Consider the following 227140-nt stretch of genomic DNA (forward strand, 5'->3'; position numbering starts at 1 on the left):
CGCCCAGGTTCATCGGAAAGTTGTCGGCCTGCTCGTCGACGCCGTGTCCGATATTCTGACCGTTACCGATGACAACATTCAGCCCACGCCGGAAGTCTCTTCCGAGGCGGAGCGCCAGTTCGCTCGCGGAATTCTTGCGATTGAAAAACGGATGATCTGCCTGCTCGAACTCGATGCGATCTTCCCCGAGACGGAAAGCGAAGCTGCATGACTGCGTTGAGTGCAAAAGATATCAGACAGGGTAGCCCCGATGAGGTTCTGGCGAGCGGCGAATACCCGCTGACGCGCCGCGATCTCATGGAAATCGCTGCGATGATCTATTCGGATGCAGGGATCTACCTGAACGAGACGAAGGCTTCGCTGGTCTATTCGCGTCTGTCGAAGCACATCCGCAGTCTCGGGCTTTCGGGTTTCCGCGAATACTGCTCCCTGGTCTCCAGTCCGGCTGGGGCGGCAGCGCGTCGCGAGATGCTCTCCCATCTCACGACCAACTTTACGCGTTTCTTCCGCGAGAACCATCATTTCGAGCATCTGCGCGACTATGTGCTGCCGGAGCTTTTGCACCGCGCCAAGACGGGCGGACGTGTGCGTATCTGGTCGGCTGCGTCTTCCGATGGCCAGGAGCCCTATTCGATCGCACTGACGGTCATCTCCCAGATGCCGAACGTTGCCGATTACGACTTCAAGATCCTGGCGACCGATATCGACCCGAAGATCCTGGCGATAGCCCGGCAGGGCGCATATGACGAGACTGCTCTCGAAACCGTATCGCCGGGCATGCGCAAGCAGTGGTTCACGGAAGTCGACGTGCAGGGACGCCGCAAATTCCAGATCGACGATCGCGTCAAGCGGCTGATCACCTACAACGAGTTGAACCTGATGGCGCAGTGGCCCTTCAAGGGCAAGTTCGACGTGATCTTCTGCCGGAACGTCGTGATCTATTTCGATGAACCGACACAAATGAAGATTTGGTCGCGCTTTGCCGAACTGCTGCCGGAAGGAGGCCACCTTTACATCGGTCATTCCGAACGTGTCTCAGGCGAAGCCAAGAACGTCTTCGACAACATAGGCGTCACCACATATCGCTACACCGCAAGAGGACTGGGGAGAAAGGTATGAGCGCACCGGCACGAGTTCTCGTCGTCGACGACTCCCCAACCATGCGTGGGCTGATCACGGCCGTCCTGAGATCCGATCCGGACGTCAGTGTCATCGGCGAGGCGGGCGACGCGCTGGAAGCGCGCGAGGCTATCAAGAAGCTCAATCCCGATGTCGTCACGCTGGACATCGAGATGCCGAACATGAACGGACTTGATTTTCTTGAGAAGATCATGCGGCTTCGGCCCATGCCGGTCATCATGGTTTCCACCTTGACGCACCGCGGTGCGGAAGCATCCCTGGCCGCCCTCGAAATCGGAGCCTTCGATTGTATCGGAAAGCCGGTGCCCGGCGAACCGCGTCCGTTCGGCGATCTGGCCGAGAAGGTGAAGGCGGCTGCGCGTTCGCAGCGCCGGTTCGTGCAACCCGCTGCAGCTCCCGTTCCGCCGCCATCGGTCGCTGATTTCCGGGTTGGACGCAAGATCGTCGCCATCGGTTCTTCGACCGGTGGCGTCGAGGCCTTGATAGCGGTGCTCCAGAAGTTTCCGGCGAATTGTCCGCCGACGGTCATTACCCAGCATATGCCGCCGACCTTCACCAAGAGCTTTGCGGACCGCCTCAACCGCCTCTGTGCCCCGGTGGTGACAGAAGCGACGGATGGCGCACGTTTAGAGATTGGTAAGATTTATCTGGCACCAGGCGGAGAACGTCATTTGCAGGTCGCGAATGTGTCGGCGCCCGTTTGCCGTCTTGTCGAGCGCGATCCTGTGAACGGACACCGTCCCTCGGTCGACGTTCTCTTCGATTCCGTTGCCGAACTTGCCGGACGCAACGCGGTCGGCGTGATCCTGACAGGCATGGGCCGCGATGGCGCGGCTGGCCTCTTGAAAATGCGCCATGCCGGCGCGCGCACTCTCGGACAGAACGAAAAGACCTGCGTGGTCTATGGAATGCCGCGAGTGGCCCACGAACTCGGCGCCGTTGAGCAGCAGCTGCCACTGAATGCGATCGGCGAAGAAATACTGAAAATGACAGCCGCCCGAAAAGAAGGAACCGAATAATGTCGATAGCCGAGAAGATAAAAGTTCTGATCGTGGATGATCAGGTCACGAGCCGATTGCTGCTCAGCGATGCGCTGACCCAGCTCGGCTTCAAGCAGATCACGGCTGCCGGTGACGGCGAGCAGGGCATGAAGATCATGGCTCAGCAGCCGCATCACCTCGTGATCTCGGACTTCAACATGCCGAAGATGGACGGCCTCGGCTTTCTCCAGGCGGTTCGTGCCAACCCGGCAACGAAGAAAGCGGCCTTCATTATCCTGACGGCCCAGGGCGATCGTGCGCTGGTCACGAAGGCAGCTCAGCTCGGCGCCAACAACGTGCTTGCGAAGCCCTTCACCATTGAGAAGATGAAAGCGGCTATCGAGGCTGTTTTTGGAGCGCTGAAATGAGTGTCGAGGCAGCAGCCCGCCGCGTTCATATCATTCAAGGCGAATGGAAGGTCCTGAATGATCCGAACGCGGTTTTGACGACCATACTTGGCTCGTGTGTGGCTGCATGTCTGCGTGACCCGGTGGCTGGAGTGGGCGGCATGAACCACTTTTTGCTTCCAGGTACGGGCAACACGCCAATGAATGGCGGAGGCGACACACGCTACGGTATTCATCTGATGGAATTGCTGATCAACGGCCTTCTGAAGCAGGGCGCGCGCCGCGACCGCCTGGAGGCCAAGATTTTCGGCGGGGCGAAGACGATCTCGACATTCTCCAACGTCGGTGAACAGAACGCCGCCTTCGCCATGCAGTTCCTGAGAGATGAAGGAATTCCCGTCGTCAGCTCGAGTACCGGCGGCGAACATGGCCGCAAGCTCGAATACTGGCCGGTTTCGGGCCGGGCGCGTCAGTACCCGCTGACCGGCGCCGAAACGCAAAAGACGGTCGCTCTGGAACAGCGCAATGTCGCGCCGCAGAAACCAATCGAAACGAGCATCGAGTTTTTTTAGAGGGTTTTTTATGACTTTTAATGGAACAGCAGAGCCGCTTTCGCCCGTCGAAGCGCTTCCAGATATTCTGATGCGTATCGTTTCCGAACTGCATGACGTTGCTTATCTCATTGAACGCATCGAGCCGCAGCTCCTCGAAATCGGGGGTGCCGACATCCTGAACGCGCCGTCTAGCATGAAGGTCATGCAGGGCATCGATCTCGCCGTGCAAAAAACCCGCGGCTTGGCGGAATTCCTCGACACGATCACCGGCGAAATTCCTCAGAACTGGGCGGTTGACGTTGCAACCGCACTCAGCCTGGTCAAGCTGGCCGAGATGCAGAAAGCACTTGGCGGCACCACACGTCACGGGCATTCCCAGCCGCTCAGCAAGGCGGCCGGCGATTTTGACCTTTTCTGACTTTAGGGCTCCCGAGCAGCCCTGACGAAACGCTCGCACAAGTTTCGCCGTCTATCAAGGAATGAGGCAATAAGCCTGCTTTGTGTCCGACGGATCGTGCGAGAACAGAATGAATCTGTTAAATCAATTAGTTCAGATCTTTAAGAACTTAGGTTCGCTGGGGCGGACCCGCCTATTGGCGCTTGCTGGCGTCGGCGTTCTTTCAATAGCAATTATTTTGGCCGCGGCCCTTTTCGTCAACAAACCGGCGCAGGAGACGCTCTACGTCGGCCTCGAGACGTCCGACTTGAACCAGATCAGCATGGCTCTTGCGGAAGCCAGTATCGCCTTCCAGGTCGGCACTGACGGTTCAAGCATCACGGTGCCGGCGGGCATGACGGGCAAGGCCCGCCTGTTGCTTGCCGAGCGCGGTCTGCCGAACAGCGCGAATGCAGGCTATGAACTTTTCGATCATGTCGGCTCGCTCGGCCTCACCTCTTTCATGCAGGAAGTAACACGCGTCCGTGCGCTCGAAGGTGAAATAGGGCGCACGATTCAGTCCATCTCGGGCATCACTGCCGCTCGCGTTCATATCGTCATGCCCGAGGTCGGTAACTTCCGTAAGGCAGAACAGAAGCCTACAGCCTCCGTCATGATCCGGGCGAGCGCTACGGCGGGGCGAAGTGCCGCTAGTGCGATCCGCCACCTGGTAGCCTCGGCCGTGCCGGGGCTTGAGGTTGATGACGTGACCATTCTCGATTCCACCGGCCAGTTGCTCGCGTCCGGCGACGACGCGAGCAACAGTTCACTGAACCGTTCACTGGGCATCGTCCAGAATGTCCAGCAGGAAGTCGAATCGAATATCGACAAGGCGCTGGCTCCTTTCCTTGGTATGGACAACTTTCGTTCAAGCGTGACCGCCCAGCTCAACACGGACGCACAACAGATCCAGGAAACCGTCTACGATCCGAACTCAAAGGTCGAACGTTCGGTGCGATCGACCAAGGAGGCCTCGCAGTCGCAGCAGACGCAGGCCGACAACGCGACGACCGTGCAGCAGAACGTTCCGCAGGCGGCCCCCCAGCAAGGTGGCGACAACAGTCCGCAATCGCAGGACAAGTCGGATAAGCGGGAAGAACAAACGAACTACGAAATCAACAGCAAGACCACGGCGACCACCCGTAGCAGCTACAGGGTCGAGAAGCTGTCGATCGCGGTTGTCGTTAACAAGGGACGTATCGGCCAGATGGTCGGTCAACCTGCCGATCAGGCGAAGATTGACGCCTATCTCGCCGAGATGCAGAAGATCGTGTCATCGGCTGCAGGCCTCAGCGCCGATCGGGGAGATGTCGTCACCGTGACGGCAATGGATTTCCTCGATAACCAGCTTCTGGAAGATACCGGCACCGGCGTTCAGGTCATGGATATGCTGAGCCGCAACCTTGCCGGAATCATCAATTCGCTGGCCTTCCTGGGAGTCGCCTTCGTCGTGGTCTGGATGGGTGTACGCCCGCTCGTACGCAGCATCAATGGCACCGGTGCCGGTGTCATAGGCGACACGTCGGCCGAGAGCGTTGGCCTGGAACTGCCGGATTTTGCGCCGGGAGCCGGGGCCGAAGGTGGCGCTCTTATGGACGGCTTCGGCTCGGACTTCGGCTTCGACAGCACGGAGGATCTGCTCAGCCTGGGCGACGACGACGGCAACTTCAACCGGCGCGTCAAGGAAGGTCCGGAACGGAAACTCGCGCGCATGGTGGAAATCAACGAAGAGCGCGCCGCGAAAATTCTCAGGAAATGGGCGGTTGACAGCGCCGCCGCTTAAAGAGAAGGCCGGGCAACCGGCCTTTTTTATTGTCTTTAAACCGTGTGCCGGCGCCGCGAAATGTTGTTTGGACCTGCTCAATGCGGCGCATAAGTTGTCGACGGCTGCACAGAATCGCCATAAATTAAGCTAGATCCAAGCAAGCGAAATTGGCTCGCGAATCAGGCGCATGGATAGCAGCAAGAGTAAATCCCCAGATACTCGGATATGGCGAATTGCGCGGACTGACTTACTCTTGGGTGATTCGTTTAACCATAGGCGCAGGCCGCTCAGATGCTGCGCAGACAAGCCTTTGCAGAGATAGCTCTTTTTCAGTCGCGGGACGTTGCCCATGGATATGCACATACTGCAGTCGCTAAAAAGCGAAAATCAGGCAGCGAATTATGTCGGCGTCCAGGCTGTAAATCCTTGCTCCCGTGAGGAGCTCATCGGTCAGCTCAGGGAAATCGTAGAGAGTGGCAGGCTGCAGGCGGCGCTGCGGATGCTGACGGATTATGTTGGAGCCTCGCACTATCTGCTGGCGCGTTCCGATCTTGTCCAGGAGGCCGGGCTCGACTTCATAGTATCTTCGGACTGGCCGTTCGATCTTGCGAAGGATCTGGCGGCGAGCCTGACAAACAGCTACGGGCGCACGACGGAGTTGGAAAAATGCATGCAGCTCTTCCAGCCCAACTTTGCTTTCCTGCCTGACCACGCCGCCGTACCGGACGGCGCCAGCCGGCAGTATTGCTCTTTGATGTTTAACGTCGGCCGTTCGCGAATCTCGCTGATGTTCCTTTTTGATGACGGGTTTATCCTGTCGCCGGAACGCCTCAGGGACGGAGGCCTCGTTGCAGGTTACCTCGCGAGCTCTCTTCAGTGCGGAGGCAGCCGGACGGAACGCGACTTTGAACTGACGGAGCGGGAAATCGAGTGCCTGTTCTGGATTGCAGAGGGCAAGACCAGCGATGAGATCGCCATGATCCTGGGCATCTCCCGCAACACGATCAATAACTACATTACGAGCGTCATGCGAAAGACCGCGACCAAAACGCGTTCGGAAGCGATAGCCTTCGCCGTAAGAAATAATCTCGTTTGAGAGGACTCCATGGTGCAACTATCAAACAGGGCGGCGGCTAGCACCGAGCATATACGCAGCGTTCGCGTGAACAGAGTAAGCAGCCGCTCCGACCTGTTCCCGCGGCTGGTCGCGATGCAGAAGCTCGCCGATGCCAAGAATTTCGCTGTCTATCGGGTAAGCGGTTCGGGCATTCCGACGAAGCAGCGCCTCGTCTGCGAATTGGAGAATTGGGGCTCATCGGCAGCACCGGCCTCCAGCAAGGCCTTCATCGACGCCTATGGCGACGTGCTGCTCGATCACATAGAGAAATCCGTTTTGCCGCTGTCATGGGCAGGCGGCCACGATAAGGCCACTCCGGGGTCAGCGGATTTTGGGTCCTTTCTAATACGCCTCAAGGACGGCATCTTGCCCTTTTCTGGCATTGCTTTTCCCGTGCGGCTCGGCGCCACCGGAAACGGCTACGTCGTATTCACGGGCGATGATCTCGATCCCGGCTGCGATATACTCCTCGAGCTTCATGGCCGCAGCTGCCACATCATGATCGATCTGCTCTCGCTGGATGAGCGGCGGGCTGCGGCTGCGGCGGCACTGAGCGAGCGCGAGATCGCCTGCCTGCAACTTGCCGGCGACGGTCGCATCAGCGAAGAGATTGCCGACAAGCTTGGGCTCTCCGTTCATACGGTGAACGCCTATCTCGGCTCGGCCACAATCAAGCTCGACTCGGTCAATCGCATTCAGGCGATCGCCAAGGCGATCCGCCTTGGCTACATCAGCTGACGAGCCGATAACGAACCCGGCCAGAAAACCGGCGGCTTCTCGGTGCTTCAAATTGAAGGATGATCAGCCGGCAAGCGCCTGAAGCGGCCGTGTATTATAGCGGCTTTCGCGCAGGCTGCGTTCGAGGAAGGCCGTATTTTCGTCAGGATCAGCCGATGGCTCCTGAAAGGCGATATGACTGATGTCGATGCCGGCATGGTGTTCCGCAAGGGTCAATTGCGCATAGACGGTCACGCCGCGCGGCTTGATTTCGAGATCGAGTACGACCTCTGGCTTGCCGCCCCATTCCAGCGTGTAGTTGCCCCCAAGCCCAAAATTGACCGTGCCCGGATGAAAGAATAGTTCCGCGGCCGACGTGACCAAGTCTGCGATACTGCCGTAATACTCGAAGCGCAGCAGCGAAATAAGATCCGCAGCGTCGAGGAGCCGAAGCTCGGTCGCAACCGGACTGATGGCTTCTGCAAGAATTCTTTCACGCTGAGAAGAGTAGGGGCATTTCTTCATACGGCTTATCTTACCCGTTTGTTCTTGGCCTCAGCGGCGTAAACCCGATGAATGAGCTCTGCCACTGCCTTGTAGAATACTGACGGGATGACACTATCGATCGAGACTTGCGCAAACATGGAGCGGGCAAGAGGCGGATCTTCGAAAACGGGAATTCCCTGTTTTTCGGCGATCTCTCTGATTTTCAAAGCAATAAGGTCCTGGCCCTTGGCGAGAACGACCGGCGCATCGTTTTCCTCGCGCACGTAGCGCAGCGCCACGGCAAAGTGCGTCGGGTTGGCGATGACGAGCGTGGCGCGCTCGACATTGACGATCATACGGCGGCGGGCACGGTCTCGCATCAACGAACGCTGGCGGCCCTTGACGAAGGGGTCGCCCTGCGACTGCTTGTTTTCTTCCTTCACTTCGTGCCGCGTCATCTTGAGTTCCGAGAACCAGTGATGCCGGGTCCAGAAGAAGTCCGCGATGGCAACGATTGCCGTCGAAAAAAGCACGACCAGCACGATCTTCCGCATGATCGTAAGCGTCCGCTCGAACAAGGTCTGCGGATCAGAGAACATCGCGTCGATCGCGTTGAAGTATTCGTTTCGCAGCACGAAGAACATGATCACGCCGACGACCACTACCTTGAAGAGCGATTTGCTGAATTCGATCAGGCCAGGCAGGCTGAATATGCGGGAGAAGCCCTTGGCCGGAGAAAGACGCGACATCTGCGGGCGGATACGTTCGAGAACCGGAGTAGGAAGGTTCTGCGCTATGGACGCAACAACCCCAAAGCTCATGAACAGCAGCATTGCCGGGACGAGGAGCACGGCACTTACCCAGCCGAGATGCACGAAGAGTGACATAACATCCGGCCCAGTCTCGATTTTCCACTGGTCCGGCTGCTCGAAGATATCCCGAAGCTGTGCGCTGACGCTGCTGATGCCGTCGGGAAGATAGAAGGTCAGATAGACGAAGGTCGCAAGGACCGTAGCAAAGAGCGGCAATTCGCGTGAGAAAGGCGTATTGCCTTTTTCTGCCGCGTCAGACTGCTTTTTCGCTGTTGGGTCTTCTGTTTTGCTGTCCTTGTCTTCATCAGCCAAGTTGGCGGTCTCCATCAATGGAAAGGGCCGCAGCAAGGCGGCCCTTTCCGAAAAGCGTAGTCCTGTGGCGCCTGGCGATCAATGGCGCGAAGGGGCCCCTGGCCGGTTTGTCAACAGAAGCGTGGTTAGAGCGTTGAAAGGCTCTAAGCCGCTGCCGTTGCTTCGCCTTCCGTTTCCTTCAACTGGATCTGGCCGGAATTCGCCAGCCGAATCGCTTCCTGGGCGACAGCGCGGCGGGCAATTGCGATTTCGCGCGGATTGATGCCGACCGTGCCGGTCTGCAGGTCCGATTCGATCATGCGGCGCTGGCGCGGGCTGATCGAGGAGAGGACCGATTCGCGAATTTCGACCGGTGCGCCACGCAACGCCATCGTAAGAATGTCGGCGGAGATGTCGTTGAGAAGCATGACGCGGCTGCGCTGCGGCAGCTGGAGAAGGTCTTCGAAGAGGAAGATCTTCGGGCGAACCTTGTTGACGGCTTCGCGGCTGATCGATTCCAGAGAGGTAAGCAGGGTGTCGACCTGAGGCTTGTCCATCTCGTTCATCAGCTCCGCAACCTTGCTCGAACCGATGGAGTTCTTCTCGGCTTCGATCTCGGCAAGCAGCGCCATCACTTGCTTTTCGATGATCTGCGCGGCCTTGGGACTGACGCTCTTCAGGTTGACCGTACGGTTCATGATGTCCGCGCGCCGGCTGTCGGGAAGCTGCATCAGCACCTTGGCCCCGAAGGAGGAAGGCATCATCGAAAGAATGTAGGCGATGGTCTGCGGATGTTCGCGCAGCAGGAACTTGCCGATGAAGACCGGATCGCCTTCGCCGAGGCGATCCCATATGGACGTTTCGTATGCCTGGAACGCCGTGCGGCGGCCGAGAAGACTGTCCACTTCGTCCGGCGTCAGGCCTTCCTCGAGGATGCTCTCGATGGCCTTGGCGTTATCCATGAGGCCAGCGCCTTCGGTGAAGAGGTCTTCGAACTCGCCGACCAAGCTGAGAAGCTCATCCGGCGGAATGGCACGGAGAGCCTGCGCGGAAGCAATGATCGTCTGCAACTCAGCCTGGGTGAAATATTTCAACAACCGGCCTGCAACCCCTTTTCCCATAGCAAGGAGTACAGCCGCTGCCTTTTCAGCCTGGGTCAACGGTTTCGCGGCAAGTGCGCCGCCGAAATCGTCAAAGTCCATCATGGTCTTACCTCTCCGTCCCTAACCGGGATCAGGCTTTTTTGGTGCTCAAAACTTCTAAAAGCTTAACCCCGAAGCGGGTGTCGTCATTCTCCAGGACGGTGATTTCGCCGCGTGCAATCCTGCGGCCGTTCACCATGATTTCGACAGGCTCGCCAATCTTCTTGTCGAGGGCGATGGTTGCGCCCTCATTCAGATTCATCAGACCGGAAACCTGCATGCGGCTGCTGCCGAGCATGATCTGGACGTCGATGGGGATGTCCATGATCAGTTCGAAGTTCGAGGAGAGCGCGCTCCCGAGCGGCGCCGGTTCGGCGCTGACCGCGGAGAAGCTGGTATCGCCGAAATCCGAAGAACCGAAGTCACCGCCGCCGAAAGATGTCTCGGCTTCACCCTCGTCTCCGAAATCGCCGAAAGTCGACAGATCGGTCCCAGTGCCGCCGAAAGCATCGGTTTCCGGAAGCTCACCCTCCGCATCCTGCTTTAAGACCCCGCGGAGATCATCGATCGCCTGATCGAGCTCAGCTTCGTTGCCCGGGGCCTCCAATGACAGGTCGTCGTTCTTTTGTGTTTTCTTCGTAGCCATGAAATCACTATTCCAGTTGAAACTTGCCTCAAACTGCCGTCCCGGATGAGGGACGGGGAACCGATTAATTCATTAAGTGGCGTATGAGCTCATCATCGGAGCCTATCGTATCCTTGACCCGGACCGTGTAATTATCGCCGGAACGCCCGAACTCGCACACATACAATTCCTTGTTGTTGGCACTGACCTCGACCCTGACATCGCCGGTGTCGTGGAAGGGTATGACATCGCCTGCCGCGAGCTTCGAGATTGTTCGCAGCGTCAGATCCTGGAGGCGGATTTTCGCGTCGAGCGTCACATGCGAACGGTGAACCTGCTCGGTGAGCTGTTCAGTCCATTCCGTGGACTTGGCGGACTGGCTCTTCGCCTTCGGCGCTGAAATCTGCGTCTTCAGGAGCGGTGCCTGGGGCACGATCAGCGAGAATTCCGAGGTGATGCCGGAAAGCGCGATCGACATATTGATGGCCGCTGCGAATTCGTCCGGGTTTTCCTCGGAAGGCTTCGCACGGGATTCCAATGCGTGCGGCGCCTCGATGCTCGGCTCGAAGCCGCCTGGAGCGTTGACAGCGGAACGGAAGACATTGGCGATCTTTTCGAAAACCATGACGGCAAGATCGAGCTCGATGACCGAGAGCAATCTCTCGGCCGGCTGCTCGATCGTATCGGGCGCAGCACCAAGCAGATTTTCCATCAGCGCGATCACGAAACTGTTGTCGCAGGCGAAGGTGATGTTCTGCGACCAGTTGCGCAGCGTCGCGTCCACGAGGGTGACGTTGGTATCGAGGTCGGCAATCAGATCGTTCTTGTAGCCGGAACGGCAACCGACGTAGGCGACAGTGATATCCAGGCCGGTTTCGCTCTTGAAGATGTCGGGCAGGAACTCGCTATAGACCTCCGACAGCAAAGCGCAGAGCTTTTCTACCGTCGCCGCATCGCCCAGGCGCCCCGTCAACTTCGCAAGGAGGACCGGATCCATCGCCGGTCTTTGAGAGAGAACGTTTCTCATGGTCGATTAAGCCGCCTTGTTCTCGCCACCCGGGTTCATCATTTCCTGTTCGACCGCGTCGATCGACGGACGCTCGTAGGCCGAGATCGTCTTGCGGCCGTATTCCAGAGCAACCTGCGGGACGGAGCCGTTCATGTAGGCAAGCAAGGTTTGCTTCACGATAACGTAGAGGCGGTGCTGCTTCGTGCGCACCACTTTGATCTGCGAGACCAGCGGCGCACAAACCGAATAGGACAGAAGAATGCCGAGGAAGGTTCCGACGAGGGCCGAGCCGATCAGGTGACCGAGCACTTCCGGCGAATCGTTGATGTGCGCCATCGCCTTGATGACGCCGAGAACGGCCGCGACGATGCCGATTGCCGGAAAGGAATCGCCCATGATCGAGATGGCGTGGTAGGGCTTCATCTTGTCGTGCAGGATCGTATTGATCTCTTCGTCCATCAGCGCCTCTATCTCATGCGAGCGGGCATTGCCGATGATGATCAGGCGGACGTAGTCACAGATGAACGATGTCAGTTCCTTGTTTTTCAGGATCGTCGGAGCTGTCAGGAAGATCGAGGATTCGGCAGGATTGTCGATATGCGCTTCGATCTCGTTGCGCGACTTCGTGCGCAGGTCGCGCATCAGCGAATAGAGAACGCCGAGCGTGTCGAGGTAGTTGCGTTCCTTCGGAACCGCATGCTTGAACGCCTCGCCGAGCGCCTTGCCCGAATCTTTCACGACCTTCATAGGGTTCGCCATGATGAAGCCGCCGAGACCGGCGCCGGCGATGATGACGAACTCGAAGGGCTGAAACAGCGCTCCGATCTCCCCGCCCATCGCCATGAAGCTGCCGATAATACAGCCGACCGTGATCACTAATCCGATAATGATATTCATCGTCAGTCCAAACCTGAACGTTGTTTTCAACCCAAGGGATAGGGTTGCTGGCTTGCGTGAGGCTGATGATTGGCCACTTTTGGCTGCGATTTGCATGCCAGCTTCGCGCAAGGATTTGCCGTCAGATTGAGGATGACGAATGGGCCGACTCGCCCGTTTCTGAGATGCCGCCTCAGCGGAAACCGTGGTCGAACAAGCAGCACGAACCCCGGCTTTCGTACAGTTGATCCCAATGCCAGGAGCTTACCAAGATGCAATCCGGCCTTTATGTTTCCCTGTCCTCCCAGATGGCACTTGAAAAGCGACTGACCACGATCGCGGACAATATGGCCAACGTGAACACGACCGGCTTTCGCGCGACGGAAGTCAAGTTCGATGAGATGTTGAGCGACACCAAGAACAAGCTGAACGCAAAGGTTGCCTTCGTCTCGCAGGGTAACGACTATCTCTCCGGCGATGCCGGCGAGCTGCAGCACACCGGCAATATGCTGGATTTTGCCGTCAAGGGCGATGCCTGGTTTGCGCTGGATACGCCGGCGGGTCAGGTTCTGACCAAAGACGGTCGCTTCACCATGAAGGACACAGGCGAACTTGTGTCTATACGCGGGTACCCGGTTCTGGATGCCGGCGGCGCGCCGATCCAGCTGAATTCTGCCGGGGGCGAGCCCAAGGTTGGCAATGACGGGATCATTTATCAGAATGGTCGGCAGGTTGCGTCGCTCGGCCTGTACGAGGCGGACATCGGCAAGGGCTATCTCCGCTACGAAAACAGCGGGATCATGACGACCGATGCCCCGCGGGCTGTGACGGACCGCTTCAATGTCGGCGTCGAGCAGGGTTATCTTGAAAATTCCAACGTCAATGCAATGCGTGAAATCACGCAGCTGATCGAAGTCAACCGTGCCTTCGAGAGTATTGCTTCGCTGACGAGCGACAGCGAAAATTCCTTCAACCAGGCGATCCAGACCTTGGGCGGCAGCCGCTAAGCGGAAGGTTTGACGGATGACCGACGCGCAGCTGACCGAAGAAGCGCTTTCACCAAAGTTGGGGCATCTCGCAGCCCTCGTTGACCGCTATGCCAAGCCGGAGTTCGCAGTCGCCCATGGCGGTCATGTCCAGACGATCGCCGCCGGCCATTATACAGTGAGCGGTCTTTCGCGGCACGTTCGTCTCGGTGAGTTCGTCGCGCATAAGTCGGCGACCGGGATTCATCTCGGCGAGGTCGTGCGCGTCGAGCCGGAACTGGCCTATGTATGCCCGATCGAGCCGGGGGAGCCGATCGGCATCCATGATACGGTCATCCGCAAGGGAGCCTTTCGAATATCGCCGGCCCAAAGCTGGTGTGGCCGCACAATCAATTCGCTCTGTGAGCCGATCGATGGCCGCGGCCCGATCGTCGAAGGTCTCGATCGCCGTTCGATTTCCAACACCGCTCCGCCTTCCATGACCCGGAAGCGTGTCGAAGAGGGCTTCAGGACAGGCGTTCGCGCCATCGATATCTTTTCGCCGCTCTGCCTTGGCCAACGCTTGGGCGTCTTTGCAGGCTCCGGTGTCGGCAAATCGACGCTGCTGTCGATGCTCGCAATGGCCGATGCGTTCGACAAAGTCGTCATCGCACTTGTCGGCGAACGCGGCCGTGAGGTGCGCGAATTCATCGAGGATACGCTCGCCGAGAACATGGAGAAGTCGATCGTCGTCGTTGCGACCAGCGACGAGAGCCCGATGCTTCGCAAGATGGCACCGCTGACGGCGATCACCATCGCCGAGCATTTCCGGGATCAAGGCGAGAACGTCCTGCTCATCGTCGACAGCGTCACGCGATTTGCCCACGCGATCCGCGAGGTGGCGACGGCATCCGGTGAGCCGCCGATCGCCCGAGGCTATCCGGCATCCGTTTTCACCGAGCTGCCGCGACTGCTCGAGCGCGCGGGCCCAGGCCCGGAAGGTACGGGCACCATTACCGCGATTATTTCGATTCTCGTCGATGGCGACAATCACAACGACCCGATCGCCGACTCGACGCGCGGCATTCTCGATGGCCATCTCGTTCTGAAGCGGAGCCTCGCCGAAGAAGGCCGCTATCCGCCGATTGATCCGCTGGCTTCTATTTCGCGTCTTGCCCGCAAGGCGTGGACGCCGGACCAGGAGAAACTGGTCTCCCGCTTGAAGTCCCTCATCCATCGTTTCGAGGAAACGCGAGATCTGCGCCTGATCGGCGGTTACCGGCCGGGAGCCGATCCGGATTTGGATATGGCGGTCAAGCAGGTACCAATTATTTACGATGTTTTGAAACAGTCGCCCGGAGAAACTGCGTCGGCCGACGCATTCTCCGATCTCGCGGCTGCTCTAAAGTCTGCCGCCGGGATTCCGAACCCGCCGGCGACGATCCCGACAAGACCCAGAGGTTAGTTTGAGCAGATTCGAAGATGATGACGAGGCCATCGCTCCGCTGAAATCAAGGGAAACGCGGAAAGCGGCGATGTTCGACCGTTTGCTCACCGTGATGGGCCTGACGCTTGCGGGAGCCGCGGCTATTTTTCCGTGGTACGTATTCTTCAACGAGGACAAATTCAGCCTCAATGTCGTGGAAGGCGATCGGACCCGCGAACTGCCGGACTGGGCGCCGCGCAACGTCCGCGTCTCGCCGCTTGCCATGGTCAACAAGAACAAGCCGGAGAAGAGGCCGGAACTCCCGTTCGATCCGCTGACCACCGCGACTGTTTCGAACCTCGGCAAGGAGGATGACAAGGGTGCCGCGGTATCTGAGGACCAGCCATTCCCCGCCGCTTCCGGCTTCAGGTTGCTGCACGTCGCCAATGGGCGTGCGCTGATCGAAGACTCCTCGGGCATGTACGTCGTGCGTGTCGGATCGGTCCTTCCGGACGAAAGCCGTCTGGCCGCGCTGGAAGAACGCGACGGCAAATGGGTCATCGTGACGTCGAAGGGCGAGGTTTACCAGAACAATTGATCGCGGCAGCTGCGATCAGACTGAAGTCGAGGGCTCCGGTGACGGAGCCCTTCTTTTTGCGGCCTGCCCAATAAAAACAACCCAGGGCGAAAGCCTGAGTTCCTCGTAAGTCTGACGCAAGATTGCTGCCCTAGGGTTCTCTCAGTAAAAACGGAGAGTTCCCATGCAACCCATCCAACTTTTCGACTTGGCTTCGCGGCAGGCGGAATGGCTGACGATCCGTCAGGAGGTTGTGGCCGGCAACATCGCGAATGCGAACACGCCGAAATATCGTTCCAAGGACGTGACGCCCTTCCAGGCTGTTCTCGACAAGGCCGATATCACGATGGCGCGCACCAACCCTGCGCACCTCAGCGGCAATGATTTCAGCACCAGCGGCGATATCGACGTGAAGGAAGCTCCGCTCGACCAGGAAATTGGCGTGCAGGAATCCGGCAATACCGTCGGCCTGTCTGAGGAAATGTCCAAGAGCGGCGAGATCAAGCGCCAGTACGAACTGAACACATCGCTCGTCGGCTCCTTTCATCGAATGATGATGATGACTGTAGGGAAGTAAGTCATGGATCCTTTATCAGCAGCAATGAAGATCGCAGGTTCCGGGCTTGAGGCGCAGTCGACACGTCTGCGCATCGTCTCGGAAAACATTGCAAACGCCCGTTCTACCGGTGATACCCCCGGAGCCGATCCTTATCGCCGCAAGATGATCACCTTCGGCGAAGAAGTCGATCGCGCGGCTGGAGTGACGACCGTCGGCATCAAGAAGCTCGGCGTCGACGAATCCGATTTCACCACGGAATTCGATCCGAGCAACCCGGCTGCCGACGAGCGCGGCGTAGTCAAGATGCCGAATGTCAACATGCTCGTTGAAATGGCGGACATGCGCGAAGCCAACCGTTCCTATGACGCGAACCTGCAGACGATCAAGCAGACACGCGACCTGATTTCCTCCACGATCGACCTTCTGAAGAGCCAATAATGATCAGCAATGTACAGAACGTCAGCTCTCTTTCCGTAACGCGTGGCCTCGGCAGCATCGCGACCGACAATTCCTCTACCGCCTCGTCAGCTGCCGGGAGCGCCAAGAACGACCAGAGCTTTGCCTCCGTTCTCGGCAACATGGCGACCCAGGCGGTCGATACCTTGAAGGGTGCGGAAAGCATGTCCTTCGCAGGCATCAAGGGCACGGCGAACACCCGCGAGGTGGTCGACTCCATGCTGCAGGCCCAACAGACGCTTCAAACCGCAATCGCAGTCCGTGACAGGGTCGTCTCGGCCTTCCTCGATGTCACCAAGATGCAGATGTAACTCGATTTAAGGACGCACCGATGAGAGCGCTCGCCATTGCGGCTACGGGCATGGACGCCCAACAGACGAATCTCGAAGTGATCGCGAACAATATCGCGAACATCAATACCACGGGCTTCAAGCGCGCACGCGCCGAATTCACCGATCTTCTCTACCAAACCGAACGCGCGAAGGGCGTGGCAAACCGCGCCAATCAGGCGATCGTGCCGGAAGGCGCCAATATCGGCCTGGGTGTCCAGACGTCGGCCGTCCGCAACCTGCACATCCAGGGCGAACTCAGCCAAACCGGCAACGATCTCGACGTCGCGCTGATCGGAAAGGGCTTCTTCCAGGTTCTGGCTCCGGACGGCACGACGCTCTACTCGCGCGCCGGCGCCTTCAACAAGAACGAGACCGGTCAGCTGGTCACGGTCGACGGCTATGAGGTCGTCCCTGGCATCACCATTCCGACGGGCTCCACGCAGCTCACGATCAGCCGCTCCGGCGAAGTCACGGCACTTCTGCCGGGCCAGACCACCCCGACGACGCTTGGGCAGCTGACGCTTGCAAGCTTCGTCAACGAAGCCGGCCTCCAGCCGCTCGGCGACAACCTCTTCCAGGAGACGCCTGCGTCCGGCGCCCCGGTCGTCGGAACGCCGGACGAGGAGGGCTACGCATATATGAAGCAGGGATACCTGGAATCGTCGAACGTCGATCCGGTCAAGGAAATCACCGAGCTGATATCTGCCCAGCGCGCTTATGAAATGAACTCCAAGGTCATCACCACTGCCGACGAAATGGCCACCATCGTCAGCAAGAACCTGAAGTAACAAGAAGGGGCAGAACATGATGTTTCGCCGGGCGAGAAATATCGTCGCTTTGACGGCATTGGCAACGGTTGCGGTCTACGGCAGTTTCATGCCTGCCGCAGCTGCCGGCGCCGACATGGGCTATGCTGTCGTTCCGACAGCGATTATCTACCCCGGCGAAACGATCGACGGCGGCCAGCTTCAAGAGGTCGAGGTTACCAATCCGAACCTCGCAGCCGGTTACGCCAAATCCATCGAAGAAGTTAGCGGCATGATCTCGAAGCGTACGCTACTGCCCGGACGGACGATTCCGGTCGGGGCGTTGCGCGAGCCTTATACGGTCACGCGCGGCTCGCAGATTCGTCTCGTCTTCAGCATGGGTATGATGACGATCTCCGCGGCGGGCTCGCCGCTCGAGGACGGCTTTACCGGCCAGGTCATCCGCGCTCGCAACATGGACTCGGGGGTCATCGTAAGCGGCACCGTTCTTGCTGACGGCACCATACACGTGGCGGCAAAATGAAGATTGTCTCTCGCATTTTCGCCGCGCTCGCGGCCCTTTCGATGTGCATGGCGCATGTGACGCCGGCATTTGCGGTGACCTCGCGGATCAAAGACATCGCTTCGCTGCAAGCCGGGCGTGACAATCAGCTGATCGGCTACGGTCTCATCGTCGGCCTCCAGGGAACGGGCGATGGCTTCCGCGCTTCGCCGTTCACCGAGCAATCGATGCGCGCCATGCTCCAGAACCTCGGCATCTCGACTCAAGGCGGACAATCCAACGCCAAGAATACGGCCGCCGTCATGGTCACGGCCAACCTTCCGCCCTTCGCGAGTCCCGGCAGCCGCATTGACGTTACCGTCAGCTCGCTCGGCGATGCGACCTCGCTGCGCGGCGGTACGCTCATCATGACGTCCCTCTCAGGTGCGGATGGCCAGATCTATGCCGTAGCGCAAGGTTCTGTTGTCGTGTCGGGCTTTCAGGCACAGGGCCAGGCGGCGACCGTGACCGAAGGCGTCACGACCGCCGGTCGCGTTCCGGGCGGCGCAATTATCGAGCGCGAACTCCCCTCGCACTTCAAGGATTCCGTCAATCTCGTGCTGCAGCTCCGCAATCCGGATTTCTCGACGGCCGTGCGCATTAGCGACGTCGTGAACCGGTATGCGTCCGCTCGCTTCGGCGGTCCCGTCGCGGAGCCCAAGGACGCACAGGAGGTGGTTGTGCAGAAGCCGCGTGAGGCGGACCTTACACGATTGATGGCGGATATCGAAAATCTCGCCGTCGACACCGATACGCCGGCGAAGGTGGTGATCAATGAACGCACCGGCACGATCGTGATCGGAGCGGACGTTCGCGTCTCGCCGGTTGCAGTCAGCTACGGAACGCTGACTGTGCAGGTCACTGAGACGCCGCAGGTTATCCAGCCTGAACCGTTCTCACGCGGGGTCACCGCCGTTCAGCCGCAGACCTATATCTCTACGCAGAAAACCGGCGGGGCCCTCGCAGTCATCAACGGACCAGACCTTCGAACCCTTGTCGCAGGTCTCAATAACATTGGCGTCAAACCGGATGGTATCATCGCTATCCTGCAGGGTATCAAATCTGCAGGTGCGCTGCAGGCGGAGCTCGTACTGCAATGATCGTTTCGAAATTCGGCCTGAATATCTCTGAACTGTTGCGGAGCCTCGCGCTGCCCGCTGCCGCAGTTGTCCTTTTGTCCATCCCGGGCGCTTTTGCCCAGGAGGCGGCAAGCCCCACCGGCAACCTCACGTCGGAAGAGGAAATCAAACAGTTCTGCACCAATATTGCCGATCCGGCACGTGACCAACGCTATTTGCTGCAGAAACAGGAACTCGAAAAGCTGCAGGCGGATATCGACTCCCGCATGGCTGAGATGGGCAAGCGCACGGCCGAATATCAGGATTGGCTGAAGCGTCGCAATGACTTTCTCAAGCAGGCTCAGGCAGGCCTTACCGACATCTATAAGAACATGAAACCGGATGCTGCGGCGCTGCAGCTCCAGGAAGTGAAGACCGAGGTCGCGGCCGCGGTGATCATGCGGCTCAGTTCACGTCAGTCGAGCCTGATCTTGAACGAGATGGATCCGCAGAAGGCGGCGGTCCTCGCCAATATCATCGCAAGTGCGTCCGATCCCAATACGTCGAAGGATCCCTCATGAACAAACGTTTCCCGGCTGCCGTTGCCGCTGTTGCTCTTCTCGCAGGCTGCCAATCGCCGCAGGCTGTGAGGGAGATCGGCCGGGCGCCTGCCATGAGCCCGATCGGCAGCGGCCTTGCCTATGGCCAGACACCGCAGATGTCGCTTTATCCGAAGAATCCGCACCAGGTGGCGCAGGGGTATTCCCTGTGGAACGACTCGCAGTCAGCCCTTTTCAAGGACGCGCGCGCGCTTAACGTCGGCGATATCCTGACGGTCGATATCCAGATCAACGACAAGGCATCGTTCGACAACGAAACCAGTCGTAGCCGGCAGAATTCGAGCGGCCTGAACTGGGATGTCAACGCGCAGATCTTCGGCTGGACGCCGCAATCGAAAACCGATGTCACCTATGGGTCCGACACCAGCACGGATGGCAAGGGCAAGATCGAACGCACGGACAAGCTAACGCTTCTCGTCGCGGCCGTCGTCACCGGTATTCTGGAAAACGGCAACCTCGTGATCAGCGGCTCGCAGGAGGTTCGTCTGAACCAGGAACTGCGCATCCTCAACGTCGCCGGTATCGTGCGCCCGCAGGATGTCAACTCCGACAACCAGATCTCCTACGACAAGATCGCCGAAGCGCGCATCTCCTACGGCGGCCGTGGCCGTCTGATGGAAGTGCAGCAGCCACCAAGCGGCCAGCAGGCCGTCGATCTTTTCTCGCCGCTCTAGGGCCTCACAGCTATGGCAGACGCAGTGGAAAACGAAGGCAGACCCAAAAAGAGGCCTGCAATGCCGATCATGGCGGCCGGCCTGCTCGCGCTGACCGTGCTCGGCGGCGGAGGGGGCTGGTTCCTTGGCACGATGATCGCCCCGAACGTCAAAAGCGCCGAGCAGGCGGCGGCGACGGAAACGGCCCCGGCCGGTGCCGGGGAAGGCAAGGAAGCCGAAGCCGGGCTTCCTCACATCTCCACCGAAGCAAACAACGTCGTTCAGCTTGAGCCGATCACCTCTAACCTTGCCTATCCCTCGGAAAATTGGGTACGGCTCGAGGTGGCGCTGCTTTTCGATGGCCCTCCGGACGTGAAGATGGCCGAGGATATCCACCAGGATATCATGGCCTACATCCGGACCGTTTCCCTTCAGCAGATCGAAGGGCCGCGCGGCTTTCAATATCTCAGGGATGACATCCAGGAACGTGTTGACCTGCGCTCCAAAGGGCGCGTATCGAAGGTCATGTTCAGGACCTTTGTCATCGAATGATTCGATTCATAGTTTTATTTGCTGCCATGATGGCGGTGCCGGAACTGGCGTTTGCCCAGCAGTTGCCAGGCAATCTTTTGAATATCCCGGTCGATGGCTCCGTCGCGGCCTGGATTATCCGTACCTTCGGTCTTTTGACCGTCCTTTCGATTGCTCCCGGCATCCTGATCATGGTGACGAGCTTTCCGCGCTTCGTCATCGCCTTTTCCATCCTGCGCAGCGGCATGGGGCTTTCTTCAACGCCTTCCAACATGATCCTGCTCTCGCTGGCGCTCTTCATGACCTTCTACGTCATGTCGCCGACTTTCGATCAAGCCTGGCAGACCGGCGTGCAGCCGCTGCTGGCCAATCAGATCAACGAGCAGGAGGCGGTGCAGCGCATTGCCGAGCCTTTCCGCACCTTCATGGCCGCCAACACGCGCGACAAGGATCTGGCACTCTTTGTCGACCTCGCCCGTGAGCGTGGCCAGACGGTCCAAACGGGTGCCCAGATCGACTACCGCGTTCTCATTCCGGCGTTCATGATTTCGGAAATCCGGCGTGGGTTTGAGATCGGCTTCCTGATCGTTCTGCCGTTTCTCGTCATCGACCTGATCGTTGCGACGATCACCATGGCGATGGGTATGATGATGCTGCCGCCGACCTCGATCTCGCTTCCCTTCAAGATTCTGTTCTTTGTCCTGATCGACGGCTGGAATCTGCTGGTCGGCAGCCTCGTGCGGTCCTTCCACTAAGCCGTTTCGATCACCGTCACTTCTTGACCCGACCTCGTCGTGGCCATTGTTCAGGCGGAGCGATCTAGCCGCTAGTCCTGCTGCTCATTACTTTACCTCGGGTTAACCATTGTCCGGGGTTATAAATTTGCTCCGTCGTCGTTAAGAAGATCGCAAGCAATAGCGGCGAGATTGGCCCTCACATGACGGGTTTGGTTTTACGAACCGAGTGGCATGAGGCTGGTCCGTCATTACCGGTATTCAAAGTCCGGTATGTCCTCCTTTTCGTATCTCGTTTCCAAGGGGACACTTATGACGAGCATCAATACCAACACCTCCGCCATGGCCGCTCTGCAGACGTTGCAGGGCATCAACAAGAGCCTTTCCAATACGCAGGCTCACGTTTCGTCCGGTCTGCGCGTCGGTTCCGCTTCCGACAACGCCGCCTACTGGTCGATCGCAACGACCATGCGCTCCGACAACGGCGCGCTTTCCGCCGTTTCCGACGCTCTGGGCCTGGGTTCGGCCAAGGTCGACACCGCCTATTCCGGCATGAACGCCGCCATCGACGTCGTCACCCAGATCAAGAACAAGCTGGTCGCCGCCACCGAAGACGGCGTCGACAAGACGAAGATCCAGGGCGAACTCAAGCAGCTGCAGGATCAGCTGACGAGCATCTCGCAAGCTGCCTCGTTCTCCGGCGAAAACTGGCTGGAAGCCAATCTCACGGCGGGCGGTGGCTCGGTGGGGAAGAGCGTCGTCGCTTCCTTCGTCCGTGATGCCGCTGGCAACGTCTCGGTCAAGAAAGTCGACTATACGCTCGATGACACCAACGTTCTGTTTGACACTGGCGGCAACACCGGCATCCTCGACAAGACGACTACGATTGACGGCAACGGCGTTTCGGTCGACGTCAACATCGGCGGCACGGTGTCCTCGTACAACGTCGTCAAGTACACGACCCAAGACGTCATCGCTGACGGTGCGACCTTCGACAGCGGCGGCCAGGTGGCTGTTGGCGGCACGGCGGGTTTCACGGGCTATGTCAAGGTCGCCGATGACACCTGGGTTGCGGCCATCGACCAAGGCGCCAACACGGATCACGAGATTTTCGCCACTGACGTCGACAACGGCAACGTCTGGGCGATCGACGAGGGGAACCTCGCCACCGTAGCATCCACAACCACCTCCGTATCGACCCTGACGATCGACAACACCACCACCTCAGGCCAGCTCGACGGCATGATCTCGATGGTGGATTCCGCTCTCAAGCAGATGACCAGCGCGGCTTCGTCGCTCGGCTCGCTGAACTCGCGCATCGACACGCAGACCGACTTCGTGTCGAAGCTGATGGACTCGATCGACAAGGGTGTCGGCAAGCTCGTGGACGCCAATATGGAAGAAGAATCCAGCAAGCTGTCGGCGCTGCAGACGCAGCAGCAGCTCGCTATTCAGTCGCTGTCGATCGCTAACTCCTCGTCGCAGAACATCCTGTCGCTCTTCCGCTAAGAGCGAAGTAGGATCTTTCGAATGAGCTCGCGGCCGGGTCATCCCCGGCCGCGAAATGTTTAAAAGTAGGTTAATGTTGGTCGCATAAGTTACAGATTTATTTACACTTTTTCCTTTCGTTGTTCAGCGTTCCTTAACCATATTGGTGTTTTCTGGGGCCATCGAAACGGCGGCTAACATTACGAACCGGTTAGCAGGCATGATGCTGATAGCCGTTCCCGGTAAAGGTCCGGAATGTCCCCTCCCATTCGCTTTCAACAAGGGACACTAGTATCATGACGAGCATTCTCACCAACGGCGCGGCCATGGCCGCTCTGCAGACGTTGCAGGGCATCAACAAGAGCCTTTCCAATACGCAGGCTCACGTTTCGTCCGGTCTGCGCGTCGGTTCCGCTTCCGACAACGCCGCCTACTGGTCGATCGCAACGACCATGCGCTCCGACAACGGCGCGCTTTCCGCCGTTTCCGACGCTCTGGGCCTGGGTTCGGCCAAGGTCGACACCGCCTATTCCGGCATGAACGCCGCCATCGACGTCGTCACCCAGATCAAGAACAAGCTGGTCGCCGCCACCGAAGACGGCGTCGACAAGACGAAGATCCAGGGCGAACTCAAGCAGCTGCAGGATCAGCTGACGAGCATCTCGCAAGCTGCCTCGTTCTCCGGCGAAAACTGGCTGGAAGCCAATCTCACGGCGGGCGGTGGCTCGGTGGGGAAGAGCGTCGTCGCTTCCTTCGTCCGTGATGCCGCTGGCAACGTCTCGGTCAAGAAAGTCGACTATACGCTCGATAACACCAACGTTCTGTTTGACACTGGCGGCAACACCGGCATCCTCGACAAGACGACTACGATTGAAGGCAACGGCGTTTCGGTCGACGTCAACATCGGCGGCACGGTGTCCTCGTACAACGTCGTCAAGTACACGACCCAAGACGTCATCGCTGACGGTGCGACCTTCGACAGCGGCGGCCAGGTGGCTGTTGGCGGCACGGCGGGTTTCACGGGCTATGTCAAGGTCGCCGATGACACCTGGGTTGCGGCCATCGACCAATCGGGCGACACGGATCACGAGATCTTCGCCACTGACGTCGACACCACCGGAGTCTGGGCGATCGACGAGACGAACCTCGCCACCGCACCAACCACGAACACCTCCGTATCGACCCTGAAGATCGACAACACCACCACCTCAGGCCAGCTCGATGGCATGATCTCGATGGTGGATTCCGCTCTCAAGCAGATGACCAGCGCGGCTGCGTCGCTCGGCTCGATGAACTCGCGCATCGACATGCAGACCGACTTCGTGTCGAAGCTGATGGACTCGATCGACAAGGGTGTCGGCAAGCTCGTAGACGCTGACATGGAAGAGGAATCCAGCAAGCTGTCGGCGCTGCAGACGCAGCAGCAGCTCGCCGTCCAGTCGCTGTCGATCGCCAACTCCTCGTCGCAGAACATCCTGTCGCTCTTCCGTTAAGAGCTTCAAGCTCGTCGGATTGCTTGACGAAAACCAGACGCTGGCCGGCTTTTTCCGGCCGGCGTCATTTTCTCTATCCGGCGTTAACGCGGCATTAACCATATTGCTGTTTCTTGGCTGCATAGAAACGGTGAGTTAACCGACTTTAAGCGCGGGTTAACAGGCATGAAGCTGGCACCGTTGCCGGTGAAATCCGGAATGTCCCTTTTTCAAGCAGCCAACAGGGGCACCCTTTCCATGACGAGCATTTTGACGAACACGTCCGCAATGGCCGCACTCCAGACGCTGCGCAGCGTTAACGCCAGCCTGGAGGATACGCAGAACCGTGTTTCCTCCGGCCTGCGCGTGAGTGACGCTGCCGACAATGCCGCCTACTGGTCGATCGCAACCACCATGCGCTCCGACAATGGGGCCCTTTCCGCCGTTTCCGACGCTCTCGGACTCGGTTCTGCTAAGGTTGACACTGCCTATTCCGGCATGAACGCGGCTATCGACGTCGTCACCGAGATCAAGAACAAGCTGGTCGCCGCAACGGAAGAGGGTGTCGACAAGACGAAGATCCAGACCGAGATCAGCCAGCTTCAGCAGCAGTTGAAGAGTATCGGCGACGCGGCCTCGTTCTCCGGCGAAAACTGGCTGGAAGCCAATCTCACCGCCGCAGGTGGCTCGGTGGAGAAGAGCGTCGTTGCTTCGTTTGTCCGTGATTCCTCCGGCAACGTCTCGGTGAAGAAGGTCGACTACACGCTGAACAGCACCAACGTCCTGTTTGACACCGGTGCCACGCTGTCGGATCCTTTAGATCCTACCAGTCCGAAATATGGCCAAGGGATTCTGGACAAGGCGAACACGATTGAGGGCAACGGCGTTTCGGTCGACGTCAACATCGGCGGCACCGTGTCCTCGTACAACGTCATCAAGTACACGACCCAAGACGTCATCGCTGACGGTGCGACCTTCGACAGCGGCGGCCAGGTGGCTGTTGGCGGCACTGCGGGTTTCACGGGCTATGTCAAGGTCGCCGATGATACCTGGGTTGTGGCCATCGACCAAGCGGGCGCCACGGATCACGAGATCTTCGCCACTGACGTCGACACCAGCGGAGTCTGGGCGATCGACGAGACGAACCTCGCCACCGCGTCAATGACAACTTCCGTATCGTCCCTGAAGATCGACAACAGCACCACGTCAACTCAGATCGACGGCCTCGTTTCGATGGTCGACAGCGTCCTCAAGCAGATGACCAGTGCTGCTTCCCAGCTCGGCTCCATGAACTCGCGCATCGACATGCAGACCGATTTCGTGTCGAAGCTGATGGACTCGATCGACAAGGGTGTCGGCAAGCTCGTGGACGCCGACATGGAAGCCGAATCCAGCAAGTTGACGGCACTGCAGACGCAGCAGCAGCTCGCCGTCCAGTCGCTGTCGATCGCCAACTCCTCGTCGCAGAACATCCTGTCGCTCTTCAAATAAAAACGGCAACGCCGGCAGCGCACCGGCTCTGCGAACAGAGAATCAGAGCCGCGCCTCCCGGGCGCGGCTCTTGCCGTATCTACGACCAGGAATTGCCTCGCTTGCGGCGGCTTCTTTTTCGCGAAATCAAGACCTTGCCTAAAGCTTGCGTGGACCGCTGGGAGGCACTTGCCGTCGCGGTAAATGTTAGGTTAATTTCAGCGAAGAGTTGATTTGATTGCGACGCACCGGTTGGAGGGACCAGCCGGAGGCATGAAGCCAGTAAGGTCGCTGCCGGCAATCCCGGCCTGTCCCTTTTCCTTCATTTCGAGGATTTATCGATGGCCTACACCATAACAGACGTAGGCGCGTTGAACGTGCTCACCGTTCTTCGCGGCGTTAACAAGGAGGCCGACTCCATTCAGCGGCAGATATCGTCGATGATGCGTGTTGAGACGGCCGCGGATAATGCGACTTCCTGGGCGGCTGCGACGACTCTGCGATCCGACGACAACGCGATGAAGACGATCGACGACGCCCTCGGTGTCGGCAGCGCCAAGGTCGACACGACCTATACCGCGCTGACGTCTCTTATCGATGTGGTTTCGAAGATGCGCTCTACGATTGTTTCGGCGACCGATCCGGCCAACGATCGAGAGAAGCTCAACATCACCCTGGATCAGTACAAAGCGCAGCTGGATACCATCGTATATTCCGTGAATTTCAACGGCGAGAACTGGCTGCTGAACCGCGATGCGACCGCGCCGGCGCAACGGTCCGTTACCGGCGGATTCGTGCGCGGCCCGAACGGTGAATTCTACCCGCAGAACATTACTTATCCGGCTGCCGACGCAATCATGATCGACACGAGCGACGCAAGCCGCGGCCTGCTGACGAAATCGATAAGTGCCGATCCGGCTGCCGTGCCGGCCCGCAACTACTATCTGCTCGATGCTGGTTCGACCACGCCTGCAACTGGCACCCAGATATCGATCTCGGTCAACTCGACGTCGCAAGACCTGCAGGACATGCTCAACGTGTTGGATAACGTCCTCTCGAACCTCAATACGACGGCCACCGGGCTCGGCACGATGAACGCGCGCATCGAGGATCGGCAGAGCTACGTGGAGACGCTTTCGAAATCCCTGAAGACGGGCATTGGCGCTCTCGTCGATACCGATATGGATGAAGCTTCGGCCCGACAGGCCGCGTTCGAAACGGCGCGGGACATGGGGACTGAAGCACTCTCGATCATGAACACCTCCGCAAGCAAGATTCTCATCCTGCTTGAGTAGTTGCGCCTCGCGAATGGCAGGCGGGGAGACTGCCATTCATCCTCGCGCAAGTTTGGCTTTCTAGTTTCGACCAGAGACGTTGTGAGCCGTGCCGAGGGCTGCCGAAGGCCTTCGAAGCCGCTGCTGGCGTAAGTTTGGTTCGTTTGAGGCGGGACGCGCGCATGCCGAAACTGATTGCAAAGGCCGGGTGGTTTTGATGAGCGCTATGCTTTCCCGGTATTTGAAGGACTTCGGAGAGACGAGACCCGCTGAGCCGGTCATCGACCTTAACAGCTCTGCGGACGATAGCTATGGCGGCTTGCCGGACACATCGGAAATGCCCCCCGCCGTCGACGTTGAGGCTGAGCGCCGCGACGCCTACAGCGAAGGCCATGCGGCGGCTACGGCCGAGTTGACCGAGAAATACGAGCTCGAGGCCCAGGCAGTCGCGCTTGTCCACCAGCGGGAGAAAGACGACCTGGTGGCAAAGCATGCAGAAGAGTTGGCGGGGGTGATCGCACGCCGGCTAGATGCAATTGCCGCGGAGGTCGCCGATCTCGTGAGCGCCGCGACCGCGAAAGCGATAGCGCCGGTGCTGACGGAAGCAGTTGCTGCTGAAGCCGTCTCAAGTCTTGCGACGTTATTGCACGAGGCAATCTTGGAAGGCGCGCCAGGCTCGATGATAGTCAAAGGCCCGGCGCAGCTCTTTGAATTGCTCAAGGCCGAAATGGGCGAAAGACAGAATCTGCTGCGCCATCAGGAGACCGATGATGTCGATCTCGTTGTTGAGGTCGAGGATTCCGTCCTGGTCACGCGCATTTCCGCTTGGTCTGCCAGCCTGAAGAAAGTTCTTGAATGAGCGAAAGCGAAAATCATCACCACGGCAGGAACGAAGTCATCATCGTCAAGCGGCATGGTGGCGGCGACCATGAGGGCGGGCATGGCGGAGCATGGAAAATCGCTTATGCCGATTTCATGACCGCGATGATGGCGTTCTTCCTCGTCATGTGGCTTGTTAACGCCGCGAACGAGGAGACGAAGGCGTCGGTGGCCACCTACTTCAATCCGATCAAGCTCGCGGATGAGAAGCCAACCGAAAAAGGTTTGAAAAAGCCTGTCGACCAGGCTGATGGCGAGGAAAAGCAGGACAAATCAAAGGAAAAGGAGGATGAGCCCACCAAGGGCGCGTCTGCTGCCAATGGTGACGATCAGACCTCGTCCTCCGGCGACAAGACGAATTACTCCGAAGCCAATTTCTTCGAAAATCCTTACTCTGTTCTGGCTGAGATTGCACAGGAAGTCGGTCAGCAGGCAAATGTCAGCGTCAAGGGCGAGGGTGGCGCGAGCGATTCCGGCCCTGCAACCGGTGCCGATGGCGGGCAGGCTTATCGCGATCCGTTCGACCCGGATTTCTGGACGAAGCAGGTCGAGGTTTCACAGACAGACAAGGCCTCCCAGGCGCCAGGCGAAAAGACCACACAGGCTGCAGCCGATGAAGCCGACCCCAATCCGAAAGCCGATGCGACGGAACTAGCGAAGGCGGAGGCTGCCGCCTCGAGCGCGGATCGGGCAGCAGCACCGGTCAATTCGCCACAGGACAAAGCGCCCAATGAAAGCGCCGCCCTGTCCCCGGGCAAGCCGAGTGCAGCCGCAACTGGCGGACAGACATCTGCCGCGCAAACGGTGGCCGACGCACAGAAGCAGGCGGAGGAACTGCAGCAGGAAATCGCCAAGCAGATCGGTGGGGTCGCGGGTAAGCTTGCCGAGGGCTTGACCGTCACACCGGCGGAAGGCGGGCTGCTCGTAAGCCTCTCTGACCAGAGCGACAGCTCCATGTTCAATGTCGGCTCCGCCGTTCCGCGCAAGGAAATGGTGCTGGCGATGGAAAAGATCGGCGAAATTCTGAAGGATCGTCAAGGAGCGGTGGTAATCCGCGGCCATACGGATGGCCGCCAGTACAAGGGAACCGACAACGCAAACTGGCGCCTCTCGACGGATCGTGCCCAGGCGGCCTACTACATGCTCGTCCGCGGTGGGCTGGATGAGAAGCGCATCTCCCAGGTTTCTGGCTTTGCCGATCGCAAGCTGAAGCTGCCGGATGACCCATTCAATGCCGCCAACCGCCGCATTGAAATCCTGGTTCAGGCGGATCAAGGATAATCTCATGGCGCGCTTGCAGCACCGTCATCTTCTTCTGGCTGTCGGACTGGCGATCGCTTCGCCTGCCGTCGCGACCGGAGGAGATCAGGAAAACGCGGCGCCGTACAAGATGCTGCGTTCGCTCCAGTTCGTGCAGGACTCGGTTGCTCTCGGGGATAGCTCGGCCGGTGAGATGCAGCGCTTCATGCTGGGGACGATAGATCAGCGCCTGCGGTCCGTGGACCCTTCCGTCTTCGAGGACGCCCGCAATGTCGATGCCGCACTCATCTATGCGATGAGCGGCGGCAATCCGGCTACGCTCGAGTATCTGATCGCTCGCGACGTGAACGGCTATTTCGACAATCGCGTGACCGATGTTCTACGCAAGTATCTAAGCGGCAAGGGCCTGCTCGTCGCGAAGTCACTGGTCGATATCGCCAACGAGTATCAGGACAAGAAGATTGGTCCTTACCTCGATCTGGTCGCGGGTAATGTCATGGTGGCGCAGAACCCCACCGAAGCACTCAAGCTCTACGATCAGGCACGTCTTGCTGTCCCGGGCACGATCGTCGAAGAAGCAGCGCTTCGCCGTTCCGTCGCGATCAGCGTCCAAGCGGGCCTGGTCGACAGGGGGCTCGGTTACTCGCAGCGCTACGTGCGGCGATTCCTTCACTCGCCCTATGCAAGCCAATTTGCTGATCTCTTCGTCAAGCTGGTGATCGAACACAACGAAGTGAAGACGGAAGATATCGTCGCCATCCTCTCCTTCATGGACGAGCCAAGACGGCGCGAGGTCTATCTTCGCATCGCGCGCGCTGCCGGCATTGCGGGCAAGGCTGAGCTTGCGAAAACAGCGGCGACATATGCGCAGTCGCTTGCCGGTGCAGAGGATAATGCCCTCGGCCCGGTTGCGGATTTTTACGGAAACATGGCCTCAGTCTCCACCGCCGATGTCGACGCCGCGGCCAAAAGCATCAGCAGCGTTGCCGACAGCGAACTCTCCCCGCGTGATCGTGCGCTTCGAGCCGCGGCGCAATCAATTGCGGAGCAGGTGTTGCAAGAACCGGACGTGGCAAGCCTGACGCAAGCATCAAAATCTAAACCTTCTAATGAAGAAAATACTTCTGGACAGGCTGCCGCATCGGCCAGCGATGGATCTCCGCCCGGGTCTTCGGCACCTTCCGAGCCCGTTGACGATGGGGCAGCGCCAAGCCCGGCATCCGGCAGCACTGAGGGTCAGCAGGATGCTGACTCGGCATTCACATCTTTCATGACGACGAGCCGTGCGAAACTCGATGAAATCGACGGGCTTTTAAGCAAAGAAGGCAATTGACGATGGACATGAGCGTTCCGGGAGGAGGCGTCGCCGCCGAGGCAGCGCAGGCTACCAGAGGCAATGGTGCGGCTGCAAAGCGCGACGATCAAGATAAGGGCGGCTTTTCCGACCTGGTCTCCAAGGCTGGAAGCAGTTCTCAGAACAATGATTCTGTGAACCAGGCCGGCACCGACCGTGGGGATGCGCCTGGTAGTGAAGATGCACATGCAGCAGATGGCGTGCGCCAAGGCGCCCGGATGAAGCCCATGATTGCTCTTCGCGACGCGTCCTTGAAGCAACATGTGCTGACGCCGCCGGAAGCAGCAATTACGATTGGCAAATCCGGCAAGGATCAAATCGAGGACGGCGGCGATACGGCCGCAGAGACGCTTGACGTGAAGAACGGCATAAGCCGCGACGACAAGGCCGAGGCTCATCCGGTGAAGGGAACCAAGCCAGCGAAAACGAGCGGGACCCGTGGAGACAGAAACGCCGACCCAAGCTCCCTCTCTGGCGCAGACTCAGCCTCTGATGTGCTCGGCCTGCTGAACAGCGATTCACCGGATGCCCGCTTCGCCACGGCGATACCCCTCGTGCATATGAATGCGAAGAACGACACGGCTGGCGAGAAGGCGAGTGGCGGCAAGGGCGCCGTGTCCACTGCGCGTTTGCGCGGGGTGGAGACGCCTGAGCCAGGTGCTGCACAGACAGCCTTGGCGGCAATCGGAGCCAACACGAGCGATGCGCAGCTGCCTGCCACCGACGGGGCTGCCGACGCCGACGGAAAGACGAAATTCCGGCTAAGTCGCGCAGACGGACGTGGCCAGTCGATGGACATGCGTATCGCTGTTGATCAGGACAGCTCGGCCAGCGGCAAGGTCAAGGGCGATGGCGAGACCGTCACGGTCCTCGATTCGCGCCGTTTTATCGGACTCGCACAGAATTCTGCATCCGTTACAGCCGCGATCAGCGGTGACAGCGAATGGGCGCGTGCGATGCAGCCCGGTTCAGCGCTCTCGAATGCTGCCGAATGGACGAGCACCGGAAAGGTGGTCAATACCCTGAAGATCCAGATGGCGCCGGTCGATCTCGGGGTCGTCACGGCAACCATGCGGCTTTCCGGCGACGCCCTGAACGTCGATCTGAAGGTTGCGACCGGCGCCGCATACCGGCAGCTCAAGGAAGACCAGGACCACATCATCGAAGCGCTGCGCAGTCAGGGTTATGCCGTCGACAAAGTCACGATCAGTATGGCCCCTGCGGCGCAGCCGGATGCCGGCAACCAGCCAAATGCGCAGGGACAGTTTCCACAGCACCAGCAATCGCTGCAGCAGGGGCAGGGCGGTGAAGCACGCGAGCGACACAGCCAACCGCAGGGCGGAAACGGAGGCTTCAATGGTGGAGGCGAGACCGATGCTGAGACTGCTTCTGGTACCTCTGGCAGTGGTGCTCCTGGCAGCGTCTACCTCTAGCGCAAGCGCCTCCACCGGAGCCTGCGAGAAGGAGATCCAGTCCGCTGCCGCGAGATACGGCATACCGGAAGGCATTCTCTATTCCGTGGGGTTAACTGAGACCGGGCGCAAGGGTTCGCTTTATCCTTTTGCGCTCAACATAGAAGGCAAGGCAGTCTTTCCTCCGTCCGAGCAGGACGCGTTGAGGCAGTTCTATTTGGCGCTCAATAGCGGCGCCAAGCTGATCGACATCGGCTGCATGCAAATCAACCATTACTTTCATGGTGAGAACTTCCGCTCAGCGGAAGACATGTTCGACCCGCATCGCAATGTCGAATATGCGGCGAAGTTCCTTCGCAATCTCCACGATCGTCATGAGACCTGGACTATGGCGGTAGCCAGATACCATGCCGGACCGAACAATAACCCCGCCCAGAAGCAATATGTCTGTCGTGTTATCGCGAATCTGGTGGCGACCGGCTACGGCAAGTGGACTCCCAATGCGAGTGCATTTTGCCAGAATTGATGCAATCAAAAATTGAAAAATGTGAACAAAACGGAATCGTGCCGCAATGTGGCAACTTTTGGTCCAAAATTGGATTCGCAAGACCTAATTTACAGTTCATTAAACTTTCCACGCGATTTTTGTGTCGAAAGTCGGTGAGACATACTAAATATAGAGCAAATCGCGGTCAAATTGTTAATCAACTATTAATTTCTGCCATTGAGTTCCAGCAGCTTGTCCCAGAATCGCGCGATTCGTACCCATAGGCGCATCGAGGTGCCACACTGATTCGGAGGCGGACGAATGATCGTCGTGGTTGATGAGCGTGAGCTCGTGAAAGATGGGTACACATCACTGTTTGGCCGTGAGGGCATTCCCTCCACCGGCTTTGATCCCAAGGAATTCGGAGAGTGGGTACAGACGGCGGCCGAATCCGATATTGCGGCTGTCGAGGCTTTTCTGATTGGTCAGGGAAGGCAGACGTTGGAGCTGCCGCGCGCCATCCGGGATCGCTCCCAGGCGCCGGTGATCGCGGTCAGCGATCAGCCTTCGCTCGAAAACACGCTTGCACTTTTTGATTGTGGTGTCGACGATGTCGTTCGCAAGCCGGTTCATCCCCGCGAGATACTCGCGCGGGCTGCTGCAATCCGGCGGCGCCTGAAGGCGATTTCGACACACACCGACGTCGGCGCGATCCGCGTCTTCTCGGACGGCCGCGATCCCGAAATCAACGGCGAAGTCTTTGCGCTTCCGCGCCGCGAGCGCCGCATTCTCGAGTATCTGATCGCCAACCGCGGTCGCCGCGTCACGAAAACCCAGATCTTCAATGCCATCTACGGCATCTTCGACGAGGAAGTCGAAGAGAACGTCGTTGAAAGCCACATCTCCAAGCTCCGCAAGAAGCTGCGCAAGAAGCTCGGCTTCGATCCGGTCGATTCCAAGCGCTTCCTCGGTTACTGCATCGACTGGAATTGATTTTACAGCAGCGGGCCGACGCGGACGTGCCTTTCAATATTTCGGTCAGGCAGTTCCGTCACAGACAGCTTCACGCAAGGCCCGCCAAATACTCTCCAGGCTATCAAGGAAAACGAGGTTTTCAGATGAGTATTTTCGGGAGCATGAAGACGGCCGTGTCGGGCATGAATGCACAGGCAAACCGCCTGAGCACCGTCTCCGACAATATCGCGAACGCGAACACGACCGGCTACAAGGCGGTTTCGACCTCCTTTTCTTCGCTGGTTCTGCCGTCGACTGCGGGCAACTACAATTCGGGCGGCGTGCAGACGTCGGTACGTCAGTCTGTCAGCGCCCAGGGCGATATGACCTACACCACGTCGGGTACCGATCTGGCGATCTCTGGCGACGGCTTCTTCATCGTGCAGAGCCCGGACGGCATTCCGGTGCTGACCCGAGCTGGCGATTTTAGCCCGGACAAGAACGGCAATCTGGTGAATGCTGCCGGCTTTACGCTCATGGGTTATCCCTACACCTCCGGCCCGCCGGCCGTCGTCGTCAACGGCTTTGACGGTCTCCTTCCGATCAATGTCAATCAGTCCGGTCTGACCGCTATCGAATCGACGGCGGCGAACTTCAAGGGCAACCTCGACTCCGATATGCCGGTCGTCCCCCTGGCTGACCTGCCAAGTGCAAACCAGGATCCGGGTGTTGACTCCACAGGCAAGGCGAACACGTTCAAAACGTCGATGGTTGTCTATGACAAACTCGGCGCGAAGGTTCAGTACGATCTCTATTTTACCAAGAGCGCGGGTGCGACGGGCACCACCTCCGGTGAATGGGACGTCGCCGTCTATAGACACGACGCCGCCGCCACCGGCAGCAGCCCGTTCCCCTATTCGGCCGCTCCGCCTGCTGCCCCTGGTGACGCACTCGTCGGCTCAGGCACTATGGTTTTCGATACGAAGGGCAACCTCATAACGGACGCAACCGATCCGGATGCCGGCACTATCACGAGCAATCTCCCGCTCGTTGATAGCATCAGCAACCTGAACATCGACATGGACCTCTCGCAGTTCACGCAAAAGGCTGCATCCAACAGCGGCACCGGCACGCCGAATGGGCAGCCGGCGAGCGAGGTAACCGGCGTCACGATCGACAAGGACGGCACCGTTTATGCCAACTATGACGAAGGCGATCCGAGGCCCATCTACCGCATTCCTCTTGCGACCGTCGCAAGTCCCGACGAACTGACCCTCCTCAGCGGCAACGTGTACCAGGCAAATGGACGTTCGGGCGTCACCGTTACCGGTTTCCCGCAGACGAACGGTCTCGGGTCCATCCAGTCCGGTGCCCTTGAAGGTTCGAATGTCGACCTCGCTGGTGAACTGACGGAAATGATCGAGTCGCAGCGTAGCTACACGGCCAATTCGAAGGTCTTCCAGACGGGCGCGGACATCATGGACGTCCTCGTCAACCTCAAGAGATAAGTAAGGTAACGACCAAGCCATGTCGCTCACTTCCGCACTTAACACGGCTCAAAGCATATTCAATACGACGGGCACTCAGAGCAGCGTCGTATCGAACAATATCGCCAATGCCGGCAATAAGGATTACGTGCGTCGGCAGGCGTTAATCAGCACATCGCTGAACGGGGCTCAGGTCGTCAAGATTGACCGCGCGAAGGAGGACGCCCTCCTTCGCCAGTTTGTGAATGCCAATTCAAAAGACAGTGCGCAGCAGACGCTCCTGAACGGTCTCGAGGACCTGAAATCGATTGTCGGTGGCAATGACTACGAGACCGCCCCTACCACATATTTGGCGAATTTCCGGAATGCGCTCTCCGCGTTCCGGACTACGCCGAACAACGCGATTGCCGCTCAGGGCGCGATCACCGCGGCGCAGGACCTCGCAAACTCGCTGAACAATTCGACGGACGCTGTCCAGCAGGTCCGTGCGAGTGCGGACAAGTCGATCAGCAACTCAGTTGACCAGCTCAACACGCTTCTCTCCCAGTTTGAAACCGCGAACAACGCGGTCAAGAATGCCGTCAACACGAATGCCGATCCTTCAACGGCGCTCGATGAACGCGACCGCCTCCTGAAGCAGATTTCCAATATTGTTGGCGTCAACGCCGTCACGCGCAACGGCAACGATATGGCGCTCTACACGCCGGACGGCGTCGTGCTTTTCGATACCGTCCCGCGCTCCGTCACGTTCCAGGGCCAAAGCACCTACGACACAAGCACAGTCGGAAACGCGGTTTACATTGACGGCGTGGCATTGGTCCCTGGAAAGGGTGGAACGACGTCCGCAAGCGGCAGCCTCACGGCGCTTCTCCAGCTTCGCGACGAAGTCGCGCCGACATTCCAGTCGCAGCTCGATGAAGTCGCCAAGGGTCTCGTCAGCCTCTTTTCGGAGACGAATACGGCCGGAACCAGCACGCTGCCAGGTCTTTTTACATGGACGCAGCCGGACGGCACTGCGGGCGACACACCAACCACCGGTGCCGTCATCGATGGAATTGCAGGCACCATCAAAATCAATCCCGCAGTCGTGACGTCTCTCGGCGGCGATCCGATGAAACTGCGCGACGGCGCGATCAATGGCGCCGCGTTCGATCAAAACCCCGCCCCCGACAAGAACGGCGGCTACACGGCCCAGCTCGACAAGCTCTACACGGCGATGGGCGCCAAGATGGACTTCGATCCCGGCACAGGCGTCACCGGTTTCAATTCGACGACCGGTCTCGATTCGAATGTCAGCATCATGGACTTCGCATCGAACTCCATCGGCTGGCTGGAACAATATCGCAGCGACGCAAGCGGCGCGGCGGAAAATACTGCAGCAGCGCTTTCCCGATCGGATGAGGCTTATTCCAACGAGACGGGCGTCAATCTTGACGAGGAACTGACGCTGCTTCTCGACATCGAGCAATCCTACAAAGCAGGGACGAAGATTCTCAACGCCGTGGATGAGATGCTGAAGTCATTGCTGGATATAGCGAGTTAAGCCATGAAGAGCTCTTTCATTTCTAGTTCAGCCATTCAGAATGCCATGCGCCTGACGATCCGTCAGTCGCAGAACCAAATGGTCCAGGCCTCAATCGAAGCCACAACGGGAACCTACGCCGACATCGGCTTATCGCTCGGCATCGATTCGGCTAAAAGCATAAACTATACGCGCGAACTCGATCGCATTTCTTCCTTCAAGGACAGCAATTCGACCGTGAACCTTCGTCTTGAGATGTCCCAGAGCGGCTTGGCCGAGATGCAGAAGGCCAGCGACACTCTTGTTGGCAATCTGACAGCGCTCAAGGGAAGCCAGACATCGACCTCCATTGCGGTTACTCTCCAGTCCGCCACCTCAGCGTTTGCGCAGCTGATGGACACCGGAAACATGATTTCCGGCGGTGAATACCTGTTCTCCGGCGTCAATACGGACGTTCCGCCACTGACGGATCGCAGTGCGGCCGTAGAGGCGCAGATCGTCGCTGATTTGAACAGCTATGCGACCGGGTTGGGCAAGGGGGTCAGTGATCTGTCGGCGGCTGAAATCAATACCTTCATGACAAATAGCGTCGAGCCGATGTTCAGCGTGGCGAGCTGGACGGATCCGGTGACCGGCTGGTCCCAGGCATCGAACCAGAACATGACGAGCCGCATCAGCAACTCGGAAGTCATCACGTCGTCCACCAATGCCAATTCCGACGGCATGCGTTATCTCGCGATGGCTACGGTGATGACGAACGCGCTGATCGATCAGGGCCTTGGCTCCGACGCCATGGACGCCGTCTCCGACCGGGCGATCGGCTATGCAGCGCAGTCGACGGCAGATCTCGTCGGGCAACAGAGCCAGCTCGGTCTCTCGCAGGAGCGCGTCACGAAGGCGAACGATGCACTCGATGCGCAGGCCTCCATCATCAACAACAAGGTCGTTGATCTTCAGGGTGTAGACCCGGCGGAGGCCTCCACGCTCGTGAAGTCTTTGCAGACGCAGCTGGAAGCGGCCTACACGATCGTATCGAAAATACAGCAGCTGAGCCTTGTAAATTACCTTTGATGATCAAAGGCGCGTAATCCAAAGAAGGATGCATGAATGTATCAATTCTCTTATTCCGAGGTGATGCAAGACTCGGTGACCGATGCGAAGGAGCGGGAGCGGCAAGTTCTCGATCGGTCAATAGAAATGCTCAAGGTGGCGCGCGACAAGGAAAAATACACCCAGGAAGCTGTTGAAGCACTGTTCTATACCCGGCGTGTTTGGGTGAGCTTCATCGAGGATCTCAAGCATCCCGACAATCAGCTCGAAATCGAATTGCGGGCCAATCTGATTTCGATTGCAATCTGGATCTTGAAGGAATGCGACAAGATTCGGCGGCGCCAATCAAGTAATTACCAAGGCGTTATTGACGTTACCACCATCATCAGGGATGGACTTAAATGAAAAGTACACTTCGTATTTCGCTTAAAGCTGGGGAGAAGATCTTCATCAACGGCGCAGTTTTGCGCGTCGACCGAAAGGTCGCGCTGGAATTCCTGAATGATGTGACGTTCCTTCTTGAAAACCATGTTCTCCAGCCGGAAGAGGCCACGACGCCGCTGCGTCAGCTCTACTTCATCGCCCAGATGATCCTGATCAATCCGGAAGGCAAGGAGCAGTCGACGGCGATGTTCCGCAAGTCGATCACCATGCTGCTGACCTGCTTCAGGAACGAAGAGGTTCTGGCCGAATTGAAGCGCATCGACGGCCTCGTCTCGACCGGCCGCGCATTCGATGCCCTGAAGGCTATCCGCAGCCTCTACCCGATAGAGGACGGCATTTTGAACAACCAGGAAATGCACCCGACGATGGTCGAGCAGATTCGCAAGGAGATCGCGCCATGGCGGTAGACGGCGTTAGCGGGGTAGGCTCTTCGACCACCTCGGACGGCACACAGGCGGCGCAGCAGAAAGCCACGCTCAACTACGACAATTTTCTGCAGCTGCTCGTCGCGCAGATGAAGAACCAGGATCCCACGGACCCCGTGGATGCCAGCGAGCAGATGGCACAGCTTGCAAGCTTTTCGCAGGTGGAGCAGACGATCCAGACGAACAGCAAGCTGGACACGCTGCTTGCCAGCTCGAGCCTCACTCAGGCCGGCAGCTACATCGGCAAGTATATGGAAAGCGCCGACGGCAGCGTCAAAGGCGTCATCTCTTCGGTCAAGGTTTATTCCGACGGCATCATTGCAACGACGAAGGATGGCGGTAAGATTTTGGTCCAGGCTGGCGTCACCATTGCTGATTCGGCCCCGGTATCGAGCGGCGATAACGACTCTGGCGAAACGGATGGCGCTGGCGAAACGGATGGCGCTGGCGAAACGGATGGCGCTGGCGAAACCGGTGGTGCTGGCGAAACTGGTGGTACCGGCACTTCGAACGACACGCAGTCCGGTTAAGGCCGGGCTGTTCCTCCAAGGGCAATATGAGGTTGCCAGACGATGAATGAAGCCGACGCGCTCGATATTTTCCAGGCGGCCATCTGGACCGTTCTCATCTCGGCGGGCCCCGCCGTTGGCGCGGCCATGGTCGTTGGCCTCATCATCGCGTTGATTCAGGCGCTGACGCAGGTTCAGGAAGCGACGCTTACCTTCGTTCCGAAGATCGTAGCGGTTTTCGTTACCATAGGCTTATCGGCACATTTCGTCGGCTCGCAGATTTCCATTTTCACCGATATGGTTTTTTCGCGCATCCAGACAGGCTTCTGAGCCACCTTCGCGCAAGCTTCGCCAGTTAACTCTCGATCCGGAACTGGGCAGGGCTGTACCTGCCTCCTCTCATGAAGAGACGGAATCGAAATGGCGCAACCACCTGCACTACCCCTTCCGAAATCTGCTCCGAACATGCGCGATATCGGCTTTGCCCTCGGCATCGTCGTCATCATCTGCATACTCTTCCTGCCGATTCCGCCGTTCCTGATCGACCTGGGGTTAGCCTTTTCGATCGCTTTTTCCGTTCTGATCCTGATGGTTGCCCTCTGGATTCAGAAGCCTCTCGAATTCTCGTCTTTCCCGACCATCCTGCTGATCGCGACCATGACGCGATTGGCGCTGAATATTGCGACGACGCGTGTGATCCTTTCGCACGGCAACGAGGGGCATGACGCGGCCGGCGGTGTGATCGCGGGCTTTGCAAGCCTGGTCATGTCGGGTGACTTCGTGATCGGTCTGATCGTGTTCCTGATCCTGATCACCATCAATTTCATCGTCATCACCAAGGGTGCGACGCGTATCGCGGAAGTCGGCGCGCGCTTCACCCTGGACGCCATTCCCGGCAAGCAGATGTCGATCGACGCCGATCTTTCGGCAGGCATCATCGATGAAAAGGAGGCTCAGCGCCGCCGTAAGGAACTGGAAGAGGAAAGTTCCTTCTTCGGGGCCATGGACGGTGCGTCCAAGTTCGTTCGGGGCGACGCGGTCGCCGGTCTCCTCATCACCTCCATCAATGTCTTCGGCGGCATCATCATCGGCTATTTCCGGCACGGTATGCCGATCTCCCAAGCCGCAGACGTTTTCGTCAAGCTTTCGGTCGGTGACGGTCTGGTCTCCCAGATGCCAGCCCTTATCGTTTCGCTGGCGGCCGGCCTTCTCGTTTCGCGCGGCGGCACCGTCGGCTCGACCGATCAAGCCGTCGTCAATCAGCTGAGCGGCTATCCGCGTGCGCTTTCCGTTTCCGCCGTGCTGATGGCGGTGCTGGGCTTGATGCCCGGTCTGCCAACAATTCCTTTCATGTTGCTCGGCGGCCTGATGGCATTCGGTGCATGGTTCATTCCACGGCAGATCGAAGCGGAGAACAAAGCCCGCCGCGAGCAGGAGGAAAAGAAGGTCGTCCAGAGCAAGGAGCTGGAAAAGGACTCCGTCAAATCGGTGCTGCGGACGTCGGAAGTCGAACTTGCGCTTGGCAAGATGGTTTCGACGCGCCTCCTCGGCGCGCATCAGGAACTCGCCTTCCGTGTTGGCAAGATGCGCAAAAAGTTTGCGACCCAGTACGGCTTCGTCGTTCCGGAGATCAAGGTCACCGACGACATCACCATTCCCGAGAAGTCCTACCAGATCCGCATCCATGGCACGACAGTGGCATCGAACGAGCTTCGCGTCGGCGAAGTGCTGGTCGTCACCGGTTCAGGCCGCAAGCCGCGCATTCCCGGGGACGAAATCCGCGAACCGGCATTCGGTATGCCCTCGGTTTCCATTCTTGAGGCCTTCACAGAGGATCTGAAGCGCGAAGGCTTCCAGCCGATCGACAACGTCTCGGTCGTCCTTACTCATATGAGCGAGGTCATTCGCAACAACCTGCCGCAGCTTCTGTCCTACAAGGACGTCAAGGTGCTGATCGACCGCCTCGACCCGGAATACAAGAAGCTCGCCGACGAAATCTGCACCTCGCATATGTCCTATTCGGGCCTGCAGGCCGTACTGAAGCTGTTGCTTGCCGAGCGCGTCTCGATCCGCAACCTGCACCTGATCCTCGAAGCCGTAGCAGAGCTCGCGCCGCATGTCCGCAAGACCGAACAGATCGTCGAGCATGTGCGTGTCCGCATGGCACAGCAGCTCTGCGGCGACCTGGCGGACAATGGCGTGCTGCGCGTCCTGCGGCTCGGCAGCAAATGGGACATGATCTTTCACCAGGCGCTCAAGCGCGACAATAAAGGCGACGTCATCGAATTCGACATCGATCCGCGCAGTCTCGAGGAGTTCAGCGAACAGGCGACGAGGGTTATCCGTGAATTCATGGACCGCGGTCTGCCTTTCGCCCTTGTCACGTCACCGGAAACACGCTCCTATGTGCGCATGATCGTCGAACGCTTGTTCGCCACACTTCCGGTTCTCTCGCATGTCGAACTGGCCAAAGGTATCGAGATAAAGATTTTGGGTTCGATTTCATGATAACCGACCCGCAAGGGACAGTTCTGGCGGTCTTTCTGGTTTTCTGCCGGATCGGCGGCTGTGTCCTCGCGATGCCGGGCTTTTCCTCGGCGCGGGTACCTGGATTGCTGAGGGTCTTTGTTGCGGGCGGCTTGTCGATCGCCGTGCTGCCGGTTCTTTGGAACACCGTGTACCCGGCAGTCAGCAACCCGGGGGCGACCTATATCGGGCTTATCTTCAGCGAATCGTTGATCGGTGTCATGTATGGCCTGCTGGCACGTCTTTACACGTTGGGCTTTCAGTTCGCGGCCAGCATTATCGCCATGATGCTCGGATATTCGTCCCCGGGCGGGATGGATATCATCGAAGATTCGCCGGAAACGAGCCTTTCCGGTTTCATTACCTTCGCGGGAATGATGATTCTCTTCATGATGGACTTCCATCATATCGTATTCCGGGCGCTGATTGACTCCTACACGACGATGCCGTTTGGCGGCATTGCCGACATGCGGGCCAATCTGATTTCGCTGACCGACACGCTGGAATCGACGACTTATATCATGCTGCGGCTCGCGAGCCCGTTTCTCATCTACAACATGATGTTCAACGTCTCGATCGGCTTCATCAACAAGCTGGCGCCGCAGATTCCGGTTTACTTTATCTCGACGCCTTACATGCTGCTTGGCGGTTTGTTCCTCTTCTACGTGTCGGTTGCCGCTTTGATTGGCCAGTACGCGCAATCTTTCCCAAGCGTGTTTGTCGGTAGGTAGCCGGCATGGCGGAGAAGACCCGTTCCGAGAAATTGAAGCGGCTGGTGGCCGTTCAGCGGCATCTCGAGCAGATGGCCGAGTACGACCTTGCGGAAACGAATCGTCAGCGCGCCGAGGTTAGCCGGTCGATTGACGATGTCGTCACGGCCCTCGGCTCCATGGATCCGATTCATCGCGCCTTTTCCCAAAATTACGCCGATCGATTCGAACGGTTGAGTACCAAGGACAAGCAGCTGACCGGCATGGAGCAGTTGCACGAGATGCGCCTGCAGCAGGAGAGGGCCAAAGGCGACCGGCTGGAAGAGAGCATGGAGAATGCTCTTGAGGAGGAGCGTCGCGAGGCGGACGACAACGCGGTCTACGACATCATCGATCAAAAATTCGCGACGCCAGCCTCCAGCAAGCTTCAAAAACCATAATCCTCTCAACGTAATTTAGAGGATTGCAACATTGGCTATATCACCTCCAAGTGATCTGGTGCTGGACGTTGTCAAAGCTGCCGACCCGACAGAGGTGCAGGCAGCCCAGGAGAGATTGAAAGCGACCCGCGCCGCTTTCCAGGCAACGAGCCTTGCCGAGAATGGCAACGGCTTTTCTTCCAAGCTCGATGTGGTTGAGAGCCCCACTCAGAAGACCGGGCTCGGTGACGTCAAGAACCGGACCAAGGCCGAAGAGATTCCGGAAACCTACCGGAAGTTCGAGGCCATGGTCCTGCAGAATTTCATCAAGAACATGCTGCCCAGCGATAGCGAACAGGTTTACGGGAAGGGCGCTACCGGCGATATCTGGAAAGGCATGATGGCCGAGCAGCTCGGCAACGTCATTTCCCAGGGCGATGGCATCGGCATCGCCAAGGAGATGTATCACGACGCGCTTCGCAAGAAGGAAGGCGCGATCGTCAATGCGTCGGCGGATCAGGATGACCGCAAGGTTGCCTTCAGCATGATCGACGAATTCCAGCGTAAGACATTCGGCACCCCCACGGCGGAAGCCAAGGCGGCCAAAGAAGCATAACCGAGGATAAAAATGGAAATAATCTCGAACGAATACAGGATCAAATCGGTCCTTGGCCGGCTGGAAATGATCATCGACAACGAGAACTCGCGGATCGGCAGCGATCCCCAGTTCGATCTCAAGGTCTCGAACGCCCACAAGAGCCGCTGCCTTTATGAGCTTTCCATGCTCTTCCGCGATACCGATCCGGCCGAGCTTGCCGCCTCGCATCTCGAACAGCTTCATGGGCTGAAGAAGAAGCTGACGCTCAATGCCCGGCGCGTTGAGGCGCATCTCGAAGCCGTTCGTGCAGTGGCGGATCTTCTGAAGAATGCGGTTCAGGACGCTGACGCTGACGGCACCTATTCCCAGGAACAGTTCGTCGCGCGTGATGCCTGATGGTGAAGCTCGTCCTTACAGGCATCTGGGTCTGCGTCATCACGCTGGCTTCGGTCTATTTTTCGGTGAAGATGGCCACAGCACCGGCGGCGCCGGCCGACAGTTCGAAAGAGAGCCAGCTTGAGCTTGTTAAGGGCGAGACGATCACCGTTCCGATCATCGGAAACGGCGCGATAACCGGTTATTTTCTAGGCCGCGTGTCGTACATGATGAACAAGGATACAGTAAAAGGCGCGACCCTGCCGCTGACCGAAATGACCACCGACGAGTTGTTCACGCTTCTTATGGGCAACAAGATGGTCGATATCAGCAAGCTGAAATCCTTCGATCCGCAGGCCTTCCGAGACGCGATCAAGAAAGACATGAACGAAAAGCTCGGGGGCGATTACGTGTCCGAGGTTATCCTGGAGCAGCTTGAGTACCTCTCCAAGGAAGAGGTGAAAGCAAACGCTTCCGGCCAGCAGCAGAAGACGGGCAACCCGATCAAGATCATCGATGCGCCGTCGCCTGCTGCAGCAGCCGCCGCTGCCGCCCACTAATCTAGCCGGCTTCGCTTGTGCCGTTCAGGTGGAGCGCGAAGCCGGTCGCATCCAGCTCCCCCAGCTCCGGGCGGAGCTGCATGCTGGGGATCAGATAGTCTCCGCCATTTTGCTGCCGGTAGGGGATGGGCGGAGTGTTCTCCAGCGTGCGCATCCTCGCGCGCAGGCGTTCGGCTGCGAGCTCGAAGCCGGCCCCATCGAGGCGATCGACCCTGTAGGCCACGAAGGGCGGAAGCACCTCATAGCCCGGATAATAGAGAATTCCGTGATTGATCGGGAACAACAGGTCGTCGATCGGTCCGTTGACCCCGCGGGCGGAGTAATGCTCTTCCCAGCCGCCGGCAGTCACGATCAACATGGCCCGCTTGCCGGCCAGCGTTCCTTCACCGTAGCGGTCGCCCCATCGCTTGTCGCTGTGCTCGCCGACGCCATAGGCGAACCCATAGGCATAGACCCGCTCGACCCAGCCTTTGAGGATTGCCGGCATGCTGAACCACCACAGCGGAAACTGGAGGATTAGGGCATCGGCCCACAGAACCTTGTCGATCTCGGTCTTGACGTCTTCGGTCAGCCCGCCGGTTTCGAAGGCTTTCTTCGACGCCTCGACGGGTATGAACCGCGTGTCGGACGCCAGCGAGGGAAAGTCGGCACGGTCGATCTCGGACTTCCAGTCCTCCGCATAGAGGTCGGATACGCGCACCTCATGGCCTTGGGCCTCGAGTTCCGTGATGGCGACGTCGCGCAGCGCGCCGTTGAGCGAGCGTGGTTCGGGATGAGCAAAGACATGCAGAACTTTCATGGTCGTGATCCTGTGACGTGAGAACTTGCCCAAAAGTAGACACCGCACAAATCATCCACTAGATGTGGCTAATGCATAAGATTATGCTGAATAATGGATAACTCAGACGTCACCTTGGAGCGCATGCGAACCTTCGTCCGCGTTGCCGAACGCGGCAGCCTATCGGCGGTTGCCCGCGAGTTCGGCGTCGGCCAGTCGACCGTCACGCGGCACTTGCGGGAGCTCGAGGAAGCCGTTGGCGTGCCTTTGCTCAGCAGAACCACCCGGCGCGTGACGCTCACCGATGAAGGCAGCCGCTACTATGCCAACGGCGTCCAGATCCTGCGCCTCGTGGAGCAGGCGGGTGATGAGGCGCGAGGCAAGCGCGGCGCGCCGGCGGGCATGATCCGGATATCGTGCACCGCGGCTTTCGGAGTCCTGCATGTCAGCCGGCGGATCTTCGCGTTTCAGGACCGCTATCCCGACATCGGGATCGACCTCAGTCTCACCGACGAGCGAGTCGACCTCGTGCGGGAGGGCGTCGACATTGCCCTTCGGCTGGGCCCGCTCACCGACAGCTCCATGAAGCTGCGGTCGCTTGGTCAGTCGCGGCGTTTGCTTGTCGCAGCACCGGCCTATCTGGCGGCGCGGGGCAGGCCGGTCGCTCCACAGGATCTGTCCGCCCACGAAGGCATCCGCATGTCGAATGTGGCGGGCAGCGACACGCTCGCCTTGAAGGGGCCAAACGACGAGCGCCATGTCGTGCCATTCGGAGGGCGCTTTCGGGTAGACCATGGGCTTGCGGCGCGCGAGGCCCTTATCGCCGGACGCGGCATTGCACCCGCTCATCGATGGCTTGTCGATGATCTCCTGGCGGCCGGCCGGCTGGAAGCGATCCTGCCCGACTATTCGCTTCCTGGCACTCCACTTAGCATGCTGATTGTCCCAGAACGGGCGGGCATTGCCCGGGTCCGGCTACTGGTCGACTTCCTCGTAGAGCAGGCTGGCGGCATTCCCGGGATCGAGAGGGTGCAGCCGGAGCGATAGCCGGTGAGCATAAAGGGCAGATTGAGGCCGCTTTGCTTTGCCTCACAAGCTTAACAGAACCTTGAGAGCACCCTCGGAATTCGAACGACTTTCCTAAGAGTTGTTTGAAATCATCCTGCTATAGCTCGCCTTACAGCCTTGGAGCGGTATTCGGAACTACGGATGCTGCACGCGGCCGGCGCTGCCGGTTTACCAAACCTGCCGGCGCGGAATGTGTCTGATGTTTTCCGCAATGCTGGGCGCATGAAGCCCCTGCTGGAGGTTGGAATGAACCTGATCGCGAATTTCGCGGTTCTTGCATCACGCCGCACGATCTTCGACGTGCCGGTATGCGATCTCGGATGGGATGACGCGCTCGTCTTCATCAACGAGCTTGCCTCGCTTCCCGTCGGCCAGACCGTCATTGCCTTTGCCAACGCTCACAACATGCTGATGACGCTGCGCGATGGCGAATACCGGAATATCCTCCTGCAGAATCTCGTTCTGCCCGATGGCGTCGGCCTGAATATCGCTTCGAAGATTGCGCATGGCGCGCCGTTTCCGGCCAATCTCAATGGCACGGATTTCGTTCCTGCGCTGTTGACCTTTATGGAAAACCGGCGCCGTGTCGGCCTTATCGGCGGCAGGCGCGAGGTTGTTGAAAAGGCGGCTGCAAAGTTTCGCCAGCATGCGCCTTGGCACGAATTCATCGTCATTTCGGACGGCTATTTCGACAAGGAGAATCCCGAGGAGCTGATCGACGAGCTCAATCGCCAGAAGTGCGACATTCTCATCATCGGCATGGGCACGCCGCTGCAGGAGAAGTGGACGCACCGTCACGTTCGCGCCGAGCACGCGCGGCTCGTCCTGACCGTCGGCGCCCTTTTCGATTTCGTTTCGGGAACCGTTCCCCGTGCTCCGCAGACCGTTCGTGCGATGCGGCTGGAATGGGCCTACCGCCTGCTGCAGGAGCCAGGCCGGCTCTGGCGGCGCTATGTGCTCGGCATTCCGGTCTTCCTGCTTTGTGTGATGCAATACCGCTTCAGCCGCCGCGACCGCATCCTTAGCCAGTCGGAGGAGCGCAGCGTTGCACTTCCTGTTCCGCAGAGGCGAAACGACCTGGCAAGCTGAGGTTGCTTCTTGCCTTCCCGGTTAACCATTTCTTTGCCGTAAATATTTAGAGTGCCTTAATCATCCGCTTCACGCGGCAAGGCAGCTCGGTTCGCGCGCACGAGATATGGCGTCATGTACGACAGCAGGTTAAGAAGCAGCACTGACGGGAGACGATCGACAGCGGCGACTGCGCGCGTCGAAGCGCTGCCCATTCGTCCTTCCGAGGCCGAACTGTTGAGAGTGATCGGCAAGGCGCTTGAAGAGCAGCGCCTGCGGCGTAGCGTGCCTCCCGAACCTCCGCTCGTCGACCGCATCGAGACGATTCTCGGAACCCGGCTGCAGGCTGCCAACGATGTCCGCTCGCGGGAAGAGCCGCCCAAGCCGCTGCCACCGTCTGCCGTTCACTGCGAGATCGACGATCCGGATATCGGCACGCCTCCGGAGCATCGCGACAGCCTGGCAAAGCCGCTCGCCGCCATCGCAGTTGCGGTCATGATCGGGGCGGGCATTCCCTTGCTGATGCCGGCAGAACCGGCGCGTTATGCGGCGGAGACGGCATTTCGCGTTCAGGCGGACAGTGCTGAGCGCCCGGCGATGACCGCTGCGGCCGTGCGGCGCCTGCTCTCCGCCAGCACCATATCCGCTGCGGTCGGGGCGCTGAAACTTGATCGCGACCCGGAATTTACCGGCGGGCCGTCAAATGCCATCGGCGTCGCGTTCGACCTTCTCTCCGGCAGCGGCGCCGCTGCCGATGCGGCCTCCCGCGCGGAAAAGACGCTTGGGGGAATGATCGAGGCCGATGCCGACGCGGCTTCGGGAAGCGTGCACCTGAAAGTGACGACGGCCGATGGCGCCAAGTCTTCGCGCGTCGCCGTCTGGCTGTCGAACATGCTGACCTCCGGCGGCAATTCCGCGTCGGCGCAAGAGCGCGCCGGGCTCCGCAAAGCCTACGACGATGCGCAGGCAGAACTGGGCGCCTTCACCGGCAGGAGCGGCGAGGGCAACGTCAAGGTAGCGACCGACCTCCAGCAGCGCATCAATCAGCATGATGCCGATCTCAAGATTGCCGAACAGAGGATCGCACTGGCAAAGGAGCAGGCTGATCGCTTGAAGAGAGCCAAAGCCGACGATGTCTTGACCGGCTCCTTGCCAGCTGAAACCATTTCGCCGGCGCTGCAGGCCGAGCGCGACAAATTCGTAACAGAGAAGGCCACTCTTTCTCAGCTTGCGAGCGACCTTGGCCCGCGCCATCCCCGCCTTCTTGGGCAGCAGGCTGTCGTCGATGGCATCAAGGAGAAGGTCGCGAAGGAACTTGCCCGACAGGCGCAGGACGCCAATGTCAGCCTCAAGACTGCTACGGACGCCCGAAAAACGCTGAACGACCGGCGCAACGCGCTGATTGCGCAGAGCCGCGATACGGGCGTCGATCTCGCCAAGCTTACCGACCTGCGCGACAAGGCGGAGGCGGCAAGGTCGCGGATGGAGACTGCCGTCACGACGACCGCTTCCATCGTTGCACCGGTTACCGTCCTGAGGCCGATGCACACTACCGTCGTCTCTTCAGGCAGCACGCTGCCAGTTCGCTCTGCGATTGGCGCGGCGATCGGATTGGCGCTTGGCCTTGGGGGTATGGTTGCTTTTCGCCGCCTGCGAAAACGTCCCGCCCCCTTGCCTGAGGCGATAGCGCCAGCGCCTGCGGAACCACCGGAGCCGCAGGTCGACGAACTCGAGCAGCTGCGCGATCAACTCGAGAGCCTGCGCGACAGGCTGCAATCCTACGGTCCCGGCCGCCGTTGATTTTGCGATGCGGCATCATTGCTCTTGCATTTGCCGTTTTTAGGCAGGATAGGGCGTTCTGAGGCAATCAGCACGGCGGATGAACGCCTAGCTTGGCGCCATGGCATGGCAGGAGAATCGCGTGGCGACAGTGATCGATGGCAAGCAGGTGGCCGGTTCCGTAATCGAAACCGTGAAGATGGCGACCGCCGCACTTGAAAAGCAGAGCGGCGTCAAAGCCGGTCTCGCAGTCGTAATCGTCGGCGACGATCCGGCAAGCCATGCTTACGTCAATTCGAAGAGCAAGATGGCGAAGGAAAGCGGCTTCAAATCCGTTCAGCACACCTTGCCGGCCGAGACGACGCAGGAAGAGCTTGCAGCGCTCGTCTCTTCTCTTAACGCCGATCCGTCGATCCACGGCATTCTCGTGCAGCTACCGCTGCCGAAGCCTTTGAACAGCGAACCGATTATTCAATCGATCCTGCCGGAAAAGGACGTCGACGGCCTTCATGTCGTCAATGCCGGAAAGCTCGCGACCGGCGACCTGGCGACGGGCCTCGTCTCCTGCACGCCGGCTGGCGCGATGGTCTTCGTCCGTCGCGTGCACGGCGAGGATCTGTCCGGCCTGAACGCCGTCGTCATCGGCCGCTCGAACCTCTTCGGCAAGCCGATGGCGCAGCTGCTGCTGAATGCCAATGCGACCGTGACGATCGCCCACTCGCGCACCAAGGATCTGCCAGCGGTCTGCCGCAATGCCGATATCCTGGTGGCCGCCGTCGGGCGTCCGGAGATGGTCAAGGCCGATTGGGTGAAGCCCGGCGCCACGGTCATCGATGTCGGCATCAACCGCGTTGCAGCGCCGGAAAAGGGTGAGGGAAAGACGCGGCTGGTTGGCGACGTTGCCTTCGCCGAGGTGGAAAAGGTTGCTGGGGTGATCACGCCCGTCCCAGGCGGGGTCGGCCCGATGACCATCGCCATGCTGATGGCCAATACGGTCATTGCCGCGTATCGTTCGGCAGGCCAGACGCCGCCGATATTCTGATGTTTAGCGCGGGGCAGGGCCTGTCGAGGCCCTGACGATCAGCTCTGCCTTCCAAAGTTCATGCTCGGGGAAAGGACCGGCCTGCGTGACGGTGCCGATGAGCCGCTGGGCGATGCGCGCGCCCGCTGCGCGCAGCGACGAGCGAGTGGTCGTCAGCGGCACGGAGAAATTTTCCGGCTTCAGCAGCGGCAGTACGTCGTCATGCGCGATCAGCGAAATATCCTCGCCGAGCTTGAGTCCGGCCTGATTGATGGCGCGGATTGCCCCGAGCGCGAGTACCGTACTCGAGCAGAGAACGGCCGTCGGCCTCTCCGGAAGCTGCAGAAAACGCTCCATGGCGATGAGGCCTTCCTCGTCCGTCATCGGTGTGTGGCTCGTGCAGTCTTCGGAAAGCTCCAGTCCGCGCTCGCCAAGTGCTGTGACCACGCCATTCTTGCGGCGGATCGCGAAATCGAGATGCGCGGGGCCGTTCATCAGCGCGAAGCGCGTATGGCCGAGCTGCAGGAGCAGTTTCGCCGCATCGTAGAAAGCCGCCTCGTTGTCGATATCGAGATAGGGGTAGTCCGGCTCCGAGCCGAACGACCGGCCATGGACGATGAAGGGCATCGACAGCGATTTCAACATCACGAGCCGCGGGTCATGCCCGCGCATATAGGCTATGAAGAGCGCGTCGACGTTGCCGCTGATCGCGAGGCGGCGAAGGGCCGCCACTTCGTCATCGGGATGCGCGGGCGTGATGACGAAGTGGAAGTCATGCCTTACGGATTCTTCGCCAAGTCCGGCCAGGAATTCGCCGAAGTGCACGTCTGATTGATGACCGGGGGCGGTCGGCATCACCAGCCCGATCGATCCCGCCTTTCCGGTCGCAAGGCGTTGCGCCGCCTTGTTCGGCCGGTATCCGGTTTCCTTGACAGCGCGAAGGACGCGCTCGCGTGTCGCCTCATTAACTTCGGGGTAGCCGTTGAGCGCGCGGCTGACGGTCGTCTGCGAAAGACCGAGCAATTCCGATAGCTGTTTGAGATTCACGTGTTATGATTCCTCCCTAAAGCCTTGGGCGTATTCCCCCATGCTCCCAAAGCGCTTTAAATTATGTACCAGCTGCGGCGCTTGACTCAAGGAAAATCGTTCCATATTCCCGTGAGGCGCGCTTGCAATCTACAACTTAGACACTTCATTTTGCTTATTTTCGAAATGACTTGACTCTTTTCTGCCGGGAGTTGAAATGCGTGATGTGTCAAAGCGCTTTGAGAATTCCTGAGGAGGGGCGAAAGCGTGATTGCGATTGTGATGGGAGGTTGATCACATGAAGAAGATCCTTTTGATGGGCGTTGCCGCGGCTGCGCTTTTTGCCGGAGCGGCTTCCGCTGCCGACCTGAAATTCGCTCCGGGAGAGGACGCGAAGTTCAACTGGAAGAGCTATGACGATTTCAAGGCCGCTCACGCCGACCTAAAAGGCCAGCCGCTGACGATCTTTGGACCGTGGCGCGGCGAGGACGAAGCCTTCTTCCGCAGCATTCTTGCCTATTTCACGGAAGCGACCGGCGTTGACGCCACCTACTCGTCATCCGAAAACTACGAACAGCAGATCGTCATCGATACGCAGGCCGGCTCTCCGCCGAACGTTGCCATTCTGCCGCAGCCGGGTCTTCTGGCCGATCTGGCCAGCAAGGGTTTCCTGACGCCGCTCGGCGACGAGAACTCCAAGTGGGTGAAGGATAACTACGGCGCCGGCGATAGCTGGGTCGGCTACGGCACCTACAAGGGCAAGGACGGCAAGGAAGCCTTCTATGCCTTCCCCTACAAGGCCGACCTGAAGTCGCTCGTCTGGTATGTGCCGGAGAACTTCAAGGAAGCGGGCTACAAGATCCCGACCACGATGGAAGAACTGCATGCCCTGTCGGATCAGATCGTCAAGGACGGCGGCGTTCCGTGGTGCATCGGTCTGGGCTCGGGCGGCGCCACCGGCTGGCCGGCGACCGACTGGATCGAAGACATCATGCTGCGCCAGCACAAGCCAGAGGTTTACGATAAGTGGACCACCAATGAGGTGAAGTTCACCGATCCCGCCGTTGTTGCCGCGATCGAGGAATTCGGCTCGTTCGCCAAGAATGAGAAGTATGTCGATGGCGGCGTTGCCGCAGTGGCGGCAACCGATTTCCGCGACAGTCCGAAGGGCCTCTTCGCCGTTCCGCCGAAGTGCTACATGCACCGTCAGGCTTCGTTCATCCCGTCCTTCTTCCCGGAAGGCACAAAGCTCGGCCAGGATGTCGACTTCTTCTACCTGCCGACCTACGCAGCGCATGCGGATCTCGGCAAGCCGGTTCTCGGCGCAGGGACGCTCGTGACAATCACCAAGGACTCCAAGGCGGCGCGCGCCTTCGTCGACTTCCTGAAGACGCCGATCGCACATGAGGTCTGGATGGCTCAGTCGAGCTTCCTCACGCCGTACAAGGGGGTGAGCACCGCAGCCTATGCCAATGATCAGATGAAGAGGGAAGGCGAGATCCTGACGACAGCTACGACCTTCCGCTTCGACGGTTCGGACCTGATGCCTGGCAAGATTGGCGCGGGTGCGTTCTGGACCGGCATGGTCGATTTTGTCGGCGGCAAGTCGGCGGAAGATACCGGTAAGGAAATCCAGGCCGCCTGGGACGCCATCAAGTAACCGTCGCGAGCCGGTGCCGCGGGGCAACCCGCGGCATTTGGCATGGGTGGCCGGAAGCATGGGGACCGGCCAGCGCCGGACAATTTGATCAGCGCAACAAAGACGTTGACGGTGACCGGCGCCAGCCTTTCAGGATCGACAAGTAGCAGGGGGAGGGACGAATGCTGTCGCAGATAGTTTCCGCGTTGGGCGTTGTGATCGTGGCGGTGTTTGCCTGCTCCGCCTATTTCTATTTCTCGAACAAGCTTCTCGATCTGGCGCTACCGGTCAAGGACGGCGACATCCACTCGGCTGCGCGCAACCTGAACCGCCGGGGCATGATACGCCCCTGGCTGTTTCTCGGGCCGGCGTTGTTTCTGCTGATTGTCTATCTCGTCTACCCGGTCATCGCGACGCTCATCCTGTCGTTCTACGATCGCTCCGGCTCGAACTTCGTAGGCTTTGCCAACTATCAGTGGGCGTACAACGACCGCGAATTCCGCCAATCGATCTTCAACAACATCCTCTGGCTCGCAGTCGTTCCGGCCGCCTGCACCTTCTTCGGCCTCGTCATCGCAGTCATGACCGATCGCATCTGGTGGGGGAATATTGCAAAGAGCATCGTCTTCATGCCGATGGCGATCTCCTTCGTCGGCGCGTCGGTCATCTGGAAATTCATCTACGAATATCGCGGCGGCAACGACGTTCAGATCGGCCTTCTCAACGCCATCGTCCAGCTCTTCGGCGGCTCGCCGCAAGTCTGGATCTCCGTTCCCTTCTGGAACAATTTCTTCCTGATGGTGATCCTCATCTGGATCCAGACCGGTTTTGCGATGGTCATTCTCTCTGCCGCCCTTCGCGGCATTCCGGAAGAAACCATCGAGGCCGCTGTGATCGACGGGGCCAACGGCTGGCAGATCTTCTGGCGCATCATGGTGCCGCAGGTCTGGGGCACGATCGCCGTGGTGTGGACCACAATCACCATCCTCGTCCTCAAGGTTTTCGACATCGTTCTCACAATGACGAACGGTCAGTGGGATTCGATGGTGCTCGCCAATCTGATGTTCAACTGGCTGTTCCGCGGCGGTGGCGATTCCGGCCGAAGCGCCGTCATCGCCCTTATCATCATGCTCGCGGTGACGCCGATCATGGTGTGGAACGTCCGCCGCGCGAACCGCGAACTCGGAGGCCACTGAGATGACCTTGTCGGAACGCTTCGTCAGGATTGGCGCGGCTCGTCTCTTCGTTCACTTCTGCGTCCTGCTGATCGTGATCATCTGGCTGATCCCGACGCTCGGCATCTTCGTCAGCGCCGTCCGCGACAAGAACCAGATCGTTGTCTCCGGTTGGTGGACCGCCTTTGCCGGCTCGACGCGCACGGTTGCCGGCCGCGTCGGAACCGCCGACCAGCAGAAGCAAGAGGGACCCGTCTACGTCATTTCCGGCAATCTGCTGGAGGGCCAGGAGGGCCGTTTGCTAACGGCTTTCGGCACGCGCATCCAGCAGCCGTCGGCCTACAAGGCGGGCGAGACCGCTGATCTCGGTGAGAGCCTCAGCCTTCAAGTCAATGAGGACGGCACGTATCGCTTCGTAAAAAGCGCGCCCTTCACGGATGACGATGCCGGCCGCCGCGTCTATCTTGCGGTTTTGACGCCCCCGGAATTCACGCTGCAAAATTACAAGACAGTTCTGACCAGCGAGGGGATCGGCCAATCCTTCATCAACTCTCTGACTGTCACCATCCCCGCGACCATCATCCCGATCCTCATTGCGGCCTTCGCCGCCTATGCGCTAAGCTGGATGGAATTCCCCGGCCGCGCCTTGCTGATCGCCCTCGTCGTCGGCCTTATCGTCGTGCCGCTGCAGATGTCGCTGATCCCGCTGCTGCGTCTCTACAACATGGTGGGTTCGGCTTTCGACGTGCCGTCAAAGACCTATCCCGGCATCTGGCTGGCGCATACTGCTTTCGGCATGCCGCTCGCCATCTATCTGCTGCGCGCCTATATCGCGGGTCTGCCCAGGGAGATTATCGAATCCGCGCGCGTCGATGGCGCAAGCGATTTCGAAATCTTTACCCGCATCGTATTGCCCCTTTCTTTTCCCGCTCTCGCGTCTTTCGCGATCTTCCAGTTCCTGTGGGTGTGGAACGACCTGCTTGTGGCGATGGTCTTCCTCGGAACCGACCGGCAGCACCTCGTGCTGACCGGCGCGCTGAATGCGCTGCTCGGCTCCCGCGGCGGCAACTGGGAAATTCTAACGGCGTCCGCCTTCGTCACCATCGTGATACCGCTGCTCGTGTTCTTCGGGCTGCAGCGCTATCTCGTGCGCGGGCTGCTTGCGGGTTCGGTCAAGGGTGGCTGATCCAATTGAATATGCATATCCCACAGGAACAAACATGAGCATGCAATCCCAACCTGATTTAACGGTCGACAAGGACTGGTGGCGCGGCGCTGTGATCTATCAGATCTACCCGCGCTCCTTCCAGGATTCGAACGGCGACGGCATCGGCGATCTGAAGGGCATTACCGCCCGCCTGCCGCATGTCGCTGGCCTCGGCGCCGACGCGATCTGGATTTCGCCGTTCTTCACCTCGCCGATGCGAGATTTCGGCTACGACGTTTCCGACTACGAGAACGTCGATTCGATCTTCGGCACGCTGGTGGATTTCGACACGATGATAGCCGAGTCCCATCGCCTCGGGATCAAGGTGATGATCGACCTCGTCATCTCGCATAGCTCTGACCAGCACCCCTGGTTCGTCGAAAGCCGTTCCAGCAAGACGAATGCAAAGGCGGACTGGTATGTCTGGGCCGATGCAAGGCCGGACGGCACGCCGCCGAACAACTGGCTATCGATTTTCGGCGGCTCTGCCTGGGCCTGGGATCCCACCCGCATGCAGTATTACATGCACAACTTCCTGACCTCCCAGCCGGACCTCAACCTGCACAATCTTGAGGTCCAGGACCGGTTGCTCGATGTCGTCCGCTTCTGGCTGAAGCGCGGCGTCGACGGTTTCCGCCTCGATACGATCAACTTCTATTTCCACGACAAGGAGTTGCGCGACAATCCCGCTTTGGCGCCGGAACGCCGCAACGCCTCGACCGCGCCGGCAGTCAACCCGTACAACTTCCAGGAACACCTCTACGACAAGAACCGGCCCGAGAACCTGGCGTTCCTGAAGCGCTTCCGGGCCGTTCTGGAAGAGTTTCCGGCAATCGCATCCGTCGGCGAAGTGGGTGACAGCCAGCGAGGTCTTGAAATCGTTGGCCAATACACGTCCGGAAACGACAAGATGCATATGTGTTATGCCTTCGAGTTTCTTTCTCCCGATCCGCTTGCGCCGGAGCGCGTCGAAGAGGTGATGAAGGATTTTGGCGCTGCCGCGCCTGACGGCTGGGCCTGCTGGGCGTTTTCCAATCACGACGTCATGCGCCATGTCAGCCGCTGGGGCTCGCTCGTTGCGGATCACGACGCCTTCGCGAAGCACTATGCTTCCCTGCTGCTGACGCTGCGTGGTTCCGTCTGCCTCTACCAGGGCGAGGAGCTTGGTCTGACGGAAGCCGATCTCGCCTATCAGGACCTGCAGGACCCCTACGGCATTCAGTTCTGGCCGGAATTCAAGGGCCGTGACGGCTGCCGCACGCCGATGGTCTGGGATTCGCAGGTAGCCCAGGGAGGCTTCTCGACCGTGAAGCCCTGGCTGCCGGTGCCGGTCGAGCACATCCTGCGCGCCGTCAGCGTGCAGCAGGGCGACGAGAATTCCGTGCTTGAGCACTACCGCCGCTTCCTCGCCTTCCGCAAGCAGTATCCAGCGTTCGCCAAGGGTGAGATCGACTTCGAGCCGCCGCAAGGCGAGGCGCTTGTCTTCACGCGCAGATACGGAAACGAACAATTGCTCTGCATTTTCAATATGAGCCCGCTGGAAACCAACGTCACCTTGCCAATGGGAGAATGGCAGGCGCTGACGGGACACGGCTTTACCAGCAACAACTATGGCGACAGGATCGATATTCCGGCTTGGGGGGCGTATTTCGCCCGTCTCGCATAAGGAATCGGGAGGGGATCAGATGACTGGAGTTATGTTAAAGGATATCCGCAAATCCTACGGGGCCGTGGACGTGCTCCACGGCATCGACCTGGAAATCAATCAGGGCGAGTTCATCGTCTTCGTCGGACCGTCCGGCTGCGGCAAGTCCACGCTGCTGCGCATGATTGCAGGCCTCGAGAAGATCACCGGCGGGGAGATGTATATCGATGGCCAGCTCGTCAACGAGGTCCCGCCGTCGAAGCGCGGGATCGCCATGGTGTTCCAGTCCTATGCGCTCTATCCGCATATGACGGTCTTCGACAACATGGCTTTCGGCATGAAGATCGCCGGCGAGAATAAAAGGGAGATCGATCGGCGCGTGAGAGCCGCCGCCGAAACCCTGCAACTCACCAAATTTCTCGACCGCCTCCCCAAGGCGCTTTCCGGCGGCCAGCGCCAGCGCGTGGCGATCGGCCGCGCCATCTGCCGCAATCCGAAAGTCTTTCTGTTCGACGAGCCGCTGTCGAACCTTGACGCAGCGCTGCGCGTGGCGACCCGCATCGAGATTGCCCGCCTTAGTGAGCAGATGGCGGACACGACGATGATCTATGTCACCCACGACCAGGTTGAGGCCATGACGCTGGCGGACAGGATCGTCGTGCTCTCGGCCGGGCACATCGAGCAGGTCGGCGCGCCGCTGGAACTCTATGAGCGTCCGGCAAACCTGTTCGTTGCAAAGTTCATCGGCTCTCCGGCCATGAACATCATTCCCGCCACCATCAGCGAAACCGGCGCCGCGACGAGGGTCACGCTGACCGGCGGCAAGTCCGTCACGCTTGATATTCCGACTGCCGGATCAGAGAAGGACAAAAGAGCAAGTTTCGGCGTGCGCCCGGAAGACCTCCAGCTCGCCGATGGCGATGATTACCTTTTCGAGGGAGAGGTTGCGCTCGTCGAAGCGCTCGGCGAAGTGACGTTGCTTTATATCGAGGGGCTGGTGCCGGGCGAGCCGATCATCGTCAAGATTCCGGGAATAACCGGCATAAAGAAAGGTCAGAAGATGAGGTTCGCCGCCGATCGGTCGAAACTGCATCTTTTCGATGCGGAGGGGTACACTTACAGAAAGTAGGACTACATTGCCGGACTGCTCCTTTCTGCCTTGAGGGATGCGATCATCACCTTCTGTTAAGCAACCGATGCTAGGTTTTTCCCTGTCGTTTTTTAAGGGGAATTAAGGTTGTGGGTGCATCCAATCCATTGCCGCCAGGGCATTTTCTAAACAAGGAAGAATCCTTCATGTACGACCGCGAACAGCGGTTTAGAATGGAGGATACGATGAACGCAGCGCGCATCGAATATACCGAAAAGGGTGTCATGCACATGGCATCCCGCCGCTGCGATATCGTCCGAATCTCGATGAGCAGCGCGACGCTCGCCCTCTTGACGCAGTTCAATCTGCCAAAGCAGTTTTATCTGGATATTCCGGATGCGCGCATCACAAAAGTCGGCTGCATGCTGATGCGGGTAAACGCCAACAACACCATCGAAGTGCGGTTCCTGCGCATGCTGACGCAGAAGGAGATGAACAAGATATTCGTCTACAGCACCCATCCGGCCCATCGCGATTACGTTCTCGACGTTCGCAGCTGATCGGAGCACATTGCACTTGAAAGCCCGCGATCACCTCGCGGGCTTTTTTGTTCAGTGGAAGAGGACTGTCGCACCGTGGTCCGAGGCGCCGACGGCCCGGCGGAACGGGGCGAAGAGCTCGCGGCCCATGCCGAATTCGTTGTCGGACAGATCGGCCGTCACCGGCTCACGCTCCGCCATGGTGGCTGCGTCGACGAGGACTTCCAGCGTGCCGCGGACAGCATCGAGGTGGATGATGTCGCCGTCCTGGATACGGGCGATCGGCCCGCCTTCGACAGCTTCCGGCGTGACGTGGATCGCAGCCGGAACCTTGCCCGAAGCGCCGGACATGCGGCCGTCTGTCAGGAGCGCAACGTGGAAACCGCGGTCCTGCAAAACGCCGAGCGGCGGCGTCAGCTTGTGCAGTTCCGGCATGCCGTTCGCCTTCGGTCCCTGGAAACGCACGACCGCCACGAAATCACGGTTCAGCTTGCCCTCCTTGAAGGCGTCCTGCAGCTCCTGCTGGCTGTGGAAGACGATGGCGGGCGCCTCGATGATATGGCGGTCCGGCTTTACTGCAGAAATTTTGATGACCGCCTTGCCGAGATTGCCGCGCAGCATCTTCAGGCCGCCATTCGCCTGGAAGGGCGTTTCGATGCTGGCAAGCACCTTGGAATCGTGGCTCTTTTCCGGCGCCGGCTCGCGGACGACAGTGCCGTTGTCGCCCAGGCGTGCATCGATCGTGTAGGCCTGAAGCCCCTGGCCGGCGACTGTGCGCACGTCGTCGTGCAGCATGCCTTTTTTCAGCAGTTCCTTGATGAGGAAGCCCATGCCGCCTGCGGCGTTGAAATGGTTCACGTCCGCCAAGCCGTTCGGGTAGACACGGGCAAGCAGCGGAATTTCTTCGGAGAGTTCGGCAATGTCCTGCCAGCTAAGCTGGATGCCGGCGGCGCGCGCCATCGCAACGAGATGCAGCGTGTGGTTGGTGGAGCCGCCCGTCGCATGCAGGCCGACGACGCCGTTGACGATGGAGCGTTCATCGATCATCTCCCCGGCGGGCGTGAATTCGTTGCCGAGCGCGGTGATCGCCAGAGCGCGTTTGGCGGCCTCGCGCGTCAGCGCTTCGCGCAAGGGCGTGCCGGGATTGACGAAGGAAGAGCCCGGCAGATGAAAGCCCATGATCTCCATCAGCATCTGGTTGGAGTTGGCGGTGCCGTAGAAGGTGCAGGTGCCGGGGCCGTGATAGGACTTGGACTCGGCCTCCAGCAGCTCGGCGCGGCCGACCTTGCCTTCCGCATAAAGCTGCCGAACGCGTGATTTCTCATCGTTCGGCAGCCCGCTCGTCATCGGCCCCGCCGGAACGAAAATCGACGGCAGGTGCCCGAAGGAGAGGGCGGCGATCACCAGGCCCGGGACGATCTTGTCGCACACGCCAAGGAAGAGCGCGGCATCGAACATGTTGTGCGAGAGACCGACGCCGGCGGACATGGCGATCAGATCGCGGGAGAACAGCGAGAGCTCCATGCCCGGCTGGCCCTGTGTGACGCCGTCGCACATGGCCGGAACGCCCCCGGCGACCTGGGCAATGCCGCCTGCTTCGGCGGCGGCTTCGCGGATGATCGCTGGATAGGTTTCGAACGGCTGGTGGGCCGAAAGCATGTCGTTATAGGCGGTGATGATGCCGAGGTTGGGCACGCGCTCACCCGCCAGCGCATCCTTCTCGGCGGGGGAACAGACCGCAAAGCCGTGGGCAAGGTTGGCGCAGCCGAGGATCGAGCGCTGGACGCCCGTGGAAGCCGCGGCATGCAGGCGCTCGAGATATCGCTCGCGCGTCGGTTTCGATCTCTCGACAATGCGGGACGTGATCGCAGATATGCGTGCGTTAGCGGACATGGGAGTTATCCTGCCTTGGTTGCTGTTCAAATTGTACGTTCGCGGCTCGGCGCCCGGAGGCTTGGTCTTACGGAGCCCAGTAGATATCGACCGGCGTCGCTGCCCGCCGCAGGACGGCGCGAATTGGCATCTCCGCCTCTTCTCCGGCGCCTTCGGCTTTCGTCAGGGCGTCCTTCTTGCCGTTGCCTTCGATATGGAGCACCAGGAGCCCGGCATCCTGGAGGCTAGAGAAAGTGAAGGTCAGCCGAGGCTCGCCGGCACCCTCCGCCTCCATGGAAATGAGGCCACGCGGCGTCGCCGGATCGAGCGCCACGGCAAGGTTATTGCCGCCGGGAAAGAACGAGGCGGTGTGTCCGTCGCCACCCATGCCGAGAATCACCACGTCGAAAGGATTGCCGATCGCTTTCGTCTCGGCAGTCGCAAGCTTCGCCGCCTCTTCGGCGGAGCCTGCCTTCTGGTAAAGCGGCACGAACCGCGCCGCTTTCGCCTTGTTCTGCAGCAGATTGTCCGCGACCAGAAGGTGGTTCGAACGATCATTGTCGGCTGGGACCAGGCGTTCGTCGACAAGCGTCGCCGTCACCTTGCTCCAGTCGAGATCGCGGGACGACAGCTCCTGAAAGAATGCCTTCGGCGTCGAGCCGCCGGACACGGCAATGCTCGCCGCACCGCGCGCGGCGATCGCGGCCGAAAGCCTCTCCACCACCTTGTCCGCAAGGCTGCGGGCAAGATCTGCGGAATTGGCAAAAGCATGCATGGTCGCGGCCATCGCTAGTGCTCCTAAATGTTGTCGTGCCAGGTGCGGCCGTCACGCTCGATAAGCGCAATGGCTTGGCTCGGGCCCCAGGTGCCAGCGGTGTAACCTTGAGCGAGCTGGCCGGTCGTTTCCCAACCCTTGAGAATCGGATCGACCCACTGCCAAGCGGCCTCGACCTCGTCGCGGCGCATGAAGAGCGTCTGGTTGGAGCGGATAACGTCCATCAGCAGGCGCTCGTAGGCGTCCGGGTTCCGCACATGGAACGCTTCCGCAAAGCTCATGTCTAGAGAGACGTTGCGCAGGCGCATGCCGCCCGGGCCGGGGTCCTTGATCATCAGCGACTGCTTGACGCCCTCATCCGGCTGCAGCCGGATGATCAGCTGGTTCTGGCTGATGCGTCCGGCGGCCTGATCAAAGATCGCGTGCGGGATGGGCTTGAACGTGATGACGATTTCCGACACGCGGCCAGCAAGCCGCTTGCCGGTGCGGATGAAGAACGGAACGCCTGCCCAGCGCCAGTTGTTGATCTCGGCCTTGATGGAAACGAAGGTTTCGGTGTTGGAGACGCCGCCCTCAAGCTCCTCGAGGTAGCCCTTGACAGGGCCGCTACCGGAAGCACCGGCGCGGTACTGGCCGCGAACCGTGACCTGTTCGACGTTGGAAGCGTCGATCGGCTTCAGGGCGCGCAGCACCTTCAGCTTCTCATCGCGAACCGCTTCGGAATCCATCGATCCCGGAACTTCCATGGCGGTGAGGCAGAGAAGCTGCAGAATGTGGTTTTGCACCATGTCACGCAATGCGCCGGCGGTGTCGTAGTAACCAGCGCGGCCCTCCAGGCCAACGGCTTCTGCAACCGTGATCTGCACGTGGTCGATGTAGTTCGCGTTCCACAGTGGCTCGTAAAGGGCATTTGCAAAGCGCAGCGCCATCAGGTTCTGCACCGTTTCCTTGCCGAGATAATGGTCGATGCGGAAGATCTGCTCTTCCTTGAAGACGCGGCCGATTGTGTCGTTCAGCAACCGTGCCGAGGAAAGATCACGGCCGATCGGCTTTTCGACGACGATGCGCGATGCCTTCGTGATCAGCTTGTGCTCGGCAAGCTTCTGCGAGATGTCGCCGAAGATCGCCGGCGCGACGGCGAGATAGAAAGCGCGGTCGCGATCCTTGCCTTCATCGAGCAGCTTCTTGAGCTGATCCCATCCGGCGTCCGAACGTGCATCGACGGGAACGTAGTGGAGGCGCCGGCAGAATTTTTCGACCTCTTCCTCGTTGTATTCGCCCTTTTTGAGATGCTCTTTGAGGGCATCCTGCGCGAACTTCCGGTATTCGTCGTTGGAAAGCGGGCTGCGCGAAGCGCCGATAATGCGCGTCGGTTCCGTGAACTGAGCCTCAATCTGGCGATGATAGAGGGCAGGAAGGAGCTTGCGCTCGGCAAGGTCGCCGCTGCCGCCGAAGACGACGCAGTCGAAGGGTTCAACGGGAATGATCTGGCTGCTCATGAGCTTTTCTCTCAATCAGGCTGGTTGCGGCCTTTTAATCTAATCGATTTAAAAAAGCCAGCGTTCGATGCGATGAATTTGTCGGCTCCCGGTTTTAGAGCGAATTGCCCAACGAGGAAATCCCGCAATCGCGTTAAAACTTATCCCGTAGCGCAAACCATGACAAAGCCAGGAACAGCAGTGGTGCGCGCATTGTCGCACCCCCGGGGAACGCCGGGATATCGAGTGACTTGAAGAGCTCGAGATCGGCCGACTTTCCCAGTACTGTTTCTGCATAAAGTTTGCCGCAGTAATTTGACAGCATCACTCCATGGCCCGAATAACCGCCGATCGAGGTAACTCCCGGCATGACTTCGCGCACGAAGGGCTGGCGCGGCATCGTTATGCCGACGGAACCGCCCCAGGCATGGGTGATTTCGATATCCTTGAGCGCTGGGTAGATCTCGGCGATCTGGCGCCGGATATGTTTGCTGATGTCGCGGGGGTTATCGGAGGTGTAGGCCTCGCGGCCTCCGAAGAGCAGCCTTCCGTCCCTCGATTTTCGGAAATAGCGCACGACGAAACGCGAGTCCGCGACAGCCTCGCCACCGGGAAGCACGGCTGGATATCGGTCAAGCGGCACGGTAGCGCCGATGAAGGAGCGGATCGGCATGACATGGCTTGCCGTCACCGGCTCCAGATTGCCGATATAGCCGTTGCATGCGATCAGCGCACGGTCGGCCGTGATCAGGCCTCTCGGCGTTTCGATCGTCACCTTGCCGCTGCCTTGACGGATGGCCGTCGCCTTGGTCATTTCGAAAAGCTCAGCCCCGGCATTGGCCGCAACGCGCGCCAGCCCGATCAACAATTTCAGCGGATGAATATGACCGGTGCCAGTATCGCGCACGCCGCAGTAGTAGCGCTTCGAGCCGAGACGCTCCTGCGTCTCTTCCGCATCCATGAAGCGCAGGTGCGGATAGTCGTAGCGCTGGGCGGCGATTTCCGCGTTCTCGTAATAGAAACGCTTGTAGCTCGCCTTGTGCGAGACATTCATCTGGCCCGGCATGAACTCGATATCGATCTGATGTTCGTTTGCGAAGTCGAGGAGATGTCTCTTGGCGGCTTCGGCAAGGTCGAAGAGCGCCTTGGAACGCTCGTGGCCGATCTTCTCTTCAAGTTCCTCCGGCCACGCGCGCTGGCCGGTGCCAAACTGTCCGCCGTTGCGGCCGGATGCCCCGTCGCCGAAGCGGCAGGCATCGATCAGTACAACCGAAACGCCGGCTCTTGCCAGGTTGTAGGCCGCCTGCAAACCCGTATAGCCGCCGCCGACGATGGCGACGTCGCATGTCTTCGACCCATCGAGCTCGGGATAGGTCGGACGCTCGCCCACCGTTGCCTGATACCAGGAAACGCCGGGCGCGATTGGGCTCTGCCAGTTCTCTTGCACCGTCATGAGGCGGGCCTCCTCATACGTTGAGCAGCAGGAATTCGCGTTCCCAGGGGCTGATCACCTGCATGAAGGTCTCGAACTCTCCCCGCTTGACGCCAGCATAAAGGCCGATGAATTCCTTGCCGAACACCTCCTCGAATGCCGGTTCGTCTTCCAGCAGGGCCACGGCCTCGAGCAGGCCCCTGGGAAGGTCGATAGACCCCTCGTTGGCGGCGTCTTCGGTCGGTGCCGTGGGCTCGATCTCCTTCATGATGCCGAGGAGGCCCGAAGCCAGCGAGGCGGCGAGCGCCAGATATGGGTTCGCATCGGAACTCGGCAGACGGTTTTCCACGCGTCGCGCCTGCGGATCGGAAACTGGAACGCGGAATGCCGTCGTGCGGTTGTCGTAGCCCCAGGCGTTGTTGACCGGGCAGGACATGTTCGGTGCAAGGCGCCGGTAGGAATTGACGTAGGGCGCCAGCATCACAAGTGCGCTTGGCACGTATTTCTGCATGCCGCCGATGAAGTGGAAGAATTGTTTCGAAGCCGATCCGTCGGGATTGGAAAAGACGTTCTTGCCGGTCTCGATATTGACGACCGACTGATGGATATGCATCGCCGAGCCCGGCTGGCCCTGCATCGGCTTGGCCATGAACGTCGCGTAGATATCGTGCTTCAGCGCAGCCTCACGGATGGTGCGCTTGAACATGAAGACCTGGTCGGCAAGCTCGATCGGGTTGCCGTGGCGCAGGTTGATCTCAAGCTGCGCGGGGCCCTCTTCATGGATCAGCGTGTCGATCTCGAGGCCCTGCTTCTCGGAGAAGTGATAGATATCGTCGATCAGTTCGTCGAATTCGTTGATGCCGGCGATCGAGTAGCCCTGACCGCCGAGGATGGAGCGGCCGGAACGGCCTTTCGGCGGCCGCAGCGGATAATCGGGGTCATCGTTGTTGGCGACCAGATAGAATTCGATCTCTGGTGCGACGACCGGCTTCCAGCCGCGTTCCGCATATAGCCCCATGATCCGCTTGAGGAGGTTGCGCGGCGTATAGGGAACTTCCTCGCCTTCCGAATTGACGATATCGCAGATCACCTGCGCCGTCGGATCCGTCTCCCATGGAACCACCGAGAGCGTCGAAAGATCAGGCATCAACTTGAGGTCGCTGTCGCGCGGCTCGTAACGGAAGCTTTCGGTCTCCTCCGGATATTCACCGGAGATCGTGTGGCGGTAGATCGCCGAGGGTAAGGCGAGCGACGTATTCGAGGTAAATTTCGAGGTCGGCATCATCTTGCCGCGCGGAACGCCGGCGAGATCCGGGGTGATGCATTCGATGTCCTCGATACCACGTGCGCGAAGCCACTGCGCCGCTTCCTTCCAGTTTGCCACACCGCGCGAAGATCCGGGATCCGGAGGAATTTTCGTGGAGGCAGGCACGTTTCTGGCAGGCTTCAGCGTCGTCTTTTTTGGTGACATGACACACATGTTCGCGTTGATCGAAAGGCCATCATAACCGGAGTTTGGCAATTGGCGAGAGGTGGCGTTGACTTTCGCCGTCTGATGGAAAAAGAAGGCGCCTTCGCAGAGGAAAATGGGTTTGAGACGCAAGAGCGACGTGATCGTCATAGGCGCGGGCGCCGCTGGAATGATGTGCGCCATCCGCGCAGGGCAACGCGGCCGCTCGGTCGTCGTGCTCGATCACGCGAAGGCGCCGGGCGAGAAGATCCGCATCTCAGGCGGCGGGCGCTGCAACTTTACCAATGTCAACGCCGGCCCGAAGAACTTCCTTTCGGCCAACCCGCACTTCTGCAAATCCGCACTCGCCCGCTTCAGCCCGGCCGAGTTCATCGCCATGGTCGATCGGCACGGAATCGCATGGCACGAAAAGACACTCGGCCAACTCTTTTGCGATGACAGCGCCAAGGACATCATCCGGATGTTGCTCGACGAGATGAGAGCTGCGGGTGCTGAGCTGCAATTGCAGACTGAGATACAGGCTGTCGAAGAAAGCGGTGACGGCTTTCGGATCCGGACCTCCGATGGCGAACATGAGTGCGCCGCGCTCGTCGTGGCGACTGGCGGCAAATCAGTTCCGAAGATGGGCGCAACGGGTTTTGCTTACCGCATCGCCGAGCAATTCGGGCTGGGTCTTGTCGAAACCCGCCCAGGCCTCGTGCCGCTGACGCTCGATCCGATCCTGCTGGAAAGCATTGCTGCCCTTTCAGGCATCTCGGCACCTTCCGAAATCCGGCATGGAAAAACCGGCTTTCGCGAGGCGCTGCTCTTTACCCACCGCGGCCTCAGCGGGCCGGCAATCCTCCAGATCTCGTCCTATTGGCGGGAGGGAGACGAGATCGCCGTCCATATCGAGCCGGATGTGGATCTGCTGCTGCATCTGAAGAAAGCCAAGCAGGAGAACGGCCGCCAGTCGGCGCAGACGGCACTCGGCGAAATCCTGCCGAAACGGCTGGCACAATATGTGACGGAGCGGGAAGGCATCTCGGGCAAAATGGCCGACCTTGCCGACAAGGCACTCGCCCGCCTTTGCGATGCCGTGCAGAACTGGAAGATCAAGCCGTCCGGCTCGGAAGGCTATCGCACGGCCGAAGTGACGCTTGGAGGCATCGATACTTCTGGGCTCGATTCCCGGACGATGCAGGCGAAGGGCGTGCCCGGCCTCTATTTCATCGGCGAATGCGTCGACGTCACCGGATGGCTCGGCGGCTATAATTTCCAGTGGGCCTGGGCTTCGGGCTTTGCCGCTGGCGAATCCTTATAGATAGGCACGAATCTGGAGAAAGAGATTCAAGACTTCTTAAGAAGGGTGCGCCATCGTGTCCCAATGGTGGTTTGGAAAGAGCTTCCTAAATTAAGCTTTACCGGCAAGCCATTTTAGTGGATTGTTGAGTTATGAAGGAAGTGAGGTTCTCGCATGAACAGGAACACACGACGCGCCCGCGCCATTGCAATCGCTCAGGCCAAGCCTGATACAAAGCTCGCCACCTTCCGCTTTCTGATGCTCGCGACCGGCGCAACCGCAGCCGTAATCGCACTTCTGATCTCTCACGCGATCTGATCTCTCCCATCCTAGTTCACAAAGAGCGTTTGCCTGCCGCGGTGCTTATTTGTGCTTGCCCGCGGCATACCTGATCCCGCCTTAAGCGCTTATCCGAATATTAATAGATGTTCGGTCAGAATTGCCGATGAATATTGGGCGTTTCCTTCTTACGGAAGCGTATTGGCAATGACTGCCGCCTGATCCGTCGGGTTCCCAGAGTCCACAAGAAATCAGCTCGAGATGCACTCGGCAGGCGCTGTCGTCAGGCCTGCGGGAGGAGTGTGTATGGAAGGCCGGAACCGACATGTTTATTGACAAGATCCTTTCGCGCTTCAAGATCAAGACCAAGGTACTTATCTTCGTTCTGCCCTTTGTGATCAGCATTTCCGCGGTTGGCCTGACTGGCCTTTACGCGTCGGGACTTCTGCAAGGGCGCATGGAGATATCGAACAGCGTTCTGCAGTCGCTGAGCGGATTCAAGGATCTCTACGGTTCGATGGACGACTTCCTGCGCACGGCAAATGAGAAGTCGCGCGACAAGCTGCTTGCCGACCTCCAGACACAAGAGGGCGTGCTGGACGCGACGCTCGCGCAGATCGGCGAGGATGCTTCCGGTCGTGAAAGCCTCGCGGAAGCTGCGCGGCGCACGAAGGATGTGTCCGATGTCGTCGGCAAACTCTGGGCTCTGCACGAACAGGAAGTCGCTCTCCATAAGGCGATCGACAAGTCGCAAAAGAACCTGGTCAACACCCGCTTCATGGTTTCCTATCAAGCTGAGGAGCTTCAGACGAAAGTCCGGCGTGATGAGACCGCGGCGACGACCATTCTCCGCACCGCCGATCATCTTCTCAAGGGGGGTGATTTCCTCGGCGGCATCGCCACCGATTTCAACAAGGCGGCAGCGACACAGGACAAGATCGACTACATCAAGAAGCAGCTACCGGGCATGACGGATGCCCAGCGCCTCATCTCCATTTCCGTGCCGGGTAGCCAGAAGAGCGTGGTTGATACCATCGCTTCGACGATCAAGGACATAAAGACGCTTTCCGAGACGGCTGCGCCGACCGACGAGACGGTTGCGGACCTCAACCGTCTGGTCTCCCGCTTCCGCCAGACCTCCACCTACACGCAGCTGACGGCCACGCAGAAGATGCGCGATGCCACACAGCAGTTTGCCGAGCTCGACGGACGTATCGCTCAGGCTAACTCGGTTCTCGAAGACACCCGCACGCTGGAAAACGCCGTCTATGCGCTGCAGATCTCCCTTTCCGATTTCCTCGGGAATTCCAGCAAGGACAATCTCGTAGCGCTGCAGCAGGCTATCGACGGCCTGGACAAGGACATCGAAGTTCTGGCGGCCAGCGCCAAGGGGATGGGTTTCGCCGAGGGCATTTCTGGCGCGATCAAGCCTGAGCTCGCCAACATTTCTTCGAGCGGCACGAAGATCGTCGACACAATCAGCCAGCGTGTCGGCGCTTATGCGGCAGCACGCCAGGAACTCGACGATATCTGGATGAAGCTTACCGATTTCGCCGAGCTTCAGAAGCAGACGGCCGGTACGGAGCGCACTCAGGCAAACAGTATCTCGGTACTCACGACCGGCCTTGGGATTCTGCTTTCCATCATCGGCGGCATTGCGCTGGTGCTGACGCTGCAGCGCCCGATCGGCCAGATCACTGCCGCAATGCGCCGCATCGCCGATGGCGCGCTGGACACGAATATCTCCGGCGAGCAGCGCCATGACGAAATCGGCGACATGGCGCGCGCACTCGGCATCTTCAAGGAAAATGCGATCTCCAAGATCCGCATCGAAGAGCAGAGCGACGAAGAGCGTCAGGCCGCCGAACACGAGCGCCAGCGCAACGATGCCGAAAAGCGCGAGATGGACCGCCAGATCGAATTCGCGGTCAACGAACTCGCCGCCGGTCTCGAGCGCATGTCGCAGGGCGATATCTCGACGACGATCGACACGCCCTTCATCGGCCGTCTCGAACAGCTACGCGAAGACTTCAACGGCTCGATGCTGCGCCTCCAGGCGACCATGAGCCAGATCCGCGACAACGTCGAAATGATCCAGGGCAATGGCAACCAGATGGCTCAGTCGGCCGAAGATCTTGCCAGGCGCACCGAACAGCAAGCCGCTTCGCTCGAAGAAACGGCTGCGGCCGTCGATGAGATCACCGTTACGGTCCGCTCTTCCGCGGAACGGGCTAAGGATGCCGACCAGATCGTCCGCCAGGCAAAGCGCAGCGCCGATGACTCGGCCACCGTCGTCAGCAAGGCGATCGACGCGATGGGCCGCATCGAGGAAGCCTCCCGCCAGATCGAGCAGATCATCGGTGTCATCGACGAGATCGCCTTCCAGACCAACCTTCTGGCGCTGAACGCCGGTATCGAAGCCGCGCGCGCCGGCGAAGCGGGCAAAGGCTTTGCCGTCGTCGCCATGGAAGTCCGAGAACTCGCCCAGCGCTCCGCTGCTGCTGCCCAGGAGATCAAGGGCCTGATCAACAAGTCGACGACCGAAGTCAGCTCCGGTTCGCACTCGGTTCAGGAAACGGGCACGGTCCTCGCAAAGATCAGCGAGCAGATCGTCACTATCAGCCAGCATGTCGAGATGATCGCCCGCGCAAGCCATGACCAGTCGAGCGCGCTGCAGGAGGTAAATTCGACTGTCAATCAGATGGATCAAATGACCCAGCAGAATGCCGCGATGGTCGAAGAAACGACAGCAGCAAGCCGCGAACTTGCCAGCCAGGCGGATGCGCTTCTCCACCTCGTGCAGCAGTTCAAGATCGACGGCGAAGGCATCGCCGAGACAGCGATGTACCGCGCGGCGTGAAACGCCTGATCAAGCCAGTCGAAAGCGGCTCCGTCTCGGGGCCGCTTTTGTTTTGCGTATGATCGGCCCCGTTGAGGGAATAGTCTCAGCTACCGCCGAAGGATGCTGCCTTTGATATGCAAGCGATCCGCCGTTAAGGAAAATTTTCCTTAACGCTTTTCCCTTAAATTTGAGGGAGTTCATGGCGGGAGATTTTTATGCCGCGTTTCTTTTCGACGTCCATCGTGCGTCAGGTAGTTGCGATCACGCTCGCATTGCTTGCCGGTAGCACCGCGGCGATCGTCGCCGTCACCTACTACAATCTCAGCCGTTACGTCATGGAGAGCGCCATCTCGGATGCCAAGGGAGCGAGCCGCACGATGGCGGTACTCTATGGCGCAGCGGACACGGGCGCGGCTATCGGCGTGAGGGACGATGAACTCTTCTCGGTCACGGAAGATGCCATTCCCGAACTCAAGGATCATGCTCTGGTCGATCGCACGGCCCAGTCGATCGCAGGCGTCGCCACGATTTTTCAGAAGCAGGGCACGGACTATGTCCGCGTTTCGACCAACGTGAAGAAGGAAGACGGCAGTCGCGCCGTCGGGACCAAGCTTGCCGCCGATCATCCAGCGCAACCGGTTCTTTCCCGGGGAAAAGCCTACTATGGCCCGGCACAGCTCTTCGGCCGCAATTTCATGACCGGCTACTTCCCGGTCAGGAGTGCGGCGGGCGCCAATGTCGGTATCCTCTTCATCGGCATTCCGATGGAAGTCTATTACGCCCGGCTCAATCATCTGCAGGCTCTGGTCGTCGGAGTGGGCGCCGCGGTGATGTTGCTTGTCGGCGTGCTGGCCTTCTTCGCGATCCGATCTTCCGTCAGGCCGCTGCTTGGGTTGACGAACACCGTTCACGCGATCTCCGCAGGTAAGCTCGACGGCACGATACCCTGCGTTGAGAAGAAGAACGAATTCGGCGAGATCGGCCGCGCGCTGGAAGCTTTCCGCGATAGCGCCAGGGCCCGGCAGGAGCTCGAGACGCAGGCTGCCGAACAACGGGCGCTAAGCGAAGCCGAGCGTGCCCGCAACGACGCGGACAAGCGTTCGCTCGACGGTCAGATCGACTTTGCGGTCAACCAGCTCGCGGCGGGCCTTGGACGTCTCGCCCAGGGGGATGTCTCGCAGACGATCGAGACGCCTTTTGTCGGCCGGCTCGAACAGCTTCGCGTCGATTTCAACACGTCGCTCGTCCGCCTGCAGGATACGCTGGTTCAAATTCGCGATAACGCCAACGCCATCCAGCGCAACAGCGGTGCGATGCTGACTTCCGCCGGCGAGCTTTCCAAGCGCACGGAAGCACAGGCGGCGAGCCTGGAAGAAACCGCCGCTGCCGTCGAAGAGATCACGGTGACCGTACGCTCGTCCGCTGAGCGTGCCCGCGAAGCAAACAATGCCGTTGCCGTGACGAAGAAGACGGCCGACAGCTCCGGCGCCGTCGTCAGCGATGCCGTTGCCGCCATGGGTCGCATCGAGCAGGCCTCGCAGCAGATCGAGCAGATCATCGAAGTCATCGATGACATTGCCTTTCAGACGAATCTTCTGGCGCTTAACGCCGGTATCGAAGCCGCGCGGGCCGGAGAGGCAGGCAAGGGCTTCGCGGTTGTTGCTCAGGAAGTCCGCGAACTGGCGCAGCGCTCGGCCGAGGCCGCCCGGGAGATCAAGGGCCTGATCGAGAAATCCAGCCAGGAGGTCACGGCGGGTTCGGCGCTGGTGCAGAAGACAGGCAACGTGCTCGCTTCGATCAGCCAAGAGATTATCGCGATCAGCAAGCATGTCGAGACGATCGCCACCGCAAGCCAGGATCAGTCTGCAGCGCTGCAGGAGGTCAATGGTTCCGTCAACGCCATGGATCAGATGACGCAGAAGAATGCCTCCATGGTCGAGGAGACAACCCAGGCCAGCCGCCAGCTCGCTGACGAGGCCGATCTGCTGATGAGCCTATTGCATCAATTTAGGATCGAAGGATCGCGACAGGCTCAGGGCCGGATGAGGCAGGCGGCCTGATTGGGCTCGCAGCTTGAGGTAATGTTGGAGGATCGCGCCGGCGACGCGCGGTCCTCTTTCCTTTTCGAACCGATCCTTGCGAGCCACGCAGCAAAGCCCGCGACCAGCGAATTTCCAAACTCTTCGTAGAAGTCGTCCTCGCTTCGTGTGCGCCGGTGGATTGGCAGGCCGTGTGAAGCCGCGAGGAGATTTGCGACGGTGATCTGGTCGATCATGTGATGTCCTCCGTTCAAGACATCCCTTCAACTACACACCAAAAATCGCTTCATAAACAGCCAAAATCCAATTATGTTTTTCACCTATGAAAAGCACCCCATGGGATTCCTATCAGCTTTTTCTGGAGGTCGCTCGCCTTGGCGGGCTGACGGGAGCAAGTTCGGCAAGCGGTCTGAGCCCTGCGACTATCGGCCGGCGCATGCTTGAACTGGAGCAGGAAACGGGCCGGACGCTCTTCGCTCGCAGTCAGACTGGCTATCGCCTGACAGCCGATGGCCGGATGCTCCTCGATCACCTTCAGGAGATGGAGGCGGCCGCGCGCAAAGTGGATGCCTGGCGCCAGGCCGCGAGGGCGGCATGACGGTAAAGATCGCAGCTGGTACATGGGTGGCCTGGCTGCTGACCGAGAATTTCTCCGCGATCCGAATGCCGGCCGATGATTTCAACATCGCACTGACGATCGGCGAAACGCGGGCAAATCTTGCCTATCGCGAGAGCGACGCCATTTCCGCCTATCTTCGCTGGCCTTACCGTCATGCGTCGGAATCCATAGTGGCGACGGTCAATAGGCCTCGTTCGCTCCCGGACCTCGTTCGTGCGGGCGCTGGGAAGGCGGTCCTGCCTTGTTTTGTCGGTGATCTCGACACAGATCTGCAGCGGCATGGCGGCGAACTGACGGAGCTGCGGCATGGGCAGTGGATCGTGATGAACAACGAGGACCGACACCGCCCGGAAATCCGCACCGTGGCCGACCGAATAACGAAGCTGCTGAAAAGCTACTCCGATCTTTTCGCGGGAAAACGCGCCACCCGCAGCTAGGTCGGAGGACGACGGCTGCAATGGTTTCGGAGGGCAACAGTGATCCCGATGAGCCTATGCTTGTTATGCTGCCCTTATGACAGCAACGGTTACGTCGAGTAATGCAAAATGGCGGCGCTGCAGGCGCCGCCATTTTGATCCTATGCCCCGTTGGCAACAATAACCGGGATCAGTAGATCGCCCCAATTGCCGTTGCCGCCATGGTGGCGGGCGGAGCGCACGAGTTCGACGGATACCCCGGCCTCGACGGCATTCATGACGGCCTGGTTCAGACGATGCAGGTCATTTGCAAGCATACGGATCATGGCCTGCTGATCAGCGCTCATACTGGACGACTGTTCTTCCGCTCTTTCGCGGACACGTGCGATGGAAGCCATGTCTTTTCTCCTTCGGTATGGCTACTCGGCTGCGGGTTTGAACTGGGCATGTTCTGTCGATTCCTTCATCGCCGTGGTCGAGGACCGCCCGCCGGTGATCGCGAGCGACACGGCATCGAAATAGCCGGTACCGACCTCGCGCTGATGCTTGGTCGCGGTATAGCCCTGTGCCTCGGCAGCGAACTCCGCCTGCTGCAGCTCCGAATAGGCCGACATCTGCCGGTCCTTGTAGCCGCGTGCCAGTTCGTGCATGCCGAAGTTCAACTGATGAAAACCGGCGAGCGTGATGAACTGGAACTTGTAGCCCATGGCGCCAAGCTCTCGCTGGAACCTCGCGATCGTCGCGTCGTCGAGGTTCTTCTTCCAGTTGAAGGATGGCGAGCAGTTATAGGCAAGCAGCTTGCCGGGATAGGCATTGTGCACGCCTTCCGCAAAGCGCCGCGCCTGCTCCAGATCCGGTTTGGAGGTCTCGCACCAGATGAGATCGCAATAGGGGGCATAGGCCACAGCTCGGGCAATGCAGGGTTCCAGCCCGCTCCTGACCTGATAGAAGCCTTCGACGGTGCGGCCGGCATCGTAGTCGACGAAGGGCCGGTCGCGCTCGTCGATGTCCGACGTCAGCAGCTTTGCCGCTTCCGCATCCGTGCGGGCGATGACGAGAGCGGGAACACCCATGACGTCGGCAGCAAGCCGCGCAGCGTTGAGGTTGCGGATATGCGCCCCAGTGGGAATGAGAACCTTGCCGCCGAGATGACCGCACTTCTTTTCCGACGCCAGCTGATCCTCGAAATGGACACCGGCGGCACCGGCCTCGATATAGGCCTTCATGATCTCGAAAGCATTGAGCGGTCCGCCGAAGCCGGCCTCGGCATCAGCGACGATCGGCGCGAACCACGTCTCGACGGAAAGCCCGTGCTCTTCCGACGTCTCGATCTGGTCGGCGCGCTGAAGCGTCCGGTTGATCCGCTTGGCGAGTTCCGGTCCTGCATTGGCAGGATAGAGCGATTGGTCGGGATACATCGCCGAAGCGGTGTTCGCGTCGGCCGCGACCTGCCAGCCGGACAGGTAGATCGCCTTCAGGCCGGCACGCACCATCTGCATCGCCTGATTGCCCGAAAGCGCACCGAGCGCATTGACGAAATCGTCCTCCTGCAGAAGCCGCCAAAGGCGGTTTGCACCCATTTCGGCAAGCGAATAGCGCAGTTCAACTGACCCCCGCAGCCTCTTCACGTCCTCGGGCGAGTAGGGCCGCTCGATGCCGTCAAAACGGCCCCCCGGGGCGCTGCGGATCAGCTTGGCAAATTCCGTCACGATTTCCTCCTTCTGGATGAAGAACCTTATGTCATGTGACAGAATTTACAAAATCGCCTCATATTGCCAGAGAAAGCTTGATTTTAAGCAGATAAATGAGGTTAGATTGGCGCGGATCTTACAGGTTTGTCCTGTAAATTTGTAAATGTTTGTAAATGTCGATGCGGGAGGCGCTGAGTGGTCGAGCGGAAGATATTTGCCGGGCCGAAGGTCCGCCGGATACGCAATGGGCTGGCGGTCACGCAGACGGCGATGGCCGATGCGCTCGGAATTTCGCCGTCCTACCTCAACCTGATCGAACGCAATCAGCGGCCCTTGACGGTCCAACTGCTGTTGAAGCTGGCATCGGTCTACAAGGTCGATCTGGAGGAGTTGCAGAGCGAGTCGGGAGCCAATCTCGCTCAGTTGCGCGAAGTGTTCGCCGACCCCCTGCTGTCGGGCGAACTGCCCGGCGATCACGAACTCGTCGAGTTGGCCGATGCCGCGCCGAACGCGGCGAGCGGGATCGTCAAGCTCTATCGCGCCTACCGCGAGCAGGCCTCGCGTCTTTCAGACCTGACGGTCCTGATGGCCGGAGAAGCTCAGGCTCCGGCGGCAGGCGCCCGCCTGCCCTCAGACGAGGTGCGAGACGTTTTGGAGCGCCGCTCCGCTTACTTCGGCACACTTGAGGAAGCGGCGGCGGCTTTCCGCGCAGCGCTGCCGGCCGGTGAGCTGTCCCAGGTACTCAAGGACTGGCTGCAGAAGGAGCGCGGCATCAGCGTTCGCATCCTGCCGGTGCATGTGATGCCCGATTTGCGCCGCCGCTTTGACCGGCATTCGATGCGGCTTTTCATATCGGAGCGTCTTGCCGCTTGCGATCAGCTTCAGGAGATCGCCGTCGAGGCCGCGACGCTTGCGCTTGGTGACGCAATTTCGCGAGAACTGGCAACGCTCGGCCTTTCGACGCCCGAGGCCACGCGCATCGCACGCTTCGAGCTTGCGCGCTATGCCGCGCTTGCGCTGATGATGCCTTACGGCGCGGTTCTTTCCGCGGCGAAAGCGTCGCGCTACGACCTTGGCGTTCTCTGTGCACGTTTCAGCTGTTCATTCGGGCAAGTCGCGACGCGGCTGACGATGCTGCAGCAGCCGGCCAATGCCGGCATTCCCTTCTTTCTGATGGAAATCGATGCCGCCGGCCATCGGCTGGGCAAGGCCGGTGCGACAGGCTTTCCGCATGCGCGCTTCGGCGGCGGCTGTCCCAAGCTCAACATCCATGCCGCCTTTCTCCAGCCGGGCCAGATTCTGGCCGAGGCCGCGGAGATGCCGGACGGCTCCGCATTTCTCATCATATCCCGTACCCTTGAGGGGCCGAATGCACCCTTCGGCGCACGGCCTCGGCGCACGGCGCTTCTGCTTGGCTGCGATCTGGCGTTCAAGGACAGCACTGTCTATGGCCAGGCGCTCCCGACCGTGCCACATACGGTTGCAATCGGGCCTGCCTGTCGCCTCTGCGAGCGGAAGGGCTGTCTGGCACGCGCCGAGCCACCCGTCACTCGCCCGCTCGGGCTAGATGAAATGGTAGCGGGGTTTAGTGCTTTCGATTTTCAGTAGCCGGCGAAATCATTGAGACTAGGCAGTATTTTGCTCTTGTCGCCTCGTAAAATCCTTTCTAGTCTACGCAAAAATCCAGAGGAAAAGGTATCCGCGGGCGCGGTGCCTATAATAAGAAACGGATAGGAGAGATCATGAGGTCAACAATCGCTAAGCTTGCAGCCGCAGCCGTCGCATCCGCCGTCATTGCGGCGCCGGCCTTTGCGCAGGAACGCGTCGTCAACGTGTACAACTGGTCGGACTATATCGACAGTTCCATTCTTGAAGATTTTACCAAGGAAACCGGCATCAAGGTCGTCTACGACACCTTCGATTCCAACGAGACGCTTGAGGCCAAGCTGCTTGCGGGCGGCACGGGTTACGACGTGGTCGTTCCGACGGTCTCCTTCATGCAGCGGCAGATCGCTGCCGGTGTCTACCAGAAGCTCGACAAGTCGAAGTTGCCGAATCTCAAGAACATGTGGGACGTCGTGATGAAGGGTGTCGCCACCTTCGATCCCGGCAATGAGTACAGCGTCGACTATATGTGGGGCACCACCGGCATCGGCTACAATGTCGACAAGGTGAAGGCTGCCCTCGGCACCGACGAGAAACCGGGCTGGGATGCGCTTTTCGATCCCGCCAAGGCTGCCAAACTCAAGGATTGCGGCGTCTACATGCTGGATTCGCCGACGGATGTCGTCCCCTCCGTCCTCGCCTATCTCGGCTTGAATCCGAATAGCACCGATTCGGCTGACCTGAAGAAGGCGCAAGACGTACTGATGGCCGTCCGCCCCTATGTCCGCAAATTCCACTCGTCGGAATATATCAACGCGCTCGCCAACGGCGATATCTGCATAGCGCTCGGCTATTCCGGCGACGTCTTCCAGGCACGCGACCGCGCCGCCGAAGCAAAGAACGGTGTGACGCTTGACTACTCCGTGCCGACCCAAGGCGCGCAAATCTTCTTCGACGTCTTTGGTATCCCGAAGGACGCTCCGCATGTCGAAGAGGCGCATGAATTCATCAACTACATGATGAGGCCGGAAGTCGCCGCCAAGGCATCCAACTACGTCTTCTACGCCAACGGCAACAAGGCGTCGCAGCCACTTCTCGACAAGGAGGTGATCGACGATACGGCGATCTATCCGCCGCCGGAAGTCATGGCGAAGCTTTTCACCGTCCCGCCGCTCGATCCGAAGGCCCAGCGCGTCGTGACTCGACTGTGGACGACGGTCATTACTGGCCAATAAAGGCAATCAGGCCCGGACGGTAACGCCCGGGCCTTTTCTTGAGGTCTCCGGCCGTGAGGGAAGGCCGGTGCTTAAATCATGCTTCGGGGAACCAGATGAAGTCACTTGGTAATATTCGCCGCACCTTCGCCCCTTGGGCCGATCCGGCTTCCAAGCCCTTTATTGCTTTCAAGAACGTAACGAAGAAGTTCGGCGATTTTACCGCGGTGGATGACCTTTCGCTGAATATCTATCACCGTGAGTTCTTCGCTCTCCTCGGCGCGTCGGGCTGCGGCAAGTCAACGCTGCTGCGCATGCTGGCGGGCTTCGAGCAACCGACCTCCGGTGAGGTGATCCTCGACGGTACGGACTTGGCCGGAACGCCGCCTTACAAGCGGCCGGTCAACATGATGTTCCAGTCCTATGCGCTGTTCCCCCATATGACGGTCGAGAAGAATGTCGCCTTCGGCCTCCGCCAGGATGGCATGACGAAGGACGAGATTGCCGCGCGAGTTTCGCAGATGCTGAAGATGGTGAAGCTGGAACAGTTTGCCTCCCGAAGACCGAACCAGCTTTCCGGCGGTCAACGGCAGCGCGTGGCGCTCGCCCGCTCGCTAGCCAAACGCCCGAAGGTTTTGCTGCTCGACGAACCGCTCGGCGCACTCGATAAGAAACTGCGGGAAGAGACCCAGTTCGAACTCATGGACCTGCAGCAGAACCTCGGCTTGACCTTCGTCGTCGTCACGCACGATCAGGAAGAGGCAATGACGATGGCAGACCGTATTGCCGTCATGAGCCACGGCAAGGTCATCCAGGTTGCAACACCTGCCGAAATCTACGAGGCGCCGAACTCCCGTTTCGTTGCCGACTTCATCGGCGACGTGAATATCTTCGACGGCAAGGTTGTCTCGGCCGATGGCACGAATGTCGAGCTCGCCGTGGATGCCGGCTTTACCATCAAGGTGGCCGCTTCGGACATGCCCGCCAAGGGCAGCAGCGCCGGCTTTGCGATCCGTCCCGAAAAACTCAAGGTGCTCCGTCATCCGCCGTCGAACCCTTCGGTCAATACGGCCTCCGGCGAACTGTGGGATATCGGCTATCTCGGCGACATGACGGTTTTCCACATCAAGCTGAAGAATGGCGAGATCGTGAAGGCCTCCTCGCTCAATGCGCAGCGCGCGGTGGATGATCCTTTCACCTACGATCAGGAAGTCTGGATATCCTTTGCCGAAGACGCCGGCGTGCTTTTGAGGGATTGATCGATGGGCAAGCTCGGTTCTGCCGTTTACAGCCGCCTAGTGATCATCGTTCCCTATGCCTGGCTGCTGCTCTTCTTCCTTGCGCCGTTCTTCATCGTGTTCCGCATCTCGATGTCGGCGACGGCGATCGCCATGCCGCCCTACACCCCCGTCTTTTCATTCAGTGATGGCTGGTCTGGTTTCTGGGACAACGTGTCGGAGTTTTCATTCGAAAACTACGGCTTCCTGATCGATGATCCGCTGTATTTCAACGCCTACGTATCGAGCGTCGTGATTGCCGCGATCTCGACATTCCTGACGCTGCTCATCGCTTACCCGATCGCCTATGGCATGGCGCAGGCGCCACGCAGCATCCGTCCGACCCTTCTCATGCTCGTCATCCTGCCGTTCTGGACGAGTTTCCTGATCCGCGTCTATGCCTGGATCGCGATCCTCAAGCCTGAAGGTCTGCTCAATCAGCTCCTGCTGGCCACCGGCGTCATCCATAGCCCGCTCATCATCCTGAACACCAACATCGCGGTCTATATCGGCATCGTCTACTCCTACCTGCCGTTCATGGTGCTACCGCTCTATTCCTCGCTTGAGAAAATGGATGGCACGTTGATCGAGGCAGCACAGGATCTCGGCTGCCCGCCGATCACCGCCTTCTGGCGCGTGACATTTCCGCTTTCGCTTCCCGGAGTTATTGCCGGCTGCATGCTCGTCTTCATTCCGGCCGTTGGTGAATTCGTCATCCCCGACCTGCTCGGCGGATCCGAAACGCTGATGATCGGCAAGACGCTCTGGAACGAGTTCAATTCGAACCGCGATTGGCCGGTCTCTTCGGCCGTCGCGACGATCCTGCTTATGATCCTCGTGATCCCCATCGTGTTCTTCCAGAATGCGCAGGCCAAAGCAGACGAGCAGGGGAGGTAAGCCATGTTGAAATGGACGCGCTTCAATATCGTCTCGGTTACGCTCGGCTTCGCCTTCCTCTATCTGCCGATCGTGTTGCTCGTGATCTTTTCATTCAACGAATCAAAGCTTGTCACGGTCTGGGGCGGCTTCTCGACAAAATGGTATGTCCAGTTGCTGTATAACCAAGCTTTGCTCGATGCCGCCTGGGTGACGGTGCGGGTCGGCGTGCTTTCCGCGACGCTCGCTACGATTCTGGGTACGCTCGCAGCCATCGCGCTGGTGCGTTACACGCGCTTTCGCGGCCGCATCCTGTTCTCCGGCATGGTTTACGCGCCTCTCGTCATGCCCGAGGTGATCACCGGGCTCTCCATGCTCCTGCTCTTCGTCGCGATCGGTCTGGATCGCGGGTTCTGGACGATCACGCTGGCGCATACGACGTTCACCATGAGTTTCGTTGCGGTCGTCGTACAGTCGCGGCTGCTGAGCTTCGACCGTTCGATCGAGGAGGCGGCGATGGATCTCGGCGCCCCGCCGATCCGTACTTTCTTCGAGATCACCCTACCGATCATCGCACCGGCTGTCTTCTCGGGTTGGCTTCTCGCCTTCATCCTTTCGATCGACGACCTCGTCACATCGAGCTTCACGTCGGGACCCGGTGCCACCACTTTGCCAATGAAGATCTATAGCCAGGTGCGCCTCGGCGTAACGCCGGAAATCAACGCGGTTTGCACGATCTTGATCGCCCTCGTGGCGTTTGGCGTGATTGGCGCCTCGATCATTACCAAGCGGCGCGAGGTGCAGCGGGAGCGCGACGAGCGCGCGGCCGCCGCCGCAGCCTGAATCAAGGGGAGTTGCCAGTCGCCTGCTGATTGATCACCGGCACCGGCGAAATCACCGGGTTCAGCCAAGAGCCTCCGACGAAGAACGGCAAAAGCGGAAACTCCGCCGCTCTGGTGTCATCCGTCGCCTGCAGCGAGCCGGACAGCGCCAGCCCATCGGATTCATATGGAATGATGCCCGAAAGCGTCAGCGTCTCGTCGGGGCCTTGAATGTTCACGCCGCGAAGCTCCGCTGATCCGCCTGCAAAGGTGGCCGTCATATCGAGTTGGTTGAAGTTGAAATTCTCGCCGGAAACGGCGCTGAGCGGAAAGAACTGCTGCTGGGTGGCCCGGCCCCGGATAGCTGCCACATCGATACCACGGATTGACCCGGCGTTAGTATGGAAAGCCAACTGCCCGGACACGTCGGCGGCGCGCGCCGTCCAGATCGGCTTGCCGGTTTTCAAGGAAATGTCGAGCGAGCCGGTCGCAAGCGGCCAGGAGCCCTTCAATTGCAGTCGCTCGATCAGCCCTGCGAAATCTGCGCCGCGGATGGAGATCTGCAGCTTGCCGCCGCCGTCGAAGTCGCCTCGCATCGCTTCCAGATGCGCCGTCATCTCGCCGCCTTCAAACTGGCTGTCGCCAATATCGAATTTGGCTTCGTTGCTGGACACGATGATGCTCGCGCCGACATCGGCAAGCCGGAAAGGCGGAAGCTGCATTTCCTTGGTGGAAAACCTGAGGTCGACATCGAGGTTCTGCAATGAACCGCCGTCTTCCGGCGCTCCAGCCTCACCGGCGGCCAGGCGCAGGGCGAACGCGTCGAAGAAAGGCTGCAGATTTACGCTATCGAACGCCAACGTGCCGCCAAGTCTTGACCGCTGGTTTGGCCGTAGCGAAACATCCAGTACGCCGGTTGCGTTTGCGCCGTTGAGCCCAAGCGCGACATTGTTGAAACGCAGGGCATTGCCGGTCGAAAAGATGTCACCCTGGATCGAGAACGATCTCAGGGTCTCGACCCCCGGGATGGACTTGCCTGACCAAGTCAATAGCGCCGGTACATCAGGAACGTTGACCGCCATGTTGCCGGATACGCCGGCGAGACTTGCTATGCTGCCAAGGCCGGTGAACTCCGCCGTCATGAGGCTGGAGTTGAGCGAAGTCTTGATGTCGGCAACCTTGCCATCAAACACCAGCAGTGGGCTTCTGGAAGAGAAGTCGAGTTTCAAATCCTCGCCGCCCGTCCTGGCGATCAGCACCGCTGTCATCGGGCTTGAAAGCCGTGGCCAGCTGACATCCGCGCTCACGTCCTCGAAATGGTAGGTCTTGCCGCTCGCAAGATCTGCGACGTTGAACGTACCGTCCTCGACAGTGATGGTGCCGATCGGCGCGTCATGCCTTTCATCGAGGACTTCCGCACCACCTTCCTGCCGCGCTCTGGCAATCGCCTTCGCCAGCTGCCCCGCATAGGTCCAGTCGATCAGACCCTGTTGATCGCGAGTGAGAGAAAGATTGGGGCGTAGGAGGTGAAATTCGTGAAAGCTGGCGCTGCCTCGGATCGCGTCGATAAGGCTGAAGTCGGCTGAAAGGCTGTCGATTGTGCCGAGCAGCTTATCCCCGCGGCCCTTAGGCTGGCGGATGGTGATCTGGTTCAGCGTTATGCGCGGCGTCGGCCAGAACTCCAGAACCGGCGTGCCCTTGATCTCGGCATGGTACCCGGTCCATTTCGATAGCTGGTTCTCAATGCCGGTGCGCACCAGCCCGGTCGAAACCAGGTAAGGCGCGGCAACGCGCAGCGCCACGAAAATGAGTGCGGCAATCAGCACGAGGCTCGTTGCAATACGGGCAACGCCCGGCAGCCAGCGGGACAAGGGTACCATCTTTCGCCGCCATTTTGGTTGTCTTGACGTACCCATAAGTTTCGCCAGTATTTTTGAGCTGCTTACCCGTTAAGTGCAGATTTGGCCGGATATATGAAATGGCGGATCTATGCAAATCCCCCGACGAGGCGCTCAATGCAATGCACACTTTATAATGCAATGCAGCATGGTATATAGCGGAAAAGAGGGAGGAGATTGAATGAGCGATATCGTGCCGCTTTGGGTACCTTCGAGGGGATCGATCGACGCAAGCCCGATGTACGCGTTCATGCAGCGCTGCAACGCCGAGTTCGGCCTGAACCTCGAAACCTATCCGCAGCTTCACGCCTGGTCGATTGCCGAGCGTGAAAAGTTCTGGATCTCGGTCTGGGCATTCTGTGAGGTGAAGGGGGAGCGAGGCGCGCGAACGCTCACCGACGGCGATCTCATGCTGAAAGCCCGCTTCTTTCCCGATGCGAGATTGAACTTCGCGGAAAACCTGCTGTCGAGCGAGGGGGAAGCGGATGCCATCGTCTTTCGCGGCGAGGACAAGGTAGAAGACCGCTGGTCCTGGGATCGGCTGCGTGCGCTGGTCTCACAGCTGCAGCAGGCCTATCGCGCGCTCGGCATCGGGGAGGGGGACCGCATCGCTGCGATGATGCCGAACATGCCGGAGACCGTTGCCTGCATGCTGGCGGCCGCCTCGATCGGTGCCATATGGTCGTCCTGCTCGCCCGATTTCGGCGAACAGGGCGTGCTCGATCGTTTCGGACAGATCGGCCCGAAACTCTTCATAGCCTGCGACGCCTATTGGTATGGCGGCAAGCTGCAGGATGTTAAGACGAAGGTCACGGCGGTCACGAAGAGCCTCGGCGTTCCGGCAGTCATCGTCCATTATGCCGGCGATGCCGACGCAGTCGCGAACGAGGCGCCGAAGGCCAAGACGCTCGAACAATTCATCGAGCCATACCAGCCGAAGGCCGTCGAGTTCGCCCAGCTGCCCTTTGCACATCCGCTCTACATTCTCTTCTCGTCCGGCACGACGGGCGTGCCGAAATGCATCGTTCATTCCGCCGGCGGCACCCTGCTGCAGCATTTGAAGGAGCAGCGCCTGCATTGCGGCATCAAGCCCGGCGAAAAGCTCTTCTATTTCACGACATGCGGCTGGATGATGTGGAACTGGCTGGTGAGCGGACTTGCCGCCGGCGCCACCCTCTGTTTGTTCGACGGCTCGCCTTTCGCGCCTGATGGCAACGTATTGTTCGACTATGCACAAGCGGAAAAGTTCGCGGTCTTCGGTACCTCTGCCAAGTATATCGACGCGGTGCGAAAGAGTGGTTTGACGCCGCGCACCACGCACGATCTTTCGAGCTTGCGTCTCATGACGTCGACCGGCTCGCCGCTTTCGCCCGAAGGCTTCACCTTCGTCTATGAGGGCATCAAGGAAGATATCCAGCTTGCCTCCATCTCGGGCGGCACCGACATCGTCTCCTGTTTTGTACTCGGCAATCCGCTGCAGCCGGTCTGGCGCGGCGAAATCCAGGGCGCGGGCCTCGGCCTTGCCGTCGACGTATGGGATGACGAAGGCAACCCGGTCCGCCAGCAGAAGGGAGAACTGGTCTGCACCAAGGCCTTCCCGTCGATGCCGGTCGGCTTCTGGAACGATCCCGACGGTGCGAAATACAAGGCCGCCTATTTCGAGCGCTTCGACAATATCTGGTGCCACGGCGATTTCGCCGAATGGACGGAGCATGACGGCCTTGTCATCCATGGCCGTTCCGACGCGACGCTCAATCCCGGCGGGGTGCGTATCGGTACTGCCGAGATCTACAATCAGGTCGAGCAGATGGAAGAGGTGGCCGAGGCGCTGTGCATCGGCCAGGAGTGGGATGATGACGTGCGCGTCGTGCTCTTCGTTCGTCTCGCGCCGGGTGTCACATTGACGGATGACCTCGTCAAAACCATCAAGGCCCGCATTCGCACCGGTGCCTCGCCCCGCCATGTCCCTGCAAAGATCATCGCCGTTCGCGATATTCCGCGCACGAAATCCGGCAAGATCGTCGAACTCGCGGTCCGCGAAGTCGTGCATGGCCGGCCGGTGAAAAACAAGGAGGCGCTGGCCAATCCCGAGGCACTCGACCTTTTTGTCGGGATTGAAGAACTGCGGGTGTAGGTTTCCGTAAAATGCGGCGGAAACTGCAAGCTTTCACCTGCGAGAGATAAGCTGGCTCGGATACCTTTTGTTAAGAAAGGTTTGTCAAAGGTGAAACCAACTTGGGGCTGCGCATGAACGATGCAGCTTGGCGCCTTCGGGCCCCCGAAACATGACGTTGTACGACTAAGCTCTTTGTTGAACAGCACCAAATTTCAGGCAGCCTCTTCGGCTGCCTTTTTTGGTTCAGCCTGCCAGCACCCGCTGAGACGGGAATGTGATTTCCACCAGCGTACCTTCGTTGGGCGCCGAATTGATCGAGAAAGTCGCCCGGTTCGCATCGACCATCGCCTTGGTCAGCGGCAGGCCGAGACCGGTACCGTCGCCTCGGTGGCGCGCGTGGGCAGAAACTTGCCGGAACGGCTTCATTGCCTGGTCGAGTTCGCTCCGCGTCATGCCGATGCCGGTGTCGCGGACACGCAGCACGACGCTTCCGTTTGGTTCATATGACGTGGAGACAACAATCTGGCCGCCCGGTGGTGTAAAGCGGATTGCGTTGGAGAGGATGTTAAGCGCGATCTGCTTGATGGAGCGGAGATCGGCAACGACGTTCGGAACCGACTGCGATAGCGCCGTGCGGATGATGACGCGTTGACCGTTCGCCTGCGGTTGCACCAGCGCCACGGCTTCGGAAATGGCGTCGTTGAGACCGACGGCCGCGAAATCAAGGTCCATCTCGCCGGCCTCGATCTTTGAGATATCGAGAAGATCGTTGACGATATCGAGCACATGGCGGCCCGAGCGGCCGATGTCGTTGGCGTATTCGATGTAGCGCGGATGACCGATTGGCCCGAAGCGCTCGCTCGCCATCATGTCCGAGAAGCCGATGATGGCGTTGAGCGGCGTACGGATCTCATGGCTGATGCGCGCCAGGAAGTCCGTCTTATGGGCGTTTGCCGTTTCAGCGGCACCCTTGGCGCTGCGAAGCTCTTCCTCGGTCCGCTTCCACTGGGTGATATCGCGGATCACGGCGCAATAGCCATTGGAAGAGGTAAGCCGGCCCATGGTCATGAACAGCGGCACGAACCCGCCGGACGCCTCGCGGCCGATCACTTCCCGCCCGTCGTTCAGAACGCTCGCGACGCCATGGCCGGAGAGGCCGTGCAGATAGTCGAGCACCGCCTTCTGGCTCTCATGCGCAAAGAGCATCACGAATGGCTTGCCGCGCGTTTCTTCTTCATCAAAGTTGAAAAGCGCGCTTGCCGAGCGGTTCATCGAGCGGATGTGGCCCTCGGCGCCGATGACGACAACCCCGTCGGTCGCCGTTTCCAGGATCGAACGAAGCTCCTCCACTTCGATCTGCAACTTGGCGACCTTCTCGACCATCCGGTTCTCTGAGCGGGTTTCCGCGGGCACTTCTACGCTCCGCATCGGAGTCGCGTCGCTTGCTTCGACCGGCATCAGCGCGAGCATCAGCGCGCTGGATTCTTCCCAGCGGATCGATTGCAGCCGGGCTGTTACCGGCACGAGAGTATCGTCGGCGGTAACAAGCATCATCGTGCCCGGGCGCCCTTCCAGGTCGCGGCGCTGAAGCAGGGCGTCGATCCCGCCGACGTCGCTCAACTCGGCGAGCGAAGCATAACCGGTCAGGCGCATGAATTCGGGATTGGCATGGAGCAGCGCATCGCCGGCGTGGATCAGCACGGCAAGCGGCAACTGATCGACCGTGTCGGCCGATAGCCCGCCCGTCATCTTCACGCGCGGCGGAATGGCGCTGCTCAGCACCTGCATAGGGCTGAAGGTCTCGTGCAGGCCTTCGGTGGCGTCGTCGTCATTCTGTTCGGACGATTCGGCAGGCCGGTCCGCCGCTTTTGGGGCTCCGGCAGGTTCGTCGCTCGGCGCGCTGGCGCTTTCGAAGATTGTCTCCTCCGGCGCAGCTTCGCCTGCAGGCTCTTCCGGTTCGTTCTGAGCCGGCGCCTCCTCGTTGCGAACGCCGAAGGCTTCGAGGCGCTTTGCGATCTCGCGGAAGTTTGCCTGTTCGGCGACGCTGAGGCTCGGGCCTGCGCCATGGATCTGAACGATCTTATCCGTCAGCCGGCGGCTCGGCGTCTGTACCATTCGCAGGACCGGCGGCCCTTCAACAGGCACGGGTTCAGCCGCCTTCTGCGGCTCCGGCGTGCCTTCCGAAGCATCGGACGCAGGTTGTGCCTCCGATGCCGCCGGGGCAACTTGTTCCGCAGCCGCTTCCGGCAATTGATCAGGGCTGGCCACATCGTGGTCCAGGGTATCCGGGCCGAGCGCGAGGCCGAGTGCCAGCGGATCCTCGGTCGCGTCGGAAAGCCGCACAACGCCGAAACCCCGGAAGCCGTCGAATTCCCGGGCACGCGTATAAGTCGGCAGCGCCGCGAGGTCGACAGGAACGATCAGGCTCGTTCCCTCGACGGGCCAGTGGATCGTCTTGCCGGACCAGGTGTCCCGGCGCTCAAGCGCCTCGGTGATCTTGCCTTCGGGATCGAGATTGAAGAGCGCCGCAATGTCGCTGAAGGCAACGCCGATAATATTTGCCGCATGCGGACCAACGGCAGCGGCGAATTCGGCGGATACTTCGCTGAAGTGCCCGTCAGCGTTGATCTTCCAGACGAAACGCGTGGCACGGCTGTTGGGCCTGAATGTAAAGCCCTCCGCCGCCGGCGGGGCGGCAATCTCATCTGTTCCGGAAGGCTTGGAAGCCGGCTGCTCCGCGATCTCGCGCCCTGGGTTCTCTCCGGCAGGCTCAGGCTGCTCGACGCCCAAAGGCTGCGTTCCAGTTTCCGGTTCCGCGCTGTTGATAGCCGCGTGCCCAGCATCATCGGTGAGCACGTTTTCCGGTTCGGCAAAGATAAGTTCATCCTGTTCGGCGCCATCGGCTACCGGCTCGTTTCCAGCTTCGGCGGCAGGTCCGATTTCCTCGTTTTCGGCCACGTTCTCCAGCGTTTCTTCCACATCCTCGATACGCGCGACCGCATCGAGCGCCTGGTGGAATTTTTCGCTCCCCGGGTTCCCGGTATGGTTAACGGTGGCTGTGGATAACGCTTCCTCTTGTGCCGGCGTCTCGATCGGATCGAGATGGCCGATTACGGTTTCGACGGCGAACAGTAGGTTGAGGGCCGGTTCATCGCTGAGCTTGCCGATGGCAGCCGGTAGGTAGCCCTTGCCGGTGGCGACGGGCCGCTTAACAAGCCGGTCGGGATGGGCGCCTGCCAGGCGCGTCAGCATCTTTGCCGTCTGCCCGGTGATGCCAAGCGATGCATAACCGGGCGAAGAGGCAATGACTTCGCCTTCCGCGCCGATAACGGCCATATGAGTATCGGGGTCGTCGAGCCCCTGAAGCATCTGCACTGCGGCTTGCGCGGCAGGAAGAGGCCTTGAGGAAACAGGCACCGAGAAGAGAATGGCTCGTTCGCCGGAGGAAAGGCCGATCAGCTCGGCCGTTGCCTTGGCTGGGACACGCTGGAAGCCCTTGGCGATCCGGATCATGAGGTCCCGGCTGTCGCCAACCGTGGCGAGCTGGCGTGCCGTCGTCTCCAGCTGCCGAAAGGTGATATCCGCGCGGTTTACGCCCTGATCGAGAAGGTCGTAGACTGCCGTCTGGCCGAAGAGTTCCGCGCCGGCGCCGTTCGCCCAGAGCAGGCGGGAAAGATCTGCCGAAAAAAGGGCGATCGCTTCGCCGCGCGCAAAGCGTTCCCGCACCCGCTGATGCACGGCAATGTCGATGAACGGGTACTGGACTGCGGGCATGTCGGAACCGGTCCCTCGGCCTCTTTAAATTAACGCTCTATTAATAACGACGCGCCGGAAACCGGTCCAGCTTGGCGCCTGGCTTTCGGGTGAAAAGGTTAATGCGTTGTGCGACGCACAATTATGTTGCAACGCACAATAAACTCCTCTATATGAGATTTATCGAAACTACCGGGCAACTATCTCCGGGACCCAAGGAGTTTAATGCAGATGGCTACCATAAAGACCAACGAGGTTTTTTCAATGTCGTCCTTCGACCCGACGAAATTCGCCGAATCCTTCCGTGATTTCGCTGAAAAGGGCGCCGAGCAGTCGCGCGAGGCCTATGCCAAGATGAAGGCTGCAGGCGAAGACGCCGGCAAGACTCTCGAAGCGACCGTTCAGAATGCGCAGGCCGGCACCGTCGAAATCGGCCTGAAGGCGATCGATGCGCTCCGCACGAACGCTGAAAACTCGCTCTCCTACATGGAAGCGCTGCTCGGCGTGAAGTCGGTCGCAGAACTTGTCGAACTCCACACCACTTTCCTACGCAAGCAGGCAGAGGTGACGGTCGAGCAGGCGAAGTCGATGCAGGAAACCTCGAAGCAGGTTGCCGAGAAGGTCACAAAGCCTGCCAAGGAAGCCGCCGACAAGGTCATGGCTTCGTTCAAGGCGGCCTGATCAGCACCGGCTACGATCGAATAAAAGGCTGGACCGTATATCCAGCCTTTTTGTATATTGGGGCAGATAGGGCTTGAATTAATTTCCAAGTCCTCGTATGTGACCCCCGTCGCGCCCGGCGCGACTTGTGCGGTTGTAGCTCAGTTGGTTAGAGCGCAGGTTTGTGGCACCTGAGGTCGGAGGTTCGAGACCCCCCAACCGTACCATTTCTTCTCAAACTCGAGTTCATCGTATCAAGCGTCTGGCTTATCGTTGACCGACACTTGCCCTCTGACCCCTGCCGCCTATCTGCGACCGCAGCGTTAGTAAACTTTCTGTAATGTTGCGTTGCAAAATGTGAGCCGGAGTGCCATTTTGTGCCGGGGGTTACATCAGGGTGCTTTTAAGAAGGAGACTTTAATGTCCATTTCCCTTAAAAATCTGGATGAATCCAAAGCGACCGTTTCCGCAATCAACGTCGCTGCCGAGGTCAGGAAGGCGCGTGAAGCCGTTGGCTACAGCGTCGATGATCTGGCGGAGACTTGCGGCCTCGTCGAAAGTGAGATCATCGACATTGAAAATGGCAAAGATGCCGATCCGGCGAAGCTGAAGCGTATTGCCGCCGCCTTGCAGGTTCCGGTGTCTGCCTTCATTCCCATGTAAGATTGCATTGTGAAGGGACCGAAAAAGCCGGCCGAACAGGCCGGTTTTTTCGTTGGCTTTTCCACGCTCCCGAATTCATGGAACCGGCTTCTTCCTCCATTCGTTCTAAAGTGGACGGGAGAATGAGAATGTCGAGAGAGCTTCTTTACGGTGCAACGAAGGTGGAAGAGACCGAAGGCGGCAAGGCGGCGCTTGAAAGCCTTGAGCAGTTCCGGTGGCGGAACCGTGTCATGGTCATCTTCGCCGACAAAGACAACAGCCGCGCCGCCCGCCAGGAGAACCAGCTGCTCGCCGATCGCCCCGGCTTGGAGGAGCGGCACATGGTCGTTCTCAAGATCTCCGGCAGTTCGATCAAGCCTGTCTTCGGTGCAGGCGAAAACCTGGACGAACAAACGATCCGAAAGGAGCTCGACGTCCCCGAGAGCGGCGAGTTCGGAGCTGTCTTGATAGGCAAGGACGGAACCGTCAAGCTCAAGGTGAGCGAGCCGGTGAGCAACGTTGAGCTCTTCGCCATCATCGACAGCATGCCCATCCGGGCAGCGGATTCCCTAACGCCCGACATCTAAGTAGAAGACGGAAGGAGCAGGATATGTCCGTTCCCAACGAACCTATCCCCGATCAGCCGCCGATGCCCTTACCGGGCTGGAAGCCGATACCACCGATCAAGGAGCCGGAACCCGACCGGCTGCCGGACGAGGCGCCCAATCCCAATCCGGACGAAAACGAAGAGCCAGCCAAGCAGGCCTGCTGATCAAAGAAATGTCTGCCGCTCGACGCTCACCAGTTCCTGCAGGAAGTCGGCAACGGTGCGCACGCGCACCAGATCGCGGGCGCTCTCGTGATACGTCGTCCAGTAGGCGCGTTTGATGGAAACAGTGGGCAAGATCCGAACCAGTTCGTCATATTGCCGGGCGATATAGTCATGCAGGATGCCGATGCCGGCTCCGGATCGCACCGCTTCGGTCTGCCCGATCGCCGTCGATATCTCGAAGGACGCATCCCAGCTGCGCATCACCACGCCGGAGAAATTGAGCGAAGGCGTGAAAATCAGATCCTCGACATAGCCGATCCGGGGATGAGCTTTCAGGCCGTCGACATCCAAGGGATCGCCGTTGGTAGCAAGATAGCCGCGCGATGCGTAAAGGCCGAGCGTATAGTCGGTGAGTTTCGACGAAACGAGACGGCCCTGTTCCGGCCGCTCCAAGGTGATCGCGATATCGGCTTCGCGCTGCGAGAGCGAGAATGAGCGGGGCACCGGCACCAGCTGGATGCGAAGCTCCGGATGCCGCTTGATAAGCTTGCCGAGACGCGGCGCGAGAAAGGAGACGCCGAAGCCGTCGGGCGCGCCGATGCGGACCGTGCCGGCAATCGTGCTGTCCAGGCGTCCGATACCCGCCTGCGCCCGCAGCATCTCCGTTTCCATGCGCTCGGCGGCGTGCAGAAAGACCTCGCCTTCGGCCGTCAGTTCGCAGCCATTGGTCCGCCGGATGAGAAGGCGGCTCTTCAGCCGCTCTTCGAGCGTGGTCATGCGGCGGCTGAGCGTCGCGTGGTTTACGCCCAGTCGCTTCGAGGCGCCTAGAATCTGCCCGGTGCGCGCGACGGCGAGAAACATACGCACATCATCCCAGTCCAAAGCACACCTTTGACTTTAATTTTTGCACAACGGTTGCTTATCCGAACTCATTGATTTGTGCAAATTGAAGTGCGATTGTGCGCCATCTGAAGGAATAAAAGAGGAGGCACATCCATGCGTGAGATCGGTCATTTCATTGGCGGCAAGCATGTCGCGGGCAAAAGCGGCCGCAGCAGCAACGTCTTCAATCCGGCCACCGGCGAAGTCCAGGCGACCCTTGCACTGGCCGGCGTCGAGGAAATTCGTGCGGCCGTCGCCAATGCCAGGGAAGTGCAGCCGAAATGGGCAGCGACCAATCCGCAGCGCCGCGCCCGCGTCTTCTTCAGGTTCGTGGAACTGCTCAACAAGCACATGGACGAGCTCGCCACTCTGCTTTCGAGCGAACACGGCAAGACGGTCGAAGATTCCAAGGGCGATCTCGTCCGTGGTCTCGAAGTCTGCGAGTTCGTCTGCGGCATTCCGCATCTGCAGAAGGGTGAATTCACCGAGGGGGCAGGCCCGGCGATCGACATGTATTCGATGCGTCAGCCGGTCGGCATCGGTGCCGGCATTACGCCGTTCAACTTCCCGGCGATGATCCCGATGTGGATGTTTGCGCCGGCGATCGCCTGCGGCAATGCTTTCATCCTCAAGCCTTCGGAGCGCGATCCGTCCGTTCCGCTGCGTCTTGCCGAACTGATGATCGAAGCCGGGCTTCCGGCAGGCATCCTGAACGTCGTCAACGGTGACAAGGCTGCCGTCGACGCAATCCTGACCGATCCGGATATCGGCGCCGTCACCTTCGTCGGTTCCACGCCGATCGCACGTTACGTCTACGGTACGGCGGCAATGAACGGCAAGCGTGCCCAATGCTTCGGCGGCGCGAAGAACCACATGATCATCATGCCAGACGCCGACATGGATCAGGCCGTCAACGCGCTGATGGGTGCCGGTTACGGCTCGGCCGGCGAACGCTGCATGGCGATTTCCGTTGCCGTTCCGGTCGGTGAGGAAACCGCAAACCGTCTCGTCGACGCGCTGACGCCGAAGATCGAGTCGCTGCGTATCGGGCCTTACACCGATGAAAAGGCAGACATGGGTCCGCTCGTCACCAAGGAAGCCTATGCGCGCGTCAACGGCCTGATCGATCGCGGCGTCGAGCAGGGGGCCAAGCTCGTCGTCGATGGCCGCGGCTTCAAGCTGCAGGGTTATGAAGACGGCTATTTCGTCGGCGGCTCGCTGTTCGACCACGTCACGCCGGATATGGATATCTACAAGACGGAAATCTTCGGGCCGGTGCTCTCCGTCGTCCGCGCCCATAACTATGAAGAAGCCCTCTCGCTGCCGATGAAGCACGAATACGGAAACGGCGTCGCGATCTACACCCGCGACGGCGATGCTGCCCGTGACTTTGCCGCGCGCATCAATATCGGGATGGTCGGCATCAACGTTCCGATTCCGGTTCCGCTCGCCTACCACTCCTTCGGCGGCTGGAAAGCCTCCAGCTTCGGCGATCTCAATCAGCACGGGATGGACTCGATCAAGTTCTGGACCAGAACCAAGACGGTTACCGCCCGCTGGCCGTCGGGCATCAAGGACGGCGCCGAATTTGTCATGCCGACGATGAAATGATGCGGCTCTGAGAGCACACCAGGAAACGGGCCCTTGCGGCCCGTTTCGCTTTTGTGCCGCGGCCCGCGCAAACGTGAATGTAAATTTCATATTTTGGAATTGTTCAAAACTATCAAAGCCACTATATAGGCTCCAGCCCCCACACGATTCAGGAGATCGGCATGCGTTTGACGAAGCAGACCAACTATGCGGTTCGCATGTTGATGTATTGCGCTGCCAATGAAGGACACTTGAGCCGGATTCCTGAAATTGCCAAGGCTTACGGGGTTTCCGAGCTCTTTCTGTTCAAGATTCTGCAGCCGCTCACCAAAGCGGGCCTGGTGGAAACCGTTCGCGGCCGCAACGGCGGCGTCCGCCTCGGCAAGCCGGCGGCAGACATCAGCCTTTTTGACGTCGTCAAAGTCACCGAGGACAGCTTTGCGATGGCCGAATGCTTCGAAGACGGCGCGGTTGAATGTCCTCTGGTCGATAGCTGCGGTTTGAACTCGGCACTGCGCAAGGCCCTCAACGCCTTTTTCGATGTGCTGACCGAGTATTCGATCGATGACCTCGTGAAGGCGCGTCCGCAGATCAACTTCCTTCTCGGCCTTACAGGCGACCAGGACTATCGCAGGCCCGCCATCAGCGCTCCGGCAGCCTGACACGTCATAGTCGAGTATCCTAATGATCGCAGCTACGCCCAGTAGCTGCGATTTTTGTTTTTTGAGGCGGCTTTTTCGACGCGCAAAGCTCTCTGCCGTTACGCTAAATGTGTGAAATCGTACCAAATATGACAAAAATGAGCGCGTTTCATGTCGTTTATTTCCAATTAAGTCCTATTTTTGACCGAAAATTTCTAAAGTTGTCCAACTGGGAAAATTTCCTTCGAATACCGTTGCTTTCAGTAGATAAATGTCGTTCCATCGGTGCCGCTGACCGGAAGGCTGCTCTCCGGTCTAGAAAGTCAAAAGAACAAAGCTGGGAAAACACCATTATGAAAAAGTTCTCCGTCCTGCTGGCAGCGACGGCCTTGGCTTCGGTCATGGCAACGTCCGCCTGGTCAAAAACCCTTGTCTATTGCTCTGAAGGTTCGCCGGAAGGCTTCGATCCGGGCCTGTACACCGCCGGCACGACATTCGATGCGACGTCGCGCACCATCTATAGCCGCCTGGTCGAATTCAAGCACGGCAGCACCGAGGTCGAGCCGGGTCTTGCCGAGAGCTGGACCGTTTCCGACGACGGCACGGTCTATACCTTCAAGCTGCGTCCGGGCGTCAAGTTCCAGACGACCGACTTCTTCACGCCGACGCGTGACCTCAATGCCGACGATATCGTTTTCTCCTTTGAGCGCCAGCTGAAGGCCGACAATCCGTGGCACACCTATGTCGCAGGCGGCTCCTACGAATATGCGGCCGGCATGGGCTTCCCGGACCTCATCAAGTCGGTCGAGAAGGTTGACGACCTGACGGTCAAGTTCACGCTCAACCATCCGGAAGCGCCCTTCATCGCCGACCTCGCGATGGACTTCGCCTCCGTCCTCTCCAAGGAATACGCCGATAAGCTGCAGGCCGACGGCAAGATGGAGCAGATGAACCAGCAGCCGCTCGGCACCGGCCCCTTCACCTTCGTCGCCTACCAGCCGGATGCCGTCATCCGCTACAAGGCCAACGACACCTACTTCAAGGGCAAGGAAAAGATCGACGATCTCGTTTTCGCGATCACTTCGGACGCATCGGTGCGCGCGCAGAAGCTGAAGGCTGGCGAATGCCACATCATGCCTTACCCGAACGCTGCCGACATCAAGGATCTCAAGGCCGATTCCAACCTCAAGGTTCTGGAACAGCCGGGCCTGAACGTCGCCTACCTCGCCTATAACACGCTCGTTGCACCCTTCGACAAGGCGGAAGTCCGCAGGGCGCTCAACATGGCGGTCAACAAGCAGGCGATCGTCGACGCGGTCTTCCAGGGCTCGGCCCAGGTTGCCAAGAACCCGATCCCGCCGACGATGTGGTCCTATAACGACGCCGTCAAGGACGACGAATACAATCCGGACGAAGCCAAGAAGATGCTCGAGGCCGCTGGCGTCAAGGATCTCAGCATGAAGATCTGGGCGATGCCTGTCTCCCGTCCCTACATGCTGAACGCGCGCCGCGCCGCCGAACTGATGCAGGCTGACCTCGCCAAAGCCGGCGTCAAGGCCGAGATCGTCACCCATGAGTGGGCCGAATACCTGAAGCTCTCCTCCGCCAAGGAGCGTGACGGTGCCGTCATTCTCGGCTGGACCGGCGACAATGGCGACCCGGACAACTTCATGGACACGCTTCTCGGCTGCAGTGCAGTCGGTGGTAACAACCGTGCTCAGTGGTGCAACAAGGAATACGACGACCTGATGACGAAGGCCAAGCAGACGGCCGACGTCGCAGAGCGTACGAAACTCTATGAGCAGGCTCAGGTAATCTTCAAGAAGGAAGCTCCTTGGGCAACGCTCGACCACTCGACCGAATTCGTCCCGATGAGCGCCAAGGTTTCCGGCTTCGTGCAGGATCCGGTCGGTGTTCACCGCTTCGACGGCGTTGATATCGCCGAATAACGAAAAATAGTGCAAAATGCCCGGAATACCGGGCTCTCCGGCGGTCGGGCGATATCCTGGCCGCCGGTAATTGTTGGACCATCTGTCATGCTGCGATTTCTCATTGGGCGCCTTGCCGTCCTGATCCCGACATTTCTCGGCGTTTCGCTTATTGCCTTCTCGTTCATCCGTCTGCTTCCCGGCGATCCCGTCATGCTGATGTCGGGTGAACGCGTGATGGCGCCAGAGCGTCATGCCCAGATCATGCACAATCTCGGTTTCGACCGGCCCATGTATATCCAGTACTTCGATTATGTCGGTAAGGTGCTGCATGGCGACCTCGGGACCTCGATCGTCACGAAGCGTCCGGTCCTCGGCGAATTTGGTGCGCTGTTCCCCGCTACGCTCGAGCTTTCGCTCTGTGCCATTATTCTCGCGATCTGTCTTGGCGTGCCGGCCGGCGTCTTCGCCGCCGTCAAGCGCGGCACATGGTTCGACCAAAGCGTGATGGGCGTCGCCCTCGTCGGCTATTCGATGCCGATCTTCTGGTGGGGCCTGCTGCTCATCATCTTCTTCTCCGGCTATCTCGGCTGGACGCCCGTTTCGGGCCGTATCTCGCTGATGTACTTCTTCAAGCCGGTCACTGGCTTCATGCTGATCGACAGCCTTCTTTCCGGTCAGGCGGGTGCTTTCCGCTCGGCGGTAAGCTATCTCATTCTGCCAACGATCGTGCTCGCCACCATCCCGCTAGCCGTCATCGCCCGCCAGACGCGCTCGGCGATGCTCGAAGTGCTTGGCGAAGATTACGTTCGCACGGCCCGTTCCAAGGGCCTGAAGCCGCTGCGCGTCGTCGGCGTGCATGCTCTGCGCAACGCCATGATCCCGGTCGTCACCACGATCGGCCTGCAGGTCGGCGTGCTGCTCGCAGGCGCGATCCTGACGGAGACGATTTTCTCCTGGCCTGGCATCGGCAAATGGATGGTCGACGCGGTGTTCAAGCGCGACTATGCCGTCGTCCAAGGTGGTCTTCTGCTGATTGCCGGCATCATCATGCTGGTCAATCTGATCGTCGACATCACTTATGGCTTCATCAACCCACGCATTCGGCACTAGGAGCGGTTCATGAGCACGGTCACGACCAAAACCGTCCAGCCATCCGCCCTTGCGGAATTCTGGTACTACTTCTCGCGAAACAAGGGGGCTGTCATCGGCCTCGCTGTCTTCGTCGTCATTCTTGTGCTGGCAATCTTTGCTCCCTTCGTTGCGCCGCATGCGCCGAATGAGCAGAACCGTCAGATGCTGCTGCTGGCGCCGTTCTGGTCGGAAAGCGGCAGCGCGTCCTTCCCCCTCGGAACGGATGCCGTCGGCCGCGACATTCTCTCGCGTCTGATCTACGGCGCGCGCTTCTCGCTCTTCATCGGCGTCGTCGTCGTGACGCTGTCTGTGATCGCGGGCGTACTGATCGGCCTCGTCGCGGGCTATTTCCGCGGCCGCGTCGATATCGTCATCATGCGCCTGATGGATATCATTCTGGCCTTCCCGTCGCTGCTTCTGGCTCTCGTGCTGGTCGCCGTCCTCGGTCCCGGCCTTACCAATGCGATGATCGCGATCTCGATCGTCAACCAGCCGCATTTCGTGCGCCTGACGCGAGCCTCCGTCATGGCGGAGCGCGAGAAGGAATATGTCGTCGCGTCGCGCGTGGCGGGCGCCGGCACCTTGCGTCTGATGTTCAAGACCATCCTGCCGAACTGTCTCGGGCCGCTGATCGTCCAGGCAACGCTCGCCTTCTCGGCGGCGATCCTCGATGCCGCGGCTCTCGGCTTCCTCGGCATGGGTGCACAGCCTCCGACACCCGAATGGGGCACGATGCTCGCCGAAGCGCGCGAGTTCATCCAGCGCGCCTGGTGGGTCGTAACGTTCCCGGGTCTTGCCATCCTCGTCACCGTTCTTGCCATCAATCTGATGGGCGACGGTCTGCGCGATGCGCTCGATCCCAAGCTGAAGAGGTCGTGATGCCGCTTCTCGATATCCAGAATCTGACTGTCGAATTCCAGACGTCTTCCGGTCTGTTCCGCGCCGTGGATGGCGTATCGCTCAACTGCGACAAGGGGGAGATCCTCTCGATCGTCGGCGAATCCGGCTCCGGCAAGTCCGTTGCCATGCTTGCCATGATGGGGCTGCTGCCCTGGACAGCCAAGATCACCGCCGACCGCATGACCTTCGACGGCAAGGAACTCATCGGCCTCTCCGGCCGCCAGCGCCGCAAGATCATCGGCAAGGACATGGCGATGATCTTCCAGGAGCCGATGTCGAGCCTCAACCCGTGCTTTACGGTCGGCTTCCAGCTCGGCGAGACCCTGCGCGTGCACATGGGCATGAACCGCAAGGAACGCCGCGAACGTTCGATCGAACTGCTGAATCTCGTCGGCATCCCTGCTCCGGAAGATCGCCTGTCGAACTTCCCGCACCAGATGTCGGGCGGCATGAGCCAGCGCGTCATGATCGCAATGGCGCTCGCCTGCAATCCGAAGCTTTTGATCGCCGACGAGCCAACGACTGCGCTTGACGTGACGATCCAGGCGCAGATCCTCGACCTGCTCGTTCGCCTGCAACGCGAGCAGGGCATGGCTCTCGTGCTGATCACCCACGATATGGGTGTGGTGGCCGAGACCGCCGAGCGCGTTCAGGTGCAGTATGCCGGTCAGAAGGTGGAGGAACAGCCGGTCAAGGAACTCTTCCGCGACCCGCATCACCCCTATACTGCGGCATTGCTTTCCGCTCTGCCGGAGCGCGCCGCCGTCGGGCAGCACCTGCCGTCGATTGCCGGTGTGGTACCGGGCCAGCATGACCGCCCGAGCGGCTGTCTGTTCGCGCCACGCTGCGGTTTTGCCACGGTCGAATGCGAGCGCGGCGTCGTGCGCCAGGGGCCGGACCTCGGCGTGGCACTTTGTAACTATCCCTTGAAAGACGGCAAGCCGCTCGGTCATCCGGGCGTGATGCCGAAGCAATCCGCTGGAGACCTCGTATGAGCGGAGCCGTTCTCGAGGGCAAGGATCTTGCCCGTTTCTACACCGTCAATCGCGGCATGTTCAAACCTGAAGCGACCGTCAAGGCGCTGAATGGTGTGAGCTTCAGCCTTTATTCCGGCAAGACACTCGCCGTCGTCGGCGAATCCGGTTGCGGCAAGTCGACGCTCGCGCGTCTCGTCACCATGATCGAGGACCCGACGGGCGGCGAATTGTTCATCGATGGCAAGCCTGCACGGATCGGTGACCGAAGCCTGCGCAGCCAGGTTCAGATCGTATTTCAGAACCCTTACGGTTCGCTCAATCCGCGCCAGAAAGTCGGCGCGATTCTTGAGGAGCCGCTGAAGATCAACACCGACCTCGATGCCGCGGCCCGCCGTCGCAGGGCAGAAGAGATGATGGCACGCGTCGGCCTGCGCTCGGAACACTACGGTCGCTATCCGCATATGTTCTCGGGCGGTCAGCGCCAGCGTATCGCCATTGCCCGCGCGCTCATGCTGCGGCCGAAGGTGCTTGTGCTCGACGAGCCCGTGTCCGCCCTCGACCTCTCCATCCAGGCTCAGGTGCTGAACCTTTTGATGGACCTGCAGAAGGAAATGGGCCTTGCCTATCTCTTCATCTCGCATGGTCTTTCGGTCGTTCGCCACATCGCCGACGACGTGATGGTCATGTATCTCGGCCGGCCGGTCGAGACAGGGCCGGCGGCTGAAGTCTTTGCTCACCCGCGTCACCCCTATACGGCCGCCCTTCTTTCCGCGACGCCGATCGCCGATCCCGATCGCGCCAAGAACCGCATCCGTCTGCAGGGCGAGCTTCCGTCGCCGCTGAAGCCGCCGAGCGGCTGCCACTTCAATCCGCGCTGCTGGAAGGCTCAGGACTATTGCCGTCGGGTCGAGCCTCTACTAAGTGGAACAGGCACGCAACAATACGCCTGTCACTTCCCGCTCGACTGAGCGGGCACAGGCGACGACGGAGGATACATGCCGGAACGGACGAACACATCCCATGCAATCATCGTGATGGGTGTCAGCGGCTCCGGCAAATCCTCGATTGGTGAAAAGCTGGCGGAGGCGCTGAACCTCCGCTTCGTCGAAGGTGACGGGCTTCATCCTGCTTCGAACGTCGAGAAGATGTCGAAAGGCATCCCGCTGACCGATGAGGACCGGATGCCGTGGCTCGACGTGATCGGCGAGACCATTAAAGCCGCTCTCGCAAGCGGTGAAGGCATCGTTGTTTCCTGCTCGGCGCTGAAGCGCATCTATCGCGATCGTCTTCGCACCGCCGCCGGCGGCAGCCTCTTCTTCGTTTATCTTGATGGCTCCAGGGAGCTGCTCACGCGGCGGATGGGCGAGCGCAAGGGCCATTTCATGCCGGCGTCGCTGCTAGATAGCCAGCTCCAGACGCTCGAAGTGCCGACCGGCGAGCCCGGCGTCGTGACCGTCGATATCGACGACACGGTCGAAGGCATTGCAGAAGCGGCGCGAAAGAAGCTCGCGCCGCTTGGCATTGCCTGACCAAGGCCTATTGACGGCCTCTTGGAAGTGACCATCTTCGCGTGCTCAGTGGCGGCCGCCACAGAAGCCGCGCCGAGCCGGAGGACCTGCCTTGAGCAAAGCGGAACTTTCAGCGATCTATCGCGATTACATCGCCTGCCTGAATGCGCAGGACTGGCCGCGGCTGGGGCACTTCGTCGGCGACGATGTACGCCACAATGATCGGAGGCTCGGCCTGGCAGGCTATCGGGCGATGCTGGAGCGGGATTTCGAGGAGATCCCGGACCTTCATTTCGACGTCAAGCTGCTGACGGCCGATCCGCCCTTTATCGCCAGCCGGCTTGTTTTCGATTGTAGGCCGAAGGGCGCGTTCCTCGGCCTTCCCGTCAACGGAAAGCGCGTTTCTTTCGCCGAAAATGTCTTCTATCGCTTCGATCGGGAAAAGATCGATGAGGTTTGGTCGGTGATAGACAAGGCGGCGATCGAAGCACAGCTCTGATGAAAGCCGCCATGTCATGTTGTGCCGTTACGGGTTAAAGCGCTGCGGCGAATAGGCGGAAATATCGATGAAGGGCGTTTCGCCGGTAATGAGCTCCGCAAGCACGCGGCCGGTCACCGGTCCGAGCGTCAGGCCGTGATGCGCATGTCCGAAGGCGAACCACAGGCCGTTATGACGCGGCGCCTTGCCGATGATCGGCATCATGTCCGGTGTGCAGGGGCGGGAACCCATCCAAGGCTCCGGGTCCAGACGGCGCCCGAGCGGGAATACGGTGCGCGCCACCTTCTCGGCGCGGTCGAGCTGAACCGGCGTCTTCGGCGCATCGAGCGTGGCGAACTCCGCGCCGGTGGTCAGACGGATGCCGCGGTTCATCGGTGCGAGGAAATAACCGCGCTCGGCATCGAGCGTCCAGTTGTTGAGAACAGCATTGCCTTCTGCCGCATAGTGCATGTGGTAGCCACGCTTGACGCCGAGCGGGAAGGAGTAGCCAAGCCGCTTCGTCGCCACCGCAGCCCAGGGGCCGAGCGCCAGCACGGCATCGTCGGCATCCAGCGATCCCTCGGCCGTGGAGATGCGCCAGCCGGAGCCTACTTGGCCGAGCGAAGCGGCATCGCCGGTAACGAAACGGCCGCCCAGGCTTTCAAAATAGGTGCAGTAGGCGTTCGTCAGTGCATGTGGATCGAGGACAGACCATGGATCGCGCCAGCGCAGGCCGCCCGTAAAATTCTGCGTCAGGTTCGGTTCGATGCGCGCCACATCGGCGGAGCTCAGCTTGTCATAGGTGACGCCGAACTCCTTTTCCCAGAGGGTGGCTTCGGCAATCGCCTCGTCATATTTCTCGGCCGTGCGGAAAACCCGCATCCAGCCATCCTTGCGGATCAGCGCCTCGGCATGCGAGGCCTCGATCAGGTCCTTGTGCTCGGACACGGAGTTTTCGATCAGCGGTGCGTAGGCGCGCGTGATTGCCTCGTGTCGCCGCGCATTGGAGTTCCACCAATAGCGGGCAAGGAAAGCGACCTGACTTGGCAGCGTCTTCAGATGGTAATGCGCGTCGATGCGGTTGTTCAGCGCATAACGCAGCAACATCCCGAACTGCTGGGGGAAACCGTAAGGCACAACACCTTCGCGCTGGATCAAGCCGGCATTTCCGAAAGAGGTCTCGCTCCCCGGAGCCTTGCGGTCGATCAATGTCACCTGCCGTCCGCGCCGTTGCAGATGAATTGCCGCCGAAACACCGATGATGCCGGCACCGAGCACTATTGCATTCTTTGTCATTTTTTCTTGAAGCCCACTTAATTCCAAGGGCCGAAAATGCCCCCTGGATCGCGACCGCGCAATTGAAAAATGCATTTCATTTCAAAATCATTGCCGCTCGGAGTGCCGCATTTTCGGCGCGGATGCGGGCGGTCAGGATGATCGCATTCAGCACCGTGAAGATCCCGGCATAGAAATACATATCGAACGCCAGCGGTAGGGCTGCGATCTCTCCGGCAACGATCGCGTAATTGGGGTGCCGGATGAGGCGATAGGGTCCACTGCGGACAAGCGGCGCGTTCGGAAGAACAATGATACGTGTCGTCCATCGCTCCTTGAGAGTGGCAAGTACCCAGAGACGAAGGACCTGCAGGAGCATGAAGATGCCGAACCAGAAGAAGTTTACCGGCCGGTCGGTGGCAAGCAGCCACAATCCACCGATCCAGCCTGCGTGCAGTGCGACCATATAGGGATAGTGCTCAGCCCCGAACTCCCGCGCGCCTCGCGCAAAGAGCGCGGCGGTGTTGTGCTTGGCAAGAGCAAGCTCGCCCAGCCGCTGAAGCGTCACGAAGGTTAGAAGTGCGACGGAGGCAAGCATCATGCCGTCCTCCGCAGAGTGACGCAGCTGGCCGAAAAGCCCGGTCCCATCGCAATCATCGCTGCGCGGTCCGGCAGACCCGCTTGGATGACGCGTTCCAGCACGAAGAGCACGGTCGGTGAGGACATGTTACCATAGTCGGATAGCACTGAGCGCTCATGATCGAGCGAACCGGGTGAAAGCGCCAGCGCGCTTTCCATCGCTGCCAGCACCCTGGTACCGCCCGGGTGGCAGACAAAGCGGTCGATGTCCCGGCGCGAAAGCCCGTTGCGGGCAAGGATGCCGTCCAAGGCCGGGCCAAGCTCCCTTTCAGCGAAGGGCGGCAGCGATTGCGCAAGCACGATGCCGAAGCCGGTATCGTCGATCTTCCAGCCCATAATGTCGAGCGTGTCCGGAAACAGATGTTCGCCGGTGGATTCCACCGCGGCGATCCCGTCTCCGCCGTTGCGTAGCACGCAGGCCGCAGCGCCGTCGCCGAATAGCGCAGTTGCGATGATGTTCGGCCGCGTCAGCTCGTCCAGCCGGAAGGCGAGGGTGCAGAGTTCGATGGTCACGAAGAGAACGATCTTGCCCGCTCTGGCTTTCGCCTGGCGGACCGCGATGCCGAAGCCGGAGACGCCGGCCGCGCAGCCAAGCCCGAACACGGGCACACGCTCGATATCCGGTCGGAACCCCATCTTCCCAGCAAGTTGCGCGTCGAGGCTCGGCGTCGTGAACCCGGTAGAGGAGATGGTCACGACGCAATCGACATCGCCTGCTTTCAGATCGGCACGCCGCAGTGCCTTTGTCGCCGCTTCAACGAAGAGGCTGCCCGCGACCTCCGCATAGGCGTTCATGCGGTCTGGCCAGCCATGCGGCTCGTCGAACCATGAGAGCGGCCGCGCCGCATGGCGTTTGCTAATGCCTGCATTGTCGAAGACGCCGGCGAGATGCCGAAAGTCCGCGAAGCGGCCAGCAAAGAGGCGGGCGGAAGCCGCGGCAGCTTCCGCCTGCGTGATGACGTGTTCCGGCACCGCAACCGCGAGGCTCAGCAATTTCACCGTATCGCTCACTGCATTCTCCTTGTTGCCCGGCGGCAAAACGGAGAACACTTGGCACGGTGATTTATTCGGCCGTCAGCGTCACAAAAAGGTGATGCAAAAATCCCCTACGCCGTCCGAATAAAACGAAGGGCAGGGGTGTTCTTTCGGCGCAACGTCATTTTCCACGGAGATATTCCCATGACGACGACCACGACCGTTCGCATTGCTTCTCTCGTTTTTGGCGGCTTCATCGCCGCCTCCATGCTTTCTACCCCGGTCTTCGCAGTTGGTGGCGGTGGCGGCGGCAGCGACGCGAGCACGCCCGTTTGCAAAAAGGGTCAGATCTACGACAAGAAATCGAAGAGATGCGTAAAGCAGAGCAGCGCCAATGTGCCGGACGAGGACCGTACCGATTATGCCTATGCGCTGGCGAAGGCCGCCCGATACCAGGAGGCGCTCGATATGCTCGATACCGTCAAGGATCAGAATAATGCGGAAGTGCTGAATTATCGCGGCTACGCCACGCGCAAGCTCGGCCGTACGGACGAAGGCATCACCTATTACCTCCAGTCGGTAAAGCTCGACCCGAACTATGCGCAGGTCCGTGAGTATCTCGGCGAAGCCTATGTCGTCAAAGGTCGCATGGATCTTGCCAAGGAGCAGCTAGGCATCATCAAGACGATCTGCGGCACCGAATGCGAGCCGTATGAGGACCTCAACGCTGCCATCCTCAATCCGTCGAAGCTGTAAATCGAAGCAGGACGCGGGGCAGGCAGGAGGGGATATTAGGATGTCGGTCGCGCGCACGACATTTCCTGCGTATAGTCGCCTGAAAATGGAATCGCCGGCTCGACCGGCGATCTCCGGAAGAAGAACCGGGGCGGAGGCGGCCATCGCGAGCGAAGCGGATATCAGGAAAGGCCTGACAGAGAACTTTGCCAGGCTCTGGCGTTATGGCCTTGTACTCTCGCGTCAGCGTGATGTGGCCGATGACCTCGTGCAACAGACCTGCGTCCGGGCGCTTGAGCGCGCTGCGCAATTCGAACCAGGAACCCGGCTCGATCGCTGGTTGTTTTCGATCCAGCATTCGATCTGGCTGAACGAGGTCCGCTCCCGCAAGGTCCGCCAGGGCAGGGGTTTCGCGGATCCGGAAGAAGCGCTGGTCTTCGATGGCGCCCACGACACCGAAACGCACGTCATGGCAAACCAGGTGCTTCGGCAGGTCGACGCGCTTCCGGAAGCACAGCGCAGCGCCGTCTTCCTCGCTTATGTGGAAGGACTCTCTTATCGCGAGGTGGCAGAAGTCTTGGGAATACCGATCGGAACTGTGATGAGCCGGCTGGCGGCAGCCCGCGCGACGCTCTCCGGGGCTCTTTCGAAAGAGGCACGAGAATGAGCAACGATATCCATATTATGCCCTCTGACGAAGAGTTGACGGCCTTCATTGACGGTGAATTGCCGCCTCAGGATGCCGCGCGCATCGAAGCGCTCGCCACAGTCGACGACCACGTGGCCGGGCGGCTGGAATTCCTCTCCCGTAGCAGTCTGCCGTTCAAGGAGGCTTTCGCGCCGCTTCTTGCTGCCGCGCCAAAGGCCGAGCTGGAAGCGGTGCTCTCTGCGATCCCCGAGCGGCAGGAAAGCACGGCTTCGACTTTGACGGGCCGTCGCGGCTTTCTAAGCGCGATTGCTGCCTCGGTTGTCGCGGGCGTCATTGTCGATCGTGCCTACATCGGTCTCAGTCGCCGTCCATCGAGGGAAGAGAGCACGGAATGGCGCGGCGTCGTCGCCGAATACCTCTCGCTCTACACGGCCGACACGCTCGCGGGACCCGTGCCACCTGCCGATATTCAGAGCGCTCAGCTCGCCCTGCTCGAGGGAAAGCTGGGCCTTGCGCTTTCTCCGGAGAAGGTCGCGTTGCCTGGTGTGGACTTCAAGCGCGCCCAGCTCCTCGAGTATGACGAAAAACCGCTCGCGCAGATCGCCTATCTCGATCCCGAGACAGGCCCGATGGCACTCTGCATCATCCGTTCGAACAGCGGCGAAAAGTCGCCGGATATCGAGGGTCGCTTGGGCATGAATGTCGTTTACTGGTCCGATAACACTCATGCTTTCATGCTGATAGGTCATGCTCCGGCGGATCGGATGCAGGAAATCGCCGATAGCGTCAGGGCAAAATTGACGGTGTGAAGCCGTCCCGCCATTATGATGACCAGATTGCATGGTGTTGCCGGTCATCTCGATGCGATAGGACCGGTATTCTAAATGGATTGGATCAATCGTTATATTGACGAGCCGCTGCTTTCCGGCGCGGCACGTACGCTGCGGGCTTGGCATGCTTATACGGCGCAACATCCGGAACGTTTGGAACCGGTGTGGAATCTCGCGATGCTTTCGCTGCTTGCGATCGCAAGCCGGTACATTCTCTCCGGCTGGCCTCTTGTCCTGAGCCTCGCGGCATTGTTCATGCTGGCGCTGCCATCCGTCTGGAAGCTGGTTTCCTCCGCGAGAACCGGAGCAGGCGGCTATGACGCCCGGCGCTACAAATCGCTCCGCGCCCGGGCGATCAGCAAACGTGAGGCGGAGTGGTCGTTGCGCATGACGGTTCTCTTCGTTTCAGCGGGCCTGCCGTTCGTGACACGCATCGACGAGCCGGTCGGAGCGGCATTTATGGGTGGCGCATGCATGTGGTTCGTGCTGACCGCGCCGGTGAAGTTCTACCTCGAAGCAGCCGAGCCGCCCACTCCCGATCAAGGTGACCGCTCCCCCCGGGGCGCCTTTCAGCTCGGCTGACATCCCGGGGACCGCAGTACTTTCCAAGGCCTTCTGGAACAAATTGCCAAGGATCGCCGTTATTAGGCCAGGATCGGATAGAGGAGTTCACCATGCTGTACTACGCTTTGGTATTTCTCGTCGTAGCCCTGATCGCCGGTGTACTTGGATTCGGCGGCATTGCAGGCGCTTCGGCTTCCATAGCACAGGTTCTTTTCTTCATATTCCTGGTGCTGTTCGTCGTCTCGCTCGTCATGCGCCTGATGCGCCGCGAGTAACGCGACGGATATCTGGAATTCGGAACCCGGCGTTGCGGCGCCGGGTTTTATTTTGACAGATCGGTTCTGCATCCGCGCTGTCAGGATCTTCGATGTGCGGCGCACAATATTGACGTTCGCCCGAACCCATCCCAAAACAAATCTCGATGCTGAAAATCTGCGACAGGCGGCGCGACACGTGACATAAGGGCGCGCCGAAACCATTCCGGGACGCCCGAACGCCAATGATACGCATCGAAAACATCAGCAAACAGCTTAGCCACCGTATCCTCTTCATTGAGGCTTCTGCGGCTCTCAACAAGGGCGAGAAGATCGGTCTCGTCGGTCCGAATGGTGCCGGAAAGACGACGGTCTTCCGGATGATCACGCAGGAAGAGCACCCGGACGAGGGGCAGGTCGCCGTCGAGAAGGGCGTCACCGTCGGCTATTTCAACCAGGACGTGGGCGAGATGGAAGGACGCAGCGCCGTCGCCGAGGTGATGGATGGCGCAGGCCCCGTGAGCATCGTTGCCGCCGAATTGCGGGCTCTTGAGGCTGCCATGGCCGATCCCGATCAGGCGGACGACATGGAGACGATCATCGAGCGCTATGGCGAAGTGCAGGCGCGCTACGAGGAACTGGATGGCTACGCGCTCGAAGGGCGTGCGCGTGAAGTCCTGGCGGGCCTGAGCTTCAGCCAGGAGATGATGGATGGCGATGTCGGCGCGCTCTCGGGCGGCTGGAAGATGCGTGTGGCGCTTGCCCGTATTCTCCTGATGCGGCCCGATGTCATGCTCCTGGACGAGCCGAGCAACCATCTGGATCTGGAAAGCCTCATCTGGCTTGAGGAATTCCTCAAGGGCTACGAAGGCGCGTTGCTAATGACCTCGCACGACCGCGAGTTCATGAACCGCATCGTCACCAAGATCATCGAAATCGATGGCGGGACATTGTCGACCTACTCGGGTGACTACGGCTTTTACGAGCAGCAGCGGGCACAGAACGAAAAGCAGCAGCAGGCTCAGTTCGAGCGTCAGCAGGCGATGCTCGCCAAGGAGATCAAGTTCATCGAGCGCTTCAAGGCGCGCGCCTCGCACGCTTCGCAGGTGCAGAGCCGGGTGAAGAAGCTGGAGAAGATCGACCGGGTGGAGCCGCCCAAGCGCCGCCAAATGGTCTCGTTCGAGTTCCAGCAGGCGCCGCGCTCCGGTGAGGACGTCATCAACCTCAAGAACGTGCACAAGAAATACGGTAGCCGAACCATCTATGAGGGGCTGGATTTCATGGTACGGCGCCGGGAGCGCTGGTGCATCATGGGCATAAACGGCGCCGGAAAATCGACGTTGCTGAAGCTGGTAGCAGGCTCTGCGGAGCCGGATGAAGGCAGCGTCGCTCTGGGTGCCAGCGTGAAGATGGGCTATTTCGCGCAGCACGCCATGGATCTGCTGGACGGCGACCGCACCGTGCTCCAGTCGCTTGAGGATAAGTTCCCCCAGGCGGGTCAGGGCTCATTGCGTGCGCTGGCGGGCTGCTTCGGCTTTTCCGGCGACGATGTGGAGAAGAAATGCCGGGTGCTGTCAGGCGGTGAGAAGGCCCGGCTGGTCATGGCGATCATGCTCTTCGACCCGCCGAACCTTCTCGTGCTGGACGAGCCGACGAACCATCTGGATCTGGACACCAAGGAAATGCTCATCAACGCCCTGTCGGAGTATGAGGGGACGATGCTGTTCGTCTCGCACGATCGCCACTTCCTCGGCGCTCTGTCCAACCGGGTGCTGGAGATCACGCCTGACGGCATCCACCAGTATGCCGGCGGCTATACCGAGTATGTGGCGCGCACGGGCTATGAGGCTCCCGGCCTGCGCAGTTGAGCGCTTGGCCTTCAGCAGGAGTATTTTCAAGCGTGCTCATGTATCATATCGCAAGCGCCTCTTTGTCGGCGCTTGCTGCGAATTAAAGCAGTAGCCGGATGAGCGATGTCATCGACCGAGTTTCATCTTGTGACGGAATGGATCGTCGATTCAGCGGTTGAAGATGTCTGGCGGGTTCTCAATACGCCTGAGACCTGGCCTGACTGGTGGCCGTCCGTGAAACAGGTCGATCTGTTGCGGGAAGGGGACGAGGCCGGCATCGGTTCCATCTACCGGATGCGATGGGCGACAGCGCTGCCTTACGACCTGACCTTCGAGCTGCAGACGATCAGGGTAGAGCCGCTCGTGACCATCGAGGGCCGGGCTTCCGGCGAACTCGATGGCATCGGACGGTGGACGCTGCGGCCCGAAGGCTTCAAATGCAAGGTTCGCTACGATTGGATCGTCAAGATCACAAAGCCTTGGATGGTCAGATTTGCATTCATCCTGAGGCCGGTCTTCAGATGGAACCATAACGTGGTCATGGAACGCGGCCGGCGCGGTCTCGTGCACTACCTCGCGCGCAATCGCTGACATAAATCTCGCCGTAGCTTCGCGTCTTGAAGGATCGGCAGGCTCTAAGCGCGCTCCGCCCAGATCTTCGCCAGTTCGACGATCGTTTTTACCGCTTTTTCCATGTCTTGTCGGCTGACCCATTCGAGCGGCGAGTGAAAGGCGTGGCCGCCCGCAAAGATGTTGGGGCAGGGCAGGCCCATGAACGAAAGCCGCGAACCGTCGGTACCGCCCCTTATGCTGCCGCGCACCGGCTCCATTCCCGCCCGCCGCACCGCCTCAAGGGCGTTTTCGACGATCTCCGGATGACGGTCGAGGATGACCTTCATGTTGCGGTACTGCTGCTTGACCTCGAAAGCGTAAGATGAGCCGGGATAGTCGGCCATGACCTCCCGCACGATCCCCTCGAGCATGGCTTCCTTGGCAGCAAGTCCATCATCCTCGAAGTCGCGGACGATGAGGCTGAGGCTTGCCTTTTCCATCGAGCCGGTCACACCCGTCGGGTGAACGAAACCCTGCCTGCCCGCCGTCGTCTCGGGCGCCATGTCCTTCGGTAGCCGGCTGATAATCGCTCCGGCAATCTTGACGGAATTCTCCATCTTCCCCTTGGCGAAACCGGGATGGATCGCGACACCTTGAATAGTGATTTCGACGCCATCGGCCGAGAAGGTCTCATCCTCGATATGGCCAGGCATTTCGCCATCCATGGTATAGGCAAACTGCGCGCCGAGCTTTGCGAGATCCACCTTGTCCACGCCGCGCCCGATTTCCTCGTCGGGCGTGAAGAGGATCTTGATTGTCCCATGCTGGATATCGGGATTGTCGACCAGGTATTGCGCCGCAGTCATGATCTCGGCAATTCCGGCCTTGTCGTCGGCACCAAGCAGCGTCGTGCCGTCGGTGGTGATGACGTCGTTGCCGATCTGGTCCTTCAGTGCCGGATGATCGCTGACGCGAATGACCTGCTGCGGATCACCCGAAAGCTGAATGTCGCCACCGCCATAGTTGCGCATGACTTGCGGTTTGACATTCGTACCGGTGAAATCCGGCGCGGTATCCATGTGCGAGCAGAAGCAGATGACGGGGACCGGCTTGTCGGTGTTGGACGGGATGGTCGCATAGACATAGCCGTGCTCGTCGAGATGCGCATCGGGCAGGCCGATTGCCAGCAACTCCTCCACCAGCATGCGGCCGAGGTTCTTCTGCTTTTCTGTCGAGGGCTGCGTCGATGACTTTGGATCCGACTGCGTGTCGATGACGACGTAGCGAAGGAAGCGATCGGTAACGGTATCGGTCATGGCGAGGTCCAATGATGAGCGTCGGCTATGGACTGCTGTAGCCTTCATCCGTGTCGCGGTGAAGGCATTTTTGCTTTGCCAACGCGTTTGCCACCAGGACGACCAGTTATCAGCCGTCGGCCTGATCGCGATCGTCTAACCCAGTGCCACTACGGTCCATCCAACGCCGAGGATAGCGGCAGCAAGAAGCGTTACAATGACGGAGAAGTTGAGACGGAATATCGCAATGGCGGCGAGCGCGGTCAAAGTCAGCGACGGCAGGTTGAGCGACGAAAGCACAGGCACATCAAGCCACCAGCTCCCAAACGTGAGCGTGCGGACCTCTCCAAAAAGAACGTGCAGGCCAAACCAGATCGCCAGATTGAGAATCACGCCGACGATCGCAGCCGTGATCGCCGACATGGCTGCGGAGAGTGCCGCGTTTCCACGCAGCTTTTCGATGAACGGAGCGCCAAGAAAAATCCATAGGAAGCTCGGCAGGAAGGTCACCCAGGTCGTCAGGACCGCGGCAAGCGTGGCCGCCGTCAGCGGGCTCAGCGTACCCGGATCGCGGTGGCCTGCCAGAAAGCCAACGAACTGCGTTACCATGATCAGCGGACCCGGCGTGGTCTCCGCCATTCCGAGGCCATCCAGCATTTCCCCGGGCTGTAGCCATCCGAATCGCTGGACAGCCTCCTGGGCGACATATGCGAGAACCGCATACGCTCCGCCGAAGCTGACGACAGCCATCTGGCTGAAGAAGATGCCAACCTTGGAGAATACGTTATCAGGGCCGAGAGTGACCCAGAGCCCCGCGACGGGAAGGAGCCACAAAGCGGCCAATATCCCTGACGTTTTCAGCGACCAGGCCAGATTCGGCCGCGCGTGGAGAGGGACATTTTCGCCCAGAGCCGAGTCCCGGTCTTCCAGAATCTTGCCTGAACCCGATTTATGACCGCCGCCAACCTTGAAGGCGGCCACATCGGCACGGCCGCCAAGGAAGCCGATGACACCCGCGCCGACAACGATGAACGGGAAGGGCACGTGCAGGAAGAAGATCGCGATAAATGCGGCAGCCGCGATGCCGATCATCACATTGTTCTTGAGGGCCCGGCTGCCGATCCGGAACACCGCTTGTATGACGACTGCCAGGACCGCGCATTTGAGGCCAAAGAAAAGTCCTTCGATGAACGTCACGTTGCCGAAGAGCACGTAGATGTAGCTGAGCGCGAGAATGGACACGAAGCCCGGCAAGACGAACAAAGCGCCGGCAATGACGCCGCCCAGCGTTCGGTTGAGGAGCCAGCCGATATAGATGGCGAGCTGATGAGCCTCTGGACCGGGAAGGAGCATGCAATAGTTCAGCGCATGCAGGAAACGGTGCTCCCCAACCCAGCGTTTTTCGTCGACGATGATGCGATGCATGACGGCGATCTGTCCCGCGGGACCGCCGAAACTCAAGGCGGCGACGCGGGCCCAGACTTTCGTTGCTTCGGACAGGGGAACGATATCGCTCTCGGCCGAGAGAGGTGCGGTTCCTGCCTTTCTGGCCAACTCCGTCATCGTTTCCTATCCCTTCCTCGGATTCGGCCAGTTATGCGTCTCGTCCGTCGCGTCGCGGCACCATCTGTAGAAAGCGTCGTAGATCGTCAAGCCTGCCTCCAGCTGTTCGAGGTCGTCGTCGAACATTCTGGAGAGGCCAAGGGAGGCGGCCAATAGTCCAGGCACTTCCGGTGCGAGGTCTGGCCGCGCCGTATCCGCGCCGCGCACGATCCTCGCGAGATGGAGAATGGGCTCCGACTTCAGGCAGAACTCCTCGACCATCACGTCGAATGTGCAAAGCTCGCCGCGATGGCTCCAGAAGACGTCCTCGATGTCGAACGGCATTGCATTGAAGCGCTCCGCAACAGCGGGCACCTGACTTGCAGGTACGAACAGAAAGACTGCGGAGGGGTCCACGAAACGGCGGATGAGCCAGGGACAAGCAATGCGGTCGATCTTCGGGCGAGCCCGTGTCACCCATACCGTTCGGCCCTTTGCATCTCGCGGCGGCAGTTTCTCGTCCGGAACGAGGATGCCTTCTGCGGCGCGCCAGGCTTCGAAACCGCCGTCGAGCACTTCAGCCTGGTTTCCTGCGTGCCTGAGATAGGCAGCGACGCCGTGGCTGAGCTTCTCACCCTTCTGGCATATCACGATCGAAGGGCCGGTGACCTCAGAACTCCAGGCCTCGACCTCACGATAATCCCGCCGGATCGAGCCCGGGATGAGGCGTGGGTCGTACGCAAAGTCGTCGTCAGTGCGGACGTCAATAAGCATTGGCACGTTGGGCGTACCGACGATGCGGGTCAGCTTGTCAGATGTGATTTCGAGATATGACGGCATAGCTGCGTCCCTCCGTTGCTTCGGGGTTCAAGGACGCGATTCTCTAGCTGTCGCCTCGTGGGGTGATCGCTACCCCATGTCCAAAAATTTGCAGCAGCGCTGGTGATTGTCAAGAGGTGGAAGCATTGGTCGCCGCCGGACGCAATCGCTCCACTATAGCCAATTTTTCCTTGCCGCGAGCGGCTACGCATCCTCGGCCACAGCGGAAAATTGCACTGACGGTACAGTTCGTTGTAATTATTTCGTCCGCTTGATTTTGGAGGAAACGCAGCATGGACCGATTCACAGGCGGCTGCCTGTGCGGCAGCGTCCGGATTGTGGCGTCGGGACGCCCGTACCGGGTCGGCCTTTGTCACTGTCTCGACTGCCGCAAGCATCATGGAGCCCTTTTTCACGCTTCCGCTGTGTTCCCTCGGGATGCGGTGACGATCGATGGCGAAACACGCGACTATGCCGGGCGATTTTTCTGTCCCCGCTGCGGTTCGTCAATTTTCGGATGCACGGCAGACGAAATCGAGGTGAACCTGGGATCCCTGGATGCCCCTGACCAACTGAGGCCGACCTACGAACTCTGGACCGTCCGTCGCGAGTCCTGGTTGCCGCCGTTTCCGTTGACGAGACGATACGAGCGCGATCGTGATGCCACGAGCCGTTTCGAGGAGTAGGTCGCACGAACAGTGCGAAGGCGCCGTTACAAGGTGACAGAGACGTATGCCTTGATGATGCTCGATGACAGAGCCTTCGACATGGAGGGCGAGATCCACGGCCGGGCGACCGAGCAGTTAGCTGATTGTTGAAATTATTGGAAAGAAGGTAATTGGCTGGGGAACCTGGATTCGAACCAAGATCGACGGAGTCAGAGTCCGCTGTTCTACCATTGAACTATTCCCCAGCAGGTGCGGCCGGCGAAGCGGTTGCGCTGGTGTGCGGCGCTTATAAACAAAAGCCGCGAGAATGCAAATACCTGTTTCCAAAAAATTTCCGCGCCGTGAACAGGCGAGGTTGGCGGGTGCAATTTCAGAAATTCAAAAAGAATTTGGTGATTTGAACGGGCGCTGGTATTCTCGCGCCAACGCAAAACTAGTGAGCGCCTGCTGCATACCGTCATGGACTTGCGCGGCGCGTGGAAAACGAACGTGGAAGACCCCGAAGGCGGCGCAAAGCCGCAATTTGACGGGGCGTCGGCGGCAGCGCGAAGGGATGGTAAGAAGTCCCGGCGCCGCAAGGGCAAACGAGGCGGCCAATCCCGCAACGTGGCTCATGCTGCTTGGCAGGCTCCTTCTGGCACATCCGGAGAGGCTGCGCGCCCCATGGAAGCTGCGGCCGAAAATCCGGCCCGCAAGCGCAAACGCCGTCGCCGTGGCAACGGCGGGCAGCAGCATGGCGGGGCTTCCGCAACGATCCAGCAGCGTGAGAAACCGGCTTCGGCCGATCTGGCGGCGCATTCGGGCGAAGAGGCTTCGTCCAGCCGGCGCAACCGGCGCAAGCATCGCGGAAAGCGCGGCATTCAAGGACGCCCGCTGGCGCCCGGCAAGGCTGTCGGTCAGCCGGCGATCGTTCCACAGCCAACCGCCGCCAGAGCTGCCGGCATAGCCCCGGTTCCAGGCATCGCGCGCGCCAATGGGAGTGCCGAGGCCCAGGCCGGCGACGCCTACAGACGCGCCAGCCAGCTTCCGGCCCGCGGAAATCGCGCGTCGGATAACCCGTGGCCGGACGAGCTCTATGCCGCGCTCGATCTCGGCACCAATAATTGCCGTCTGCTGATTGCGCAGCCGACCCGGCCAGGACAATTCCGCGTCGTCGACGCCTTTTCGCGGATCGTCCGCCTCGGCGAGGGGCTTGCCGCAAGCGGCCGCCTCTCGGACGAGGCGATGGAGCGCGCCATTGATGCGCTGCGCGTTTGCGCCGGGAAGCTCAAGAACCGCGAAATCCGCCGCATGCGTCTGATCGCCACCGAAGCCTGCCGCCAGGCCGCAAACGGCGAGGCGTTCCTCGAGCGCGTGGTTGCCGAAACCGGGCTCGAACTCGAGATCATCGACCGCGAAACGGAAGCGCGCCTTGCCGTATCCGGCTGCTCGTCGCTTGTCGGACGCGAAGCGCGCTCGGTCGTGCTTTTCGATATCGGCGGCGGCTCGTCGGAAATCGCCGTGATCCGCATTGGCGAGAATCGCTTCAGCCGCCTTGCCAACCACATCACCCACTGGACCTCGCTGCCGGTCGGAGTCGTTACGCTTTCCGAACGGCATGGCGGACAGCATGTGACCCCCGAAAGCTTCGAGGGCATGGTGTCGGAAGTGGCAGACATGCTTGCAAGCTTCAGTTGCCCGGAAATCGAAATCGCACAATCCGGCGATTTTCACCTGATCGGCACGTCGGGCACGGTAACGACGCTCGCCGGCGTCCACCTCGACCTGCCTCGCTACGACCGCCGCAAGGTGGATGGCATTTGGCTCTCGGATGACGAGGTTTCGGCCATGCAGGCGAAACTCCTCTCCTGGGACTTTGCAAGCCGCGCCGCTAACCCCTGCATCGGGCCTGATCGCGCCGATCTGGTGCTGGCCGGCTGCGCCATCTTGGAGGCGATCCGCCGCCGCTGGCCGAGCCCGCGCATGCGCGTTGCCGATCGCGGCTTGAGGGAAGGCCTGCTGACCGACATGATGGCGGACGACGGAGTCTGGCGGCGTCATCGAAACCGCCGCGGCCAGCGCGCAAGGTAGGGAAGAATGACTAAGGCACCGATCGCCGGCAACCGCACCGGCCGCAAGCTAGGCCAGCGCGTCAAGAACAAGAAGATGAAGGCGTCATCGCGCCAGTGGCTGCAGCGCCATATCAACGATCCCTATGTGCAGCGCGCGCAGCTCGAGGGTTATCGCGCCCGCGCGGCTTTCAAGCTGCTGGAGATCGACGAGAAGTACAATATTCTGAAGGGTGCCCGCCGCATCATCGATCTTGGTGCTGCTCCGGGCAGCTGGTCGCAGATTGCCGCGAAAGTGACGGGATCGACGGACGAGGACATCCGCGTCGCGGCGATCGACTTCCTGGAGATGACCCAGCTTCCGGGCGTCAAGGTATTGCAGCTCGATTTCCTGGATCCTGAAGCACCCGCCAAGCTCATGGAGGCCGTCGGAGGCACGCCGGACCTGGTGATTTCAGACATGGCGGCGCCCACGACGGGTCATCACCGCACCGATCATTTGCGGACGATGCATCTCTGCGAGGTCGCCGCGCATTTCGCCGTCGAGGTTCTGGGCGAGGGTGGCCATTTTCTTGCAAAGACCTTTCAGGGCGGCACCGAGCGCGAATTGCTCAACATGCTGAAGCAGCATTTTCGCCAGGTCGTGCACGTGAAGCCCGCCTCATCACGCGCGGAATCGGTCGAAATGTTCCTGCTGGCGAAGGGGTTCAAGGGCCGCAAGCCGGACGCTGATGCCATGGAAGCTTGATCTTTCCGGTCATCTGGGGCGATTATGACGGTCCCAGGACCGGAATGCCATTGACCATGCTTCTCTATGTGACCCTCGGAACAAATGACATCGAGCAGGCGCGGCGCTTCTATGATGCCGTCCTGCCGGTGCTCGGCTATCGCTGCAGCGCCTGTCGAACGAGGAAATCGGCTACTCCGCGGATAGGGATACGCGCTGCCGCCTATGGGTGGTCACGCCCTTCAACCGCCGGCGGGCGTCGAATGGCAACGGTACGATGGTGGCACTCTCAGCCGAAAGCCGGGCTGATGTCGATGCCTTCCATGCGGCGGCAATGGCAGCTGGAGGCGCCGACGAGGGCAAACCAGGCCTGCGGCCGTTCCACGCGAGTTTCTACGCCGCCTATATTCGCGATCTCGACGGCAACAAGCTCAGCGCCGTTTGCGAAAAGCCGGAATAGGAAGGCTATTTGACTGCCTGCTCCTCGGCCTCGATGACCTCCGGATCGATCCGCTTGGCGCGGTGTCCTGAAACGATGGCGCCGGCGTTCTTGTCCATGCGGACGAAGGGGATCATCGCCAACACCGTCAATCCGGCAATGACGTAGAAAGCCAGGTGGAAGTCGGCGACCTGCAGTGCTTCGCCCCGGAGATAGATCGACGTCTCGAGGATGGTTGCCGCGACGGCGACGCCGAGCGCAAGGCTGACCTGCTGCATCACCGAGCTCAACGATGTGGCCTGGCTTGCTTCCTTGTCGTCTATTTCCGCGAAGGCAAGCGCATTCACGCCAGTGAACATGAACGAGCGGGAGAACCCGCCGATCAGCAGCACGCCGATGATAACGAGGTGTGACGTCTCCGGCGTGAAGAGGCCGGTGATGATGGTCACGACAGTCGTCACCACGCCCGCGCCGAGCAGTGTCGATCGAAAGCCGATGGCTCTGTATACGCGCCGCGCCATGAATTTCGTCGTTATTGCACCGATCGCGCCCGAGAAGGTGATGAGGCCGGACTGAAAGGGCGTGAGTCCGAAGCCGAGCTGCAGCATCAGCGGCGTCAGGAAGGGCATGGCACCCACGCAGATGCGGAAAAGCATGCCGCCGCCTGTCGAGGCGCGGAAGGTCGGATTCTTGAAGAGGTCGAGATTGAGGATGGGTGTCGGATAGCGTCTGGCGTGGCGCACGTAGAGCAGGCCGCAGATCAGGCCGACCACTGTCGCTGAAATGCCGATGACCGGCGGCAAAGCGGGAAGGCTGACGACCGACAGGCCGAAGACGATGCCGGCCGCAGCAAGGGCTGTCAGCACGAAGCCGATAATATCGAGCTTCGGCGGAGCGGTTGCTTCAACCTCCGGCAGAAAGATCGTCGCGAGCCACACACCGATCACGCCGACCGGTACGTTGATGAGGAAAATCCAATGCCAGCTGAAATAGGTGGTGATGAAGCCGCCGAGCGGCGGCCCGGCAAGTGGTCCGACCAGGGCCGGGATCGTCAGCAATGCCATTGCCGACACCAGATCGCTCTTCTGTGTCGTGCGCACCATCACCAACCGGGCGACCGGCGTCATCATCGCGCCGCCCATGCCCTGCAGGAAGCGGGCGAAGACGAACTCGATGAGGCTGGAGGAGAAGGCGCAGAAGAGCGAACCAACGACGAAGACGCAGATTGCCAGCCGGAAGATGCGCTTGGCGCCGAACCGGTCCGCCATCCAGCCGCTGACCGGAATGAAGACCGCAAGCGACACCATGTAGGAGGTCAGCGCCAGCTTCAGCGTGATCGGCCCGACATGCAGGTCGTTGGCAATCGCCGGCAGAGCGGTCGCGATCACGGTGGAGTCCATCTGCTCCATAAAGAGCGCGACGGCCAGAATCAGCGGAACGATGCGGTTCATAGGCGAAAGCCCTGGTGGATCTTGGAGGAGGCTTGGGAGGTCCCCTGCTCTGTAGTCTCCCCTGCGGTCGCTGCCAACCCCTGAAGTTGTCGTGTTTACACGTTTTTATCACGTATGCGTGAGACGGCTTGCGCGACAACCGCTCCTTTCAAAATTCGCATATGTTCACCCGGCCGGACGGTGTCTCCGGCGAACGAGCCAAAGGCGTCAGCGCGGCGACGCACCGCGCTATTGGAGGATGGATATGGCAGCTTCATTGGGGATGAAGCGGCGCACGCTAATCGTGGCAGGCATTGGCCTGCTTGCGGCGCCTGCTATTTTAAGAGCAACGGCTTCAACAGCCGCAAGCAGAGAGACAAGTAATATGAGTGCAATGATGCTGCCCGAGATCAACCAGTTCAAGCTCGGCTCTTTCAAGATTACCGCGATCAGGGACGGCGGCAACGTCCTGGACAAGCCTTTCGAAACTTTTGGTACCAATCAGGATCCGGAGACGGTCAAGAAGCTGCTTACCGACAATTTCCTGCCGACCGAGAAATTCGTGAACAGTTATTCGCCGGCACTGATCGATACCGGCTCCGACGTCATCCTGGTCGATACCGGTTTCGGCGCCGCCGGACGCGAGCGAGGCCTCGGCAAACTCCAGGATGGACTGAAGGCTGCCGGTTATGCGGCAGATGACGTCACCGTCGTCGCACTCACCCACCTGCATGGCGATCATATCGGTGGTTTGATGGAAAACGGCGCTCCTGCCTTCAAGAATGCGCGCTACGTGGCGGGCCAGGCGGAATATGACTTCTGGTCCAGCAAGGCCCGCGAAGGCACGCCGGCCGAAGGCGGCCACAAGGCAGTGCTCGCCAATGTCGTGCCTCTGGCCGACAAGACGACGTTCATCAAGGATGGAGATCCAGTCGCCAGCGGCATCACGGCGGTGCTGGCGCCGGGCCACACACCCGGCCACATGGTTTTCCATGCCGAATCGGACGGTAAGCGGATCGTCCTCACCGGCGACACTGCGAACCACTATATCCTGTCGCTGCTGCATCCCGAATGGGAGGTGCGCTTCGATATGGACAAGGCGCAGGCTGCCGCCTCGCGCAAGAAGGTCTTCGACATGATCGCGACCGACAAGATCGCTTTCCTCGGCTACCACATGCCCTTCCCGGCGGTGGGCTTTGCGGAGAAGGAAGGGACGGGCTATCGGTTCGTGCCGAAGACCTATCAGTTCGACATCTGAGCCTGGCGCGCATAGCAGCCATCACGCGCCCGGCCGGCAAGCCGGGCGTTTTGCTATTCACTTCCTGTCATAGACGTGTTACCAGCCCTCGCCAACTTCCAAAGCAATCCTTGCATACCGCCGGGGCGGACGATTCGTTCCGAGAGGGTTTGCATTTTCTTACCTGAAGGAAATTGGCCATGGCTCGCATCATTGAAACGCCAACCGGATTGGACGCACTCACGTTCGACGACGTGCTCCTGCAGCCCGGTCATTCCGAGGTTCTGCCCGGTCAGACGAGTGTCGCCACGCGCATCGCGACCGACTTCGAACTGAACATCCCGATCATCTCCGCAGCCATGGATACCGTGACCGAAGGCCGTCTGGCGATCGCCATGGCGCAGGCAGGTGGCCTTGGCGTCATCCACAAGAACTTCACCCCCGTCGAGCAGGCGGAGCAGGTTCGTCAGGTCAAGAAGTTCGAAAGCGGCATGGTCGTCAATCCGGTGACGATAGGTCCGGAGGCAACGCTCGCCGACGCCCTGGCGCTGATGAAGATGCACGGCATCTCCGGCATCCCGGTCGTCGAGAAGTCCGGCCGCCTCGTCGGCATCCTCACCAACCGCGACGTCCGCTTCGCCTCCGATCCTACACAGAAGATCTACGAGTTGATGACCCGCGAAAACCTCGTGACGGTCAAGGAGAGTGTCGATCAGCAGGAAGCCAAGCGCCTGCTGCATGCACACCGCATCGAGAAACTGCTGGTCGTCGATGGCGAGGGCCGCTGCGTCGGTTTGATCACCGTCAAGGATATCGAGAAGGCGCAGCTCAATCCGAACGCCTCCAAGGACGCGCAGGGCCGCCTGCGGGCTGCCGCCGCTGTCGGCGTCGGTGACGATGGCTTCGAGCGCGCCGAACGGCTGATCGACGCAGGCGTCGACCTGCTCGTCGTTGACACCGCTCACGGTCATTCGGCTCGCGTTCTGGAAGCCGTCGCCCGCGTCAAGAAGCTCTCCAATTCCGTTCGCATCATGGCCGGCAACGTCGCAACGGCTGAAGGCACCAAGGCGCTGATCGATTCCGGTGCGGATGCCGTCAAGGTCGGTATCGGCCCGGGTTCCATCTGCACGACGCGCGTCGTTGCCGGGGTCGGCGTTCCGCAGCTCGCCGCGATCATGTCCGCCGTCGAAGCGGCGAAGGCACAGGATATTCCGGTCATCGCTGACGGCGGCATAAAGTTTTCGGGTGACGTCGCAAAGGCAATAGCGTCGGGCGCTTCCGCCGTCATGGTCGGCTCGCTCCTTGCCGGTACCGATGAGAGCCCGGGCGAAGTCTATCTCTACCAGGGCCGCTCGTTCAAAGCCTATCGCGGCATGGGCTCCGTCGGCGCCATGGCACGCGGCTCCGCAGACCGCTACTTCCAGGCGGAAGTCCGTGACACGCTGAAGCTTGTGCCGGAAGGCATCGAGGGCCAGGTGCCGTACAAGGGGCCGGTCTCTGGCGTCCTGCACCAGCTCGCGGGCGGCCTGAAAGCGGCTATGGGCTACGTCGGCGGCAAGGACATCAAGGAATTCCAGGAGCGTGCCACCTTCGTGCGCATCTCCGGCGCCGGCCTTCGCGAAAGCCACCCGCATGACGTGACGATCACGCGCGAAAGCCCGAACTACCCGGGCGTCGGCGTCTGATCATGCTGACGGGCAGCCGGATACCATCTTGGGTTATCGGGCTGCTTGCCATTCTTTCTGCCGCCGCTCTGGCCTGGACGGCCTTCGGCTACGCCCTGCCGTTCCAGCAGGAAACCGGGCGGCCAATGCTCGACACCTATTTCTCCGGCTACGACTATCCTGCGGTCGTGGCCATGCAGAAGCTGTTGAGCGAGAACGATGTCGCCCGCGGGCTGCTGTTTAGCATGTATCGCGGCCCGGAGCTCGTGCTGCCGGCGCTGGTGACCATGCTACTTTGGGCGATTCTCCTGAAGCTTCAGCCGGACCGCAGCTATTCCGGCAAGCCGATGCATCCCGTTTTGAGCAAGGCAATTTATGCTCTACCGCTCATCTACGGCATTGCGGACTATGCCGAGAATATCTCCAGTCTCATTGCTTTCGGCGATAGCGGGTCCGCAGCATCTGCCGCCGCGTTGCTGCCCTGGATGACCAAGTTGAAATTCGCAGCGCTCGCCGTCTCGGCAATCATCATCTTTCGTTCTTTACTCATACGGCCCGGTCCGGGCAGCGACGATCCACAATAGGCTGGAAAGTGCCCGTATTTTCCTCTACTGCTTTGAAAATATGAGAGAAGTTGTGAGGGAAACCATATGACCGGCTATGAAATGTTCTGGCCAATTATTGCCCATGTCGGCCTGGTCTATGTCCTCTATATGCTGCTCAGCCTCCGCCGCCGGCAGATGGTGCAGGCGGGCAAGGCCAAGACATCAGACTACCGCGAAAACCGCGGCGAACCATCGGAGAGCCTTGTCGTCAGGAACAGCATCGCCAATCAGTTCGAGCTGCCGGTTCTCTTTTATGTCTGCTGCGTCCTGCTTTACATCACGGAAGCCGACAACTTGCTCGCCGTCGTCCTTGCCTGGATTTTCGTCGCGCTTCGCTATCTGCATGCATTCATCCATGTCACGACCAACAACATGCGATACCGAAGCCCGCTCTTTGCCGCGGGTTACGTGGTGCTTGCCGCCATGTGGGTGTGGCTCGCAGTCTGGATGATTTTTCCAAACGGCTGATGGATCATCGCGCCGGTAACGCGGTTTTGTTCCTGCGTTACCGGGCCATGGCTTATCTTGCCTTCCATAATCAGGGGAAAGAGGAGGTTCACATGGATAAACCGCAAATCACGCAGGCCATGATCGATGCGTATGATGAATACACGCATCTGACGCTCGACCGCCGCAGTTTCATGGACAAGCTGACGAAGCTTGCAGGCTCGGCGAGTGCCGCGGCCCTCATCGCCCCGATGCTCGCCGCAAACAAGGCGAGCGCGGAAATGATTGCCGCCAACGACGACCGGCTAAAGGCGCAGGATGTTACCTATCCCGGCAGCAGTGGCGAGATGAAAGGCTATCTTGTCGAGCCCAAGGATGCCTCGAGCAAGCTCGGCGCGGTGGTCGTGATCCACGAAAATCGTGGCCTCAACCCGCATATTCGGGATGTCGCGCGCCGCATGGCGCTCGAAGGCTTCATCGCGCTTGCGCCGGATTTCCTGTCGCCGCAGGGCGGTACGCCGGAGAACGAGGATCAGGCACGCGATATGTTTGGCAAGCTTGATGCGGCGACGACCGTCGCGAATGCCGAGGCGAGCGTCAAATATCTGAAGACGCTGCCGCTCTCAAACGGCAATGTCGGCGCCATTGGCTTTTGCTGGGGCGGTGGCCTCGTGAACAATCTTGCGACGAAATCGCCGGAGCTGAAGGCCGCCGTTGCCTATTATGGCGCGCAACCCAAGGCGGAAGAGGTGCCGAACATCAAGGCGGCGCTGATGCTGCACTATGCCGGTCTCGACGAGCGCATCAACGCCGGCATCGACGCCTACAAGAAGGCGCTGCAGGATAACGGCAAGGACGTCCAGGTCTTCGTCTATGACGGCGTCAACCATGCCTTCAACAACGACACGTCTGCGGCACGCTACGACAAGAAAGCGGCGGACCTCGCCTGGAGCCGCACCGTCGAGTTCCTGAAGAAGAACCTGGGCTGATCAGGCGGCGGCGTCGCGTGCAATGGCGGAGGCGGCAATGACCGCCTCGGCCAGAGCCTCCATCTCCTTGGCTCGATGGCTGCTGCGCCGCCAGGCGAGCCCGATCTCGCGTGCCGGCTGAGGCTCGGCGAAAGGCACGATGCGGATCGAGTTGCGGTTCGTCTCGGTGGCAATCGCCATTTCCGGGATGAGCGTCATGCCCATGTCGTGCGACACCATCTGCAGGAGCGTCGCCATCGACGTGGCGCCAAAGTTGACGAGACTGCGCTTGCCGGCGCTGCAGACGGCGAGCGCCTGATCACGCAGGCAATGGCCTTCCTCCAGCAGCAGTAGCCGATCGACATTCACCTCGTTTTCGGTGAGCGGCGACAGCAGCACGCTCTCGCCATTTTCGGCAACCGCCATATAGAAGCGGTCGGTAAAGAGCGACCGCGTCTGGATGCCTTCGACGTCGAGCGGCAGCGCGGCGATGACCGCATCGAGCTTGCCCGTTGCAAGATCGGCCATGAGCCGGTCGGTCACTGCCTCTTTGAGCTCTACCTCCACGGACGGATAAGTCCGGCGCAGATGCGGGATGAACTGCGGTACGAGATAGGGCGCGACAGTCGGAATAATGCCGATGCGGATCAACCCTGCCAGCAGGCCGTCGCCCTTCCTGGCTGTCTGTTCCAGCAAATCTACCTGATGCAGGATGGCACGCACATGAAGCAGCACCTCCTGTCCTTTGTGCGTAAGTATCGTGCTCGTGCGCATCCGCTCGAAGAGCTTGGCGCCCAGATACTCCTCCATTTCCATGATCTGCGCCGAAAGCGCCGGTTGGCTGATGTGGACCAGTTCCGCCGCCCGCCGGAAATGGCCGGTGGTGGCGAGGGCGTCGAAATAGCGCATCTGCCGCAGTGTCAGCATGATAAGTTTTTCCGATTGTGATCCTCATTAAATACGATTGGAAATTATCAATGGTCAATGGGAGAACAAAGCCGCTGGAACCCAAAGAGTGTTCAAGAACCTATTTCAATGGAGAATTTCATGTCCGATCGCCCACGCTTGACGACAACGGCCGGCGCCCCGGTTCCCTCGAACCAGTATTCGCTGACGGCCGGCGCCCGCGGCCCCATCCTGCTGGAAGATTACCAGCTGATGGAAAAGATCGCCCATCACAACCGCGAACGCATTCCGGAACGCATCGTCCACGCCAAGGGCTGGGGTGCCTACGGTGAGCTGCATATTACCGAGGACCTCTCCAGGTACACCATCGCCAAGGCGCTGCAGAAGGGTAAGGTCACGCCAATGCTGGCCCGCTTCTCGACCGTTGCCGGCGAACTCGGTGCGGCTGACCATGAACGCGACGTTCGCGGCTTTTCCCTGAAGTTTTATACGGAAGAAGGCAACTGGGACCTGGTTGGCAACAACACGCCGGTCTTCTTCATCCGCGACCCGATGAAATTCGCCGACTTCATCCACACCCAGAAGCGTCATCCGAAGACCAACCTGCGCTCGGCAACCGCCATGTGGGATTGGTGGTCGCTGTCGCCGGAATCGCTTCACCAGGTCACCATCCTGATGTCGGATCGCGGGCTGCCGATCGATCCGATGCACATGAACGGCTATGGCTCGCACACCTACTCGCTGTGGAATGACAGAGGTGAGCGTTATTGGGTGAAGTTCCACTTCAAGACCCAGCAGGGCCACAAGTTCTTCACCAACGAGGAAGGCGAAGCTCTGATCGGCAAGACTCGCGAGGGCTATCAGGAGGCGCTTTTCGGCGGCATCGAGAGGGGTGAGTTCCCGCGTTGGACCGTCCAGCTGCAGATCATGCCCGAACTCGAAGCCGACAAATGTCCCTTCGACCCCTTCGACCTGACCAAGGTCTGGCCGCATTCGATGTATCCCTGCATCGACGTCGGTTATTTCGAGCTGAACCGTAATGCCGAAAACTACTTCGCCGAGATCGAGCAGGCGGCTTTCTCACCGTCGAATAAAGTTCCCGGCGTCGGCTACTCGCCGGACCGCGTTCTGCAGGGGCGTCTCTTTGCCTATGCCGACGCGCACCGCTACCGGCTCGGTACCCACTATGAGGCGCTGCCGGTCAACGCGCCGAAGTGCCCGGTTCACAACTACGTCAAGGACGGCGCGATGAACTTCTTCGGAGGTATCACGTCGGGCAATCCGGACGCTTACTACGAGCCGAACTCGGTCGCTGGTTCGCCGGCCGAAGTGCCGACCGTCGCCGAGCCGCCGCTCAGGATTACGGGTGATGCGTCCCGCTACAATCATCGTGAAGGCAACGACGATTACAGCCAGCCGCGCGCGCTCTTCAATCTGTTCGATGCCGGCCAGAAGGCCCGCCTCTTCTCCAACATCGCGGCTGCGATGGGCGGCGTACCGGGTGAAATCGTCGAGCGGCAGCTCGCACATTTCAAGCTCGCGCATCCCGATTACGAGGCCGGAGTTCGTGCCGCTCTGGAAAAGCAGCATGGCTACAAGGTCGATACGGTCAGTGCGCAGCCGGCGGCTGCCGAGTAGTCGATCCACAGTTTTGAAAACCAAAATTGGGGCTTATAGCCCCGATTTCCCTGGGCTTCTCGAGTCCGTTAAAATGCGAGGGTTTCCATTTACGCCGCATGAAGACGTGCATGCCATATCGCTCGGAATGCGCCGGTCTGAGGCACGTGCGCCAAAGATAACACATGGGAGCGATATGAGCGAGCAGGGTAAGGATCGCATCGGCCTTCGCCGGAAGCCGAAGCAGGAACGCAGCATCCAAAGACTTGATCTGATACTTGCCGCCGCCGCAGACCTGATCGCCAGAAAGGGCGTCAGCGCCATGCGTATGACGGAGCTGGCTGCCGCTGCCAAGGTGCCGATCGGTTCGGTCTACCAGTACTTCCCGGAAAAGGCCGCGATCGTCAAAGCTCTTTTCGACCGCCATGCGACCGCCGTCCAGGCGAAGACTGCTGGCATGTTCGCCGACGTCAAATCTTTCGACGAGGCACTGGAGCTGATCTCGGCCATGATCGACTGGTATTATTGCGAATACCGCAATGACGCCACCTACCTTGGCGTCTGGATGGGAACGGAAACCGACCAGGACCTTCTGCGGCTCAACATCGAACACAGCAATCGCGTGGCCGAAATCTTCCATGATGCGTTAAAGCGCATCGCACCGGAGATACCTGAAATCGACATGCGGGCTCGCACCTATCTTTTCAGCCACCTGATCGGCGCATCGGTCCGCCTCGCGGTCAACAGCGAAGAGCAACTGGCGCAACGGATGTTGGCCGAATGGAAGCGCGTCATCCGCGCTTCGCTGTTCGCCACAGCGGCCTGACGCTTACGCTTACCAGCTTGGCACCATGTTGGCAGCCCTCAGGCGCGGATACTGCCGTGCGTAGGCCGACTTCCCATCCGCATCCAGATGGTCGTCAACCACCGCGGGCGTGATGTTGTCGAGGCAGGCGGTGATATGCGCCGTAATCGCATTCATCAGCGAGAGCGATACGCCCGGGCGCTTCATGATGCCGATCTGAACCGGTGGCAGGGCAGGGAAGCCGTCAGCCTGGCTCAGCACCTTCATGCCGGTCCGCAATGCCGATTCGGGCATCACCGAAACGGCCATACCGGCGAGCACGGCAGAGGCAACCACGGTACATGACCAGCTCGTGAACAGGATCTGGTACTCGCGGCCGACCGCATCGAGGGCCGAGCAGGCAAGCTGCCGCCACTGGCAATCGCGGCGGCCGACGGCAAGCGGCACCGGCGCGTCGTCGCGGATCGGGTGGTTGGCGGAGCCGACCCAGCAGAGGGGCTCGGTTCTGACGACGTCCGACATCCGCTCGCGCGGGTTATGCGTCACCAAAGCGATATCGAGCTCGCCCTTGTGCATCCGCTCGGCCAGATCGGGCGAAGGCTCGCAGACGATGTAGAGCTCGACATTCGGATGGGTCTTGGCGAAACGGCCGATGATTTCCGGCATGTAGCGGTCGGCGTAGTCATCCGGCGTGCCGATGCGCAGCGTTCCCTCGAGACGGTTGTCGTCGAAGGCGGCGATCGCCTCGTTGTTGAGGCGGATGATCCGGCGGGCGTAATTCAAAAGCTTCTCGCCCTCGACCGTCAGCCGGTTGCCGCGGCCGTCCTTGATGAAGAGCTGCTTGCCGATCCGCTCTTCCAGACGCCGCATCTGCATGGAGACGGCGGACTGCGTCTTGTAGACGCGATCGGCGGCCTTGGTGAAGCTGCCGGAATCGACGATGGCGATGAAGGTCTGCAACTGGTCAATATCGAGGGGCGCGGACATGGGCTCACCTATAACGATCTCTGATAATAATCATTAGAAACATTCGTTGGACTGATCAATAGCCGTTTGGCATCTTCTAGATGCAAATCAAACATAGTGAAGAACAGACACCTTGCCTGTCCTTCAAAGGTTCAGCCTTTCTCCTTCCGCTCGACCTCGCGGGAGGGATGGGTTGTTGCGCCCGAAAGAAAGGAGAGTTCGATGCGCATGATTGATCAGACAGTAGAACTCGACTGTGCCAAGCAGCCCGTGACGTTTTCCCAGCGTTTCGGCGGAGCCCTTGTGCCGCTGGCAGCTCTCTTTCGCGCATTCCGCAACCGCAGAGCGATCAATGGCTTGAGCCACCTCGACGATTATCAATTGCGGGATATCGGCCTGACGCGGGCCGATATCACCGCGGCAATGGTAACGTCGACCTTCTTCGAGGACCCGTCGGCACATCTGACGAACTCGGCGCGCCGCCGCTGGCGTCTCGCGATATTCCGCTCCTATGCAGATTAGGAGCGGACCGTTTTCCCCGCAGGGTGATAGCCAATAGCCCTGCCGCCTAACCCGGTGACCGGCTCTCCCAGCCGTCTCCGGGTTTTTTTATGGGCTCGGAGAGGGAGGCGTGCGTTTTGGCATGTAGGTCTCGAAGATCGCTTCCATGCTTTTCTGGTAGCCCTTCTGCACCTCGAGCCCGCTGTCGAACATGGTATTGAGCATGTTCAGATAGCTTTCCGCTTGCTCCTTCGCTTCTTCCTTCGGAGCTTCCGGCGCCTTCTTGGCAGGTTCCGGCGGCTTTTGCGCCGCCGGCTGCGCGAGGCCCGTCATCATATCCTGAAAGGCCTTGGCGAAGGGATTGTCAAAGAAGGGATTGACGGAAGGCTCCTTGGTCTCCTTGGGTTGCAGCTTCGGCGTGCTGAACATCATCTGCATCGCCTGCATGAACGGATTGTCGAAGATGTTCGGCTCGGCTGCGGCTTTCGGCTTCGGCGCGAAGCCTGTGCTTTCCAACCAGTTCTGGATCATTGCGCCCATCGGCGTATTGGCGAAAGGATTGGCGGTCTGGGCCATCTGCCCGGTCGTTTGCTTGAAGATTCCGCCCATCAGCGTGTCGGCCATCACCGGTAGCATCTGTTTGTAGATTTCCTGGCCGATGCCGGTCATCTGCGCGGCTTGCGCGGCAACGGCGCGGGACACCTCTTTCGAGCCGAAAAGCTGGCCGAGGATATTGTTGCCGTCCGAGATACCCTGCGGCGTGAAGGCCTTGCTCATATCCTCGAAATATTTGGCGTAATTGCCGGAAGCGACCGCCTGCATCAGGGCCATGAAGTCGTACGGATTACCGGTGGTGCGCTTCAGGCCGGCGGAAAAGGCGGGCATCAGCGCCGCCATCGCCTTGGCTGCCTGCTCCTGGGCAAGATTGAACTGCTTGGAGACAGCCTCCATCGCCGCGCCATTCTGCGCCTGCATCATCATGTCGAAGAGTGGCAGCATGACAGTCCTTCCCCCATGAGCAGTGCTTGTGATTCACCACTATAAACGGAAAATGGACTGCGCAAATGAATTTAGTAGGTCCTGGCCCTAATACTGATATTCCGCGAAGACCGGCTCGACTGAGCCGTTCCAGCGGCCGTGGTAGAGCGCCAGCAGGTCCTCGGCGAGCGTCGCCTTCTTGGCCATCACCTCGTCCAGCGGCGATAGGAAGATGCTCTCGTCCTGGCCTTCCTTGTTCAAGCGGTTGCGCGCCTTGAGGCCGGCCTTGGAAATCCCGATGACCTCACGGGCGACCTCGTAAAGGGCATGGCCGCGGAACGTGGCGTTCAGGCCGGCCGCCGGAACGGCCTCCCGAAGCGCGTTGACTTCGGCGAATGTCCAATCCTTCGTGAGTTGGTCGGCGGCATCAAGCGCGGCATCGTCGTAGAGCAGGCCGACCCAGAAGGCGGGCAGGGCGCAGATGCGGCGCCACGGGCCGCCGTCCGCACCGCGCATCTCGAGGAAGCGTTTCAGGCGTACATCCGGGAAGAGCGTCGAAAGATGGTTCGTCCAGTCGCCCATCGTCGGCTCCCAGGCGGCAATCTCGCCCTTCAGCGCACCGTTCATGAACTGGCGGAACGTGACATGCGTACAGTCATGATAGCGTCCGTCGCGGACGATGAAATACATCGGCACGTCGAGTGCCCATTCCATATAGCGATGGAAGCCGAAGTCGTCGCGGAAGGTGAAGTCGAGAAGCCCGGAGCGACGGTTGTCGGTGTCGCGCCAGATGTCGCCACGCCAGGAAAGCAGGCCGTTCGGTTTGCCTTCGGTAAAGGGCGAGGAGGCAAAGAGCGCCGTTGCCAGCGACTGAAGCTTCATCGACACGCGCATCTTCTTCTGCATGTCGGCTTCGGAGGAAAAGTCGAGGTTCACCTGGATCGTGCAGGTGCGGTACATCATGTCGAGACCCTTGGTTCCGACCTTCGGCATGTAACGGGTCATGATGTCGTAGCGGGATTTCGGCATGCGCGGCGTCTCGGCCAGCGTCCATTTCGGGCTGCCGCCGATGCCGAGGAAGCCAATGCCCATCGGCTCGGCGATTTCGCGTACCGTCGCCAGGTGCGAATTGGATTCCCGGCAGGTCTCGTGGATCGTTTCCACCGGCGCGCCCGATAGCTCGAACTGGCCGCCCGGTTCGATTGAGATCGCACCCATGCCGTGCTGGTCGGCGAGCCCGATGATATTGTCCCCGTCCATGATCGGATCCCAGCCATTCTTTGTCTGAAGGGCCTTCAGAAGGGCTGAAATGCTGGCTTCGCCGAAATAGGGAACGGGGCTGTTGTCGGCACGGAAAAAGGCGAATTTCTCGTGCTCGGTGCCGATGCGGAAGCTGTCCTTCGGCTTGCTCCCCGCAGCCATATAGGCGGTCAGCTCCTGAACCGAAGAGATAGGCGTCTGGTCGGTAGTATCGCGAGCCATTCAGTGTAACCTGTATACTGGGGAACGCCCGGCGGGCCGGGACAATTGGAAGGGTGATTAGTGCCGCTCTCAGGTATGTTGCAAGTGAAATTCTTTCAACGACGCATCAAAAAAATAGCGGGTTATTTCGCTGGAGGCTGATTGGAAGGTTAATTCCAGTCGCCGATCGCCGCCTGGATCACAGCCATGGCCGCTATCGCAGCAGTGTCGGCGCGCAAAATTCGTGGTCCAAGCGGTATTGCCGTGACGAAATCGAGGCTCCGTAGCCGCGCGCGCTCCTCCTCCGAAAAACCGCCTTCCGGCCCGACGAGAAGCGCAAGTTTCCTTTCTTCGATCGTGGAGAGCAGCGGCAGCGGATTTTGCCCGGCATCCCCTTCGTCGCAATAGATGAGCCGCCGGTCTTGCGGCCAAGCTTCGAGCAGATCGAAAAGCTTCACCGGTTCTGCCACATCAGGAACGCCGAGGATGCCGCACTGCTCGGCCGCTTCGACCACATTGGCCCTCAGCTTGTCGAGGTTGGTGATTTTGCCCTGGACATGCTGAGTCATCACCGGCTGCAGCAGACCCGCGCCCATTTCGACCGCCTTCTGCACCAGATAGTCCAGGCGGCCGACCTTCAGCGGCGCAAAAAGATAGTGCAGATCGGAGGGCGCCGGCTGCGGCCGCGTCTCTTCGGTCGGGGTCAGCTGAATGCGCTTGCGGCTCGGAAAGGAAAGCCTCGCCTTCCATTCTCCGTCGCGGCCGTTGAAAACCAGGATCTCGGCGCCATCAGTCATGCGCAGGACATTGGCGAGATAATTGAACTGGTCGGAACTGGCCTCGATGGCAGCGCCCATCGACAAGGAAGCATCGACGAAAAGCCGCTGCATGCGGAAATTGGCGCGCATCTCAAAAGACCCCGGTCAAACGAAGAGGGCGAACATAACCAAATAAACCATTGCCGCAAGCGCAGCGGACGCCGGCACGGTGATGATCCAGGCGGCAACAATGGTCATGAAGTGCGAGCGTCGCACCAGATAGCGGCGGCGTCTCTCATGCACGTTCGGATCTTCCGGCTCGTCGATTGCCCAGGTTTCTGCCTTGCTGCGCATGAATTTGACACGGCGCTTGGAATTGCGGGTGTACCATTCGCGGAAGAAACCGACGCCGAAGACCGAACCCACCGCGATATGCGTCGTGCTGACGGGCAGGCCGAGCCAGGATGCGACGATAACCGTGAAGGCTGTCGACAGCGCAACGCAATAGGCGCGCATCGGGTTGAGCTTGGTGATCTGGTCACCGACGAGCCGAATGAGGCGCGGACCGAAGAGAAGCAGGCCGACGGAAATGCCGAACGCGCCGATCAGCATCACCCAGAGCGGCGGCGCGGTCCCGGTTGCCAGCGCCGTTGACGAACGCACAATGGCTGAAAGCGGTCCGACGGCGTTCGAGACATCGTTTGCGCCATGGGCGAAGGACAACAGGGCCGCCGAGCCGATCAGCGGAAATTTGAACAGGATGCGAAGCGAGCTGTTGCGGTTTTCGAGATCTCTTGATTGCCGAGCGACGATCGGCTTCGCCGCCAGCCATGCGACGAGGCCCGCAAGCAGCCCCAACGCCAGAATCGTCGGTGACGAAAACCGCCCCGACGGCGCGAGCTGCAAGACCATATACGCCGTAAAACCGCCCGCCATCATGGCAATCAGCACCGGAACCCAGCGCCGCGCCGCGGCGATCTTGTCGTCTTGATAAATGATGAAGCTCTTGATGAAAAAGAGCAGGCTGCCTGCGATCGCGCCGCCGATCAGCGGCGACGTCACCCAGCTTGACGTAATCTCAAGCATGACGCGCCAGTTGACGGGCTCCGGTCCGACGGCGGCAATTCCGGCTCCGATTACGGCGCCGACGATCGCGTGCGTGGTCGAAACCGGCGCATTCAGCCAGGTCGCGAGGTTGATCCAGAGCGCAGCCGCCATCAACGCCGCCATCATGATCCACGCGAGGAGTCCTCCGGGCACATGCACCGCATCCACAATGCTGGACGAGATCGTCCGGACCACCTCCCCGCCGGCAATCGTCGCACCGAGAACTTCGAAGATGGCCGCGATGACAAGTGCCTGCGTCATCGTTATGGCGCGCGCGCCGACAGCGGCGCCGACGTTGTTCGTCACATCGTTCGCGCCGATGTTCATGGCCATGTATGCCGCGAGGGCGGTGGCGGCGATGATGAGAACCGCGCTCGGACGCTCGAAGACGTAGACGCCCGCAAACAGCATCGCCAGTCCGAGGAAGATCAGGCCGAGGCCGGGTCCGACCAGCTTTCGAGAGACAAACTTCGCCGCGTCCTCGACGTGGGTGAATTTGTCGAGGTCCTTATCAAGCGTTCGTTTGGTCAGGACGGGGATTCGATCGGGCATGCTTTTCCTAGGACTGGCGCCTGCTTAGCGCCGTTAATCCTAGTTGCGCAAGATGGCAGGAATCATGCTGCCGGAATTTGCTTCGGCGAGTCTGCCTGCAGTTTCTCGGTTATTCTGCGCTTGAAGAGCAGAAAAAGCTTGCGAAGCTCTGGCTCATTGACGCGCGCCGCCGCTTCGTCGCAGGAAACCCACTCGGCTTTGCGCTCGCCCTTTTCCTTGAAATTCTTGACGATCTCGGAGACTTCGAGAACATGGACCTGAACCTTGCAGATCACTTTCAGTCCGTCCTTCAGAGCCTTCGGATAAGTGTAGGAGCCGAGCGGTTCGCTCTCTATCTTGCCGCGAACGCCTGCTTCCTCATAGGCTTCCCGGGCGGCAACTTCGTGCGAACACTTGCCGTTCATCGGCCAGCCCTTGGGGATGACCCAGCGGCCGGTATCACGGCTCGTCATCACCAGAACCTCAACCGCATTGGTCTTCTTCTTCACCCGGTAACAGAGCGCACCATATTGCAGTCGCGGCGGGCGCCGAAACATCAGTTGCACGTCAGAAGCCAGTCGGGAAAGAAGCGTCAATTCGCGGGCCACCTTCTAAAGTTTGTCTCCAGAATCATAATTACGAATCACTAATATAAGCGCTGCATGGAAAACTTGCACCGCTCGAAAGTGCACAGCCAACATTTGCTATGGATTCGCTGCCGCTCTGCTTCGAACTCCGCCAGATCGTGTTCTGATTGCGACTATGCACACCTGTTCAATATGCTCTTGGCTTGTGTCACGTTCAATGGCGCGATCAATTGCTCCACGAATTTATTTAGGGACTTGGAATCATGCGCCTGCCTCCTCTCAACGCGATCCGCGCCTTCGAAGCCGTTTGCCGCCGGGGGAGCGTTTTGCAGGCCAGCGAGGAACTCGGGGTCGTGCGCGGCGCGGTGCGTCAGCAGATCACGACGCTGGAGAACTATTTCGGCGAGAAGCTGTTCTTGCGCGAGGGGCGGCGGCTCGTCCCGACTGCAAAGGGGCGGGCGCTTGCAGAGGCCGCCGGCGGAGGGCGGACCGCGGCGCAAGATACGCATCGGTGTACCGTCTGCTTTCGGAATATGGTGGTTGATGCCGCGTGCCGGTGACTTGCAGAACGCGCTTGGGCCTGATGAGATCGACATCGTGCCGATGAACGTCGCCGAACCGCTCTTGCTCCATCCGGAGCTCGACGCCGTCATCATGGGCGGAGAATACCGGCCGTCGACAGGCATTGCGTCCGTCAAGTTCATGGAGGACGAATTCGGCCCTGTCGCCACGCCGGCACTGGCCGCCAGTGTCTCGGAAAGCCCGGCACGTATGGCGGAGGCGGCAGTACTCGTCAGCCGTAGCGTGCCGAGGCTGTGGGACGAGTGGTTTGCGGAAAGCGGCACGCCGCCGGTCGCGTTTGTCCGGAAGCAGGAATTCGAGGATATGCTTCTGGCACTCAGCGCGGCCCGTTCGGGCCTCGGCATCGCGCTCGCGCCGCGCGCTTCGATCGAAGATGACCTCGCGCGAAATGTCCTCGTCGCTCCCTTGGGATTCGTCAGGAGGCCATCGGGCTACAGATTCTGCTGCAGGATCACCGATGCGGAGAGACCGTCTTTCCAGGCCCTTCGCGAGTGGCTGCTTCGCTCCGGCGGCCTCAAGCGATAGGGTAGTTTTTCTGCCCTATCGTCAAATTTATCTCCATGGATTGCCGGCCGCGCCGTCGCTATGACTTACGAAAACCGCAAGGAGCGCGCGATGGAAAAGACGGCAACCCGCATCGATTGGATCGGCAGCAGCTGCCGCCTGCTTAGGGCGACCGCGATGGAATTTGCCGAGACGCGACCCTTCGAAGGTCTGTCGATCGGCACCGGTATCCATCTGGAGCCGAAGACCGTGGCATTGCTGATGACGCTTCGTGCCGGCGGCGCGAACCTCATATGCACCGGCAACCTGAACAGCACGCAGCCTTCGACCGTGGAATACCTGCGCTCGCAGGGCATCAAGGTCTTCGCCACGCAGACCACCGATCCGGTCGCGCATCATGACAGCCTCGAGGCGGTCGTCGGTGAAAGGCCGGACCTGCTGCTCGACAACGGCGGCGACCTTTTCGCCATCGCTGCGAAAAGGCCGTACTCGAGCCTGCGGGGCGGCACCGAGGAAACGACATCCGGCCGCACCCGGCTGCTGCCGATGCGCGAGCAATTGAACATGCCAATCCTCGTCATCAACGATAGCCCAATCAAGCAATTTGCGGAAAACAGGCACGCCGTCGGGCAGAGCCTGTTCGAGAGCTACATGCGCTTCACCAACCGCTCGACGAACGGCAAGCGCGTGACCGTTTTCGGCTACGGCGCCTGCGGCAAGGGCACCGCCGCCTGCTTCCGCAATGCCTTCTCGACCGTCAGCGTCGTGGATCTGGATTCCGTTACGACGCTGGAAGCCCATCTCGACGGTTTCGTGACGCCGCTCAGGGAAGATGCGATCCGCTCAGCCGATGTGCTCGTCACGGTCACCGGCTTTCCGAATATCATCACGGCTGCCGACCTCCCGCTCATCAAGGACGGCGCCATCCTCATGAACGGCGGCCATTTCCCGCTGGAGATCGATGTTGCCGCGTTCCGCGCGCATCCTGATGTCGTTCGGATTGACCGTTATGAGGCCGACTACATCGAGACGCTGCATCTGAAGGACGGCCGTTCACTTCATATCCTCGGAGAAGGCCATATGGCGAACCTCGCCGGTCCGCGGCCGCTCGGCAATTCGGTCGAGTCGATGGACCTCGGCTTCGCCTTGCAGGCGCGCTGCCTCGAGCGTGTCGCCAAAGGCGGCGTCGGACCAGAAGCCTGCGTCGTGCCGGTGCCGAGGGATATCGACCAGATGGTGGCAAGCGCCCATCTCGCGCTTGCGCGCTAAAGTTCCCAGTAGGGAGCCGGGCCGTAGAGCTCAGCCAGATAGTCGATGAAGAGGCGCACCTTGGCGGGCAGGAATTGCCGGCTGGGATACACTGCCGAGAGCGCCAGGTTACGCGAGCCTTCATAGGCGGGCAGCACTTGGACGAGCTTGCCGGTCTTGAGTTCTTCGCCGATATCCCAGGTGGAGCGCAACGCGATGCCAAGCCCTGCGATGACTGTCTCGCGAATCACCTCGCTGGAATTGGTCACGAGCATGCCCTCCGGCCGCAAGCTCATCGCGCCCTCCGGCCCTTCGAGACGCCAGATATCGTTGTTGTGCGCCGGCAGGCAGCGGTGGCTCTTCAGATCGTCGATGCTCTTCGGCATTCCATGTGCTTCGACATAGGAAGGTGCTGCGCAAAGCAGTCGCCGGACTCTCGCGAGCTTTCTGGCGACGAGGCTGGAATCGGTGAGTTCCGCAATGCGGATCGCCAGATCGAAACCGTCGCCGACAATATCGCTGAGCTCGTCCGTCAGCATGAGATTGATCGCAAGCTCCGGATGGGTGTCCATGAACGCCTTGAGATGTGGCGCGATATGCATGCGGCCGAACGAAGTCGGCGCTGAAACCTTCAGAGTGCCGTGCATCTGCGCCGAGCTGCCGGAAATGTAATGCTCTGCCTCTTCCAAGCCGGCGAGAATGCCAAGGACGCGATCGTAAAAGCCCTGGCCGGCTTCGGTCAGGGAAATCTGCCGCGTCGTGCGTTGCAGGAGACGTGTGCCGAGCCTGTCCTCCAGCCTCTTGATGCGCTTCGAGATGACTGCCGGGGAAAAACCCAGCATACGCCCGGCAAGCGACATGCTGCCGGCCGAAACGACCTTGGCAAATATTTCGAGATCGCCCAGATTGGTCATATTGGTTTTACTTTTGCCCCTTTTGGCATAAATGCTTAGCATTTGCGCCGGTTTCGGGAAAGTGCTAAGCCGGTAGGCTCGGCTGTCGTGGAGGACGCGCCGGTCTCGCCGCCATTTTTGGGAGGAAACGCGCCATGTCTGACGCCATCTCGTTTCTCGCTCCGCGCGCCGATGTTTTGGCCCGCCGCAGCCAGATTGTCGGCGATCTCGCCGACCTGCTGCCGCCGGAATGTCTGGTTCACGAAGCGCGCGAACTGGTGCCGTTCGAGACCGACGCTTTCATTGCCTATCGCCGTCTTCCCCTTGCTGTTGCGTTGCCACGCAGCACGGCCGAAGTCGCGGCTGTGATGAAGTATTGCCACCGCTACGGCATCCCGGTGGTGCCGCGGGGAGCAGGCACTTCGCTCTCCGGCGGCGCGATCCCGCAGGAAGACGCGGTTGTTCTCGGCCTTTCGAAGATGAACCGCATTCTGGAAATCGATCTTCCGAACCGCGCGGCCGTCGTCCAGGCGGGTGTCACGAACCTCAACATCTCCGAAGCCGTCGCCGCGGACGGTTTTTTCTATGCGCCTGATCCAAGCTCGCAGCTGGCCTGCACGATCGGCGGCAATATCGGCATGAATTCCGGCGGCGCGCACTGCCTGAAATACGGCGTCACGACCAACAATTTGCTCGGCGTGAAGATGGTGCTGACGGACGGAACCGTGATTGAACTCGGCGGCAAGGCGCTGGACGCGGCGGGCTACGACCTGTTGGGTCTCGTCTGCGGCCATGAGGGCCAGCTCGGCATCGTCACCGAGGCGACAGTCCGGCTGATCGCCAAGCCCGAAGGGGCCCGGCCGGTGCTTTTCGGCTTCGAAAGTTCCGAGGAGGCCGGTTCCTGCGTCGCCGATATCATCGCGGCAGGCATTATCCCGGTCGCGATCGAATTCATGGATAAGCCGGCGATCGAGATATGCGAGGCGTTTGCTCACGCCGGTTATCCGCTCGATGTCGGCGCGCTGCTGATCGTCGAGGTCGAAGGCTCCGAAGCCGAGATGGACGAGACCTTGAAAAGCATCGTCGAGATCGCCCGTCGGCATAGCGTGAAGACCGTTCGCGAGTGCCAGTCGGCGACCGAGGCAGCGCAGATCTGGAAGGGCCGCAAATCCGCCTTCGGCGCCACGGGGCGAATTGCCGACTATATCTGCATGGACGGCACGGTGCCGCTCAGCCAGCTTTCCTATGTTCTGAAGAAGACTTCGGAGATTGTCGATCACTATGGCCTGCGCGTTGCAAACGTCTTTCACGCCGGCGACGGCAACATGCATCCGCTGATCCTGTTCAACGCCAACGATCCGGAAGATGCAGCGCGGGCGGAGGCTGCGGGCAACGAAATCCTGAAGCTCTGCGTCGATGCCGGCGGCTGCCTTACCGGCGAACATGGCGTTGGCATCGAGAAGCGTGATCTGATGCGGCATCAATATTCGGAAGCCGACCTCGCCCAGCAGATGGCAGTGCGCGCCGCCTTCGATCCCGGCTGGCTGCTCAATCCATCCAAGGTCTTCCCGCTTGATGGGCGCAGCGCCGCATGATCGATTTTCTGCCGGAGACCGAAGAGGCGGCGGCCTCGATCATTCGCGAACACGCGGCCGGCGGCAGGGCGCTTGCCATCTACGGCGGCAACACCCGCTCCGGTTTCGGCAATGCCGTGGAAGCGGAGGGCCGGCTGCGTTCGGTCGGTTTGACCGGGATCGTCTCGTACAACCCCGGCGAAATGGTCATGACGGCGCGCGCCGGAACGCCGGTTTCGGCAGTCGAAGCGGCGTTGGCGGAGAATGGCCAGATGATGGCGTTCGAGCCGATGGATCACCGTCCGGTCATGGGCACTTCCGGCGAGCCGACCATCGGCGGCGTCTTTGCCGCCAACGTTTCCGGTCCCCGCCGGTTCATTGTGGGGGCGGCGCGCGATAGCCTGCTCGGCATTCGGTTCGTCAACGGCAAGGGCGAAATCGTCAAGGCGGGTGGAAGGGTGATGAAGAACGTCACCGGCCTTGATCTCGTTAAGCTCCTGGCTGGTTCGCACGGCACGCTCGGCCTTCTGACGGAGGTCACCTTTCGCGTACCGCCGCGGCCGAAGGCGGAGGAAACGGTGGTCATCTCCGGCCTCAACGACGCGGAAGCGGCCAATGCAATGGCTGCGGCGATGGCGCAGCCCGTCGACGTCTCGGGTGCCGCGCATCTGCCGATGACCGTCTCCTGGAAGTTTCTCGACAGCACGCTCTCTGAAGGCGAGGCGACCTGTCTGCGCATCGAAGGCCTGCACGGCTCTGTCGATGCCCGGGCAACCAAGCTTGCTGCGGCCATGGCGGCGTTCGGATCTGTCACGCGCTTGGAGCACGGCGAAAGTGTCCGCCTTTGGAGAGATATCCGCGATGTCGCTCCCTATGCCGATGGAACAATGCGTTCGGTCTGGCGGGTTTCCGTCGCCCCGAGCCTCGGTCATCAGCTCGTCGCTGCACTGCGCCTCGAAGCCGGCATTGACGCGTTTTACGACTGGCAGGGCGGCCTGATCTGGATGCGGATGGAAGCCGATCCGGAGGCCGAGCTGATCCGCCGATACATCAAGACGCTCGGCGGCGGCGGCCATGCCACGCTGGTTCGTGCAAGCGCCGAAGCGCGTGCTGCAGTCTCTGCATTCCAGCCGCAGTCCGAGCCCGTTGCCCTTCTATCGGCGCGCGTAAAGCAAAAATTCGATCCGGCTGGTATACTCAATCCGGGCAAGATGGCGGAAACCTGATCAATGCAGACGAACTTCACCGCCGAACAGCTGGCCGATCCGCATGTCGCCGAATCCGAGACGATCCTGCGCAAGTGCGTGCATTGCGGCTTCTGCACCGCCACCTGTCCCACCTACGTCGTGCTGGGCAATGAGCTGGACAGTCCGCGCGGCCGCATTTACCTCATCAAGGACATGCTGGAGAATGGCCGGGCCGCCGATACCGAGGTGGTCACGCATATCGACCGGTGTCTGTCCTGCCTCGCTTGCGTGACGACATGTCCGTCCGGCGTCGACTACATGCATCTGGTCGATCATGCCCGGGTTCATATAGAAAAAACCTACAAGCGGCCCTTCATGGAGCGAATGACGCGCGGCATCCTGGCGGCCGTGCTGCCCTATCCCGGTCGCTTCCGCCTGGCGCTAAACCTCGCGAAGATCGGAAGGCCATTCAAGGGCTTGATGCGCGTGCCTTCCCTGAAGCCTTTTGCCGCGATGCTGGCGCTTGCGCCAAGGCAGATCCCGGCCCCGTCGCCCTTTGCGCGTCCGGCAGTCCATGCAGCGAAGGCTGAAAAGCGCGGTCGTGTCGCGATCCTCACGGGCTGCGCACAGCCGGTGCTCGATCCCGCCATCAACGAGGCGACGATCAAGCTTTTGACCCGTCTCGGCGTCGAGGTTGTGGCGCCGGCCGGTGAGGTCTGTTGCGGCTCGCTGGTGCACCACATGGGCCGCGAGGAACAGGCGCTTGCCAGCGCCCGGGCGAATGTCGACGTCTGGACGAGGGAGATCGAAAACGGCGGTCTGGATGCGATCATCATCACCGCCTCTGGCTGCGGCACGACGATCAAGGACTACGGCCATATGCTGCGGCTCGACTCCGCCTATGCGGAAAAGGCCGCGCGCATATCGGCATTGGCCAAGGACATCACCGAGTATCTCGCGACGCTCGACCTTCCGTCACATATGCCAAGGGGCGTCACGGTCGCCTATCATTCGGCCTGCTCCATGCAGCACGGGCAGAGGATCACCATGGCGCCCAAGCAGCTTCTGAAGGCGGCGGGCTTCACCGTTCGCGAACCGGCGGAAGGCCATCTCTGTTGCGGCTCCGCCGGGACCTACAACATCATGCAGTCGGATATTTCCGCGGCGCTGAAGGCGCGCAAAGTCAGGAATATCGAGGCGACGAAGCCGCATGTGATCGCCACTGGCAACATCGGCTGCATCACCCAGATTGGCACCGGTACAGCGATCCCGATTCTGCATACGGTTGAACTGCTGGATTGGGCTTATGGCGGCGATGTACCCCAAAAATTAAGAGATTTGCCGTTACCCTAAGTCCGGCCGGTTTTCGGCCGGTGACGGAGTTTGGCATATGCGGCGTATAACGATACTGCTTGCAGGTCTGCTCGGCGCGGCAGGGGCTGCGCATGCCGACAGCCGGTTCTTTTGCTCGGCGGACGATGGCAGCGCGCGCTTCACGATCGAAAGCGGCTTTCGGGACGAAGCCGGACATAAGCTCAATCATTTCCGCGGCGCGCTGATGATCAAGAACGGCTCGGTTCCTGACGTTTTCAAGAAACGCGTTTTCGATTCCAGCAAGCTCACGAACCGCTGGTGGGATGATGGCGATTTGCGCCTTGAGATATTCGATACCGACGACGACGCTGGCACTCAGGCCCTGAGCCTCGTCATTCTCGCCAAAGGGCCTGGAAAGAGCTTTTCGGGCACCTACGGATTGACGATCACCGGCGGTCAAACGCCATTTGCAGTCAGCGGCAAGGTCAGTTGCGGCTCCAAATGAGTCGCAACAACGAAGGACACCGCATCACCAGTGAAACGAAAGGCCGAGATTGACGGCATTGGTGATGACATTCGTTTTCAGGCGGTCGCCGCTATCGATAGGAACGTCGACGCGCGAATAGTTGCCCTTGTATTCGACGAAGGTTGACCAGCGGTCGGTGATCCTGAAGTCGACGCCTGCCTGGGCCTGCAGCGCCACGCCGCCGAATTCATAACCGAAGGTTTTGCCGGAGGGACGCGTCACCTCGACATGCGGGATGTTCACGCCGACGCCGACACCGATATACGGAGTCCAGCGGCGGCTGGGATCCTGGAAACGGTAGATCGCGTTGGCGGTCAGCAGATTGAGGCCATCGGTGAATTCGAAATGCGACCAGCCGGAGGTGCGGAGCGTCTCGTCATCCGCATAGACCTTGGCGTGCGTGTAGTCGATCGAGAAGCCAAGGTTCGGATGGTTGAAATCCTCCAGCCACCAGGTGATGCGGCCGCCGTAATAAGGCGGCGAGGCGAAGGACTTGCCTTCCCATCCCGCGGTAAAATGCGTGCCGTCAGATAGGTCGACGCCGCTATGGGGCGCCGTCTGGTATCCGCCATAGAAGGAAAACTGGAGATCCTCGGCCGAAGCCGGCGCGGCGTTCAAAAAGCTCAGAATGGAAAATATGGCAAGGCTCGCCGCAGTGGGATTGAATATGCGGTGCATGAAAAATTCCCTGATTATCAGCAGCGCACATCTATCCCGCTTTCCGTGACAGGCTTATTGCAGGATTGGAAATAGCGCCATCTGCGCCATAGCCATCTCACCTGACACCAATATGAAAAGGGCGGCAAAGCCGCCCTTGATCATCAAGCAAATGGCGAAGAATCAGCCGTCGCCGAAGATGGTGCGCAGCAGGTCGATGCCCTTGTCTTGGAAGGCGACGTTGCCCTGCTTGTCGCCAGGGCCGATGACGATCACCTTCGCGCCGACCGCCGCGCGCGAATAGAGATGAATGACGTCGTCGTTCATCATGCGGATGCAGCCGGAAGACATGTTCAGGCCGATCGTCCAAGGCTGATTGGTGCCGTGGATACGGAAAATAGTATCGCGGCCGCCCTGATAGAGATACATGGCGCGTGCGCCGAGCGGATTGTCTTCGCCACCTTCCTGGAAGGCGGGTATGATGTGACCCTTGGCGGCCTCGCGGACACGCATCTCGGCCGGCGGCGTCCAGGTCGGCCATTCGGCCTTGCGGCCGATCTTGACGACGCCTGACCAGCCGAAGCCATCACGGCCGACGCCGATACCGTAGCGCGTCGCGCGGTTCTTCGTCTCGACGTAGTAGAGATACTTGTTGTTGGTATCGACGATGATCGTACCCGGCTCTTCGTTCGTTACGAGCCGCACGAGCTTGCGTTTGAACTCCGGCTTTACGAACTTGGTTTTCGGAACGCGGACGACGGGTGCAGCATCGTGGGCGGGTTGAGCAACGGCAGGCGTGATTGCAATAGAAAATGCAATGCCGGCGGCCGCAAGGCCGGAGGCGACTTTCAACATACTGATTCCCCTCAAAAGCAAAATCGGGCCGAAGCTACCTGAACTTCAGCCCGATTCAAGATCAGTTGTCACCGGCACAGCATTTTTGATTCTGAGTGCCGGCTGTTCTTGCCAGAAGTGAGGTAAAAGCCAGCAGTTACATCACGATAACGCGCGTACCGACTTTGACGCGTTCGTAAAGGTCGACAACATCCTCGTTGCGCAGGCGGATGCAGCCGGAAGAAACGGCACTGCCGATCGTCCAGGGCGCATTGGTGCCGTGGATTCGGTAGAGCGTCGAGCCGAGATACATGGCGCGCGCGCCAAGCGGGTTCTCCGGACCGCCGTCCATGCGGGCCGGCAGATAATGGCCCTTCGCAGCTTCGCGGCTAACCATCTCGGAGGGCGGTGTCCACTCCGGCCATTCCGTTTTGCGGGTAACCTTGTGTACGCCGGCCCACTCGAAGCCCGGCTTGCCGACGCCGACCCCGTAACGCCGGGCCTGGCCGTTGGCCATGACAAGATAGAGAAAGCGGTTGTTCGTATCGATGACGATCGTGCCCGGTTTTTCCTCGGTCTGGTAGTCGACCATCTGCGGCAGATACTCTGGCTCGATCTGATGGCGGATCACCGGAAGGTCGGGACGAATTCCTGCAACTTGCTGTGGGGCGGGAGCGGCTTCGGGCGCAGGCGCACGGCGGAAGAAAGGCAGCCGCGGGATGAAGCCGCGCCATTGCGGGGCGGGGCGCTGATAGACCACGGGGCGAACGTTGTCGCTGCCGAGTTGGTTGACCCAGGGAGCTGTGAGGTCGGGGCTGAGAACGATGGGCGGACGACTTGCGTAGCGGTCGTCGCCAAGGGCCGGCGAGGCCAGTAGGCCGATCACACCGGCGGCAATCAATGCGGATTTCATCATCGGGCGGGCTCTCTACAAATGACCGAAAATGCGTAAGGGCGGCACTCCGCCTGCCCAACATGCTGCCATTATCGCCGCCAGCGAATGGTAAAAATCGATTCAGTAAGGGACAGCTGGCGGAATAAACTTTTCGTCAGGGTTACTCTTCGGTTTGGAAACAGGGTTAGCAAATGCTAAAGCCGGATTCTGACGAAGAAATGGCGGCGAAGAATGAGCGAAACGGGAATCATAATCGGCGAGGACGGCAAGAGCCGCTGCCACTGGCATGCAAATCTTCCAGACTACATGCGCTATCACGACGAGGAGTGGGGCAGGCCGGTCACCGACGACATCCGCCTCTTCGAGAAAATCTGCCTTGAAGGCTTCCAGTCCGGCCTCTCCTGGCTGACGATCCTGCGCAAGCGCGATAATTTCCGGGCTGCCTTCGCGGGTTTCGACTTCGAAAAAGTGGCGCTGTTTGATGATCGGGATATCGAGCGGTGCCTTGCCGACGCCGGTATCATCCGCCACCGCGGCAAGATCGTATCGACGATCAACAATGCCAGGCGCGCTATCGCTCTGAGGAGCGAATTCGGCTCGCTTGGGCGCTATTTCTGGAGCTATGAGCCGGCTCTTCACGAACGCCCCACCGTTGTCGACCGCCAGCACGTCGTCGCCAACCCCACGACACCCGTTTCGGTAAGAATATCGAAGGATTTAAAGAAACGCGGCTGGACCTTTGTCGGTCCGACCACAGTTTATGCCTTCATGCAGGCAATGGGTCTCGTCAACGATCATATCGAAGGCTGCTTCCGCCGCCCCGAAGTGGAGGCTATGCGCGTGGCATTGGTGAGCCCATGAGAGCGTGGATCGGCATCGCTTCGGCGCTCTTTCTGTGCGCGACGGCGGCATTTGCCCAGGAACCGCAGCTCGATCCCGGCGAAAAGCTGGAGAAGCTCCAGTTTCCGGCGGTCACCATGCAGATCAAGGGCTGGACCAAGTTCGGCAACAGCGATGTCTACACCTTGCCGGTGCGCGCCGGCCAACACGTAAGGATCAGCTTTACGACAAAGAGCAAGTATGCGTTTCTTGCGATCTTCGATCTCTCCAAGCCCGACGACGAAGCATTTTTCGGCACGGATGAGGACGGCACGGCACTTGATGTGACCGTGAAGGAAAACACCACGTGGTTTCTGCGGCCCTATTATTCCAAGGCTTCGCCGCGCCGCGGTCTGGGAGCGCCCTATACGCTGCTCATCGAGCCGCAGGCGGCCGGACAACCGCAGCCCGCAAAACCCGAAGAACCGCAACGTCCGTCGCTGTTCCCGGCTGCGCCCTCAAAATCCGGTTCCGGGGAATAGCTCAGGACAATCCGTCGAGCAGCCCGCCGAGTTCGCCGAGATGGGCGATCTTCCGGAAGCGCGGTGCCTCCTTCGGCTCGTCGACATGCTCCAGAACCCAGGTCAGCTCATGCGGCACGAAGACGCCGTAGCTTCCGGCGGCAATCGCCGGCACGATATCGGACTTGAGCGAATTGCCGACCATCATGGCCCGTTCCGGACCGTCGCCGAGCTTTGAGAAAATCCGCCGATAGGTGACGGCCGTCTTGTCCGAGACGATCTCGACGGCATCGAAGAAATCGCCAAGACCGGATTGGGCGAGCTTGCGCTCCTGATCGAACAGGTCGCCTTTGGTGATCAATACCAGCAGATAGTTTCCGGCAAGGGATTCCAGCGTCTCGCGAACATGCGGCATGGTCTCGACCGGATGCGAAAGAAGGTCGCGGCCGGTATCAAGGATTTTTGCGATCACGCTCGCCGGCACCTTGCCTTCGGTGATCTCGATCGCGGTCTCTATCATCGACAGCGTAAAGCCCTTTATACCGAAGCCGTAGTGGCTGAGATTGCGCTTTTCAGCTTCCAGCAGCCGCTGCGAAATCTGCGAACCGTCTGCGAAATCGCCGAGCAGTTGCGTGAAGTGCTCCTCAGTCAGCCGGTAATATTGCTCGTTCTGCCAGAGCGTATCGTCGGCGTCGAAGCCGATCGTCGTCAGCGCGTGCGTGCTCATCTGAAGCTCCTGCAACCTGTGAAGCAGCAATCTATTGGGAGGCTGTGTTTAGACAAGGGCTTCTGCTTTCTCCTCGCAATATGTCGCAGGCGACGTTGAAATGCTGCTGCCTGGCATTACGTAAAACCCTGCCTGCCTGCAGCCAGCTTCGGCTGTGCCTGACCGTTCAGGCCAATATTGAAAGATTAGAATTCAGCAGCCCGCAAGCGGTCGATTTCGGCCGACACAAGGAATTTCTTCATGCGTTACAATCAACTCGGAAATACGGGACTTTTCGTCTCGGAAATCTGCCTCGGCACCATGACATTCGGTGAGGCAGGCAGCGGCACCACCTGGGGCGCCATCGCCGACGTCGACCAGAAGGCGGCCGACCAGATCGTCGAGCGCTCGCTCCAGGCCGGCGTCAACTTCATCGATACCGCCGATGTCTATTCCTTCGGGCAATCCGAAAAGCTGCTCGGCCAGGCGCTGAAAAACCTCGATGTCCCGCGCAAGGATGTCGTCATCGCCACCAAGGTTTATGGCGTCATGGGCGACAAGCCGAACGATCGCGGCGCCTCCCGCGGGCATATCATGGATTCCGTCGAAGCCAGCCTTAAGCGGCTGCAGACGGATCACATCGATCTCTATCAGATCCATGCAACCGATACCGTGACGCCGATCGACGAGACGCTGCGCGCTTTCGACGATCTCGTCTCCCGCGGTCTCGTGCGCTATATCGGCGTCTCCAACTGGCAGGCCTGGCGGATCGCCAAGGCGCTCGGCATCTCCGAACGCCGCGGCTTTGCCCGCTTCGAAACCGTCCAGGCCTATTACTCCATCGCCGGCCGTGATCTCGAACGCGACATCGTACCGTTGATGAATGAAGAGAAGCTCGGCCTGATGGTCTGGTCGCCGCTTGCCGGCGGCCTGCTCTCCGGCAAATACGGTCCGGGCGCGCCCGGCAACGGCGAAGGCCGCCGCGCTAGCTTCGATTTTCCGCCGGTGGACAAGGATAAGGCCTGGGCCTGCGTTGCCGTTATGCGTGAGATTGCCGAAAAGCACGGCAGCAGCGTCGCAACGGTGGCACTCGCCTACGTTCTCGCAAAGCCGTTCGTCACCAGCGTCATCATTGGCGCGAAGCGCATAGATCAGCTCGATCAGAACCTCGCCGCCGTCCAGCTGAAGCTCGATGCCGGCGATCTGCAGAAACTCGACGAGGTCAGCGCGCTGGCGCCGGAATATCCGGGCTGGATGCTTGCCCGCCAGGGTGCCGCCCGCCGCCCGCAGCCTTTCGAGCCGAAGGCCTGAGAACTGGAAAAGGAAACGCCGGTGCGTCAGGCACCGGCGTTTCCTTGCCCGACGGCTTTACTTCGCGTGGGCTTTCAGCCAGGTGTTCATTTCCGCGATCTCCGCTTCCTGCGCTTTGATGACTGCTTCGGCGAGTTTGCGGATTTCCGGATCCTTGCCGTATTGCAACTCAATCTTCGCCATGTCGATCGCACCCTGATGGTGCGGGATCATGCTGCGGACGAAATCGACGTCGGTGTTGCCGGTCAACTCGACCATCATATCCTTGTGCATCTTGGCGTTCGCTTCGGAAAAGGCATGGCTTGAAGGGCTGTGGTCGCCCATCGGCTTGCTCATATCCATTGGCTTGCTCATGTCCATCTGCATGTCCTCGGCAAATACCGGGACGGCAAACGCGAAAGCTGCAGTGAAAGCGAGAATTTTCAAAGACATGGGACTTCCTTCCTCTGTCTGACAATAGGTTCTTAGGCGGCAGATGCCGCACGATCGGATGAGAGAAACTGCGTCAGACGAGCCGGGGAGGCGGCGGTTGTGGGGCAATGCGATGATCGGCGATAGCTTGCCCGACGCCGGGCAAAGGATAAGCGAACATATGCTTCGCATTTGTGTCGACCATGAGCGCAGGCGGCACGATCAGGCAGACTGTGCAGAAGGCCATATGCGCGTTATCGCCCGTTACGCAGGGGTCCTTGGCCGAGCCCGTCTTGGCAGGCGTAGACATGTCCATGCCCGTCATATCGTAATGCATCTCGGCCATAACGGGCTGCTGCATCGACGCGCACATGGGGCAACCCGCCAGTGCAGACATCGCGCTGTAAAACAGCCAGCCGAAAAGCATCGTTGTGATGGCAAAGAAGCGCATGGGCAGAGGGTAGGCGAATGCCCATCAAAAACCAAGGCCGCTCGTAAGAATGCTTTCAAAGCTTCGCTGCTTTTCGCAACGCCTCGTTGATCCGTCCCTGCCAGCCTTTGCCGGTCGCCTTGAAGGCGTCGATGACGTCTGGATCGAGCCGCAGCGAAATCTGCCGCTTCGGTTTTTCGACAGCAGGTCTGCCCCGCGCCCGGCGGATGCTTTCGGCAAGCTCCGGGAAGACTTCGGCAAAGGGCCGCGCGTTCTTGAAGTCTTCCTCGGTCCACTCGGGATTGTCTGGATCCTCGGCTATCCCTTTTTGAATCCTCGCTTCCTCCTCATCAGTGAGAGGTCGCATCGTTCGTTTGGAATTGTTCATAAAGCCTCCTTTCCTGGCGGCTGGCCGGACGCATGGAGATGACCGAGATTCCTTCTTTGCCAAGTGTGGCGAAGACGACTGCGATGATATCGCCTATGGTAAAACCTATTGCTTTGAGGCGCCGTTCCCTCGCCTCAAGGATCAGGGCCTCCGCAAAGAAATCCAGATTTAGATCCTGAAAATCCAAACCATGCTTGGTCAGATTCCTTAAGCGCTTCGGCTCATCCCAAACGATCTTCACCGCAATGATATCCGATATTAAAAGTGATGCAATAAATCCTGGATTGCAAACAGAATAATATGCATCTTACCAAGCGGCAATCACATGGTGGATGATCTGGTAATCGCGGCTCTCCTCACCAAGCGGCGCGACGGGCCACGTCCACGATGTCTTGTCAGCCGGCGGCGCGACGTCTTGCAGCAGATCGGCGGCCTCATGCGTCTTTCCGTTCCGGTCGATCACCGCGTAGGAAGTGTCAGTGACGAGACAGGTGGCGCAGGGCTGGATCTGAAGGCCCTCGATGTGCGCGGCAATCAGGCGCTGCACGGTATCCTGGGGCATTGCCCTGTCCTGTTCGGCCTCGAAGCGACGCTTGACGCCGCGGCCGATCTGGGAAAGCAGGTTGGCAGAAATGACGAGATCGAGGTAGGGCACACCGCGAAGGAAGCCGAGCGGCTCCGCCGAACCCGTTTCCCGCAACGCATCGTAGCCGGAAAGGTCGCGCTCGATGAGGCGAACGTTCCGGTATCCCTTTGCCTTCAGCCAGAAGCGCACGGAGGTGAGGTGCACGAGATCGATGAGGACGACCGTGTCGAAGGCCTTGGAAAGCGCCTCGATCGGTACGTCGCGCAGGAGCCCCGATCCCAGGACCACCACGGTCCGCTTCTGCCGCAGGCCGGAGGCCGCCGCAAGCATGGCCGACTGGCTCTTCTCTTCATGCTCCGCCCACTGCCCGCTGCAGCGCCTGGCGCGGGACCAGAGATTGACCGAATAGCGGACGAATTTGCGGTGCGGCTTGGCCGTGACGGGCAGAGTTGCGATATAGAGCAAGGCTTCGACGATCATGGCCGGTTCCGCAATTTGGGCTGTGCTTGTTCGATCTTTGATTCTGCGGTTCGCTTCAAGGCCCCTTCGCCCTTGCCGCTACCGGCCCAATCCGCTAGGAAACCGCCACTGTCACGATTGAGCGGAATGCGTTGGAAATGAACGACAAGCAGAAGAAACCACAAAAGCTCAAGGCTCGCCTGCCGCGCGGCTTCGTCGACCGTTCGGCGGCGGATATCCGCGCCGTCAACGAGATGACCGCGAAGATTCGCGAAGTCTATGAGCATTATGGTTTCGATCCGGTCGAAACGCCGCTCCTCGAATATACCGATGCGCTTGGGAAGTTCCTGCCCGACAGCGACCGCCCGAACGAAGGCGTCTTCTCGCTGCAGGACGATGACGACCAGTGGATGAGCCTGCGCTACGACTTGACGGCACCGCTCGCCCGCCATGTCGCGGAGAATTTCAACGACATCCAGCTGCCCTACCGCACTTATCGGGCCGGCTATGTGTTCCGCAACGAAAAGCCCGGTCCGGGCCGGTTCCGCCAGTTCATGCAGTTCGACGCCGACACCGTCGGCGCGCCGGGCGTCCAGGCGGATGCCGAAATGTGCATGATGATGGCCGACACACTCGAAGCGCTCGGTATCAAGCGCGGCGATTACGTTATCCGGGTCAACAACCGCAAGGTTCTCGACGGCGTTCTGGAGGCAATCGGCCTCGGCGGCGACGACAAGGCAGGACAGCGCCTCAACGTGCTGCGGGCCATCGACAAGCTCGACAAGTTCGGCCCGGAGGGCGTGGCCCTCCTGCTCGGACCCGGCCGCAAGGACGAGTCCGGTGATTTCACCAAGGGTGCCGGTCTGGACCAGAGCCAGATCGACAAGGTTCTCTTCTTCGTTGGCGTCAAGGATTACGCGAAGAGCGCCGCTCGGCTTGCAGACCTCGTCGCGGGCACCTCGAAGGGTGCCGAAGGTGTCGAGGAACTCAATTTCATCGGCAACCTCGTTCTCAGCGCCGGTTACGACAGCACTCGCATCAAGATCGATCCGTCGGTCGTGCGCGGTCTGGAATACTACACCGGCCCGGTCTACGAAGCCGAACTGCTCTTCGATGTTACCAATGAAAAGGGCGAAAAAGTCGTCTTCGGTTCGGTCGGCGGCGGCGGGCGCTATGACGGCCTTGTGTCGCGTTTCATGGGCCAGCCGGTTCCGGCAACGGGCTTCTCGATCGGCGTTTCGCGGCTGATGACGGCGCTGAAAAACCTCGGCAAGCTCGGCCAGCAGGATGTCATCGAGCCGGTACTCGTCACCGTCATGGATGGCGATGTGGGCGCTATGGGCCGCTATCAGCGCATGACGCAGGAATTGCGCGCCGCCGGCATCCGCGCCGAGATGTTCCAGGGCAACTGGAAGAAATTCGGCAACCAGCTAAAATATGCCGACCGCCGCGGCTGCCCAATCGCGATCATTCAGGGGGGCGACGAGCGCGCTGAGGGCGTCGTGCAGATCAAGGATCTGATCGAGGGCAAGCGCCTTTCCGGCGAGATCGAGGACAATGCGAGCTGGCGCGAAGCCCGCGTCGCACAGGAGACCGTTGCCGAGGCCGATCTCGTGGCCAAGGTGAAGGAAATTCTGGCGGCGCAGGCGGAAGATCGCGCGAGGGCGGGGTCCAATGCGTGATTTTCCCCTTCCCAACCCCTCCCCACAGGGGGAAGGGGCTTTTCGCCGCACCGCTTTGCCCAAAGCAACGTTCCAGCTTGTGCTGACGTCTGTGATCATGCCTGATGAAGGCCGCGAGTTAGTCCCTCCCCCCTATGGGGAGGGGTTGGGGAGGGGACTTTATTGGGGAGCCATCCCATGCCCCTGATCAACCTCCCCGATTTCGCTGACGACCTTCTGGACGAATTCGCCGCCCGGAAGACGACGCGGATCGACACGCCGGTCATCCAGCCGGCCGAGCCTTTCCTCGACATCGCCGGCGAAGACCTCCGCCGCCGCATCTTCATGACGGAAAGCGAGACCGGCGCGAGCCTTTGCCTGCGCCCGGAATTCACCATTCCCGTCTGCATTCGCCACATCGAAACCGCCACCGGCACGCCGAAGCGCTATTCCTATCTCGGCGAAGTCTTCCGCCAGCGCCGCGAGGGCGGCAACGAATTCTACCAGGCTGGCATTGAAGATCTCGGCGACATCAATATCGCCAGTGCCGACGCCCGCGCGATCGGCGATGCGACCGCCATCCTGACGCGGCTTCTCCCCGGCAAGCGCTTCTCGGTAACGCTAGGCGATCAGGCGGTCTTCGAAGCCGTCGTTCAGGCGCTCGGCCTGCCGCTCGGCTGGCAGAAGCGGTTGATCCACGCCTTCGGCAACATGACGCAGCTTGAGGCGCTGCTTGCGAGCCTCGTCAGCCCGCAGTTCGTGACCGGCCTTGACGACGATATCGCCCGGCTGATCGCGACCGGAGATGAGGCGGCGCTCATCGCCCACATCGACACGACGATGCAGGCGACCGGCTATTCCTCGAATGCAAGCCGCTCGCCGGCCGAGATCGCACGCCGCCTGAAGGAGAAGCTGATCCTATCGGAAACGCGCCTCGACGACGCGGCCTTCCGCGTGCTCGAGGAGTTTCTGTCCCTCAGGGTGCCGCTCATAAACGCGTCTGCCGCGCTCGCCGGTTTTGCCGATGCCGCCGGTTTGAGGCTCGGCAACGCCCTTTCGCGTTTCGATGGCCGTGTGGCTGCCCTTGGGAACTCCGGCATCGATCTGTCGTCCATTGACTATCGCGCCGCCTTCGGGCGCCCGCTCGACTACTATACCGGCCTTGTCTTCGAGGTCGGTATCGAAGGCTCTTCCGCCGTTCTGGTGGGCGGTGGGCGCTTCGACAGGCTTCTGACGCTGCTCGGCGCCAAGGATCGCATTCCGGCCGTTGGCTTCTCGCTCTGGCTCGATCGCATCGAAACGGAAAGGGCGGCGGCATGACGATCACCATCGCACTGCCCTCCAAGGGCCGCATGAAGGACGACGCTTCGGCGATCTTCGAACGCGCCGGCATGAAGATTACTGCCGTCGGCAACGACCGCTCCTATCGCGGTCGCGTCGAGGGATGGGACGACGTCGATGTCGCCTTCCTGTCGGCCTCGGAAATCTCCCGTGAACTCGGCAATGGCTCGATCGATTTCGGTGTGACGGGCGAGGATCTCGTACGCGAAGGATTGGCTGAAGCAGACAAGCGCGTGGAATTCTGCGCCCGCCTCGGTTTCGGGCAGGCTGACGTGGTGGTCGCCGTTCCGGAAATATGGCTCGACGTCGATACGATGGCCGATCTCGGAGACGTCGCCGCCGACTTCCGAGCCCGCCACGGCCGCCGCTTGACCATCGCGACCAAATACTGGCGGCTGACGCAGCAATTCTTCTCCAGCCAGCACGGCATTCAGCTCTACCGTATCGTCGAAAGCCTTGGCGCGACGGAAGGCGCCCCCGCGTCCGGCTCGGCCGACATCATCGTCGATATCACCTCGACAGGCTCCACCTTGAGGGCGAACCACCTGCGAGTGCTGAACGACGGCGTGATCCTGCGGTCGCAGGCCTGCCTCGTGCGCGCCCGCAAGGACAATCACGCTGACGAGCAGTCGGTGGCAAAAATCATGGAAGCGGTGCGAAGCGCCCTTTGATTTCATCATAGGACCAAACGAAAAAACCCGCCGTCTTTCGACGGCGGGTTTCTATGCTTGGGAGGTTGTTCGCTTAGGCGCGGACGGCAGATGCGCCGCGGCGGGCATCGATCGAGTAGGCGCCTGCGCCGACTGTGGCGAGCAGGATGTAACCGCCGGCCAGCGTGAAGTTCTTCATGACCATGATCTGGTTGAGGATATTCACCAGCTCGGTGCCGCTGGCATAGGGCAGGTGGAAGAAGATGGCAGTGAAGATAGAGAAGGCGGCAAGCAGCCAGCCGACGATGCGGACCTGAAAGCCGACGAGAACGGCAAGGCCGGTCAGAAGTTCGAAGAGACCTGCGAGATAGGTCAGCGCCGTTGCGGCAGGAAAGCCTGCGCCTGCGATCATGCCGGCAGTGCCTGCCGGATCGGTGACCTTGCCGAAGCCAGCAAGGATGAACATGAAGGACAGGAGGATGCGGGCGACAAGAATAAGGCCGTTGCTGGTATTCGACATGGACGTGATCTCCGTTTGGATTGCTCTGGAGGTCCCTGTGCCCCGGCACTTTCTGAACCTCGTTGGCCCTTCTATTCGCTCATTTTGATGTAACTGAAAAGATAAACAGAAGCGGACGGTTTGTTCAATGTTTTGAAACGACCGTTCACGCAGCGTGGCTTGTGTTCGCGGTAGCTGCTCTTCTATGGTCTGCTTCCCATCCCCCAAGGAGATTCCAATGGCAGACCTTTCAAGCTTCCCGATCACCAAACGCTGGCCGGCAAAGAACCCCGACGTCATTCAGCTTTATTCGTTGCAAACGCCGAATGGCGTGAAGGTGTCGGTCGCGCTGGAAGAGCTCGGCCTACCGTACGAGCCGCATTATATTTCCTTCGCCGCAAACGAGCAGAAGTCTCCGGAATTCATCTCGCTCAATCCGAACGGCCGTATCCCCTCGATTATCGATCCGAACGGCCCTGACGGCAAGCCGATTGGCCTCTTCGAATCCGGCGCGATCCTTCTCTATCTCGCGGAAAAGACCGGCAAGCTCCTGCCGGCGGATGCCGTAGGGCGCTACGAGACCATTCAGTGGGTATTCTTTCAGATGGCCGGGATCGGGCCGATGCTCGGCCAATTCGGTCACTTCCACAAGTTCGCGGCCGAGAAGGTCGCCAACAATTCCTATCCGGTGGAGCGCTATCGGGACGAGGCCAAGCGGCTGCTCAGCGTGCTGGAGGCACGTCTGGAGGGACGTCAATGGATCATGGGTGACACCTACACGATCGCCGACATCACAACATTCCCATGGATCCGTGGCGCCGATATCTTCTATGGCGGCCGGGAGGTCCTGGACTACGCAAAGTTCCCCTCCGTCATGGCGTGGCTCGAGCGCTGCATTGCTCGCCCGGCAAGCGAAAAGGGCCTGAACATTCCCGTCAAGCCGGAGTAATCGGCGCAAAGAAAAAGGCCGGACTCAGGACCGGCCCTTTTTTTGAACCTTCGGCCTATTGCCGGGTGGCGATCTGATGTCCTTGTTCCAGCTTGAACCGCGGGAAGAGGAAGACGCCTGCCATGCTGCCGCTGAACTGTGCCTCGAGCCCGCTCGATGCACCCATGCAGAAAACCGGCTGCCGCAAACCGTTCGGCATCAGGATCGTCGTGGAGAAGCAGAAGGATGACGAAAGCGTTGCGGCTTGCTCGAAAAGGGTGAGGATATGGGCGCGATCTTTCGGATCATAGCAGCGCAACAGGCTCAGAAGACCGCATTCCTGTGTTGAAAGGCCATGCAGCATACTGCTCCACTCGCCGAGACGGATAATGCCCGTCGAAAAGTCGCCGGTCCAGGCCTCGGAGACGGAGAACTGCGCAAGCATCTCCTGATCGTGATGCGGCAGATCCAGTGAGTCATGCATGCGGGGGGCGGCAGCGGTTGCTTTGGCGATCTTAAACAAGGGCTTTCCCGGGTCGGACGCAGTTCTATCCGCGCTCTCGTGCAGTCTGACGAAACATCCTCATGCTGCGCCGTCCTTCATGTCCGGGCGTTCAAAGCGCGGCTTGCCGGCAGCGCTCTACTACAATGCATTACTCGAAATCTTGGCTTGGAAGGCACCTGGCCGACTTTGCCGGAATTGCTTTTGCTGGCGGGCGAAAAAGTATTCTTATGCGTTCAAAATTGCAGCGCGGATTTATATGCAGTTTTGGGCGCCCGGCAAATGTTTTTTCCGTGATGTCCTGAAGGCCGACTGATGCATTACCGGCGCTTTCCGCACCAAAAACTGTTAAAATCCGGTAGAATTTTGCGGTCCGGACCGGGTGCAAACGGTTACACCTTTTAAAAATTCTTACTTCCAGGCTGAAATACGACTTTCGCTACAAGTATAAGTAACGCATAAAATAAGTAAGAAAAGTAAGTTTCGCGAAAGCCTCGACCCTGGCGAGTACCTTCGCCCCTCTCGCTTAAACGTTTCACCATCGGAAATACATAGGCTTTATCAGATGGTCGAATCGCTCGTCGGCAAACAAAAAGGGCGGCCCGAGGACCGCCCTTCCTGAACTGAACCGGATGGCTCAGATGTAAAGACCCGAAGGTCTTACATCATGTCCATGCCGCCCATGCCGCCCATGCCGCCCGGCATGCCGCCAGCAGCGCCGCCGTCCTTCTTAGGAGCTTCGGCAATCATGGCTTCGGTGGTGATCAGCAGCGAAGCAACCGAAGCTGCGTTCTGCAGAGCCGTGCGGACGACCTTGACCGGGTCGACGATGCCGAGAGCGATCAGATCGCCGTATTCGCCGGTCTGAGCGTTGTAGCCGTAGTTGTCTTCGTTCTTGTCGAGGATCTTGCCGACAACGATCGAGGCTTCGTCACCAGCGTTTTCAGCGATCTGGCGAACCAGCGACTGAAGTGCCTTGCGAACGATGTTGATGCCGGCTTCCTGGTCCTGGTTTTCACCCTTTGCGGTGATCTTCGTGGACGAACGAAGCAGGGCAACGCCGCCGCCCGGTACGATGCCTTCCTGAACGGCAGCGCGCGTCGCGTTCAGAGCGTCGTCGATGCGGTCCTTCTTTTCCTTGACTTCGACTTCCGTCGAGCCGCCGACGCGGATCACGGCAACGCCGCCAGCGAGCTTGGCAAGACGTTCCTGCAGCTTTTCGCGGTCGTAGTCGGAAGTGGTTTCTTCGATCTGAGCCTTGATCTGACCAACGCGGCCTTCGATGTCGGACTTTGCGCCGGCACCGTCAACGATCGTGGTGTTTTCCTTGGAGATCGAAACCTTCTTGGTACGGCCGAGCATGTCGAGCGTAACGTTTTCGAGCTTGATGCCGAGGTCTTCGGAGATGACAGTGCCGCCCGTCAGGATGGCGATGTCTTCCAGCATGGCCTTGCGGCGATCGCCGAAGCCCGGAGCCTTGACGGCAGCGATCTTGAGACCACCGCGCAGCTTGTTGACGACGAGCGTAGCAAGAGCTTCGCCTTCGACATCTTCAGCGATGATGAGGAGCGGCTTGCCGGTCTGAACGACGGCTTCGAGAACCGGGAGCATAGCCTGGAGGTTCGAGAGCTTCTTTTCGTGCAGGAGGATGAAGGCGTCTTCGAGGTCAGCAACCATCTTTTCCGGGTTGGTGACGAAGTACGGGCTCAGGTAGCCGCGATCGAACTGCATGCCTTCGACGACTTCGAGTTCGGTTTCAGCGGTCTTGGCTTCTTCGACGGTGATGACACCTTCGTTGCCGACCTTCTGCATGGCTTCAGCAATATCGAGACCGATCTGCTTTTCGCCGTTTGCGGAGATCGTGCCGACCTGTGCGACTTCTTCCGAAGTGTTGATCTTCTTGGCCTTGGCCTGGAGATCCTTGACGACTTCAGCAACGGCGAGATCGATGCCGCGCTTCAGGTCCATCGGGTTCATGCCGGCTGCAACGGCCTTGCCGCCTTCGCGAACGATGGCCTGGGCGAGAACGGTTGCAGTCGTGGTGCCGTCACCGGCGATGTCGTTGGTCTTCGAAGCAACTTCGCGGACCATCTGGGCGCCCATGTTTTCGAACTTGTCTTCAAGTTCGATTTCCTTGGCGACCGATACGCCGTCCTTGGTGATGCGCGGAGCGCCGAAGGACTTGTCGATGATGACGTTACGACCCTTCGGGCCGAGCGTTACCTTCACTGCGTCAGCGAGAACGTCGACGCCGCGCAGCATCTTTTCGCGCGCGGTGCGGCCGAACTTGATTTCTTTAGCTGCCATTTTGAGAACTCCTGAAAAGGGTGTCAGCGATATTCTGGACGGGATAACCGACTGATCAGCCGATGATGCCCATGATGTCGGCTTCCTTCATGATCAGAAGGTCTTCGCCGTTGATCTTGACTTCGGTGCCCGACCACTTGCCGAACAGAACGCGATCGCCAGCCTTGACGTCGAGAGCGACGACCTTGCCGGACTCGTCACGAGCGCCGGAACCGACGGCGACGATTTCGCCTTCCTGCGGCTTTTCCTTGGCGGTGTCCGGGATGATGATGCCACCCTTGGTCTTTTCTTCGGACTCAACGCGGCGAACAACGACGCGATCGTGAAGGGGGCGGAAATTGGTGCTTGCCATTGTCTAATCCCTCGATCAAATGACATTCGCGGACCGGGAAGGCCCACATCGATGAGTGTTAGCACTCTCCAGTGAGGAGTGCTAGCGGCGAGCATTTAGGGATGGCTCCAGAAGGAGTCAAGAAGACCCATCACGGATTTTTGCGCCGGAATTGTGAAGAGCGCGAGAAATGTCCCAGACGATTGCGGAATCTATGCCGCAGCCCGGCCGGTGAAGGCCGCTTCAGGTTTTTGCTAAAGGATCGGCCGAAAATCCCTTGCCATCGCGGCATGCCTTTGCGATGTCACGCCTGACTGAAAAGCAATCGGGAAATCGAATGGCCAAGCGGATTGAGAGTTTTGCGGAGATCACCAGCCAGTATGACGCCGTGTTCTGCGATGTCTGGGGTGTGCTGCACAATGGGATCGACCCTTTCCCGAAGGCTGCGGCGGCTCTCGAAGCCGCGCGCGCCGAGGGGCTCACCGTCGTGCTCATCACCAATTCGCCGCGGCTCGCGCCGCAGGTGGTCGACCAGCTGCGCCAGATCGGCATACAGGACAGCGCCTATGACCGGATCGTCACCTCTGGCGACGTCACGCGCGGCCTGATTGCCGAAGGCCCGAAGAAGGTCTTCCTGCTCGGTCCCGAACGCGACCGTGCAATCGTCGAGGGCCTCGGCGTCGAGCGCGTCGATGCCAAAGAGGCTGAATCGCTCGTCTGCACCGGCTTTTTCGACGACGAGACGGAAAAGCCCGAAGACTACACGGAGATGCTCAAGGATTTTCAGGCACGCAACGTGCCGATGATCTGCGCCAATCCGGACCTCGTTGTCGAGCGCGGACACCGCATCATCCCCTGTGCGGGTGCCATGGCCGCTTACTATCACCAACTCGGCGGCGAAACACGCATCGCCGGCAAGCCGCACACGCCGATCTATGACGCCGTGCTTGCCGCTGCGCGCGAGGCCCACGGCGATTTCCCGAAGAGCCGTATTCTCGCGATCGGCGACGGTATGCCGACGGATGTGCGCGGGGCTCTCGATTACGGCCTCGATCTTCTGTATATCAGCGGCGGCATTCATGCCAAGGAATACACGCTGAACGGGGAGCCCGACGAGGCGATCCTGCACGCCTTCCTCGAGCGCGAGAGGGCAACGCCGAAGTGGTGGATGCCGCGCCTCGCTTAAGAAGAGCCCGCCGATGACCGTCTTCCACCGCAACGAAACCCGCGAACCCTTGCCCGCCCGCTTGAAAGGCGGGGTGATTGCCATTGGAAATTTCGACGGCGTGCATCGCGGCCATCAATCGGTGCTGAACCGCGCGCTGGAAATCTCGAAAGAGCGGGGCATCCCCGCGCTCGTGCTGACGTTCGAACCCCATCCGCGGACGGTCTTCAAGCCACAAACGCCGGTGTTCCGCCTGACGCCGGCCCCGTTGAAGGCCCGCATTCTCGAGGCGATCGGCTTCAACGCCGTCATCGAATACCCCTTCGATCGCGAATTCTCGCAGCGGTCGCCGGATGAGTTCGTTCATGGCATCCTCAGAGATTGGCTGGGCGCGTCCGAAGTCGTCACCGGTTTCAATTTCCATTTCGGCAAGAACCGCGAGGGCGGTCCGGCCTTCCTGATGGATGCCGGCCACAAATACGGCTTCGGCGTCACCCTGATCGACGCCTTCCGCGACGAGAATGCCGAGGTTGTCTCCTCGAGCCGCATTCGCGAGCTGCTGAAGGAAGGTAACGTCACTGAGGCGGCCGCTCAGCTCGGCTATCACTACACGGTCGAGGCCGAGGTAATCGGCGGGGAAAAGCTCGGCCGGCAGCTCGGCTTTCCGACGGCCAACATGCAGCTTCCGCCGGAGGCCGAACTTGCCGCTGGCATTTACGCCGTTCGCTTCCGCCTGGACGACGGCACGCTCTACGATGCGGTCGCCAGCTACGGCCGGCGCCCAACGGTGACCGAAAACGGCGCGCCGCTGCTCGAAACCTATCTCTTCGATTTCAGCGGCGACCTCTATGGCCGGACCTGTTCCGTCTCCCTCTTCGGCTATCTGCGGCCCGAGTTGAAGTTCGATGGCCTGGAAGCCCTCGTCGAGCAGATGAAGCGCGACGAGCAGGAGGCGAGGGCGCTGCTTGCGGGCGTCAAGCCGCTCGGCGAGCTCGACCGGAAACTCTGCTTCAGCTAGCGCCGCGCGCGGTCACGACGTTCCCAACGCAGCCTGGGTTTTCTCGCCGCGGAACGGCGGGAATGCCAAGGCAATCCCCGCGGCCCCAAGCCCGACCAGCGCCGAGCCGATGAACAGCCAGGAATAGTTGCCGTAGGTGTCCAAGATCCAGCCGCCGGCCAACGGTCCGAAGGCCATGCCGATGCTGGAAAGCATTGTCGCGGCGCCGAACACCGTGCCGATGACGCGCGGGCCGAAATATTCGCGCGCAAGGATGGCATAGAGCGGCATCACGCCGCCATAGGCGCTGCCGAAGATGACGGCGAGCGCATAGAACTGGCCGAGTTCGCTGACGGCGAGATAGGTGGCGAGCGCCGCCGCCTGCACCAGCAGCCCGGCGACAAGCACCGGTTTCACCCCGAGCCTGTCGGCGAGGCTGCCATAAAGAAGCCGTCCGCCGAGGCCCGCAAGTCCTTCCACGCTATAGATGCTGACGGCCGCCATCGGCGCCACGCCGCAGATGGTCGCATAGCTCACCATATGGAAAATCGGACCGGAATGCGCCGCGCAGCAGGCGAAGAAGGTGCCGCCGAGTACGATGAACTGCGGCGAGCGGAAGATCTTGCCGAGCGCTGGCCGTTCGCCGCCCGCCACCATGGACGCCCCGGCTTCGCCTGCTGTTACGGGTGCGCGGCGGACGAGGAGCGCTGCAGGTATCAGAAGCATCCATGCGCCGACGCCGATGATCAGCATCGCAGTACGCCAGTCATAGGCCGAGATCAGCGCACGGGCGAGCGGCGAGATCGTCATGGGTGCGACGCCCATTCCGGCCGAGACCAGCGAAACCGCGAGCCCGCGGTTCTCGTCGAACCATGCCGTCGTCGCCGCGATCATCGGCGCGAAGAAGGCGCTGGCGGAAAGTCCGACGACGATGCCATAGGTCAGCTGGAACTGGATGAGCGATCCGGCGCGGCTGGCAAGAACGAGCGCAAGTCCGAGCAGCGCTGCGCCGATCAGCACGACGATACGGGGGCCGAAGCGATCGCTGATCGCTCCCCACATGAAGCCGCCGATGCCCATGACGACGAAATTGAGCGTCATGGCGCTGGCGATCCCCGTGTGCGACCAGCCGGTTTCGGTGGCGATCGGTACCTGGAAAATGGCAAGAGAGAACATCGCGCCGAGCGCAACGCACGTCATCAGGGCGCCCGCGGCGACGATGACCCAACGGTAGGAACTGCTCATATCCACCTCACTCCTCAGGGATACATTTGATCGGGGCATGCGGGCGCCCGGTGTCCTCCACACGCCCGCAACCTAAAGACGTTCGAGCCGCGGTCATTTCGACAGTGTCACGAAATTATTCTGCCGGACAGGCAATTTAGCCTCGGCTGCTGATTGCCTGCCGAGTGCAAAATCCTCTTCCTTTTCCCGGCAAAAGCGCCTATGAACCGGCGCGATGAACAAAGTCCGGCTGCCGAGCGCGATGCGAATTATCGGCCCGGCCTTCCGCGCGCGCTAAGCGACCGGAAGGTCCGGGTTTTTGGCGCTTGGGTGAACGAGCGCTTCCGTCACCAGACATTTAGAAGCCGTTGCGCCTAAAAGGCGCTCAGAAACGATTGCTGAACATGACCGATACAGCCGAAAAGATCGACTACTCGAAGACCCTCTATCTGCCCGAGACCGACTTCCCGATGCGCGCCGGCCTGCCGCAGAAGGAGCCGGAAACCGTTGCCCGCTGGCAGCAGATGGGCCTTTACAAGAAACTGCGCGCCTCCGCCGCCGGCCGGGAGAAGTTCGTCCTCCACGACGGCCCGCCCTATGCCAACGGCAACATCCACATCGGCCACGCGCTGAACAAGATCCTCAAGGACGTCATCAACCGCTCGTTCCAGATGCGTGGCCGTGATGCCAACTACGTCCCAGGCTGGGACTGCCACGGTCTTCCGATCGAATGGAAGATCGAGGAGAAGTACCGCGAGAAGGGCAAGAACAAGGACGAGGTTCCCGTCAACGAATTCCGTCAGGAGTGCCGCGAATTCGCCGCCGGCTGGATCAAGATCCAGTCCGAGGAGTTCAAGCGCCTCGGCATCGAGGGCGACTTCGACAATCCCTACACAACGATGAATTTCCATGCCGAGGCCCGCATTGCCGGCGAACTCCTCAAGATCGCACAGAGCGGCCAGCTTTACCGCGGCTCCAAGCCGATCATGTGGTCGGTGGTCGAGCGCACCGCGCTTGCGGAAGCCGAGGTCGAATATGCTGATGTCGAAAGCGACATGATCTGGGTGAAGTTCCCGATCGTGGAAGGCCCCGAATCTCTTGCAGGCGCCTTTGTGGTGATCTGGACGACGACGCCATGGACGATCCCGGGTAACCGCGCGATCGCCTATTCGTCGCGCTATGGCTATGGCCTCTACGAGGTTGCGACGGCGGAAAATGATTTCGGTCCGCAGCCCGGCGAGAAGCTGATCTTCGCCAAGCGTCTGGCAGAGGAATCTGCGGCCAAGGCGAAGGTGACGTTCAAACACCTTCGCGATGTGGAAGCGGCGGAACTTGCCGGCATCACCTGCGCGCATCCGCTGCATGGTCTTGGCGGCGGCTACCATTTCCAGGTGCCGCTGCTCGATGGCGATCATGTGACCGATGATGCTGGCACCGGTTTCGTCCATACAGCGCCTAGCCATGGCCGCGAAGACTTCGACGCCTGGATGGACAACGCCCGGGCGCTCGAAGCGCGCGGCATCTCCTCGACGATCCCGTTCCCTGTGGATGACGCAGGATTCTTTACCCTCGACGCCCCCGGCTTCGGTCCCGACGCCGAGGGCGGAGCGGCCCGCGTCATCGATGACAAGGGCAAGAAGGGTGACGCCAATGAGCGGGTCATCAAGGCGCTGATCGCCCGCCATGCGCTGTTTGCGCGCGGTCGCCTGAAGCACTCCTATCCGCATTCCTGGCGGTCGAAGAAGCCGGTCATCTTCCGCAACACGCCGCAGTGGTTCGTCTATATGGACAAGGAACTGGGCGATGGAAGCACGCTGCGCTCGCGCGCGCTGAGCGCCATCGACGACACCCGCTTCGTGCCCGGCGCCGGCCAGAACCGCCTGCGCGCCATGATCGAGCAGCGTCCGGACTGGGTGCTCTCGCGTCAAAGAGCCTGGGGCGTGCCGATCTGCCTCTTCGTCGATGAGGAGGGCGGCATCCTGCAGGACGAGGCAGTGAACGCCCGCATCCTCGAAGCCTTCGAGAAGGAAGGCGCCGATGCCTGGTTCGCCGAAGGCGCTCGCGAGCGCTTCCTTGGCGCGAAGGCCAACGAGCCCTGGACGCAGGTCATGGATATCCTCGACGTCTGGTTCGATTCAGGCTCCACGCACACCTTCACGCTCGAGGATCGCCCGGACCTCAAGTGGCCGGCCGACGTCTATCTCGAAGGCTCGGACCAGCATCGTGGCTGGTTCCATTCCTCTCTTCTGGAAAGCTGCGCCACCCGCGGCCGCGCGCCCTACGACGCCGTCGTCACCCATGGTTTCACCATGGATGAGAAGGGCGAGAAGATGTCGAAGTCGAAGGGCAATACCGTCACCCCGCAGGAAGTCATGAAGGACGCCGGCGCCGACATCCTGCGGCTCTGGGTCATGACCACCGACTACTGGGAAGACCAGCGTCTCGGCAAGGCGATCATCCAGACGAACATCGACGCGTATCGCAAGCTGCGCAACACGATCCGCTGGATGCTCGGCACGCTGGCGCACGACAAGGGCGAGGTCATCGCGCTTGGCGATCTGCCGGAGCTCGAGCGGCTGATGCTCCATCGTCTGGTTGAACTCGATCAGCTTGTGCGCGAAGCCTACGACGCCTTCGAGTTCAAGAAGATCGCCCGCGCGCTCATCGACTTTGCGAATGTCGAACTTTCAGCTTTCTACTTCGATGTTCGCAAGGATGCGCTTTACTGCGATGCGCCGTCCAGCCTGCGCCGCCGTGCAAGCCTGCATGTCATCCGCGCGATCTTCGATTGCATGGTGACGTGGCTTGCGCCGATGCTGCCCTTCACCACGGAAGAGGCATGGCTTTCGCGCGATCCTTCTGCCGTGTCGGTTCATCTCGAGCAGTTCCCGGCAATCCCGGCCGAATGGAAGAACGAGGCGCTCGCCGAGAAGTGGAAGAAGGTCCGCGCCATCCGCTCCGTGGTCACCGGCGCTCTCGAAATCGAGCGCAAGGACAAGCGCATCGGCTCGTCGCTGGAGGCGGCACCGGTCGTGCATGTCACGGACGGTGCACTTCGCGCCGCGCTCGACGGGCTGGATTTCGCGGAAATCTGCATCACCTCGGATATCGCTGTTGTCGGCGGCGAAGGTCCGGCGGAGGCTTTCCGCCTGCCGGAAGTTCCCGGCGTCAGCGTCGAGCCGAAACTTGCCGAAGGCACCAAATGCGCCCGCTCCTGGCGCATCACCAAGGATGTCGGGTCCGATCCGAACCATCCGGATGTATCGGCACGCGACGCCGCTGCACTTCGCGAGCTCGGATTGTAAAGCAGAGGAAAACTACCGGATGAATTGCTATTTTGCAGTTCATCCGGTAGAAGCTGCCTGAAAATGGCCGGAATTTTACGTCAGGGGGACATTCCGGTAGGGCGATGATTGCACCGGAGGCTGGAAAGGTTTTCATGTTAGCGACGCGTTGGTTCCATGTAGGCGCTTGCCTGACAGTTGTTGTGGCGGCGAGCTCGATGACTTCGGGCTGCACGAGCCCGACCTATGGCACCGGCACGACCGCAATGGCACAGCTCGGCGACGATCTCGGTCAGGCAGTGTCTATTGCGCCCCGCGAGCCCAAGAACAAGGGCGTAAAGTACACGCCGCGCCCGACACTGGTCATGCCGGCACAGGCTTCCGGGGAAACGCTTGTCGAGCCGCAGCAGTCGATCGCCACTGCGGGCAATCCGCAGTGGGTCGAATCGCCGGAAGAAACCCGTGCACGCCTCGTCAAGGAGGCGGATGACAATATCGACAAATCCACCTACGTCTCGCCGCTCGCCAAGAATGGCGTCGAAGGCGGCCGCCCGACAACGGAAGCCCAGACCAAGGCCTATCGCGAAGCCCGTGCCCTGCAGAAGGGTGCTTACATCGATCAGCGCCGCTTCATCTCCGATCCGCCGACGGAATATCGTCAGGTCGACGACCCGGCCAAGCTTGAGGATCTCGGCGAACCCGAGACGAAGAAGGATAAGCAGCGCAAGAAGGATGCCGCTGTTGCCGGTACCGGCAAGAAGTGGTGGAACTTCCTTCAGTAGCAGCCGCCTGCGGGGCGGGATCAGATATCTCGCTTTTCCTGAAAGAATTTCTTGAGAAGATCAGCCGATCGAACTTCGTTCAAACCGGAATAGACCTCCGGGGCGTGGTGGCATGTGGGCTGCGCGTAGAACCTGACGCCGTTATCGACCGCGCCGCCCTTCGGGTCTTCCGCGCCGTAGTACAGCCTGCGGATACGCGCGAAGGAAATGGCCGCGGCGCACATCGTGCAAGGTTCCAGCGACACATAGAGATCGGCGCCGGTCAGGCGCTCCTGTCCCAGCGCTTCGCAGGCCATACGAATGGCCGCAACCTCAGCATGGGCGGTCACGTCGTTGAGCTCTCGCGTCCGGTTGCCGGAGCGTCCGATCACCCTATCTTCTAAGACCACAACAGCGCCGATGGGCACTTCGCCGCGCTCGCCCGCTGCCAGCGCCTCCTCGAGCGCCATTTCCATAAACTGATTTGTCTTCACGATCCGGCAATTTCCCACTTAACCGCAGGGGCGCGACCTGATAGACAGGCCCCAAAAGGCAGGCAAACAACAAATGACATTCAAAGACAAGCCAAAACGGCCGGGTGGCAAGCCCCCCGCGCGCGATGCGCGGCCGAAAAATGAAGGCAAGCCGGCAAGGAGCGCTGCGCCGACGGCTGCAGCCACCGAGGCCGAAGGCGAGGCCAAGGCGGAACGCATCTCCAAGGTCATGGCACGCGCAGGCGTTGCCTCGCGCCGCGACATCGAGCGCATGATCATGGAAGGCCGCGTCACGCTGAACGGCAAGATTCTCGATACGCCGGTCGTCAACGTCACGCTTTCCGACAAGATCGAGGTCGATGGCGTCCCGATCCGCGGCATCGAGCGCACGCGCCTATGGCTCTATCACAAGCCTGCCGGCTTGGTGACCACCAATTCCGACCCGGAAGGCCGCCCGACCGTTTTCGACAACCTTCCGGAAGAGCTGCCCCGTGTCATGTCGATCGGCCGCCTCGATATCAATACGGAAGGTTTGCTTCTGCTTACCAATGACGGCGGGCTTGCGCGCGCCCTCGAGCTGCCGACCACCGGCTGGCTGCGCCGCTACCGGGTGCGCGCCCACGGTGAGATCGATCAGGAAGCGCTCGACAAGTTGAAGGACGGCATCGCCGTCGACGGGGTGCTCTACGGCTCGATCGAGGCAACGCTCGACCGCACACAGGGCTCCAACGTCTGGATCACCATGGGTCTTCGCGAAGGCAAGAACCGCGAAATCAAGAACGTGCTCGGCGCGCTCGGCCTTGATGTGAACCGTCTCATCCGTATTTCCTACGGCCCGTTCCAGCTCGGCGATCTGCCGGAGCGCCACGTGATCGAAGTGCGCGGCCGCACGCTGCGCGACCAGCTTGGTCCGCGGCTGATCGAGGATGCCAAGGCGAATTTCGATGCCCCGATCTACAACGCGCCTGCCGTAGCCGCCGAGGAAGAGGCCGAAGCCAAGCCGGAACGGCGCGAACGCGAACGTCCTCGCAAGCCGGAAGACAAGCGCGAGCGTGCGCTGAGCCGTCTCGATACCAAGCGTGACGATCGCCGTGATGACCGCCGGGACGACAGGCACGAAGGTGGCCACAGAGACGACGACCGGCCGAAGCGCCCGGCGCTCGGCAGCCGTCGCAGCGCCAATGTCTGGATGGCGCCCGGCGCCCGTCCGCTCGGTGAAAAGGCCGCGGCGAAGGCCGCCAAGAATGCCAAGACCGCCCGCAAGCGCGGCGAATTCGACGATCAGCCGAAGAGCTTTGCCCGCGGCGAGGATCGCCCACGCCCGCAGATCAACCGTGCCCGCGACGACGAAGGCGAGTGGATCCGTTCCAGCGAAGTCCCGGCTAAGGGCAAGGATGACGGCGAAGGTTTCGGCCACAAGCGCTCGTTCGGCGACCGGCCGGCCCGCGAGGGCCGCGGCTTTGGTGACCGCCCCGCTCGTGGAGACCGCCCGGCTGGCGACCGTCCTCCACGTGGAGATCGGCCTTTCGGCGACAAGCCTCGTGGCGACCGCAGACCGCGTGCAGAGGGTGATGAGCGCCCACGTTCGTTTGGTGATCGTCCCGCTCGCGGAGACCGCGCAGCTGGCGACCGTCCTCCACGTGGAGATCGGCCTTTCGGCGACAAGCCTCGTGGCGACCGCAGACCGCGTGCAGAGGGTGATGAGCGCCCACGTTCGTTTGGTGATCGTCCAGCTCGCGGATACCGCCCGGCTGGCGACCGTCCTCCGCGTGGAGATCGGCCTTTCGGCGACAGGCCTCGCGGTGATCGCAGGCCGCGCGAAGAGGGTGACGAGCGTCCCCGTTCCTTCGGCGATCGTCCGCGTGCTGCACGCAGCGCTCCCGGCGAGGGCCGCTCGGAACGTCCGCGTGGCGAAAGACCATTCGGCGACAAGCCTGCGGGCGATAAGCCCCGCGGCAAGAGCTTCGGCGGCAAGCCGGGCGGATCGAAGAATTTCTCAGGCAAGCCCAAGGGCGATCGGCCGGGTGGCGGCGGCAGGCCTTCGGGCGGGCCGTCGCGTGGTGGACCGAAAGGAAAGGGAATGACGCGCGGTGCGGATCGTCGGCGGTGAGTTTCGCGGACGGCCGCTCGCCGTACCGAAATCGAACGACATCCGGCCGACTGCCGACCGGACGCGTGAGAGCCTTTTCAATATCCTGAACCATGCCTATCCGGAATGTCTTGACGGCACCCGGATCCTGGACCTGTTCGCCGGGACTGGCGCCGTCGGCCTCGAAGCCGTGTCGCGCGGTTGCCGCCATGCGCTCTTCGTCGAAAACAGCGTCGAGGGCAGGGGGCTTCTCTGGGAGAATATCGACGCTCTGAGCCTCCATGGCCGCACGCGCATCCTGCGGCGTGATGCCACGGACCTGGGCTCCGTCGGCAATCTCGAGCCCTTCAACATGCTTTTCGCCGATCCGCCCTATGGCAAGGGATTGGGCGAAAAGGCGATGGCTGCTGCAGCCAAGGGCGGATGGCTCGTGCCGGGTGCGATCGCCGTTCTGGAAGAGCGTTCGGATGTTGCCGTTTCCGCCGACCCTGCCTATCTCTTTCTGGAGGATCGCGTCTTCGGCGATACAAAGGTGCATTTTTTCCGCTACCAACCACAGTAGCGGCGGATCATCCGGAGTGGGATTGTGCAGCAGGCGGTTATTGAGAGTAATGACATGCCTGTCCCAAGCGCGACGCCCACTGTGGCCGTAGCCTTCGGGGGCGGCGGCGCGCGTGGTCTTGCCCATATCCACGTCATCGACGCCCTCGACGAACTCGGAATCCGCCCGGTTGCGATTTCCGGTGCGTCGATCGGGGCGATCATGGGCACCGGCATGGCCGCCGGCATGACGGGTGATGCGATCCGAGAGCACGCGCTGATGACCGTCGGCAACAAGACTGCCGTCGTCAGCCGCATCTGGGGTCTCCGGCCGCAGACGGTCCGGGACGCCGTCGCGAAAGGCATCCGCATCGGTCAGTTCAATCTTGAGCGTATCCTCAAGGCTTTCCTGCCTGCCGACCTGCCGGACCGTTTCGAGGATCTGCCTATTCCGATGAACGTCATCACGACCGATTATTACGGGCAGAACGAGGTCGTCATCAACGAGGGGGCGCTGTTCCCGGCTCTTGCGGCATCGTCGTCCATCCCCGCCGTCTTCATGCCCGTCCGCCTTGATGGCCGGGTGATGATCGACGGCGGCATCAGCAATCCGGTGCCTTACGAATGCCTGATGGATATCGCCGACATCGTCATCGGCGTCGATGTCGTCGGCGCGCCGGAAGGCGATGGCACGCATATTCCGAACCGCATGGAAAGCATCTTCGGATCCGGCCAGTTGATGATGCAGACCGCGATCAGCCTCAAATTGAAGCTCCGGCCGCCGCATATCTTCCTGCGCCCTTCCGTCGGCCGCACCGGCGTCATGGATTTCCTGAAGGCGCGCGAAGTGCTGGCGATGTCGGCAGGCGTGAAGGACGAATTGAAGCGTGCGCTCGACCAGGAATTCGAGGCTCGCATCAGAGCCTAGTTCGCCGCCCTAGGCATCGGCGGTCGCTTCTGCGGTTCCAGCCAACGGATCGTCGTCGAGTTCCAGCGCCCGCTTGGGTTTCACCAGCGGTTCCGGCCGTACCGGACGGAAGAAGAGCATGTCGCGGCCGGCTTGCAGGCCTTCGGTGACCTGCAGCACCAGCCGCTCCTCGTCGCGCCGGCGGATATCCTCGCCGATTTCATAAGCGTCCTCCATGCTCACTCCAAGCGCCTCCAGCGTGCGGCGGCCGAACAGCAGGCCGGACTCCAGCGTTTCGCGCAGTTCGTAATCGACATTGAGGTTTCTGAGCGCAATCGAATGGATGCGGTCGTAGGAGCGCACGAAGAGCTTCGCATGCGGATATTCGGCTTGCACCAGTTCCACCACCTTATCGGTGATCTCCCGCTTTTGTGTGCAGACGATAACGATCTTGGCTCTGTCGATTCCGGCAGAGCGCAGCACGTCCTTGCGCGTGCCGTCGCCGAAATAGATGCGGAAGCCGAATGACGAGGCCTGGCGGATACGGTCCGGGGAAAAGTCGATCACCGTCACGTCCCGCCCCCCGGCCAGCAGGATCTGTGCAGCGATCTGACCGAAACGCGAGAAGCCGACCATCAGTACATCGGCCCCCGCTCCCTCGAAGTCCTCATCGAGTTCTTCCTGCTCGTCGCCCTTCAGCATGCGTTTCGAAAGTGCGGCGCCGAGTGGCGTCAGTGCCATTGAGAGCGTCACGATGGCAACGAGAAGCGATGCGGTGCTGGATGGCATCAGTCCGACCGCACCCGCAGAGGTGAACAGCACGAACCCGAACTCGCCTCCCTGCGGCAACAGGAAGGCAATGCGGATGGCATCGTCGTGCGAAGACCCGGTCACCCGGCAGAGGCCATAGATGATCACCGCCTTGACGGCCATGAAGATCGGCACCGCGGCGACGATGAAAATCGCATTGTCGATCAGCACGTTCAGTTGAAGCGACAGTCCGACCGCCATGAAGAAAATGGCGAGCAGCACGCCGCGGAAGGGTTCGATGTCCGCTTCAAGCTCATGCCGGTAGGAAGATTCGGCGAGCATGACGCCGGAGAGAAACGCGCCCATCGCCATGGAAAGCCCGGCAAACTGCATCAGGCTCGCCGATCCCATGACGACGAAGAGGGCGGCCACGATCATTGCCTCGCGCGCGCCGGTCCTTGCGATCACCTGAAAGAGCGGTGTCAGCAGATAGCGGCCCATGACGATCATCGCGCCGACGGCGCCGACGGAGATGGCAAAGTCCAGCAACGGGGTATTGCTGCCGTTTCCACCGTCGAGAACGGTGATCAGCGCCAGCAGCGGTACGATTGCGAGATCCTGGAGAAGCAGCATCGAGAAGGAGCGCTGCCCGTACCTCGTGTTCACCTCGCCCCGCTCGTCGAGAATCTGCATGGCAAAGGCGGTGGAGGAAAGCGCAAGCCCGAAACCCGCGATGATGCTTCCCCGCCAGTCGAGCACGCCGGAAAGATAGGCAAGCGCCATCAAAGCCAGTCCGGTCAGCACCACCTGCGCGGTGCCGAGCCCGAAGATGTCACGGCGCATCTGCCAAAGTCGCGACGGTTTCAGCTCAAGGCCGATGATGAAGAGCAGGAAGACCACGCCCAGTTCGGCAACGCCCAGAACCTGCTCGCTATCGGCGATGCCGTGAAGGATCGGACCGATCACCACGCCCGCGGCAAGATAGCCGAGCACAGTTCCAAGCCCGAGTTTCTTGAAAATCGGAGCTGCGACGACCGCGCCGCCGAGCAGCAGGATCGTTTCGGAAAAGAGGGCATTGGGTGCGGACATGCTGTGAAGTTTCTTTCTATGACGGCGAGGGTTGCAAGCTGCGCGAAAAAGAATCGGCGGCAGCGGCCTTGATGCTTCCGGAAGTGCACAATAAATGGAAGCCCAAGGAAAGGCCAAATCATGTCCTCAGAAATAGCTTCCTCGACACTTCTTTCCCGCGCAAGCCAGTTGATCGATCTCGCCAGGAAGGCCGGCGCCGATGCCGCCGATGCGGTTGTCGTGCGTTCTCGCTCGCAGTCCGTCAGCGTCCGCCTGGGCAAGGTCGAAGGCACGGAATCGTCTGAGAGCGACGATTTTTCGCTGCGGGTGTTCGTCGGCAAGAAGGTTGCCAGCGTTTCCGCCAATCCCGGCTTCGATCTACAGGCGCTCGCCGAACGCGCCGTCGCAATGGCGAAGGTTTCGCCCGAAGATCCGTTCGCCTGCCTTGCGGACGAGGACAGGCTTGCCAAGTCCTATCCCGACCTCGAGCTTTTCGACCAGACGGAGGTTTCCTCCGACATGCTGCGCGAGGCCGCCCTTGCGACGGAGGCCGCGGCGCTTGAGGTCAAGGGCGTCACCAATTCCTCCGGCGGCGGGGCTTCGGCCGGTTACGGAGGCCTGGTTCTCGTCACCTCGCACGGCTTCGAGGGCAGCTACATGGGCTCGCGCTTCGGCCGTTCGGTCAGCGTCATTGCCGGCGAAGGCACCGGCATGGAGCGCGACTACGACTACGACAGCCGCCTCTATTATGCCGAACTCGACGAAGCCGCCGAAATCGGCCGCCGCGCCGGCGAGCGTGCGGTCAAGCGTGTCAATCCGCGTCAGGTCGATACCGGCAAGGACGTCACCGTCGTCTTCGATCCGCGCATCGCCCGGGGCTTTGTCGGCCATATCGCCGGCGCCATCAATGGAGCGGCGGTCGCGCGCAAGTCCAGCTTCCTGCGCGACAAGATGGGCCAGCAGGTTTTGAAATCCGGCCTTTCGATCACGGACGACCCCTTGATCGTTCGCGGCCCGTCGTCGCGTCCCTTTGATGGCGAGGGCATTTCCGGCGAGAGGCTGGTCATGATCGAGGATGGCGTGCTGAAGCACTGGTTTCTCTCCACCGCGACAGGGCGCGAAATCGGCATGCAAACCAACGGGCGCGGGGTGCGCAGTGGCAATTCGGTAACACCCACCTCCACGAACCTCGCCCTTGAGCCTGGCGACATTTCGCCGGAAGATCTAATCCGGAGCGTCGGCAACGGCTTTTATGTGACCGAGCTTATCGGCCAGGGCGTCAACATGATCACCGGCGAATACAGCCGCGGCGCGACCGGCTTCTGGATCGAAAACGGTGAACTGACATTCCCGGTGTCCGAAGTGACGATTGCTTCGAACCTCAAGGACATGTTCATGCGCATAACGCCCGCCAACGACATTGATCGCAAATACGGTGTTGCTGCGCCCACGCTCGCGATCGAGGGAATGACGCTCGCCGGGCGCTAGAATGGATTGATGCAATGAACGACGTTGGAACGCTTCGCTGGCAGAGCGATCTCGAATTGATCGCCGATGCCGCGAAACAGGCAGGCGGCGTCGCTCTGAATTTCTTCAACAAGTCGCCGGAAGTCTGGTGGAAGAACGAAGGCCGCTCTCCGGTGAGCGCCGCGGATTTTGCTGCGAACGAACGGCTTGAATCGATCCTGCGCGCCGCCCGGCCGAATTACGGCTGGCTTTCCGAAGAAACGGAAGATAGCGCCGCCCGTCTTTCGACGGAGACGCTTTTCATCATCGATCCGATCGACGGTACGCGCGCCTTCCTCGGCGGCCAGACCTTGTGGTGTGTCAGCGTCGCCGTCGTCCATCGCGGCAGGCCCGTTGCGGGAGTGCTCTACGCTCCCGCACTCGAGGAGCTTTTCGAGGCCGTCGAAGGCGGCATTGCGATGAAGAATGGCGAGCGCATCGCCGCATCGGCCAAGGGGCCGGAAACCGTCAGCCGTTTTGCGATTGGCGAGGATGTCCTGAAATCGTTTCCTGGTCATCTTCAAGAGAGAATCGAGCGGGTAAAGCATGTGCCGTCGCTCGCCTATCGCCTCGCGATGGTTGCCGACGGCCGCCTCGAAGGCACGTTCGTCAAGCGCAATTCGCATGACTGGGATCTGGCGGCGGCCGACCTTATCCTGGAGCGCGCCGGAGGCCGGCTCACCGACCTCGAGGGACGCGCGGTTCTCTACAATCGCCCGCAGGTCAGTCATGCCGAGCTTTGCGGTGCTGCCGCGCCCCGCGTTGCGGAGTTCCTCGAAGGGCTTGCGCTGAGACGAAGCAGTTGACGTTTGCGTCAAAATCCCGCAGATGAAGGCGCGGGGGGATAGAAGCGAAAGAGAAGAAAAATGACGGAATCCGGCGGCAAAAAGCAGCTCTTGCATCTCGTATTTGGCGGCGAACTGGAAAGCCTGACAGATGTCCAGTTCCGCGATCTGAAGGATCTCGATATCGTCGGCATCTTTCCGGATTACGCCTCCGCGCTGACGGCCTGGAAAGGTAAGGCGCAATCGACGGTGGACAACGCGCATATGCGTTATTTCATCGTCCATATGCATCGCTTGCTCGATCCCGAGGATATGAGCGGTAAAGCCTGATTAGGCGTTCATGCACCGGCATTTGCTCAAGCGGCGGTGCCGGCTTGTGACAGCACATACTCGCTGCCGTCGATTGACGCATTCTGAACAAATTACTCGGTCATTCCGGCCGCAACAATGATTGGGGAATGGGTTTGATGACGGTCACTGCTGATCGGAGGTATTCTAGATGAGCTCGCCGAGCGCGCGGTTCGCGCTGGGCCTCTATCGGACGGCGGGGACCATCGCCTCCCCACTCGTCAGCGCCTATCTCGCCTATCGGACCGCAAAGGGCAAGGAAGAGCGCGCGCGCCGCATGGAGCGCTTCGGTTATGCAAGCGCCAACCGGCCGCAGGGTCCGCTTGTCTGGATCCATGCCGCGAGCGTCGGTGAGACCAACGCCATCATTCCCCTCATCCGCGAGATCCGCCGCCGCGACATTCATGTTATCCTGACGACCGGAACGATCACTTCCGCAAAGCTTGCCGCCGAGCGCGTCGGCAATGAAGCGATCCACCAATATGTGCCGCTCGACTTGAAGCCTGCTGTCGGCCGCTTCCTCGAATACTGGCAGCCGGATTGCGCCATCATTGCGGAGTCGGAGATCTGGCCGGCGACGATCATGGAACTCGGCCGCCGGCGCATTCCACAGATTCTCGTCAATGCCCGCATGTCCGACCGTTCTTTCGCGCGCTGGCAGCGGCGCCTCGCGATCGCCGAAGCTCTGTTTGAAAATCTCGCGCTTGTCGTCGCTCAGTCAGATGTCGATGCGGAGCGCTTCCGTGATCTCGGCGCCAGGCATGTGACCACCTCCGGCAACCTGAAGGTCGATACGGACGCACCGCCTTATGACGCATCGACCTTGGCCCGCTACAAGAAGCAGATCGGGGAGCGCAAGACATGGGCCGCGATCTCGACCTTCGACGGCGAGGAGAACGCCGCGGCGATCGTTCATCGCACGCTCAAGGAGCGCAACGGACAGCTGACCATCATCGTGCCGCGGCATCCCGAGCGCTCGGACGAGATCGAGGCAGAGCTCGTCAAGCTAGGGCTCAAGGTCGCCCGCCGCACACGCAACGACGTGCTGTCGCCGGACACCGATATCTTCCTCGGGGACACGATCGGCGAAATGGGCCTTTACTTGCGATTGACGGAAGTCGCCTTCGTCGGCCGATCGCTGTTTGCGGAGGGCGGCCAAAATCCGCTCGAACCTGCCATGCTCGGCTGTGCCGTGCTTTCCGGCAGCAATGTCCAGAATTTCCGGGAGGCCTATCAGAAGCTCGCCCGGCGCGGCAGCGCGCGCATGGTGCGCGATACAGAGATGCTGGCCAAGGGGGTCCACTATCTTCTCATCAACGACGAGGCGCGGCGCAAAATGATCGACGCCGGCATTGGCGCTGTGCAAGAAATGCGCGGCGCATTGACGGCTACGGTGAAGTCTCTCGAGCCCTACATCAATCCGCTGACCGTAAAGGCAAGACTGCTGCCGAAAATGATGGCAGAGGGCTGATTGAAAGATGGTGGCTAGAAGCATCAAAGGCATCCTCTTCGACAAGGACGGCACCCTGCTGGACTATGATGAGAGCTGGCTGCCGGTGAACCGAGAGCTGGCGCGCATCGCTTCCCAAGGAGATGCCGCTCTCGCCGATCAGCTGCTCGCCGCCTGCGGCATGGACCCGTTGACCGGCCACATCGTGCCCGACAGCCTCCTTGCGGCCGGCAATACCCGGCAGATCGCCGAGGGGTTGGTCGCCGCCGGATCCAAGGTCGAGGTCGTGGAACTGACGATCAAGCTCGACGAGCTTTTTTCCAATGCCGCGGAATTCAGCGTTCCTGTGACGGATCTGGCCGCTTTCTTCGGCCGCCTGCATGGCCGCGGCTTCAAACTGGGCATCGCTTCCAGCGACAACGAACGCTCCATCCGCCTGATGGCCCAGCGTTTCGGCTTTGCCGAGTTTGTGGACTACATCGCTGGCTATGACAGTGGTTTCGGCAGCAAGCCGGAAGCCGGAATGGTCCTTGGCTTCTGCAAGGCGACCGGGCTGAAGCCGGCGGAAGTGGCGGTCGTCGGCGACAACAATCACGATCTGCACATGGGCCACAATGCGGAGGCGGGCCTCAAGGTCGCTGTTCTGACGGGCACCGGTTCGCGGGAATCGCTCGCGGCTGCGTCCGATTATTGCCTCAACGACATCACCGAACTTGAGGATTTGCTGCACGACCTCCAGCCAGCGTGATTGGCTGCAGGCATAGCCGGTCGATTATGTCGCGACCGCACCTCCGAAGCTTCCTCATTCCAGCGACGCGCACAGGAATGAGGGTGCGGGAAGCAAAAGCTTGCTTTTTCTTCAGTTTTGCCCTTTGTTTCCCCGCAGTCGATGAGTAACCGGGTGCTGGGGGCACCGGAAGAGCGCAAGGCGGCACCTATGGTATCCGAAGCGCCGCCGTTCTGGTGGACGAAAGCCGATTGGCGGGCATGGACGCTCTCGCCCTTTTCCTTCCTTTACGGACGCATCGCCGGCTACCGGATGAAGCATGCGCACCGTGCGTCCGTTCCCGTACCGGTCATCTGCGTCGGCAACTTCACCGTTGGCGGCGCCGGAAAGACGCCGACGGCGCTGGCGATTGCCCGCGCAGCCAAGGCAAAGGGCCTGAAGCCCGGCTTCCTGAGCCGTGGTTACGGAGGCTCTCTGGACGTTACGGTGGTTGTCGAACCCGCTCATCATCGCGCGGTTGCCGTCGGTGACGAGCCGCTGCTGCTTGCCCGCGAGGCGCTGACGGTCGTTTCCCGCCGCCGGGTCGAGGGCGCAGAGCGGCTGGTCAAGGAGGGCGCTGACCTCATCATCATGGATGACGGGTTCCAGAGCGCGAAGCTCGCAATCGACTACGCCTTGCTGGTTATCGATGCGGTGCGCGGCCTGGGCAACGCACATATGGTGCCGGGCGGGCCGGTACGCGCGCCGATCGCAGTGCAGATGCGCTACGTCAGCGCTCTCTTGAAAGTAGGAAAGGGCAATGCCGCGGACGCGGTCGTCCGCATGGCTGCCCGTGCCGCAAAACCCTATTTCACCGCATCGCTGAAAGTCTGCGGCGAGAACGATCTAGCCGGCCGGAAGGTGCTGGCTTTCGCGGGCATCGCCGATCCCGGCAAGTTCTTCCGGACGGTGGAATCGCTTGGCGCCGAGATCGCAGTCAGCAGGTCCTTCGGTGACCACGAGCACCTGACCGACGACGAGATGGTGGATCTGCTGTCAACCGCCGAACGGGAAAACCTGTCGATCGTCACCACGTCGAAGGACTTCGTGCGGCTCGCCGGCCATCATGGCAGGGCCGAAGAACTCGCCGCCAAATGCCGCGTCATCGAAGTCGAAATGGCCTTCGAGGATCATCAGGCGCCCGGTCTTATCATCGATCGTGCGATAGATGCCTGCCGGCAGCGGCGGCTGAGGGAAAAACGCACGTAGTATCAGCGCTTCTGGTTCGGCAGCACGCCCGCGCGTTTGTCCGCTTCGAAGGACGAGACCACGTCGGCATAAGGTTCCTGCCGGGCAACGCTCCAGTAGCGCAGTTCGTCAAGCGGTATATGTTTGCCGGTCATGGCGCAGACGACGTAGGAGCCCGGCGACAGGATCTGGAAATCTGCGTCGAGATAGCGGATCTTCGCTTCGCGGTTTCCATTTGCTTCAAACAAGTTCATCCTGCTCCGTTCCCGGTTGCCTTCTCCTGCCAATATCGCGGCGAAAGCGCGATTGCCAGTATTTTCAGCTGCGTCCGAACAGGCGCTCGATATCCGACAGCTTCAGTTCGATATAGGTCGGCCGTCCATGATTGCACTGGCCGGAACCCGGCGTCACTTCCATTTGCCGGAGCAGCGCATTCATTTCCTCTGGTCGAAGTCTACGCCCGGACCGCACCGAGCCGTGGCAGGCCATGGTCGCAGCGACGTATTCGAGCTTGGCGGAGAGGCCCGAGGCCGTATCCCACTCGGCAATCTCGTCGGCAAGCTGGCGGATGAGGCCTTGCGCATCCACCTCGCCGAGCATTGCCGGCGTTTCGCGTACGGCAATCGCGCCCGGCCCGAAGCGCTCGATCGCAAGACCGAGTTCGCCAAGCCCCTCGGCATGTACCATCAGCCGGTCGCAATCTTCCTCCGGCAGGTCGACGATTTCCGGGATCAGCAGAACCTGGGACGCCAGCCGTTTCGAGTGCAGCGCCTTGCGCATTGCCTCGAAGACGAGGCGCTCATGCGCGGCATGCTGGTCGACGATGACAAGTCCGTCATTCGTCTGCGCAACAATGTAGTTTTCGTGGATCTGCGCCCGCGCTGCGCCGAGTGGATATTGCGGCTGCGGTTCTTCGCGAGGCGCGGTTTGCTGCAATGTCCGAGCCTGCGGTTCGGTGCGCGCGGCGGGCATGCTCAGCCCGTCGAAAGAAGTCTGCGGCCTCTCGCCAAAACTGCCGTTTGTCGTCTGATAGGGGCGGGATGGGGAGGTTTCGGCCGACCATGCTGCCTGCGGCGGCCGCTGGTAGTTCGGCTGGAAGCCTGGCCTGAAGGCGCGCAGCATGCCGTCGGCGCCTGTCGTTGCCGCCCGGCTTCCGTCGCGCGCCAGTGCCTCGCGAACCGCGCCGATGATCAGCCCGCGCACGAGACCGGGATCGCGGAAGCGGACGTCCGATTTGGCCGGATGCACGTTGACATCCACCAGAGCCGGATCGAGCGACAGCGACAGAACGGCTACCGGATAGCGTCCGGCCGGGATTGTTTCCGCATAGGCGCCGCGGATCGCCGACAGGATCAGCTTGTCCTGCACCGGGCGGCCGTTGACGAAGGCATACTGATGCGCCGAGTTGCCGCGGTTGAACGTCGGGACGCCGGCAAAACCGGTGAGTGCGATACCTTCGCGCTCCGCATCGAGTTCGATCGCGTTGTCGCGGAATTCCTTGCCGAGCACCTGCGCCATGCGGGCGAGGTGGTCGTCTCCGGTCGCCGGAAATTCGAGCGTGCTGCGGTCGGTGCCGGACAGCACGAAGCGGACGCCTTCCGTGATGGCCGCCGCCTCAGCCTTTTCCGTCTTCAGGAACTTCAATCGTGCAGGCGTTGCGAAGAAGAGATCGCGCACTTCGACGATCGTGCCCGGATTGCCTGCCGAGGGCCTGAGATGCAGCACCTTGCCACCAGCGACTGCAATTTCGCTCCCGACGCCGCCATCCTTCCGGCGGCTGGAAATGCTGAGTTTCGCCACGGACCCGATGGAAGGCAGAGCCTCGCCGCGAAAGCCGAGGGTGCGAATGTCGTCGAGCGTTGTCGAAATCTTCGAGGTGCAGTGCCGCCGCACTGCAAGTTCCAGATCGGCGGCATCCATGCCGACGCCGTTGTCGCTGACGCGCAGCAGCCCCTTGCCGCCCCCGGAGGTGGCGACCTCGATGCGGGTTGCACCGGCATCCAGCGCATTCTCGATCAGTTCTTTCGCCGCGCTGGCCGGACGTTCGATGACTTCGCCGGCGGCGATCTGGTTGATGAGCGTTTCGGAGAGCTGTCTGATGGCCATATCCCATTTTCGCGGATTCGCATGTCCGAGGGAAGGCTAAAAAGCTCCGTCCAGAGGAGTGTTCCGCTCCCTTGAATTGTACTGCTTAATGTTAAGCTGCCGTTAGGGGAAAGCTGGCATTTTGGGCGCATACAACCAATGAGCGCTGTGAAATCGGATCGATGTGGGACGTGAAGGAATGAGTGCCGGCTTCGAAAAGGCGGACGCATCATCCATAAGCGATGAAATGCTGCCTGAAACTGACCTGCAGCCTGCGCTCTTTGAAGCCATTGCGGATGGCCTCTCGGCCGCTCTCATCATCTACGACAAGAACGACCAGATCATTTTCGCGAGCCGGCAGGTGCTGGATTTCTTCCCGATCTCGCCAGTCGTGCTGAAGCCCGGGACCCGGCTTCGGGATTTTCTCGGTGCGGTCTACGACACTGGCCTTCACCAGCAATATGCAGCTAAGCAACCGGGCGGTTCGCTTGGCCGCGAGGATTGGCTTTCCCAGAGGATTGCCTCCCACTGGCGCGAGCGGTTCGAGATGATCGAGCGCCACGGCATCGACCGCTGGGTCCGGCTGGTCAAGCGCCGTCTGCCGAGCGGCTACTGCGTTTCCGTCATCTCGAATATTTCCGAGGAGAGGAAACGCGAGGAGCAGTGGCGCTCCGACCTCGAACGCGTGCAACTCACCGAGGATATCCTCGACAACCTGCCATTCCCGCTCTTCGTCAAGGACCGCAATCTCACTTACGTCGCCGCCAACATCGCCTTCTGCGAGAAATATCAGACGACCGTCGACCAGGTGCTGGGCCACAAGAGCAGTGATCTCTTCTCCCCCGAAGTCGCTCAGCGCTTCGAAGAGAGCGACCGGCATGTTCTGGAAACGGGCGAGATGTCCGTCGTGCGTCAGCGGCAGATCTCGCGCGATGGTTCGGAGCGCGACATCGTCAGCCGCAAGCACCGCATCGGCAAGCCGGGGCGCTATTTCCTTGTCTCCACAATGCAGGATCTGCCGCGCGAGGGCGCCGATCTCGACGAGTTCGACCGGGCAACTGCAATCACGACGTCGAGCCATCACTCCTATCGCCGGGCCTACGTGCCGCTTAACGGCGATACCGAGCACCGGGAGCCGGCCGCGATGGAGACGATCGTTCCGGAAAACTTTTCCGGCCGCAAGATCCTGGTCGTCACCGGCGACATCGCCGCCGAAGCGGGCGCGATCCGCACGCTTGCGAAATACGGCTTTGAAGCATGCGCGGTCAGGGGCGAGGATGAGGAGGAGCGGTTCCTCGAGATGGCCACCTCTGCCGGCCTTACGCTGGATCTTGTGATCATCGACAATCAAATGGGCATGCGCTGCCTGGAGCTCGCCGGGCACTATGGCATTCCGGTTCTGGTCATGGATGGCTTCCAGCTTGCCAACGAATTGACGTTCCAGATCGCCCGGCATTTCAACCGCAACAAGCAGACGCCCACAACCGAAGGCGAAGCCGACTGGGAGATCACGACGTCCTCGGAGGCGGACTTTCTCCAGGTGCTCGTGGCGGAAGACAACGACATCAACCAGATCGTCTTTTCCCAAATCCTCGAGGGACTGGGCTATCGCTATATGATCGCGGCCAGCGGCGACGATGCGGTGCGGCTCTGGACGGAGCACAAGCCGCAGATCGTGTTGATGGACATTTCGCTGCCGGGACTGAATGGTTTCGAGGCGGCGCGCATGATCCGCGAGATGGAAGAAGACCAGCCGCAACATACGCCGATCATCGGTGTGTTGACCCAGGCATTCGAGCGAGATCGCGCCGAATGCACGAAGGCGGGAATGGATGACGTCATCATGAAGCCCGTCAGTCCGGACATGCTGGAAACGATCTTCCAGAAGTATCTTGCCGCCGAGCCGCTCCGGGCACGCATTTAGTAGGTCCTGACCCCAAGCGATACCATTGGCTGCCTACACGCGAATGCGCTGAGGGCGCCGCGTACTATCGGTTTGTTAAGACTTGCCCGCCATTCTTCCGAGTGCGAATGACGACCCGGTTCTGGTCATGGATGGCTTCCAGCTTGCCAACGAATTGACGTTCCAGATCGCCCGGCATTTCAACCGCAACAAGCAGACGCCCACAACCGAAGGCGAAGCCGACTGGGAGATCACGACGTCCTCGGAGGCGGACTTTCTCCAGGTGCTCGTGGCGGAAGACAACGACATCAACCAGATCGTCTTTTCCCAAATCCTCGAGGGACTGGGCTATCGCTATATGATCGCGGCCAGCGGCGACGATGCGGTGCGGCTCTGGACGGAGCACAAGCCGCAGATCGTGTTGATGGACATTTCGCTGCCGGGACTGAATGGTTTCGAGGCGGCGCGCATGATCCGCGAGATGGAAGAAGACCAGCCGCAACATACGCCGATCATCGGTGTGTTGACCCAGGCATTCGAGCGAGATCGCGCCGAATGCACGAAGGCGGGAATGGATGACGTCATCATGAAGCCCGTCAGTCCGGACATGCTGGAAACGATCTTCCAGAAGTATCTTGCCGCCGAGCCGCTCCGGGCACGCATTTAGTAGGTCCTGACCCCAAGCGATACCATTGGCTGCCTACACGCGAATGCGCTGAGGGCGCCGCGTACTATCGGTTTGTTAAGACTTGCCCGCCATTCTTCCGAGTGCGAATGACGACAGCTTAGGTTGAACGATGAAGCCGGCGGATATACCCTTCCTGCCTGTGAGCCAGAACGAGCTTCAGGCTATGGCATATACCGATCCGCTTACCGGCCTCGGTAACCGCCATCGCATGCGCGACAGGGTCCGCCAGATTTCCACGGAGCGCGCGAGCGATCCGGCTCCTTTCACCATCGGTATTGCTAACCTCGATTCCTTCAAGCCGATCAACGATCTCTTCGGTTCCGCCGCCGGCGACGAGATTCTTTGCCAGGTTGCCCTTCGTCTGAAGGCATGCATTCCGGATGGCGCCCTGGTTACCCGCCATGATGGCGACGAATTTGCCTTCGTGCTGCCGCTGATCTTCGAGCGCGCAAGCGCCGAGAAGTTCGGGCAGATGATCCGCGAAGTGCTGTCGGCGCCCTACGATCTCGGCGATCGCAACGTCCGCCTTTCCGCCTCCTTCGGGTTTGCCATCTATCCGTTTGCCGGCGAGGAATTCGACGAACTTTTGAAAAGCGCTGAAACCGCTCTCTATCGCTCCAAGCGCCGTGGACGCAGCCAGATCACCGTCTATTCGCGCGAGATCGCACAGGAGATGAAGCGCGCCACGCAGCTGGAGCAGGCGCTTCGAAACGCCATCATTTCGGACGCCATCGATGTGCATTTTCAGCCGATCGTCTCGCTGTCGAACAACCAGGTGATTGGCTTTGAGGCCCTGGCGCGCTGGAACGATCCGGACCTCGGCTTCGTTTCGCCGGGTGTCTTCGTACCGCTTGCCGAGGAGCGCGGTTTCATCGACGCACTGTCGGAAACCTTGCTTAGAAAGGCAGCCGAGGCGGCGCTCTCATGGCCGCGCGAGCTGTTCTTGTCCTTCAATCTTTCCTCCGCGCAGCTGATGGACCCGGGCACGAGCAGCAACGTGCTCTCCATCCTCGGCCGCGTCGGCTTTGACCCGCACAGGCTGGAACTCGAAATCACTGAAACCGCCGTCATGAGTTCCGCCGATACGGCCCACCGCATCCTTTCCGACCTGCGCCAGGCGGGCGTGCGCATCTCGCTCGACGATTTCGGGACCGGCCAATCCAGTCTCGGCCGCCTGCGTGATTTCATCTTCGACAAGGTGAAGATCGACCGTGCCTTCGTCTCGCGCATCAATTCCGACCGTGCCTCCGAGCACATCGTCAAGGCGATCCTGACGATGTGCGAAGGTCTCGATCTCGAAGTCGTCGCCGAAGGCATCGAGGACTATTCGGAAGCCGCGAAGCTGCGGTCGCTGGGATGCGGCATGGGACAGGGCTACCACTTCGGCAAGCCTGCCGACGGCATTGCGACGTTGCGCTTCCTCCACGAGAACTATTACGACACAGCCGCGATCGATCGTCTGCCGGCCTGAGTTTGAGGCAGGCCGCATCGAGGCTAGTCCGCGCCGCCGTTAGGTATCGCAATTCCTCCAGCACTGCGTCATGATCGCCCTGGCGGAAGATTCATGCCGCGTGCCGGCGCGGAAAAGCGAGTGTCGATGACGTCATCCAAAGATCCTCTCCTGCAACCCTTCCAGCTCAAGCATCTGACGCTGAAGAACCGCATCATGTCCACCGCGCACGAGCCGGCCTATTCCGAAAACGGCATGCCGACGGACCGCTACCGGCTTTATCATCGCGAAAAGGCGAAGGGCGGCATCGCACTGACGATGACCGCCGGCTCGGCCGTCGTCTCGGCGGATTCGCCGCCCGCCTTCGGTAACCTGCATGCCTACCGCGACGAGATCGTGCCGTGGCTAAGAAAGCTCACGGACGACTGTCACGAATATGGCGCGGCGGTGATGATCCAGCTTACCCATCTCGGCCGCCGCACCGGCTGGAACCGGGGCGATTGGCTGCCGGTGCTGGCGCCGTCTCCTATCCGCGAGCCCGCCCACCGCGCGTTTCCGAAGGAAGCGGAGGAATGGGACATCGAGCGCATCGTCGCCGACTATGTATCGGCTTCTGAGCGCATGCAGGCTGCGGGACTGGATGGCATCGAATTCGAAGCCTATGGGCACCTGATGGACGGTTTCTGGTCGCCTGCGACCAACCATAGGGAAGACCAATTCGGCGGATCGTTGGAAAATCGCATGCGCTTCTCGCTGATGGTCACCGAGGCGGTCAGAAAGGCTATGGGGCCGGACTTCATCGTCGGCATCCGCATGGCTGCGGACGAGGACTGGGAGAAAGGCTTTTCGCGCGAAGAAGGTATCGAAATCGCCAAGCGCCTCGTGGCTTCCGGCACGGTCGATTTCCTGAACATCATTCGGGGCCATATCGACCACGACGCGGCGCTGAACAACGTCATCCCGATCCAGGGAATGCCCGCGTCGCCGCATCTGGATTTCGCAGGCGAGGTGAGGGCGGCGACGCACTTTCCCGTCTTCCATGCTGCGCGAATAGCGGACGTTGCGACCGCAAGGCATGCGATTGCCGAGGGCAAGCTCGATATGGTGGGCATGACGCGTGCCCACATTGCCGATCCGCATATCGCCAGAAAGGTAATGGCCGGAGAGGAGGCCCGCATCCGCCCGTGTGTCGGCGCCACCTACTGCCTGGACCGCATCTACGAAGGCGGGGAGGCGCTCTGCATTCACAATGCCGCCACCGGTCGCGAGGCCGAAATGCCACACGAAATCGAGAAGGCGGACGTCCGGCGAAAGGCCGTCGTCGTCGGCGCGGGACCGGCGGGCCTCGAAGCGGCAAGGGTGCTCGCCGAACGCGGCCATCATGTTGACGTCCTGGAGGCGACAGGCAAGGCAGGTGGTCAGATCAACCTGCTGACCCGCAATCCGCGCCGCAAGGAGATGGTCGGGATTGTCGATTGGCGGCTCGCCGAACTTGAGCGCCTGGGTGTCGCAATCCACTATGACGTCTATGCCGGCGCCGAGGAAGTGCTCGCATTTCAGCCCGATCTGGTGGTCGTGGCAACGGGCGGTATCGCGCAGTCGCCGGAACTCGATGCGGGAGATGATCTGGTCACCTCGTCCTGGGATATCCTAGCGGGGGCAGTCAAGCCGGAGGGCTCCGTCCTGCTCTTTGACGACAACGGCGGCCATCCGGGGATGTCGGCGGCCGAGGTGATCGCCAACAGCGGCGCGGAACTGGAACTCGTGTCGCCCGAGCGTTTTTTCGCTCCCGAAATGGGAGGCATGAACCATGTGCTCTATGCCAAGGTTTTCGCCGAGCGGGATGTCCGCGTGACGATCAATACCCGGCTGATGGCTGTCCGCCGCGAAGGAAACGGCCTCGTCGCCGTGCTGGGTTCAGATTATGCGGGGGACGTCGTTCGGGAGCGTCACGTCGCACAAGTCGTCGTCGAGCATGGCACCGTTCCGAATGCCGATCTCTATCTGGAACTCAAGCCGCAGTCGCGGAACTTCGGTGCCGTCGACTATGCCGCTCTCATCGGGCGTAGGTATCCGCTTGCGGTGAAAAACCCTGATGCACAGTTCGATCTCATCAGGATCGGCGACGCGGTCTCAAGCCGCAACATTCATGCGGCGATTTACGACGCATTGCGTTTCTGTACTCTCTTATAAGAAAGCGGCGCCCTTTCGGACGCCGCCTACGCTCTACTTAAAGCGCGAAACTAGTTCTTGGTCGAACCGGTTGCCGTTGTGTCTGTGCCCGTTGTTGCCGGAGGCTTTTCGGCTGCCTGCATCTGCAGCGTCTTGAATTCCGGAGCGGCCTTCAGCGAGTCGGCAGTTTCCGTGGTCGTCAGTTTCATACTGCCGTCCTGCGGGTTCTGGGCAGCGGTGATCTTTTCCATCGGCACGGCGACGTCCTTCTCGCCGATACCGAGGAAGCCGCCGACGCCGATCACAGCAGCCACCAGGCCGCCATCCTTCTTCATGATCAGGTCGTCGACCTCACCAATGCTCTTATTCTCCGCGTTATAGACCGACTGGCCAATATAGGTGTTGGCGCTGATCTGGTCCGCTCCCTGTTCCGTCAAATAGCCGCCGCCAGCCTGGGCCGTATCGGCTGACGGAGCCGGAGCCGGAGCCTTGGCTGCGTCATTCATTGGCGCGGTGGCGTCCGGCATTTTCGGTGCAGCCGGTTCGGCCGGAGCCGTCTGCGTAGCACCCGGCGCGGCAGGAGCCGGCTGGGTCTGCGAGAATGCCGCCGGTGCGAAGGCCGTGGCAAACAGGGCGCCAGCGGCCACGGTCGTCAGAAGTTTGCGTGTCATTTCGAACCTACCTTTTTGTTCCTTCGAGTGGTCTTAAGCGCGGCCGCCCGTTGGCGTTTTCCGTGCCGGTTCGAAAGGACAATGACTGGGTAGGCTATTGGTTCCGCTGATAAATGCGGAAAAATTTCACCATTTAGGTGGAACTTTTAGCGACATGCGTGTGATTTTGGCCGATGCAACGCAGCCTCGGCGCGCTCTCTTCCGGGCGTGTCAGAGCACATAGATCGGGTCGAAAACACCCTTCACCGTCACTCCGAGCTCCAACAGAGCGCCAGCCTGCGGCTGCGACGACCGTGCGGACTCGTCGAGCCCTTCCCAGGCGGTCGTTACTGCCAAGCGATCCGCATTGACGCCGATGAAGGCGGGGCAGGACGGTTGTGCGGCGGGCACCGTGTAACGGGCGATGCGTAGGCCGTCGGTACTGTACCGGTCGACGACGCCCGCTCCCCAGCGCGCGTTCCAGATGTAGCCGTCGGCGTCGCAGACGGAGCCGTCGAGGCCGCCTGGGTCCTCCATGCTGTCCACCATGACGATCGGCTCGCCTGCCGGAAGTCCTGTCTGCGGGTCGACCATGACGCGCATGAGGCGGCTGATGCGCGTATCCGTGTAGTAGCCGATCGTACCGTCCGGTGAAAAACAGATCGAATTCGGGATACTGATGCCGCTGAAGATCTTGGTCACCTTGCCGCCGGCGACGTGATAGATCGAGCCTGCCTGGTTCTCCGCGCGCTTGCTCATCGTGCCGATCCACAGTGCGCCGGAGGGATGCGTGCGACCGTCGTTCGAGCGGTTCTCCGGTTTGTCGTTTTCGAGAGCTGCATAGAAGGTCAGGTTGCCGCTGTTCTTGTCGCGGACGAAAAGTCCTTCCTCGGTCGCCAGCAGCTGGCGATTGGCATCGATGCGCGCCAGCACGCTCGCCATCATCGGCAGGGAATGCATCTTCTTCTCCCCGGTGCCGAGGTTCAGTTCGTGCAGTTCTCTGCCGAGGATATTGAACCACCAGACGGTATCAGTGCCGGGGTCGTAGGTCGGGCCTTCACCAAGTACCGAATTGGTGTTGCAAAGAACTTTGCCCTGAAATTCATACATTTCCGTCATGCCTACGCTCCTACGGCTGCGTCATAGGCGTAAATGGTGGCCTCGGCGCGCTCGGCAACCTCCGCAGCCGTCATTCCCGGCTTGTAGATGCTGGTGCCGAGGCCGAAGGCGAGGATGCCTGCCTTCGTGTAGTCGCCGAAATTCTTGTCGGAAACGCCGCCGACTGCTGCGATCACCAGATCCGGCGGCAGAATGGCGCGGATGGCGGTGATCCCCGAGGGGCCGAGTACGCTGGCCGGAAAGAATTTCAGGCCGGTCGCCCCGGCGCGGGCGGCGGCGAGAGCCTCGGTCGGTGTAAAGACGCCGGGCATCGTGACCATCCCATAGCCGCGCGCGCGGATGATGACGTCGGGCTCGACATTCGGAGTGACGAGCAGCTTCCCGCCGGCGCTCTCAAGGCTGTCGACAGCCTCGACTGTCAGCACGGTGCCCGCACCGATCAGGCATTCCGGCGGCGCCATTTTGGCGGCGATCTCGATGGACTTGAAGGCCTCGGGCGAATTCAGCGGGATTTCGATCGCAGTCAGGCCGTTTTCGATCAGCGCGCCGACGACACCCTGCGTTTCTTCCGGCTTGATGCCGCGCAGAATGGCAATGAGCGGGCGCTTCATGGAGGGGAAGGGGATGCGGTTCATGGAAATTTCCTCAGTTCGACCAGATGGCTTCGGCAGCGGCCGAGAGCCCGCGGCGCACGGCTGTGTCTGCATCGATGCTAGTATATTTTAAGGACAGGGATTTGAACGCCGTTTCATAGAGGCTCTGCAGCCGGCCCGAGGCGACGAGCGTCACAGGCGTGTCAGTCGGAACATCGGACAGCGCGCCCGCGATTTCCAGGCCGATCAGCGTGCCGGAAATCTTTGCTTGCGCTCCGGTTGCCGTCAGCCCGTGAAGAAGCTGGCCGGAGCGGGCGGTGAAGAAAAGGTTCGTCGCCATCGCGGGCTGACGGAATGCCGTCGAGACCGCCGCTTTGAATGCGGAATTGTCGGCGCGAGCATCATCGGCGCCCGCAACGGCATGCGACAGGATCGTATGCTTGCTGATCGCGTCGAAGAGTTCGCCGGTCATGAAGGTCGAAAACCCGATCACATCCCCGTCCTGGACGTGAACCCATTTCGAATGCGTTCCGGGCATGCAGACGGCCTGCATGCCCCTACCGCCGGGGCCAAGAGCGCCGAGCAATTGCGTTTCCTCGCCGCGGATCACGTCGGGCGCTGCCTTGTCGCGTTGTGCAAGACCCGGGAGGATGCGCACATCTCGGCTTTGGCCCGGAACGGACACCGCGCCGGTGAGGATCGAGGAAAGCGAGGCCGGCACATCGATATAGCCCGCTTCAACCCAGCCCTGCTTGGCACCGACCATGCCGCAGGCGATGACCGGTACGCTCTCCGGCACCGAGAGCGCTGCAAGATGAGCGTTGAGAACATCGGCAAAACCGGTCTTGGCCGCCGTCATCATGCCTTCGCCGCTGCGGCGCTCGCCAAGAATGTTACCGTCTGCGCCGATCAGCCAGAGCCGGAAACTGCTCGTACCCCAATCCACCGCGACATAAGCGGGATTCGCCATCAGAAAATGCCTCCATCGACAATCAGGGACTGCGCAGTCACAGCGGCCGCGCAGTCGGATGCAAGAAACAGACAAGGGCCGACGATCGCGTCGGCATGCAGGACCTTCTTGAGGCATTGCCGCTTGATAAATTGCGCGATGCTCTCTTCGGTCAGCCAGAGCTCCATCTGCCGCTCGGTCACGATCATGCCCGGCAGGATACAATTGACGCGGATATTGTCCGGTCCAAGCTTCCCCGCCATGCTCTTCGTGAGCCCTATGACGGCGGCCTTTGCCGCGGAGTAGGACGGAAAGTCCGGCATGTTCAGCAGAAAGGCGATGGACGACGTGTTGATGATCGCGCCACCGCCAGCCGCACGCATGGACGGTGCTACCGCCTGTGCGGTGAAGAAGACATGGCGAAGGTTGGTCGCCTGATTGTTGTCCCAGTATTCCTCGGTCACGGCGTCGAAGTCATGCCGGTCATCCCAGGCCGCATTGTTGACGAGGACCGTTATGGGCCCCGATTGGGCGACCACGGCATCGACCGTCTGCCGGATCGCGCCGATATCGCGAAGATCGGCCTTGAAGAAATGCACCGGGTGTTCCGTATCGCGAGAGAGCCGCATTGCAAGCTCGCGGCTTTCCTTCTCGGCGATGTCGATGAAGGAGACCTTCGCACCCTGCCGGGCAAAGCCTTCCACAATCGCCGCACCGATGCCGGAGCCGCCGCCTGTGACGAGTACGGTGCGATCTTTGAATTCCGGAAACTGCGCAACTATGGCCGTCACGGTTTGCCTCCCGCTGTTCCATTATTTGGAACACAATTTGACTATGTGGAATTATTCAATTAGCCTGCCGATGATGTCAAGGCCAGGGTAGGCGATAGATGGCTCGGGGAAAAGGCGCGTCGAGGGAAAGCGAAACGGGGACATTGGGCAAGGTGATGGCGCTGCTCGAACTCGTAACGCACTCCGATGGTCCCATGCGCTTTACGGATATTCTTGCACTTTCCAGCCAGCCGCGCGGCACGCTGCATCGCCAGCTCGTTCATCTTGTCGAAGAAGGGCTTTTGGAATTCGATGCCGATGGCCGCTACGTGCCGGGGTTGCGGCTTCTCGATCTCGCATCAAGGAGCTGGGCGAGGAATGAGTTCCGACTGATCACCGAACCGTATCTCAAGGACTTGCAGCAGATGAGCGGCGAGACCGTTCATCTCGGCGTTCTGCGCGGAACCTCGATCATCTATCTCGACAAGATCGAGGGTAGGCAATCCGTCCGCATGTACTCGCAGATCGGCAATGCGTCGCCCGTTTATTGCACCGGCGTCGGCAAGGCCGCTCTTTCGGTGTTGCCTGACGATGCTGTGGAGCCGCTTGCACGCAACCTCTCCTTCAACCGCTTCACGCCGCACACACTCGGTTCAGCCGATGCATTGCTGCAAGAGCTAAAGACGATCCGCGAAACCGGCGTCGCCTTAGATCGCGAGGAACACGAACTCGGCATTCGGTGTGTCGCGGCGGCGGTCTGGACGGTGGACGGAAGCTTCACAGGCGGTGTCTCGATTACCGGCCCGGCCTACAGGCTGACGCTTGAGCGCCTCGAAGAATGGACAACGCCTATAAAGCAGGCAGCGCAATCGATAATGGACGCCATCCGAATCCGCCTTGGTCCGCGCGGATAAATGCATCCCATGGATGCGTATCTGTAAATATTATCGTGATAGTAATGGGTTATAAGCTACATGTTGAGATTCCTTCGCGAATCACGACAATTAGAGCCTGTTAAAACCTATAGTTATGTCGGCCATTGTATTTCGACCGGTTTTCATAATTTAATGTGGGCGCCCCCGGGCTTGCAGGCACAAACGGTCTGAATCGCCATAGCACCCTTGAGAAGATGAAAAAGTAAATGACACCATTGTCGCCAGCATCCACCGGTGTAGATGGATTTATTCAGGAGATCGTGGGGCTGAAAACCCAGTTCGATATCTTCCGGATCATGAAGCGTGTGACGGAAGCATATCGAAGCCGTGCATTCATGGTGCTCAATCTCCCGCCGGTCACCTCGCTCGAGCTTCAAGGCACGACGGTCATCACCAACTGGCCCGCCGAACTGCTTACTGTCTATGATCAGGAAAGTTTGCTGGCGAACAGCCCGATCCTGCGTCGCTTGCGGACGTCGTCTGTTCCTTTTTTCTATGACACCACCAAGCCCACTGGATCCAGGGAGGACGGTAAGGCGGTGCTGGTCGCGGCGCTTTTCGAGCGGTTCAAGATGACGCGCGCCGCATATTTTCCGACGCAGGAGCCATCCGGCGTGCGCGGCGCTATCTCCTTTTCCGGTGATCGGGAGCACTTCACGCCGGAAGAGATGCGCGATCTTTCCTATATCTCGATCCATGTCTTCGACAGGCTCGCGGAGATCCGCAGCCTGGATACGCGCATGAGGGACACGCTGACGGATCGCGAAGTCGACTGCTTGAATTGGACGGCGGCGGGAAAGACGAGCGCGGAAATCGCCGAGATCCTCCACCTCTCGGAACATACGGTCAATCATTACCTGAATCGCGCCACGAAGAAGCTTGATACGGTCAACCGCACCCAGGCCGTCGCCAAGGCGCTGCGCATTGGCATCATCAAGTAGCCCCAGCCTAAAGCGCATGCAGCGGCGCGGTGCGGCGCACAAAACTTCGGCACCCTTCTGGCGCGATCGCGACGGGAAACCCCTCCAGAAGCACACAACGCTGGTCTCTGAGCAGTTGGCATGCTTTCTGCATCACTGGTACCAGAGGTCCAGAGGGGACTTTGAAGAGCGCCAAAAAAGAACGGCGCCATCGGCAATCCGCCGTCCGGCAGCGTTGATCTATCTCCTTCATCCGCAGCCGGCGGCGGTTGTTGCCTTTTTGTAACGGCTCGCCTGAGATGTGGCTCTACGCGCAAGGTGTGGGTCATCTTTCCTTTGGCTATTTCCGCATGTTGTTTTAGTCGGCCCTCAGCGCCGGGTTATCGGAGAAACCGTTGCGGTCATCAGGGCGAAAGCCCGGCGGACCAGATGGCCGCAACGGATTTAGATTGAGCATTTCCGCTGCTTCAAACGCCGATTTCATTTGGCGAAGTCGCGGCCCTCCACTATCTACCTTTCTTCAAGGACGATGATGAGGGTGGGAATGACCGAGGTCACCAAGGAACAGATTCTCGAAACACTGAAGACCGTACGCGGTCCCGATCTCGAACATAATATTGTCGAGCTGGGCATGATTTCAGACGTCTTCATTTCCGACGGCAAAGTGTACTTCTCGATCACCGTTCCTGCCGAGCGCGCCAACGAGCTCGAGCCTTTGCGTCTCGCCGCCGAACGCGTCACCAGGGAGCTGCCTGGCGTAAAGGGTGCGCTTGTAACGCTGACTGCCGACAAGAAGGCGGCCCCGGCATCCGCGCCCGCCGCCCGCCCCGCTGCGGGCGCTCCGCACGGCCATTCCCACGCTCCGCAGCAACAGCCGCCGCGTGCCGGCAAGATCGGTGTTCCCGGCATCAATGCCATCATCGCGGTAGCCTCCGGCAAGGGCGGCGTCGGCAAATCGACGACTGCCGTCAATCTCGCCCTCGGCCTATCGGCCAACGGTCTTCGCGTCGGCATTCTTGACGCCGATATCTACGGCCCCTCGATGCCGCGCCTTCTCAAGATTTCCGGCCGTCCGACTCAGATCGATGGCCGCATCATCAATCCGATGGAAAATTACGGCCTCAAGGTCATGTCGATGGGCTTCCTCGTCGACGAGGAAACGGCGATGATCTGGCGCGGCCCGATGGTGCAATCGGCGCTGCTGCAGATGCTGCGCGAAGTTGCCTGGGGCGAACTGGACGTGCTCGTCGTCGACATGCCTCCCGGCACCGGCGATGCGCAGCTCACGATGGCGCAGCAGGTGCCGCTCGCCGGCGCCGTCATCGTCTCGACGCCGCAGGACCTCGCGCTCATTGACGCCCGCAAGGGCCTTAACATGTTCCGCAAGGTGGAGGTCCCGGTTCTCGGCATCGTCGAGAATATGAGCTATTTCATCGCGCCCGATACCGGCACGCGCTACGATATCTTCGGTCATGGCGGCGCCCGCAAGGAAGCCGAGCGCATCGGCATACCCTTCCTTGGCGAGGTTCCGCTGACGATTAATATCCGCGAAACCTCTGACGCCGGGACGCCGCTCGTTGCATCGGAGCCGAACGGCGTCGTTGCGGGTATCTATCGTGAGATCGCTTCAAAGGTCTGGGCGCAGCTCGGCGGCCAGCCACAACGGCAGGCGCCGGCCATCGTTTTCGAGTAGCTGCTTCGGCGGGCGCTATCCTCAAAATTATGAAGGAAATGCGACCGAACGGCCGACTTTTCGCAACACGCCTTGATTATTTCACAGCTTTCCGTCATATGGCCCGCCGTTGCCATGATGGCAGCTTCTGCGGATGCCCGAGGATAGCCATGCTTGCTTTGAAGCCTTGGCTAGCCTGGATCTTCGCAGTTGTTTTGCCGGTCGGGATTGGTGACTGCGGTGCGGTTGAGCAGAATGCATATCCGGGCTATGACCGGATGCAGCTGGAGTTGTATGAACCTTTTTTTTCCGTGGTCGTTAGGATCGGAGACTCATAGCTCGCGCGGCGCCTCGGCGGCTGCCGCGCCAGTGAAAGGGATCTCGATGAACAACACAGGCACTGCAAGGCAAGCCGGCGGCTGGAGCAACGCCCGGTGATTACCGCCTATCGTTCGAATTGCAATTCGGTCGAAATCCGTGACCTTTCGCAGCTTGCGGAGTTTCCGGAGGACGCGGTGTGGATCGATATGGTCGAACCGACCCGAGAGGAAGAGCTCTATGTCGAAAAGGTCGTCGGCATCGAGGTTCCGACCCGCGACGACATGAAGGATATCGAGCCTTCCGCGCGTCTCTACACGGACGATGGTGCGGTCTTCATGACGGCTTCGCTGCTTTGGAAAACCGAGACTGACGTACCGACACTGACCGATGTCGCTTTCATCCTTGCCGGCAACCGGCTGATCACCATCCGTTACGCCCATCCCAAATCCTTTGCGCTATTCATTGCCGCTCTTCATCGGGTGCCGGAACAGTGGCGAAACGGCGCTGCTCTTCTTGGCAAGCTGCTTGAGACGATCACCGACCGCACGGCGGAAATTCTCGAGCTGGCCGTCGCTCGTATCGACATTCTTTCGACGCACGTCTTCGGGGACCGCGCCAAGAAGGTCCGCAAGCCCTCGAACTATCTCGAGCTGAAGCTCCGCGACATTGCCGGCCATCAACGCCTGGTCAGCAAGGTGCGCGACAGCCTTGCGTCGCTCGCACGCCTCATGACCTTCTTCTATACCATTCCCGCCGTTCAGAAGGATCAGGCGACGAAGGAACTGGCGCGCACCGTCACTCGCGATATCCAGTCGCTGACCGAGCATGCGTCCTATATCGCCGGAAACATCACCGTCCTGCTGGATGCCTCGCTCGGCCTCATCAACATCGAGCAGAACTCGATCATCAAGATCTTCTCGATCGCATCCGTGGTGTTCTTGCCGCCGACGCTTGTTGCCTCCATCTATGGTATGAATTTCGAATTCATGCCGGAGCTTCATTGGATCGCGGGTTATCCAGTCTCGCTGGGCCTGATGGCGATCTCCGCTATCGTTCCGTTTTTCTTCTTCCGATGGAAAGGCTGGCTCTGAGGAGCTTGTAGTCATCCAATGCTTGACGAAAGCCATTCGCAGGATCGCAACATGACGCCGCGCAAGCTCTTCTATCTTGCGCTGGGCTCTGTGGGCGTCGTCTATGGGGACATCGGCACCAGCCCGCTTTACGCATTCCGCGAAGCGCTGAAGCCGGTCGCTCACGACGGTCTCACCCGTTTCGAGGTCATCAGCCTTATCTCGCTGATGCTTTGGGCTTTGACGATCATCGTCACGCTCAAATACGTGCTGCTGTTGTTGCGCGCCGACAACGAAGGCGAGGGCGGTACGCTTTCCCTCCTTGCTCTTTTGATGAAGACGGCAAACGGCCACACCGCAGTACTGCTTCTGCTTGGTGTCGCAGGCGCGGCCCTGTTCCTGGGCGATGCCATGATTACACCGGCGCTTTCGGTTCTGTCCGCCGTGGAAGGTGTCAAGCTGGTCGCGCCGGACCTCTCGTCTTACATCATGCCGATCTCGGCGGGCATCCTCGTCTTGCTGTTCGTCGTCCAATCGCACGGTACCACTGCCGTGGCCCGTTTCTTCGGGCCGATCACGGCGGTCTGGTTCCTTGTCATGGCGATTGTCGGCATCTCACACATCTCTGATGACTTCGAGATCCTGGCAGCCTTCAATCCGTACTATGCCGTCAGTTTCCTGTTCAAGGAAGGATTTTACGGAATCGTCGTTTTGGGTGCCGTCTTTCTGACGGTTACCGGCGCGGAAGCGCTTTACGCGGATCTTGGCCACTTCGGCCGCCGTCCGATCCAATGGGCATGGTTCGTGCTGGTCTACCCGGCGCTCGCCTTGAATTATCTCGGCCAGGGCGCGCTGGTACTCGGCGACCCGCAGACGATGTCGGACCCCTTCTACCTCATGTTCCCGAAATGGGCGCTTCCTTTCGCCGTCATTCTGGCGACGGCGGCGACCATCATCGCCAGCCAGGCGGTCATCACCGGCGCCTTCTCGCTCGTGCGGCAGGCGATCAACCTTGGCTTCCTGCCACGCATGGAAATCCTCTTCACCTCGGAAACCCATACCGGTCAGATCTTCCTGCCGGCGGTCAACACCGTGCTCTTCATCGGTGTCTTGTTCCTCGTCCTCACGTTCAAGACCTCGGATGCGCTTGCAATAGCCTATGGCATCTCGGTCACGGGCGCGATGGTGGTCACCTCCATCATGGCCTTCGAATTCGTCCGGACGCGCTGGAACTGGTCGCTCCCGGTGACTGCGATCGTCCTCCTGCCGCTGCTTGCGCTGGAACTGATCTTCCTGGGTGCCAACCTGCTGAAGATCCACGACGGCGGCTATATTCCGATCCTGATCGCCAGTGCCTTCATCATCATCATGTGGACTTGGCGCCGCGGCACAGCGCTTCTCATGGAAAAGACCCGGCATACGGACATTCCGCTGGCTTCCTTCGTCAGCTCGATCGAGCGCAAGAGCGATCACTCGCCTGCCCATGTGCCAGGTACCGCGATTTTCCTCACCAGCGATCCGGAATCGGCGCCGGCCGCCCTGCTGCACAATCTGAAGCACAACCATGTCCTGCATGACAGGAACGTCATCCTGACGATTCGCACCGTCAACAAGCCACGTGTTGCAAGTGCTGACCGTTACAAGGTCGAGCAAGTTTCCGAGCGGTTCACCCGGGTCGAGTTGCTCTTCGGCTTCATGGAAACGCAGAACGTCTCCCAGGCGCTCGCGACACTCAGAAAGACCGGCTTGAAGTTCGACATCATGTCCACTTCCTTCTATCTCGGCCGGCGCAAGCTGGTTCCCGATGCGAAGTCGGGAATGCCCTATTGGCAGGATCGGCTCTATATCGCGCTCGCCAATGCCGCGGCGAACCCTTCCGATTACTTCCGCCTGCCGGCAAACCGCGTGGTCGAGCTCGGCTCACACGTCATCATCTGACGCACCCAAACAGCGCTTTCAAGGACCCGGCCGTCGCGCCGGGTTCTTTGTGTTCGGCTATCAAAAGTGCTTATGGATGAATTTCGGCGCATCCGCATTAACCAAGCATCAAGGTTAATGGAGGATTTTCGAGGGAGTGTTTAGCGTCCCGTGTCGGAGTCTGGCGTTGCGTCGAAATCCCGTTGTCCGTAGCAAGCTGCGTTCCCTCCCTCAAAGCTGGATTTCACCCGCCGTCTTCGGCATTTGCGGGTGGCTCGCATTCCCAAGCATGGCTTCCCACGCCGATCTCGCAGCCATGCTCGCCGGGCTTGATGAGAGCCGTGACAACTGGCGCATGGTCATGACCAATTCCCCGGCGGGCTCGCTCCATCAGGCCGAACTCGCTTTTACGGATCCGCTTGTGACGGGATCGATTGCCGCCGGGGCAGGCATGGTGCTTCCGGATGGCCGCAAGGTCGCCTTCGTCGCGGAAGGCAAGGGCCACGAGGACACGCCGGACGAAGACCGCGTGAACCGAGAAACCAAGAAGGGCCGCATTGTCGCCGTCGAGAAGATGCAGCCGCCGAAGGATTTTTCCGCCGGCTCCATTCTCCACCGTACGCAGCTGCTGTTCCAACCGAGCTTCGATCTCAAGGACAAGTCCGCCTTCGTCAAGCCGAAGATCAAGGGCAAGGAAATCGAAATCGCGACCAACTTCTACCGGAAACAGCCGGTCAAGCCGGCCCCCGGAGTTCCGGCGCTGCTGGCCGGCCTGGTTAACAACGACAAGGCCGATGTGCTGGCGACGGCCTATGCCCCGGCGGCGCCGGACTACGCCCGCCAATCGCCCTTCGATTCGATTCTCACTGATTCCGCAAACGATGGCCGCTTCGTTCCGCAGATCGGGGCGAAAGATCACGCGTGGGCGGCGAGCATTCTGCCGGCCAGCGTGTTTTCCGCGGGCGAACAGCAGTGTCTGGCATCCGGCATCTATTTCGAAGCCCGCGGCGAATCGGTGAAGGGGCAGGCCGCTGTTGCGCAGGTCATCCTCAACCGCGTGCGTAATCCGGCCTATCCGAAAACCATCTGCGGCGTCGTCTACCAGAACGAAGACTGGCGCAATCGCTGCCAGTTCTCCTTTGCCTGCGACAACATCAGGGATCGCGTGAACTCCCAGTATCACTGGCGTGTCGCTCGTGAGGTTGCCATGGCTGTGACTGCCGGCAAGATCTGGCTCCCGCAGGTCGGCTCCGCCACACACTACCACGCGGTCTACGTCCGGCCGAACTGGGCAAAGACCATGGAAAAGGTCGGCCGCATCGGCCTGCACGTCTTTTACCGCACCTACGGCGGCGGCTGGAGCTGACGGAAAGCCGGATTTTCCGCGTGATCCGCTGCTCCGAAAGCGGATTCTGAGCCTCTAATTTTCAAGGCGTTCTGAATTCCCGATCAACCTCTTGATTTGGAATGATAATTTAATGGCTGGACAGAAGCTCTCTACGCCTTGACTATGTTTTGCCCTAAAACTATGTTGCGCCCGACTTCAGAACGGACCGAAAGGTTTCACACCCTACGTCCGTTGTCCTGAAAACCGGGGGTAACGGGGATCGCGGGCAGCGGGAGCGAGGAGGAAGCCATGGAGGATGACCGCGAGGAGAGTCTTGAAAAGCGTCGCGCGCAGCTGGGAGCAAAGCTCAAAGCCAAGCGCATAGAGGCGGGAGAGGACGAGGCGAACGAAGCCCGCGCCGAAGCGAGCCGCGAAGGCTATGCTCAGGCGATGAAGCTTTCGAGCGAGTTCATTTCCGCAGTCGTTGTGGGTGCTGTTCTTGGCTATCTTCTGGACCGTTTTGTCGGCACTGCGCCTTGGGGGTTGATTGTTCTTCTGCTTCTTGGATTCTGTGCCGGCGTTTTGAACGTTCTTCGTGCTGCGGGCAAGGTTGCGAAACCGGCGCCTGGAGTTGAAAACGGCAAGAAATAGGGCAGGGGCGCACGAGCGCGTTGTCGAGTGCAGTGGTCCCGCGTTTGCGGGCTAAAGAAGAGAGAACAAGCGGTGGCTAACGATCCGATCCATCAGTTCCAGATCTACAAGATTGTACCGATCGAAATCGGCGGGATTGATTTTTCGTTCACCAACGCATCGTTGTTCATGGCGGTGTCCGCCACCGTTGCCGCAGCCTTCCTTTATTTCGCGACATCCAATCGTGCGATCATTCCCGGCCGCACCCAGTCGCTTGCGGAAATGTCCTATGAGTTCATTGCCGCGATGTTGAAGGAAGGGGCGGGCACCAAGGGAATGCAATTCTTCCCGCTGGTCTTCTCGCTCTTCATGTTCGTGCTGACGGCAAACCTGCTCGGCATGTTCCCGTATTTCTTCACGGTTACGAGCCAGATCATCGTGACCTTCGCCCTGGCGCTGCTCGTTATCGGCACGGTTCTCGTCTACGGCTTCTACAAGCACGGGTTCCGCTTCCTGAATGTCTTCGTTCCGTCGGGCGTCCCGGGCATTCTCTTGCCGCTGGTGGTGTCGATCGAAATAATTTCGTTCCTGTCCCGGCCGATTTCGCTCTCTGTTCGTCTTTTCGCCAACATGCTTGCCGGTCACATCACCCTGAAGGTGTTCGCAGGCTTCGTCGCCTCGCTTGGAGCCCTTGGTGCGCTCGGCGTTGGCGGTGCCGTTCTTCCCCTCATCATGACGGTCGCCCTGACCGCTCTCGAGTTCCTCGTTGCCTTCCTCCAGGCTTATGTCTTTGCGGTGCTGACTTGCATGTACCTCAATGATGCAATTCATCCGGGTGGCCACTAAGGAATACCGACATTGACGTCAAAAGGGCGTCAGTCATTTCGCCGCAACAACCATTTTCAAAGGAGTTCAACATGGACGCGGAAGCAGCAAAGTTCATCGGTGCAGGTCTGGCTTGCCTTGGTATGGCCGGTACGGCTCTCGGCCTCGGCAACATCTTCGGCAGCTACCTCTCCGGCGCGCTTCGCAACCCGTCTGCCGCTGACAGCCAGTTCGGCCGTCTGGTTTTCGGCTTTGCCGTTACGGAAGCTCTGGGCATCTTCTCGCTGCTCGTTGCACTCCTTCTGCTCTTCGCCGTTTGATTTCGGTGGATTGAAGGATCACGGCCTGCGACCTGCAAGCCGTGATCCTTTGTATTTGCAGTACACCTGGAGGTGAGCATGTTTTTTGTGACCCCGGCCTTTGCTCAGGAAGCTCCGGCGGGATCGGCAGAACCTGGCGCAGCGCCCGCTACGGACTCGCATGCCGCTCCGGCTGCCGGCGAGGTCCATACCGAAACCGGCGTTCCCGCCGGCGAGCACGGCGGCGGTGCTTTTCCGCCTTTCGATTCGTCGACTTACGCTTCCCAGCTCTTGTGGCTGGCAATTACGTTCGCCGTCTTCTTCGTGCTCATGCAAAAGGTCATCGGGCCGCGCATTGGCAAGATCCTCGAACAGCGCCACGACCGCATCTCGCAGGATCTCGACGAGGCAACCCGCCTGAAGGCGGAAGCCGACGCAGACGTGGCGGCTTATGAAGCCGAGCTGGCTGCAGCCCGTGCCAAGGCGGGTTCGATCGCGGCCGCCGCTCGCGAGGAAGCCAAGCTCAAGGCGGAGGCGGAGCGTCGCGCCGTCGAAGCCAGCCTCTCCGAGAAGCTGAAGGCTGCCGAGGCCCGCATCGCCGAGATCAAGGCGAAGGCATTTGCAGATGTCGGCACAATCGCTGAGGAAACGGCGGCTGCCGTTGTCGAGCAGCTGATCGGCGGTACTGCCGCCAAGCCGGAAGTCGCCGCTGCGGTCGCAGCCGCCAAGAAGGAGGCTTGATCGATGGCTTTTGACGCAACTTTCTTCGCCTTTGTCGGCCTGGTGATATTCCTGGCATTGATGGTCTATCTGAAGGTTCCCGGCATCATGGCAAAGTCGCTCGACGACCGTGCCGACCGGATCCGCAACGAGCTGGCGGAAGCCAAGCGTCTGCGCGAGGAGGCTCAGCATCTGCTGGCCGAATACCAGCGCAAGCGCAAGGAGGCGGAAGCGGAGGCGGAACATATCCTCGCCGCAGCCCAGCGCGAAGCCGAAATGCTGACCGCCGAGGCAAGGAAGAAGACGGAAGAGTTCGTCGCCAACCGCAACGCGATTTCGGAGCAGAAGATCAAGCAGGCTGAAGCCGATGCGATGAAGGCCGTCCGTTCGGCGGCCGTCGACCTGGCGATTACCGCGGCTGAAACGGTTCTTGCCAAGAAGGCTGATACGGTTCAGTCCGATCTCTTCAAAGGTGCCGTCGGCGCGGTGAAGACGCGCCTCAACTAAGAAATCAGCCCGGATTGAAATCGAACAGGCCGGGTTTAGCCCGGCCTTTTCTATTCGAGGATCAACTCCTCGTCGATCACGATGCCGTCTCTGCGGAGCGGACGGAAGCTCATGCGGTGCAGCGAACAGGGACCATGCCGCTCGATACCGGCCCGATGCTGCGCCGTTCCATAGCCTACATGCGCGGCAAAGCCGTAGGCGGGGTAGACGGCGTCCGCGCGTGCCATCATCCGGTCGCGCGTCACCTTTGCGACGATCGAGGCCGCGGCGATCGAAACCGAGCGCGCATCGCCCTTGACGACTGCCTGTCCGGGGCATTCCAATCCGGGAGGCACGTCGAGCCCATCGGTGAGGACATAGTTCGCCTGGATCGCCAGCCCGCAGATCGCCCGGCGCATGGCATCGAGGCTAGCTTTGCGGATGTCCGTCAGGTCTATCCGCGTGGCACTTGACGATGCGATCGAAACAGTCGCCGTTGCCAGGATCTGGACGAAGAGCTCTTCGCGCCGTTGCGCCGAGAGCTGCTTGGAATCATTTAGCCCTTCAGGAATACGTTTCGGATTAAGAATGACGGCGGCGGCAACGACCGGCCCGGCAAGCGGGCCGCGCCCTGCTTCGTCGGCGCCTGCGACCGGCCAATGGCCGGCCCTGCGTGCCTTCAGTTCCAACTTGAAGTCCGGAACGAGCGGCACCTCTTCGAAAAGCAGAGGAGAATCGGGTGACGTGCGAGCTTTCATGGACTGAACCTCGCACGCCAACCCGATTTCCTGCAAGCCCCCGGATCAGGGCGGCGTACCGGGGGGCTTGGGCCACGGGAGGGCAGGGGACCCGCCGCGGCGGCAGGGGCCGAGGGCGGCGGCCTCCTGCTGGGTAATTGTCTAACTGCCTGCAGCCTTACCGGGCTGCCAATTCAAACGGCTTGTTCGCCGTTCAGCTTCGCACGTCACGCAGGCACATGCGCCGCGTGTCCGATGCCGTATCCTCTCAGAGCAGCGACAGTTGCACGCCACTGCCATCGGGCGGCACGAAGAGATCGTCGCGAAGCGGCATGCTGCGCCTCGTCATACCGAGTCTCTTTGTCGCCATCTCGAAGCGGCGGGCGATCTGCCAGGCGTAGGGTCCGGCGCCTTTCATGCGCTTGCCGAACTCCGCGTCGTAGTCCTTGCCGCCGCGCATCGAGCGGACCAGCGACATCACATGCCGGTAGCGGTCCGGATAATTCTGCAAGAGCCAGTCTCGAAAGAGCGGAGCCACCTCCAGCGGCAGGCGCAGGATCACGTAGCCTGCCTCCAGCGCGCCGGCAGCCTTCGCCGCGTCGAGGATACGTTCCAGCTCGTGATCGTTCAACGCCGGGATCACCGGTGCGGCCATCACCGATGTCGGAACGCCTGCTTCCGTCAAGGCCCGGATCGCCTCCAGGCGCCGCCCTGGCGTCGAAGCACGCGGCTCCATCGTGCGGGCAAGCTTCCGGTCGAGCGTGGTCACGGAGAGCGAGGCGCGCACCAAACCCTTCGCTGCCATCTCCTGCAGGATATCGATGTCGCGCAGGATCAGTGCCGACTTGGTGACGATCGAAACCGGGTGGTTCGCTTTGTTCAGCACTTCGAGGATCTGGCGCATGATGCGCCATTCCTTCTCGATCGGCTGATAGGGATCGGTATTGGTTCCGATCGCGATCACGCGTGGCTTGTAGCCCGGCTTGGCAAGCTCGCGTTCCAGAAGCTTGGCCGCATCAGGCTTGGCAAACAGCTTTGCTTCGAAATCAAGACCTGCCGAAAGCCCCATATAGGAGTGCGTCGGGCGGGCGAAACAATAGATGCAGCCGTGCTCGCAGCCGCGATAGGGATTGATCGAGCGGTCGAACGGGATATCCGGCGATTCGTTACGTGTAATCGCCGTGCGTGGCTTTTCGATCTGCACGTCGGTCTTGAAGGGCGGCAGCTCTTCAAGAGTCTGCCAGCCATCGTCGAAAGCCTCGCGGCGCAACGGCTCGAAACGTCCGCTCGGATTCAATCCGGCCCCGCGTCCGCGGCGTCGGTCCACCTCGACACGGAGGCCCGACGAGGCAATCATCGCCTCGGCAATATCTGCCGTATTGGCAGGCGCAAACGCGGCCTGCCCTGCAAGGGACTGTTCGTTCATCGGATTCTCCTGCGGCGAAGATGCTGCCTTCGTCCGTTTTCGATGATTAAATTCCTATCTGCAAAGAGAGAACATTGCAAGAACAAAATGAGGAAAAGTGGTGCTGGCATATATTTGTGCACCGCATTATAGATAGGCAATGTTGACGGTTGTTCTTGAGTGCCAGGATCAGGAGCCCGAGCTGGCGCAGACATTGTCGGCCCTGGTTGCGGGCGCGGTGGAAGGGCTTGTAAGCGACGTGGTGGTACTCGACCACGGCTCGCGCGACGGCACGTCCGGGGTGGCGGACGCGGCGGGATGCCGGTTTCATTCGCAGTGGGACATCACGGATATATTGCGCTCAGCGCGTGGCGAATGGCTACTTTTCGTGGAGCCTGGTGCGAGACCGCAAGCCGGCTGGATAGACGAGATCACCGAGTATATCTCGCTCAACAAAGGGCCGGCGCGCTTCACCGCCTCGCGAGGTTATAAACGTCCGTTCTTGCAGCGCGTTGGCCGTTCGCGACCGCCGCTGGAACTCGGGCTCCTCCTGCCGAAAAAGCAGGCGATCGCCGCCGCAAGAAGCGGAATGCATCTTTCGGAATTCGCCAAAGGGCAGAAGCTGCGCCAGCTTTCCAGCGAGTTGATTCGGTCCTGGGTTGCCCGCGCTGCACGATAGTAGCTGGCGCACAAACATGGCGCTCAATACGATTTTGCGCTATAATTCCTCCATGGTGCCGCCGACGCGCTAGCCTGCGTGGCGGTCGACCATGGAATGCCGGTAGACGGCAGAACAGGTCAGCGGAAGTCTCCTCTTCTGCCGGGTTTCCGGCGAAAGGAGTGCGTCCATGCTACGCACTATGTTCCACGGCCTGCTGGGCGTCATCGCGATCACATTGGTGGTCGCGCATCCGCGTTCGGCAGTGGCGCAGACGATGCGTACCTGCGCGGGCCGATCCGAGGTCATCGATTTCCTGGATAGGAACTTTTCCGAAAAGCTCACGGCGGTCGGCAAAATCAACCACAACGCCGTCCTTGAGGTCTATGCTGCCGAGAGCGGCACCTGGACGCTGATCATCACGGATGATCACGGCATCAGCTGCTTCCTGCTGTCGGGTGAGCAGTGGCAAACGATGCCCTCTCTACCTGGCGTGCACACATAGCCAGCGCAGGCCGTTACCCTTGGTGCCGCGGCACCAATCCTACTGCTCTACTTCGCCGTCCCGCGCCTCAGGTGCTCGTCGAGCCGCGGCATAATTTCCACGAAATTGCAGGGCATGTGGCGGTAGTCGAGCTGAGCCTTCAAGATCCCGTCCCATGCATCCTTGCAGGCACCCGGCGAGCCGGGAAGCACGAAGATGAAGGTCGACTTGGCGACACCCGCCGTTGCTCGGGACTGGATCGTCGATGTGCCGATCTTGTCATAGGAAATGCGGTGGAAGACCTCCGAAAAGCCATCCATGCGCTTTTCAAAAAGCGGCTCCAGCGCCTCAGGCGTGACGTCCCGGCCGGTAAAGCCGGTACCGCCCGTGGTGATGACGACGTCGATGCCGTCGGTTTCCGTCCAGGCGTTGACCTGGGCTGCGATGGCTGCCTTGTCGTCGGGCACGATGGCGCGGTCCATCAGCTTGTGACCGGCCTCGGCGATCCGCGCGGCAAGCGTGTCGCCGGACTTGTCGTTTTCCAGTGTGCGCGTGTCCGAAACGGTCAGCACCGCGATGCCGACGGGAATGAAAGGCCGCTGTTCGTCGATACCCGCCATCATCAGTCTCCCGAAAGCGTTTCCGTTGCCTGGAAATACCAGTCCGGCCGTTCGCTGTGAAGCTTCGCCGCAGCAGCCTCGGCTGCTTCGATCGAGCCGAAGATGCCGAAGCACGTCGCGCCGGATCCGGACATGCGGACAAATTTCGCGCCTGCTTGCTTCAACAAGGTCGAGATCTGTCCGATTTCCGGGACAAGCTTGCGCGCGGCGGGCTCCAGATCGTTTCGGTTCGCCTCGATGGTAGCCAGCCAGTCGCCGGTTCGAAGATCCAGCGGCGGGTTGTGCTTCTCTGTCAGCAGCCGGAAAATCTCCGGCGTCGAGACCGCCTTCAGCGGATTGGCGAGCACGATCACAAAAGACGGCAGAGCCACGGGCTCGATCTTTTCGCCAATCCCGCGCGCGATCAGCGGCCGGCTCGTCAGGCACATCAGAACGTCGGCGCCGAGTTTGACGGCAATCGCAGACAAAATGCCGTCAGGCAGATGGATACTCCACAGCCGCAGGAGACCACGCAGTGCCGCCGCGGCATCCGCCGAACCGCCGCCAATGCCGGAGGCGATCGGCAGGTTCTTTTCAAGATGGATATGAACCGGTGGCGCATGGTCGCCCTGTGCAAGTGCCGCTTGCCGAAGCATGTCGCGCGCCTTGAGCACGAGATTGCCGCCTGGATCGAGGTCGAGAGCAAGCCCGAACCGCCCGCTGATCGTCAATTCATCGGCCGGGGAGGGGGCGAAAGCCAGTCTGTCGCCATGACGAGCAAAGGTCACCAGCATATCGAGGAGGTGGTAGCCGTCCGCTCTCTGGCCCGTCACATGCAGGGCCAGATTGATTTTTGCGAGAGCATCTTCGGTGACGGCGAAACCGCCGCTCATGCCCGCGTCAGGCATGGTTCATCAGGACTTCTTGTCGGCGACCGGCGGCGAAACAGGCGCCGGATCCGGCTGCTTCTTGTCGACAGCCTTGGTGTCATCAGTCTCCACCGTCAGGCCGTGGGCGATCTTGTCCTTGATCCTCGGGATGTCGGCTTCTTCCGGCTGCGAGCTCAGCGCCCGATTCCACTGATAGACGGCCTCCAGCTTGCGCCCGACATGCCAGTAGGCGTCACCAAGATGGTCGTTGATCGTCGCATCACCGGCCTTGATTTCGGCAGCCTTTTCCAGCTCGCCAACGGCGTCGTCGAAGCGGTTCAGGCGGTAATAGGCCCAGCCAAGCGAGTCGATGATATAGCCGTCGTCGGGCCTGAGTTCGACGGCCTTCTTGATCATCGTCAGGCCTTCGTCGAGGTTCCGGTTCATGTCGATCCAGGAGTAGCCGAGATAGTTCAGAACCTGGGGCTGATCCGGGTTGAGCTCGAGCGCCTTGCGGAAGTTCGGCTCCGCCTGATCCCACTTCTTCAGCCGCTCATAGGCGATGCCCCGCTGGAAGAAGACCGTCCAGTCGGATCGGCCCGGCAGCGGGCCGATCATTTCCACGGCCTTGTCGTAATTGTCGGCCATCGCCTGATAGTCCTTGGCGTCGGAGAGCACGCTGCCATAGGCAAGATAGGAGCGGATGTCCTTCGGATCGGAATCGATCAACGCCTTCAGATGCTTGCGTGCCTCGTCGGTCTTGCCGCCCTGCGCCAGCGCAAGGCCGAGCTGCAGCTCGGAGATGCGCCGCATCGGAGAGGTTTCCGGCACGCGCTTGTAGAACTCGATGGCACGGTCCGTCTGTTCCTGCTTTTCAGCAATGCCGCCGAGAAGCACCAGCGTGTCGGCGCTGTTCGGATCGAGCGCATTGGCAGTCTGCAGATAGAGCGAAACGATATCTTCGGCCCCGTCGCGGTTCAGCGCGGCGCCGATGGAGAAGAGAACGGCAGCCGCGCCCTGGGGGCCGTTGCGTACCTGCTGCTCCGGCTTCTCGCCCTTTTCGATGCTCTGGCGCAGCGCATTCAGCGGCGCATAGTTCGGCAGCATGTTGTCGCCGACGGAGATCGCATCGAGCGCCTTCTGCTTGTTGCCCTGCGAGGCTTCCAGGCGGGCCAGCGCCATGACCGCACGCATGAAGGTGTCGGGCGCCGTCGCACCGCCTTCCTTGTCCAGCACTGCATCGTTCAAGTGCCTGCGCGCTGCCGACACATTGCCCGTCACGATGGCGATCGCACCTGCATGGTAGTTCTGGAAGATGCTGAACCACTCCGGGCCCTTCATCTTCTCGACCATCGACAGCGCTTCCTTGTTGCGGCCGGCGCCGACGCGCGCCCAGGCGAGCAGCAGGTCGTTCATCATCCGGTCGAGGTCGTTCGGACCGTTATATTTCAGGATCGCTTCGGCGTTCTTGTAGTCGCCGCGGCGCATCGCGTCCGTGGCGCGGACGACGGTGGTGATACGCTCGACGGTGGGATCCTTCTTCAGGTCATTGGCATATTTCACGCCTTCCTGGATGTCGCCGCTCAGCAGCAGCGAAATCATCAGGCGCTGACGGATTTCCGGATTACCCGGTTCGATCTGCAAGGCCTTCTTGTAAAGCTCTATGGCCGTCTTGTAGTCGTGATCGACATCGGCCGTGCGGGCGGCGAGGAAGGCGCCCGAGAAGGTGCCGACCGTGTCCGGGTCGAAGACCACCGTGTTGCTGGCAGCGTCCGTCTTGGCAGCCTCTTCGGCATTGACGCCACCAAGCGCTCCGAGCGAAAGGACCGCTGCAAGTGCCGCGCTCGAAAAAAGACGGATGGCAAATCTCTGCCGCATTACAAAACCTTTCTTCAAGGCAGCCGATTGTTCCGACCGGCTGCGAAATCAGTTGAGAAGACTGACTCACAATAGGATGGCTTTTTTGAAGCGGTCCTGCAAGAAATTCAGCCGCGATCAAAGATGTTTGATTTAGTTGACCCGCTCGATGCAGAAGTCGATCACTTCCAATAGCGCGGCTTTCCACGCCGTATCGGGAAGGGGCGCAAGCGCGTCGCGCGCGATCGTGCCGTAGTGAACCGCCCGGGCGATCGTGTCGTTCAGCGTACCGTATTTGGTGATGAGGCCGAGCGCCTTCTCGAGATTGGCATCCGTACCGTTGCCGCCCTCGATCGCGTCACGCCAGAAAGCGCGCTCGTCCTGCGTGCCACGGCGGTAGGCGAGGATGACCGGAAGCGTGATCTTGCCCTCGCGGAAGTCGTCGCCGACATTCTTGCCTAGGTCGGCTGCCTTGCCGCCGTAATCCAGCGCGTCATCGACGAGCTGGAAAGCGAGCCCGAGGTTCATGCCGTAGGATTTCAGTGCATTGCGGCCGGATTTGCCAGCGTCTGCCACGATCGGGCCGACTTCGGCGGCCGCGGCAAAGAGTGCCGCGGTCTTGGCCCGGATGACCGAAAGATAGTCGTCTTCCGTCGTCTCCATGTTCTTGGCGACGGAAAGCTGCAACACCTCGCCTTCGGCAATGACGCAAGCGGCCGACGAGAGAACGTCAAGCGCATCAAGCGAACCGACATCGACCATCATCCGGAAGGCCTGGCCGAGCAGGAAGTCGCCGACGAGGACGCTTGCCTGGTTGCCCCAGATCATGCGCGCCGTCGATTTCCCGCGGCGAAGGTCGCTCTCATCGACGACATCGTCATGCAGCAGCGTCGCCGTATGCATGAATTCGACTGATGTCGCGAGCTTGATGTGGTTTTCGCCCTTGTACCCGAAGAGACAGGCCGAGGCGAGCGTCAGCATGGGGCGCAAGCGCTTGCCACCGGAGGAGATCAGGTGGTTCGCCACTTCCGGTATCATCTGGACATCGGACCCGGCCTTCGAAAGGATAAGCTGGTTGACCCGCTCCATGTCGGCCTTGGTCAAATCGACCAGCGGCTTGACGGATGCCAGTTTGTTTTTGCTTTCTTCAAGCGGTATGACCACGCCCAACGACCCGGACTCCTGTTCACTCGTTACGATTGACAATAGAAAGGGGCGATTGAAGCGGCAAGAGGTGAAATGTCGCGCAGCACAGAATTGAAAGGGATTTGATCGTAAATGCATGAACTTATCCGTGCCAATGACCCCGTCTTGATGTCGTATGCGCAAAGCCTTCTAAAGGATGCGGGAATTCACTGCTTCGTGGCCGATCAGGCTATGAGCATCCTCGAAGGCTCCCTCGGCATGCTGCCGCGCCGGTTGCTTGTTGATGATGACGATGCCGATCAGGCCCGCCGGATCCTGACCGATGCCGGCCTGGCCGACGAGTTGCGCATCGTGAAATGATACGGCCATGACCGGGGTTTCCGACACGATCGATGCCTTCCACCGCGGCGGCTTTCACGTCGTCCAACCGAGGGGCAGGGGGCATCGCTCGGGGATGGATGCGATGCTACTGGCCGCGCTGGTCTGCGATGACCGCGCGATCAAAGTTGCAGATCTCGGCGCCGGCGCGGGTGCGGCCGGGCTTGCCGTCGCCTCCCGGCTGCCGAAGGCCGAGGTCGTGCTTTTCGAGCGTTCGGCGGAAATGGCCGGTTACGCGCGGCGCAGTATTGCCTTGCCGGAGAATGCCCATATGACCGGCCGGGTCTCGGTCGTCGAGGCAGATGTGACCTTGACGGCAAAGGCACGAAACGAAGCGGGCCTGACCGACGAGATTTTCCACCACGTCATCATGAATCCGCCGTTCAACGATGCCGGCGACCGCCGGACGCCGGATGCCCTGAAAGCCGAAGCGCATGCGATGACTGACGGTCTTTTCGAAAGCTGGATACGCACGGCGGGCGCGATCATGGTGCCCGGCGGGCAGCTGTCACTCATTGCCCGCGCCGAATCGATCGCGGAGGTCATCGCAGCCTGCGGCAGACGTTTCGGCGGTATCGAAATTACCGCCATCCACCCGCGCGAGGGCGAGAATGCCGTACGCATTCTGGTGACGGCGATCAAAGGATCGCGCGCGCGGCTTTCGCTGCGCGCGCCATTCATCATGCACGAAGAGAGTACGCATAAATTCTCCCCCTTCGTGGACGATCTGAACAACGGCCGTGCGGCCTATCCAAGGCTCAGCCGGTCACGAAATCGAACAGCAGCTTGATGTTCAGCCCGGCTATGATGACGGCAATCGCATAGGCGATGCCGCTCAGCCAGCGCGGCGCCACGAGCGCGCCCATCTTCGCCTTGCTGGCGGTGAACATCACCAGCGGGAAAACCGCAAAGGAAAGCTGCAGGCTGAGCACGACCTGCGTCAGGATCAGGAGATGCGCAGTCCCCTCGTTGCCGTACCAGATCGTCACGAAGGCGGCCGGGACAATGGCGATCGCGCGGGTGATCAGACGGCGCACCCATGGCTGGAGCTTGATCCTCAGAAAACCCTCCATGACGATCTGGCCCGCAAGCGTCGCTGTCACGGTCGAATTCAGGCCGCAGCAGAGCAGCGCGATACCGAAAAGCGTCGGTGCGATCGCGAGGCCGAGCAGCGGCGACAGCAGCGAATGCGCCTCGCCGAGTTCGACGATATCCGTCCGGCCGCTGGCGTTGAACGCGGCGGCCGCCAGGATCAGGATCGAGGCGTTGATCAGCAGCGCAAAACAGAGCGCAAAGGTGGAGTCGATCGTCGCATAGGTGAGCGCTTCCCGCTTTTCCGGCAGGGTGTGGCCGTAAGCGCGCGTCTGCACGATGCCTGAATGCAGATAGAGATTGTGCGGCATGACGGTCGCGCCGAGAATGCCGAGCGCCAGATAGAGCATTTCCGGATTGCTGACGATCTCCGTCGTCGGGAAGAAGCCCCTCACGACAGCGCCCCACTCAGGATCGGCCAGGAAGATCTGCACGCCGAAACAGAGCGCAATGACGCCGAGAAGCGTGATGATGAAGGCTTCGATCCAGCGGAAGCCGAGCCTTTGCAAATAGAGAATGAGAAAGACGTCGAGTGCCGTGATCAAGACGCCGAGCTCCAGCGGAACGCCGAAGATCAGGTTGAGGCCGATGGCCGTGCCGATCACCTCGGCGATGTCAGTCGCGATGATGGCGATTTCCGCAAACGCCCACAGGGGCACGGAAATAAATTTCGGATAGGCGTCCCGGCAGGCCTGCGCCAGATCGCGGCCGGAGGCAATCGCAAGGCGGGCGCAGAGCGATTGCAGCACGATCGCCATCAGGTTGGAGAGCAGCGCGACCGTCAGCAGGGCATAGCCGAACTTTGAGCCGCCAGCGAGAGACGTCGCCCAGTTGCCGGGATCCATATAGCCGACCGCGACCATGTAGCCAGGGCCCGCAAAGGCGGCGATCCGCCGGAGTTTCGAACCCGGGCGACCCGTTCCGACGGTGCGGTAGACATCGGAAAGCGAGGCCTCCTCCCGGTCATACCGCCAACCGCTTTTTGCACTCCGGTTTAAAGCATCCATTTGTTATCCGCCTGTTCGATCATTGCCCGCACTATGCCCGATTAGAATGATAATGCAAGTCATTCGCAACAAGAAAACCGGCTGCCGCAGTTTCTGGAACGCGGCCATTGCGTTTACCGTTCCGTTGCATACATGGATTGCGACGCTGAAAGCGAAGAAGGATTTGAGATGCGCGGATTTTTGAGAGGACTGGTACCGAAGCGTTTCCGCAAGGAAGGGATCGTCATCCCGGTTGTCAGGCTTCAAGGCGTCATCATGAGCGGCGGCAACCAGTTCCGCCCCACGCTCAACCTCGCCGCTGTTGCGCCGGTCCTGGAGAAAGCCTTTTCCGTGAAGGATGCGCCGGCCGTTGCGATCGCCATCAATTCGCCGGGCGGTTCGCCGGTCCAGTCGCGGCTTATCTTTACGCGCATCCGCGAGCTCGCCCGCGAGAAGCAGAAGAAGGTCCTTGTCTTCGTCGAGGATGTAGCAGCGTCGGGCGGCTACATGATCGCGCTCGCCGGCGATGAGATCATCGCCGACGCGACCTCGATCGTCGGCTCGATCGGCGTCGTTTCCGGCGGCTTTGGCTTTCCCGAGCTCTTGAAAAAGATCGGCATCGAGCGCCGCGTCTATACGGCCGGTGAGAACAAGGTTATTCTCGATCCGTTCCAGCCCGAGAAGGAAAAGGACATCGAATACCTGAAGAGCCTTCAGCTCGAGATCCATCAGGTATTCATCGCCATGGTGCGCGAGCGCCGCGCCGGCAAGCTCAGCGATGACGAGACCGTCTTCTCCGGCCTTTTCTGGAGTGGCACGCGCGGGCTTGAACTCGGCCTCGTCGATAGTCTGGGCGATATGCGCCAGGAGCTGAAAAAGCGGTACGGCCAGAAGGCCAGACTGCAGCTCGTCACCGCCGCTCGCAGCCTCTTCGGGCGGAGGATACCGGGTGTCTCGCCCGTCTCGCTTGAAGGTGTGACATCAGGTCTTGCAGCGGGCCTTGTCGAAGCGGCGGAAGAGAAGGCAATGTGGAGCCGCTACGGGCTTTGAGAGGAGAAGAAGAGGGGAGATGGCGCAGCTTATAACAATCATAATCCTGGTCGGTGCGGCGTGGTGGCTCTACCGCCGCTTCGTCTCCGATGCCAAGCGCCTGCAGGAAAAATCCCGCCGTGCCGAGAAAGAGCGCCAGACCGGCGCGGTTGGCACGCTTGTCAAGGACCCGGCGACCGGCGAGTACCGTGTCAAGCGGGATGATGAGTAGAAGATTTACGTCTGCCTTCCCTCATGATATACATTATTGACGTGTATATCATGAGGCAATCATGCAAGTTGCAAAATGGGGAAATAGCCTCGCAGTTCGCATTCCCACCGTTGTCGTGGATGCCCTTGAACTTAAGGAAGGCGACGACGTGACGATCCGCATAGCGGAGGATCGTGTTTTTGAGATCGCGCGAAATGATGCGCGACGAAAGGCCTTTGAACGTATCAAGGCATTCAAGCTGAAACTTCCTCCGGATTGGAAGTTTGATCGCGATGAAGCGAACGATCGCTAATGGCCGCCGCCGATAGCTTTCTGGATACCAATATTCTCGTCTATGCGTTCACGGAGGACCCGCGTGCCGAGGCCGCTCAGTCCCTGTTGCTCAAGCCATTTGTCCTTAGCGTGCAAACGTTGAATGAGTTCGCAAATGTCGGGCGCAAGAAGCTGAACATGTCTTGGGCTGATCTGCATTTGGCGATAGCCGATGTGATTACGATGGCGGCAGCGATTGCAGCCATCGATGAACGCACGACGATATCGGCGATCAACTTGGCAGAACGGTACAATCTCAATTTCTATGACGCTGCTATGATTGCGGCTGCCTTGCAAATGAACTGCGTGCGATTTTATTCGGAAGACTTGCAGCACGGCTTGGTCATCGACGGACACTTGACCGTAATCAATCCCTTTCGATAATTTCCGGCAGCACAGAGTGCCGCACAATTTCCCCAGAGCCTTGACCCTTGCCGCCTGCCGTGGCACCTGTCCACGTACATTTTGTACGAATTCGGAAGCCTTCCATGTCTGCATCGATCCCCGACCATATGAACCCGAAGCGCTCGTTCCAGGCGCTGATCCTGACCCTGCATAACTACTGGGCGGACAAGGGGTGTGCGGTTCTGCAGCCCTACGACATGGAGGTCGGCGCCGGCACCTTCCATCCGGCGACGACGCTGCGTGCCCTCGGCCCGAAGCCGTGGAAGGCTGCCTATGTTCAGCCGTCGCGCCGCCCGTCCGATGGCCGTTACGGTGAGAACCCGAACCGTCTTCAGCACTATTACCAGTACCAGGTCATCCTGAAGCCGAACCCGCCGAACCTGCAGGAGCTCTACCTGGGCTCGCTCGCCGCGATCGGCCTCGATCCGCTGCTGCACGACATCCGCTTTGTCGAGGACGATTGGGAAAGCCCGACGCTCGGCGCCTGGGGCCTCGGCTGGGAATGCTGGTGCGACGGCATGGAAGTCTCGCAGTTCACCTACTTCCAGCAGGTCTGTGGCATCGAATGCTCGCCGGTCGCAGGCGAGCTAACCTATGGTCTCGAGCGTCTCGCCATGTACGTGCAAGGCGTCGACAACATCTACGACCTGAACTTCAACGGCCGCGAAGGCGACGAGAAGATCACCTATGGCGATGTTTTCCTGCAGGCCGAACAGGAATATTCCCGCCACAACTTCGAATTCGCCAATACCGAAATGCTGCATCGCCATTTCATCGATGCGGAGAAGGAATGCCAGGCGCTTCTGGCCGCCGGCGCGCCGGGCGACAATGCCAACCAGCGCCTGCACAAATGCGTATTCCCGGCCTATGACCAGTGCATCAAGGCAAGCCACGTCTTCAACCTGCTCGATGCCCGCGGCGTGATTTCCGTGACCGAGCGCCAGAGCTACATCCTGCGCGTCCGCACGCTCGCCAAGGCTTGCGGCGAGGCCTTCCTGCTGACCGATGCAGGCGGCGTAAATCTCGCCAAAGACGCGGCGTGACCTCTAGTATTCAGGGCTAGTGGTTCCGCGAGTTCGTGGATGACAATGCATCGCGACATCAATAATCTCCGACGCAACTTTATTTCGTGCGGGGGATTCGCGATGTACATTATTCTTGGCGTGATCGTTCTGGTCGCGCTTTATCTTGTTTTCATCTACAACGGTCTCGTCCGCGCCCGGCAGATGGCTGAAGAGGCCTGGTCCGGCATCGACGTGCAGCTGAAGCGCCGTGCCGATCTGATCCCGAACCTGATCGAGACCGTCAAGGGCTACGCCACCCACGAAAAGAGCACGCTGGAAGAAGTGGTCGAGCTGCGCAACAGGGCGCAGGCAGTACCCGCCGGCGATGTTGCCGGCAGGGCGCAAGCGGAGGGGCTGCTCGGCCAGGCGCTCGGCCGCGTCATGGCGCTTGCCGAAGCCTATCCGGACCTCAAGGCAAACCAGAACTTCTCGGAGCTTCAGGCCTCGCTCGAAACCATGGAAAGCGAGATCCAGATGGCCCGCCGCTATTACAACGGAGCTGCCCGCGATCTGAACGTGAAGGTCGAGAGCTTCCCCTCCAATCTCGTGGCTGGCCAGTTCGGCTTCCAGAAGAGGGAATATTTCGAGATCACCGACGAGGCCGATCGCGCCGTTCCGGCCGTCAAGTTCTGATATGGGCGTTTGCCTTTGCCCAAAAGCTGCTATGAGCAGGGCGGTTACGGCGTAATGGACGGAATAGACAGGCGTCATGAGCAAGGACAAGAAACTCACCATCATCCCGGTTAAGGCTCCGCTCGCAGGCCGTGCGGTGCCGCCAGGCTCGAAGTCGATCACGAACCGCGCACTGCTCCTGGCTGGCCTCGCCAAAGGCACCAGTCGCCTGACGGGGGCGCTGAAGAGCGACGACACGCGCTACATGGCCGAGGCGCTGCGCGCCATGGGCGTCGTCATCGATGAGCCGGACGATACGAGCTTCGTCGTCACCGGCAGCGGCAAGCTCTTGCCACCGAAGGCGCCGCTTTTCCTCGGCAATGCCGGCACCGCGACGCGCTTCCTGACGGCGGCGGCCGCGCTCGTCGATGGCACTGTCGTCGTGGACGGTGATCAACACATGCGTAAGCGCCCGATCGGCCCGCTGGTGGATGCGCTGCGATCGCTCGGCATCGACGCGACGGCAGAAACCGGCTGCCCGCCTGTGACGGTGAAGGGCACCGGCCGCTTTGAGGCGAGCCGCATCCAGATCGATGGCGGCCTTTCCAGCCAGTACGTCTCCGCGCTGCTGATGATGGCGGCTGGCGGCGACCGCCCGGTCGATATCGAACTCCTCGGCGAACATATCGGCGCTCTCGGCTACATCGTTCTCACCACGGCGGCGATGCGCGCCTTTGGAGCACGTGTCGAAAAGACCAGCCCGGTCACCTGGCGTGTCGAACCGACCGGCTACATGGCTGCCGATTTCGTCATCGAGCCGGATGCTTCCGCCGCCACCTATCTCTGGGCCGCCGAAGTGCTCACCGGAGGCTCTATCGATCTCGGCGTTCCGAACGGTGCGTTCACGCAGCCGGACGCCAAGGCCTACGACATGATCGCGAAGTTCCCGCATCTGCCGGCCGAGATCGATGGTTCGCAGATGCAGGATGCGGTGCCGACGCTCGCGGTTCTCGCCGCTTTCAACCAAACGCCCGTCCGTTTCGTCGGTATCGCCAACCTGCGGGTGAAGGAATGCGATCGCATCCGCGCGCTGTCGACCGGCCTCACCCAGATCCGTCCGGATCTTGCACGCGAGGAAGGCGACGACCTGATCGTTAACGCCGATCCGTCACTGGCTGGGCAGCACCTGCCGGCTGACATCGACACTTTCGCAGATCACCGGATCGCCATGAGCTTTGCGCTTGCCGGGCTGAAGATCGACGGCATCACGATCCTCGATCCGGATTGCGTCGGCAAGACCTTCCCGGCTTACTGGCGGACTCTGGCGGGGCTTGGCGTCACCTATGCGAATGAGGGCTGACATTATCTGAGCGGCGGGCGCCGCGGGGGGTGGGGTAAGATGATCCGGCGGCTTTGCGGCCTTTGCTTCATACTGTTCATGGCGCTTGCCTCGGCGCCGGCAAGTGCTGCCGAGGTCATCAACTCCTTCGTCTCGGATATAACGCTCGAAAAGAGCGGCGCCATGACGGTGACGGAGACGATCACCGTCAATGCCGAAGGCAACCGCATCCGGCGCGGCATCTTCCGCGATTTTCCGCTGACGTTCATCGATGAAGGCGGTCGCCGTCGCACCGTCGATTTCGATGTCGTCTCGGTCACGCGCGACGGCCGTGACGAGCCGTGGAAGACGGAATCGATTTCCGGCGGAATCCGCATCTCTGCCGGCTCGGAAGACGTCATGCTTCCGCCAGGTCGCCATCAATACGCCTTCACCTACCGGACCAATCGCCAGATCCGCTATTTCGCCGATCACGACGAGCTCTATTGGAACGTCACCGGCAATGGCTGGATCTTCCCGATCATGGCTGCCACCGCGACCGTAAACCTGCCGGGTGGCGTCATTGCGACCGATACGAATGTCTTTACCGGCCCGCTTGGCGCGACGGAGAAGAATGCGCAAGTTTCAGGCAGCGATGCCCGTCCGGTTTTTTCGACGACAAGGCCGCTCGATGCAAACGAGGGCCTGACGATCGCCGTCAAGTTTCCGAAGGGGGCGATCGATCCGCCGAGCAGCTCCGATCAGAATATCTGGTGGCTGAAGGACAACCGCGATTATTTCATCGGCTTCGGCGGTCTGATCGCCGTCTTTCTCTATTATACCCGCGCCTGGCTGAAGGTCGGGCGCGATCCCGCCCGCGGCGTCATCGTGCCCCGCTGGGATGCCCCGGACGGCATCTCGCCGGCGCTCGTCAACTATATCGACAACAAGGGGTTTTCCGGACAGGGCTGGACGGCGCTATCGGCCGCAGCGCTCAATCTTGCGGTGCGCGGCTATGTCGTTCTGGAAGACCTCAAGAAATCGATCGTGATCCGCCGTACCGAAAAGCCCATCGGCAAGGAGAAGCTGGGGCCAGGCGAGTCTACCCTCCTGGGCGAGATCGGCGGCAAGAATTCCCTGACGATCGACAAGGCGAACGGCGAACGCGTGAAATCCGTCGGTCAAAGATTCCGCTCGGCGATCGAGCGGGAGCATCGTGGCAAATACTACAATTCCAATACCGGCTATACGACCGGCGGCATCGCGCTGAGTGCGGCGTCGCTCGTCGCGCTGTTCGTCTTCGGCACGCTGGAGCCGGACAACATCATCCTAATGGTCATTCCGATCGTCGTGTCGGTTTTCGTGTCGATTTTCGTAGCGGGGCTGGCGAAGTCGTTCCGCCCCGGCGGGTCGCTGGGAGGCAGGATCGCCGCGGTGATCTCCATCGCAGTCGTCGTCTTCATCGGTTTCAGCATCATCTCGTCGCTGGGTCTGGCGCTTTTCTCGACGCTGATGGAGTTCCATGAAACGCCGATGCTGTTCGCCCTCGGCGGCATCGTCCTTCTCAACGTGCTCTACGTCTTCATCATGGGTGCACCGACGCCGCTGGGTGCCAAGATGATGGACGGCATCGACGGCCTGCGCCAGTACATGACGCTTGCCGAGAAGGATCGCATGAACATGGCCGGCGCCCCGGAAATGTCGCCGCAACATTTCGAAAAACTGCTGCCCTATGCGGTCGCCCTCGGCGTCGAGAAGCCATGGTCGAGAACGTTCGAGACCTGGCTTGCCGCAGCTGCGGCCGGCACTGCGGTTGCCTACGCTCCGAGCTGGTATTCCGGCGATTTCAACAGCGGCAGCTTCTCGGATCGCATCGGCGGCTTCTCGTCGTCCATGGCCTCAACCATCGCCTCGACGATCCCGACCCCGCCTCCCTCCAGTTCATCGTCGGGCTTTTCCGGTGGCGGTGGTTCGTCAGGTGGCGGCGGAGGCGGCGGCGGAGGTGGGGGCTGGTAAAGGGCTGGTGGTTTCTTCTCACCCTACGACCGTGCGGCCCCCTCATCCGCCTGCCGCAGCCTCTCCCGTTCCCTTCTCCCCTCGGGGAGAAGGTGGCCCGAAGGGTCGGATGAGGGGCCACACGGTACAGGGCGAACCAATAAACCCACTAGGAAGCCGCCAACACTTGACCTTTCGCCCCGCGCCCCTTAACCGCCAGACGGAAAACGGAAAGGATCAGGCATGAAGGTTCTGTTGATCGGTTCGGGCGGACGCGAGCATGCGCTCGCCTGGAAGCTGGCGCAATCGCCGCTGATGACGGAATTCTATACCGCGCCCGGCAACCCGGGCATTGCGGAACATGCGACGCTCGTTTCCCTGGATGTCGAGGATCAGGAAGCGGTCGCTGCCTTCTGTGCGGAAAAGGCGATCGAATTCGTCGTCGTCGGCCCGGAGGCGCCGCTGGTCGCCGGTCTGGCCGACCGACTGCGGACCGATGGCCTGAAGGTCTTCGGCCCTTCCGCTGCGGCAGCCCAGCTTGAGGGTTCCAAGGGCTTCACCAAGGATATCTGCGCTCGCTACAACATCCCGACCGGAGCCTATCAGCGCTTCAACAACGCCCCGAAGGCGAAGGCCTATATCCGCGCACAGGGTGCCCCGATCGTCGTCAAGGCCGATGGCCTTGCCGCCGGAAAGGGAGTCACGGTGGCGATGACCGTCGAAGAGGCGCTTGCCGCCGTCGACGATTGCTTCGAGGGCGCATTCGGCTCCGCGGGTGCCGAGGTGGTGATCGAGGCCTATCTCGATGGCGAGGAGGCAAGCTTCTTCTGCCTGTGCGACGGCACGAACGCGCTGCCGCTCGTAACTGCCCAGGACCACAAGCGGGTCGGCGAGGGCGATACCGGCGTCAACACCGGCGGCATGGGGGCCTATTCGCCGGCACCCGTCATGACGACTGAGATGATCGAGCGCACGATGCAGGAGATCATCGAGCCGACGATCCGCGGCATGGCGGAAAGCGGCCATCCGTTCTCCGGCGTTTTCTTCGCCGGGCTGATGATTACCGCGAAGGGCCCGGAACTGATCGAATACAATGTCCGCTTCGGCGATCCCGAGTGTCAGGTGCTGATGATGCGGTTGAAGAGCGATCTGCTGCCGCTGCTTCTGGCCGCCGCCGAGGGCACGCTCGACCAAGTCACGGCGGAGTGGAGCGACGACCCGGCGCTGACAGTCGTGATGGCCTCCAAGGGCTATCCGGGTTCCTACGAGAAGAACACGCCGATCCGTTCACTGCCGGAGGCAGGTGAAGGAGCCAAGGTGTTTCATGCCGGCACGTCCTTGAAGGACGGCCAGCTGGTCGCGACCGGCGGCCGCGTGCTGAACGTCACTGCCACCGGCAGGACCGTCAGCGAGGCCCAGAGCCGCGCTTACGCCCTGCTCGACAAGGTCGAATGGGAAAATGGCTTCTACCGCCGCGATATCGGCTGGCGGGCGATCGAACGCGAAAAAGCTTAAGCTTTGGCCCGAAATCGGGTCAGTTGTCTAAAGTTTTACCCTTTCCTCTGACGGGATGGAAATAAAGCCGCGCTATTCTGCTCCCATACTACGACGGAGCAGCTTCCATGCGTCAATTCATTCTCGGTACGGCAATACTTCTGACGGCCGGTTCGGCGATGGCATCCTCGATCGAGGTCATCGGCGAGGCCGCGCAGGTCGATGGCGGAAGCATCGTGACGAAAACCTGCACGAGCTGCCCGCCGCTGCAAGCGATCGAGCGCAAGAAGGACTACACCGTACCGGTGCTGGCACCCGGCGCCTTCCAGGCGAGCGCCCTGCGCGATGTGGGCGGCGAGCCCAAGCTCTACCGCACCGAAGGCTGGATGGGCGGCTCGCCTGTCGTCTTTGTCACCAAGGCAACGCCCGAAGTCCTCGCGGCTTTTAAGGCGAGCGTTCCCGCCGAGGACATCGATCCTACGGCAACGACCTCTGTTATCGGCGGCGATACGAAGCCGGTTATTGCGGACATGAATAGGCCGGTGGAACAAACTGCGCCGCTCGACGTTTCTGGTCTTAAGCTACGTACGGGATTTTGAAAGTTCCCTGCCCCTGACCCGGCCAAGGTTTTGGTCGTTCTGGGGTCCGCCCCGTCGGCGGAATGAATGCGCTCCTGAAGAGAAGCAGGGGCGCATTCTTTATTTCAATTGAATGACAAAGTACGAATGCAACCTATACAATTATGCAAGAAAGTATGATTCAGATTTGGCATTGCTGATCGTCGGTAATAGTCGAAATCGTTAAGTGATCATTCAGCCATTTACCATAATTTTACTTACCGGAGGACCGGAGTGAGCATGATTGCGCTTGCTGAACGTGCGTGGCGACACGCGCAAAGGGACGGGAGTTGACCGATCCGGTGTTGCAGATTTCACCATTTTCGGGAGACTTTCATGAAAAAGCTCAAGATTGCCCATCAGCTTTTTGCCCTTGTCGGAGTTCTTATGGCAGCCTTTGCGCTGGCCACGTTTTTCCAGATCAAAACGACAGAGCAATCCATCTACAATGACCGCTTCGATCTGCTCCGCACGCAGGTCGAGTCGGCGATCTCGGTCCTCAATGCCTATTACGAAAGGGAAAAGGTCGGTGAGATGACGCATGAGGCCGCCCAGGCCGAAGCGTTCAAGGTGCTCTCCAAGGTCAAGTTCGAGCCAACCGGCTATGTCTTTGGTTTCGACTACAATGTCGTCCAGCGCTTCCATCCGAGCCCGGTCAATCTCGGCAAGGACATGAGCGGCCAGGTTGACCAGCGCGGCACGCATTTCAGCAAGGAAATGGTTGACAAGGCGATCGCCGGCGGCGGCCAGACGATCTATTTCTGGAGCAAGCCGGGCCGTCCGGATAGCGAACAATATCTGAAGGGCGCCTATTCCGCGGCCTTCGCTCCTTGGCAGATCGTCGTCGGTTGTGGGGTTTACTTCGATGACCTGCAGGTCCAGATCGATGCAACGATCTGGAAGGCGCTCGTTGCCTGCGGCATCATCTTCCTCGCGGGCATCGGCGCCGCAATCTACTTCATCCGCGGCATCTCCAAGCCGCTCAAGGATGTTCATCAGGCGCTGGAAAAAGTCGCGGATGAAGACGTGTCGCTGACCATCCCGCATACCGGCCTTAACAATGAAATCGGCATGATGGCGAAGGCCACCAAGTCGCTGCAGGAAAAGGTCAAGGAACGTCACGTCATGTCTGAGCGCGAAGCGGCTCAGCAGCTCGAACTCGAGAGCGAGCGCGAAAACAACCTGCGCAGTCAGCGTGACGAGGCGACCGGCCAAGCCCGCGTCGTCTCGACGATCGGCCAGGCCCTGGAAAAGATCGCTCGCGGCGACTTGACCGTTCGTTGCGGCGATATCGGCCAGAAATACGCAGCCCTTCGCGACAACTTCAACGATGCACTTTCGCATCTCGAAGCCGCGATGGCCAAGGTCAGCGCAAAGGGCGGCGACATCGGCGTTGCGAAGGAAGAAATTCGCCGTGCATCAAGCGAACTGTCGCAGCGCACCGAGCGCCAGGCAGCCAGCCTCGAGGAAACGTCGGCGGCGCTCGACGAGCTCACCGTTGCCGTTCGTCAGACGGCGGAAGGCGCGAGTGAGGCAAGCAAGCGCGTGCACGCCGTGAGCACCGAAGCGAGCCGCAGCGATGCGGTGGTTACCGAAGCGATCGAAGCGATGAGCGGTATCGAAAAATCTTCCGACGAGATCGGCAAGATCATCGGCGTCATCGACGAGATCGCCTTCCAGACGAATCTTCTGGCACTCAACGCCGGCGTCGAAGCTGCGCGTGCCGGCGAATCCGGCAAGGGCTTTGCCGTCGTCGCCCAGGAGGTCCGCGAACTGGCTCAGCGCTCCGCCGCTGCCGCCAAGGAGATCAAGGACCAGATCGCCCGTTCCTCCAGCCAGGTCGATCAGGGCGTTCGCCTTGTCGGCGAGGCGGGAGAAGCACTGAAGCGTATCTCGGACCAGATCAAGGCTGCCAACGAGATCGTCGCCAAAATCGCTCACAGCGCCTCCGAACAGGATACGACGCTGCGTTCGATCTCGTCTTCGATGAACCAGCTCGACACGGCAACGCAGCAGAACGCGGCGATGGCGGAAGAAACGACGGCTTCGGCCGAGACTCTGGCTGCCGATACCGACGAACTGCTCAGCCTTATCCGTGGCTTCCACATCGGCGGTGCCGATCAGACCGCAGCTGCGCCGGCGCGCCGCGCCGCCTGAGTCTTAAACACGGCTATTTCATCACCTATGCATTTGCGGCCGCCGGAGAAGTCCGGCGGCCGCGTTCACTTGCACAGGATGAAGGTTGCTTCCCGGGGCCTCTACCCCGCAATCTTCGAGAAGTCCGCAACGGTGCCCGTCGCCTCGCGGATCAGCCGCAGCAGCGCAAGGCGGTTGGCGCGGATCGCCGCATCTTCGTCGTTTACGAGCACGTCATCGAAGAAGCGGTCAACCGGGGCGCGCAGTTTCGAAAGCGCTTCCATGGCCGAGCGGAAATCTTCCTTGGCGATTGCTGCGGAAGCCTCGGCGGCGGCCTTGGTGATGGCCACGAACAGTTCCTTTTCGGCATCGAGCCGGAACAGCTTCTCCGAAACGCCGTCGGCGATCACCGTGCCCTTCTTCTCCTCCGCCGCAAGAATCTGCGTCGCGCGCTTGGTGCCGACCAAAAGGTTCTTGCCGTCCTCGGAGGTAATGAAGGCCGTAAGCGCCTCGACGCGCCGGACGATCATCAGCAGGTCGTCGGCGTCCGGTGTCAGCACCGCATCGATGAGATCGTAGCGGGCGCCCTGGTCGCGGAGATAGACCTTCAGCCGGTCGTGGAAGAAGGAGAGGAGGCTGATCGCCAGCTCGGCCTCTTCTTCGATCGTCTTCGGATGACCCTTGGCAAGATAGGTCTTGCAGTATTCGATAGCGGCGTACTGTTCCTTTATGAGTTTCTCGAACTCGACCCTGTCCTCACCCTGTTGGATCTTGAGCTCGAACAGCCTTATCGAATCTTCATGACTCGTCATGGCCACGGCCCACTCGCTACGAAACGCAGCGCGAAATACCGGGACGAGGGGTGCTCTGATGCCCCGTTCCAGCAGCAGCCTGATCGATCCCAGCGCCGCTCGTCTCAGCGCAAACGGATCCTTCGAACCGGTTGGCTTTTCGTCTATGCGCCAGAACCAGACAAGTGTGTCGATCTTGTCGGCAAGAGCCAGCGCTATGGCGACGTTGTCGGTCGGCACGCGGTCGGCAGGGCCTTGAGGCTTGTAGTGGTCCTCGATAGCCGCCGCCACCGATGGATCTTCACCTTGCAGCAGGGCGTATTTCTTCCCCATTGCACCCTGCAACTCCGGGAACTCGCCGACGATCTCGGTTCTGAGGTCGGCTTTCGACAACACCGCGGCACGGCTGACCTTCACAGGATCGGCATTGACGATCTTGCCGATTTCGCCGGCAAGATTGCGAATCCGGGTTACCCGTTCGCCCTGCGTCCCGATGCTCGCATGGAACGTCACATGCAGGGCGTCGAGCTTCGCCATCCGCTGGTCGAGCGGCTTCTTGAGATCGAGCCCGAACTTTTTTGCCGAAGCCACCAGCGTCTCGAGATCCGGCAGGTCTCCCTGGTCGCGCTTCCAGAAGTGCAGCGCGTCGGATAGCCGGGCGCGCACGACCTTGCCGTTGCCGTGGATGATTTCCTTGCCGCCGTCGCTCGCCTCAATGTTGGAAACCAGGATGAACTTGTTGGAAAGCGTCTCTTCACCCTGTTTGCGAGTGACGAAGCATTTCTGGTTCGTCTTGATCGTCAGGCGGATGATTTCGGAGGGGATCGAAAGATAATCCTCCTCGAAAGTCCCCATCAGCACCTGCGGCCACTCCACAAGGCCGGAGACTTCTTCGAGCAGGCCTTCGTCTTCCACCAGTTCCAACCCGCTTGCGAAAGCAAGGTTGGCGGCATCCGATGCGATGATCTCCTTGCGCCGTTCGGCGTCCAGGATGACCTTGGCCTTTTGAAGGCTCGAGACGTAATCGTCGAAACGCTTGACGGTGATGGCACCCGGCGCATGGAAGCGATGGCCATAGGTGACATTCGAAGCGACGATGCCGTCGATCTCGAAGGGGATGACGATCGTTTCCTCGTGCTCGGTGCCGAAGGTGCAGACGATCGACTCCAACGGCCGAACCCAGGTGAGCGAACCGGGCTTGGCAGAGGCCTTGCCCCAGCGCATGGGCTTGGGCCAGGGAAAATTGCGGATGATGCCCGGCATCACCTCGGTGACGATCTCTTCCGTTGCCCGGCCGGGCTTGGAGATGACGGCGACGTAGAAATCGCCCTTCTTCGGATCGCTCTGAACCTGCGCCTCGGAGATCGAGGAAAGGCCGGCGCCGCGCAGGAAGCCCTCGATCGCCTTTTCGTTGGCGTCGGTGCGCGGTCCCTTGCGCTCCTCGCGCACATCGGCGGAGCGGGCGGTCAGGCCGTGAATGTCGAGCGTCAGGCGGCGCGGCGTCCAGTATTCGCGCGCACCCTCATAGGAGAGACCGGCCTCCACCAGCGCATCGGTGACGAGCTTCTTCAGGTCGCCGGCAGCCTTGCGCTGCATACGAGCTGGAATCTCTTCGGAGCGAAGTTCGAGAAGCAGGTTCGGCATGTCACTTTTCCTTGCCTCCGCAGGGGAGGGGTGGTCCAAAACGGTCGCCTCTGCTACCAAAGAAAGCCGCATCTGCACAACCGCAAAAACAGCTATCGTTGCCGTGACATGGGCATTCGAGCGACGTTGTGCCATGCTGCCCCCTCATCCGGCTGCCGCCACCTTCTCCCAGACGGGGAGAAGGGACTTGTGGCGGTGCCTCTTTTCCCCTTCGCCCCAGCGGGGAGAAGGTGCCCGAAGGGCGGATGAGGGGGCCACACACGCTCAAACGCATATGAAACAAACACACTCCGCTGTGGAAAGCTCCCTCGGGCATTGCCTTGCCGCTTTTGACCGCTATTGTCCCGCAACTTTTGTGAAATGCAGGGATCCCCATGGCCGCAGACCTCCGCTTGCTTGCCGCAGTCATCGCCTCCGAAATCAATGCCCGGCCGGATCAGGCCAAGGCCGCGATCGAACTGCTCGATGAGGGCGCTACGGTTCCCTTCATCGCCCGCTATCGCAAGGAAGTGACGGGCGGGCTGGACGACGGACAGCTTCGCACGCTCGCCGAGCGCCTCGTCTATCTCCGCGAGCTGGAAGCCCGCCGCGCCGCGATCGTCGATTCGATCACCGGGCAGGACAAGATGACCGACGAGCTGATGGGCAAGATCACAGGCGCCGCAACCAAGGCGGAGCTTGAAGACCTCTATCTGCCGTACAAGCCGAAGCGCCGCACCCGCGCCGAGATCGCCCGCGAGCGCGGCCTCGCTCCGCTTGCCGATGCCATTCTCGCCGACCGCTCCAAGGAACCGGCGGTTCTTGCCGAAGGCTACATCACTGCGGATGTCCCGGATGTAAAGACGGCGCTGGAAGGCGCGCGCGACATCGTTGCGGAAGGCATCACTGAAAATGCCGACCTGCTTGGTAAGCTGCGTGCCCACATGCGCCAGGCAGCGCTTCTGAAGGCCAAGGTCGTCGATGGCAAGCAGGCGGCGGGAGAGAAATTCTCCGACTATTTCGATCATTCCGAACGCTGGGCGACGGCACCCGGCCACCGCGCGCTCGCCATGCTGCGCGGCTGGAACGAGGAAGTGCTGACGTTGACGATCGAGGCGGATGGGGAAACCGTCTCGCCGAACAAGCCGGTCGAGCGCATGATCGCGGCGGCCTATGAGATCGGCGCGAGCCGGCCCGGCGACCGCTGGCTGATGGATGTCGCAAGCTGGACCTGGCGCGTGAAGCTTTCCATGTCGCTGTCGCTCGACCTGATGCGGGAATTGCGTGAACGCGCCGAGGAAGAGGCGATCCACGTCTTCGCCCGCAATCTGAAAGACCTGCTGCTTGCCGCACCCGCCGGTTCGCGCGCGACGATGGGCCTCGATCCGGGCATCCGCACCGGCGTCAAGGTCGCCGTGGTCGACGGCACCGGCAAGGTAGTCGCCACCTCCACCGTCTATCCCTTCCAGCCGAGGAACGATGTTCGCGGCGCGCAGGTCGAGCTCGCCTCGCTGATCCGCAAGCACAATGTCGAGCTGATCTCGATCGGCAACGGTACCGGCAGCCGTGAGACCGAAAAGCTGGTGGCCGACATGTTGGCCGATCTTCCGGGCACGAAGCCCACCAAGGTCATCGTTTCCGAAGCCGGCGCTTCCGTCTATTCAGCCTCCGCAACCGCTGCGGCCGAGTTCCCGCAGCTCGACGTCTCCCTCCGCGGCGCGGTCTCGATCGCTCGGCGCCTGCAGGATCCGCTCGCCGAACTCGTGAAGATCGAGCCGAAATCGATCGGCGTCGGCCAGTATCAGCACGATGTCGACCAGCAGAAGCTGTCTCGCTCGCTGGATGCCGTCGTCGAAGACGCGGTGAATGCTGTCGGTGTCGATCTCAACACGGCCTCAGCGCCGCTTTTGTCCCGTGTCTCAGGTCTTGGGCCGTCAATTGCCGAAGCCATCGTCGTCCATCGCGATCAGAACGGTCCGTTCGAAACCCGCCGCGGCCTGTTGAAAGTCGCGCGCCTCGGCAACCGCACCTTCGAGCAGGCGGCAGGCTTCCTGCGCATTCCGGCCGGCAAGGAGCCCCTGGATGCGTCATCGGTGCATCCGGAAGCCTATGGCGTGGCGAAGAAGATCGTCGCCGCCTGCGGCCGCGACCTGCGTACGCTGATGGGCGACAGCGCCGCGTTGAAGGCGATCGATCCGCGCCAGTTCATCGACGAGAAATTCGGTCTGCCGACGGTCAAGGACATTCTTGCGGAATTGGAAAAGCCCGGCCGCGATCCGCGTCCGAGTTTCAAGACGGCGACCTTTGCCGAAGGCGTCCACGAAATCTCCGACCTCAAGCCTGGCATGGTCCTGGAAGGCACGGTGACGAATGTTGCGGCCTTCGGGGCCTTCGTCGACATCGGCGTCCATCAGGACGGGCTTGTGCATGTCTCGCAGCTTGCCGATCGCTTTGTCAAAGATCCTCACGAAGTTGTGAAAGCCGGCGATGTCGTCAAAGTCCGCGTCGTCGAGGTCGATGCAAAGCGCAAGCGGATCGGTCTTTCCATGCGCAAGGACGATGGCTCCTCGGCTCCGGCGCCGCGTGGCGAAACCCGTGGAAATCAGGGCTCCGGATCACGCAACGACCGCCGCCCGGCCGCCCCGAAACAGGAGACGCAAGGCGCGTTTGGAGCGGCTCTCGCGGAGGCCATGAAGCGAAAATAAGGGCTTAGGCGGCCAGATTGCAAAAATATCACAGTTTGGCAGTCTTGTTGCAGCAGTGCCAAATACGGCGCTTGTGTGGCTGGAGAGAGGGACTAAATTTAACCCGTACCATCCTGTCACATAATGCGAGGCCCTACCCATGGCGTCGGGATTCCTATCCATTGTCCAAAAGATCATCCGCAAGGGTAATCTGAAACTCACACTCGCCAACGGCGAGACGCACACCGTTGGCGACGGCACCGGTGGTCTTGTCGCGGTGCGCATCGCCGATGACGAGGCGGAGAAGCTTATTCGCCGCGACCCCACCCTCAAGCTCGGCGAAATGTATATGGACGGCCGGTTTATCGTCGAGCAAGGCGATATCTACGACTTCCTGTCCATGGTGAAGCAGAACACCACCAACGAAATCTTCGATATTCCGATGGCCGCACTGCTGATCGGCCGTATCGCCCTGCAGCAGTTGAAGAGCCGGCTGCCGGTCAACCATAACAAGCGCAACGTCGCGCACCATTACGATCTGTCGGAGAAGCTCTTCGAACTCTTCCTCGACGAAGACTGGCAGTATTCCTGCGCCTATTTCGATCCGCCGGGCATCAGCCTTGAGGAAGCCCAGGTCGCCAAGAAGCGCCATATCGCCGCCAAGCTGCTGCTGAAGCCCGAGCAGCACATTCTGGAAATCGGCTCCGGCTGGGGTGGCATGGGCATGTATCTGGCGGAATCGACGCCAGACGTCGATCTCACCGGCATCACGCTCAGTGAGGAGCAGCTGAAGATCTCGCGCGAGCGGGCCGAAAAGCGCGGTCTTGCCGGTCGCGTCCGCTTCGAGCTGCAGGACTACCGCACGATGAAGGGCAAGAAGTTCGACCGCATCGTTTCGGTCGGCATGTTCGAGCATGTCGGCATCGGCAATTTCGGCAACTTCTTCAAGAAAGTGCATGAGTTTCTTGCAGATGACGGTGTCATGGTGCTGCATTCGATCGCGCGCCCGAAGCCGAGCTTTGCGACGAATGCCTTCATCGAGAAGTATATCTTCCCGCAAGGCTATATCCCGTCGATCGGCGAGACACTGCCTTTCATTGAGAAGGCGGGCCTGCTGGTCCGCGATGTCGAGGTCCTGCCGCTGCAC

216 protein-coding genes, 2 tRNA genes and 5 pseudogenes (2 of these 223 cut by a window edge) are annotated in these 227140 nt (G+C 60.4%); 157 read left to right on the plus strand and 66 right to left on the minus strand.

What is annotated here, in order from left to right:
• The 9 genes from HGP14_RS03135 to visR all read left to right on the plus strand — a co-directional run.
• Positions 1-211 carry the 3' portion of a chemotaxis protein CheW gene (locus tag HGP14_RS03135; RefSeq protein WP_168828377.1) on the plus strand. The gene continues 257 nt to the left of window position 1, outside the view, so 211 of the gene's 468 nt are visible here — the last part of the coding sequence; its start codon lies off the left edge, out of view; the stop codon is at positions 209-211.
• The gene (gene cheR / locus HGP14_RS03140; RefSeq protein WP_168828378.1) at positions 208-1119 is read left to right on the plus strand and encodes a protein-glutamate O-methyltransferase CheR; all 912 of its coding nucleotides are present in this window, start codon (positions 208-210) and stop codon (positions 1117-1119) included. Before HGP14_RS03135 ends, cheR begins: the two co-directional genes overlap by 4 nt.
• Complete coding sequence (cheB, locus tag HGP14_RS03145) at positions 1116-2159, plus strand: protein-glutamate O-methylesterase CheB (RefSeq protein ID WP_168828379.1); 1044 nt, start codon at positions 1116-1118, stop codon at positions 2157-2159. The genes cheR and cheB overlap by 4 nt, the downstream gene beginning before the upstream one ends.
• Positions 2159-2548, plus strand: a complete 390-nt coding sequence (locus HGP14_RS03150; RefSeq protein WP_168828380.1) for a response regulator — start codon at positions 2159-2161, stop codon at positions 2546-2548. Before cheB ends, HGP14_RS03150 begins: the two co-directional genes overlap by 1 nt.
• Positions 2545-3099 (plus strand): chemoreceptor glutamine deamidase CheD, encoded by a 555-nt coding sequence (gene cheD, locus HGP14_RS03155; RefSeq protein ID WP_168828381.1) that lies wholly within the window; start codon positions 2545-2547, stop codon positions 3097-3099. Before HGP14_RS03150 ends, cheD begins: the two co-directional genes overlap by 4 nt.
• 10 nt (positions 3100-3109) lie before the next feature.
• On the plus strand, positions 3110-3499 hold the full coding sequence (locus HGP14_RS03160; RefSeq protein WP_168828382.1) for a hypothetical protein: 390 nt from the start codon (positions 3110-3112) through the stop codon (positions 3497-3499).
• Between the two features lie 109 nt (positions 3500-3608).
• On the plus strand, positions 3609-5300 hold the full coding sequence (fliF, locus tag HGP14_RS03165; protein WP_168828383.1) for a flagellar basal-body MS-ring/collar protein FliF: 1692 nt from the start codon (positions 3609-3611) through the stop codon (positions 5298-5300).
• Between the two features lie 331 nt (positions 5301-5631).
• Positions 5632-6378, plus strand: coding sequence for a transcriptional regulator VisN (gene visN, locus HGP14_RS03170; protein WP_168828384.1), 747 nt, complete (start codon positions 5632-5634; stop codon positions 6376-6378).
• Between the two features lie 9 nt (positions 6379-6387).
• Positions 6388-7137, plus strand: coding sequence for a transcriptional regulator VisR (gene visR, locus HGP14_RS03175; protein WP_168828385.1), 750 nt, complete (start codon positions 6388-6390; stop codon positions 7135-7137).
• A 63-nt stretch (positions 7138-7200) separates the two neighbouring features.
• Here visR and HGP14_RS03180 read toward each other — a convergent pair whose 3' ends face one another.
• The 6 genes from HGP14_RS03180 to motA all read right to left on the minus strand — a co-directional run bounded on the left by HGP14_RS03180 (position 7201) and on the right by motA (position 12378).
• On the minus strand, positions 7201-7641 hold the full coding sequence (locus HGP14_RS03180; RefSeq protein ID WP_168828386.1) for a hypothetical protein: 441 nt from the start codon (positions 7639-7641) through the stop codon (positions 7201-7203).
• 5 nt (positions 7642-7646) lie between these two features.
• The gene (gene flhB, locus HGP14_RS03185; RefSeq protein ID WP_168828387.1) at positions 7647-8726 is read right to left on the minus strand and encodes a flagellar biosynthesis protein FlhB; all 1080 of its coding nucleotides are present in this window, start codon (positions 8724-8726) and stop codon (positions 7647-7649) included.
• Between the two features lie 143 nt (positions 8727-8869).
• On the minus strand, positions 8870-9910 hold the full coding sequence (fliG, locus tag HGP14_RS03190) for a flagellar motor switch protein FliG (protein ID WP_168828388.1): 1041 nt from the start codon (positions 9908-9910) through the stop codon (positions 8870-8872).
• A gap of 28 nt (positions 9911-9938) precedes the next feature.
• Positions 9939-10493: a flagellar motor switch protein FliN gene (fliN, locus tag HGP14_RS03195; protein WP_168828389.1), complete on the minus strand. Its 555-nt coding sequence runs from the start codon at positions 10491-10493 to the stop codon at positions 9939-9941.
• 64 nt (positions 10494-10557) lie between these two features.
• Complete coding sequence (locus HGP14_RS03200; protein ID WP_168828754.1) at positions 10558-11469, minus strand: FliM/FliN family flagellar motor switch protein; 912 nt, start codon at positions 11467-11469, stop codon at positions 10558-10560.
• Between the two features lie 36 nt (positions 11470-11505).
• On the minus strand, positions 11506-12378 hold the full coding sequence (gene motA / locus HGP14_RS03205; RefSeq protein ID WP_168828390.1) for a flagellar motor stator protein MotA: 873 nt from the start codon (positions 12376-12378) through the stop codon (positions 11506-11508).
• 251 nt (positions 12379-12629) lie between these two features.
• Between motA and flgF the strand changes: the two genes are divergently transcribed.
• From flgF to HGP14_RS03385, 36 genes and pseudogenes are all read left to right on the plus strand, one after another.
• Positions 12630-13364, plus strand: a complete 735-nt coding sequence (gene flgF, locus HGP14_RS03210) for a flagellar basal-body rod protein FlgF (protein WP_168828391.1) — start codon at positions 12630-12632, stop codon at positions 13362-13364.
• A gap of 16 nt (positions 13365-13380) precedes the next feature.
• Positions 13381-14787 carry a flagellar protein export ATPase FliI gene (fliI, locus tag HGP14_RS03215; protein ID WP_168828392.1) on the plus strand — a complete coding sequence of 469 codons (1407 nt, stop codon included), beginning with the start codon at positions 13381-13383 and terminating at the stop codon, positions 14785-14787.
• A 1-nt stretch (position 14788) separates the two neighbouring features.
• Positions 14789-15346, plus strand: coding sequence for a flagellar protein (locus tag HGP14_RS03220; RefSeq protein ID WP_168828393.1), 558 nt, complete (start codon positions 14789-14791; stop codon positions 15344-15346).
• A gap of 163 nt (positions 15347-15509) precedes the next feature.
• Positions 15510-15902 (plus strand): flagellar basal body rod protein FlgB, encoded by a 393-nt coding sequence (gene flgB, locus HGP14_RS03225; RefSeq protein ID WP_168828394.1) that lies wholly within the window; start codon positions 15510-15512, stop codon positions 15900-15902.
• Between the two features lie 3 nt (positions 15903-15905).
• Complete coding sequence (gene flgC, locus HGP14_RS03230; protein WP_168828395.1) at positions 15906-16322, plus strand: flagellar basal body rod protein FlgC; 417 nt, start codon at positions 15906-15908, stop codon at positions 16320-16322.
• A complete protein-coding gene (locus HGP14_RS03235; protein ID WP_168828396.1) occupies positions 16322-16651 on the plus strand; it encodes a flagellar hook-basal body complex protein FliE in 330 nt (109 codons plus the stop codon). The genes flgC and HGP14_RS03235 overlap by 1 nt, the downstream gene beginning before the upstream one ends.
• A 20-nt stretch (positions 16652-16671) precedes the next feature.
• Complete coding sequence (gene flgG, locus HGP14_RS03240; protein WP_168828397.1) at positions 16672-17460, plus strand: flagellar basal-body rod protein FlgG; 789 nt, start codon at positions 16672-16674, stop codon at positions 17458-17460.
• 16 nt (positions 17461-17476) lie between these two features.
• A complete protein-coding gene (flgA, locus tag HGP14_RS03245) occupies positions 17477-17962 on the plus strand; it encodes a flagellar basal body P-ring formation chaperone FlgA (RefSeq protein WP_168828398.1) in 486 nt (161 codons plus the stop codon).
• Entirely contained in the window at positions 17959-19080 is a 1122-nt protein-coding gene (locus tag HGP14_RS03250) for a flagellar basal body P-ring protein FlgI (protein WP_168828399.1), read from the plus strand. The genes flgA and HGP14_RS03250 overlap by 4 nt, the downstream gene beginning before the upstream one ends.
• Positions 19077-19619 carry a MotE family protein gene (locus HGP14_RS03255; protein WP_168828400.1) on the plus strand — a complete coding sequence of 181 codons (543 nt, stop codon included), beginning with the start codon at positions 19077-19079 and terminating at the stop codon, positions 19617-19619. The genes HGP14_RS03250 and HGP14_RS03255 overlap by 4 nt, the downstream gene beginning before the upstream one ends.
• Positions 19616-20332, plus strand: a complete 717-nt coding sequence (gene flgH, locus HGP14_RS03260) for a flagellar basal body L-ring protein FlgH (RefSeq protein ID WP_168828401.1) — start codon at positions 19616-19618, stop codon at positions 20330-20332. Before HGP14_RS03255 ends, flgH begins: the two co-directional genes overlap by 4 nt.
• A 60-nt stretch (positions 20333-20392) precedes the next feature.
• Positions 20393-20863, plus strand: coding sequence for a flagellar basal body-associated FliL family protein (locus HGP14_RS03265; protein ID WP_409527057.1), 471 nt, complete (start codon positions 20393-20395; stop codon positions 20861-20863).
• A complete protein-coding gene (gene fliP / locus HGP14_RS03270) occupies positions 20860-21597 on the plus strand; it encodes a flagellar type III secretion system pore protein FliP (protein WP_168828403.1) in 738 nt (245 codons plus the stop codon). Before HGP14_RS03265 ends, fliP begins: the two co-directional genes overlap by 4 nt.
• 291 nt (positions 21598-21888) lie before the next feature.
• Entirely contained in the window at positions 21889-23085 is a 1197-nt protein-coding gene (locus HGP14_RS03275) for a flagellin (protein WP_168828404.1), read from the plus strand.
• A gap of 275 nt (positions 23086-23360) precedes the next feature.
• Positions 23361-24557, plus strand: a complete 1197-nt coding sequence (locus HGP14_RS03280; protein WP_168828405.1) for a flagellin — start codon at positions 23361-23363, stop codon at positions 24555-24557.
• Between the two features lie 237 nt (positions 24558-24794).
• Complete coding sequence (locus tag HGP14_RS03285; protein WP_168828406.1) at positions 24795-26027, plus strand: flagellin; 1233 nt, start codon at positions 24795-24797, stop codon at positions 26025-26027.
• A 320-nt stretch (positions 26028-26347) separates the two neighbouring features.
• Positions 26348-27301, plus strand: a complete 954-nt coding sequence (locus tag HGP14_RS03290; protein ID WP_168828407.1) for a flagellin — start codon at positions 26348-26350, stop codon at positions 27299-27301.
• Between the two features lie 196 nt (positions 27302-27497).
• Positions 27498-28139 carry a hypothetical protein gene (locus tag HGP14_RS03295; RefSeq protein ID WP_168828408.1) on the plus strand — a complete coding sequence of 214 codons (642 nt, stop codon included), beginning with the start codon at positions 27498-27500 and terminating at the stop codon, positions 28137-28139.
• A complete protein-coding gene (locus HGP14_RS03300) occupies positions 28136-29440 on the plus strand; it encodes a MotB family protein (protein WP_168828409.1) in 1305 nt (434 codons plus the stop codon). The genes HGP14_RS03295 and HGP14_RS03300 overlap by 4 nt, the downstream gene beginning before the upstream one ends.
• Before the next feature lie 4 nt (positions 29441-29444).
• Complete coding sequence (gene motC, locus HGP14_RS03305; RefSeq protein ID WP_168828410.1) at positions 29445-30752, plus strand: chemotaxis protein MotC; 1308 nt, start codon at positions 29445-29447, stop codon at positions 30750-30752.
• Between the two features lie 2 nt (positions 30753-30754).
• Positions 30755-32206, plus strand: a complete 1452-nt coding sequence (locus HGP14_RS03310) for a flagellar hook-length control protein FliK (RefSeq protein WP_168828411.1) — start codon at positions 30755-30757, stop codon at positions 32204-32206.
• Positions 32148-32711, plus strand: a complete 564-nt coding sequence (locus HGP14_RS03315; protein ID WP_168828412.1) for a transglycosylase SLT domain-containing protein — start codon at positions 32148-32150, stop codon at positions 32709-32711. The genes HGP14_RS03310 and HGP14_RS03315 overlap by 59 nt, the downstream gene beginning before the upstream one ends.
• Positions 32712-32993: 282 nt before the next feature.
• Positions 32994-33665, plus strand: coding sequence for a transcriptional activator Rem (rem, locus tag HGP14_RS03320; protein WP_168828413.1), 672 nt, complete (start codon positions 32994-32996; stop codon positions 33663-33665).
• Between the two features lie 125 nt (positions 33666-33790).
• A complete protein-coding gene (locus HGP14_RS03325) occupies positions 33791-35134 on the plus strand; it encodes a flagellar hook protein FlgE (RefSeq protein ID WP_168828414.1) in 1344 nt (447 codons plus the stop codon).
• 19 nt (positions 35135-35153) lie between these two features.
• Positions 35154-36656 carry a flagellar hook-associated protein FlgK gene (gene flgK / locus HGP14_RS03330; RefSeq protein WP_168828415.1) on the plus strand — a complete coding sequence of 501 codons (1503 nt, stop codon included), beginning with the start codon at positions 35154-35156 and terminating at the stop codon, positions 36654-36656.
• 3 nt (positions 36657-36659) lie between these two features.
• Entirely contained in the window at positions 36660-37706 is a 1047-nt protein-coding gene (locus HGP14_RS03335; RefSeq protein WP_168828416.1) for a flagellar hook-associated family protein, read from the plus strand.
• A gap of 36 nt (positions 37707-37742) precedes the next feature.
• Positions 37743-38090, plus strand: coding sequence for a flagellar biosynthesis regulator FlaF (flaF, locus tag HGP14_RS03340; RefSeq protein ID WP_168828417.1), 348 nt, complete (start codon positions 37743-37745; stop codon positions 38088-38090).
• Positions 38087-38536 (plus strand): flagellar biosynthesis repressor FlbT, encoded by a 450-nt coding sequence (gene flbT, locus HGP14_RS03345; RefSeq protein ID WP_168828418.1) that lies wholly within the window; start codon positions 38087-38089, stop codon positions 38534-38536. Before flaF ends, flbT begins: the two co-directional genes overlap by 4 nt.
• Positions 38527-38958, plus strand: a pseudogene (gene flgD / locus HGP14_RS03350) (flagellar hook assembly protein FlgD); the annotation flags it as partial. The gene flbT and the pseudogene flgD, both read left to right, overlap by 10 nt.
• Positions 38959-39126: 168 nt before the next feature.
• Positions 39127-39393, plus strand: a complete 267-nt coding sequence (gene fliQ, locus HGP14_RS03355; RefSeq protein WP_168828420.1) for a flagellar biosynthesis protein FliQ — start codon at positions 39127-39129, stop codon at positions 39391-39393.
• Between the two features lie 90 nt (positions 39394-39483).
• Positions 39484-41571 carry a flagellar biosynthesis protein FlhA gene (gene flhA, locus HGP14_RS03360; protein WP_168828421.1) on the plus strand — a complete coding sequence of 696 codons (2088 nt, stop codon included), beginning with the start codon at positions 39484-39486 and terminating at the stop codon, positions 41569-41571.
• Positions 41568-42320 carry a flagellar biosynthetic protein FliR gene (locus tag HGP14_RS03365; RefSeq protein WP_168828422.1) on the plus strand — a complete coding sequence of 251 codons (753 nt, stop codon included), beginning with the start codon at positions 41568-41570 and terminating at the stop codon, positions 42318-42320. The genes flhA and HGP14_RS03365 overlap by 4 nt, the downstream gene beginning before the upstream one ends.
• Positions 42321-42325: 5 nt before the next feature.
• Positions 42326-42739 carry a hypothetical protein gene (locus tag HGP14_RS03370; protein WP_168828423.1) on the plus strand — a complete coding sequence of 138 codons (414 nt, stop codon included), beginning with the start codon at positions 42326-42328 and terminating at the stop codon, positions 42737-42739.
• Positions 42740-42770: 31 nt separating this feature from the next.
• The gene (locus HGP14_RS03375) at positions 42771-43334 is read left to right on the plus strand and encodes a rod-binding protein (RefSeq protein ID WP_168828424.1); all 564 of its coding nucleotides are present in this window, start codon (positions 42771-42773) and stop codon (positions 43332-43334) included.
• A gap of 12 nt (positions 43335-43346) precedes the next feature.
• Positions 43347-43712 (plus strand): hypothetical protein, encoded by a 366-nt coding sequence (locus HGP14_RS03380; protein ID WP_168828425.1) that lies wholly within the window; start codon positions 43347-43349, stop codon positions 43710-43712.
• On the plus strand, positions 43712-44251 hold the full coding sequence (locus HGP14_RS03385) for a hypothetical protein (RefSeq protein WP_168828426.1): 540 nt from the start codon (positions 43712-43714) through the stop codon (positions 44249-44251). The genes HGP14_RS03380 and HGP14_RS03385 overlap by 1 nt, the downstream gene beginning before the upstream one ends.
• A 1-nt stretch (position 44252) precedes the next feature.
• Here HGP14_RS03385 and HGP14_RS03390 read toward each other — a convergent pair whose 3' ends face one another.
• The gene (locus HGP14_RS03390; RefSeq protein WP_168828427.1) at positions 44253-45050 is read right to left on the minus strand and encodes an NAD(P)H-dependent oxidoreductase; all 798 of its coding nucleotides are present in this window, start codon (positions 45048-45050) and stop codon (positions 44253-44255) included.
• A gap of 93 nt (positions 45051-45143) precedes the next feature.
• Here HGP14_RS03390 and HGP14_RS03395 point away from each other — a divergent pair, with 93 nt between their 5' ends.
• The 4 genes from HGP14_RS03395 (at position 45144) to folD (ending at position 49986) form a co-directional block, all read left to right on the plus strand.
• A complete protein-coding gene (locus HGP14_RS03395; RefSeq protein ID WP_168828428.1) occupies positions 45144-46076 on the plus strand; it encodes a LysR family transcriptional regulator in 933 nt (310 codons plus the stop codon).
• A gap of 267 nt (positions 46077-46343) precedes the next feature.
• A complete protein-coding gene (locus tag HGP14_RS03400; RefSeq protein ID WP_168828429.1) occupies positions 46344-47186 on the plus strand; it encodes a WecB/TagA/CpsF family glycosyltransferase in 843 nt (280 codons plus the stop codon).
• A 114-nt stretch (positions 47187-47300) separates the two neighbouring features.
• Positions 47301-48965 (plus strand): succinoglycan biosynthesis protein exop, encoded by a 1665-nt coding sequence (locus HGP14_RS03405; RefSeq protein WP_168828430.1) that lies wholly within the window; start codon positions 47301-47303, stop codon positions 48963-48965.
• 121 nt (positions 48966-49086) lie between these two features.
• Positions 49087-49986, plus strand: a complete 900-nt coding sequence (gene folD / locus HGP14_RS03410) for a bifunctional methylenetetrahydrofolate dehydrogenase/methenyltetrahydrofolate cyclohydrolase FolD (RefSeq protein WP_168828431.1) — start codon at positions 49087-49089, stop codon at positions 49984-49986.
• A gap of 3 nt (positions 49987-49989) precedes the next feature.
• On the opposite strand, the gene HGP14_RS03415 is transcribed toward folD, so the two are convergent.
• Positions 49990-51012 carry a LacI family DNA-binding transcriptional regulator gene (locus HGP14_RS03415; protein WP_168828432.1) on the minus strand — a complete coding sequence of 341 codons (1023 nt, stop codon included), beginning with the start codon at positions 51010-51012 and terminating at the stop codon, positions 49990-49992.
• 277 nt (positions 51013-51289) lie between these two features.
• On the opposite strand from HGP14_RS03415, the gene HGP14_RS03420 reads away from it, so the two are divergent.
• The 6 genes from HGP14_RS03420 (at position 51290) to HGP14_RS03445 (ending at position 58307) form a co-directional block, all read left to right on the plus strand.
• On the plus strand, positions 51290-52651 hold the full coding sequence (locus HGP14_RS03420; protein WP_168828433.1) for an ABC transporter substrate-binding protein: 1362 nt from the start codon (positions 51290-51292) through the stop codon (positions 52649-52651).
• A gap of 161 nt (positions 52652-52812) precedes the next feature.
• A complete protein-coding gene (locus tag HGP14_RS03425; RefSeq protein ID WP_168828434.1) occupies positions 52813-53826 on the plus strand; it encodes a carbohydrate ABC transporter permease in 1014 nt (337 codons plus the stop codon).
• A gap of 1 nt (position 53827) precedes the next feature.
• The gene (locus HGP14_RS03430) at positions 53828-54991 is read left to right on the plus strand and encodes a carbohydrate ABC transporter permease (RefSeq protein WP_168828435.1); all 1164 of its coding nucleotides are present in this window, start codon (positions 53828-53830) and stop codon (positions 54989-54991) included.
• 34 nt (positions 54992-55025) lie between these two features.
• Positions 55026-56678 (plus strand): alpha-glucosidase, encoded by a 1653-nt coding sequence (locus tag HGP14_RS03435; RefSeq protein ID WP_168828436.1) that lies wholly within the window; start codon positions 55026-55028, stop codon positions 56676-56678.
• A 19-nt stretch (positions 56679-56697) separates the two neighbouring features.
• Entirely contained in the window at positions 56698-57786 is a 1089-nt protein-coding gene (locus HGP14_RS03440) for an ABC transporter ATP-binding protein (RefSeq protein ID WP_168828437.1), read from the plus strand.
• Between the two features lie 167 nt (positions 57787-57953).
• Complete coding sequence (locus HGP14_RS03445) at positions 57954-58307, plus strand: hypothetical protein (RefSeq protein ID WP_168828438.1); 354 nt, start codon at positions 57954-57956, stop codon at positions 58305-58307.
• A gap of 51 nt (positions 58308-58358) precedes the next feature.
• On the opposite strand, the gene edd is transcribed toward HGP14_RS03445, so the two are convergent.
• From edd to HGP14_RS03470, 5 genes are all read right to left on the minus strand, one after another.
• Positions 58359-60179: a phosphogluconate dehydratase gene (edd, locus tag HGP14_RS03450; protein ID WP_168828439.1), complete on the minus strand. Its 1821-nt coding sequence runs from the start codon at positions 60177-60179 to the stop codon at positions 58359-58361.
• A 67-nt stretch (positions 60180-60246) separates the two neighbouring features.
• Positions 60247-60945, minus strand: a complete 699-nt coding sequence (pgl, locus tag HGP14_RS03455) for a 6-phosphogluconolactonase (RefSeq protein WP_168828440.1) — start codon at positions 60943-60945, stop codon at positions 60247-60249.
• Between the two features lie 11 nt (positions 60946-60956).
• The gene (zwf, locus tag HGP14_RS03460; protein WP_168828441.1) at positions 60957-62432 is read right to left on the minus strand and encodes a glucose-6-phosphate dehydrogenase; all 1476 of its coding nucleotides are present in this window, start codon (positions 62430-62432) and stop codon (positions 60957-60959) included.
• A gap of 133 nt (positions 62433-62565) precedes the next feature.
• On the minus strand, positions 62566-63864 hold the full coding sequence (locus tag HGP14_RS03465) for an NAD(P)/FAD-dependent oxidoreductase (protein WP_168828442.1): 1299 nt from the start codon (positions 63862-63864) through the stop codon (positions 62566-62568).
• 13 nt (positions 63865-63877) lie between these two features.
• Positions 63878-65314: a glutamine synthetase family protein gene (locus HGP14_RS03470; RefSeq protein ID WP_168828443.1), complete on the minus strand. Its 1437-nt coding sequence runs from the start codon at positions 65312-65314 to the stop codon at positions 63878-63880.
• 115 nt (positions 65315-65429) lie between these two features.
• Here HGP14_RS03470 and HGP14_RS03475 point away from each other — a divergent pair, with 115 nt between their 5' ends.
• The 4 genes from HGP14_RS03475 to HGP14_RS03490 all read left to right on the plus strand — a co-directional run bounded on the left by HGP14_RS03475 (position 65430) and on the right by HGP14_RS03490 (position 71777).
• Positions 65430-66617, plus strand: a complete 1188-nt coding sequence (locus tag HGP14_RS03475) for an NAD(P)/FAD-dependent oxidoreductase (protein ID WP_168828444.1) — start codon at positions 65430-65432, stop codon at positions 66615-66617.
• Between the two features lie 153 nt (positions 66618-66770).
• Positions 66771-66914, plus strand: coding sequence for a hypothetical protein (locus tag HGP14_RS03480; protein WP_168828445.1), 144 nt, complete (start codon positions 66771-66773; stop codon positions 66912-66914).
• Positions 66915-67200: 286 nt separating this feature from the next.
• On the plus strand, positions 67201-69735 hold the full coding sequence (locus tag HGP14_RS03485) for a methyl-accepting chemotaxis protein (RefSeq protein WP_168828446.1): 2535 nt from the start codon (positions 67201-67203) through the stop codon (positions 69733-69735).
• Positions 69736-69932: 197 nt separating this feature from the next.
• Positions 69933-71777 carry a methyl-accepting chemotaxis protein gene (locus HGP14_RS03490; RefSeq protein WP_168828447.1) on the plus strand — a complete coding sequence of 615 codons (1845 nt, stop codon included), beginning with the start codon at positions 69933-69935 and terminating at the stop codon, positions 71775-71777.
• On the opposite strand, the gene HGP14_RS03495 is transcribed toward HGP14_RS03490, so the two are convergent.
• Complete coding sequence (locus HGP14_RS03495; RefSeq protein ID WP_168828448.1) at positions 71750-71992, minus strand: hypothetical protein; 243 nt, start codon at positions 71990-71992, stop codon at positions 71750-71752. The genes HGP14_RS03490 and HGP14_RS03495 overlap by 28 nt on opposite strands.
• An 86-nt stretch (positions 71993-72078) precedes the next feature.
• Here HGP14_RS03495 and HGP14_RS03500 point away from each other — a divergent pair.
• Positions 72079-72812 (plus strand): annotated as a pseudogene (locus tag HGP14_RS03500) (LysR family transcriptional regulator).
• Positions 72813-72952: 140 nt separating this feature from the next.
• Here HGP14_RS03500 and HGP14_RS03505 read toward each other — a convergent pair.
• Entirely contained in the window at positions 72953-73189 is a 237-nt protein-coding gene (locus tag HGP14_RS03505; protein WP_168828449.1) for a hypothetical protein, read from the minus strand.
• 21 nt (positions 73190-73210) lie between these two features.
• Positions 73211-74500 (minus strand): isocitrate lyase, encoded by a 1290-nt coding sequence (gene aceA / locus HGP14_RS03510; RefSeq protein WP_168828450.1) that lies wholly within the window; start codon positions 74498-74500, stop codon positions 73211-73213.
• 177 nt (positions 74501-74677) lie between these two features.
• On the opposite strand from aceA, the gene HGP14_RS03515 reads away from it, so the two are divergent.
• From HGP14_RS03515 to HGP14_RS03535, 5 genes are all read left to right on the plus strand, one after another.
• On the plus strand, positions 74678-76090 hold the full coding sequence (locus tag HGP14_RS03515) for a short-chain fatty acyl-CoA regulator family protein (protein WP_168828451.1): 1413 nt from the start codon (positions 74678-74680) through the stop codon (positions 76088-76090).
• Between the two features lie 134 nt (positions 76091-76224).
• Complete coding sequence (locus HGP14_RS03520) at positions 76225-77322, plus strand: polyamine ABC transporter substrate-binding protein (RefSeq protein ID WP_168828452.1); 1098 nt, start codon at positions 76225-76227, stop codon at positions 77320-77322.
• A 95-nt stretch (positions 77323-77417) separates the two neighbouring features.
• Complete coding sequence (locus HGP14_RS03525; protein ID WP_168828453.1) at positions 77418-78560, plus strand: ABC transporter ATP-binding protein; 1143 nt, start codon at positions 77418-77420, stop codon at positions 78558-78560.
• 3 nt (positions 78561-78563) lie between these two features.
• Positions 78564-79475 (plus strand): ABC transporter permease subunit, encoded by a 912-nt coding sequence (locus HGP14_RS03530; protein ID WP_168828454.1) that lies wholly within the window; start codon positions 78564-78566, stop codon positions 79473-79475.
• A 3-nt stretch (positions 79476-79478) separates the two neighbouring features.
• Positions 79479-80297, plus strand: coding sequence for an ABC transporter permease (locus HGP14_RS03535; protein WP_168828455.1), 819 nt, complete (start codon positions 79479-79481; stop codon positions 80295-80297).
• A 1-nt stretch (position 80298) separates the two neighbouring features.
• On the opposite strand, the gene HGP14_RS03540 is transcribed toward HGP14_RS03535, so the two are convergent.
• The gene (locus tag HGP14_RS03540) at positions 80299-82191 is read right to left on the minus strand and encodes an AsmA-like C-terminal region-containing protein (RefSeq protein ID WP_168828456.1); all 1893 of its coding nucleotides are present in this window, start codon (positions 82189-82191) and stop codon (positions 80299-80301) included.
• A 163-nt stretch (positions 82192-82354) separates the two neighbouring features.
• Here HGP14_RS03540 and HGP14_RS03545 point away from each other — a divergent pair, with 163 nt between their 5' ends.
• On the plus strand, positions 82355-84307 hold the full coding sequence (locus HGP14_RS03545; protein ID WP_168828457.1) for an acetoacetate--CoA ligase: 1953 nt from the start codon (positions 82355-82357) through the stop codon (positions 84305-84307).
• 225 nt (positions 84308-84532) lie between these two features.
• On the opposite strand, the gene HGP14_RS03550 is transcribed toward HGP14_RS03545, so the two are convergent.
• Positions 84533-88063 (minus strand): PAS domain-containing sensor histidine kinase, encoded by a 3531-nt coding sequence (locus tag HGP14_RS03550; protein WP_168828458.1) that lies wholly within the window; start codon positions 88061-88063, stop codon positions 84533-84535.
• Positions 88064-88273: 210 nt separating this feature from the next.
• Here HGP14_RS03550 and HGP14_RS03555 point away from each other — a divergent pair, with 210 nt between their 5' ends.
• From HGP14_RS03555 to HGP14_RS03575, 5 genes are all read left to right on the plus strand, one after another.
• On the plus strand, positions 88274-88723 hold the full coding sequence (locus HGP14_RS03555) for a phasin (RefSeq protein ID WP_168828459.1): 450 nt from the start codon (positions 88274-88276) through the stop codon (positions 88721-88723).
• Between the two features lie 129 nt (positions 88724-88852).
• Positions 88853-88929 (plus strand) — tRNA-His (locus tag HGP14_RS03560).
• 193 nt (positions 88930-89122) lie between these two features.
• Positions 89123-89365, plus strand: a complete 243-nt coding sequence (locus HGP14_RS03565) for a helix-turn-helix domain-containing protein (protein ID WP_168828460.1) — start codon at positions 89123-89125, stop codon at positions 89363-89365.
• Positions 89366-89493: 128 nt separating this feature from the next.
• Entirely contained in the window at positions 89494-89931 is a 438-nt protein-coding gene (locus HGP14_RS03570) for a DUF4174 domain-containing protein (RefSeq protein WP_168828461.1), read from the plus strand.
• A 23-nt stretch (positions 89932-89954) separates the two neighbouring features.
• The gene (locus HGP14_RS03575; protein WP_168828462.1) at positions 89955-90116 is read left to right on the plus strand and encodes a hypothetical protein; all 162 of its coding nucleotides are present in this window, start codon (positions 89955-89957) and stop codon (positions 90114-90116) included.
• On the opposite strand, the gene HGP14_RS03580 is transcribed toward HGP14_RS03575, so the two are convergent.
• Positions 90117-90998, minus strand: a complete 882-nt coding sequence (locus HGP14_RS03580; protein WP_168828463.1) for a LysR family transcriptional regulator — start codon at positions 90996-90998, stop codon at positions 90117-90119.
• Between the two features lie 114 nt (positions 90999-91112).
• Between HGP14_RS03580 and HGP14_RS03585 the strand changes: the two genes are divergently transcribed.
• From HGP14_RS03585 to HGP14_RS03625, 9 genes are all read left to right on the plus strand, one after another.
• Positions 91113-92609 carry a CoA-acylating methylmalonate-semialdehyde dehydrogenase gene (locus HGP14_RS03585; protein WP_168828464.1) on the plus strand — a complete coding sequence of 499 codons (1497 nt, stop codon included), beginning with the start codon at positions 91113-91115 and terminating at the stop codon, positions 92607-92609.
• A gap of 161 nt (positions 92610-92770) precedes the next feature.
• Positions 92771-93250 (plus strand): iron-responsive transcriptional regulator RirA, encoded by a 480-nt coding sequence (gene rirA / locus HGP14_RS03590; RefSeq protein WP_168828465.1) that lies wholly within the window; start codon positions 92771-92773, stop codon positions 93248-93250.
• Positions 93251-93582: 332 nt separating this feature from the next.
• Positions 93583-95178: an ABC transporter substrate-binding protein gene (locus HGP14_RS03595; protein WP_168828466.1), complete on the plus strand. Its 1596-nt coding sequence runs from the start codon at positions 93583-93585 to the stop codon at positions 95176-95178.
• An 87-nt stretch (positions 95179-95265) separates the two neighbouring features.
• Positions 95266-96270: an ABC transporter permease subunit gene (locus HGP14_RS03600; RefSeq protein WP_168828467.1), complete on the plus strand. Its 1005-nt coding sequence runs from the start codon at positions 95266-95268 to the stop codon at positions 96268-96270.
• A 9-nt stretch (positions 96271-96279) separates the two neighbouring features.
• Positions 96280-97170 carry an ABC transporter permease subunit gene (locus HGP14_RS03605; protein WP_168828468.1) on the plus strand — a complete coding sequence of 297 codons (891 nt, stop codon included), beginning with the start codon at positions 96280-96282 and terminating at the stop codon, positions 97168-97170.
• On the plus strand, positions 97170-98186 hold the full coding sequence (locus HGP14_RS03610; RefSeq protein ID WP_168828469.1) for an ABC transporter ATP-binding protein: 1017 nt from the start codon (positions 97170-97172) through the stop codon (positions 98184-98186). Before HGP14_RS03605 ends, HGP14_RS03610 begins: the two co-directional genes overlap by 1 nt.
• Positions 98183-99136 carry a dipeptide ABC transporter ATP-binding protein gene (locus tag HGP14_RS03615; protein ID WP_168828470.1) on the plus strand — a complete coding sequence of 318 codons (954 nt, stop codon included), beginning with the start codon at positions 98183-98185 and terminating at the stop codon, positions 99134-99136. Before HGP14_RS03610 ends, HGP14_RS03615 begins: the two co-directional genes overlap by 4 nt.
• A gap of 27 nt (positions 99137-99163) precedes the next feature.
• Positions 99164-99697: a gluconokinase gene (locus HGP14_RS03620; RefSeq protein ID WP_168828471.1), complete on the plus strand. Its 534-nt coding sequence runs from the start codon at positions 99164-99166 to the stop codon at positions 99695-99697.
• Positions 99698-99788: 91 nt separating this feature from the next.
• Positions 99789-100175, plus strand: a complete 387-nt coding sequence (locus HGP14_RS03625; protein WP_168828472.1) for an ester cyclase — start codon at positions 99789-99791, stop codon at positions 100173-100175.
• Positions 100176-100202: 27 nt separating this feature from the next.
• Here the strand turns inward: HGP14_RS03625 and HGP14_RS03630 are convergent, their stop codons facing one another.
• The 3 genes from HGP14_RS03630 to HGP14_RS03640 all read right to left on the minus strand — a co-directional run bounded on the left by HGP14_RS03630 (position 100203) and on the right by HGP14_RS03640 (position 103079).
• Positions 100203-101450, minus strand: a complete 1248-nt coding sequence (locus tag HGP14_RS03630) for an FAD-binding oxidoreductase (RefSeq protein ID WP_168828473.1) — start codon at positions 101448-101450, stop codon at positions 100203-100205.
• A gap of 76 nt (positions 101451-101526) precedes the next feature.
• Positions 101527-102030, minus strand: a complete 504-nt coding sequence (locus HGP14_RS03635) for an isoprenylcysteine carboxyl methyltransferase family protein (protein WP_168828474.1) — start codon at positions 102028-102030, stop codon at positions 101527-101529.
• Positions 102027-103079, minus strand: coding sequence for a type III polyketide synthase (locus tag HGP14_RS03640; RefSeq protein ID WP_168828475.1), 1053 nt, complete (start codon positions 103077-103079; stop codon positions 102027-102029). Before HGP14_RS03640 ends, HGP14_RS03635 begins: the two co-directional genes overlap by 4 nt.
• A gap of 168 nt (positions 103080-103247) precedes the next feature.
• Between HGP14_RS03640 and HGP14_RS03645 the strand changes: the two genes are divergently transcribed.
• The 7 genes from HGP14_RS03645 to HGP14_RS03675 all read left to right on the plus strand — a co-directional run bounded on the left by HGP14_RS03645 (position 103248) and on the right by HGP14_RS03675 (position 108516).
• Positions 103248-103799, plus strand: coding sequence for a tetratricopeptide repeat protein (locus HGP14_RS03645; RefSeq protein ID WP_168828476.1), 552 nt, complete (start codon positions 103248-103250; stop codon positions 103797-103799).
• Positions 103800-103839: 40 nt separating this feature from the next.
• Entirely contained in the window at positions 103840-104445 is a 606-nt protein-coding gene (locus tag HGP14_RS03650; protein WP_168828477.1) for an RNA polymerase sigma factor, read from the plus strand.
• Positions 104442-105236, plus strand: coding sequence for an anti-sigma factor family protein (locus HGP14_RS03655; RefSeq protein ID WP_168828478.1), 795 nt, complete (start codon positions 104442-104444; stop codon positions 105234-105236). Before HGP14_RS03650 ends, HGP14_RS03655 begins: the two co-directional genes overlap by 4 nt.
• A gap of 75 nt (positions 105237-105311) precedes the next feature.
• On the plus strand, positions 105312-105839 hold the full coding sequence (locus HGP14_RS03660; RefSeq protein WP_168828479.1) for a hypothetical protein: 528 nt from the start codon (positions 105312-105314) through the stop codon (positions 105837-105839).
• Between the two features lie 92 nt (positions 105840-105931).
• Positions 105932-106096 carry a DUF1328 domain-containing protein gene (locus tag HGP14_RS03665; protein WP_022717247.1) on the plus strand — a complete coding sequence of 55 codons (165 nt, stop codon included), beginning with the start codon at positions 105932-105934 and terminating at the stop codon, positions 106094-106096.
• 224 nt (positions 106097-106320) lie between these two features.
• Positions 106321-107943, plus strand: a complete 1623-nt coding sequence (locus tag HGP14_RS03670) for an ABC-F family ATP-binding cassette domain-containing protein (RefSeq protein WP_168828480.1) — start codon at positions 106321-106323, stop codon at positions 107941-107943.
• Between the two features lie 105 nt (positions 107944-108048).
• Entirely contained in the window at positions 108049-108516 is a 468-nt protein-coding gene (locus HGP14_RS03675; RefSeq protein ID WP_168828481.1) for an SRPBCC family protein, read from the plus strand.
• 44 nt (positions 108517-108560) lie between these two features.
• Here the strand turns inward: HGP14_RS03675 and pepT are convergent, their stop codons facing one another.
• The 3 genes from pepT to HGP14_RS03690 all read right to left on the minus strand — a co-directional run bounded on the left by pepT (position 108561) and on the right by HGP14_RS03690 (position 112154).
• Complete coding sequence (gene pepT / locus HGP14_RS03680; protein ID WP_168828482.1) at positions 108561-109793, minus strand: peptidase T; 1233 nt, start codon at positions 109791-109793, stop codon at positions 108561-108563.
• 135 nt (positions 109794-109928) lie between these two features.
• Positions 109929-111335, minus strand: a complete 1407-nt coding sequence (gene chrA / locus HGP14_RS03685) for a chromate efflux transporter (protein ID WP_168828483.1) — start codon at positions 111333-111335, stop codon at positions 109929-109931.
• A 6-nt stretch (positions 111336-111341) separates the two neighbouring features.
• On the minus strand, positions 111342-112154 hold the full coding sequence (locus HGP14_RS03690; RefSeq protein ID WP_168828484.1) for a sulfurtransferase/chromate resistance protein: 813 nt from the start codon (positions 112152-112154) through the stop codon (positions 111342-111344).
• 272 nt (positions 112155-112426) lie between these two features.
• Between HGP14_RS03690 and HGP14_RS03695 the strand changes: the two genes are divergently transcribed.
• Positions 112427-112819 carry a GFA family protein gene (locus tag HGP14_RS03695; RefSeq protein ID WP_168828485.1) on the plus strand — a complete coding sequence of 131 codons (393 nt, stop codon included), beginning with the start codon at positions 112427-112429 and terminating at the stop codon, positions 112817-112819.
• A 153-nt stretch (positions 112820-112972) separates the two neighbouring features.
• Here the strand turns inward: HGP14_RS03695 and HGP14_RS03700 are convergent.
• Positions 112973-113046 (minus strand) — tRNA-Gln (locus HGP14_RS03700).
• A 244-nt stretch (positions 113047-113290) separates the two neighbouring features.
• On the opposite strand from HGP14_RS03700, the gene HGP14_RS03705 reads away from it, so the two are divergent.
• The 3 genes and pseudogenes from HGP14_RS03705 (at position 113291) to HGP14_RS03715 (ending at position 116036) form a co-directional block, all read left to right on the plus strand.
• On the plus strand, positions 113291-114871 hold the full coding sequence (locus tag HGP14_RS03705; protein ID WP_168828486.1) for a Ppx/GppA phosphatase family protein: 1581 nt from the start codon (positions 113291-113293) through the stop codon (positions 114869-114871).
• 6 nt (positions 114872-114877) lie between these two features.
• Positions 114878-115597, plus strand: coding sequence for an RlmE family RNA methyltransferase (locus tag HGP14_RS03710; protein ID WP_168828487.1), 720 nt, complete (start codon positions 114878-114880; stop codon positions 115595-115597).
• A 56-nt stretch (positions 115598-115653) separates the two neighbouring features.
• A pseudogene (locus HGP14_RS03715) lies at positions 115654-116036 on the plus strand (VOC family protein).
• Positions 116037-116041: 5 nt separating this feature from the next.
• Here the strand turns inward: HGP14_RS03715 and HGP14_RS03720 are convergent.
• On the minus strand, positions 116042-117466 hold the full coding sequence (locus tag HGP14_RS03720) for a DHA2 family efflux MFS transporter permease subunit (RefSeq protein ID WP_168828488.1): 1425 nt from the start codon (positions 117464-117466) through the stop codon (positions 116042-116044).
• Between the two features lie 244 nt (positions 117467-117710).
• Here HGP14_RS03720 and HGP14_RS03725 point away from each other — a divergent pair, with 244 nt between their 5' ends.
• The 5 genes from HGP14_RS03725 to HGP14_RS03745 all read left to right on the plus strand — a co-directional run bounded on the left by HGP14_RS03725 (position 117711) and on the right by HGP14_RS03745 (position 122387).
• Positions 117711-118703, plus strand: a complete 993-nt coding sequence (locus HGP14_RS03725) for an MBL fold metallo-hydrolase (RefSeq protein ID WP_168828489.1) — start codon at positions 117711-117713, stop codon at positions 118701-118703.
• Positions 118704-118882: 179 nt separating this feature from the next.
• Positions 118883-120367: an IMP dehydrogenase gene (guaB, locus tag HGP14_RS03730; protein ID WP_168828490.1), complete on the plus strand. Its 1485-nt coding sequence runs from the start codon at positions 118883-118885 to the stop codon at positions 120365-120367.
• Positions 120368-120369: 2 nt separating this feature from the next.
• The gene (locus HGP14_RS03735) at positions 120370-120930 is read left to right on the plus strand and encodes a hypothetical protein (RefSeq protein ID WP_168828491.1); all 561 of its coding nucleotides are present in this window, start codon (positions 120370-120372) and stop codon (positions 120928-120930) included.
• Positions 120931-120996: 66 nt separating this feature from the next.
• Complete coding sequence (locus HGP14_RS03740) at positions 120997-121419, plus strand: MAPEG family protein (RefSeq protein ID WP_168828492.1); 423 nt, start codon at positions 120997-120999, stop codon at positions 121417-121419.
• 92 nt (positions 121420-121511) lie between these two features.
• Positions 121512-122387: a dienelactone hydrolase family protein gene (locus HGP14_RS03745; RefSeq protein WP_168828493.1), complete on the plus strand. Its 876-nt coding sequence runs from the start codon at positions 121512-121514 to the stop codon at positions 122385-122387.
• Here HGP14_RS03745 and HGP14_RS03750 read toward each other — a convergent pair whose 3' ends face one another.
• On the minus strand, positions 122388-123293 hold the full coding sequence (locus HGP14_RS03750) for a hydrogen peroxide-inducible genes activator (RefSeq protein ID WP_168828494.1): 906 nt from the start codon (positions 123291-123293) through the stop codon (positions 122388-122390).
• A 120-nt stretch (positions 123294-123413) separates the two neighbouring features.
• On the opposite strand from HGP14_RS03750, the gene HGP14_RS03755 reads away from it, so the two are divergent.
• Both HGP14_RS03755 and HGP14_RS03760 read left to right on the plus strand, forming a co-directional pair.
• Positions 123414-124910, plus strand: a complete 1497-nt coding sequence (locus tag HGP14_RS03755) for a catalase (RefSeq protein ID WP_168828495.1) — start codon at positions 123414-123416, stop codon at positions 124908-124910.
• Between the two features lie 175 nt (positions 124911-125085).
• Complete coding sequence (locus HGP14_RS03760) at positions 125086-125715, plus strand: TetR family transcriptional regulator (RefSeq protein WP_246704346.1); 630 nt, start codon at positions 125086-125088, stop codon at positions 125713-125715.
• 9 nt (positions 125716-125724) lie between these two features.
• On the opposite strand, the gene HGP14_RS03765 is transcribed toward HGP14_RS03760, so the two are convergent.
• Positions 125725-126681 carry a LysR substrate-binding domain-containing protein gene (locus HGP14_RS03765; protein WP_168828496.1) on the minus strand — a complete coding sequence of 319 codons (957 nt, stop codon included), beginning with the start codon at positions 126679-126681 and terminating at the stop codon, positions 125725-125727.
• Between the two features lie 201 nt (positions 126682-126882).
• Here HGP14_RS03765 and HGP14_RS03770 point away from each other — a divergent pair, with 201 nt between their 5' ends.
• Positions 126883-127182 carry a DUF1127 domain-containing protein gene (locus HGP14_RS03770; RefSeq protein ID WP_168828497.1) on the plus strand — a complete coding sequence of 100 codons (300 nt, stop codon included), beginning with the start codon at positions 126883-126885 and terminating at the stop codon, positions 127180-127182.
• Positions 127183-127269: 87 nt separating this feature from the next.
• Here HGP14_RS03770 and HGP14_RS03775 read toward each other — a convergent pair whose 3' ends face one another.
• The 5 genes from HGP14_RS03775 to HGP14_RS03795 all read right to left on the minus strand — a co-directional run bounded on the left by HGP14_RS03775 (position 127270) and on the right by HGP14_RS03795 (position 132592).
• Positions 127270-128160 carry a DUF937 domain-containing protein gene (locus tag HGP14_RS03775; RefSeq protein WP_168828498.1) on the minus strand — a complete coding sequence of 297 codons (891 nt, stop codon included), beginning with the start codon at positions 128158-128160 and terminating at the stop codon, positions 127270-127272.
• 87 nt (positions 128161-128247) lie between these two features.
• Positions 128248-129621, minus strand: a complete 1374-nt coding sequence (locus tag HGP14_RS03780) for a glutamate--cysteine ligase (protein ID WP_168828499.1) — start codon at positions 129619-129621, stop codon at positions 128248-128250.
• Between the two features lie 149 nt (positions 129622-129770).
• On the minus strand, positions 129771-130508 hold the full coding sequence (locus HGP14_RS03785; protein ID WP_168828500.1) for a 16S rRNA (uracil(1498)-N(3))-methyltransferase: 738 nt from the start codon (positions 130506-130508) through the stop codon (positions 129771-129773).
• Between the two features lie 15 nt (positions 130509-130523).
• Positions 130524-132017: an inorganic phosphate transporter gene (locus tag HGP14_RS03790; RefSeq protein ID WP_168828501.1), complete on the minus strand. Its 1494-nt coding sequence runs from the start codon at positions 132015-132017 to the stop codon at positions 130524-130526.
• A gap of 62 nt (positions 132018-132079) precedes the next feature.
• Positions 132080-132592: an NUDIX hydrolase gene (locus HGP14_RS03795; RefSeq protein ID WP_168828502.1), complete on the minus strand. Its 513-nt coding sequence runs from the start codon at positions 132590-132592 to the stop codon at positions 132080-132082.
• A 254-nt stretch (positions 132593-132846) separates the two neighbouring features.
• Between HGP14_RS03795 and HGP14_RS03800 the strand changes: the two are divergent.
• Together HGP14_RS03800 and HGP14_RS03805 are read left to right on the plus strand one after the other, a co-directional pair.
• Positions 132847-133690 (plus strand): annotated as a pseudogene (locus tag HGP14_RS03800) (LysR substrate-binding domain-containing protein).
• A gap of 60 nt (positions 133691-133750) precedes the next feature.
• The gene (locus HGP14_RS03805; RefSeq protein ID WP_168828503.1) at positions 133751-134938 is read left to right on the plus strand and encodes an adenosylhomocysteinase; all 1188 of its coding nucleotides are present in this window, start codon (positions 133751-133753) and stop codon (positions 134936-134938) included.
• Here HGP14_RS03805 and HGP14_RS03810 read toward each other — a convergent pair.
• Positions 134935-135831 carry a LysR family transcriptional regulator gene (locus HGP14_RS03810; protein ID WP_168828504.1) on the minus strand — a complete coding sequence of 299 codons (897 nt, stop codon included), beginning with the start codon at positions 135829-135831 and terminating at the stop codon, positions 134935-134937. The genes HGP14_RS03805 and HGP14_RS03810 overlap by 4 nt on opposite strands.
• Before the next feature lie 134 nt (positions 135832-135965).
• Between HGP14_RS03810 and HGP14_RS03815 the strand changes: the two genes are divergently transcribed.
• Genes HGP14_RS03815 through HGP14_RS03830 form a run of 4 tightly spaced genes read left to right on the plus strand, consistent with a single transcriptional unit; the run spans position 135966 to position 140390 of the window.
• The gene (locus HGP14_RS03815) at positions 135966-137405 is read left to right on the plus strand and encodes an FAD-linked oxidase C-terminal domain-containing protein (RefSeq protein ID WP_168828505.1); all 1440 of its coding nucleotides are present in this window, start codon (positions 135966-135968) and stop codon (positions 137403-137405) included.
• Positions 137402-138610, plus strand: coding sequence for an FAD-binding protein (locus tag HGP14_RS03820; protein ID WP_168828506.1), 1209 nt, complete (start codon positions 137402-137404; stop codon positions 138608-138610). The genes HGP14_RS03815 and HGP14_RS03820 overlap by 4 nt, the downstream gene beginning before the upstream one ends.
• A 3-nt stretch (positions 138611-138613) precedes the next feature.
• Entirely contained in the window at positions 138614-139924 is a 1311-nt protein-coding gene (gene glcF / locus HGP14_RS03825; RefSeq protein WP_168828507.1) for a glycolate oxidase subunit GlcF, read from the plus strand.
• 37 nt (positions 139925-139961) lie between these two features.
• Complete coding sequence (locus HGP14_RS03830) at positions 139962-140390, plus strand: hypothetical protein (protein WP_168828508.1); 429 nt, start codon at positions 139962-139964, stop codon at positions 140388-140390.
• A 24-nt stretch (positions 140391-140414) separates the two neighbouring features.
• Here the strand turns inward: HGP14_RS03830 and HGP14_RS03835 are convergent, their stop codons facing one another.
• From HGP14_RS03835 to HGP14_RS03845, 3 genes are all read right to left on the minus strand, one after another.
• On the minus strand, positions 140415-141089 hold the full coding sequence (locus HGP14_RS03835) for an outer membrane protein (RefSeq protein ID WP_168828509.1): 675 nt from the start codon (positions 141087-141089) through the stop codon (positions 140415-140417).
• A gap of 162 nt (positions 141090-141251) precedes the next feature.
• Complete coding sequence (locus HGP14_RS03840; RefSeq protein ID WP_168828510.1) at positions 141252-141923, minus strand: L,D-transpeptidase; 672 nt, start codon at positions 141921-141923, stop codon at positions 141252-141254.
• A 136-nt stretch (positions 141924-142059) separates the two neighbouring features.
• Entirely contained in the window at positions 142060-142818 is a 759-nt protein-coding gene (locus HGP14_RS03845) for a L,D-transpeptidase (protein ID WP_168828511.1), read from the minus strand.
• A gap of 210 nt (positions 142819-143028) precedes the next feature.
• On the opposite strand from HGP14_RS03845, the gene HGP14_RS03850 reads away from it, so the two are divergent.
• Both HGP14_RS03850 and HGP14_RS03855 read left to right on the plus strand, forming a co-directional pair.
• The gene (locus HGP14_RS03850; protein ID WP_168828512.1) at positions 143029-143658 is read left to right on the plus strand and encodes a DNA-3-methyladenine glycosylase I; all 630 of its coding nucleotides are present in this window, start codon (positions 143029-143031) and stop codon (positions 143656-143658) included.
• A complete protein-coding gene (locus HGP14_RS03855; RefSeq protein ID WP_168828513.1) occupies positions 143655-144158 on the plus strand; it encodes a hypothetical protein in 504 nt (167 codons plus the stop codon). Before HGP14_RS03850 ends, HGP14_RS03855 begins: the two co-directional genes overlap by 4 nt.
• A gap of 1 nt (position 144159) precedes the next feature.
• On the opposite strand, the gene HGP14_RS03860 is transcribed toward HGP14_RS03855, so the two are convergent.
• The gene (locus tag HGP14_RS03860; RefSeq protein WP_168828514.1) at positions 144160-144864 is read right to left on the minus strand and encodes an HAD family hydrolase; all 705 of its coding nucleotides are present in this window, start codon (positions 144862-144864) and stop codon (positions 144160-144162) included.
• A gap of 240 nt (positions 144865-145104) precedes the next feature.
• Here HGP14_RS03860 and HGP14_RS03865 point away from each other — a divergent pair, with 240 nt between their 5' ends.
• A complete protein-coding gene (locus HGP14_RS03865) occupies positions 145105-146154 on the plus strand; it encodes an aldo/keto reductase (protein ID WP_168828515.1) in 1050 nt (349 codons plus the stop codon).
• Positions 146155-146211: 57 nt separating this feature from the next.
• Here the strand turns inward: HGP14_RS03865 and HGP14_RS03870 are convergent, their stop codons facing one another.
• From HGP14_RS03870 to HGP14_RS03890, 5 genes are all read right to left on the minus strand, one after another.
• Positions 146212-146586 carry a DUF305 domain-containing protein gene (locus tag HGP14_RS03870; protein ID WP_168828516.1) on the minus strand — a complete coding sequence of 125 codons (375 nt, stop codon included), beginning with the start codon at positions 146584-146586 and terminating at the stop codon, positions 146212-146214.
• 73 nt (positions 146587-146659) lie between these two features.
• Positions 146660-147016, minus strand: coding sequence for a hypothetical protein (locus tag HGP14_RS03875; protein WP_168828517.1), 357 nt, complete (start codon positions 147014-147016; stop codon positions 146660-146662).
• Positions 147017-147071: 55 nt separating this feature from the next.
• Entirely contained in the window at positions 147072-147383 is a 312-nt protein-coding gene (locus tag HGP14_RS03880) for a BrnA antitoxin family protein (RefSeq protein WP_168828518.1), read from the minus strand.
• Positions 147346-147624 carry a BrnT family toxin gene (locus tag HGP14_RS03885; protein ID WP_168828519.1) on the minus strand — a complete coding sequence of 93 codons (279 nt, stop codon included), beginning with the start codon at positions 147622-147624 and terminating at the stop codon, positions 147346-147348. Before HGP14_RS03885 ends, HGP14_RS03880 begins: the two co-directional genes overlap by 38 nt.
• A gap of 66 nt (positions 147625-147690) precedes the next feature.
• Positions 147691-148449, minus strand: a complete 759-nt coding sequence (locus HGP14_RS03890) for a hypothetical protein (RefSeq protein WP_168828520.1) — start codon at positions 148447-148449, stop codon at positions 147691-147693.
• Positions 148450-148586: 137 nt separating this feature from the next.
• Here HGP14_RS03890 and hisS point away from each other — a divergent pair, with 137 nt between their 5' ends.
• The 3 genes from hisS (at position 148587) to hisG (ending at position 152101) form a co-directional block, all read left to right on the plus strand.
• Entirely contained in the window at positions 148587-150110 is a 1524-nt protein-coding gene (hisS, locus tag HGP14_RS03895) for a histidine--tRNA ligase (protein ID WP_168828521.1), read from the plus strand.
• Positions 150111-150287: 177 nt separating this feature from the next.
• On the plus strand, positions 150288-151409 hold the full coding sequence (locus HGP14_RS03900; protein WP_168828522.1) for an ATP phosphoribosyltransferase regulatory subunit: 1122 nt from the start codon (positions 150288-150290) through the stop codon (positions 151407-151409).
• Positions 151406-152101, plus strand: a complete 696-nt coding sequence (gene hisG / locus HGP14_RS03905; protein WP_168828523.1) for an ATP phosphoribosyltransferase — start codon at positions 151406-151408, stop codon at positions 152099-152101. The genes HGP14_RS03900 and hisG overlap by 4 nt, the downstream gene beginning before the upstream one ends.
• Before the next feature lie 73 nt (positions 152102-152174).
• Here the strand turns inward: hisG and HGP14_RS03910 are convergent, their stop codons facing one another.
• A complete protein-coding gene (locus tag HGP14_RS03910; protein WP_168828524.1) occupies positions 152175-152600 on the minus strand; it encodes a DoxX family protein in 426 nt (141 codons plus the stop codon).
• Positions 152601-152817: 217 nt separating this feature from the next.
• Here HGP14_RS03910 and HGP14_RS03915 point away from each other — a divergent pair, with 217 nt between their 5' ends.
• Positions 152818-153528, plus strand: coding sequence for a glutathione binding-like protein (locus HGP14_RS03915; RefSeq protein WP_168828525.1), 711 nt, complete (start codon positions 152818-152820; stop codon positions 153526-153528).
• 55 nt (positions 153529-153583) lie between these two features.
• Here HGP14_RS03915 and HGP14_RS03920 read toward each other — a convergent pair whose 3' ends face one another.
• From HGP14_RS03920 to groES, 3 genes are all read right to left on the minus strand, one after another.
• The gene (locus tag HGP14_RS03920) at positions 153584-154030 is read right to left on the minus strand and encodes a hypothetical protein (protein ID WP_168828526.1); all 447 of its coding nucleotides are present in this window, start codon (positions 154028-154030) and stop codon (positions 153584-153586) included.
• A gap of 639 nt (positions 154031-154669) precedes the next feature.
• Positions 154670-156316 (minus strand): chaperonin GroEL, encoded by a 1647-nt coding sequence (gene groL, locus HGP14_RS03925; RefSeq protein ID WP_168828527.1) that lies wholly within the window; start codon positions 156314-156316, stop codon positions 154670-154672.
• 55 nt (positions 156317-156371) lie between these two features.
• Positions 156372-156668 (minus strand): co-chaperone GroES, encoded by a 297-nt coding sequence (groES, locus tag HGP14_RS03930; RefSeq protein WP_004675403.1) that lies wholly within the window; start codon positions 156666-156668, stop codon positions 156372-156374.
• A 316-nt stretch (positions 156669-156984) separates the two neighbouring features.
• Between groES and HGP14_RS03935 the strand changes: the two genes are divergently transcribed.
• Positions 156985-157833, plus strand: coding sequence for a TIGR01459 family HAD-type hydrolase (locus HGP14_RS03935; RefSeq protein WP_168828528.1), 849 nt, complete (start codon positions 156985-156987; stop codon positions 157831-157833).
• Positions 157834-157846: 13 nt separating this feature from the next.
• Positions 157847-158830, plus strand: coding sequence for a bifunctional riboflavin kinase/FAD synthetase (locus HGP14_RS03940; protein WP_168828529.1), 984 nt, complete (start codon positions 157847-157849; stop codon positions 158828-158830).
• Positions 158831-158842: 12 nt separating this feature from the next.
• Here the strand turns inward: HGP14_RS03940 and HGP14_RS03945 are convergent, their stop codons facing one another.
• Positions 158843-160054 carry an MFS transporter gene (locus HGP14_RS03945; RefSeq protein WP_168828530.1) on the minus strand — a complete coding sequence of 404 codons (1212 nt, stop codon included), beginning with the start codon at positions 160052-160054 and terminating at the stop codon, positions 158843-158845.
• A gap of 383 nt (positions 160055-160437) precedes the next feature.
• On the opposite strand from HGP14_RS03945, the gene ileS reads away from it, so the two are divergent.
• The gene (gene ileS / locus HGP14_RS03950) at positions 160438-163338 is read left to right on the plus strand and encodes an isoleucine--tRNA ligase (RefSeq protein WP_168828531.1); all 2901 of its coding nucleotides are present in this window, start codon (positions 160438-160440) and stop codon (positions 163336-163338) included.
• Positions 163339-163472: 134 nt separating this feature from the next.
• A complete protein-coding gene (locus HGP14_RS03955) occupies positions 163473-164099 on the plus strand; it encodes a hypothetical protein (RefSeq protein WP_168828532.1) in 627 nt (208 codons plus the stop codon).
• Between the two features lie 20 nt (positions 164100-164119).
• Here the strand turns inward: HGP14_RS03955 and HGP14_RS03960 are convergent, their stop codons facing one another.
• Positions 164120-164554 carry a nucleoside deaminase gene (locus tag HGP14_RS03960; protein ID WP_168828533.1) on the minus strand — a complete coding sequence of 145 codons (435 nt, stop codon included), beginning with the start codon at positions 164552-164554 and terminating at the stop codon, positions 164120-164122.
• A 91-nt stretch (positions 164555-164645) separates the two neighbouring features.
• On the opposite strand from HGP14_RS03960, the gene HGP14_RS03965 reads away from it, so the two are divergent.
• From HGP14_RS03965 to HGP14_RS03975, 3 genes are read left to right on the plus strand one after another with little or no spacing between them, the layout of a single operon-like run.
• The gene (locus HGP14_RS03965; protein ID WP_168828534.1) at positions 164646-166682 is read left to right on the plus strand and encodes a pseudouridine synthase; all 2037 of its coding nucleotides are present in this window, start codon (positions 164646-164648) and stop codon (positions 166680-166682) included.
• Complete coding sequence (gene rsmD, locus HGP14_RS03970) at positions 166663-167223, plus strand: 16S rRNA (guanine(966)-N(2))-methyltransferase RsmD (RefSeq protein WP_168828535.1); 561 nt, start codon at positions 166663-166665, stop codon at positions 167221-167223. The genes HGP14_RS03965 and rsmD overlap by 20 nt, the downstream gene beginning before the upstream one ends.
• Positions 167224-167247: 24 nt before the next feature.
• Positions 167248-168129 carry a patatin-like phospholipase family protein gene (locus HGP14_RS03975; protein WP_168828536.1) on the plus strand — a complete coding sequence of 294 codons (882 nt, stop codon included), beginning with the start codon at positions 167248-167250 and terminating at the stop codon, positions 168127-168129.
• 9 nt (positions 168130-168138) lie between these two features.
• Here the strand turns inward: HGP14_RS03975 and HGP14_RS03980 are convergent, their stop codons facing one another.
• Entirely contained in the window at positions 168139-169947 is a 1809-nt protein-coding gene (locus tag HGP14_RS03980) for a monovalent cation:proton antiporter-2 (CPA2) family protein (RefSeq protein WP_168828537.1), read from the minus strand.
• A gap of 120 nt (positions 169948-170067) precedes the next feature.
• Here HGP14_RS03980 and HGP14_RS03985 point away from each other — a divergent pair, with 120 nt between their 5' ends.
• The 6 genes from HGP14_RS03985 to lpxK all read left to right on the plus strand — a co-directional run bounded on the left by HGP14_RS03985 (position 170068) and on the right by lpxK (position 175990).
• The gene (locus tag HGP14_RS03985; RefSeq protein ID WP_168828538.1) at positions 170068-171414 is read left to right on the plus strand and encodes a TldD/PmbA family protein; all 1347 of its coding nucleotides are present in this window, start codon (positions 170068-170070) and stop codon (positions 171412-171414) included.
• 14 nt (positions 171415-171428) lie between these two features.
• Positions 171429-172238 carry a 3'(2'),5'-bisphosphate nucleotidase CysQ gene (locus HGP14_RS03990; RefSeq protein ID WP_168828539.1) on the plus strand — a complete coding sequence of 270 codons (810 nt, stop codon included), beginning with the start codon at positions 171429-171431 and terminating at the stop codon, positions 172236-172238.
• Positions 172239-172298: 60 nt separating this feature from the next.
• Positions 172299-172547 carry a DUF4170 domain-containing protein gene (locus HGP14_RS03995; protein WP_168828540.1) on the plus strand — a complete coding sequence of 83 codons (249 nt, stop codon included), beginning with the start codon at positions 172299-172301 and terminating at the stop codon, positions 172545-172547.
• Between the two features lie 169 nt (positions 172548-172716).
• Positions 172717-174036: a lipid IV(A) 3-deoxy-D-manno-octulosonic acid transferase gene (waaA, locus tag HGP14_RS04000; RefSeq protein WP_168828541.1), complete on the plus strand. Its 1320-nt coding sequence runs from the start codon at positions 172717-172719 to the stop codon at positions 174034-174036.
• Positions 174037-174043: 7 nt separating this feature from the next.
• A complete protein-coding gene (locus tag HGP14_RS04005; protein ID WP_168828542.1) occupies positions 174044-174763 on the plus strand; it encodes an HAD family hydrolase in 720 nt (239 codons plus the stop codon).
• A gap of 189 nt (positions 174764-174952) precedes the next feature.
• Complete coding sequence (lpxK, locus tag HGP14_RS04010) at positions 174953-175990, plus strand: tetraacyldisaccharide 4'-kinase (protein WP_168828543.1); 1038 nt, start codon at positions 174953-174955, stop codon at positions 175988-175990.
• Between the two features lie 2 nt (positions 175991-175992).
• Here lpxK and HGP14_RS04015 read toward each other — a convergent pair whose 3' ends face one another.
• Together HGP14_RS04015 and mutL are read right to left on the minus strand one after the other, a co-directional pair.
• Entirely contained in the window at positions 175993-176223 is a 231-nt protein-coding gene (locus HGP14_RS04015) for a DUF2093 domain-containing protein (protein WP_168828544.1), read from the minus strand.
• Between the two features lie 64 nt (positions 176224-176287).
• Positions 176288-178075, minus strand: a complete 1788-nt coding sequence (gene mutL, locus HGP14_RS04020) for a DNA mismatch repair endonuclease MutL (protein ID WP_168828545.1) — start codon at positions 178073-178075, stop codon at positions 176288-176290.
• Positions 178076-178253: 178 nt separating this feature from the next.
• On the opposite strand from mutL, the gene HGP14_RS04025 reads away from it, so the two are divergent.
• The 4 genes and pseudogenes from HGP14_RS04025 to HGP14_RS04040 all read left to right on the plus strand — a co-directional run bounded on the left by HGP14_RS04025 (position 178254) and on the right by HGP14_RS04040 (position 184288).
• Positions 178254-179978, plus strand: a complete 1725-nt coding sequence (locus HGP14_RS04025; RefSeq protein ID WP_168828546.1) for a response regulator — start codon at positions 178254-178256, stop codon at positions 179976-179978.
• 115 nt (positions 179979-180093) lie between these two features.
• A pseudogene (locus HGP14_RS04030) lies at positions 180094-180624 on the plus strand (response regulator); the annotation flags it as partial.
• Positions 180625-180754: 130 nt separating this feature from the next.
• Positions 180755-182116, plus strand: a complete 1362-nt coding sequence (locus tag HGP14_RS04035) for a putative bifunctional diguanylate cyclase/phosphodiesterase (protein ID WP_168828547.1) — start codon at positions 180755-180757, stop codon at positions 182114-182116.
• Between the two features lie 126 nt (positions 182117-182242).
• Positions 182243-184288 carry an NADH:flavin oxidoreductase gene (locus HGP14_RS04040; RefSeq protein WP_168828548.1) on the plus strand — a complete coding sequence of 682 codons (2046 nt, stop codon included), beginning with the start codon at positions 182243-182245 and terminating at the stop codon, positions 184286-184288.
• Between the two features lie 50 nt (positions 184289-184338).
• Here HGP14_RS04040 and HGP14_RS04045 read toward each other — a convergent pair whose 3' ends face one another.
• The 5 genes from HGP14_RS04045 to HGP14_RS04065 form a co-directional block, all read right to left on the minus strand.
• A complete protein-coding gene (locus HGP14_RS04045) occupies positions 184339-184938 on the minus strand; it encodes a PRC-barrel domain-containing protein (RefSeq protein ID WP_168828549.1) in 600 nt (199 codons plus the stop codon).
• Positions 184939-185148: 210 nt separating this feature from the next.
• Positions 185149-186036 (minus strand): SMP-30/gluconolactonase/LRE family protein, encoded by an 888-nt coding sequence (locus HGP14_RS04050; RefSeq protein WP_168828550.1) that lies wholly within the window; start codon positions 186034-186036, stop codon positions 185149-185151.
• Between the two features lie 2 nt (positions 186037-186038).
• Complete coding sequence (locus tag HGP14_RS04055; protein WP_168828551.1) at positions 186039-186671, minus strand: 2-dehydro-3-deoxy-6-phosphogalactonate aldolase; 633 nt, start codon at positions 186669-186671, stop codon at positions 186039-186041.
• A 10-nt stretch (positions 186672-186681) separates the two neighbouring features.
• The gene (locus HGP14_RS04060) at positions 186682-187599 is read right to left on the minus strand and encodes a 2-dehydro-3-deoxygalactonokinase (RefSeq protein ID WP_168828552.1); all 918 of its coding nucleotides are present in this window, start codon (positions 187597-187599) and stop codon (positions 186682-186684) included.
• A complete protein-coding gene (locus HGP14_RS04065; protein ID WP_168828553.1) occupies positions 187599-188369 on the minus strand; it encodes an SDR family NAD(P)-dependent oxidoreductase in 771 nt (256 codons plus the stop codon). The genes HGP14_RS04060 and HGP14_RS04065 overlap by 1 nt, the downstream gene beginning before the upstream one ends.
• 98 nt (positions 188370-188467) lie before the next feature.
• On the opposite strand from HGP14_RS04065, the gene HGP14_RS04070 reads away from it, so the two are divergent.
• The 11 genes from HGP14_RS04070 (at position 188468) to HGP14_RS04120 (ending at position 199491) form a co-directional block, all read left to right on the plus strand.
• Positions 188468-189262 (plus strand): IclR family transcriptional regulator, encoded by a 795-nt coding sequence (locus HGP14_RS04070; RefSeq protein ID WP_168828554.1) that lies wholly within the window; start codon positions 188468-188470, stop codon positions 189260-189262.
• Between the two features lie 227 nt (positions 189263-189489).
• Positions 189490-190224 (plus strand): helix-turn-helix transcriptional regulator, encoded by a 735-nt coding sequence (locus tag HGP14_RS04075; protein WP_168828555.1) that lies wholly within the window; start codon positions 189490-189492, stop codon positions 190222-190224.
• A 523-nt stretch (positions 190225-190747) separates the two neighbouring features.
• The gene (gene apbC, locus HGP14_RS04080) at positions 190748-191896 is read left to right on the plus strand and encodes an iron-sulfur cluster carrier protein ApbC (protein WP_168828556.1); all 1149 of its coding nucleotides are present in this window, start codon (positions 190748-190750) and stop codon (positions 191894-191896) included.
• A gap of 413 nt (positions 191897-192309) precedes the next feature.
• A complete protein-coding gene (locus HGP14_RS04085; protein ID WP_168828557.1) occupies positions 192310-193287 on the plus strand; it encodes a magnesium transporter CorA family protein in 978 nt (325 codons plus the stop codon).
• Between the two features lie 18 nt (positions 193288-193305).
• Positions 193306-195204, plus strand: a complete 1899-nt coding sequence (locus HGP14_RS04090) for a potassium transporter Kup (RefSeq protein ID WP_168828558.1) — start codon at positions 193306-193308, stop codon at positions 195202-195204.
• A gap of 166 nt (positions 195205-195370) precedes the next feature.
• A complete protein-coding gene (locus HGP14_RS04095; RefSeq protein WP_168828559.1) occupies positions 195371-196549 on the plus strand; it encodes a cell wall hydrolase in 1179 nt (392 codons plus the stop codon).
• Between the two features lie 270 nt (positions 196550-196819).
• Positions 196820-197161 (plus strand): AtpZ/AtpI family protein, encoded by a 342-nt coding sequence (locus HGP14_RS04100; RefSeq protein WP_168828560.1) that lies wholly within the window; start codon positions 196820-196822, stop codon positions 197159-197161.
• A 72-nt stretch (positions 197162-197233) separates the two neighbouring features.
• The gene (locus tag HGP14_RS04105; RefSeq protein WP_168828561.1) at positions 197234-197986 is read left to right on the plus strand and encodes a F0F1 ATP synthase subunit A; all 753 of its coding nucleotides are present in this window, start codon (positions 197234-197236) and stop codon (positions 197984-197986) included.
• 71 nt (positions 197987-198057) lie between these two features.
• Positions 198058-198285, plus strand: a complete 228-nt coding sequence (locus HGP14_RS04110; protein ID WP_168828562.1) for a F0F1 ATP synthase subunit C — start codon at positions 198058-198060, stop codon at positions 198283-198285.
• A gap of 78 nt (positions 198286-198363) precedes the next feature.
• Positions 198364-199005: a F0F1 ATP synthase subunit B gene (locus tag HGP14_RS04115; RefSeq protein WP_168828563.1), complete on the plus strand. Its 642-nt coding sequence runs from the start codon at positions 198364-198366 to the stop codon at positions 199003-199005.
• A 3-nt stretch (positions 199006-199008) separates the two neighbouring features.
• On the plus strand, positions 199009-199491 hold the full coding sequence (locus HGP14_RS04120) for a F0F1 ATP synthase subunit B (protein ID WP_168828564.1): 483 nt from the start codon (positions 199009-199011) through the stop codon (positions 199489-199491).
• A gap of 50 nt (positions 199492-199541) precedes the next feature.
• On the opposite strand, the gene HGP14_RS04125 is transcribed toward HGP14_RS04120, so the two are convergent.
• On the minus strand, positions 199542-200228 hold the full coding sequence (locus tag HGP14_RS04125) for a ribonuclease HII (RefSeq protein ID WP_168828565.1): 687 nt from the start codon (positions 200226-200228) through the stop codon (positions 199542-199544).
• Positions 200229-200475: 247 nt separating this feature from the next.
• Positions 200476-201633: a PA0069 family radical SAM protein gene (locus HGP14_RS04130; protein WP_168828566.1), complete on the minus strand. Its 1158-nt coding sequence runs from the start codon at positions 201631-201633 to the stop codon at positions 200476-200478.
• Positions 201634-201772: 139 nt separating this feature from the next.
• On the opposite strand from HGP14_RS04130, the gene HGP14_RS04135 reads away from it, so the two are divergent.
• Together HGP14_RS04135 and HGP14_RS04140 are read left to right on the plus strand one after the other, a co-directional pair.
• Positions 201773-202291: a glycosyl transferase gene (locus tag HGP14_RS04135; RefSeq protein WP_168828567.1), complete on the plus strand. Its 519-nt coding sequence runs from the start codon at positions 201773-201775 to the stop codon at positions 202289-202291.
• Positions 202292-202460: 169 nt separating this feature from the next.
• The gene (locus tag HGP14_RS04140) at positions 202461-202775 is read left to right on the plus strand and encodes a hypothetical protein (protein WP_168828568.1); all 315 of its coding nucleotides are present in this window, start codon (positions 202461-202463) and stop codon (positions 202773-202775) included.
• 47 nt (positions 202776-202822) lie between these two features.
• On the opposite strand, the gene moaB is transcribed toward HGP14_RS04140, so the two are convergent.
• The 4 genes from moaB to HGP14_RS04160 all read right to left on the minus strand — a co-directional run bounded on the left by moaB (position 202823) and on the right by HGP14_RS04160 (position 207249).
• A complete protein-coding gene (moaB, locus tag HGP14_RS04145) occupies positions 202823-203374 on the minus strand; it encodes a molybdenum cofactor biosynthesis protein B (RefSeq protein WP_168828569.1) in 552 nt (183 codons plus the stop codon).
• Between the two features lie 2 nt (positions 203375-203376).
• Positions 203377-204261 (minus strand): 4-(cytidine 5'-diphospho)-2-C-methyl-D-erythritol kinase, encoded by an 885-nt coding sequence (locus tag HGP14_RS04150; protein ID WP_168828570.1) that lies wholly within the window; start codon positions 204259-204261, stop codon positions 203377-203379.
• 6 nt (positions 204262-204267) lie between these two features.
• Entirely contained in the window at positions 204268-206100 is a 1833-nt protein-coding gene (locus HGP14_RS04155; protein ID WP_168828571.1) for a tetratricopeptide repeat protein, read from the minus strand.
• A 132-nt stretch (positions 206101-206232) separates the two neighbouring features.
• On the minus strand, positions 206233-207249 hold the full coding sequence (locus HGP14_RS04160) for a polyprenyl synthetase family protein (RefSeq protein ID WP_168828572.1): 1017 nt from the start codon (positions 207247-207249) through the stop codon (positions 206233-206235).
• Between the two features lie 108 nt (positions 207250-207357).
• Here HGP14_RS04160 and HGP14_RS04165 point away from each other — a divergent pair, with 108 nt between their 5' ends.
• Together HGP14_RS04165 and HGP14_RS04170 are read left to right on the plus strand one after the other, a co-directional pair.
• On the plus strand, positions 207358-207585 hold the full coding sequence (locus HGP14_RS04165) for a DUF2007 domain-containing protein (RefSeq protein ID WP_168828573.1): 228 nt from the start codon (positions 207358-207360) through the stop codon (positions 207583-207585).
• A 7-nt stretch (positions 207586-207592) separates the two neighbouring features.
• Positions 207593-208393 carry a tRNA1(Val) (adenine(37)-N6)-methyltransferase gene (locus HGP14_RS04170; protein ID WP_168828574.1) on the plus strand — a complete coding sequence of 267 codons (801 nt, stop codon included), beginning with the start codon at positions 207593-207595 and terminating at the stop codon, positions 208391-208393.
• Here HGP14_RS04170 and HGP14_RS04175 read toward each other — a convergent pair.
• Positions 208362-209702: an Nramp family divalent metal transporter gene (locus tag HGP14_RS04175; RefSeq protein WP_168828575.1), complete on the minus strand. Its 1341-nt coding sequence runs from the start codon at positions 209700-209702 to the stop codon at positions 208362-208364. The genes HGP14_RS04170 and HGP14_RS04175 overlap by 32 nt on opposite strands.
• Positions 209703-209870: 168 nt before the next feature.
• Here HGP14_RS04175 and HGP14_RS04180 point away from each other — a divergent pair, with 168 nt between their 5' ends.
• The 11 genes from HGP14_RS04180 to HGP14_RS04230 all read left to right on the plus strand — a co-directional run bounded on the left by HGP14_RS04180 (position 209871) and on the right by HGP14_RS04230 (position 220916).
• On the plus strand, positions 209871-210731 hold the full coding sequence (locus HGP14_RS04180) for a S49 family peptidase (RefSeq protein WP_168828576.1): 861 nt from the start codon (positions 209871-209873) through the stop codon (positions 210729-210731).
• A gap of 19 nt (positions 210732-210750) precedes the next feature.
• Positions 210751-210942 carry a hypothetical protein gene (locus HGP14_RS04185; protein WP_168828577.1) on the plus strand — a complete coding sequence of 64 codons (192 nt, stop codon included), beginning with the start codon at positions 210751-210753 and terminating at the stop codon, positions 210940-210942.
• A 61-nt stretch (positions 210943-211003) separates the two neighbouring features.
• Entirely contained in the window at positions 211004-211234 is a 231-nt protein-coding gene (locus tag HGP14_RS04190) for an AbrB/MazE/SpoVT family DNA-binding domain-containing protein (protein WP_168828578.1), read from the plus strand.
• Positions 211234-211638 (plus strand): PIN domain-containing protein, encoded by a 405-nt coding sequence (locus HGP14_RS04195; protein ID WP_168828579.1) that lies wholly within the window; start codon positions 211234-211236, stop codon positions 211636-211638. Before HGP14_RS04190 ends, HGP14_RS04195 begins: the two co-directional genes overlap by 1 nt.
• Before the next feature lie 128 nt (positions 211639-211766).
• Positions 211767-212702 carry a glycine--tRNA ligase subunit alpha gene (locus tag HGP14_RS04200; protein WP_409527061.1) on the plus strand — a complete coding sequence of 312 codons (936 nt, stop codon included), beginning with the start codon at positions 211767-211769 and terminating at the stop codon, positions 212700-212702.
• A gap of 102 nt (positions 212703-212804) precedes the next feature.
• Positions 212805-213356 carry a LemA family protein gene (locus tag HGP14_RS04205; protein ID WP_168828581.1) on the plus strand — a complete coding sequence of 184 codons (552 nt, stop codon included), beginning with the start codon at positions 212805-212807 and terminating at the stop codon, positions 213354-213356.
• A gap of 76 nt (positions 213357-213432) precedes the next feature.
• The gene (locus HGP14_RS04210) at positions 213433-214695 is read left to right on the plus strand and encodes a 3-phosphoshikimate 1-carboxyvinyltransferase (RefSeq protein WP_168828582.1); all 1263 of its coding nucleotides are present in this window, start codon (positions 213433-213435) and stop codon (positions 214693-214695) included.
• 39 nt (positions 214696-214734) lie between these two features.
• Positions 214735-216669 carry a DUF2207 domain-containing protein gene (locus HGP14_RS04215; RefSeq protein ID WP_168828583.1) on the plus strand — a complete coding sequence of 645 codons (1935 nt, stop codon included), beginning with the start codon at positions 214735-214737 and terminating at the stop codon, positions 216667-216669.
• Positions 216670-216891: 222 nt separating this feature from the next.
• Complete coding sequence (purD, locus tag HGP14_RS04220; RefSeq protein WP_168828584.1) at positions 216892-218163, plus strand: phosphoribosylamine--glycine ligase; 1272 nt, start codon at positions 216892-216894, stop codon at positions 218161-218163.
• 107 nt (positions 218164-218270) lie between these two features.
• A complete protein-coding gene (locus HGP14_RS04225; protein WP_168828585.1) occupies positions 218271-218741 on the plus strand; it encodes a plant virulence effector HPE1-like domain-containing protein in 471 nt (156 codons plus the stop codon).
• 354 nt (positions 218742-219095) lie between these two features.
• On the plus strand, positions 219096-220916 hold the full coding sequence (locus tag HGP14_RS04230) for a methyl-accepting chemotaxis protein (RefSeq protein ID WP_168828586.1): 1821 nt from the start codon (positions 219096-219098) through the stop codon (positions 220914-220916).
• Positions 220917-221017: 101 nt separating this feature from the next.
• On the opposite strand, the gene glyS is transcribed toward HGP14_RS04230, so the two are convergent.
• Entirely contained in the window at positions 221018-223330 is a 2313-nt protein-coding gene (gene glyS / locus HGP14_RS04235) for a glycine--tRNA ligase subunit beta (protein ID WP_168828587.1), read from the minus strand.
• A 374-nt stretch (positions 223331-223704) separates the two neighbouring features.
• Here glyS and HGP14_RS04240 point away from each other — a divergent pair, with 374 nt between their 5' ends.
• Positions 223705-226014 (plus strand): Tex family protein, encoded by a 2310-nt coding sequence (locus HGP14_RS04240; protein WP_168828588.1) that lies wholly within the window; start codon positions 223705-223707, stop codon positions 226012-226014.
• Positions 226015-226153: 139 nt separating this feature from the next.
• Positions 226154-227140, plus strand: partial view of an SAM-dependent methyltransferase gene (locus HGP14_RS04245; RefSeq protein WP_168828589.1) — the 5' portion only. It continues 273 nt past the right edge of the window; 987 of the gene's 1260 nt are visible here — the first part of the coding sequence; the start codon lies at positions 226154-226156; the stop codon falls past the right edge of the window.

Source organism: Rhizobium sp. P32RR-XVIII (genome assembly GCF_012641395.1).
Lineage (GTDB): Bacteria > Pseudomonadota > Alphaproteobacteria > Rhizobiales > Rhizobiaceae > Rhizobium.

Bases quoted from the DNA above. Each gene is read 5' to 3' on its own strand.
- HGP14_RS03790 (WP_168828501.1), bottom strand. From the start codon at position 132,017: ATGCCCGATCGAATCCCCGTCCTGACCAAACGAACGCTTGATAAGGAC.
- HGP14_RS03935 (WP_168828528.1), top strand. From the start codon at position 156,985: ATGGCCAAGCGGATTGAGAGTTTTGCGGAGATCACCAGCCAGTATGAC.
- HGP14_RS03425 (WP_168828434.1), top strand. From the start codon at position 52,813: ATGCTGTCGCAGATAGTTTCCGCGTTGGGCGTTGTGATCGTGGCGGTG.
- HGP14_RS03370 (WP_168828423.1), top strand. From the start codon at position 42,326: ATGGCGGAGAAGACCCGTTCCGAGAAATTGAAGCGGCTGGTGGCCGTT.
- HGP14_RS03325 (WP_168828414.1), top strand. From the start codon at position 33,791: ATGAGTATTTTCGGGAGCATGAAGACGGCCGTGTCGGGCATGAATGCA.
- HGP14_RS03890 (WP_168828520.1), bottom strand. From the start codon at position 148,449: ATGATCGTCGAAGCCTTGCTCTATATCGCAACTCTGCCCGTCACGGCC.
- HGP14_RS03615 (WP_168828470.1), top strand. From the start codon at position 98,183: ATGAGCGGAGCCGTTCTCGAGGGCAAGGATCTTGCCCGTTTCTACACC.
- fliQ (WP_168828420.1), top strand. From the start codon at position 39,127: ATGAATGAAGCCGACGCGCTCGATATTTTCCAGGCGGCCATCTGGACC.
- HGP14_RS03530 (WP_168828454.1), top strand. From the start codon at position 78,564: ATGGGCAAGCTCGGTTCTGCCGTTTACAGCCGCCTAGTGATCATCGTT.
- flgC (WP_168828395.1), top strand. From the start codon at position 15,906: ATGGATCCTTTATCAGCAGCAATGAAGATCGCAGGTTCCGGGCTTGAG.
- HGP14_RS03480 (WP_168828445.1), top strand. From the start codon at position 66,771: ATGAACAGGAACACACGACGCGCCCGCGCCATTGCAATCGCTCAGGCC.
- flgK (WP_168828415.1), top strand. From the start codon at position 35,154: ATGTCGCTCACTTCCGCACTTAACACGGCTCAAAGCATATTCAATACG.
- HGP14_RS03255 (WP_168828400.1), top strand. From the start codon at position 19,077: ATGATCGTTTCGAAATTCGGCCTGAATATCTCTGAACTGTTGCGGAGC.
- visN (WP_168828384.1), top strand. From the start codon at position 5,632: ATGGATATGCACATACTGCAGTCGCTAAAAAGCGAAAATCAGGCAGCG.
- HGP14_RS03990 (WP_168828539.1), top strand. From the start codon at position 171,429: ATGAACGACGTTGGAACGCTTCGCTGGCAGAGCGATCTCGAATTGATC.
- HGP14_RS03655 (WP_168828478.1), top strand. From the start codon at position 104,442: ATGAGCAACGATATCCATATTATGCCCTCTGACGAAGAGTTGACGGCC.
- HGP14_RS03780 (WP_168828499.1), bottom strand. From the start codon at position 129,621: ATGGCTCGCGATACTACCGACCAGACGCCTATCTCTTCGGTTCAGGAG.
- motC (WP_168828410.1), top strand. From the start codon at position 29,445: ATGGCGCGCTTGCAGCACCGTCATCTTCTTCTGGCTGTCGGACTGGCG.
- HGP14_RS03960 (WP_168828533.1), bottom strand. From the start codon at position 164,554: ATGGAAATGGCGCTCGAGGAGGCGCTGGCAGCGGGCGAGCGCGGCGAA.
- HGP14_RS03395 (WP_168828428.1), top strand. From the start codon at position 45,144: ATGGATAACTCAGACGTCACCTTGGAGCGCATGCGAACCTTCGTCCGC.
- glcF (WP_168828507.1), top strand. From the start codon at position 138,614: ATGCAGACGAACTTCACCGCCGAACAGCTGGCCGATCCGCATGTCGCC.
- HGP14_RS03910 (WP_168828524.1), bottom strand. From the start codon at position 152,600: ATGTCGAATACCAGCAACGGCCTTATTCTTGTCGCCCGCATCCTCCTG.
- HGP14_RS04140 (WP_168828568.1), top strand. From the start codon at position 202,461: ATGCTACGCACTATGTTCCACGGCCTGCTGGGCGTCATCGCGATCACA.
- HGP14_RS04115 (WP_168828563.1), top strand. From the start codon at position 198,364: ATGTTTTTTGTGACCCCGGCCTTTGCTCAGGAAGCTCCGGCGGGATCG.
- motA (WP_168828390.1), bottom strand. From the start codon at position 12,378: ATGAATATCATTATCGGATTAGTGATCACGGTCGGCTGTATTATCGGC.
- HGP14_RS04215 (WP_168828583.1), top strand. From the start codon at position 214,735: ATGATCCGGCGGCTTTGCGGCCTTTGCTTCATACTGTTCATGGCGCTT.
- HGP14_RS04180 (WP_168828576.1), top strand. From the start codon at position 209,871: ATGCGCGGATTTTTGAGAGGACTGGTACCGAAGCGTTTCCGCAAGGAA.
- visR (WP_168828385.1), top strand. From the start codon at position 6,388: ATGGTGCAACTATCAAACAGGGCGGCGGCTAGCACCGAGCATATACGC.
- HGP14_RS03295 (WP_168828408.1), top strand. From the start codon at position 27,498: ATGAGCGCTATGCTTTCCCGGTATTTGAAGGACTTCGGAGAGACGAGA.
- HGP14_RS04055 (WP_168828551.1), bottom strand. From the start codon at position 186,671: ATGAACCGCATCCCCTTCCCCTCCATGAAGCGCCCGCTCATTGCCATT.
- HGP14_RS03815 (WP_168828505.1), top strand. From the start codon at position 135,966: ATGTCTGACGCCATCTCGTTTCTCGCTCCGCGCGCCGATGTTTTGGCC.
- HGP14_RS04110 (WP_168828562.1), top strand. From the start codon at position 198,058: ATGGACGCGGAAGCAGCAAAGTTCATCGGTGCAGGTCTGGCTTGCCTT.
- HGP14_RS03565 (WP_168828460.1), top strand. From the start codon at position 89,123: ATGTCCATTTCCCTTAAAAATCTGGATGAATCCAAAGCGACCGTTTCC.
- rem (WP_168828413.1), top strand. From the start codon at position 32,994: ATGATCGTCGTGGTTGATGAGCGTGAGCTCGTGAAAGATGGGTACACA.
- pepT (WP_168828482.1), bottom strand. From the start codon at position 109,793: ATGACCGATACCGTTACCGATCGCTTCCTTCGCTACGTCGTCATCGAC.
- HGP14_RS03865 (WP_168828515.1), top strand. From the start codon at position 145,105: ATGCGTTACAATCAACTCGGAAATACGGGACTTTTCGTCTCGGAAATC.
- HGP14_RS03475 (WP_168828444.1), top strand. From the start codon at position 65,430: ATGGGTTTGAGACGCAAGAGCGACGTGATCGTCATAGGCGCGGGCGCC.
- HGP14_RS03160 (WP_168828382.1), top strand. From the start codon at position 3,110: ATGACTTTTAATGGAACAGCAGAGCCGCTTTCGCCCGTCGAAGCGCTT.
- flgH (WP_168828401.1), top strand. From the start codon at position 19,616: ATGAACAAACGTTTCCCGGCTGCCGTTGCCGCTGTTGCTCTTCTCGCA.
- ileS (WP_168828531.1), top strand. From the start codon at position 160,438: ATGACCGATACAGCCGAAAAGATCGACTACTCGAAGACCCTCTATCTG.
- hisS (WP_168828521.1), top strand. From the start codon at position 148,587: ATGAACGACAAGCAGAAGAAACCACAAAAGCTCAAGGCTCGCCTGCCG.
- HGP14_RS03955 (WP_168828532.1), top strand. From the start codon at position 163,473: ATGTTAGCGACGCGTTGGTTCCATGTAGGCGCTTGCCTGACAGTTGTT.
- HGP14_RS03535 (WP_168828455.1), top strand. From the start codon at position 79,479: ATGTTGAAATGGACGCGCTTCAATATCGTCTCGGTTACGCTCGGCTTC.
- HGP14_RS03470 (WP_168828443.1), bottom strand. From the start codon at position 65,314: ATGTCACCAAAAAAGACGACGCTGAAGCCTGCCAGAAACGTGCCTGCC.
- flgF (WP_168828391.1), top strand. From the start codon at position 12,630: ATGCAATCCGGCCTTTATGTTTCCCTGTCCTCCCAGATGGCACTTGAA.
- mutL (WP_168828545.1), bottom strand. From the start codon at position 178,075: ATGGCCATCAGACAGCTCTCCGAAACGCTCATCAACCAGATCGCCGCC.
- flgA (WP_168828398.1), top strand. From the start codon at position 17,477: ATGATGTTTCGCCGGGCGAGAAATATCGTCGCTTTGACGGCATTGGCA.
- HGP14_RS03585 (WP_168828464.1), top strand. From the start codon at position 91,113: ATGCGTGAGATCGGTCATTTCATTGGCGGCAAGCATGTCGCGGGCAAA.
- HGP14_RS03775 (WP_168828498.1), bottom strand. From the start codon at position 128,160: ATGCTGCCACTCTTCGACATGATGATGCAGGCGCAGAATGGCGCGGCG.
- HGP14_RS03805 (WP_168828503.1), top strand. From the start codon at position 133,751: ATGACTTACGAAAACCGCAAGGAGCGCGCGATGGAAAAGACGGCAACC.
- HGP14_RS04075 (WP_168828555.1), top strand. From the start codon at position 189,490: ATGACACCATTGTCGCCAGCATCCACCGGTGTAGATGGATTTATTCAG.
- HGP14_RS03365 (WP_168828422.1), top strand. From the start codon at position 41,568: ATGATAACCGACCCGCAAGGGACAGTTCTGGCGGTCTTTCTGGTTTTC.
- HGP14_RS03430 (WP_168828435.1), top strand. From the start codon at position 53,828: ATGACCTTGTCGGAACGCTTCGTCAGGATTGGCGCGGCTCGTCTCTTC.
- guaB (WP_168828490.1), top strand. From the start codon at position 118,883: ATGGCTCGCATCATTGAAACGCCAACCGGATTGGACGCACTCACGTTC.
- HGP14_RS04205 (WP_168828581.1), top strand. From the start codon at position 212,805: ATGTACATTATTCTTGGCGTGATCGTTCTGGTCGCGCTTTATCTTGTT.
- HGP14_RS03280 (WP_168828405.1), top strand. From the start codon at position 23,361: ATGACGAGCATTCTCACCAACGGCGCGGCCATGGCCGCTCTGCAGACG.
- HGP14_RS03445 (WP_168828438.1), top strand. From the start codon at position 57,954: ATGTACGACCGCGAACAGCGGTTTAGAATGGAGGATACGATGAACGCA.
- HGP14_RS03690 (WP_168828484.1), bottom strand. From the start codon at position 112,154: ATGCCGTCATATCTCGAAATCACATCTGACAAGCTGACCCGCATCGTC.
- HGP14_RS04155 (WP_168828571.1), bottom strand. From the start codon at position 206,100: ATGCGGCAGAGATTTGCCATCCGTCTTTTTTCGAGCGCGGCACTTGCA.
- HGP14_RS03505 (WP_168828449.1), bottom strand. From the start codon at position 73,189: ATGGCTTCCATCGCACGTGTCCGCGAAAGAGCGGAAGAACAGTCGTCC.
- HGP14_RS03900 (WP_168828522.1), top strand. From the start codon at position 150,288: ATGCCCCTGATCAACCTCCCCGATTTCGCTGACGACCTTCTGGACGAA.
- HGP14_RS04230 (WP_168828586.1), top strand. From the start codon at position 219,096: ATGAAAAAGCTCAAGATTGCCCATCAGCTTTTTGCCCTTGTCGGAGTT.
- HGP14_RS04035 (WP_168828547.1), top strand. From the start codon at position 180,755: ATGAAGCCGGCGGATATACCCTTCCTGCCTGTGAGCCAGAACGAGCTT.
- HGP14_RS03860 (WP_168828514.1), bottom strand. From the start codon at position 144,864: ATGAGCACGCACGCGCTGACGACGATCGGCTTCGACGCCGACGATACG.
- HGP14_RS04135 (WP_168828567.1), top strand. From the start codon at position 201,773: ATGTTGACGGTTGTTCTTGAGTGCCAGGATCAGGAGCCCGAGCTGGCG.
- HGP14_RS03390 (WP_168828427.1), bottom strand. From the start codon at position 45,050: ATGAAAGTTCTGCATGTCTTTGCTCATCCCGAACCACGCTCGCTCAAC.
- HGP14_RS03870 (WP_168828516.1), bottom strand. From the start codon at position 146,586: ATGTCTTTGAAAATTCTCGCTTTCACTGCAGCTTTCGCGTTTGCCGTC.
- HGP14_RS03400 (WP_168828429.1), top strand. From the start codon at position 46,344: ATGAACCTGATCGCGAATTTCGCGGTTCTTGCATCACGCCGCACGATC.
- HGP14_RS03745 (WP_168828493.1), top strand. From the start codon at position 121,512: ATGGATAAACCGCAAATCACGCAGGCCATGATCGATGCGTATGATGAA.
- HGP14_RS03610 (WP_168828469.1), top strand. From the start codon at position 97,170: ATGCCGCTTCTCGATATCCAGAATCTGACTGTCGAATTCCAGACGTCT.
- flgG (WP_168828397.1), top strand. From the start codon at position 16,672: ATGAGAGCGCTCGCCATTGCGGCTACGGGCATGGACGCCCAACAGACG.
- HGP14_RS03720 (WP_168828488.1), bottom strand. From the start codon at position 117,466: ATGAACCGCATCGTTCCGCTGATTCTGGCCGTCGCGCTCTTTATGGAG.
- purD (WP_168828584.1), top strand. From the start codon at position 216,892: ATGAAGGTTCTGTTGATCGGTTCGGGCGGACGCGAGCATGCGCTCGCC.
- HGP14_RS03665 (WP_022717247.1), top strand. From the start codon at position 105,932: ATGCTGTACTACGCTTTGGTATTTCTCGTCGTAGCCCTGATCGCCGGT.
- groL (WP_168828527.1), bottom strand. From the start codon at position 156,316: ATGGCAGCTAAAGAAATCAAGTTCGGCCGCACCGCGCGCGAAAAGATG.
- HGP14_RS03835 (WP_168828509.1), bottom strand. From the start codon at position 141,089: ATGCACCGCATATTCAATCCCACTGCGGCGAGCCTTGCCATATTTTCC.
- flhA (WP_168828421.1), top strand. From the start codon at position 39,484: ATGGCGCAACCACCTGCACTACCCCTTCCGAAATCTGCTCCGAACATG.
- HGP14_RS04210 (WP_168828582.1), top strand. From the start codon at position 213,433: ATGAGCAAGGACAAGAAACTCACCATCATCCCGGTTAAGGCTCCGCTC.
- HGP14_RS04150 (WP_168828570.1), bottom strand. From the start codon at position 204,261: ATGCCTGACGCGGGCATGAGCGGCGGTTTCGCCGTCACCGAAGATGCT.
- HGP14_RS03285 (WP_168828406.1), top strand. From the start codon at position 24,795: ATGACGAGCATTTTGACGAACACGTCCGCAATGGCCGCACTCCAGACG.
- HGP14_RS03820 (WP_168828506.1), top strand. From the start codon at position 137,402: ATGATCGATTTTCTGCCGGAGACCGAAGAGGCGGCGGCCTCGATCATT.
- cheD (WP_168828381.1), top strand. From the start codon at position 2,545: ATGAGTGTCGAGGCAGCAGCCCGCCGCGTTCATATCATTCAAGGCGAA.
- HGP14_RS04050 (WP_168828550.1), bottom strand. From the start codon at position 186,036: ATGACGGAAATGTATGAATTTCAGGGCAAAGTTCTTTGCAACACCAAT.
- HGP14_RS03875 (WP_168828517.1), bottom strand. From the start codon at position 147,016: ATGCGCTTCTTTGCCATCACAACGATGCTTTTCGGCTGGCTGTTTTAC.
- HGP14_RS03525 (WP_168828453.1), top strand. From the start codon at position 77,418: ATGAAGTCACTTGGTAATATTCGCCGCACCTTCGCCCCTTGGGCCGAT.
- HGP14_RS03570 (WP_168828461.1), top strand. From the start codon at position 89,494: ATGTCGAGAGAGCTTCTTTACGGTGCAACGAAGGTGGAAGAGACCGAA.
- HGP14_RS04005 (WP_168828542.1), top strand. From the start codon at position 174,044: ATGGTGGCTAGAAGCATCAAAGGCATCCTCTTCGACAAGGACGGCACC.
- HGP14_RS04070 (WP_168828554.1), top strand. From the start codon at position 188,468: ATGGCTCGGGGAAAAGGCGCGTCGAGGGAAAGCGAAACGGGGACATTG.
- zwf (WP_168828441.1), bottom strand. From the start codon at position 62,432: ATGAGCAGCCAGATCATTCCCGTTGAACCCTTCGACTGCGTCGTCTTC.
- HGP14_RS04165 (WP_168828573.1), top strand. From the start codon at position 207,358: ATGCATGAACTTATCCGTGCCAATGACCCCGTCTTGATGTCGTATGCG.
- HGP14_RS03540 (WP_168828456.1), bottom strand. From the start codon at position 82,191: ATGGGTACGTCAAGACAACCAAAATGGCGGCGAAAGATGGTACCCTTG.
- HGP14_RS03440 (WP_168828437.1), top strand. From the start codon at position 56,698: ATGACTGGAGTTATGTTAAAGGATATCCGCAAATCCTACGGGGCCGTG.
- HGP14_RS04185 (WP_168828577.1), top strand. From the start codon at position 210,751: ATGGCGCAGCTTATAACAATCATAATCCTGGTCGGTGCGGCGTGGTGG.
- HGP14_RS03385 (WP_168828426.1), top strand. From the start codon at position 43,712: ATGGTGAAGCTCGTCCTTACAGGCATCTGGGTCTGCGTCATCACGCTG.
- flaF (WP_168828417.1), top strand. From the start codon at position 37,743: ATGTATCAATTCTCTTATTCCGAGGTGATGCAAGACTCGGTGACCGAT.
- fliG (WP_168828388.1), bottom strand. From the start codon at position 9,910: ATGATGGACTTTGACGATTTCGGCGGCGCACTTGCCGCGAAACCGTTG.
- HGP14_RS03420 (WP_168828433.1), top strand. From the start codon at position 51,290: ATGAAGAAGATCCTTTTGATGGGCGTTGCCGCGGCTGCGCTTTTTGCC.
- HGP14_RS03600 (WP_168828467.1), top strand. From the start codon at position 95,266: ATGCTGCGATTTCTCATTGGGCGCCTTGCCGTCCTGATCCCGACATTT.
- HGP14_RS03830 (WP_168828508.1), top strand. From the start codon at position 139,962: ATGCGGCGTATAACGATACTGCTTGCAGGTCTGCTCGGCGCGGCAGGG.
- HGP14_RS03765 (WP_168828496.1), bottom strand. From the start codon at position 126,681: ATGTCCGCGCCCCTCGATATTGACCAGTTGCAGACCTTCATCGCCATC.
- HGP14_RS03650 (WP_168828477.1), top strand. From the start codon at position 103,840: ATGTCGGTCGCGCGCACGACATTTCCTGCGTATAGTCGCCTGAAAATG.
- HGP14_RS03595 (WP_168828466.1), top strand. From the start codon at position 93,583: ATGAAAAAGTTCTCCGTCCTGCTGGCAGCGACGGCCTTGGCTTCGGTC.
- HGP14_RS03150 (WP_168828380.1), top strand. From the start codon at position 2,159: ATGTCGATAGCCGAGAAGATAAAAGTTCTGATCGTGGATGATCAGGTC.
- HGP14_RS04060 (WP_168828552.1), bottom strand. From the start codon at position 187,599: ATGGCGAATCCCGCTTATGTCGCGGTGGATTGGGGTACGAGCAGTTTC.
- HGP14_RS03180 (WP_168828386.1), bottom strand. From the start codon at position 7,641: ATGAAGAAATGCCCCTACTCTTCTCAGCGTGAAAGAATTCTTGCAGAA.
- HGP14_RS03735 (WP_168828491.1), top strand. From the start codon at position 120,370: ATGCTGACGGGCAGCCGGATACCATCTTGGGTTATCGGGCTGCTTGCC.
- fliF (WP_168828383.1), top strand. From the start codon at position 3,609: ATGAATCTGTTAAATCAATTAGTTCAGATCTTTAAGAACTTAGGTTCG.
- HGP14_RS03945 (WP_168828530.1), bottom strand. From the start codon at position 160,054: ATGAGCAGTTCCTACCGTTGGGTCATCGTCGCCGCGGGCGCCCTGATG.
- HGP14_RS03605 (WP_168828468.1), top strand. From the start codon at position 96,280: ATGAGCACGGTCACGACCAAAACCGTCCAGCCATCCGCCCTTGCGGAA.
- flgB (WP_168828394.1), top strand. From the start codon at position 15,510: ATGCAACCCATCCAACTTTTCGACTTGGCTTCGCGGCAGGCGGAATGG.
- HGP14_RS03670 (WP_168828480.1), top strand. From the start codon at position 106,321: ATGATACGCATCGAAAACATCAGCAAACAGCTTAGCCACCGTATCCTC.
- fliN (WP_168828389.1), bottom strand. From the start codon at position 10,493: ATGGCTACGAAGAAAACACAAAAGAACGACGACCTGTCATTGGAGGCC.
- HGP14_RS04100 (WP_168828560.1), top strand. From the start codon at position 196,820: ATGGAGGATGACCGCGAGGAGAGTCTTGAAAAGCGTCGCGCGCAGCTG.
- HGP14_RS04170 (WP_168828574.1), top strand. From the start codon at position 207,593: ATGACCGGGGTTTCCGACACGATCGATGCCTTCCACCGCGGCGGCTTT.
- HGP14_RS04025 (WP_168828546.1), top strand. From the start codon at position 178,254: ATGAGTGCCGGCTTCGAAAAGGCGGACGCATCATCCATAAGCGATGAA.
- HGP14_RS03725 (WP_168828489.1), top strand. From the start codon at position 117,711: ATGGCAGCTTCATTGGGGATGAAGCGGCGCACGCTAATCGTGGCAGGC.
- HGP14_RS04040 (WP_168828548.1), top strand. From the start codon at position 182,243: ATGACGTCATCCAAAGATCCTCTCCTGCAACCCTTCCAGCTCAAGCAT.
- HGP14_RS03880 (WP_168828518.1), bottom strand. From the start codon at position 147,383: ATGAACAATTCCAAACGAACGATGCGACCTCTCACTGATGAGGAGGAA.
- HGP14_RS03645 (WP_168828476.1), top strand. From the start codon at position 103,248: ATGACGACGACCACGACCGTTCGCATTGCTTCTCTCGTTTTTGGCGGC.
- HGP14_RS04225 (WP_168828585.1), top strand. From the start codon at position 218,271: ATGCGTCAATTCATTCTCGGTACGGCAATACTTCTGACGGCCGGTTCG.
- HGP14_RS03485 (WP_168828446.1), top strand. From the start codon at position 67,201: ATGTTTATTGACAAGATCCTTTCGCGCTTCAAGATCAAGACCAAGGTA.
- HGP14_RS03620 (WP_168828471.1), top strand. From the start codon at position 99,164: ATGCCGGAACGGACGAACACATCCCATGCAATCATCGTGATGGGTGTC.
- HGP14_RS03760 (WP_246704346.1), top strand. From the start codon at position 125,086: ATGAGCGAGCAGGGTAAGGATCGCATCGGCCTTCGCCGGAAGCCGAAG.
- HGP14_RS03550 (WP_168828458.1), bottom strand. From the start codon at position 88,063: ATGCCCGCAGTCCAGTACCCGTTCATCGACATTGCCGTGCATCAGCGG.
- HGP14_RS03785 (WP_168828500.1), bottom strand. From the start codon at position 130,508: ATGCGCGCCAATTTCCGCATGCAGCGGCTTTTCGTCGATGCTTCCTTG.
- HGP14_RS03985 (WP_168828538.1), top strand. From the start codon at position 170,068: ATGTCCTCAGAAATAGCTTCCTCGACACTTCTTTCCCGCGCAAGCCAG.
- flbT (WP_168828418.1), top strand. From the start codon at position 38,087: ATGAAAAGTACACTTCGTATTTCGCTTAAAGCTGGGGAGAAGATCTTC.
- HGP14_RS03855 (WP_168828513.1), top strand. From the start codon at position 143,655: ATGAGAGCGTGGATCGGCATCGCTTCGGCGCTCTTTCTGTGCGCGACG.
- HGP14_RS03520 (WP_168828452.1), top strand. From the start codon at position 76,225: ATGAGGTCAACAATCGCTAAGCTTGCAGCCGCAGCCGTCGCATCCGCC.
- edd (WP_168828439.1), bottom strand. From the start codon at position 60,179: ATGTCCGCTAACGCACGCATATCTGCGATCACGTCCCGCATTGTCGAG.
- HGP14_RS04125 (WP_168828565.1), bottom strand. From the start codon at position 200,228: ATGAAAGCTCGCACGTCACCCGATTCTCCTCTGCTTTTCGAAGAGGTG.
- fliP (WP_168828403.1), top strand. From the start codon at position 20,860: ATGATTCGATTCATAGTTTTATTTGCTGCCATGATGGCGGTGCCGGAA.
- HGP14_RS03980 (WP_168828537.1), bottom strand. From the start codon at position 169,947: ATGTCCGCACCCAATGCCCTCTTTTCCGAAACGATCCTGCTGCTCGGC.
- HGP14_RS03770 (WP_168828497.1), top strand. From the start codon at position 126,883: ATGCGCATGATTGATCAGACAGTAGAACTCGACTGTGCCAAGCAGCCC.
- HGP14_RS03250 (WP_168828399.1), top strand. From the start codon at position 17,959: ATGAAGATTGTCTCTCGCATTTTCGCCGCGCTCGCGGCCCTTTCGATG.
- HGP14_RS04120 (WP_168828564.1), top strand. From the start codon at position 199,009: ATGGCTTTTGACGCAACTTTCTTCGCCTTTGTCGGCCTGGTGATATTC.
- HGP14_RS04240 (WP_168828588.1), top strand. From the start codon at position 223,705: ATGGCCGCAGACCTCCGCTTGCTTGCCGCAGTCATCGCCTCCGAAATC.
- HGP14_RS03915 (WP_168828525.1), top strand. From the start codon at position 152,818: ATGGCAGACCTTTCAAGCTTCCCGATCACCAAACGCTGGCCGGCAAAG.
- HGP14_RS03575 (WP_168828462.1), top strand. From the start codon at position 89,955: ATGTCCGTTCCCAACGAACCTATCCCCGATCAGCCGCCGATGCCCTTA.
- HGP14_RS04015 (WP_168828544.1), bottom strand. From the start codon at position 176,223: ATGAACTTGTTTGAAGCAAATGGAAACCGCGAAGCGAAGATCCGCTAT.
- HGP14_RS03545 (WP_168828457.1), top strand. From the start codon at position 82,355: ATGAGCGATATCGTGCCGCTTTGGGTACCTTCGAGGGGATCGATCGAC.
- HGP14_RS03235 (WP_168828396.1), top strand. From the start codon at position 16,322: ATGATCAGCAATGTACAGAACGTCAGCTCTCTTTCCGTAACGCGTGGC.
- HGP14_RS03810 (WP_168828504.1), bottom strand. From the start codon at position 135,831: ATGACCAATCTGGGCGATCTCGAAATATTTGCCAAGGTCGTTTCGGCC.
- HGP14_RS03695 (WP_168828485.1), top strand. From the start codon at position 112,427: ATGGACCGATTCACAGGCGGCTGCCTGTGCGGCAGCGTCCGGATTGTG.
- groES (WP_004675403.1), bottom strand. From the start codon at position 156,668: ATGGCAAGCACCAATTTCCGCCCCCTTCACGATCGCGTCGTTGTTCGC.
- HGP14_RS04045 (WP_168828549.1), bottom strand. From the start codon at position 184,938: ATGACACGCAAACTTCTGACGACCGTGGCCGCTGGCGCCCTGTTTGCC.
- HGP14_RS03660 (WP_168828479.1), top strand. From the start codon at position 105,312: ATGGATTGGATCAATCGTTATATTGACGAGCCGCTGCTTTCCGGCGCG.
- HGP14_RS03465 (WP_168828442.1), bottom strand. From the start codon at position 63,864: ATGACGGTGCAAGAGAACTGGCAGAGCCCAATCGCGCCCGGCGTTTCC.
- HGP14_RS03315 (WP_168828412.1), top strand. From the start codon at position 32,148: ATGCTGAGACTGCTTCTGGTACCTCTGGCAGTGGTGCTCCTGGCAGCG.
- HGP14_RS04195 (WP_168828579.1), top strand. From the start codon at position 211,234: ATGGCCGCCGCCGATAGCTTTCTGGATACCAATATTCTCGTCTATGCG.
- moaB (WP_168828569.1), bottom strand. From the start codon at position 203,374: ATGGCGGGTATCGACGAACAGCGGCCTTTCATTCCCGTCGGCATCGCG.
- HGP14_RS03380 (WP_168828425.1), top strand. From the start codon at position 43,347: ATGGAAATAATCTCGAACGAATACAGGATCAAATCGGTCCTTGGCCGG.
- HGP14_RS03490 (WP_168828447.1), top strand. From the start codon at position 69,933: ATGCCGCGTTTCTTTTCGACGTCCATCGTGCGTCAGGTAGTTGCGATC.
- hisG (WP_168828523.1), top strand. From the start codon at position 151,406: ATGACGATCACCATCGCACTGCCCTCCAAGGGCCGCATGAAGGACGAC.
- cheB (WP_168828379.1), top strand. From the start codon at position 1,116: ATGAGCGCACCGGCACGAGTTCTCGTCGTCGACGACTCCCCAACCATG.
- HGP14_RS03290 (WP_168828407.1), top strand. From the start codon at position 26,348: ATGGCCTACACCATAACAGACGTAGGCGCGTTGAACGTGCTCACCGTT.
- HGP14_RS03200 (WP_168828754.1), bottom strand. From the start codon at position 11,469: ATGGATCCGGTCCTCCTTGCGAAGTTGACGGGGCGCCTGGGCGATGCG.
- HGP14_RS03840 (WP_168828510.1), bottom strand. From the start codon at position 141,923: ATGTTGAAAGTCGCCTCCGGCCTTGCGGCCGCCGGCATTGCATTTTCT.
- HGP14_RS03405 (WP_168828430.1), top strand. From the start codon at position 47,301: ATGTACGACAGCAGGTTAAGAAGCAGCACTGACGGGAGACGATCGACA.
- HGP14_RS04200 (WP_409527061.1), top strand. From the start codon at position 211,767: ATGAACCCGAAGCGCTCGTTCCAGGCGCTGATCCTGACCCTGCATAAC.
- HGP14_RS03755 (WP_168828495.1), top strand. From the start codon at position 123,414: ATGTCCGATCGCCCACGCTTGACGACAACGGCCGGCGCCCCGGTTCCC.
- HGP14_RS03300 (WP_168828409.1), top strand. From the start codon at position 28,136: ATGAGCGAAAGCGAAAATCATCACCACGGCAGGAACGAAGTCATCATC.
- HGP14_RS03750 (WP_168828494.1), bottom strand. From the start codon at position 123,293: ATGCTGACACTGCGGCAGATGCGCTATTTCGACGCCCTCGCCACCACC.
- HGP14_RS03335 (WP_168828416.1), top strand. From the start codon at position 36,660: ATGAAGAGCTCTTTCATTTCTAGTTCAGCCATTCAGAATGCCATGCGC.
- HGP14_RS03850 (WP_168828512.1), top strand. From the start codon at position 143,029: ATGAGCGAAACGGGAATCATAATCGGCGAGGACGGCAAGAGCCGCTGC.
- HGP14_RS03740 (WP_168828492.1), top strand. From the start codon at position 120,997: ATGACCGGCTATGAAATGTTCTGGCCAATTATTGCCCATGTCGGCCTG.
- HGP14_RS03965 (WP_168828534.1), top strand. From the start codon at position 164,646: ATGACATTCAAAGACAAGCCAAAACGGCCGGGTGGCAAGCCCCCCGCG.
- HGP14_RS03845 (WP_168828511.1), bottom strand. From the start codon at position 142,818: ATGATGAAATCCGCATTGATTGCCGCCGGTGTGATCGGCCTACTGGCC.
- rirA (WP_168828465.1), top strand. From the start codon at position 92,771: ATGCGTTTGACGAAGCAGACCAACTATGCGGTTCGCATGTTGATGTAT.
- HGP14_RS03265 (WP_409527057.1), top strand. From the start codon at position 20,393: ATGCCGATCATGGCGGCCGGCCTGCTCGCGCTGACCGTGCTCGGCGGC.
- apbC (WP_168828556.1), top strand. From the start codon at position 190,748: ATGACCGAGGTCACCAAGGAACAGATTCTCGAAACACTGAAGACCGTA.
- glyS (WP_168828587.1), bottom strand. From the start codon at position 223,330: ATGCCGAACCTGCTTCTCGAACTTCGCTCCGAAGAGATTCCAGCTCGT.
- HGP14_RS03995 (WP_168828540.1), top strand. From the start codon at position 172,299: ATGACGGAATCCGGCGGCAAAAAGCAGCTCTTGCATCTCGTATTTGGC.
- HGP14_RS04190 (WP_168828578.1), top strand. From the start codon at position 211,004: ATGCAAGTTGCAAAATGGGGAAATAGCCTCGCAGTTCGCATTCCCACC.
- HGP14_RS03495 (WP_168828448.1), bottom strand. From the start codon at position 71,992: ATGATCGACCAGATCACCGTCGCAAATCTCCTCGCGGCTTCACACGGC.
- HGP14_RS03635 (WP_168828474.1), bottom strand. From the start codon at position 102,030: ATGATGCTTGCCTCCGTCGCACTTCTAACCTTCGTGACGCTTCAGCGG.
- chrA (WP_168828483.1), bottom strand. From the start codon at position 111,335: ATGACGGAGTTGGCCAGAAAGGCAGGAACCGCACCTCTCTCGGCCGAG.
- HGP14_RS03675 (WP_168828481.1), top strand. From the start codon at position 108,049: ATGTCATCGACCGAGTTTCATCTTGTGACGGAATGGATCGTCGATTCA.
- HGP14_RS03940 (WP_168828529.1), top strand. From the start codon at position 157,847: ATGACCGTCTTCCACCGCAACGAAACCCGCGAACCCTTGCCCGCCCGC.
- HGP14_RS04130 (WP_168828566.1), bottom strand. From the start codon at position 201,633: ATGAACGAACAGTCCCTTGCAGGGCAGGCCGCGTTTGCGCCTGCCAAT.
- HGP14_RS03275 (WP_168828404.1), top strand. From the start codon at position 21,889: ATGACGAGCATCAATACCAACACCTCCGCCATGGCCGCTCTGCAGACG.
- waaA (WP_168828541.1), top strand. From the start codon at position 172,717: ATGAGCTCGCCGAGCGCGCGGTTCGCGCTGGGCCTCTATCGGACGGCG.
- lpxK (WP_168828543.1), top strand. From the start codon at position 174,953: ATGGTATCCGAAGCGCCGCCGTTCTGGTGGACGAAAGCCGATTGGCGG.
- pgl (WP_168828440.1), bottom strand. From the start codon at position 60,945: ATGGCCGCGACCATGCATGCTTTTGCCAATTCCGCAGATCTTGCCCGC.
- HGP14_RS03310 (WP_168828411.1), top strand. From the start codon at position 30,755: ATGGACATGAGCGTTCCGGGAGGAGGCGTCGCCGCCGAGGCAGCGCAG.
- cheR (WP_168828378.1), top strand. From the start codon at position 208: ATGACTGCGTTGAGTGCAAAAGATATCAGACAGGGTAGCCCCGATGAG.
- HGP14_RS04175 (WP_168828575.1), bottom strand. From the start codon at position 209,702: ATGGATGCTTTAAACCGGAGTGCAAAAAGCGGTTGGCGGTATGACCGG.
- HGP14_RS04090 (WP_168828558.1), top strand. From the start codon at position 193,306: ATGCTTGACGAAAGCCATTCGCAGGATCGCAACATGACGCCGCGCAAG.
- HGP14_RS03630 (WP_168828473.1), bottom strand. From the start codon at position 101,450: ATGACAAAGAATGCAATAGTGCTCGGTGCCGGCATCATCGGTGTTTCG.
- HGP14_RS03555 (WP_168828459.1), top strand. From the start codon at position 88,274: ATGGCTACCATAAAGACCAACGAGGTTTTTTCAATGTCGTCCTTCGAC.
- HGP14_RS03710 (WP_168828487.1), top strand. From the start codon at position 114,878: ATGACTAAGGCACCGATCGCCGGCAACCGCACCGGCCGCAAGCTAGGC.
- HGP14_RS03435 (WP_168828436.1), top strand. From the start codon at position 55,026: ATGAGCATGCAATCCCAACCTGATTTAACGGTCGACAAGGACTGGTGG.
- fliI (WP_168828392.1), top strand. From the start codon at position 13,381: ATGACCGACGCGCAGCTGACCGAAGAAGCGCTTTCACCAAAGTTGGGG.